Source organism: Sphingopyxis sp. (assembly GCF_965227415.1).
Taxonomy (GTDB): domain Bacteria; phylum Pseudomonadota; class Alphaproteobacteria; order Sphingomonadales; family Sphingomonadaceae; genus Sphingopyxis.
Genome location: NZ_OZ245749.1, coordinates 2,619,587 through 2,840,758 on the forward strand (window position 1 = coordinate 2,619,587; position 221,172 = coordinate 2,840,758).

At 65.0% G+C, this 221,172-nt stretch carries 240 protein-coding genes and 1 tRNA gene (2 of these 241 only partly in view); 128 read left to right on the forward strand and 113 right to left on the reverse strand.

Annotation, left to right across the window (positions count from 1 at the left end):
* The 4 genes in view from ACO055_RS12775 to flgB are tightly spaced (at most 24 nt apart) and all read right to left on the reverse strand, a layout consistent with a single transcriptional unit that may run on beyond the window.
* On the reverse strand, positions 1–520 hold the 5' portion of the coding sequence (locus ACO055_RS12775; protein WP_422059264.1) for a flagellar hook-basal body complex protein. 311 nt of this gene lie to the left of the window's left edge; the window shows 520 of its 831 coding nt (coding positions 1–520); its start codon is at positions 518–520; the stop codon falls past the left edge of the window.
* A 24-nt stretch (positions 521–544) separates the two neighbouring features.
* Positions 545–850, reverse strand: a complete 306-nt coding sequence (locus tag ACO055_RS12780) for a flagellar hook assembly protein FlgD (protein WP_422059265.1) — start codon at positions 848–850, stop codon at positions 545–547.
* Positions 851–852: 2 nt separating this feature from the next.
* Complete coding sequence (gene flgC, locus ACO055_RS12785; protein WP_422059266.1) at positions 853–1,263, reverse strand: flagellar basal body rod protein FlgC; 411 nt, start codon at positions 1,261–1,263, stop codon at positions 853–855.
* Entirely contained in the window at positions 1,260–1,613 is a 354-nt protein-coding gene (gene flgB, locus ACO055_RS12790; RefSeq protein ID WP_422059267.1) for a flagellar basal body rod protein FlgB, read from the reverse strand. The genes flgC and flgB overlap by 4 nt, the downstream gene beginning before the upstream one ends.
* Before the next feature lie 280 nt (positions 1,614–1,893).
* Between flgB and ACO055_RS12795 the strand changes: the two genes are divergently transcribed.
* The 6 genes from ACO055_RS12795 to ACO055_RS12820 all read left to right on the forward strand — a co-directional run bounded on the left by ACO055_RS12795 (position 1,894) and on the right by ACO055_RS12820 (position 6,933).
* Entirely contained in the window at positions 1,894–2,397 is a 504-nt protein-coding gene (locus tag ACO055_RS12795; RefSeq protein WP_422059268.1) for a flagella basal body P-ring formation protein FlgA, read from the forward strand.
* Between the two features lie 165 nt (positions 2,398–2,562).
* Positions 2,563–2,850 (forward strand): flagellar biosynthesis anti-sigma factor FlgM, encoded by a 288-nt coding sequence (gene flgM / locus ACO055_RS12800; RefSeq protein WP_422059269.1) that lies wholly within the window; start codon positions 2,563–2,565, stop codon positions 2,848–2,850.
* Positions 2,850–3,149: a hypothetical protein gene (locus ACO055_RS12805; RefSeq protein ID WP_422059270.1), complete on the forward strand. Its 300-nt coding sequence runs from the start codon at positions 2,850–2,852 to the stop codon at positions 3,147–3,149. Before flgM ends, ACO055_RS12805 begins: the two co-directional genes overlap by 1 nt.
* Before the next feature lie 94 nt (positions 3,150–3,243).
* A complete protein-coding gene (locus tag ACO055_RS12810) occupies positions 3,244–4,077 on the forward strand; it encodes a transglycosylase SLT domain-containing protein (RefSeq protein ID WP_422059271.1) in 834 nt (277 codons plus the stop codon).
* A complete protein-coding gene (gene flhA, locus ACO055_RS12815) occupies positions 4,074–6,197 on the forward strand; it encodes a flagellar biosynthesis protein FlhA (RefSeq protein ID WP_422059272.1) in 2,124 nt (707 codons plus the stop codon). The genes ACO055_RS12810 and flhA overlap by 4 nt, the downstream gene beginning before the upstream one ends.
* Positions 6,187–6,933: a sigma-70 family RNA polymerase sigma factor gene (locus ACO055_RS12820; protein ID WP_422059273.1), complete on the forward strand. Its 747-nt coding sequence runs from the start codon at positions 6,187–6,189 to the stop codon at positions 6,931–6,933. Before flhA ends, ACO055_RS12820 begins: the two co-directional genes overlap by 11 nt.
* A 39-nt stretch (positions 6,934–6,972) precedes the next feature.
* Here the strand turns inward: ACO055_RS12820 and ACO055_RS12825 are convergent, their stop codons facing one another.
* From ACO055_RS12825 to ACO055_RS12855, 7 genes are all read right to left on the reverse strand, one after another.
* Positions 6,973–7,470, reverse strand: a complete 498-nt coding sequence (locus ACO055_RS12825) for a MarR family winged helix-turn-helix transcriptional regulator (RefSeq protein WP_422059274.1) — start codon at positions 7,468–7,470, stop codon at positions 6,973–6,975.
* A 27-nt stretch (positions 7,471–7,497) separates the two neighbouring features.
* On the reverse strand, positions 7,498–7,911 hold the full coding sequence (locus tag ACO055_RS12830) for a hypothetical protein (RefSeq protein ID WP_422059275.1): 414 nt from the start codon (positions 7,909–7,911) through the stop codon (positions 7,498–7,500).
* 16 nt (positions 7,912–7,927) lie between these two features.
* Positions 7,928–8,311: a hypothetical protein gene (locus tag ACO055_RS12835; protein WP_422059276.1), complete on the reverse strand. Its 384-nt coding sequence runs from the start codon at positions 8,309–8,311 to the stop codon at positions 7,928–7,930.
* A gap of 47 nt (positions 8,312–8,358) precedes the next feature.
* Entirely contained in the window at positions 8,359–8,850 is a 492-nt protein-coding gene (locus ACO055_RS12840) for a response regulator transcription factor (protein WP_422059277.1), read from the reverse strand.
* Positions 8,851–9,161: 311 nt separating this feature from the next.
* On the reverse strand, positions 9,162–9,863 hold the full coding sequence (locus ACO055_RS12845) for a glutamine amidotransferase (protein ID WP_422059278.1): 702 nt from the start codon (positions 9,861–9,863) through the stop codon (positions 9,162–9,164).
* Positions 9,864–10,048: 185 nt separating this feature from the next.
* Positions 10,049–11,659, reverse strand: coding sequence for a Na+/H+ antiporter (locus ACO055_RS12850; RefSeq protein ID WP_422059279.1), 1,611 nt, complete (start codon positions 11,657–11,659; stop codon positions 10,049–10,051).
* A gap of 201 nt (positions 11,660–11,860) precedes the next feature.
* Positions 11,861–12,025 (reverse strand): Flp family type IVb pilin, encoded by a 165-nt coding sequence (locus ACO055_RS12855; protein WP_422059280.1) that lies wholly within the window; start codon positions 12,023–12,025, stop codon positions 11,861–11,863.
* Positions 12,026–12,445: 420 nt separating this feature from the next.
* On the opposite strand from ACO055_RS12855, the gene ACO055_RS12860 reads away from it, so the two are divergent.
* Positions 12,446–13,831 (forward strand): tyrosine-type recombinase/integrase, encoded by a 1,386-nt coding sequence (locus tag ACO055_RS12860; protein ID WP_422059281.1) that lies wholly within the window; start codon positions 12,446–12,448, stop codon positions 13,829–13,831.
* A gap of 423 nt (positions 13,832–14,254) precedes the next feature.
* On the opposite strand, the gene ACO055_RS12865 is transcribed toward ACO055_RS12860, so the two are convergent.
* From ACO055_RS12865 to ccoN, 13 genes are all read right to left on the reverse strand, one after another.
* Positions 14,255–14,680, reverse strand: coding sequence for a hypothetical protein (locus ACO055_RS12865; RefSeq protein ID WP_422059282.1), 426 nt, complete (start codon positions 14,678–14,680; stop codon positions 14,255–14,257).
* A 383-nt stretch (positions 14,681–15,063) separates the two neighbouring features.
* A complete protein-coding gene (locus tag ACO055_RS12870; RefSeq protein ID WP_422059283.1) occupies positions 15,064–16,092 on the reverse strand; it encodes an IS110 family transposase in 1,029 nt (342 codons plus the stop codon).
* A 181-nt stretch (positions 16,093–16,273) separates the two neighbouring features.
* Complete coding sequence (hemA, locus tag ACO055_RS12875) at positions 16,274–17,488, reverse strand: 5-aminolevulinate synthase (RefSeq protein ID WP_422059284.1); 1,215 nt, start codon at positions 17,486–17,488, stop codon at positions 16,274–16,276.
* 179 nt (positions 17,489–17,667) lie between these two features.
* Positions 17,668–18,996, reverse strand: coding sequence for an oxygen-independent coproporphyrinogen III oxidase (hemN, locus tag ACO055_RS12880; RefSeq protein ID WP_422059285.1), 1,329 nt, complete (start codon positions 18,994–18,996; stop codon positions 17,668–17,670).
* A 62-nt stretch (positions 18,997–19,058) separates the two neighbouring features.
* Positions 19,059–19,292 (reverse strand): hypothetical protein, encoded by a 234-nt coding sequence (locus tag ACO055_RS12885; protein WP_422059286.1) that lies wholly within the window; start codon positions 19,290–19,292, stop codon positions 19,059–19,061.
* Positions 19,289–19,444: a cbb3-type cytochrome oxidase assembly protein CcoS gene (gene ccoS / locus ACO055_RS12890; protein ID WP_422059287.1), complete on the reverse strand. Its 156-nt coding sequence runs from the start codon at positions 19,442–19,444 to the stop codon at positions 19,289–19,291. The genes ACO055_RS12885 and ccoS overlap by 4 nt, the downstream gene beginning before the upstream one ends.
* Positions 19,441–21,558, reverse strand: coding sequence for a heavy metal translocating P-type ATPase (locus ACO055_RS12895; protein ID WP_422059288.1), 2,118 nt, complete (start codon positions 21,556–21,558; stop codon positions 19,441–19,443). Before ACO055_RS12895 ends, ccoS begins: the two co-directional genes overlap by 4 nt.
* On the reverse strand, positions 21,555–22,025 hold the full coding sequence (locus ACO055_RS12900) for a FixH family protein (RefSeq protein WP_422059289.1): 471 nt from the start codon (positions 22,023–22,025) through the stop codon (positions 21,555–21,557). The genes ACO055_RS12895 and ACO055_RS12900 overlap by 4 nt, the downstream gene beginning before the upstream one ends.
* On the reverse strand, positions 22,022–23,479 hold the full coding sequence (gene ccoG, locus ACO055_RS12905; protein ID WP_422059290.1) for a cytochrome c oxidase accessory protein CcoG: 1,458 nt from the start codon (positions 23,477–23,479) through the stop codon (positions 22,022–22,024). The genes ACO055_RS12900 and ccoG overlap by 4 nt, the downstream gene beginning before the upstream one ends.
* Positions 23,466–24,419, reverse strand: a complete 954-nt coding sequence (ccoP, locus tag ACO055_RS12910) for a cytochrome-c oxidase, cbb3-type subunit III (RefSeq protein WP_422059291.1) — start codon at positions 24,417–24,419, stop codon at positions 23,466–23,468. The genes ccoG and ccoP overlap by 14 nt, the downstream gene beginning before the upstream one ends.
* Positions 24,412–24,570, reverse strand: coding sequence for a cbb3-type cytochrome c oxidase subunit 3 (locus ACO055_RS12915; RefSeq protein ID WP_422059292.1), 159 nt, complete (start codon positions 24,568–24,570; stop codon positions 24,412–24,414). The genes ccoP and ACO055_RS12915 overlap by 8 nt, the downstream gene beginning before the upstream one ends.
* Positions 24,567–25,340, reverse strand: a complete 774-nt coding sequence (ccoO, locus tag ACO055_RS12920; protein ID WP_422059293.1) for a cytochrome-c oxidase, cbb3-type subunit II — start codon at positions 25,338–25,340, stop codon at positions 24,567–24,569. The genes ACO055_RS12915 and ccoO overlap by 4 nt, the downstream gene beginning before the upstream one ends.
* 10 nt (positions 25,341–25,350) lie before the next feature.
* Positions 25,351–27,009 (reverse strand): cytochrome-c oxidase, cbb3-type subunit I, encoded by a 1,659-nt coding sequence (gene ccoN / locus ACO055_RS12925; protein WP_422059294.1) that lies wholly within the window; start codon positions 27,007–27,009, stop codon positions 25,351–25,353.
* A 161-nt stretch (positions 27,010–27,170) separates the two neighbouring features.
* On the opposite strand from ccoN, the gene ACO055_RS12930 reads away from it, so the two are divergent.
* Positions 27,171–27,842: an OmpW/AlkL family protein gene (locus ACO055_RS12930; protein WP_422059295.1), complete on the forward strand. Its 672-nt coding sequence runs from the start codon at positions 27,171–27,173 to the stop codon at positions 27,840–27,842.
* A 7-nt stretch (positions 27,843–27,849) separates the two neighbouring features.
* On the opposite strand, the gene ACO055_RS12935 is transcribed toward ACO055_RS12930, so the two are convergent.
* Positions 27,850–28,539, reverse strand: a complete 690-nt coding sequence (locus tag ACO055_RS12935; RefSeq protein WP_422059296.1) for a Crp/Fnr family transcriptional regulator — start codon at positions 28,537–28,539, stop codon at positions 27,850–27,852.
* Positions 28,540–28,817: 278 nt separating this feature from the next.
* On the opposite strand from ACO055_RS12935, the gene ACO055_RS12940 reads away from it, so the two are divergent.
* On the forward strand, positions 28,818–29,066 hold the full coding sequence (locus ACO055_RS12940) for a YdcH family protein (protein ID WP_422059297.1): 249 nt from the start codon (positions 28,818–28,820) through the stop codon (positions 29,064–29,066).
* Positions 29,063–29,395, forward strand: coding sequence for a TraR/DksA family transcriptional regulator (locus ACO055_RS12945; RefSeq protein WP_422059298.1), 333 nt, complete (start codon positions 29,063–29,065; stop codon positions 29,393–29,395). Before ACO055_RS12940 ends, ACO055_RS12945 begins: the two co-directional genes overlap by 4 nt.
* Before the next feature lie 19 nt (positions 29,396–29,414).
* On the opposite strand, the gene ACO055_RS12950 is transcribed toward ACO055_RS12945, so the two are convergent.
* From ACO055_RS12950 to ACO055_RS12960, 3 genes are all read right to left on the reverse strand, one after another.
* On the reverse strand, positions 29,415–29,672 hold the full coding sequence (locus ACO055_RS12950; protein ID WP_422059299.1) for a LuxR C-terminal-related transcriptional regulator: 258 nt from the start codon (positions 29,670–29,672) through the stop codon (positions 29,415–29,417).
* Between the two features lie 159 nt (positions 29,673–29,831).
* Positions 29,832–30,446 (reverse strand): response regulator transcription factor, encoded by a 615-nt coding sequence (locus tag ACO055_RS12955; RefSeq protein ID WP_422059300.1) that lies wholly within the window; start codon positions 30,444–30,446, stop codon positions 29,832–29,834.
* Positions 30,436–32,301 (reverse strand): PAS domain-containing sensor histidine kinase, encoded by a 1,866-nt coding sequence (locus ACO055_RS12960; protein WP_422059301.1) that lies wholly within the window; start codon positions 32,299–32,301, stop codon positions 30,436–30,438. Before ACO055_RS12960 ends, ACO055_RS12955 begins: the two co-directional genes overlap by 11 nt.
* Positions 32,302–32,567: 266 nt before the next feature.
* On the opposite strand from ACO055_RS12960, the gene ACO055_RS12965 reads away from it, so the two are divergent.
* From ACO055_RS12965 to ACO055_RS12975, 3 genes are all read left to right on the forward strand, one after another.
* Positions 32,568–33,152 (forward strand): NAD(P)H-dependent oxidoreductase, encoded by a 585-nt coding sequence (locus ACO055_RS12965; RefSeq protein WP_422059303.1) that lies wholly within the window; start codon positions 32,568–32,570, stop codon positions 33,150–33,152.
* A gap of 41 nt (positions 33,153–33,193) precedes the next feature.
* Positions 33,194–33,799, forward strand: coding sequence for a DUF308 domain-containing protein (locus ACO055_RS12970; RefSeq protein ID WP_422059304.1), 606 nt, complete (start codon positions 33,194–33,196; stop codon positions 33,797–33,799).
* 87 nt (positions 33,800–33,886) lie between these two features.
* Positions 33,887–34,090 (forward strand): hypothetical protein, encoded by a 204-nt coding sequence (locus tag ACO055_RS12975; protein WP_422059305.1) that lies wholly within the window; start codon positions 33,887–33,889, stop codon positions 34,088–34,090.
* 25 nt (positions 34,091–34,115) lie between these two features.
* Here ACO055_RS12975 and ACO055_RS12980 read toward each other — a convergent pair whose 3' ends face one another.
* The 4 genes from ACO055_RS12980 to pdxH all read right to left on the reverse strand — a co-directional run bounded on the left by ACO055_RS12980 (position 34,116) and on the right by pdxH (position 37,295).
* Complete coding sequence (locus ACO055_RS12980; RefSeq protein ID WP_422059306.1) at positions 34,116–34,535, reverse strand: response regulator; 420 nt, start codon at positions 34,533–34,535, stop codon at positions 34,116–34,118.
* On the reverse strand, positions 34,535–35,332 hold the full coding sequence (locus tag ACO055_RS12985; RefSeq protein ID WP_422059307.1) for a universal stress protein: 798 nt from the start codon (positions 35,330–35,332) through the stop codon (positions 34,535–34,537). Before ACO055_RS12985 ends, ACO055_RS12980 begins: the two co-directional genes overlap by 1 nt.
* 484 nt (positions 35,333–35,816) lie before the next feature.
* Entirely contained in the window at positions 35,817–36,629 is an 813-nt protein-coding gene (locus tag ACO055_RS12990; RefSeq protein ID WP_422059308.1) for a universal stress protein, read from the reverse strand.
* An 87-nt stretch (positions 36,630–36,716) separates the two neighbouring features.
* The gene (pdxH, locus tag ACO055_RS12995; protein ID WP_422059309.1) at positions 36,717–37,295 is read right to left on the reverse strand and encodes a pyridoxamine 5'-phosphate oxidase; all 579 of its coding nucleotides are present in this window, start codon (positions 37,293–37,295) and stop codon (positions 36,717–36,719) included.
* 145 nt (positions 37,296–37,440) lie between these two features.
* Here pdxH and gntA point away from each other — a divergent pair, with 145 nt between their 5' ends.
* From gntA to ACO055_RS13020, 5 genes are all read left to right on the forward strand, one after another.
* Positions 37,441–38,118, forward strand: a complete 678-nt coding sequence (gene gntA, locus ACO055_RS13000) for a guanitoxin biosynthesis heme-dependent pre-guanitoxin N-hydroxylase GntA (protein ID WP_422059310.1) — start codon at positions 37,441–37,443, stop codon at positions 38,116–38,118.
* A complete protein-coding gene (locus ACO055_RS13005; protein WP_422059311.1) occupies positions 38,115–38,729 on the forward strand; it encodes a DUF1989 domain-containing protein in 615 nt (204 codons plus the stop codon). Before gntA ends, ACO055_RS13005 begins: the two co-directional genes overlap by 4 nt.
* Entirely contained in the window at positions 38,726–39,655 is a 930-nt protein-coding gene (locus ACO055_RS13010; RefSeq protein WP_422059312.1) for an ATP-grasp fold amidoligase family protein, read from the forward strand. Before ACO055_RS13005 ends, ACO055_RS13010 begins: the two co-directional genes overlap by 4 nt.
* Complete coding sequence (locus ACO055_RS13015) at positions 39,622–39,996, forward strand: STAS/SEC14 domain-containing protein (RefSeq protein ID WP_422059313.1); 375 nt, start codon at positions 39,622–39,624, stop codon at positions 39,994–39,996. The genes ACO055_RS13010 and ACO055_RS13015 overlap by 34 nt, the downstream gene beginning before the upstream one ends.
* Positions 39,997–40,125: 129 nt before the next feature.
* The gene (locus ACO055_RS13020; protein WP_422059314.1) at positions 40,126–40,398 is read left to right on the forward strand and encodes a hypothetical protein; all 273 of its coding nucleotides are present in this window, start codon (positions 40,126–40,128) and stop codon (positions 40,396–40,398) included.
* A 46-nt stretch (positions 40,399–40,444) separates the two neighbouring features.
* Here ACO055_RS13020 and ACO055_RS13025 read toward each other — a convergent pair whose 3' ends face one another.
* Complete coding sequence (locus tag ACO055_RS13025) at positions 40,445–41,098, reverse strand: BON domain-containing protein (RefSeq protein ID WP_422059315.1); 654 nt, start codon at positions 41,096–41,098, stop codon at positions 40,445–40,447.
* Between the two features lie 215 nt (positions 41,099–41,313).
* Here ACO055_RS13025 and ACO055_RS13030 point away from each other — a divergent pair, with 215 nt between their 5' ends.
* From ACO055_RS13030 to ACO055_RS13040, 3 genes are all read left to right on the forward strand, one after another.
* Complete coding sequence (locus ACO055_RS13030; RefSeq protein WP_422059316.1) at positions 41,314–42,627, forward strand: NRAMP family divalent metal transporter; 1,314 nt, start codon at positions 41,314–41,316, stop codon at positions 42,625–42,627.
* A gap of 42 nt (positions 42,628–42,669) precedes the next feature.
* Positions 42,670–43,278 carry a LysE family translocator gene (locus ACO055_RS13035; RefSeq protein ID WP_422059317.1) on the forward strand — a complete coding sequence of 203 codons (609 nt, stop codon included), beginning with the start codon at positions 42,670–42,672 and terminating at the stop codon, positions 43,276–43,278.
* Between the two features lie 73 nt (positions 43,279–43,351).
* Positions 43,352–43,999 carry a YoaK family protein gene (locus tag ACO055_RS13040; protein ID WP_422059318.1) on the forward strand — a complete coding sequence of 216 codons (648 nt, stop codon included), beginning with the start codon at positions 43,352–43,354 and terminating at the stop codon, positions 43,997–43,999.
* Positions 44,000–44,037: 38 nt separating this feature from the next.
* On the opposite strand, the gene ACO055_RS13045 is transcribed toward ACO055_RS13040, so the two are convergent.
* The 5 genes from ACO055_RS13045 to ACO055_RS13065 form a co-directional block, all read right to left on the reverse strand.
* Entirely contained in the window at positions 44,038–45,690 is a 1,653-nt protein-coding gene (locus ACO055_RS13045) for a flavin-containing monooxygenase (protein WP_422059319.1), read from the reverse strand.
* Positions 45,691–45,784: 94 nt separating this feature from the next.
* Positions 45,785–46,237 (reverse strand): ion channel, encoded by a 453-nt coding sequence (locus ACO055_RS13050; RefSeq protein ID WP_422059320.1) that lies wholly within the window; start codon positions 46,235–46,237, stop codon positions 45,785–45,787.
* Between the two features lie 73 nt (positions 46,238–46,310).
* Positions 46,311–47,108 (reverse strand): universal stress protein, encoded by a 798-nt coding sequence (locus ACO055_RS13055; RefSeq protein WP_422059321.1) that lies wholly within the window; start codon positions 47,106–47,108, stop codon positions 46,311–46,313.
* 34 nt (positions 47,109–47,142) lie between these two features.
* Entirely contained in the window at positions 47,143–47,940 is a 798-nt protein-coding gene (locus ACO055_RS13060) for a universal stress protein (protein ID WP_422059322.1), read from the reverse strand.
* Between the two features lie 131 nt (positions 47,941–48,071).
* Positions 48,072–48,725 (reverse strand): BON domain-containing protein, encoded by a 654-nt coding sequence (locus tag ACO055_RS13065; protein WP_422059323.1) that lies wholly within the window; start codon positions 48,723–48,725, stop codon positions 48,072–48,074.
* Positions 48,726–49,211: 486 nt separating this feature from the next.
* Here ACO055_RS13065 and ACO055_RS13070 point away from each other — a divergent pair, with 486 nt between their 5' ends.
* Positions 49,212–49,703, forward strand: coding sequence for an Hsp20/alpha crystallin family protein (locus ACO055_RS13070; RefSeq protein WP_422059324.1), 492 nt, complete (start codon positions 49,212–49,214; stop codon positions 49,701–49,703).
* 123 nt (positions 49,704–49,826) lie between these two features.
* Here the strand turns inward: ACO055_RS13070 and ACO055_RS13075 are convergent, their stop codons facing one another.
* Positions 49,827–50,843 carry a L,D-transpeptidase gene (locus ACO055_RS13075; RefSeq protein WP_422059325.1) on the reverse strand — a complete coding sequence of 339 codons (1,017 nt, stop codon included), beginning with the start codon at positions 50,841–50,843 and terminating at the stop codon, positions 49,827–49,829.
* Between the two features lie 144 nt (positions 50,844–50,987).
* On the opposite strand from ACO055_RS13075, the gene ACO055_RS13080 reads away from it, so the two are divergent.
* The 3 genes from ACO055_RS13080 to ACO055_RS13090 all read left to right on the forward strand — a co-directional run bounded on the left by ACO055_RS13080 (position 50,988) and on the right by ACO055_RS13090 (position 54,775).
* Entirely contained in the window at positions 50,988–52,592 is a 1,605-nt protein-coding gene (locus ACO055_RS13080; RefSeq protein WP_422059326.1) for an MBL fold metallo-hydrolase, read from the forward strand.
* 103 nt (positions 52,593–52,695) lie between these two features.
* On the forward strand, positions 52,696–53,973 hold the full coding sequence (locus ACO055_RS13085; RefSeq protein WP_422059327.1) for an MgtC/SapB family protein: 1,278 nt from the start codon (positions 52,696–52,698) through the stop codon (positions 53,971–53,973).
* Positions 53,974–54,262: 289 nt separating this feature from the next.
* Positions 54,263–54,775: a hypothetical protein gene (locus ACO055_RS13090; RefSeq protein ID WP_422059328.1), complete on the forward strand. Its 513-nt coding sequence runs from the start codon at positions 54,263–54,265 to the stop codon at positions 54,773–54,775.
* Positions 54,776–54,784: 9 nt separating this feature from the next.
* On the opposite strand, the gene ACO055_RS13095 is transcribed toward ACO055_RS13090, so the two are convergent.
* On the reverse strand, positions 54,785–55,402 hold the full coding sequence (locus tag ACO055_RS13095; protein WP_422059329.1) for a hypothetical protein: 618 nt from the start codon (positions 55,400–55,402) through the stop codon (positions 54,785–54,787).
* Between the two features lie 8 nt (positions 55,403–55,410).
* On the reverse strand, positions 55,411–56,448 hold the full coding sequence (locus tag ACO055_RS13100) for a zinc-dependent alcohol dehydrogenase family protein (protein WP_422059330.1): 1,038 nt from the start codon (positions 56,446–56,448) through the stop codon (positions 55,411–55,413).
* Positions 56,449–56,594: 146 nt separating this feature from the next.
* Between ACO055_RS13100 and ACO055_RS13105 the strand changes: the two genes are divergently transcribed.
* The gene (locus ACO055_RS13105; RefSeq protein WP_422059331.1) at positions 56,595–57,179 is read left to right on the forward strand and encodes a hypothetical protein; all 585 of its coding nucleotides are present in this window, start codon (positions 56,595–56,597) and stop codon (positions 57,177–57,179) included.
* Between the two features lie 277 nt (positions 57,180–57,456).
* Positions 57,457–58,008 carry a GNAT family N-acetyltransferase gene (locus ACO055_RS13110; protein ID WP_422059332.1) on the forward strand — a complete coding sequence of 184 codons (552 nt, stop codon included), beginning with the start codon at positions 57,457–57,459 and terminating at the stop codon, positions 58,006–58,008.
* A 263-nt stretch (positions 58,009–58,271) separates the two neighbouring features.
* Here ACO055_RS13110 and ACO055_RS13115 read toward each other — a convergent pair.
* A tRNA-Arg gene (locus ACO055_RS13115) sits at positions 58,272–58,348 on the reverse strand.
* A gap of 100 nt (positions 58,349–58,448) precedes the next feature.
* Between ACO055_RS13115 and ACO055_RS13120 the strand changes: the two genes are divergently transcribed.
* Positions 58,449–59,519: a YeiH family protein gene (locus ACO055_RS13120; protein ID WP_422059333.1), complete on the forward strand. Its 1,071-nt coding sequence runs from the start codon at positions 58,449–58,451 to the stop codon at positions 59,517–59,519.
* A 31-nt stretch (positions 59,520–59,550) separates the two neighbouring features.
* Here the strand turns inward: ACO055_RS13120 and ACO055_RS13125 are convergent, their stop codons facing one another.
* Entirely contained in the window at positions 59,551–60,339 is a 789-nt protein-coding gene (locus ACO055_RS13125) for a zinc-ribbon domain-containing protein (protein ID WP_422059334.1), read from the reverse strand.
* Between the two features lie 179 nt (positions 60,340–60,518).
* Here ACO055_RS13125 and ftsE point away from each other — a divergent pair, with 179 nt between their 5' ends.
* From ftsE to ACO055_RS13145, 4 genes are read left to right on the forward strand one after another with little or no spacing between them, the layout of a single operon-like run.
* Positions 60,519–61,241, forward strand: a complete 723-nt coding sequence (gene ftsE, locus ACO055_RS13130; RefSeq protein ID WP_422059335.1) for a cell division ATP-binding protein FtsE — start codon at positions 60,519–60,521, stop codon at positions 61,239–61,241.
* Positions 61,238–62,143, forward strand: a complete 906-nt coding sequence (locus ACO055_RS13135) for a cell division protein FtsX (protein WP_422059337.1) — start codon at positions 61,238–61,240, stop codon at positions 62,141–62,143. The genes ftsE and ACO055_RS13135 overlap by 4 nt, the downstream gene beginning before the upstream one ends.
* Positions 62,140–62,670, forward strand: coding sequence for a YdcF family protein (locus tag ACO055_RS13140; RefSeq protein ID WP_422059338.1), 531 nt, complete (start codon positions 62,140–62,142; stop codon positions 62,668–62,670). The genes ACO055_RS13135 and ACO055_RS13140 overlap by 4 nt, the downstream gene beginning before the upstream one ends.
* A gap of 10 nt (positions 62,671–62,680) precedes the next feature.
* Positions 62,681–63,412 (forward strand): lysophospholipid acyltransferase family protein, encoded by a 732-nt coding sequence (locus ACO055_RS13145; RefSeq protein ID WP_422059339.1) that lies wholly within the window; start codon positions 62,681–62,683, stop codon positions 63,410–63,412.
* A 33-nt stretch (positions 63,413–63,445) separates the two neighbouring features.
* Here the strand turns inward: ACO055_RS13145 and ACO055_RS13150 are convergent, their stop codons facing one another.
* Positions 63,446–64,348: a prephenate/arogenate dehydrogenase family protein gene (locus ACO055_RS13150; RefSeq protein ID WP_422059340.1), complete on the reverse strand. Its 903-nt coding sequence runs from the start codon at positions 64,346–64,348 to the stop codon at positions 63,446–63,448.
* Positions 64,348–65,463, reverse strand: a complete 1,116-nt coding sequence (hisC, locus tag ACO055_RS13155) for a histidinol-phosphate transaminase (RefSeq protein WP_422059341.1) — start codon at positions 65,461–65,463, stop codon at positions 64,348–64,350. Before hisC ends, ACO055_RS13150 begins: the two co-directional genes overlap by 1 nt.
* 79 nt (positions 65,464–65,542) lie before the next feature.
* Between hisC and metX the strand changes: the two genes are divergently transcribed.
* The gene (metX, locus tag ACO055_RS13160; RefSeq protein WP_422059342.1) at positions 65,543–66,664 is read left to right on the forward strand and encodes a homoserine O-acetyltransferase MetX; all 1,122 of its coding nucleotides are present in this window, start codon (positions 65,543–65,545) and stop codon (positions 66,662–66,664) included.
* On the forward strand, positions 66,664–67,254 hold the full coding sequence (gene metW / locus ACO055_RS13165; protein ID WP_422059343.1) for a methionine biosynthesis protein MetW: 591 nt from the start codon (positions 66,664–66,666) through the stop codon (positions 67,252–67,254). Before metX ends, metW begins: the two co-directional genes overlap by 1 nt.
* 32 nt (positions 67,255–67,286) lie before the next feature.
* Here the strand turns inward: metW and ACO055_RS13170 are convergent, their stop codons facing one another.
* Entirely contained in the window at positions 67,287–67,931 is a 645-nt protein-coding gene (locus tag ACO055_RS13170) for a TetR/AcrR family transcriptional regulator (protein ID WP_422059344.1), read from the reverse strand.
* Positions 67,932–68,194: 263 nt separating this feature from the next.
* Here ACO055_RS13170 and ACO055_RS13175 point away from each other — a divergent pair, with 263 nt between their 5' ends.
* On the forward strand, positions 68,195–70,486 hold the full coding sequence (locus tag ACO055_RS13175) for a TonB-dependent receptor (protein ID WP_422062463.1): 2,292 nt from the start codon (positions 68,195–68,197) through the stop codon (positions 70,484–70,486).
* Positions 70,487–70,659: 173 nt separating this feature from the next.
* Here ACO055_RS13175 and ACO055_RS13180 read toward each other — a convergent pair whose 3' ends face one another.
* From ACO055_RS13180 to hemC, 5 genes are read right to left on the reverse strand one after another with little or no spacing between them, the layout of a single operon-like run.
* A complete protein-coding gene (locus ACO055_RS13180) occupies positions 70,660–71,769 on the reverse strand; it encodes a CaiB/BaiF CoA transferase family protein (protein ID WP_422059345.1) in 1,110 nt (369 codons plus the stop codon).
* 25 nt (positions 71,770–71,794) lie between these two features.
* A complete protein-coding gene (locus ACO055_RS13185) occupies positions 71,795–72,997 on the reverse strand; it encodes an acyl-CoA dehydrogenase (RefSeq protein ID WP_422059346.1) in 1,203 nt (400 codons plus the stop codon).
* 37 nt (positions 72,998–73,034) lie between these two features.
* Complete coding sequence (locus ACO055_RS13190; protein WP_422059347.1) at positions 73,035–73,937, reverse strand: mitofilin family membrane protein; 903 nt, start codon at positions 73,935–73,937, stop codon at positions 73,035–73,037.
* 22 nt (positions 73,938–73,959) lie between these two features.
* Positions 73,960–74,646 (reverse strand): uroporphyrinogen-III synthase, encoded by a 687-nt coding sequence (locus ACO055_RS13195; RefSeq protein ID WP_422059348.1) that lies wholly within the window; start codon positions 74,644–74,646, stop codon positions 73,960–73,962.
* Complete coding sequence (gene hemC, locus ACO055_RS13200; RefSeq protein WP_422059349.1) at positions 74,643–75,596, reverse strand: hydroxymethylbilane synthase; 954 nt, start codon at positions 75,594–75,596, stop codon at positions 74,643–74,645. Before hemC ends, ACO055_RS13195 begins: the two co-directional genes overlap by 4 nt.
* 62 nt (positions 75,597–75,658) lie before the next feature.
* On the opposite strand from hemC, the gene tsaD reads away from it, so the two are divergent.
* From tsaD to ACO055_RS13215, 3 genes are all read left to right on the forward strand, one after another.
* Positions 75,659–76,693, forward strand: coding sequence for a tRNA (adenosine(37)-N6)-threonylcarbamoyltransferase complex transferase subunit TsaD (gene tsaD / locus ACO055_RS13205; RefSeq protein ID WP_422059350.1), 1,035 nt, complete (start codon positions 75,659–75,661; stop codon positions 76,691–76,693).
* The gene (locus tag ACO055_RS13210) at positions 76,690–77,682 is read left to right on the forward strand and encodes an NAD(P)H-dependent glycerol-3-phosphate dehydrogenase (protein WP_422059351.1); all 993 of its coding nucleotides are present in this window, start codon (positions 76,690–76,692) and stop codon (positions 77,680–77,682) included. The genes tsaD and ACO055_RS13210 overlap by 4 nt, the downstream gene beginning before the upstream one ends.
* A gap of 130 nt (positions 77,683–77,812) precedes the next feature.
* The gene (locus ACO055_RS13215; RefSeq protein ID WP_422062464.1) at positions 77,813–79,285 is read left to right on the forward strand and encodes a lipopolysaccharide biosynthesis protein; all 1,473 of its coding nucleotides are present in this window, start codon (positions 77,813–77,815) and stop codon (positions 79,283–79,285) included.
* Positions 79,286–79,288: 3 nt separating this feature from the next.
* On the opposite strand, the gene ACO055_RS13220 is transcribed toward ACO055_RS13215, so the two are convergent.
* Together ACO055_RS13220 and ACO055_RS13225 are read right to left on the reverse strand one after the other, a co-directional pair.
* A complete protein-coding gene (locus tag ACO055_RS13220; RefSeq protein WP_422059352.1) occupies positions 79,289–79,546 on the reverse strand; it encodes a hypothetical protein in 258 nt (85 codons plus the stop codon).
* Positions 79,547–79,602: 56 nt separating this feature from the next.
* Positions 79,603–80,601, reverse strand: a complete 999-nt coding sequence (locus ACO055_RS13225; protein ID WP_422059353.1) for an adenosine kinase — start codon at positions 80,599–80,601, stop codon at positions 79,603–79,605.
* A gap of 110 nt (positions 80,602–80,711) precedes the next feature.
* Here ACO055_RS13225 and ACO055_RS13230 point away from each other — a divergent pair, with 110 nt between their 5' ends.
* Both ACO055_RS13230 and ACO055_RS13235 read left to right on the forward strand, forming a co-directional pair.
* The gene (locus ACO055_RS13230) at positions 80,712–81,392 is read left to right on the forward strand and encodes an EI24 domain-containing protein (protein WP_422059354.1); all 681 of its coding nucleotides are present in this window, start codon (positions 80,712–80,714) and stop codon (positions 81,390–81,392) included.
* On the forward strand, positions 81,389–81,763 hold the full coding sequence (locus ACO055_RS13235) for a hypothetical protein (protein ID WP_422059355.1): 375 nt from the start codon (positions 81,389–81,391) through the stop codon (positions 81,761–81,763). The genes ACO055_RS13230 and ACO055_RS13235 overlap by 4 nt, the downstream gene beginning before the upstream one ends.
* Positions 81,764–81,765: 2 nt before the next feature.
* Here the strand turns inward: ACO055_RS13235 and queG are convergent, their stop codons facing one another.
* Complete coding sequence (queG, locus tag ACO055_RS13240; RefSeq protein ID WP_422062465.1) at positions 81,766–82,818, reverse strand: tRNA epoxyqueuosine(34) reductase QueG; 1,053 nt, start codon at positions 82,816–82,818, stop codon at positions 81,766–81,768.
* A 67-nt stretch (positions 82,819–82,885) separates the two neighbouring features.
* Here queG and ACO055_RS13245 point away from each other — a divergent pair, with 67 nt between their 5' ends.
* The 4 genes from ACO055_RS13245 (at position 82,886) to msrB (ACO055_RS13260) (ending at position 87,317) form a co-directional block, all read left to right on the forward strand.
* Positions 82,886–83,836 (forward strand): ABC transporter ATP-binding protein, encoded by a 951-nt coding sequence (locus ACO055_RS13245; protein WP_422059356.1) that lies wholly within the window; start codon positions 82,886–82,888, stop codon positions 83,834–83,836.
* On the forward strand, positions 83,833–85,074 hold the full coding sequence (locus ACO055_RS13250; RefSeq protein WP_422059357.1) for an ABC transporter permease: 1,242 nt from the start codon (positions 83,833–83,835) through the stop codon (positions 85,072–85,074). The genes ACO055_RS13245 and ACO055_RS13250 overlap by 4 nt, the downstream gene beginning before the upstream one ends.
* 442 nt (positions 85,075–85,516) lie before the next feature.
* Positions 85,517–86,773: a cytochrome P450 gene (locus ACO055_RS13255; protein ID WP_422059359.1), complete on the forward strand. Its 1,257-nt coding sequence runs from the start codon at positions 85,517–85,519 to the stop codon at positions 86,771–86,773.
* A gap of 55 nt (positions 86,774–86,828) precedes the next feature.
* Positions 86,829–87,317: a peptide-methionine (R)-S-oxide reductase MsrB gene (msrB, locus tag ACO055_RS13260; RefSeq protein ID WP_422059360.1), complete on the forward strand. Its 489-nt coding sequence runs from the start codon at positions 86,829–86,831 to the stop codon at positions 87,315–87,317.
* Here the strand turns inward: msrB (ACO055_RS13260) and ACO055_RS13265 are convergent.
* The 14 genes from ACO055_RS13265 to ACO055_RS13330 all read right to left on the reverse strand — a co-directional run bounded on the left by ACO055_RS13265 (position 87,314) and on the right by ACO055_RS13330 (position 102,979).
* On the reverse strand, positions 87,314–89,125 hold the full coding sequence (locus ACO055_RS13265) for a hypothetical protein (RefSeq protein WP_422059361.1): 1,812 nt from the start codon (positions 89,123–89,125) through the stop codon (positions 87,314–87,316). The two genes, msrB (ACO055_RS13260) and ACO055_RS13265, sit on opposite strands and share 4 nt — an antisense overlap.
* Positions 89,122–89,556 carry a GtrA family protein gene (locus ACO055_RS13270; RefSeq protein WP_422059362.1) on the reverse strand — a complete coding sequence of 145 codons (435 nt, stop codon included), beginning with the start codon at positions 89,554–89,556 and terminating at the stop codon, positions 89,122–89,124. Before ACO055_RS13270 ends, ACO055_RS13265 begins: the two co-directional genes overlap by 4 nt.
* Positions 89,557–89,579: 23 nt before the next feature.
* Positions 89,580–91,115 carry an NAD(P)/FAD-dependent oxidoreductase gene (locus ACO055_RS13275; RefSeq protein ID WP_422059363.1) on the reverse strand — a complete coding sequence of 512 codons (1,536 nt, stop codon included), beginning with the start codon at positions 91,113–91,115 and terminating at the stop codon, positions 89,580–89,582.
* 56 nt (positions 91,116–91,171) lie between these two features.
* Positions 91,172–93,991: a carboxypeptidase regulatory-like domain-containing protein gene (locus tag ACO055_RS13280; RefSeq protein WP_422059364.1), complete on the reverse strand. Its 2,820-nt coding sequence runs from the start codon at positions 93,989–93,991 to the stop codon at positions 91,172–91,174.
* A gap of 33 nt (positions 93,992–94,024) precedes the next feature.
* Complete coding sequence (locus tag ACO055_RS13285) at positions 94,025–94,855, reverse strand: molecular chaperone (RefSeq protein ID WP_422059365.1); 831 nt, start codon at positions 94,853–94,855, stop codon at positions 94,025–94,027.
* A 232-nt stretch (positions 94,856–95,087) separates the two neighbouring features.
* Positions 95,088–95,582, reverse strand: a complete 495-nt coding sequence (locus ACO055_RS13290) for a DUF4402 domain-containing protein (RefSeq protein WP_422059366.1) — start codon at positions 95,580–95,582, stop codon at positions 95,088–95,090.
* 376 nt (positions 95,583–95,958) lie between these two features.
* Positions 95,959–96,912, reverse strand: a complete 954-nt coding sequence (locus ACO055_RS13295) for a ParB/RepB/Spo0J family partition protein (RefSeq protein WP_422059367.1) — start codon at positions 96,910–96,912, stop codon at positions 95,959–95,961.
* On the reverse strand, positions 96,913–97,695 hold the full coding sequence (locus ACO055_RS13300) for a ParA family protein (RefSeq protein WP_422059368.1): 783 nt from the start codon (positions 97,693–97,695) through the stop codon (positions 96,913–96,915).
* Positions 97,692–98,360 carry a 16S rRNA (guanine(527)-N(7))-methyltransferase RsmG gene (gene rsmG / locus ACO055_RS13305; protein ID WP_422059369.1) on the reverse strand — a complete coding sequence of 223 codons (669 nt, stop codon included), beginning with the start codon at positions 98,358–98,360 and terminating at the stop codon, positions 97,692–97,694. Before rsmG ends, ACO055_RS13300 begins: the two co-directional genes overlap by 4 nt.
* A 110-nt stretch (positions 98,361–98,470) precedes the next feature.
* The gene (gene mnmG / locus ACO055_RS13310; RefSeq protein ID WP_422059370.1) at positions 98,471–100,333 is read right to left on the reverse strand and encodes a tRNA uridine-5-carboxymethylaminomethyl(34) synthesis enzyme MnmG; all 1,863 of its coding nucleotides are present in this window, start codon (positions 100,331–100,333) and stop codon (positions 98,471–98,473) included.
* A 79-nt stretch (positions 100,334–100,412) separates the two neighbouring features.
* Positions 100,413–101,021 (reverse strand): Fic family protein, encoded by a 609-nt coding sequence (locus ACO055_RS13315; RefSeq protein WP_422059371.1) that lies wholly within the window; start codon positions 101,019–101,021, stop codon positions 100,413–100,415.
* 26 nt (positions 101,022–101,047) lie between these two features.
* Positions 101,048–101,257, reverse strand: a complete 210-nt coding sequence (locus tag ACO055_RS13320) for a hypothetical protein (protein WP_422059372.1) — start codon at positions 101,255–101,257, stop codon at positions 101,048–101,050.
* Between the two features lie 97 nt (positions 101,258–101,354).
* Positions 101,355–102,638, reverse strand: coding sequence for a tRNA uridine-5-carboxymethylaminomethyl(34) synthesis GTPase MnmE (mnmE, locus tag ACO055_RS13325; RefSeq protein WP_422059373.1), 1,284 nt, complete (start codon positions 102,636–102,638; stop codon positions 101,355–101,357).
* Between the two features lie 44 nt (positions 102,639–102,682).
* The gene (locus ACO055_RS13330; RefSeq protein WP_422059374.1) at positions 102,683–102,979 is read right to left on the reverse strand and encodes a DUF6489 family protein; all 297 of its coding nucleotides are present in this window, start codon (positions 102,977–102,979) and stop codon (positions 102,683–102,685) included.
* Positions 102,980–103,074: 95 nt separating this feature from the next.
* Here ACO055_RS13330 and ACO055_RS13335 point away from each other — a divergent pair, with 95 nt between their 5' ends.
* Genes ACO055_RS13335 through ACO055_RS13345 form a run of 3 tightly spaced genes read left to right on the forward strand, consistent with a single transcriptional unit; the run spans position 103,075 to position 105,762 of the window.
* Positions 103,075–103,773, forward strand: a complete 699-nt coding sequence (locus ACO055_RS13335; RefSeq protein ID WP_422059375.1) for a dienelactone hydrolase family protein — start codon at positions 103,075–103,077, stop codon at positions 103,771–103,773.
* Positions 103,770–104,165 carry a nuclear transport factor 2 family protein gene (locus ACO055_RS13340; RefSeq protein WP_422059376.1) on the forward strand — a complete coding sequence of 132 codons (396 nt, stop codon included), beginning with the start codon at positions 103,770–103,772 and terminating at the stop codon, positions 104,163–104,165. The genes ACO055_RS13335 and ACO055_RS13340 overlap by 4 nt, the downstream gene beginning before the upstream one ends.
* Before the next feature lie 19 nt (positions 104,166–104,184).
* On the forward strand, positions 104,185–105,762 hold the full coding sequence (locus ACO055_RS13345) for an FMN-binding glutamate synthase family protein (RefSeq protein ID WP_422059377.1): 1,578 nt from the start codon (positions 104,185–104,187) through the stop codon (positions 105,760–105,762).
* Here the strand turns inward: ACO055_RS13345 and ACO055_RS13350 are convergent.
* Positions 105,759–106,280, reverse strand: a complete 522-nt coding sequence (locus ACO055_RS13350; protein ID WP_422059378.1) for a MerR family transcriptional regulator — start codon at positions 106,278–106,280, stop codon at positions 105,759–105,761. The genes ACO055_RS13345 and ACO055_RS13350 overlap by 4 nt on opposite strands.
* Positions 106,281–106,384: 104 nt before the next feature.
* Between ACO055_RS13350 and ACO055_RS13355 the strand changes: the two genes are divergently transcribed.
* A complete protein-coding gene (locus ACO055_RS13355; protein ID WP_422059379.1) occupies positions 106,385–106,576 on the forward strand; it encodes a hypothetical protein in 192 nt (63 codons plus the stop codon).
* A gap of 7 nt (positions 106,577–106,583) precedes the next feature.
* Here ACO055_RS13355 and ACO055_RS13360 read toward each other — a convergent pair whose 3' ends face one another.
* From ACO055_RS13360 to hemE, 7 genes are all read right to left on the reverse strand, one after another.
* The gene (locus ACO055_RS13360) at positions 106,584–106,970 is read right to left on the reverse strand and encodes a DUF1489 family protein (protein WP_422059380.1); all 387 of its coding nucleotides are present in this window, start codon (positions 106,968–106,970) and stop codon (positions 106,584–106,586) included.
* Positions 106,971–107,028: 58 nt separating this feature from the next.
* Positions 107,029–107,748 (reverse strand): TerC family protein, encoded by a 720-nt coding sequence (locus ACO055_RS13365; RefSeq protein WP_422059381.1) that lies wholly within the window; start codon positions 107,746–107,748, stop codon positions 107,029–107,031.
* 1 nt (position 107,749) lies between these two features.
* Positions 107,750–108,403, reverse strand: coding sequence for a YjbE family putative metal transport protein (locus ACO055_RS13370; RefSeq protein WP_422062466.1), 654 nt, complete (start codon positions 108,401–108,403; stop codon positions 107,750–107,752).
* Positions 108,403–108,696 (reverse strand): antibiotic biosynthesis monooxygenase family protein, encoded by a 294-nt coding sequence (locus ACO055_RS13375; RefSeq protein WP_422059382.1) that lies wholly within the window; start codon positions 108,694–108,696, stop codon positions 108,403–108,405. Before ACO055_RS13375 ends, ACO055_RS13370 begins: the two co-directional genes overlap by 1 nt.
* Positions 108,697–108,705: 9 nt before the next feature.
* Positions 108,706–109,962, reverse strand: coding sequence for a transcription termination factor Rho (gene rho / locus ACO055_RS13380; protein WP_422059383.1), 1,257 nt, complete (start codon positions 109,960–109,962; stop codon positions 108,706–108,708).
* 319 nt (positions 109,963–110,281) lie between these two features.
* On the reverse strand, positions 110,282–110,731 hold the full coding sequence (locus ACO055_RS13385; RefSeq protein WP_422059384.1) for a CopD family protein: 450 nt from the start codon (positions 110,729–110,731) through the stop codon (positions 110,282–110,284).
* 21 nt (positions 110,732–110,752) lie between these two features.
* A complete protein-coding gene (gene hemE / locus ACO055_RS13390) occupies positions 110,753–111,706 on the reverse strand; it encodes a uroporphyrinogen decarboxylase (protein ID WP_422062467.1) in 954 nt (317 codons plus the stop codon).
* 420 nt (positions 111,707–112,126) lie between these two features.
* Between hemE and ACO055_RS13395 the strand changes: the two genes are divergently transcribed.
* The 13 genes from ACO055_RS13395 (at position 112,127) to gpmA (ending at position 121,755) form a co-directional block, all read left to right on the forward strand.
* Positions 112,127–112,939, forward strand: coding sequence for a pyruvate, water dikinase regulatory protein (locus ACO055_RS13395; protein ID WP_422059385.1), 813 nt, complete (start codon positions 112,127–112,129; stop codon positions 112,937–112,939).
* Positions 112,936–113,556 carry a Maf family protein gene (locus tag ACO055_RS13400; RefSeq protein WP_422059386.1) on the forward strand — a complete coding sequence of 207 codons (621 nt, stop codon included), beginning with the start codon at positions 112,936–112,938 and terminating at the stop codon, positions 113,554–113,556. The genes ACO055_RS13395 and ACO055_RS13400 overlap by 4 nt, the downstream gene beginning before the upstream one ends.
* Positions 113,553–114,365 carry a shikimate dehydrogenase gene (gene aroE, locus ACO055_RS13405; RefSeq protein WP_422059387.1) on the forward strand — a complete coding sequence of 271 codons (813 nt, stop codon included), beginning with the start codon at positions 113,553–113,555 and terminating at the stop codon, positions 114,363–114,365. The genes ACO055_RS13400 and aroE overlap by 4 nt, the downstream gene beginning before the upstream one ends.
* Positions 114,362–114,985, forward strand: a complete 624-nt coding sequence (coaE, locus tag ACO055_RS13410; protein WP_422059388.1) for a dephospho-CoA kinase — start codon at positions 114,362–114,364, stop codon at positions 114,983–114,985. The genes aroE and coaE overlap by 4 nt, the downstream gene beginning before the upstream one ends.
* A gap of 19 nt (positions 114,986–115,004) precedes the next feature.
* Complete coding sequence (dnaQ, locus tag ACO055_RS13415) at positions 115,005–115,703, forward strand: DNA polymerase III subunit epsilon (RefSeq protein WP_422059389.1); 699 nt, start codon at positions 115,005–115,007, stop codon at positions 115,701–115,703.
* A gap of 41 nt (positions 115,704–115,744) precedes the next feature.
* Complete coding sequence (hpf, locus tag ACO055_RS13420; RefSeq protein ID WP_422059390.1) at positions 115,745–116,320, forward strand: ribosome hibernation-promoting factor, HPF/YfiA family; 576 nt, start codon at positions 115,745–115,747, stop codon at positions 116,318–116,320.
* Between the two features lie 224 nt (positions 116,321–116,544).
* The gene (locus tag ACO055_RS13425; RefSeq protein ID WP_422059391.1) at positions 116,545–117,009 is read left to right on the forward strand and encodes a PTS sugar transporter subunit IIA; all 465 of its coding nucleotides are present in this window, start codon (positions 116,545–116,547) and stop codon (positions 117,007–117,009) included.
* A 126-nt stretch (positions 117,010–117,135) separates the two neighbouring features.
* Complete coding sequence (locus ACO055_RS13430) at positions 117,136–117,474, forward strand: DUF1491 family protein (protein ID WP_422059392.1); 339 nt, start codon at positions 117,136–117,138, stop codon at positions 117,472–117,474.
* Between the two features lie 194 nt (positions 117,475–117,668).
* Positions 117,669–118,352 (forward strand): cell wall hydrolase, encoded by a 684-nt coding sequence (locus ACO055_RS13435; RefSeq protein WP_422059393.1) that lies wholly within the window; start codon positions 117,669–117,671, stop codon positions 118,350–118,352.
* A gap of 325 nt (positions 118,353–118,677) precedes the next feature.
* Complete coding sequence (locus tag ACO055_RS13440) at positions 118,678–119,301, forward strand: DUF4136 domain-containing protein (RefSeq protein ID WP_422059394.1); 624 nt, start codon at positions 118,678–118,680, stop codon at positions 119,299–119,301.
* On the forward strand, positions 119,298–120,413 hold the full coding sequence (locus ACO055_RS13445; RefSeq protein WP_422059395.1) for a M14 family metallopeptidase: 1,116 nt from the start codon (positions 119,298–119,300) through the stop codon (positions 120,411–120,413). Before ACO055_RS13440 ends, ACO055_RS13445 begins: the two co-directional genes overlap by 4 nt.
* A complete protein-coding gene (locus ACO055_RS13450) occupies positions 120,413–120,889 on the forward strand; it encodes a GNAT family N-acetyltransferase (protein ID WP_422059396.1) in 477 nt (158 codons plus the stop codon). Before ACO055_RS13445 ends, ACO055_RS13450 begins: the two co-directional genes overlap by 1 nt.
* Before the next feature lie 179 nt (positions 120,890–121,068).
* Positions 121,069–121,755, forward strand: coding sequence for a 2,3-diphosphoglycerate-dependent phosphoglycerate mutase (gene gpmA / locus ACO055_RS13455; RefSeq protein ID WP_422059397.1), 687 nt, complete (start codon positions 121,069–121,071; stop codon positions 121,753–121,755).
* Positions 121,756–121,806: 51 nt separating this feature from the next.
* On the opposite strand, the gene ACO055_RS13460 is transcribed toward gpmA, so the two are convergent.
* The 3 genes from ACO055_RS13460 to ACO055_RS13470 form a co-directional block, all read right to left on the reverse strand.
* Positions 121,807–123,906 (reverse strand): TonB-dependent receptor, encoded by a 2,100-nt coding sequence (locus ACO055_RS13460; RefSeq protein ID WP_422059398.1) that lies wholly within the window; start codon positions 123,904–123,906, stop codon positions 121,807–121,809.
* 561 nt (positions 123,907–124,467) lie between these two features.
* Positions 124,468–125,310: a 2,3,4,5-tetrahydropyridine-2,6-dicarboxylate N-succinyltransferase gene (gene dapD, locus ACO055_RS13465; protein ID WP_422059399.1), complete on the reverse strand. Its 843-nt coding sequence runs from the start codon at positions 125,308–125,310 to the stop codon at positions 124,468–124,470.
* Entirely contained in the window at positions 125,307–125,999 is a 693-nt protein-coding gene (locus ACO055_RS13470; protein ID WP_422059400.1) for a pyrimidine 5'-nucleotidase, read from the reverse strand. The genes dapD and ACO055_RS13470 overlap by 4 nt, the downstream gene beginning before the upstream one ends.
* A gap of 382 nt (positions 126,000–126,381) precedes the next feature.
* Between ACO055_RS13470 and ACO055_RS13475 the strand changes: the two genes are divergently transcribed.
* Positions 126,382–128,769 (forward strand): S8 family peptidase, encoded by a 2,388-nt coding sequence (locus ACO055_RS13475; protein ID WP_422059401.1) that lies wholly within the window; start codon positions 126,382–126,384, stop codon positions 128,767–128,769.
* 42 nt (positions 128,770–128,811) lie between these two features.
* Positions 128,812–130,113 (forward strand): amidohydrolase family protein, encoded by a 1,302-nt coding sequence (locus tag ACO055_RS13480; protein ID WP_422059402.1) that lies wholly within the window; start codon positions 128,812–128,814, stop codon positions 130,111–130,113.
* Between the two features lies 1 nt (position 130,114).
* Here the strand turns inward: ACO055_RS13480 and ACO055_RS13485 are convergent, their stop codons facing one another.
* Entirely contained in the window at positions 130,115–130,609 is a 495-nt protein-coding gene (locus ACO055_RS13485; protein WP_422059403.1) for a DNA-deoxyinosine glycosylase, read from the reverse strand.
* 304 nt (positions 130,610–130,913) lie between these two features.
* On the opposite strand from ACO055_RS13485, the gene rpsL reads away from it, so the two are divergent.
* The 29 genes from rpsL to ACO055_RS13630 all read left to right on the forward strand — a co-directional run bounded on the left by rpsL (position 130,914) and on the right by ACO055_RS13630 (position 148,569).
* On the forward strand, positions 130,914–131,285 hold the full coding sequence (rpsL, locus tag ACO055_RS13490) for a 30S ribosomal protein S12 (RefSeq protein ID WP_037515637.1): 372 nt from the start codon (positions 130,914–130,916) through the stop codon (positions 131,283–131,285).
* 74 nt (positions 131,286–131,359) lie between these two features.
* The gene (rpsG, locus tag ACO055_RS13495; RefSeq protein WP_422059404.1) at positions 131,360–131,830 is read left to right on the forward strand and encodes a 30S ribosomal protein S7; all 471 of its coding nucleotides are present in this window, start codon (positions 131,360–131,362) and stop codon (positions 131,828–131,830) included.
* 60 nt (positions 131,831–131,890) lie between these two features.
* Positions 131,891–133,963: an elongation factor G gene (gene fusA, locus ACO055_RS13500; RefSeq protein ID WP_422059405.1), complete on the forward strand. Its 2,073-nt coding sequence runs from the start codon at positions 131,891–131,893 to the stop codon at positions 133,961–133,963.
* Between the two features lie 153 nt (positions 133,964–134,116).
* A complete protein-coding gene (tuf, locus tag ACO055_RS13505) occupies positions 134,117–135,307 on the forward strand; it encodes an elongation factor Tu (protein ID WP_422059406.1) in 1,191 nt (396 codons plus the stop codon).
* Between the two features lie 148 nt (positions 135,308–135,455).
* Complete coding sequence (gene rpsJ, locus ACO055_RS13510) at positions 135,456–135,767, forward strand: 30S ribosomal protein S10 (RefSeq protein ID WP_011543089.1); 312 nt, start codon at positions 135,456–135,458, stop codon at positions 135,765–135,767.
* Between the two features lie 298 nt (positions 135,768–136,065).
* Positions 136,066–136,845, forward strand: a complete 780-nt coding sequence (gene rplC / locus ACO055_RS13515; protein WP_422059407.1) for a 50S ribosomal protein L3 — start codon at positions 136,066–136,068, stop codon at positions 136,843–136,845.
* Between the two features lie 2 nt (positions 136,846–136,847).
* Complete coding sequence (gene rplD / locus ACO055_RS13520; protein WP_422059408.1) at positions 136,848–137,474, forward strand: 50S ribosomal protein L4; 627 nt, start codon at positions 136,848–136,850, stop codon at positions 137,472–137,474.
* Positions 137,467–137,775, forward strand: a complete 309-nt coding sequence (locus ACO055_RS13525) for a 50S ribosomal protein L23 (protein ID WP_294037124.1) — start codon at positions 137,467–137,469, stop codon at positions 137,773–137,775. Before rplD ends, ACO055_RS13525 begins: the two co-directional genes overlap by 8 nt.
* 21 nt (positions 137,776–137,796) lie before the next feature.
* Positions 137,797–138,648, forward strand: coding sequence for a 50S ribosomal protein L2 (rplB, locus tag ACO055_RS13530; RefSeq protein ID WP_422059409.1), 852 nt, complete (start codon positions 137,797–137,799; stop codon positions 138,646–138,648).
* A gap of 3 nt (positions 138,649–138,651) precedes the next feature.
* On the forward strand, positions 138,652–138,927 hold the full coding sequence (gene rpsS, locus ACO055_RS13535) for a 30S ribosomal protein S19 (RefSeq protein WP_166945010.1): 276 nt from the start codon (positions 138,652–138,654) through the stop codon (positions 138,925–138,927).
* Positions 138,927–139,307, forward strand: a complete 381-nt coding sequence (rplV, locus tag ACO055_RS13540; RefSeq protein WP_037515650.1) for a 50S ribosomal protein L22 — start codon at positions 138,927–138,929, stop codon at positions 139,305–139,307. Before rpsS ends, rplV begins: the two co-directional genes overlap by 1 nt.
* A 1-nt stretch (position 139,308) precedes the next feature.
* Entirely contained in the window at positions 139,309–140,016 is a 708-nt protein-coding gene (gene rpsC / locus ACO055_RS13545) for a 30S ribosomal protein S3 (RefSeq protein ID WP_422059410.1), read from the forward strand.
* Positions 140,017–140,027: 11 nt separating this feature from the next.
* Positions 140,028–140,459 (forward strand): 50S ribosomal protein L16, encoded by a 432-nt coding sequence (rplP, locus tag ACO055_RS13550; RefSeq protein WP_422059411.1) that lies wholly within the window; start codon positions 140,028–140,030, stop codon positions 140,457–140,459.
* A 5-nt stretch (positions 140,460–140,464) separates the two neighbouring features.
* Entirely contained in the window at positions 140,465–140,668 is a 204-nt protein-coding gene (gene rpmC / locus ACO055_RS13555) for a 50S ribosomal protein L29 (protein WP_422059412.1), read from the forward strand.
* A gap of 12 nt (positions 140,669–140,680) precedes the next feature.
* The gene (rpsQ, locus tag ACO055_RS13560; protein ID WP_422059413.1) at positions 140,681–140,947 is read left to right on the forward strand and encodes a 30S ribosomal protein S17; all 267 of its coding nucleotides are present in this window, start codon (positions 140,681–140,683) and stop codon (positions 140,945–140,947) included.
* Between the two features lie 64 nt (positions 140,948–141,011).
* Positions 141,012–141,380, forward strand: a complete 369-nt coding sequence (rplN, locus tag ACO055_RS13565; protein WP_011543078.1) for a 50S ribosomal protein L14 — start codon at positions 141,012–141,014, stop codon at positions 141,378–141,380.
* Complete coding sequence (gene rplX, locus ACO055_RS13570) at positions 141,380–141,700, forward strand: 50S ribosomal protein L24 (RefSeq protein ID WP_422062468.1); 321 nt, start codon at positions 141,380–141,382, stop codon at positions 141,698–141,700. Before rplN ends, rplX begins: the two co-directional genes overlap by 1 nt.
* Complete coding sequence (gene rplE / locus ACO055_RS13575) at positions 141,693–142,271, forward strand: 50S ribosomal protein L5 (protein WP_422059414.1); 579 nt, start codon at positions 141,693–141,695, stop codon at positions 142,269–142,271. The genes rplX and rplE overlap by 8 nt, the downstream gene beginning before the upstream one ends.
* A gap of 50 nt (positions 142,272–142,321) precedes the next feature.
* Positions 142,322–142,627 carry a 30S ribosomal protein S14 gene (gene rpsN / locus ACO055_RS13580; protein WP_422059415.1) on the forward strand — a complete coding sequence of 102 codons (306 nt, stop codon included), beginning with the start codon at positions 142,322–142,324 and terminating at the stop codon, positions 142,625–142,627.
* Between the two features lie 11 nt (positions 142,628–142,638).
* Positions 142,639–143,043: a 30S ribosomal protein S8 gene (gene rpsH, locus ACO055_RS13585; protein ID WP_058454357.1), complete on the forward strand. Its 405-nt coding sequence runs from the start codon at positions 142,639–142,641 to the stop codon at positions 143,041–143,043.
* Complete coding sequence (rplF, locus tag ACO055_RS13590; protein WP_422059416.1) at positions 143,043–143,576, forward strand: 50S ribosomal protein L6; 534 nt, start codon at positions 143,043–143,045, stop codon at positions 143,574–143,576. Before rpsH ends, rplF begins: the two co-directional genes overlap by 1 nt.
* Before the next feature lie 3 nt (positions 143,577–143,579).
* Entirely contained in the window at positions 143,580–143,933 is a 354-nt protein-coding gene (gene rplR / locus ACO055_RS13595; RefSeq protein ID WP_422059417.1) for a 50S ribosomal protein L18, read from the forward strand.
* 2 nt (positions 143,934–143,935) lie between these two features.
* Positions 143,936–144,646, forward strand: coding sequence for a 30S ribosomal protein S5 (gene rpsE / locus ACO055_RS13600; protein ID WP_422059418.1), 711 nt, complete (start codon positions 143,936–143,938; stop codon positions 144,644–144,646).
* 4 nt (positions 144,647–144,650) lie between these two features.
* Positions 144,651–144,836, forward strand: coding sequence for a 50S ribosomal protein L30 (gene rpmD / locus ACO055_RS13605; protein WP_237835816.1), 186 nt, complete (start codon positions 144,651–144,653; stop codon positions 144,834–144,836).
* Positions 144,837–144,842: 6 nt separating this feature from the next.
* On the forward strand, positions 144,843–145,049 hold the full coding sequence (locus ACO055_RS13610) for a DUF1737 domain-containing protein (RefSeq protein ID WP_422059419.1): 207 nt from the start codon (positions 144,843–144,845) through the stop codon (positions 145,047–145,049).
* Positions 145,050–145,088: 39 nt separating this feature from the next.
* Complete coding sequence (gene rplO / locus ACO055_RS13615; protein ID WP_422059420.1) at positions 145,089–145,613, forward strand: 50S ribosomal protein L15; 525 nt, start codon at positions 145,089–145,091, stop codon at positions 145,611–145,613.
* Between the two features lie 143 nt (positions 145,614–145,756).
* The gene (secY, locus tag ACO055_RS13620; protein WP_422059421.1) at positions 145,757–147,130 is read left to right on the forward strand and encodes a preprotein translocase subunit SecY; all 1,374 of its coding nucleotides are present in this window, start codon (positions 145,757–145,759) and stop codon (positions 147,128–147,130) included.
* Between the two features lie 54 nt (positions 147,131–147,184).
* A complete protein-coding gene (locus tag ACO055_RS13625; protein WP_422062469.1) occupies positions 147,185–147,832 on the forward strand; it encodes an adenylate kinase in 648 nt (215 codons plus the stop codon).
* Between the two features lie 47 nt (positions 147,833–147,879).
* Positions 147,880–148,569, forward strand: coding sequence for a hypothetical protein (locus ACO055_RS13630; protein WP_422059422.1), 690 nt, complete (start codon positions 147,880–147,882; stop codon positions 148,567–148,569).
* A 16-nt stretch (positions 148,570–148,585) separates the two neighbouring features.
* On the opposite strand, the gene ACO055_RS13635 is transcribed toward ACO055_RS13630, so the two are convergent.
* A complete protein-coding gene (locus ACO055_RS13635; protein ID WP_422059423.1) occupies positions 148,586–149,113 on the reverse strand; it encodes a YceD family protein in 528 nt (175 codons plus the stop codon).
* The gene (locus tag ACO055_RS13640; protein WP_422059424.1) at positions 149,110–149,640 is read right to left on the reverse strand and encodes a ubiquinol-cytochrome C chaperone family protein; all 531 of its coding nucleotides are present in this window, start codon (positions 149,638–149,640) and stop codon (positions 149,110–149,112) included. The genes ACO055_RS13635 and ACO055_RS13640 overlap by 4 nt, the downstream gene beginning before the upstream one ends.
* A gap of 171 nt (positions 149,641–149,811) precedes the next feature.
* On the opposite strand from ACO055_RS13640, the gene ACO055_RS13645 reads away from it, so the two are divergent.
* On the forward strand, positions 149,812–150,309 hold the full coding sequence (locus ACO055_RS13645; protein ID WP_422059425.1) for an outer membrane protein assembly factor BamE: 498 nt from the start codon (positions 149,812–149,814) through the stop codon (positions 150,307–150,309).
* A 45-nt stretch (positions 150,310–150,354) separates the two neighbouring features.
* Here ACO055_RS13645 and ACO055_RS13650 read toward each other — a convergent pair whose 3' ends face one another.
* Positions 150,355–152,619 carry an NADP-dependent malic enzyme gene (locus tag ACO055_RS13650; protein ID WP_422059426.1) on the reverse strand — a complete coding sequence of 755 codons (2,265 nt, stop codon included), beginning with the start codon at positions 152,617–152,619 and terminating at the stop codon, positions 150,355–150,357.
* Between the two features lie 132 nt (positions 152,620–152,751).
* On the opposite strand from ACO055_RS13650, the gene mutS reads away from it, so the two are divergent.
* The 6 genes from mutS to ACO055_RS13680 all read left to right on the forward strand — a co-directional run bounded on the left by mutS (position 152,752) and on the right by ACO055_RS13680 (position 165,799).
* Positions 152,752–155,412 carry a DNA mismatch repair protein MutS gene (mutS, locus tag ACO055_RS13655; RefSeq protein WP_422059427.1) on the forward strand — a complete coding sequence of 887 codons (2,661 nt, stop codon included), beginning with the start codon at positions 152,752–152,754 and terminating at the stop codon, positions 155,410–155,412.
* Positions 155,409–158,168, forward strand: a complete 2,760-nt coding sequence (locus ACO055_RS13660; RefSeq protein WP_422059428.1) for a [protein-PII] uridylyltransferase — start codon at positions 155,409–155,411, stop codon at positions 158,166–158,168. The genes mutS and ACO055_RS13660 overlap by 4 nt, the downstream gene beginning before the upstream one ends.
* A 284-nt stretch (positions 158,169–158,452) precedes the next feature.
* Positions 158,453–160,861 (forward strand): ligase-associated DNA damage response DEXH box helicase, encoded by a 2,409-nt coding sequence (locus ACO055_RS13665; RefSeq protein WP_422059429.1) that lies wholly within the window; start codon positions 158,453–158,455, stop codon positions 160,859–160,861.
* Between the two features lie 150 nt (positions 160,862–161,011).
* Entirely contained in the window at positions 161,012–162,052 is a 1,041-nt protein-coding gene (locus ACO055_RS13670) for an aspartyl protease family protein (protein WP_422059430.1), read from the forward strand.
* An 85-nt stretch (positions 162,053–162,137) separates the two neighbouring features.
* Complete coding sequence (pdeM, locus tag ACO055_RS13675; RefSeq protein ID WP_422062470.1) at positions 162,138–162,809, forward strand: ligase-associated DNA damage response endonuclease PdeM; 672 nt, start codon at positions 162,138–162,140, stop codon at positions 162,807–162,809.
* Positions 162,810–162,967: 158 nt separating this feature from the next.
* A complete protein-coding gene (locus ACO055_RS13680; protein WP_422059431.1) occupies positions 162,968–165,799 on the forward strand; it encodes a TonB-dependent receptor in 2,832 nt (943 codons plus the stop codon).
* A gap of 222 nt (positions 165,800–166,021) precedes the next feature.
* Here ACO055_RS13680 and holA read toward each other — a convergent pair whose 3' ends face one another.
* From holA to ACO055_RS13700, 4 genes are read right to left on the reverse strand one after another with little or no spacing between them, the layout of a single operon-like run.
* A complete protein-coding gene (gene holA / locus ACO055_RS13685) occupies positions 166,022–167,053 on the reverse strand; it encodes a DNA polymerase III subunit delta (protein ID WP_422059432.1) in 1,032 nt (343 codons plus the stop codon).
* Positions 167,050–167,595, reverse strand: a complete 546-nt coding sequence (lptE, locus tag ACO055_RS13690; RefSeq protein ID WP_422059433.1) for an LPS assembly lipoprotein LptE — start codon at positions 167,593–167,595, stop codon at positions 167,050–167,052. Before lptE ends, holA begins: the two co-directional genes overlap by 4 nt.
* The gene (gene leuS, locus ACO055_RS13695; protein ID WP_422059434.1) at positions 167,595–170,159 is read right to left on the reverse strand and encodes a leucine--tRNA ligase; all 2,565 of its coding nucleotides are present in this window, start codon (positions 170,157–170,159) and stop codon (positions 167,595–167,597) included. Before leuS ends, lptE begins: the two co-directional genes overlap by 1 nt.
* Before the next feature lie 54 nt (positions 170,160–170,213).
* The gene (locus ACO055_RS13700) at positions 170,214–170,666 is read right to left on the reverse strand and encodes a DUF3576 domain-containing protein (protein WP_422059435.1); all 453 of its coding nucleotides are present in this window, start codon (positions 170,664–170,666) and stop codon (positions 170,214–170,216) included.
* A gap of 269 nt (positions 170,667–170,935) precedes the next feature.
* Between ACO055_RS13700 and ACO055_RS13705 the strand changes: the two genes are divergently transcribed.
* The gene (locus ACO055_RS13705; protein WP_422059436.1) at positions 170,936–171,652 is read left to right on the forward strand and encodes a hypothetical protein; all 717 of its coding nucleotides are present in this window, start codon (positions 170,936–170,938) and stop codon (positions 171,650–171,652) included.
* Between the two features lie 28 nt (positions 171,653–171,680).
* Here ACO055_RS13705 and ACO055_RS13710 read toward each other — a convergent pair whose 3' ends face one another.
* Entirely contained in the window at positions 171,681–172,289 is a 609-nt protein-coding gene (locus tag ACO055_RS13710) for a thiamine phosphate synthase (protein WP_422059437.1), read from the reverse strand.
* A gap of 59 nt (positions 172,290–172,348) precedes the next feature.
* Between ACO055_RS13710 and ACO055_RS13715 the strand changes: the two genes are divergently transcribed.
* Entirely contained in the window at positions 172,349–173,011 is a 663-nt protein-coding gene (locus ACO055_RS13715; protein WP_422059438.1) for a YggS family pyridoxal phosphate-dependent enzyme, read from the forward strand.
* 587 nt (positions 173,012–173,598) lie between these two features.
* On the opposite strand, the gene ACO055_RS13720 is transcribed toward ACO055_RS13715, so the two are convergent.
* On the reverse strand, positions 173,599–174,114 hold the full coding sequence (locus ACO055_RS13720; protein ID WP_422059439.1) for a DUF4402 domain-containing protein: 516 nt from the start codon (positions 174,112–174,114) through the stop codon (positions 173,599–173,601).
* A 96-nt stretch (positions 174,115–174,210) separates the two neighbouring features.
* Between ACO055_RS13720 and ACO055_RS13725 the strand changes: the two genes are divergently transcribed.
* The 5 genes from ACO055_RS13725 to ACO055_RS13745 all read left to right on the forward strand — a co-directional run bounded on the left by ACO055_RS13725 (position 174,211) and on the right by ACO055_RS13745 (position 179,796).
* The gene (locus ACO055_RS13725; protein WP_422059440.1) at positions 174,211–175,278 is read left to right on the forward strand and encodes a type III polyketide synthase; all 1,068 of its coding nucleotides are present in this window, start codon (positions 174,211–174,213) and stop codon (positions 175,276–175,278) included.
* The gene (locus ACO055_RS13730; RefSeq protein WP_422059441.1) at positions 175,275–175,988 is read left to right on the forward strand and encodes a methyltransferase domain-containing protein; all 714 of its coding nucleotides are present in this window, start codon (positions 175,275–175,277) and stop codon (positions 175,986–175,988) included. Before ACO055_RS13725 ends, ACO055_RS13730 begins: the two co-directional genes overlap by 4 nt.
* A 4-nt stretch (positions 175,989–175,992) precedes the next feature.
* The gene (locus tag ACO055_RS13735; protein WP_422059442.1) at positions 175,993–177,096 is read left to right on the forward strand and encodes an NAD(P)/FAD-dependent oxidoreductase; all 1,104 of its coding nucleotides are present in this window, start codon (positions 175,993–175,995) and stop codon (positions 177,094–177,096) included.
* 90 nt (positions 177,097–177,186) lie between these two features.
* The gene (msrB, locus tag ACO055_RS13740; RefSeq protein ID WP_422059443.1) at positions 177,187–177,594 is read left to right on the forward strand and encodes a peptide-methionine (R)-S-oxide reductase MsrB; all 408 of its coding nucleotides are present in this window, start codon (positions 177,187–177,189) and stop codon (positions 177,592–177,594) included.
* A 27-nt stretch (positions 177,595–177,621) separates the two neighbouring features.
* The gene (locus tag ACO055_RS13745) at positions 177,622–179,796 is read left to right on the forward strand and encodes a transglycosylase domain-containing protein (protein ID WP_422059444.1); all 2,175 of its coding nucleotides are present in this window, start codon (positions 177,622–177,624) and stop codon (positions 179,794–179,796) included.
* Here the strand turns inward: ACO055_RS13745 and ACO055_RS13750 are convergent.
* Genes ACO055_RS13750 through ACO055_RS13760 form a run of 3 tightly spaced genes read right to left on the reverse strand, consistent with a single transcriptional unit; the run spans position 179,793 to position 181,586 of the window.
* On the reverse strand, positions 179,793–180,521 hold the full coding sequence (locus ACO055_RS13750) for a M48 family metallopeptidase (protein ID WP_422059445.1): 729 nt from the start codon (positions 180,519–180,521) through the stop codon (positions 179,793–179,795). The two genes, ACO055_RS13745 and ACO055_RS13750, sit on opposite strands and share 4 nt — an antisense overlap.
* Positions 180,502–180,942: a YcgN family cysteine cluster protein gene (locus ACO055_RS13755; RefSeq protein ID WP_422059446.1), complete on the reverse strand. Its 441-nt coding sequence runs from the start codon at positions 180,940–180,942 to the stop codon at positions 180,502–180,504. The genes ACO055_RS13750 and ACO055_RS13755 overlap by 20 nt, the downstream gene beginning before the upstream one ends.
* Positions 180,942–181,586, reverse strand: a complete 645-nt coding sequence (locus tag ACO055_RS13760; RefSeq protein WP_422059447.1) for an SCO family protein — start codon at positions 181,584–181,586, stop codon at positions 180,942–180,944. Before ACO055_RS13760 ends, ACO055_RS13755 begins: the two co-directional genes overlap by 1 nt.
* A gap of 90 nt (positions 181,587–181,676) precedes the next feature.
* On the opposite strand from ACO055_RS13760, the gene ACO055_RS13765 reads away from it, so the two are divergent.
* Genes ACO055_RS13765 through ACO055_RS13780 form a run of 4 tightly spaced genes read left to right on the forward strand, consistent with a single transcriptional unit; the run spans position 181,677 to position 184,728 of the window.
* On the forward strand, positions 181,677–182,297 hold the full coding sequence (locus ACO055_RS13765; RefSeq protein ID WP_422059448.1) for an ankyrin repeat domain-containing protein: 621 nt from the start codon (positions 181,677–181,679) through the stop codon (positions 182,295–182,297).
* A 55-nt stretch (positions 182,298–182,352) separates the two neighbouring features.
* On the forward strand, positions 182,353–183,630 hold the full coding sequence (gene ribB, locus ACO055_RS13770; RefSeq protein WP_422059449.1) for a 3,4-dihydroxy-2-butanone-4-phosphate synthase: 1,278 nt from the start codon (positions 182,353–182,355) through the stop codon (positions 183,628–183,630).
* On the forward strand, positions 183,630–184,055 hold the full coding sequence (ribH, locus tag ACO055_RS13775) for a 6,7-dimethyl-8-ribityllumazine synthase (protein ID WP_422059450.1): 426 nt from the start codon (positions 183,630–183,632) through the stop codon (positions 184,053–184,055). The genes ribB and ribH overlap by 1 nt, the downstream gene beginning before the upstream one ends.
* Positions 184,048–184,728: a hypothetical protein gene (locus tag ACO055_RS13780; protein ID WP_422059451.1), complete on the forward strand. Its 681-nt coding sequence runs from the start codon at positions 184,048–184,050 to the stop codon at positions 184,726–184,728. The genes ribH and ACO055_RS13780 overlap by 8 nt, the downstream gene beginning before the upstream one ends.
* A gap of 47 nt (positions 184,729–184,775) precedes the next feature.
* Here ACO055_RS13780 and ACO055_RS13785 read toward each other — a convergent pair whose 3' ends face one another.
* Complete coding sequence (locus ACO055_RS13785) at positions 184,776–185,861, reverse strand: alkene reductase (protein ID WP_422059452.1); 1,086 nt, start codon at positions 185,859–185,861, stop codon at positions 184,776–184,778.
* Positions 185,862–185,974: 113 nt separating this feature from the next.
* Between ACO055_RS13785 and ACO055_RS13790 the strand changes: the two genes are divergently transcribed.
* From ACO055_RS13790 to ACO055_RS13815, 6 genes are all read left to right on the forward strand, one after another.
* Positions 185,975–186,886, forward strand: a complete 912-nt coding sequence (locus ACO055_RS13790; RefSeq protein WP_422059453.1) for a DMT family transporter — start codon at positions 185,975–185,977, stop codon at positions 186,884–186,886.
* Positions 186,887–186,891: 5 nt separating this feature from the next.
* Positions 186,892–187,557: a COQ9 family protein gene (locus ACO055_RS13795; protein WP_422059454.1), complete on the forward strand. Its 666-nt coding sequence runs from the start codon at positions 186,892–186,894 to the stop codon at positions 187,555–187,557.
* 54 nt (positions 187,558–187,611) lie between these two features.
* Positions 187,612–187,872: a FeoA family protein gene (locus ACO055_RS13800; protein WP_422059455.1), complete on the forward strand. Its 261-nt coding sequence runs from the start codon at positions 187,612–187,614 to the stop codon at positions 187,870–187,872.
* Entirely contained in the window at positions 187,869–189,734 is a 1,866-nt protein-coding gene (gene feoB / locus ACO055_RS13805; RefSeq protein ID WP_422059456.1) for a ferrous iron transporter B, read from the forward strand. The genes ACO055_RS13800 and feoB overlap by 4 nt, the downstream gene beginning before the upstream one ends.
* Before the next feature lie 32 nt (positions 189,735–189,766).
* Positions 189,767–190,330 (forward strand): single-stranded DNA-binding protein, encoded by a 564-nt coding sequence (gene ssb / locus ACO055_RS13810; protein WP_422059457.1) that lies wholly within the window; start codon positions 189,767–189,769, stop codon positions 190,328–190,330.
* A gap of 125 nt (positions 190,331–190,455) precedes the next feature.
* Positions 190,456–190,938, forward strand: a complete 483-nt coding sequence (locus tag ACO055_RS13815; protein WP_422059458.1) for an MmcB family DNA repair protein — start codon at positions 190,456–190,458, stop codon at positions 190,936–190,938.
* Between the two features lie 39 nt (positions 190,939–190,977).
* Here ACO055_RS13815 and ACO055_RS13820 read toward each other — a convergent pair whose 3' ends face one another.
* From ACO055_RS13820 to ACO055_RS13840, 5 genes are all read right to left on the reverse strand, one after another.
* Positions 190,978–191,592: a riboflavin synthase gene (locus ACO055_RS13820; RefSeq protein WP_422059459.1), complete on the reverse strand. Its 615-nt coding sequence runs from the start codon at positions 191,590–191,592 to the stop codon at positions 190,978–190,980.
* Between the two features lie 10 nt (positions 191,593–191,602).
* On the reverse strand, positions 191,603–192,544 hold the full coding sequence (ribD, locus tag ACO055_RS13825; protein WP_422062471.1) for a bifunctional diaminohydroxyphosphoribosylaminopyrimidine deaminase/5-amino-6-(5-phosphoribosylamino)uracil reductase RibD: 942 nt from the start codon (positions 192,542–192,544) through the stop codon (positions 191,603–191,605).
* Between the two features lie 29 nt (positions 192,545–192,573).
* Positions 192,574–193,041, reverse strand: coding sequence for a hypothetical protein (locus ACO055_RS13830; protein ID WP_422059460.1), 468 nt, complete (start codon positions 193,039–193,041; stop codon positions 192,574–192,576).
* Positions 193,042–193,286: 245 nt separating this feature from the next.
* The gene (locus tag ACO055_RS13835; RefSeq protein WP_422059461.1) at positions 193,287–193,748 is read right to left on the reverse strand and encodes an acyl-CoA thioesterase; all 462 of its coding nucleotides are present in this window, start codon (positions 193,746–193,748) and stop codon (positions 193,287–193,289) included.
* Between the two features lie 7 nt (positions 193,749–193,755).
* Positions 193,756–195,582, reverse strand: coding sequence for an aminopeptidase P family protein (locus ACO055_RS13840; protein ID WP_422059462.1), 1,827 nt, complete (start codon positions 195,580–195,582; stop codon positions 193,756–193,758).
* 69 nt (positions 195,583–195,651) lie between these two features.
* Between ACO055_RS13840 and ACO055_RS13845 the strand changes: the two genes are divergently transcribed.
* On the forward strand, positions 195,652–197,814 hold the full coding sequence (locus tag ACO055_RS13845) for a S9 family peptidase (RefSeq protein ID WP_422059463.1): 2,163 nt from the start codon (positions 195,652–195,654) through the stop codon (positions 197,812–197,814).
* Positions 197,815–197,853: 39 nt separating this feature from the next.
* Here the strand turns inward: ACO055_RS13845 and ACO055_RS13850 are convergent, their stop codons facing one another.
* From ACO055_RS13850 to ACO055_RS13875, 6 genes are all read right to left on the reverse strand, one after another.
* Positions 197,854–198,465, reverse strand: a complete 612-nt coding sequence (locus tag ACO055_RS13850) for an HAD family hydrolase (RefSeq protein ID WP_422059464.1) — start codon at positions 198,463–198,465, stop codon at positions 197,854–197,856.
* Between the two features lie 97 nt (positions 198,466–198,562).
* Positions 198,563–198,688, reverse strand: a complete 126-nt coding sequence (gene ykgO / locus ACO055_RS13855) for a type B 50S ribosomal protein L36 (RefSeq protein WP_003046794.1) — start codon at positions 198,686–198,688, stop codon at positions 198,563–198,565.
* Between the two features lie 387 nt (positions 198,689–199,075).
* Positions 199,076–200,536: an RNA polymerase factor sigma-54 gene (rpoN, locus tag ACO055_RS13860; protein WP_422059465.1), complete on the reverse strand. Its 1,461-nt coding sequence runs from the start codon at positions 200,534–200,536 to the stop codon at positions 199,076–199,078.
* 138 nt (positions 200,537–200,674) lie between these two features.
* Complete coding sequence (lptB, locus tag ACO055_RS13865) at positions 200,675–201,487, reverse strand: LPS export ABC transporter ATP-binding protein (protein WP_422059466.1); 813 nt, start codon at positions 201,485–201,487, stop codon at positions 200,675–200,677.
* Between the two features lie 118 nt (positions 201,488–201,605).
* Entirely contained in the window at positions 201,606–202,988 is a 1,383-nt protein-coding gene (gene pgmG / locus ACO055_RS13870) for a phosphoglucomutase/phosphomannomutase PgmG (RefSeq protein WP_422059467.1), read from the reverse strand.
* 27 nt (positions 202,989–203,015) lie between these two features.
* The gene (locus ACO055_RS13875; RefSeq protein WP_422062472.1) at positions 203,016–203,825 is read right to left on the reverse strand and encodes a division plane positioning ATPase MipZ; all 810 of its coding nucleotides are present in this window, start codon (positions 203,823–203,825) and stop codon (positions 203,016–203,018) included.
* A gap of 102 nt (positions 203,826–203,927) precedes the next feature.
* Here ACO055_RS13875 and panC point away from each other — a divergent pair, with 102 nt between their 5' ends.
* The gene (panC, locus tag ACO055_RS13880) at positions 203,928–204,767 is read left to right on the forward strand and encodes a pantoate--beta-alanine ligase (RefSeq protein WP_422059468.1); all 840 of its coding nucleotides are present in this window, start codon (positions 203,928–203,930) and stop codon (positions 204,765–204,767) included.
* Positions 204,768–204,907: 140 nt separating this feature from the next.
* Positions 204,908–205,222, forward strand: coding sequence for a hypothetical protein (locus ACO055_RS13885; protein ID WP_422059469.1), 315 nt, complete (start codon positions 204,908–204,910; stop codon positions 205,220–205,222).
* Between the two features lie 143 nt (positions 205,223–205,365).
* Here ACO055_RS13885 and ACO055_RS13890 read toward each other — a convergent pair whose 3' ends face one another.
* From ACO055_RS13890 to ACO055_RS13905, 4 genes are read right to left on the reverse strand one after another with little or no spacing between them, the layout of a single operon-like run.
* The gene (locus ACO055_RS13890; RefSeq protein ID WP_422059470.1) at positions 205,366–206,526 is read right to left on the reverse strand and encodes a GNAT family N-acetyltransferase; all 1,161 of its coding nucleotides are present in this window, start codon (positions 206,524–206,526) and stop codon (positions 205,366–205,368) included.
* A 7-nt stretch (positions 206,527–206,533) separates the two neighbouring features.
* Positions 206,534–207,001, reverse strand: a complete 468-nt coding sequence (locus ACO055_RS13895; RefSeq protein WP_422059471.1) for a RidA family protein — start codon at positions 206,999–207,001, stop codon at positions 206,534–206,536.
* A gap of 12 nt (positions 207,002–207,013) precedes the next feature.
* Positions 207,014–207,667, reverse strand: a complete 654-nt coding sequence (locus ACO055_RS13900) for an HAD family hydrolase (protein WP_422059472.1) — start codon at positions 207,665–207,667, stop codon at positions 207,014–207,016.
* Positions 207,664–207,972, reverse strand: coding sequence for a DUF3572 domain-containing protein (locus tag ACO055_RS13905; RefSeq protein WP_422059473.1), 309 nt, complete (start codon positions 207,970–207,972; stop codon positions 207,664–207,666). The genes ACO055_RS13900 and ACO055_RS13905 overlap by 4 nt, the downstream gene beginning before the upstream one ends.
* Positions 207,973–208,025: 53 nt before the next feature.
* Between ACO055_RS13905 and ACO055_RS13910 the strand changes: the two genes are divergently transcribed.
* Positions 208,026–208,388 (forward strand): response regulator, encoded by a 363-nt coding sequence (locus ACO055_RS13910; protein WP_422059474.1) that lies wholly within the window; start codon positions 208,026–208,028, stop codon positions 208,386–208,388.
* A gap of 283 nt (positions 208,389–208,671) precedes the next feature.
* Here ACO055_RS13910 and rpmG read toward each other — a convergent pair whose 3' ends face one another.
* The 5 genes from rpmG to ACO055_RS13935 form a co-directional block, all read right to left on the reverse strand.
* The gene (gene rpmG, locus ACO055_RS13915; RefSeq protein WP_058818055.1) at positions 208,672–208,839 is read right to left on the reverse strand and encodes a 50S ribosomal protein L33; all 168 of its coding nucleotides are present in this window, start codon (positions 208,837–208,839) and stop codon (positions 208,672–208,674) included.
* 203 nt (positions 208,840–209,042) lie between these two features.
* Positions 209,043–209,768, reverse strand: a complete 726-nt coding sequence (locus ACO055_RS13920) for an energy transducer TonB (protein WP_422059475.1) — start codon at positions 209,766–209,768, stop codon at positions 209,043–209,045.
* Positions 209,769–209,916: 148 nt separating this feature from the next.
* Positions 209,917–211,227 (reverse strand): glutamate--tRNA ligase, encoded by a 1,311-nt coding sequence (gltX, locus tag ACO055_RS13925; protein WP_422059476.1) that lies wholly within the window; start codon positions 211,225–211,227, stop codon positions 209,917–209,919.
* 228 nt (positions 211,228–211,455) lie between these two features.
* A complete protein-coding gene (locus tag ACO055_RS13930) occupies positions 211,456–213,129 on the reverse strand; it encodes an NAD+ synthase (protein WP_422059477.1) in 1,674 nt (557 codons plus the stop codon).
* 32 nt (positions 213,130–213,161) lie between these two features.
* A complete protein-coding gene (locus tag ACO055_RS13935) occupies positions 213,162–213,662 on the reverse strand; it encodes a DUF2306 domain-containing protein (RefSeq protein WP_422059478.1) in 501 nt (166 codons plus the stop codon).
* Between the two features lie 123 nt (positions 213,663–213,785).
* Between ACO055_RS13935 and ACO055_RS13940 the strand changes: the two genes are divergently transcribed.
* From ACO055_RS13940 to pheT, 8 genes are all read left to right on the forward strand, one after another.
* Positions 213,786–214,571: a LytTR family DNA-binding domain-containing protein gene (locus ACO055_RS13940; RefSeq protein WP_422059479.1), complete on the forward strand. Its 786-nt coding sequence runs from the start codon at positions 213,786–213,788 to the stop codon at positions 214,569–214,571.
* Between the two features lie 72 nt (positions 214,572–214,643).
* On the forward strand, positions 214,644–215,579 hold the full coding sequence (locus ACO055_RS13945; RefSeq protein ID WP_037515690.1) for a ribose-phosphate pyrophosphokinase: 936 nt from the start codon (positions 214,644–214,646) through the stop codon (positions 215,577–215,579).
* 1 nt (position 215,580) lies between these two features.
* Positions 215,581–216,363, forward strand: coding sequence for a histidinol-phosphatase (hisN, locus tag ACO055_RS13950; RefSeq protein WP_422059480.1), 783 nt, complete (start codon positions 215,581–215,583; stop codon positions 216,361–216,363).
* Positions 216,364–216,490: 127 nt separating this feature from the next.
* Positions 216,491–216,694: a 50S ribosomal protein L35 gene (rpmI, locus tag ACO055_RS13955; protein WP_106000796.1), complete on the forward strand. Its 204-nt coding sequence runs from the start codon at positions 216,491–216,493 to the stop codon at positions 216,692–216,694.
* 13 nt (positions 216,695–216,707) lie between these two features.
* On the forward strand, positions 216,708–217,073 hold the full coding sequence (gene rplT / locus ACO055_RS13960) for a 50S ribosomal protein L20 (protein ID WP_422059481.1): 366 nt from the start codon (positions 216,708–216,710) through the stop codon (positions 217,071–217,073).
* Positions 217,074–217,410: 337 nt separating this feature from the next.
* Positions 217,411–218,310, forward strand: a complete 900-nt coding sequence (locus tag ACO055_RS13965; protein WP_422059482.1) for a helix-turn-helix domain-containing protein — start codon at positions 217,411–217,413, stop codon at positions 218,308–218,310.
* A 145-nt stretch (positions 218,311–218,455) separates the two neighbouring features.
* Positions 218,456–219,550 (forward strand): phenylalanine--tRNA ligase subunit alpha, encoded by a 1,095-nt coding sequence (pheS, locus tag ACO055_RS13970; RefSeq protein ID WP_422059483.1) that lies wholly within the window; start codon positions 218,456–218,458, stop codon positions 219,548–219,550.
* Positions 219,547–221,172, forward strand: the 5' portion of a protein-coding gene (gene pheT, locus ACO055_RS13975) for a phenylalanine--tRNA ligase subunit beta (RefSeq protein ID WP_422059484.1). It continues 762 nt past the right edge of the window; 1,626 of the gene's 2,388 nt are visible here — the first part of the coding sequence; its start codon is at positions 219,547–219,549; its stop codon lies off the right edge, out of view. The genes pheS and pheT overlap by 4 nt, the downstream gene beginning before the upstream one ends.

The following is a 221,172-nucleotide window of genomic DNA, read 5'->3' on the forward strand; positions in this document are numbered from 1 at the left end:
CGGTGACCAGGCCGTCGAGATCGACCGACACGTTGATCAGTGCGGCGGTCGGATCGCTGGGCGCGCCGTCGGGCAGCACGAAGTCGAACGCGCCCGCAAGCGTGCGGTCGGTGACGTTGCCGGTGGCGTCGACGGGAAGAAGCTGGAGCTTCTGACCGGTCGAATCGACAACCGTACCATCGGGGAGCGGCGAGAAAGCGCCATTACGGGTATAAGTCACCTGATTGCGCGGCGGCTCGCCCTTGACGATGAACAGGCCCTCGCCGACGATCGCCAGATCGAGCGTCTTTTCGCTCGATTCAAACGACCCCTGCGTGAACTGCTGGGCGATCCCGATCAGGCGCTGCCCCTGGCCCGCGACGGTCTTCGACGACTGCGTCGGCGACGAAGCGAAGATGTCGCCGAACTGCGCCTTGCTGCGCTTGAAACCGATCGAGTTGGCGTTGGCGATATTGTTCGAGACGACCGACATATCGGTCTGGGCGCCCTTGAGGCCCGAAAGCGAAGTATAAAACGACATGGACTTATCCTTCCTGCGTGAAGATCAAATGGTCGGGGTTGTCTGGGGTGCGGGCGTTTGCGCCGCCTTGATATCCTTGAGCAGCGCGGTCTGCGCCGCGAGCTGATCGGAGATCGATTTCAGTACCGTATTGGTCTCGCTGACCCCCGCGAGGCTGGAGAATTGCGCCATCTGCGCGACCATCTCCTGGTTATCGACGGGGTTGAACGGATCCTGCGCCGACAGCTGCGCCGTCATCAGGCGAAGAAAATCGCCTTGGTCGAGCTGCTGACCCTTCAGCTGCGTCGGCGTCACCGACGGATTCTGCGAGGTGATCGAATTAACGGCCATGATTATTGTCCCAACCGCAGCGTTTCGTTGATCAGGCCCTTTGCGGTTTCGAGGACCTGGACATTGTTCTGATATTGGCGGGCGGTCTCGACCATCTCGACCAGCTCCGCGGCGCTATCGACCGCGGCTTCCCACACATTGCCGTCCTTGTCGGCGAGCGGGTTCGACGGATCGTGACGCTTCGAGGGCGCCATCTTGCTCGTCGTGACCTGGTCGACCTGCACGGTCGCGCGGCCCTGCGAGTCCATCACGGTGCGGAACACGGGCTTGAGCGAGCGGAAGGCTTCCTTCTCGCTGCCTGCCACCGTGCCAGCGTTGGCGAGGTTCGACGCCGTGGTGTTGAGGCGAACGAGCTGTGCCGACATGGCGCGCCCGCTGATATCGAACACAGAGAAATTGCCGTTCATGGTCATTCGCCCTTGATCGCGCGCGTCAGCGTGTTGACGCGGCCCTGGAGGAAAGAGAGGCTCGAGCGATAGGCGAGCGCATTTTCGGCGAAGGCCGTCTGTTCGGTCGACATTTCGACGGTATTTCCGTCGAGCGACGGCTGGACCGGAACGCGATAGGCGGTCGCGCCCTCGATCGCTCCCTGGGTCGAACCGCCCTGCTGAGCCAGATCGAGCGCCTTCGAGAAGTCCAGGTCGCGCGCCTTGTAATTGGGCGTCGCGGCGTTGGCGATGTTCGACGCGAGCATCATCATGCGCTGGCTGCGCAGCTGAAGCGCCGTCGCGTGCAGGCCAAAGAGTTTCTCGGATGCCATCATCAATTCCTTTCGCCGGGGTCCGGACGGGATTTGAGCCCGGACGCGCGGAAAACACCAAGGCATGATGCAATCGGCGTGCCAAAATGATTTTACCAATATTTTTCAATCGCTTGATGCAGAATGGTTGCCCGCTCGAATGGCAACCCATGGCGTCTCGTCAAAAGATTGACGTGCAGTTGGCCGCCCTCGCGCAAATCCGCGGCAAATCGCGACTGGCACGCATCCTGCAAATCAACGGACGAATTTCGACGGGTGAATTTGGACCAGCAAGGATTTGGATATGAACCGCAAGATTGCCGTCTGCATCGCTGCGAGCCTGATCGCCAGCCCCGCCGCGCGCGCCCAGCAGGCGACCGAGGACTGGCAAGCGATCGATATCCTGACCCAGATGGTCGCCAACGCGATGGGCCGCACTGCAACCCCGATCGATCGCCGCATCAAGCTTGCGCGTTGTCCTGAACAGACGTCAGTCACTGCGATCGACGCCCAGACACTCGCCGTGCGCTGCGCGTCGCTCGGCTGGCGGCTACGCGTGCCGATGACCGGACCCGCGGGCGCGATGACGACACCGGCGGGTTTTGCCGCCCCTTCGTCGACACCGGCGATCCGCCGCGGCGACACCGTCCGCGTATCGATCGAGACCGAAAACTTCTCGGTCAGCTATTCGGCAACAGCCACGCAGGACGGCCGCATCGGCGAAACAATCGCGCTGCGCGGCACCGACGCGAAAAACCTGATGAGCGGCATCGTTACCGGCCCCGGGCGCGCGCGTCTGCAGGACTGAAACCGCCAAGTTAAGCCCCACTGGCCCGGCGGTGTCGGCTTTCCGACACCGCCGGGCTTCTTTTTTCATTTTTTCGGTAACCAGCCCTTAATCTCCCGAAACGCCATCCGTTAAACCTCCCGAGACGCTTCCACCGATTTTCGGGTGGAGCAAATGGAGGCAGCCATGTCGGGAGACAGCAAGATCGGGCCGGTGGGCGGAATCATCCGCACTGCTCCCGTGCGCAAGATCGCAGGCAGCGCGGACGCGGCGACGGCACGTACGGCGTCGCCAGACGCGCTCCCGGGCGCCAAACTGATCCGCATGGCGAGCGACCTTGCCTCGATGCCGCCGCCGGTCGATGCCGCGCGCGTGGCATCGCTACGCACCGCGATTGCCGAAGGCAGCTATCGCCTCGATTCCGCGACCATCGCGCTGGCGATGCTCAACTATGCCGAGGGACGCGCGAACTGATGCCGATGGCGAATATCCAGGCCAAGCTCGACCTTCTGGTCGGCGCTCTCGACGGGCAGGACGCCGGCGCGATCATCGCGGCGACCGAAGACCTTGCGACCGCGGTGATCCTGTTTCGCGGCAGCGCCATTCCGAACGGCGGCGAGGCCGAGGCACGCACGCTCATAACCCGGACGCTCGCACAGCTAGAAGCCGCCGCGATCCGCGTCAATGTGCTCAAGGACTGGACGCGTCAGAGGATTGACGCAAACCATCAGATCCGCGGAACGCACCATCGCGGCCTTGCCTTAAACTATTGATAAACCATATATTCCGGTGAGTTTCCGGAAAATGGCACGATGATTGCTTTTATTCTGTTGAGTCAGCGCTTGCTGAACCAGCGGAACCAAATGCATGAATCTGATCAACCCCACTGCGACCCCGGCACCCGGCGCCGTCCCCGTCCTGGATGCGGTCCATAATGCATCGGCGCGCACCGGTGTCGACTTCGACTATCTGGTCGACGTCGCACGCGTCGAAAGCCGCTTCAACCCGACCGCAAAAGCCCCGACCTCGTCGGCGCGCGGGTTGTACCAGTTCACCAAGCAGACCTGGCTGGCAACCCTGCGGCGCCACGGCGAAACCCATGGCCTGGGCTGGGCCGCCAACGCCATCGGCCAGGATGCGGCGGGACGGCTCAGCATCGCCGACCCCATGCTGCGCGACCAAATCCTTGACCTGCGCGACGATCCCGTTGCGGCATCGAACATGGCGGCCGCGCTGACCTCCGACAATCGGGATTATATCGAAGGCCGCATCGGTCGTGCTGCCGAGCCGGTCGATCTCTACCTCGCGCATTTCCTCGGCAGCGCCGGTGCCGCGCGCTTCCTTGGCGCGTGGGCGGATAATCCCGACCAGGCGGGCGCGACGATGATGCCCGATGCCGCCGCGGCGAACCGCCCGGTTTTCTACAACGCCGACGGCAGCATGCGCAGCCTCGGCGAAATCCGCGAATTTTTCCGTGCCAAGCTCGACGACGACGGCGGTCCCGGCTCGATGCCGACGGCGCCCGCGCCCCACCCCGGCTGGCGGATGCAAATGGCCAGCGCCAGCGCCAGCGGCTTAGGCGGCGGCGGACGCCCGCCTTTGCCGATGATGGATATTCAACCCATGCCGAGGAAATTGTCGATGGACTTCGCCGCGAGCGCCTATCGCCGTCTTGCCTCGCTGTCGGGAGGCAGCGCATGATCGGCGGCTTCAAGCTCGGCAACATAGGTCGGATGGCGGGCGCTGCGGCCTTACCCGCGGCGATGCTCATTCTCGTGGCGCTGATGGTGATCCCGGTATCGCCGATCCTCCTCGACATCAGCTTCGTCGCCAATATCATGCTGAGCCTCGCGATCCTGATGGTCGCTATGCAGGCCTCGAAGCCGCTCGACTTCTCATCCTTTCCGACCGTGCTGCTGCTCGCGACGCTGTTTCGCCTGTCGCTGAACGTCGCGTCGACCCGTGTCGTGCTCGTCCACGGACACGAAGGCACGGCCTCGGCTGGGCATGTCATCGAAGCCTTCGGTCAGGTGCTGATCGGCGGCGACTATATTGTCGGCATTTTCGTCTTTGGCGTGCTGATGATCATCAACCTAGTCGTCATCACCAAGGGCGCGGGGCGCGTGTCCGAAGTATCGGCGCGTTTCACGCTCGACGCGCTTCCCGGCAAACAGATGGCGATCGACGCCGACCTGAACGCCGGGCTGCTCACGCCCGAAGAAGCCAAGGCCCGCCGTCAGGAGGTCGCGACCGAAGCCGATTTCTACGGGTCGATGGACGGTGCGTCGAAGTTCGTGAAGGGCGACGCGGTCGCTGGCCTGCTGATCCTGTTCGTCAACATCGTCGGCGGGTTGATCCTCGGCATCTTTAGCCACGGCCTGTCTTTTTCCGAAGCCGGCAGCACCTATGTCACGCTCGCGATCGGCGACGCGCTCGTCGCGCAGATTCCGGCGCTTCTGCTCTCCATCGCCGCTGCCGCGATCGTGACCCGCGTTTCCTCGCCGCTCAACCTGGCAGGCCAGATCGGCAGCCAGTTCGCCTCACCACATGTGTGGATGGCCGTCTGCGGCGTGTTGTTTGTCCTCGGCCTAGTCCCTGCGATGCCGCAGATGCTGATCTTGCCGGCCGCCGCGATCGCCGGCGCCATCAGCTGGCAGCTCCGCAAGGCCGAGCAGGACGCAAAGACCGCGCCGCCGCCCGCCATGCCCGCGCCTGACCCGCACCATATCGAATGGTCGGACGTCAGCGACGTCGGTCCGTGCCAGCTCGAGATCGGCTATGCGCTCGTCGCGCTCGTCGACGAACGCAAGGGCGCGCCGTTGATGACGCGGATCACCGGCATCCGTCGTCAGCTGTCGAAAGAGCTGGGTTTCGTCGTCCCGCCGGTGAAGGTCAGCGACGATCTGTCGCTGCCCGGCAATGTCTATCGCATCTCGGTCGCCGGGGTCATCGTTGGCGAGGACGAGGTTTTCCCCAACGAAATGCTCGCGCTCGATTCGGGCGACCTCATCACAAAGGTCACAGGCCGTGCGTGCAAGGATCCAACCTTCGGCCTCGATGCCCTGTGGATTCCGAAATCGGCACAGAATGACGCGATCGCCGCGGGCTACACCGTCGTCGACCCTGCGACCGTCATCGCAACCCACCTCAACAACAGCATTATCAGCTCGGCATCCGAACTCTTCGGGCTCGACGATGCGCAGGCACTGATCGACAATCTCAAGACGCAATATCCGCAGCTTGCGCAGAGCCTGAGCCCGCAAGGCTATGCGCTGCCGCGCGTCGCCGCGCTCTGCAAGGCGCTGCTTGTCGAACGGGTGCCGCTCCGCGATTTCCGCAAGATCGCCGAAGCGATGGTGTCGCTCGGCAGCCAGCAACTCGGCGACAATGACCTCGTCGAGGCGGTACGCCAACGCATCGGGGCGCTGATCGTCCAGACGATCGTGCCGAACCGCATGCCACTGCCGGTCGTCACCTTCAGCCCCGATATCGAAGTGCTGCTCAACCAGGCCGTGCGCGCCAATCCGGGCGCCGAATGGCCATTCGAACATGGCATGGCGATGAAGATCATCGAACAGATCGGCCAGGCAGTCGAGCCTCTGCTGCTGTCGACTCGAAGCTTTGCGCTCGTCGCCTCGCCGCTCTGCCGTTCGGCCTTGTCGCGGCTGGTGCGCGCGACCTTCCCCGACGTCGCGGTGATCTCCTACCTCGAAATCCCGGCGAACAAGGCGACCGAGATCGTCGCGACGATCGGCGCCGATGTGCCGCGCCTGACCGGCGGCGAAGAGCCCCAGATGAAGGACCAGCCCCATGAAAATTGAGCGCGCCGAGCAATTTGTCGGATCCGGGGCCCGCGCCCCGCGGCCGCATGGCTATGGCGAAAGCGCCGAAGCGCTAATCGAGGAATATGCGCCGCTCGTCCGCAAGATCGCCTGGCAGGTCCATTCGCGCGTGTCGCGGACGAGCGATCTGGAGGACATGATCCAGGTCGGGCTGATTGCGCTGATCGAAGCGAGCCGGACCTATGAGGAACGCGGGTTTGCGTTCGCGACCTATGCGACAACGCGCATCCGCGGCGCGATGATCGACCAGCAACGGCGCGAAGCCGATGTCGGTCGCGCGGCAATGGCCGCGGCGCGCCGGATTCAGCAAACGCGCGCCGCGCTCGAACAGACGTTGCGCCGCGCGCCGGCGGCCGCCGAGATGGCCGCGGCGCTCGATATGACGGCCGAGGATTATTTCGTGTTTGAAAAGAGCGCGACGCACGGCCGTTCAACGTCGCTCGACGAACTGGTCGACGAGGGCAGCTTCCTCTTCGCAGACGACCGCATCGGCGCAGGCGAAGTGTTGGAACAGCAAAGCTTGATGGAAGCGCTGCGTCTTTGCGTGAGCAAGCTCGGCGAGCGCGAACAGATGGTGCTCCAGCTCTATTTCTTCGAAGAGCTGAATTTGCAGGAAATCGGGCTGGCGCTCGATGTCAGCGCAGCGCGGGTCTGCCAGATCAAACGCGACGCAATGGCCAAGATCGACCGCATGATGCGCGACATGACCGATTAGCCGCTGGTGGCTGGCCTCGCCCGCTTCAACGACTAACGGTCAGGTGGCGCGATAGCCGCTGCGTATCGCCGCCCCGAATTTTTCAAAATAGCTTGCCATGCGTTCGGTGCCCGCTTCGGTGAGCCGGACGATGGTTCGCCGCCGGTCGCGCTCGTCGATCGAGCGCTTGGCCAGTCCCATAGCCTCGAGCGACGCGATCATCCGCAGACCTGACGACAGCGGCACCGCCGCGCCAGTCGCAAGATCGCTCGCGCTCAGCGCGCGGCCATTGGCATTGGCGAGCATCAGGTCGAGCATCATGTCCCAGGTCGGACCCGACATCTGCGCCGTCCCGAAATGGCTTTTGCGCATGCGCCTGACCTGGATACTGAGCGCCAGCTGATCGATCAGCCGCGGTTCGGCGGCGACGGGTGTGAGGCCGAAGCCCGCAGCGCTGGCCGACAACTGTTCGTCGGCGCCGCTTTTTGCGAGAAGATCATGGATCTGGTCGATCCGCGATCGGATTTCGGCAATTTCATGATTCGAAAATTGCTGCATGTGATGAGACCCTTTGGGCGTTCTTCATCAAGCCCCGGCGTTCTCTCTCCGTCTGGTCGAACCCGATGCGTACAAAATCATGAACAGGATCGGGTAGGATATATACATTGAAAGCAGCGCATAAGGGCGCGCCAATATCTCCGAAAACATCAGCTTCTGGAGGTGCCCGAAAATGGCGATCAATTGCCAACCGGTAATCCAGTATGGCCAGAAACGCTGTGTTTTCAAAGCAATGAACCAAAAGCTCGCAAGCGCGACGATGTCGATTGCGAAGATACTATATTCAATATGCGACCAGTCGGGAGCAGGTGCGAGGACCGAGGTGCAAACCGAAGCGAGCAAGGCGGTGTAAGCTGCCCACCGTTCCATATAGCCGCCGCGCCACATCGCGACGGCTACGGTGAGCAGCAAAATTCCATAATATGTCGCTACGGTCCACATGATGCGTCCGCTTGGCTTAGGATGCCTTGGCGAGCGAGAGGTGCGCGACCTCGGCCCCGTCCAGGTCGTTGCTGCCGTCCTCGACGAGCGTCGCGGCGGCCGGCGGCTTGACGCCCGCACCGAACATGCGCGTCCCAAGACCGATCTGCTTCTGCGTTGCGGTAAGCGAGATATGCGCGTCGGTGAGAAGCTGACGCACTTCGCCGGCCGCTGCGAGCGCATGTGCGACCTTCGACATCGCTTCCTGGCCAACGATCGCCGACATGTTGATATCGCGACGCGCGGTGGGCAGCGAAGCCGCCAGGTGGGCAATACGGATCATGGTTTCGTCGATCGCGTCTTCCGCCTGGTGAAGTTCAGAGGCGATTTTCTTCGCCGCAGAGAGTCTTTCGTTCAGCATGTCCTTGGTCCTTGTAAGCGAATGCCGACGGAACCCCCCCGCAGCATTCAGGTCAAAACACGACCAAGTCCGACAAGGATCGAATAGAGAGCGGAAAAAGCCAAAATGGTCGCAAAAGCAATCAAAATTGGCCAGATTATCCTTTCCATCAACCCGTGCCGGTTGGCCGGCTGGGACGCGGTAGGATATGGCGTGCCTATATCGAAAAGCCGCCGCATCGAACTGCGCCCCACACCGGCATCATCGGCATGGGGATGGTCGCCTAGGTCGAACAATTGATATGTCAAAGGCTGATAGGGAGTAACCTGGTTGAATACACCGTTACGGGCCAGGATCGTCGCGGCTTCTATTCTGTTGGAAACATTAAGCTTTTTTAAGGCCCGCCGGACTCGTTCATCCACCGTATGCGGGGAAACATCCATAATGCGAGCGATTTCCTTGGAATTTTTGTGCTCAAAAACCAGCCGCAGCGTTTCAATTTGCGCGGCCGAAAGGAGACTGATGTAATTGTCTGGGTCACCCTGCACGTCATTGGGCATAGAGCATCAGAAGTCGAAATCAAGTTACGTGCAAGCGTGATTCGCGTATCATGTTACCCTATAGCGGCGCGACATTGCCCTAACGGAACGCTGGGCGGAGCGGTAACAAGCCCGTCCCGTCGGCGCAGGCGGGTCATTTTCGGTTCGATCCGATCCGCGGCGCCGGGTATCAAGCGATATCGTCGCCTTCGGCTTCGTTCACATTGTCACTTAACTTTAGTCTTGCCCTTAATCGCGCGAAACACCGACGCTCGCGATGACGTCAGACGCACTAGCCGCAAGAGACGGCCATCGGCGGCGCCTGAATCGCGTCAACTGGTAAGCCCCGCAAGCCACTCGGCGATCATGCGCCGTCCCGCAACCACCGCGGCGGGGCCGTGCTCTGCATGCCGCCCGCGCATGGCATCCGCGCTGCTGCCCACCTCGGCCAGCGCTTCGGGCCATTGCTCGATCCACGCCTCGAAGCGCGGATCGAGCCCCATCTCGGCATGGAATTGCAGCGCCAAGATGTTCGGCCCTCGACGAAACGCCTGATGGCGATAGGCGGGGGTCGAGGCAAGCAGCTCGACGCCTTCGGGCAGGTCGAACGTATCGCCATGCCAGTGCAGCACGTCGACGCCCGCAAGATGCCGGAGCGGCGACGCCGCATCGACGAAGTCCAGCGCGTGGAAGCCGACTTCCTTCGCCGGACCCGGATAGACGGGCGATCCCATCGCGGCGGCCATCATCTGCGCCCCGAAGCAGACGCCGAGCGTCGGCCGGTCGGCGGCAAGTCGCCGCGCAAGGCGCCTCAGCTGGCACCCAATCCACGGATGGCGGTCCTGCTCATAGACCCCCATCGGCCCACCCATCATGATCAGCAGATCGGGCTCGGTCAGGTCGACCGTGCCGAACGCCGGATCCTCGACGTCGATTCGCGTCAGCACATAGCCCGCCGACTCGACGGGTTCGCGAAAGCCCGCGATCCCTTCGTGCGGCACATGCCGAATGATGAGTCCTTTTTTTCCGGTCATGCTCTGGGAGAAATGGCGATGAGTCGATGCTCTGCTGCGTTGTTTCGTTCGCTTGCCAACTAGCCAGAACGCCGACGAGATGTCACTCTACTTTTGCAGTAGAGATACTGTCGCGGCCCGTAGCGGAGCTTGGCTTCCCTCCGCGGCGGGCCGCCACTTGTTTCACCACCGCGTGCTGCCGGCAGCTAATCGCCGCGCTGGAAGGTGATGCCCATCTGTTCGACGTCTAGGTCGCGTTCGAGTTCATGGAGAACCTCGTCCTCGATCAGCCCGGCGCGGTGAATCCTGATCAGTTCGGCGCGTCCCGCAGCGATCGCCTCGAGCAAGATATCGAAATGCGGGCGCAAATTCTCCATCGCCGTGTCGGCGTCGGCTTCGTAGCGATCCATGAAATCCATCCGCCGCCGATATTCTTGCAGCATCATCGGGTGAACCAAGGTGCCGTCGGGTGCATAGGCCTGCCGCTCGATCACCTCGAACCGCGCACGCGCCATCGCCCCCTCGGCCGCGGGCATGTCCATCTTGGCGGGCGGATCGGTATCGACGGGGTGGATCTTGCCGATCAGCCAGCCAAGGCTTGATCCCTGCACCACGACAGTGACGAAAATGACCGCGAAGGCGCAGATCAGCATCAGGTCGCGGCCGGGCATGTCGATCGGCAAGGTCAGCGGCACCGCAAGCGTCACGACGCCCCGCATGCCCGCCCAGCCGAGTACCGTCGCCTGCCGCCACCCGAGCGGCCGCGCGCGTTTTACGCCTGCCTTGCGCGCGGTTTCGAGCAATAGCTCCGACCCGAGGATCCATAGGAAACGCGCGACGGTGACGGTCAGCACGACGGCCACGATCACTGCGATCGTCGAAGCCGGCATTCCGGCGACGCCGCCAATCCGGTCGATCGCGCCGCGCAGCGAAAAGCCGATCAGGATGAAAACGAGCGCCTCGAGGACGAACACCAGTATCTGCCAGGCCGAATTGCCGACCAGCCTGATGTCCGCGGACAGGATCACATGCTGATACCATCCGAGGATAAGCCCCGCCGTGACAGTCGCGATCACACCCGACACATGCACGGCCTCACCCGCCAGATAGGCGGCCCAGCACAGGCCGACATTGGCCAGCACGACCAGCATCCGGTCGCGCAGGCGGCGCGCGACGAAAATCCAGATCGCGCCTGCCGCAGCACCGATCGCGACGCCGCCGACCGCCACCAGGGCAAAGCTCTGGACCGCCTCGCCGAGATGGAACATCCCGCTCAGCGCCGCAGCAACCGCAAAGCGGAAAAGAATAAGCCCCGTCGCGTCGTTGAGCAGGCTTTCGCCCTCGAGCAAGGCAGCGAGCCGGCGCGGCAGCGGCACGCCCTTCAGAACCGCACGCGCCGATACGGCATCGGGGGGCGACACGATGGCACCGAGAGCGAAGCACGCGGCCCATGGCAACGAGGGAAGAATCCAGTGGGTCACGACGCCGACGGCCAGCGTCGTGAAGACCACCGCCCCGATCGCGAGCGACAATATGCCGGGCAAATGCCGCCGAAAACGCCCGAGCGCGGTATAATAAGCGCCGTCCATCAGAAGCGGCGGCAGAAACAGCACCAGCGCGAGCTCGGGATCAAGCGAGATCGCCGGCAAGCCGGGCACGAACGCGAGCGCGCCGCCCCCGACCAGCAAGGCGGTAGCAGGCGGCCAGCGCAGTTTGAGCGCAAGCCAGTGAAGCACGATCACCAGCGCGAGCAGACCGAGAACCAGTTCGAACGCTTCGACCGCGTGCATCAGCGGTGGCCCGGCTTCGTGCGGCACTCGAATCGCATGTCATCGCCCCTTCCGCCCCGACCGGACAGGCGCAACTCTGCCGCCGTTCGCGGCGTCGATCAATCACCGTCGACAACGGGATCGGCCGACGGCGGAATAATGCTCGCGGGCAGCGTTACGCGCGCCGACGCACCACGAAAAAGGGCGGCGAAATCCGCCGCCCTTCCCATTCCTGCGCTGGCGCGCCGATTACGGCGTCAGACCGTTGTTGACAGTCTTGAACGTCGTGCTGACGCTTTTGCCCACGGACGTCATTGCCGAAATACCGGCGACGGCGATGAGGGCGGCAATCAGGCCGTATTCGATGGCGGTCGCAGCCTTTGTGCTGCGACCGAGCTTGTTGATGAACGTCATGCCTGGTCTCCTGACACTTGCCCCGTTGATCGTGTGATAGCGATCGGCGCCTGTGCTCTTAAAACCAAATGGTTTTGAAAACCTTAGCGAATTCGGCGACATAACTGTCGGCCGTTTCCCGCACGGTCGCTCCCGGCCGCGCGCAAGGCGCGCTGGTCCATTCGCAATTGCTCGAATTTTCCGGCGAGGGGTTGCGGAAGCGTCCGCGAACTCGGCATCGCCAAAGAGAAAGAAAAATGGCGCACCCGAAGGGATTCGAACCCCTGGCCTCTGCCTTCGGAGCTGGCAATAGCAGCCCACGCTAGGTTACGCCAGAGCCTGTTTTTCTACGCTAAACCACTATAAAGAATAAACTTTATTTCCAACCCCTCTACGCTGGCCTAACCTTGAGTTTGCCCCGATTTCCCTCGGCTCACTTGCGTGGCGCTGACGCGAAATCGAACAGATTTGAGAGCCAATGCCGTGCCGAAACTAACTAAGCGAACCGTGGAAGCTGCAGAAGTCCATACCAAGGATTATTTGATCTGGGATGAGGAACTGCCCTGCTTTGGTCTCCGTGTCTACCCTTCTGGAAAGCGCAGTTACCTCATCCAATATCGGAGCAGAGGTAGGTCTCGGCGTTATACGATCGGACTGCATGGCGTGTGGACTGCCGACGAAGCGCGGCAAGAAGCACGAGTGCAGATCGGGCGGGTGGCTCGAGGCGACGATCCTGCGGAAGAGCGAGAATTCGATCGAAATGCTATGACTGTGCGCCAGCTTTGCGAATATTATATCCGGGACCTGGACGCCGGCCTGATCTTGGGAAAAGGCGGAAGACCAAAAAGACGCTCAACGGTCGACATCGATATCGGACGCATCCAACGTCATATCATTCCGTTACTTGGAACCCGCCGCGTGAAGGACCTGACAAGGGCTGAATTAACAAAGGTCATGCGAGACATCATGGCGGGCCGCACACGGCTGGTTATGAAGACCAAGAAGCTACGGGGGAAGTCGATCGTAAAGGGCGGCCCCGGCACGGCGACGCGGACGATCGGGCTACTCGGGGGAATTTTGACCTATGCCATCGAGCTGGGAGTCATTGAGAATAATCCGGCACATGGGATCAAGAAGCCAAGATATAATGTCCGCGATCGTCGCCTGACTGAGTCCGAGTATCGCATATTGGGAGGAATGCTGGCAGAGATCGCCGAGAGCGATAAATATCGCATCACAGCCGAGATTATTCGCGCCATCGCCCTGACAGGTTGTCGCCGAAGTGAAATCATCGGTCTCAAGTGGCAAGAAGTGGATTTTGAGGGAAGCTGCCTTCGTCTGGCTGACAGCAAGGAGGGCCGATCCATTCGTCCCATTGGGCTTCCTGCCCTCGAATTGCTCGAAAAGCGGAGGGTAGATGCCGTCGGAACATTTGTGTTCCCAGGGTATGGTGACGACAATCCCTTCGGGGGCCTTCCCAATCATTGGGCACAGCTATTTGAAGGCTCTCCGCTTGCCGGCGTGACCCCACATGTGCTGCGGCACAGCTTTGCCAGTCTATCAAATGACCTAGGCTTTACCGAAGTCACGATCGCGGCACTCATTGGTCACGCCAAGGGTTCGATTACGAGCCGTTATATCCACACGCTAGATGCGACACTGATCCTCGCTGCGGACTCAATTGCCGGCTATATCGATAGCTTGCTGAAAGGCGCAAAGTTTAGATCGACCAGTTTCGCGTTTGATCGATCGGCTCGCAGGGCCGCGCTGGATGATTTCCTGACGCGGAGTCAGTCGCAGCAGCCATTGGCAATCTCCAATAGATGATTGCCATTTCCTGTTAGCATCTGCAATTGGCTGATTCCCGACCGACAGCCTCCGGGCACAAGTTCGAGATAGCTGCCGTTCGCCAAGATCTCGGGTGGACGGCTGCAAGCGACCAATTGCAGCCCCTCGGTGGCTGCGTGGACTAAGCGCCCTGGGCGTAGCCGACCGCTCTCGCTTCGCCAAACTGCGCGCCCGCCCTATTCCTTGAGCCCGGGCGGAACCGCGATCTCAAACAACACGCAGCAATTTCTCGTAAACCCGCCGAACTTCCGGTCCGGCACGATCAGGTATTGCATGGCCGCCCTATCCCCGCTCACTCAAAATCGGCTTTCGCAGCGTTTGCCAGTGAGCCTCGCGGCTATTTTCCCGGGTTCGCCGGAACTGCTCCAGCTAGGTCAATTTTGTCAAAGCCATCGCGTCGTGTCAGCGGGGAGAGCGAAGTGACATAATGTAAGCTGAGGCCATCTCAGCCTCTTCTCTGGTCAACATGATCGACATCGCATCCGGTGTATCGTGTCCATCGCGAAAAAAATCGTGCAGCGTATCTTGGTTAAACCCCATGTCATTCGCGACGGCCACAAAGCTGGGCGCCTGCGAATTGGGCGGCTCAACTCCCGGGCGCAATGCATGGCAACCGCTACATCGCTCTTCGACAAAAGAAAGCGCGCGCGCGTCCTGAGTTTGCGGCGCGGTCGCGAGGGCAGTTGTATTTGAAGCAGCAACTTCCCTCTCGGCGGGCACGCATGCGCACAGCAGAGCGGTTGTCAATACGACGAACGGTCGTGATAGTCGCATGGCGAGCCTTTCCGGGGGCGGGGTAGCGAGACCTTGCAGCGCCATATCCGGCATGGATGCCAGGCTGACGATGCCATTGTTCGAGGATGGGTAGGTCGCCTTTCCCGATCCGATACCACATTCCTTTGCTTAGCCATAGACGGCGAATTTTGGGCAGAATTTGGCCGTGTGTGGACGGCCCTCCGTTGGCAAGCAGTTTCTAGGGGATGCGATCTGCTGGTTGGTGCGGCCATGTGTCCGGCCTTTGATGCGGCATTGTCGTGCGCCGCTGGCCATGATGCCTTTCGCGCGGATCGGGTCCCGACCAGTAGCTCGCACTCGAGGTGCATCGGCCAAAATGGGTTTTCCTGATCCGGCGGTTTCAACCGGCTTCGTGCATCAGCTCCTATCCGCCCTTCCCAACATCGTCGGCGCCACGGCTCGCGGCGCCTGATCTCCTACGCGTGTGCCACCACTGGCTCGCGATAATGCTCACCGCTCGTCATCAGCGCCCAGACCATGCGCGCGGTCTTGTTCGCGAGGGCGACCGCAGCGACCTTTGTCGCGCGCCGTGATAGAAGCTGCAGCAGCCATGCCCGCTTGGTGCCATGTCGTTCGGCATGGCGGATGACAGCCATCGCACCAACCACGAGCATCTGGCGCAGATATCGGTTGCCCGCGCGCGATATGCCGCCGAGCCGCTCCTTGCCTCCGCTCGAGTTCTGTCGCGGCACCAGGCCGATCCACGCGGCGAGGTCTCGGCCCGTCTTGAACATGCGCGGGTCGGCGACGCTGGCAACGAAGGCGCTCGCAAGCAGCGGCCCGACGCCTGGTATCTCCATGAGCCGCCGCCCGACTTCCGTCTCGCGCGCACTCACGCGAATGCGGCGATCGTTCTCGAGGATCTGCTCCTTCACGACCGCGAGCTGTGCGCCAAGCATCTCGAGGCAGATGCGGGCATCGGCAGGTATGCTCTCATCATCTCGGTCGGCGATGATCGCCAGCAGGCGCTCGAGCCCCATACGTCCGACCGGCGCGACGATTCCGAACTCCGACATATGCGCCCGCATCGCGTTCGACAGCTGAGTGCGCTGTCGGTTGAGCATCAGCCGGACGCGGTGAAGCATCATCACGCTCTGCTGCTCCGGCGTCTTCACCGCCACGAACCGCATCGTCGGCCGCGTCACCGCTTCGCAAATCGCTTCGGCGTCGGCAGCATCATTCTTGCCGCGCTTCACATAGGGCTTCACATATTGCGCCGGCATCAGCCGAACGTCGTGGCCCAGCGCGATCAGCTCGCGGGCCCAGTGATGCGAGGTGTTGCAAGCCTCGATGCCGACCAGGCACCGCGGCAGCTTCGCAAAGAATGGAATCACCCGCGCTCGGCTCAGGCGCTTGCGCACTACTACCTCGCCGGCGGCATCAATACCGTGGACCTGAAACACCGACTTCGCGATATCCAATCCGATCGTCGCAATCTTCTCCATCGTCGCTCTCCTTCCAGCTCATCCCACGGAGCATACCGCAGGGGGATGGAGAGCCGTCCACGACATCAATAGCAGACAGTCGGCTTTTAGGGTGGAGTTCGGGAACGCGCATTGCGCTGGATCAAAATTCGCGCAGGGTCGAGGCGTTTCCTGAGATCGGGGGACAGGGCTGCCGGGTTGGTCAGGCGGCGATCATCAAGCGATACGGAAAGAACCAGGCCGCAAGCGCCGCCGTCAGCGCTGCCATGTCGGTCTCGCTATGCAGCGGTCCCGGCGTGAAGCGGAGACGCTCTGTTCCGCGCGGCACCGTCGGATAGTTGATCGGCTGGACATAGGCGCCATGCTCGGCGAGCAGATGATCGCTGAGCGCCTTGGCGTGGACGGGGTCGCCCACGAGGAGCGGAACGATATGGGTGTCGCTCGGCATGACCGGTAAGCCGGCATCGCGAAACAAGGATTTGAGTTGCGAAGCTGCGGCTTGCTGGCCCTCGCGTTCGCGCGTCGACGTCTTCAGATGGCGGACACTGGCGAGCGCGCCGGCGGCAAGAACCGGCGACAGCGACGTGGTGAAGATGAACCCCGGTGCATAGCTGCGGATGCAGTCGACGATGGCGCGATCGGCGGCGATATAGCCGCCCATGACACCGAAGGCCTTGGCAAGCGTCCCCTCGATCACGCTGACGCGGTGCGCGACGCCATCGCGCTCCGATATACCGCCGCCGCGGGGTCCGTACATGCCGACGGCATGGACCTCGTCGAGATAGGTGAGAGCCTGGTAGCGATCGGCCAAGTCGCAGATCGCGGCGATTGGTGCGGCATCGCCATCCATCGAATAGACGCTCTCGAACGCGATAAGCTTGGGCCGCGCGGGGTCGGTTTCGGCAAGGAGCGCCTCGAGATGTTCGAGATCATTGTGGCGGAAGATCTTCCGTTCGCATTCCGCGTTGCGGATGCCGGCAATCATGCTCGCATGATTGAGCTCGTCCGAGAAGATGACGCAGCCGGGAAGGATTTTGCCGAGCGTCGCGAGCGTCGCGTCGTTCGATACATAACCCGAGGTGAAGAGGAGCGCGCTTTCCTTGCCGTGGAGATCGGCAAGCTCGCGCTCGAGTTCGATATGATAATGGGTATTGCCGCTGATATTGCGCGTGCCGCCCGAGCCTGCACCGACATCGGCGATCGCGGCCTCCATCGCCGCAGTGACCGCCGGGTGCTGCCCCATGCCGAGATAGTCGTTCGAGCACCAGACGGTGATCGGCCGCGCTTCGCCGGCCGCGTCGAAGCAGCGTGCGCCGGGATAGGCCCCGCGGTCGCGCAGGATGTCGACGAAGACGCGGTAGCGCCCTTCTTCGTGCAGGCGCTCGATCGCATCGCTGAAAATCTTGTCGTAGCGCATTAGGCCTGCCCCCAAAGGTCGAAATAGCCGGGATACAGGAGCTTCTATCCGCCGGACGCGCTCGCTTCCCATTAGGAATAACACGTACAGGAAGGCCGGTGATTTTGCCGGGACGCCGACGGACCGATTGCTGCCCGATCGGCAAACGGGCCTTTCCGGATTCCGGCCCGGGTGCGTCTCTAGATCGAGACCATTTGCGGGGCTTCCTCGCGCTTGATCGCACCGCGGAAACGGTCGAATTGCGCCGCCACGAGCCGGGCATAGGGCAGGCCATCGTCCTCGACGACGAGCCGGTCATCGTCCCAGCGAAGGATTTTCAGGCGCTCATAATCGGCGAGTACAGTCCGCGCGGAGCGCAGCCAGCCGGATTCAAGGCGGGCGCTACCCTGGCAGAGCAGTTCCTTGATGATCCGTCCGCGCTCGCGGTCCTCCGCGTCGATTGATGCACCGCGGACGGCGGTCAGCTGACCGGCCGAGATGAGATCGCGGTAGACGCCTGCGCGTTTCTCATTCTGGACGAGGAGATCGGGAAAGCGGCTGATTGCGCTCGCACCGATGCCGATGAGCACCGGGCTGTCGTCCTCGGTAAAGCCCTGAAAGTTGCGGTTCACGCGACGTTCGCGTGCGGCGACGGCAAGCGGATCGGCGGGCAGCGCAAAATGATCGAACCCGATCGCAACATAGCCCGCGTCGGTGAGCCGCTCATAACCGCGCCATGCCTGTTCGAAGCGCAGCTTGTGATCGGGCAGGTTGCTGACGTCGATCTGACGCTGACGCGGGATCATGTGCGGGAGATGCGCATAACCGAAAAGCGATATCCGGCTCGGCGCAAGGCGGATCGTTTCGTCGAGGGTTTCGTCGAGATCGGCAAGCGTCTGGCCGGGCAGCCCGTACATCAGATCGAAGTTGATGGCGTCGATATCGCGCAGCCGGAGCCCGGCAACGACGCGCTCTATATGCGACAGCGGCTGGATGCGGCCGATCGCCTGCTGGATGTGCGGCGCGAAGGTCTGGACGCCGAGGCTGACGCGCGTGACATGGGCGGCGGCAAGAACGAGCGCCCATTCGGCCGAGAAGCCGCGCGGATCGAGTTCGATCGAGACCTCGGGCCGGTGCACATCGAAGACGGTGAGGATGCGGTCGAGCAGACGCACGAATTCGACCGGCGCAATCGCGTTGGGGCTGCCTCCGCCAAAGGCGATGCGCTGGATGCGTCCGCGCCCGCCGAGCCGCTTCGCCACCATGGCAATCTCGGCGCGGAGCGCAGTCAGATAGTCGGCGAGCCGCTGCTTCCGCCCTGCCGCGCCCGTATTGCATCCGCAATACCAGCAGATGCTTTCGCAAAAGGGGATGTGGACGTAGAGCGAGACCGGCGTCGCGGCCTCGACCGCGTCGAGCGCGCGGCCATAATCCGCCGCGCCAACGCCCTCGCCGAATTCCATTGCGGTCGGATAGCTGGTGTAGCGCGGCACCGGTTTGGCGAGCAGATCGGGATAAAAGGTCCACATGAGGTCAGCCTATTGTTCTGCCTAGCGCAGCGCATTGACTAGGATCAAAACGCGTCTGTGCATCAGCAGCATGATTTTCGTGCCTTGCCGGATTTCACGCGCCGATCGGTCACGGCGTGACAGGCCTTTGCGCATCCTCTTCCCTTGTCCGCCGGCGCTGCGGGATCGTGCGGCAGCACGAGAAGATGCGAAGCGCCGCTGCAACCGGGAACGACGAGCAGGGTGGCACCGCTGGCTAGCGGCGCGAGCATGAGGCCGAAGGTGGCAAGCAGGGTGCCGACGATCCGCGCGGTCATGGCACGCGATCCTCTTCATCTTCGACGAATATGCGCAGCGCAGCGCCATCGAGATCGTCGAACTGGCCCTGGCGCAGCGACCAGAAGAAGGCGGCAAGCCCGAGAAGACCAAGCCCCAGGGCGATCGGGATCAGGAGCAGGACGCCGTTCACCGGAGCGCCCGCTTGAGCCGCAAGGCGTTACCGACGACGATCAGCGACGAGCCCGACATAGCGATGGCGGCGATCAGCGGCGTCACGAGCCCGAGGAAGGCCAAGGGGACGGCAATGGCGTTATAGCCGATCGCCAGCGCAAAATTCTGACGCACGATCGCCTGGGTGCGCCGCGCCATGCGGATCGTATCGACGATCGGCATCAGCCGGTCGCCCAGAAAGATGCAATCGGCAGCGTTCTTGCCAACATCGCTCGCAGAGCCCGGTGCCATCGAGGCATGACCCGCCGCGAGGGCCGGACCATCATTGAGCCCGTCGCCGATCATGAGCACCTTGCGGCCGAGCCTTGCCTGTCTGGCAATTGCGGCCAGCTTGTCCTGTGGGCTCATACCCGTCTGTGCGGTCATGCCAAGTTCGCGGGCCACAGGCGCGACCGCTTCGGCGCGGTCACCCGACAGCATCGTTGCATCGATGCCCTCGCGGCGCAGCGCATCGATCGCGGCGCGCGCATCGGGGCGGAGCTGGTCGGCGAAGCGGAGCGTGGCGACCGTCCGGCCGTCGACGGCAAGCTCGGTGGCAAGCGCATCGCCGCCGATTGCGCCTTGAGGCCGGCCAAGTGTCACCATCTGATCGCCCCAGCGGGCCTCGATCCCAAAGCCCGGCGTCTCGCGGAGCGACTGAACATCGGCCGGCGTGACCATCTCATCCTTGAGGCCGCGCACGATTGCTTCGCTCAGCGGATGACGGCTCGCCTGCGCAAGCGCCAGCACCAGCGACTTGACGCCGATGTCGAGCTGGCCAAGCTCCAGCGCCTCGGGTCGCCCGAGCGTCAAAGTCCCCGTTTTGTCGACGAGCGCCAGATCGACTTCGGCCAAGCGCTCGAGCGCGGAGCCGTCCTTGATCAATACGCCGCGGCGCATCAGTTCGCCCGCGGCGACGATCTGCGCCGCCGGGACGGCAAGGCCCAGCGCACAGGGGCAGGTAATGATCAAGACGGCAGCGGAGATCAGCAGGCTTTGATGCCAGCCCGCTCCGGCAATCATCCAGCCGGCAAAGGCGGCCAGCGCGAGGCAATGCACGGCCGGAGCATAGAGCTGGGCAGCCCGGTCGGCGACGCGGACATAGCGCGACTTGCCCTGCGCCGCCTCGCCCATCAGCCGTGCAATATCGGCAATCGCGGTGTCGGCGCCTGCCGCACTGATGCGAACGCGAACCGGCGCATCGAGATTGAGGGTTCCAGCATGGACAACATCGTCTACCCGTACGGTCTGCGGTGCGCTTTCCCCGGTGAGCAGCGAAAGATCGATACTCGTCGATCCGCGGCAAATGACTCCGTCGGCGGCAAGCCGCTCGCCTGCGCCGACAAGCATGATCATCCCCGGCTGGAGCTCGGTGGCATCGACCCAGCGCCCCGATCCCTCACCCCGCAGCACCATGGCGCCGGTGCCCATGTTGCGAAGCAGCGCCGCGACTCCGCCGCGTGCCCGGTCGCGCATCACGCTGTCGAGCCAGCGCCCGCAGAGCAGGAAGAAGAGGAGCATGACCGCCCCGTCGAAATAGGCGTGCGCGCCGTGGGTTAGCGTTTCGTAGAGGCTGATCGCGCTGACGAGCAGGACCCCGATGCTGATTGGCACATCCATATTGGTCTGGCGGTGGCTGAGTGCGCGCCAGGCCGAACGGAAGAAGGGACGGCCCGCATAGGCGATTGTCGGCAGCGCGATCAGCGCCGAGAGCCAGTGGAAGAGGTCGCGCGTCACGCCCGCCGCGCCCGACCAGACCGAGACCGAGAGCAGCATGATGTTCATCATCGCGAAGCCGGAGACGGCGACCGCGCGAAGCAAGGCGCGGCTGCTTGCGGCTTCGGGATCGCCTTCTTCGGGACCTTTGCCGAGGAGATGCGCCTCGAAGCCGAGCAGCGAGAAGGCGCCGATCAGATCGGGCACCTCGGCGTCGGGAACGCAGCTGAGATGGACGCGCTTCTCGGTGAAATTGACCCGCGCCGCCGCGATGCGGCGGTCGCGCACCAGCCCCTGCTCGAGCTTCGCGATGCAACCCGCGCAGCGAATGTCGGGCACCGCGAAGTCGCGTTCGACAAGGGCGGTCGCGCCGCTCATTGAAGATTAACCCGATAGCGCGCGCGATCGGCGTCCTGGCGCACGGCCAGATCGAGCCACCAGCGGCCCGCGGGAACGACCTGTGTCGAGCGCAACAGGCCGTTGCCGGCGGGCTCGAAGACCATCACGCGCGGCGGCGTGCGGCCGAGCGGATGGCTGAGCGTTGCCTGCACTGTGAGCCCGGCAAGGACATGATCGTCCTTGCGAATGGCGACGCGGATATGGCGCGTGGCGTCGAGGTCGACCTGTTCCTGCCAGCCGAGACGCTCCTGGTCCGCGGCGCGGCGGAGCCACTCATTATAATTCTGGCTTGCCACATAGCTGTTGTCGACAACCGTCCCACCGAAGCTCGACAAGGCGAGCTTCGCCATGGTGAAATTGACCGTCATGACGACGCCGAAGAAGGCGACGAGGATCGCGGTCATATGCCAGCCGGTGAAGGGTTTGCGCTTATATTCCTGGGTCATTGTCCCGCCTCCGGCCGGTCGAACTGGATGATGTCGCTGTCGCCGCGCGGGTCGCCGTCAAGGCCGCGCACCGCGATCACGAAGTCCTGACGCTCGGGTCCAGCGCCGGGCGCGGCGACGAAGAGCCTGACCCGCGTCACGCTATCGGGCGCCAGCGCGATTTCGAGATGCTGGCTGGCGCGTTCGCGCGTTCCGGCCTCGGTCCACAGACGCGCTTCGGGCAAGCCGTCGACGGCGACGGCGACGCGGCGCGGCCGCGCTTCCATGTTGCGGACCTTCAGCGTGTAATTGTTGCGGATATGCCCGTCGGACAGCTGGACATAGAGCGGGCTGCGTTCGTGCTGGACCGCGAGGTCGAGACGCGTGCGCTGACCCAGCGAGAAGAGCATCGCAGCGCCGATGGCCGTCCAGATCCCGAGATAGATAAGCGTGCGCGGCCGCAGCAGCGTCTTGCGGACGGTCTGGGCAACGCCCCCCGCCTTTTCGACCGCGGCATCATCGAGCGTGCAATAATCGATGAGCCCGCGCGGACGGCCGACCTGCTGCATCACGCCGTCGCAGGCGTCAATGCAGAGCGCGCAGGTGATGCAGCCGATCTGCGGCCCCTCGCGGATATCGATCCCCGTTGGACACACTGCGACGCACTGGTTGCAGTCGATGCAGTCGCCGAGAGCGCCCGGATGCGCCTGCGCCTTCTTGGTGCTGCCGCGCGGTTCGCCGCGCCAGTCCTTGTAGGTCACAAGAAGCGATTTCTCGTCCATCATCGCAGTCTGGATGCGCGGCCAGGGGCACATGTAGATGCACACCTGTTCGCGCATGAAGCCGCCGAAGACAAAGGTCGTCGCGGTGAGGACGGCGACGGTGCCATAGGCGACCGGGGCGGCTTGTCCCGTCCAAAAATCGGCGGTTAACGTTGGCGCATCGGCGAAATACATGATCCACGCGCCGCCGGTCCAGAAGGCGACGCCCAGATAGATTCCATATTTGAGGGAGCGCTTGGCAAGCTTCTCGACGCTCCAGGGACCGTTCGCCAGCCGGATCTGGGCATTGCGGTCGCCGTCGACCAGCCGGTCGACATGCTGGAACAGATCGGTCCAAACCGTTTGCGGACAGGCATATCCGCACCAGGCGCGGCCGACCGCGCTGGTAACGAGGAACAGCCCGATCCCCGCCATGATGAGCAGGCCCGCGACATAATAGAATTCATGCGGCCAGATCTCGATCTGGAACATGAAGAAACGGCGATGCGCCAGATCGACGAGCACCGCCTGGTCGGGCGCATAGGGCCCGCGGTCCCAGCGGATCCACGGGGTTCCATAATAGATCGCCAGTGTGACGAACATGATCGCCCATTTGAAGCGGCGGAAGGGCCCGTCGACCTTCTTGGGGTAGACACCTTTCCGCGCCGCGTAGAGCGGCCCATTCTCGCCGGTGAGGTCCTCAGGGCTGGCCATCGGCTCCCTGCCCTTCGGGCGCCGCGACCGCGGGCGGCGCTTTCTCGCCGCCGCCCAGCGAATAGACATAAGCGGAAAGCATCTTGATCGTCGCGGGCTCGAGACGGCTGTTCCAGCGCGGCATGACGCCGTTGCGCGGCTGGTTGATCGTCGCGGTCAGGCTGTCGCGGTCGCCGCCGTAGAGCCAGATCGCATCGGTGAGCTTCGGCGCACCGACCGCTCGACCGCCTTGGCCGCCCGGCCCGTGACAGACCGAGCAATTGGCCTCGAAGATCGCCGCACCGCGGGTCGAGGCGGCGCCCGCCTTTTCCTGTCCGCTGATGGTGCGGACATAGCTCACGACATCGTCGATTTGCGGCCCTTCGAGGATGCCATCGCGTCCGAAGGCGGGCATCTGGCTGGTACGCGTCGCGGCGTGATCGGGATTCCGGATGCCGTTGGTGATCGTATATTGGATCGAGGCGAGATCGCCGCCCCACAGCCAGTCATCGTCGGTCAGGCTGGGGTAGAGCTTTTTAAGACCGGCCCCTCCGGCGCCATGACACTGGACGCAATGGACCCGGAATGCCGCACCGCCGCCCTGCACCGCTGCCTGCATCAGTTCGGGCTTCGCGGGCAGATCGGTCAGCGCGGTCGCAGCGATCGCGCCCGTCACCGGCGCGCGGCGCGCGGCGTCGACCTGGAGGTCCTTTTCGAGCTGGCCGCGGCTGCTCCAGCCGAGCACGCCCTCGGTCGCGCCATGGACCATCGGCCAGGCGGGATAGAGAATGACATAGCCGAGCGCCCAGACGATCGTGATATAGAAGGTCCAAAGCCACCAGCGTGGGAGGGGGGTGTTGAGCTCCTCGATACCGTCCCATTCGTGACCGACCGTGCTTGTGCCAGTCGCGTCGTCGATGCGGTGCCCTTCGGCGGCCAGGAGATTGTTGGGATCAGCCATGCTCATCTTCCTTGAAGATCATGTTTGCAGCGTCGTCATGATGGTGCCGTGCGCCTCTGCGAAACGGCCAAGCCACTAGGCCGAGGAACAGGACCGCCATCGCCAGGAGACCCCAGCTGTCGGCGAAATGGCGGAGCGCGTCGTAGCTCATGGCGCCTTGGCCTTCGGGGTCTCGGCGGAATGCGCCTGCTCCTGCGGACCGGCCTTTTCGACATCGACGAGTGTGCCGAGCATCTGGAGATAGGCGACGAGCGCATCCATTTCAGTGAGGCGATCGGGGTCGCCGTCGAAGTCGCGCACCTGCGCCTTGGGATAGCGCTTCTGGAGATCGATGCCGGCCGCGGGGTCGACCTGGGCTTTCAGATCCTCATTGGCCGCCGCGATGGCTTTCTCGGAATAAGGCACGCCGACCCGGGACAGGGCCCTGAGGTCGCTGCGCATATCGCCGGCATACAGGTCTTTCTCGGCGAGAAAGGCGTAAGGCGGCATGATCGATTCGGGTACGACGCTGCGCGGATCGGTCAGATGCGCGCGGTGCCACTCGTCAGAATAGCGGCCGCCGACGCGCGCGAGATCGGGTCCGGTGCGCTTCGACCCCCATTGGAAGGGGTGGTCGTACATGCTCTCGGCGGCGAGGCTGTAATGGCCATAGCGCTCGACTTCGTCGCGGAACGGACGGATCATCTGACTGTGGCAGGTGTAGCAGCCCTCGCGCATGTAGATGTTGCGTCCGGCGAGTTCGAGCGGCGTATAGGGCCGCATGCCGTCGACCTTCTCGATCGTGTTGTCGATCCAGAAGAGCGGCGCGATCTCGACGATGCCGCCGATCGTCACCGCGAGGAGCGCCAGCAGGCCGAGAAGGCTGACATTGCGTTCGAGCTTCTTGTGGCTGAAGCGCTTTTCGGCGGGTTGGATGGCCATCTTCGGCTCCTTATTCGGCAGGTACGGTCACGAGCGGGCGGTCCGCTGCGACATTGTGCGGTGTTTCGGTCATCGGCTTTTCGGCGCGGATCTTGCCTGCGAGCGTCGCCCAGACATTGACGACCATGATCAGGAAGCCTGCGAGATAGAGCAGCCCGCCGGTGGCGCGGATGAGGTACATCGGGTGCATCGCCGCGACGCTCTCGGCGAAGCTGTAAACGAGATAGCCGTCGGCCCCATATTCACGCCACATCAGGCCCTGCATGATGCCCGCGACCCACATCGAGGCGGCGTAGAAAACGATCCCCACGGTCGCGAGCCAGAAGTGCCAGTTCACCATCCGCAGGCTGTAGAGACGCGGGCGGTTCCACAGGCGCGGCACGAGATAATAGAGACAGGCAAAGGTGATCATGCCGTTCCAGCCGAGCGCGCCCGAATGGACATGGCCGATCGTCCAGTCCGTGTAATGCGACATGGAGTTGACCCATTTGATCGACATCATCGGGCCTTCGAAAGTGCTCATGCCGTAGAAGGCGAGCGCCATCACCATCATGCGGATGATCGGGTCGGTGCGGATCTTGTCCCACGCGCCGTTGAGCGTCATCAGCCCGTTGATCATCCCGCCCCAGCTCGGCATCCACAGCATGATCGAGAAGACCATGCCCAGCGTCTGCGCCCAGTCGGGCAGCGCGGTGTAGTGGAGATGGTGGGGGCCGGCCCAGATGTAGAGGAAGATCAGCGACCAGAAGTGGATGATCGACAGACGGTAGCTGTAGACCGGCCGTTCGGCCTGCTTGGGCACGAAATAATACATCATCGCGAGGAAGCCAGCGGTCAGGAAAAAGCCGACCGCATTGTGCCCGTACCACCATTGCGTGAGCGCATCCTGGACGCCGGCAAAGGCGGAATAGCTCTTCGACCCGAAGATGCTCGCGGGCATCGACAGATTGTTGACGAGATGCAGCATTGCGATGGTGATAATGAAACTGAGGTAGAACCAGTTTGCGACATAGATATGCGGTTCGCGGCGCCGAACGATCGTTCCGACGAAGACCGCGAGATAGGAAACCCAAACGATGGTGAGCCAGAGATCGACATACCATTCGGGCTCGGCATATTCCTTGGCCTCGGTGACCCCCATCAGGTAGCCGGTCGCGGCGAGGACGATGAAGAGCTGGTAACCCCAGAAGACGAAGCGCGCGAGGGTCGGAAAAGCGAGCCGCGCGCGGCAGGTGCGCTGAACGACATAATAGCTGGTCGCGATGAGGGCATTACCGCCGAAGGCGAAGATCACTGCCGAGGTGTGCAGCGGACGCAGGCGGCCGAAGGTCGTATATTCGAACCCGAAGTTGAGCACCGGGAAGGCGAGCTGCAGCGCGATGAAGAGGCCCGCAGCCATGCCCGCGACGCCCCAGAAGAGCGTCGCGATGACGCCCCAGCGGATCGGGTCGTCATCATAGACGCCCTGGTTCGCTGGCATCTTGAGTATGCCGCGCGCGATCGCGCTGTAATCAGCGCGCGAAATGGTCACCCAAAGCACAATCAGGCAGGCGATCGAGACGATCAGCATATGCACCGCAAAGGGCGCGTCGACCGCAAGCGCTGCCATCACCAGCGCGAACAGGGCCAGTCCCAGCCATCCGCCCGCTTTCATTACCAGACCGTCCATATCGAATCCCCGCTTCGCGCAGCCTTTGGCCGCGGCACGGGATGATCATGGGTGTCGGGGAACCCAAACTCATTGATCAGGATCAACGAATCGATTGCGCTCCATCAATGAAGGTGCGGGGCACCGGGTCCAGAGAGCTTCTCACAGAGGAGCCAAGACCCATGAAGACCAAGACTCTCTCCCTTGCCGCTCTCGCGGTCGCGCTGGCGATCCCGGGTCAGGCTGCCGCCAAGGCCGGCGACATCCAGGTCAAGCTGGTGGCGACCTATGTCGCGCCCGATGGCAAGATCAAGGATGTGAAGCTCGACCTGATCGGCCTTCCCGCGGGGACGCAGACCAAGGCGGACGATAATGTCGTGCCCACGGTCGCGATCGAGTATTTCGTGGCCGACAATATCTCGCTCGAAACGATTGCCGGAGTCACGCAGCATGATGTCGTCGGGCGCGGTGGACTAGCCGGCGCTGGCTTGGTGTCCAACGCGAACATCGTGCCCGCGACGCTGACGGTCAAATATCATTTCGGCAAGGACGGCGGGATCCAGCCCTATGTCGGCGCCGGCCCGAGCTATTTCATCTTCATCGACGAGAAGCCCGGCGCGACGGCGAAGGCCCTCGGCGCGACGCGCCAGAAGATGAGCGATTCCCTCGGCTTCGCGCTGCAGGCGGGGGTCGATATCCCGGTCAATCAGAACGGGCTGGCCGTGACCGTCGATGCGAAGCGCTATTTCATGCGCTCGACCGCGCACTGGTATGCCGGACCGACCGAAGTGCTGCGAACGAAGCACCAGCTCGATCCGTGGGTGATCAGCGCCGGCGTCGCTTTCCGCTTCTGATGGCCGGTCAGCCGGCCATCGCCTCCATCGCCGCGCGGTCGTTGATGACGACCTCGCGGCGAGACGGAAGATCGACGACGCCATCGGAGCGCATCCGGGTGAGCTGGCGGCATGTGGTCTCGATTGTCAGCCCGAGAATGTCGGCGATCTGCTGGCGGCCGAAGGGAAGTTCGAAACTCCCGTGACGCGCCGGCGCGCCGCCATAACCCGAAAGGCGCTCAGAGATTTCGAGCAGAAAGGACGCGACTTTTTCGGACGCAGTCTTGCGGCCGAGGAGCATCATCCAGTGCCGCGCGCGATCGAGCTCGTCGAGGGTGCGGCGGAGCAATTTCTGCTGGAGATCGAGATGCGTGCCGGCAAAGTCGTCGAAGCTGTTGCGGTTGAAGATGCAGACATCGGCGTCGGTCATCGCCGTGACGCTATAGGGGCTTTCCTTGCCGAAGGGCCGGCCGATGAAATCGGAAGGGAAGACGATCCCGACAATCTGTTCGCGGCCGTCGGCGGTCGATACCGCGAGCTTCAGAACACCCGAAAGGACATTGGCTACGACGGGCGCGTCGTCACCTTCCCAAAGGAGCGTCTGCCCGGCTTTCACGCGCTGGCGCCGCCCCATCTTGCCGAGAATGGCAAGTTCCTCGGAGTTGAGGCTCGCGCAGATGGCACGGTTGCGGACGATGCAGGTCGAACAATCGCTCATATGCGGGGCCCTTGCGTCTGACGACCGTCGTCCTGGTCCAATGGTTTGGAGTGGATCGAAGGCCGGCTCATGATGGTCGCACTAGAGCGATCGCGGCGCCTGCGGAGTCGGGAATAGTACGTATGGCTGGCTGCAGCCGCCGTCGGGACCGCTGCTTACGGTCATTTGCGTAACGACGGGCCGGGCGATCGCATGCACTGGTTTCACCTCGAGCCTCTCCCGCGGGGCAACATGATGCCACCGGCGACAAAGATGCGCCGCAATGAAAGGATGATAAGATGAGCGAAACGGGTCATGACCTTCACTCCCTCTTTCCCGACCATGGTCCGGCGCTCCATGCGCTGAAGCTCAAGGACGCCCACTTCCGGACGCTCGCCGAGCAGCATCATGAAGTCACGCTCGAGATCCAGCGCATCGAGGACGGCCGTGTTGCCGCCTCCGACGTGCGGATCGAGGCGCTGAAGAAGCAACGACTACAGCTTCTGGTTGAGGTTTCCGGGCTCGTCGCGGCGCATGAAGCGGCATGACGCGCAACGTCCAGGCTACGCGCGCCCGGCTCGCCGCGCGCTTTTCGGCGCTGGCGCATCAGGTCGAGCGCATCGAGGCCGCCCGGCGTGAGCCGGTCGCGGCCGATTTCGCCGACCAGGCGGTCGAGCGCGAGGATGACGAGGCGCGCGACGCCCTCGAAAAGGTGACGGTGGCCGAGATGGCGCGCATTCGCCTCGCGATCGCCCGGATCGATGCCGGCGGCTATGGCGTCTGCACCGCGTGCGGCGAGGAAATCGAGGAGGCCCGGCTGACGGCGATCCCGGAGGCGGCTCGCTGCAGGGCGTGCAGCGCGCTTTTCGCCGGCTGACCCGGCGCGGCAGGTCGGGTCAACGCTGCGCGCGCAGCAGAGCTTCGAGCTTGGTGCGCTGCGGCAGAACCTCCGCGAGCAACGCTGCGAGCGTCGGCGCGCCAAGCTTGCGCATCAAGCGGGCGCGATGGACCTCGACGGTGCGGTGGCTGATTTCAAGTTCGATCCCGATCTGCTTGTTGGTCAGGCCGCGGAGGAGCGCTTCGAGCACTTCGCATTCGCGAAACGTCAGATGCTCGATCGCCCCGTTGACCGCGCCGCGCTTTCGGACCGCCATGGCTTCTGGGGTCGGGGTAGCGGGGCCTGGACGAGCCGTATCGACCGGCTCCCCTCCGCGTCCATCTTTGCCGCCCGTCTTCGCCATCGCCCGCAATCCCTTCGCCGCTATGGCTTAGGCAGCGGCAAGTCCGCGGTCGCTACGTAATATCCCGATAGGTCAGGCGCCAAGGCCAGCGGCAAAGGCGAGGCGCAGCGCATCGGAAAGACTGCGAACATCGAGCTTGGCCATGAGATTGGCGCGGTGGACCTCGACGGTGCGCGGCGAGATACCGAGGTCGTAGGCGATGGTCTTGTTGGGCAATCCCTGCGCCAGACCGTCGAGCACCTCGCGCTCGCGCGGCGTCAGCACCGCGAGGATGACTTCCGCCTCGGCAGCGCGCGCAACCGCGCCATCGGCCGCCGCCATGCGGCCGAAAGCGGTCTCGATGGCGGCGATCAACACCGCCTTCTCGAACGGTTTCTCGAGGAAATCGACGGCGCCCGCCTTCATCGCACGCACCGCGATCGACACGTCGGCATGGCCGGTGAGCACGATGACCGGCATCGTTACCCCGCGATCGAGCAGCGCCTGCTGCACCTCGAGCCCGTCCATTTCGGGCATGCGCACATCGAGCAGGATGCACCCCTCGGCAGCGTGGCGGACCTCGCGCAGAAAGGCCGCACCGGTCGGCCAGGTTTCAACCGCATAGCCCGAGGTCTTGAGCATGAAGCTCGCCGAGCGCCGGATCGCCTCCTCGTCGTCGACTATATGGACCAATTTCCTATCCGACATCGCGTTCCTCCGCGTTGGCGCTCATAAGCGTGAAATGAAATTCGGCACCGCCCGTCGCGGCCGGCTCCATCCAGATGCGCCCGCCATTGGCCTCGATAATCGTCCGGCAGATCGAAAGGCCAAGCCCCATGCCTTCGGCCTTGGTGCTGACGAACGCGGTGAAGAGCTGCTCGGCGACCTTCGGATCGACCCCCGGTCCGGTGTCGGCGACGATGACGCGTATGAACCCCGGCTGGTCAGGCCGGCTGATGACGCTGAGCTTACGGACCGGGCTGTCGGCCATCGCCTCGACTGCGTTGCGGATGAGGTTGATCAGGACCTGCTGAATCTGGACTTTATCGACGAGCGCCGGCGAGGCATAGGGATCGAGATCGAAAAAGGGCTCGACCCCCTTTTCGCGCGCGCCCATCAAACCGAGGACCGCGGCTTCGTTGATCAGGAGCGGCAATTTTTCGATCGTCTTGTCGACTTCGCCGCGCGCGACAAAGTCGCGCAGGCGCCGGACGATATGCCCCGCCCGGAGCGCCTCCTTCGCGGTGTCGCCCAGCGCCTCGCGGATCATCGGCAGGTCCTCTGGGGCGGGCACGGCTAAAAGGTCGCGGATCGCCTCGACATAATTGGTGACGGCCGTGATCGGCTGATTGAGCTCATGTGCGAGCGTCGAAGCCATCGTGCCCATCGCGCTCACCCGGGACACATGGATGAGTTCGGACTGCAGCGATTCGAGGCGCTGCTCGGTCTTCTGCCGCTCGGTGAGGTCGCGGATGAAGCCGGTGAAGAGCCGCTGCCCCTCGCCCGCCGCTTCGCCGATCGAGAGCTCCATCGGAAAGGTCGAGCCGTCCTTGCGCTGGGCGAACACGACGCGCCCGATGCCGATGATGCGCTTCTCGCCCGTCTGCAGGTACCGGCCGATATAGGCGTCGTGCCGCCCCCGATCGGGCTGCGGCATCAAACGGCTGACATTGGAGCCGAGCAGTTCGGCTTCGCCATAACCGAACAAGCGCTCGGCGGCGGCACTGAACGAGACTATCAGCCCCTCTTCGTCGATTACCACCATCGCGTCGGGCACGGTCGAGAGGATCGACCGCAAATGGCTTTCGCGCGCGCGAAGCGATTCTTCGGTCGCGCGGCGCGTTGTGATATCGGACACGATCTTGGCGAAGGCGCGCAGGCTGCCATCGGCGTTCCGCAACGCGGTAATCGACACGTCCGCCAAAAATTCCGAACCGTCCTTGCGAACGCGCCAGTCCTCGGTCTCGAAGCGTCCATCGCGCGCCGCGGCGGCGAGGTCCGCTGCGGGTTTACCGTCCGCGATTGCATCGGCTGGATAGAAGATCTCCGCATTGTGCCCGACGACTTCCGCCTCGGTCCAGCCCTTCAGCCGTTCGGCACCCTTGTTCCAGATCGTGACCGCGCCCTCGGGGTCGAGGAGATAGATGGCATGGCCCTGTGCGCCGTCGATCAGGAGGTTGAGTTCTTCGGACAATCGGTCAGCTTCGGCCGCGCGGTTGGCGGCTTGTCCTTCGCTCAACCGCATGCGGCCGCGCATGCGGTCGGCCCCCTCGGCGAGCGCGACGATCCCGGCGGCGGTCAGGACAAAGGTTGCTCCCTCGACCAGCACCGCGCCCCGATCGTCGGCGAAATAGAGACCGAATAGCAGCGACGGGAGGATCGCGACGGCGGCAGCGAGCGACCCGGCGATGACCGAAGCCGCGACGATGGCGAGTGTGAAGATCAGAAAGGGCGAATTGCTCCCCAGCCAGGGATCGAGGAAGGCGCGTAGCAAGGCGGCCGCCGCGACGATCGCCAAGGCGATCGCCAGCCGCGCCGCAAAAGATTTCTGCTCCTTCGCCATCGATCCCGCGGCCTCCGTCCGCGTGAGGACTGGCTCCGCGCTGCCGCGTCGCTGCCCCCGCTTTTCCCATAAGCGCATTTCGCGCGCCGCGATACGACGGCCTTCGTCGCCGCTGGCGCGCGCCCCGCACGGTGGCGTTCGCGGACCGCTGCGCCGATGAGGGATATTACGGATAGGCGCGGACTGTCGGCCGGAACATGGTGAATGGGTCGGCGCCGGGTGAGACCCCTCTCCAATTTCGACCGGGCGCCGGCACAGGAGTCCCCATGGCGCACAAGCGCATCACGATCATCGACGGGCATCCGGACCCCAGGCGCGCGCGTTTCGTTCATGCGCTGAGCGACAGCTATGCGGCGGGCGCGGAGGCAGCGGGACATGAGGTCCGCCGTATCGAGGTGGCGGCGCTGCGCTTCGCGCTTCTCGCCGAGCGCAGCGACTGGGAGCATGGACAAGTCCCGGAGGATATTGCCGCCGCGCAGGACGCGATCAGCTGGGCCGAGCATCTGGTGATATTATATCCGCTGTGGCTCGGTGACCTTCCCGCGCTGCTCAAGGGATTTTTCGAACAGGCCTTGCGCCCGGGCTTCGCGTTCAGGCCGCAGGACGGCGGTTTTCCCCTGAAAGGGCTCAAGGGCCGCACCGCGCACATCGTCGTGACGATGGGAATGTCCGCCATCTTCTATCGTTTCTATTTCGGGGCCCACAGCCTCAAGAGCCTCGAACGCAATATCTTGCGTTTCGTCGGCATCAAGCCGGCCGCGCGAAGCATCATCGGCAATGTCGACAGCGATGCGTCGCATCGCGCCAAATGGCTCCGCAATATGTCCGAAAGCGGAGCGGCGGCGCACTAGTGCGCGAGCAAGGGCACAAACCAACGTCGAGGGGAGCGAATGTGACCACCTTTAGCGCAAGATTTCCGCGAAAGCCGCAGCCGAGTTTCACATTGCTGTGGAGCTGGGGGGTCGGCATCGGTGCGACCGGCACGCTTGTCGCCCTGCTCTTCGCGGCCCGCTATTTCCTCGCGACAGTGGCGCTCACCTATTGCCTCGCCATCATGATGACCGTTACCGCCATGCTTCATATTCGCGAGGCCTTCGGCCCGCGGCGACGCCCCGAGCGCCCCTATTGGCTGGCCAGCGGCGTGCCATATCTCGCCTCCGCGCTGCTGCTATTCGCCAATCCCATGCTGGGCAGCGCGCGCATCGCGCTGATCCTCGCGGGCTGTATCGGCTTGTCGGGCCTGGCGCGGCTCGCGCTGGCGCTCGCAGCGCACCCGCTCTGCCGCATCTGGCTCTACCTGTCGGGGGCGGTGAGCCTTTTGGTCGCGCTCGCGATCGGTTTCGGCTGGCCTTTCGCGTCAGCGGGCATTGCCGTTCGGGCGCTCGCGCTCGATCTCGCGGTCCAGGGCGCCGTCCTTGCGCTTCTCGAGGCGCGCCGCGCGCACCCGAGCCACGGCTTGGCGCGGCTGGGCAGCGCCAGCCAACGCAATTGGCAGTGACCGCAAATCTGAACCGATCCCCGCCCGCCGTGGGCCATGTCCATTGTCGAACCGGCTGTACGCCCCGGCCATTGAAGGAAATATGCCATGACCGAATTCCCGCGTCCGAACGACGCCGCTCCGCGCCGCCAACCCGAATGTCCGGATTGTGATCCCGCCGAGCGTCCCGACAAGAGCTTTCCCGAACAGCCGACGCCGACACCCGACAATCAGCCGATGCGCTCGCCGAGCGAAGCGCCGGTGATGCCGGACAGTCATCCCGAGGCGACCCCGCCCGAATGCCCCGACTGAGCGGACCAGGCCAGGCCTGATTACCTCAACGGCGATCCTGCAAAAGGCGTCTTTTCTCGCCGACGAGGCCCGAGACTGCCGCAAGGAACGGGTGTGCGCGAAGCGGTTTGTCGAAAATATGCGCAAATCCCGCGGCGCGCGCGCGTTCGGTCAAATCCGCCGATCCGAAGGCCGAGATCAGAATCGCGGGCGCTGCGCAGCCGGCCATGCGCAGGGCCTTGATCAGGGCGATGCCGTCGTCCCCGCCGAGTTGGTAGTCCACGACGAGGCAGTCCGGATCATAGGTCCGCGCGTGGGCAAGCGCAGCGTCGGCGGTCGAGTGCGCCTTCACGTCATAGTCGCGCCCCTGGAGCAGGAGAAGCAAGGACCGCCGCACCCCCGGATCGTCTTCGACGATCAGAATCCGCGGCGCCGCACCCGGTTCAGGATTATGATCGGCGGGCATCAATGGCACAGGATGAGCGGACATTTGCTTTCGGCCAGCATATGCTGGGTGACGCCGCCGAAAGTTTCGCGGAGGCGGCCGCGGCCATAGGCACCCATGACGACATAATCGGCGCGCCATGTCGCGCTTTCCTCCGCGATGAGGCGGTCGGCAGGCGCGCCTGCCTTTTCGACGGTCTGCACGACCGCTTGAATGCCATGGCGCGAGAGATAGGCTGCCGCCTGCCCGGGATCGAGGCCGGCATCGCTCTCGAGCGCGACGAATATCCGGACCTCTTCGGCTAGCGAGAGCAGGGGTACCGACGCGCGTAGCGCAGCGGCCGCGGCTGGCCTTCCATCCCAGGCGATGAGCGCGCGTCGGGTTTCGAAGCGTTGCAACGCCTGCGGGACGGCAAGGACGGGAACGTGCGTGCGCATGACCAGGCGGGCGATGATGCCGCGCATGTCGGGCATCGAAAAACCGTCGAGGGCCCGGTTGAGGATGATCAAGTCGGCAAGATCGGCAGCCTCGCGGAGCGCGTGCGCGATATCGCCGATCGTGTCGGCGAGGCTCCAGCTGACGTCCTCGCGTGTCAGCCGGTCGGACAGTTCGGCCCGGTTTTTAGCTTCATCTGCGCTTTCGTCGCGCACGACAATCGCCTCGGCGCTCCCGAAATGCGTGTCGCTGGCCATGACGGGATAGGGGGTTACATCGAGGCAGGCGAGATGCCCGCCAAGTGCGCGCGTGAGGTCGAGCGCGGCCTGCAGGCGCGCTTCCTGGCCGCGATCGCGATGAACGAGCAAGAGGATATTTTTCATGGCCAACTCCATTGGGGCCAAGCGACGCTAGGGTCGTCGGCGCACCGTCGATATGCGCAATGATACGGATAAAAGAACGGCCGCCGGGGGAACCGGGCGGCCGCAGGAGGGAGGTCGTAATCGCTGCGCGAGAGCGCCGACTGTAGGGAGCCGGCGCCGTCTGGCAGCCCATTTTCCTTACCGCCCCGCGGAGTTCCGGTCACTAAGCAGTTCTCCGTAAGCACTCACCCTTTCCGGCCCCGCGATTGGCCGCGACCGGTGGCGCGGACGGCAGCGACACCAAAGAAGCGGCCGCCCAAGGGGATCCAAGGCGGCCGCTTTTCCCCGAAGGGAAGTTTAGTGGACTGGGAATGATAGCGGCGAGGCAGTCCCCAACCTGCCTCGCCGGGGACGCCGCCACCGGCGCGCCGGCGACCGTCCCTATCGGCGGTCTAGGGCTATGGCCCTCGACTGGCTCTACGCAATATGCCGTACTGGCGATGGCTCAATGCGCGAGCAGGAGCGGCGTGTGCGCAGCGTCGAGCAGATAGCGTGTCACTCCGCCGAAAAAGGTTTCGCGCAGACGGCTGTGACCGAAGGCGCCCATGACGATCAGGCCCGCGCCCAGCTCGCGCGCGGTGCGCTCGAGACTTTCCTCGACCGTCACGCCATTCCGCTCCTCGCGCCGCAGGGTGCCATGGAGCCCGTGGCGAGACAGATAGCGCAGCGCGTCTTCGGCATCGATGCGGCCTTCATCGGCCCCGACCGTGACAAGGATGATGTTGCTGGCATCGCCGAGCAGCGGCGCAGCTTGGCGCAGGGCATTGGCGGCCTCGAGGCTGCCGTTCCAGGCGATCATCGCCGGCGCGTCGAGATCGACCATCGCTATCTTCTCGGGGAGCGCGAGCACGGGCGCCGGGACCATCATCGCGAGGTCGCCCGCCATCATATGCGGGGCGCCGTTACGTTTGCCACCCGTGGCACCGAGCGACACGATCACGAGATCGGCGAGCGTCGCTGCGATTGCGAGTGTGCCGAGAAGTTCGCCATCGCCGACACTGATATCCCAGGGCACATCCTCGCTGCGCATCTGTTCGCTTAGCTTGTCGACGAGCTCGGTTGCGGCAAGCTGCGACTTGGCGAGCGCTTCGCGGGCGAGATACATTCCGCCAAAGGGGTCGCTCGCGACAAATTGCTGGAAAGGCGAGCTCACCAGCAGAGTGATATGCGAGCGATGCCGTCGCCCGATCGCCAGCGCGCTTTGGAGCCGCGCTGCCATCGCGGGACTGTCGTCGGCATGAACCAGCAGATTTCGCATCGATCGTCTCCTCTTCGGACTATCTCCAGAAGAGGCCCCGCGCGGCGCCAAGTCATTGACCCAGATCAAGCGCAGGTGCGGCGGACTTCAGGGGTAGAGAAGCATGCGCGACCATTGCTCGCCGTCCCGCACGAAGAGCGTGCGCGCGTGAAGCCGATGTTCGCGGTCCTGCCAGAATTCGATGCGTTCGGGGATGACACGCCAACCGGTCCAGTGCGGCGGTCGCGGGACATCGCGTCCGTCAAAACGCGCCTGTATCTCGGCGAAACGGGCCTCAAACAACGACCGGCTTTGCAGCGGCCGCGATTGGTCGCTGGCCCAGGCCCCGAGCTGGCTGTCGCGGCTGCGCGTCGCAAAATAGGCGTCGGCGACCGCGCCCTCGACAGGTACAGCCTTGCCTTCGATGCGGATCTGCCGGCGCAGCGACTTCCAGTGCAAGAGCAGCGCGACATGCGCATTGGCTGCGAGCTGCTCGCCCTTGCGGCTTTCGGCGTTGGTATAGAAAATGAATCCGTCAGGCCCATGGTCCTTCAGCAGCACCATCCGCACCGAAGGCGCCCCGTCCGCCGCGACGGTCGCCAGCGCCATGGCGTTGGCATCATTGGGTTCGCTTGCGCGCGCTTCATCGCACCAGCTGGCGAACAGGGCAAAGGGGTCGCATGTCATCGCCGGGCGCTACTTGGGGCAGGCGGCGCAATCATTGACGTGGATCATATTTGACCGCTCCTCCTCCGAGCACTGGAGGTGGTTGCCAGATCGACGGCCCTCGGCGCGGCAGGGAGCCTTTTTCGCCGACGACAGTTTGGCCTTCATGACAGTGACCCGGATGCAGAATTGGACCGAGCGATTCTCTGAATTCGTCGCTGCACCCGATTTCCCCTGCGTCGGTGCGAAGTCGGCGCTTGCGACGGGATCGCTTCGAATCATCGTCGCCCGCGATTTGACCAGCGGCTGGAACGATCTCGAGATTCATCGCGCGCTGATCGAATGGGCCGCCGACTATCGGCGCGACCCGGAAGGGTTGCGAAGCCTCGCGGTGATCTTCTCCGAGCCAAGCAACCTTGACGAGGCCGGGTTCGAAGCTGCGATGTGGGAGCGGCTGCAGTCGCTCGCGGACAAGGACGCGTGGAAAGGGCTCGATTATGACCCGCGTGTCTGCCCCGATCCGGATAGTCCGCATTTCTCGCTAAGCTTTGGCGAGGAGGGATTTTTCGTCGTCGGCCTGCATCCGCGCGCCTCGCGGCCGGCGCGCCGGTTCGCGCGGCCGACGCTTGTGTTCAATCTCCATGATCAGTTCGAACGGCTGCGGTCCGATGGCCGCTTTGACAAGATGCGCGCCAGCATCCTGTCGCGCGACGCGGCGCTTGCCGGTAGCGTCAATCCGATGCTCGCCCGCCACGGCGAGACAAGCGAGGCCGCGCAATATAGCGGCCGCGTCGTCGGCGGTGAATGGGCATGCCCCTTCCACGACCCGCGGGCCGCGCCATGATCGAACGGATCGCGCCGCGGAGCGGCACTGCCTTCCGGCTCAACAAGGGCGAAATCCTGCGGGTGACCGATCCCTTGGGCGGTCAGGTCGCCGACCTCCTCGCGTTCATGGCGGCCGACCCTCGCGAGCTGCTGTCGAACGGGCGCACCTTCGACTATGAAGAGACGATCCGGCTCACGAGCGGGAATATACTCTGGTCCAATCGCTCGGCGCCGATGCTCGAGATCGTCGAGGATAGCGTCGGCGTTCATGATTTCCTGCTCACACCCTGCAGCGAGGCGACCTTCCGCCACTTCTATCCCGACAAGCCGGTCCACCGCGGCTGCTTCGGCAATCTCGCCGAAGCGCTGGCACCCTTTGGCATCGGAGCCGATGCGATCCCGGTGGCCTTCAACCTCTTCATGAATGTGCCGGTCGATGCGAAGGGGGCGATCAAGGTGTTGCCGCCGCCGACAAGAGCGGGCGACCATATCGCCTTCCGCGCGCTCGCCGATCTTGTCATCGGGCTCACGGCCTGTTCGGCCTATGACAGCTGCGGCGGCAGCTTCAAGCCAATCGACTATATGGTCGAGGCGTGTCCGGCCGATGCGGCTGCGCCAGCGCGCGGATGAGTGAGTTGCCCGCCCCCGGAATATTCGCAGCGCCGATCACCGCCTCCCCTGCACCCGGCCTGCGGTCCGGGACCGACAGCGCGGGGTTGCTTGTATCGCAGGCGCGGATCGCGATCAGCTATGCCTGGCGCCACGGACGCTGGCCCAATCTGGCGGCGGCGCCGCGGTTCACCGAAATGGTCCAGATGCGAAAGCTTTTCGACCGGTCGGTCCGCCAGACGATGCTGATGGACAAGGTCGCCGCCAAGCGCATCGCCGGTTCGGCGCTTGGACCCGAATGGATCGTCCCGACGCTCTGGCTCGGCACTGCCTTGCCGGCGTCGCTGCCCTTCGCCTTGCCCGCGATGCTCAAGGCGCGCCATGGCTGCAATCAATATCGTCCGATTTGCAGTGTGCCCGGTCCGGCCGAACTGGCGCGGCTCCGGCGGACGGCTCGACGCTGGCAACGGGCGCCGTACGGCGGGTGGCTCGACGAATGGGCCTATCGCGAGGTCCCGCGCGGTCTCCTCGCGGAGCCTCTGCTGGGCGGCGCGCTGCCGCTTCCGATCGACTATAAAATCTATGTGTTCGGTGGCGTCGCAACGCATGTCCAGGTGCATCTCGACCGTGGGGGCCGCCACCGCTGGGTGTTGCACGACCGCGACTGGCGGCCGCTGGTCGAGGGCCCCGACCGGCCGGCAAGACCCGCCTCGCTGGCTGCAATGCTCAACGCCGCCGAGGTCCTTGGCCGCGGCTTCGCCTTCGTGCGTACGGACTTTTACGAGGTTGGCGGCCGCCCCTATTTTGGCGAATATTGCCTGTACCCGGGATCGGGTTTCGATCCCTTCGCCGCCGACTGGATCGATCTCGAACTGGGATCGCTCTGGCATGCGGCACTAGCAGGAGGCATGGGATGTTCACCCTCCTCGACAGCCCCGATGATGTGATCGCGATCCATGTGGCAGGCCATATTGCCGGTGCCGACATCGACAAGGTGATGGACCGCCTGGAGGCGATGATGGCGAGACACGACAAAGTCCATGTGTTTGTCGAGACGCATGCGATCGACGGAATCGAGATTGCGGGCCTGCCCGCCTATTTCAAAAGGGCGCTGCCGCTGTTCGGGAAATTGTCGCATTTCGGACGCGTTGCGGTCGTCGCCGACCAGAGCTGGGTCCGCGTCGCCACGCGGGTCGAAAGTGCGCTCTTGCCGCACATCAGTTATCGAACGTTTGAGCCCGAACAACGCGATGCCGCCTTCGCCTGGGTCGCGGGAAACGCCGTCTGAGCGCTGTCCTGCGTTGATACGGAAGTCGTGCAACGATCCTGCTAAGGGCTTTTGCGTAGCGACAACTGTTTCTTTCCCCTGCACAGCAGCGGCACGCGGCCACCGGGCTGCAGGGACGGGACCAGCGCGATGACGAAAGAAGCAGGCGGTGATATCATCGATACGGGCGCGGATTTGCGCGACCTGTTCCCAGGCGAAAGCGTCATTCTTCTCGCGCTCAAGGTCGAGAGCGATCGCTTCGACGAGATCGCCGAGAGGCATCGAGCGCTAGCCCTCGAGATAGCGACATTCGAACGCGGCGCCTCGCCCCATGGCGACGGCCGCCTCGACGCGCTCGAGGTGGAGCTTCACGGCTTGATCGGAGAACTCGCCAGCATGATCGCGGCGCGGAAGGCCGAGTGAACCCGGCGCTCGTCGTCAGCCGCGACGCGCCTTCCTCTCATCACTCTCAACGAACGGCGAGATAATCCTCGACCGATGTCACGCCGGGCGCCGACCAGGCGGCGCTTTCCGCTATGGCCCGCTCGCCCCATGCCCGCACATGGCCGCGCAACGTCACCGTCCCGCCGTCGGTGATGACCTCGATTCCGCCGGCATCGAGGTTGGCTTGGCGCTTGAACGCGAGGACGATCCGCTTCTGGACGTCGGCGGATGTCGGAAGCTCGCGAACTACGATCAAATTGCTGACCTCGACCACCCCCGCCGCCCGGCCCGCGACCTTGAAGACCTCCCTGCGCTGGAAGTTCCAGTCGACGCTTCCCGACAGCGTCACCCAGCCCCGCTCGACCTTCACCCGGATTCGGCCGTCGGGGATGCCGACGGTCCAGCCGATCATTTCGACGATCCGCCGCGCGATCTCACGATCGCTCGTACCTGGATCCGACGCGAGGCGAACTTCGATCTCCTCGGCGAGGGCCTTGACGCCCGCGACGCGGCCGACTGCCTTTTCTGCCGCCATTTTCTCCGGATAGCTGGCGACATGGCCCGACAGCGTGACCACACCGGCATCGACCGCGACACCGATATGCGCATGATCGACGCGCGCCTCCCACTCAAGTTCGGCGATCACATCATGCTGGAGTTCGCTGTCGGTCCTGGTCATTATCTCTTTCCTGCCAGACCGGCATTACGGATCGTCCGGTCCATTGCATTGCAGCCTTCTCTTTCGCTCGGCTTGTCAGGCGCACCAATCCGCAACTTCCCGTAGCTGACGATGCAAGGGCCAACCTTCCCGTTCCCGGGCCTGTACGTAGTAACACCGATGGGAGCGTCGCGCCCTGCCGCCTATGGCGGGCAGACCGCAATCAGAGGACGCAGATGACCGACCGCACCGCGCCGCCGCCTGCCGACGAGGACGATGGGATACCGACGGAACCGCGGGGCTATTTGCGCGCTCTGGGTCCCGGCCTCGTGACCGGCGCGGCGGACGACGATCCGAGCGGAATTGGAACCCATAGCCAGGTCGGCGCGGCCTTCGGCTATGGGCTCTCCTGGACTTTCATCCTCAGTTTTCCATTGATGGTCGCGATCCAGGAAATTGCCGCCGAGATCGGCCGTGTCACTGGCGCCGGCATCGCGCGCAACCTCCGTCGCCACTATCCACGCCCAATGCTGTGGGCGATGGTGTCGTTGCTGCTGATCGCCAATGTGATCAATCTCGGTGCCGACCTCAGCGCGATGGGCGCCTCGCTGGCGCTTCTGATCGGCGGGAAGAGCGGCCTCTACACCTTGCTGTTCGGGATCGTCAGCATCGTCCTCGAGGTGAGACTCGACTATCCGCGCTACGCAGCGATCCTCAAATGGACGACGCTGACGCTCTTCACCTATGTCGGTGTCCTTTTTGTAGCGCATGTGCCGTGGGGCGAGGCGCTGCGCAGCCTCGTCTTGCCCGCGTTTCGTCTCGATGCCGCCTATGCGACCGCGTTTGTCGCGATCCTGGGCACCACGATCAGCCCGTACCTCTTTTTCTGGCAAGCGGGCCAGGAGATCGAGGAGCAGAAGCGTCATCATGCCAAGCCCCTCTGTCTCGCACCGTCGCGCGCCGGCCCCGAACTCCGGCGGATCCGCATCGACACGCTGACGGGCATGGCGTTCAGCACGTTGATCTCGCTCGCGATCGTCTTTGCCACCGCCGCGACGCTTCATGCGCATGGGATCCGCGACATCACGACCTCGGCGCAAGCCGCCGAGGCGCTGCGCCCGATCGCCGGTGAATTCGCTTTCGCGATGTTCGCCGCGGGCATTATCGGCACGGGGCTGCTTGCGGTCCCGGTGCTCGCCGGCGCCGCGGCCTATGCCGTGACCGAAATGGCGGGTCTCGCAGGCAGTCTCGACGCCAAGCCGCTTTCAGCCCGGCTTTTCTATGCGACGATTGCAGCCACCACCCTTGCGGGTGCCGCGCTCGACGGCGTCGGCATCGATCCGGCCCGCGCGCTTTACTGGGCCGCGGTCGTCAATGGGATACTCGCCGCACCGTTGATGGTCGCGATGATGCTGATCGCAAGCAATCCCCGCGCCATGGGCCAGCTCGTGATCTCGCGCCGGCAGAAACTGGGCGGTTGGGCTGCGACGGCGGTCATGGTTGCCGCGTCGGGCATCTTCTTCTTTTTCACCATTCTTCCAGCGGCCTGATCCAGCCGCGCGGGACCGGCGTCTGATTGTAAGGAACTGGCTTTGGACATATTGGGCTTTTCACTTGCCGTCCTGCTGATCGAGCTGACGCCCGGTCCGAACATGGCCTGGCTTGCCGGACTTGCCGCGACCGAAGGCCGGCGCAACGGTTTGGCGGCGGTGTGGGGCGTCGCACTCGGGCTCACCGTGAACGGAATTTTGGCGGCGCTGGGGCTTGCGGTCGTCCTGCAGGCTGCCCCCCAACTTTGGACGGGAATGCGCTTCGCCGGCGCCGCGATGATGTTGTGGCTCGCCGCCGAGACGTGGCGCGGCACGGGCGCGGTACGCCCCTCGATATCGGCGATCGCGTCCCCTCGGCGGGCTTTTACGACCGGCACCCTCATCAATCTGCTGAACCCGAAGGCCTATATCTTCTTTGTCGCGATCGCTCCCCAGTTCATGGCCGGCGAACCGCTTGGGCCCCGAAATGCGTTGCTGCTCTTATCGATCAGCGTGACGATCGCCACGGCCATCCATCTCGCGATCGTCGTCGCCGGAAGCAAGGCGCATGGATGGCTCTCGAGCCCGGTCCGGACCATTGTCGTGAGGCGCATCTTTGCGGTGATCATGCTCGGGGTCGCAGTTTCGTTTCTCGCGTCCGATTTCCGCTAGGCTTTTTCGTCCCAAACCCATGCGTGGGAATACGTAAGGACGGCACTGGCCCGTCGATGATAATAAGCGGTCGATGATCCGCTACGACAGGAATTTCCGGAGACTGGCCTTTGCCCTCGCGGCGCTTGCCGGCTATGTCGATGCGGTGGGATTTCTGAAATCCGGCGGCTTGTTCGTCTCCTTCATGAGCGGCAACACGACCCGCCTCGCGGTCGGACTGCTCGAGGCGGCGGCCGGCGCCGCGGCGGCGGCCGCCCTGATCGCCCTGTTCGTCTTTGGAGTATTCCTGAGCCTGATCATGACCGCCAAGGTGACGATCGCGCACCGCAAGGTCATCGCGACGGGCTGCGTTGCAGCGCTCCTCCTTGCTGCCGCCCTGTTCCAGATTTCGGGATATTTTTACCCCACGATCGGGCTCCTATGCCTCGCAATGGGCGCCTCGAACACGGTGTTCCACCGCGATGGCGAGGTCAGCATCGGCGTGACATATATGACCGGCACATTGGTCAAGCTTGGCGGAAGGCTTGCCGACGCCGCGCTCGGCGGCGATCGCACGTCCTGGATTCCCTATCTTCTGCTCTGGCTTGCGCTGCTGGCGGGCGGTATCCTGGGAACGACGGCTTACATATGGTCACCCGACGGAAGCATCTGGCTGGCCGCCTTGGCCGCGCTCATGCTGGTCGCCGCCGCGCAATGGCTGACGCACGGCGCCAGCAACTGATATGCGCATCACCAAATGCAACATCCGACCCGGGCGCGTCAGCCCTTTCCGGCGTCGGCGACGGTCGTCAGCCATTTTTCGGACAGGAGCATCGATGGCCCTTCAGCCTCGACAATAGCGGCGTCGCCAATCGTGCGGGATCCGGCGTCGGATCCTTCGGGGCGAGCCGAGCGCCCATCATAGACGAACTCCGAGCCCATCAAGTCGATCAGCGGGAATGCGTCCTTCTCGGCCCAATAATCCTGATTATGCCGCCACTCGGGCTTGGCGCCGCGGCGTGGCATCGCATCGAGTCCGCGCATCAGATAGCCGGGATTGAAATTGTCGGTCTCGATCCACGGCATAATCTCCATGCCCTCATCCTCGGCGCGCAGCGCGACCTCGACCTTTTTTGCGCCGATATCGTCCATATGGTTGAGCAGATTGCAGACGAAGTCGCCCATCATATCGACGCGCAAGGTCCAACTCGCGCGAAAATAGCCCATGACCCATGCGAGATTGGGAACACCCGTCATCATCATGCCGCGATAGGTGACGGTCTTGCCCCAATCGATCGGTGCGCCGTCGACTTCGAACGGGATGCCGCCCATGACCGAGAGATTGAAGCCGGTCGCAGCGACGATCAGATCGGCCTCGATCTCCTCGCCGCTGGCGGTCCGCACGCCTTTCTCGGTGAAGCGGTCGATCGTGTCGGTGACGACGGAGAGTTTGCCAGCGACCGCAGCCTTGAAGATGTCGCCTTCGGGACAGAAAGCGAGCCGCTGCTGCCAGGGACGATATTTCGGGGTGAAATGCGGTTCGAAAGCGAAGTCGGGATCGCCCGAGAATGCGCGGATCAGCGCCTTCAGATCCTCGAACACCTGGTCGGGTTCGCTGAGACACCGCTGCGTCATCACATCCTGGTCGTGCATGATCTGCGCGCGCACGACGCGGTGAATGGTCGGCTCGTCGATGCCGACTTCGCGAAGACGGTCGGCGAGCTCGTTCTTGTTCTCGCTACAGTAAAAATAGGTGGGCGACCGCTGCAGCATCGTCACATGCGCGGCTTTGTCGGCGAAGGCCGGAACGATTGTGGCCGCGGTCGCGCCCGAACCGATCACCAGGATGCGCTTGCCACTATAGTCGGTTGCGGGATCCCAGAGCTGGGCATGGACAAACTGGCCCTGATAGTCCGACAGGCCCGGCCAGTCGGGAATATAGGGCTTTTCATGGTCGTAATAGCCCTGGCACATCCAGAGGAATTTGGCGGTGAAGCTGACATGCTTGCCATCGGCCTTGCGTTCCGCCTCGACGGTCCAGCGGCTGGTCTTGCTCGACCAATGACAGGCCGTGATGCGGTGGCCGTAGCAGATATGCTCGCCAATGCCATTTTCGTCGATCACTTCGCCCATATATTTGAGGATCTCGGCGCCACTCGCGATCGGCGCACCAACCCACGGCTTGAAGCGATAGCCAAAGGTGTAAAGGTCGGAATCCGACCGTACGCCAGGATATTTGTGAGTTTCCCAAGTGCCGCCGAAGGTCTCTTTCGCCTCGAGAACCGCATAGCTTTTGCCCGGGCATTGCTGCTGAAGATGAAAGGCCGAGCCGATTCCCGAAATGCCGGCGCCCACGATGAGAACGTCGACATGGAGCGGCTTGCTGCTTCCTCGAGTGACCGGTTGAACCGGCGTCGTCGTCATTGCCGTCATAGCTATATCCCCATCTCTCGTCGCATAATGGGAAGAATGGATCGGGATGGCAGCGATCCGCATTGATCTCGATCAACGGTTGCGCGGGAGGCCGTCAGTGCATGTGATCGCTTTCGAAATGGCGCTCGAGCAATTTCATGCGATCGACGATCGAGAAGAAGAAAGCGGTCGACCAGCCGATCAGGATGATTCCGCTTGCGCCCTCGATCGCCCCGAGAATCCGCAGGCCAGAGGGCAGTACGATGTCGCCATAGCCGATCGTCACATAGGTCGAAGTGGAGAAATAGAGCGCATGCTCGAAATCGGGGAATGCCCCCAGCCATTCATAAAGCCCCGCCCAGATCCAGATTTCGACCGAGTGTAGCGCAAAAAGGCCAAATGCGGCGACGAGTATCGCGGCGCTATTGAGCAGGACGACCAAGGCGCGCCGAGACGCGCGCCGGTAGCGGCGCAGTACCGCGAGCAGCAGCGCCAGTCCCGTGAGATGGACGATCACGGTCACCGCCACCAACAAGGTTGCAAGCAGGAGCTGGGATACCAGGGTCATGATCCCGTACTCAAAACGGGCGGAAACAACGGATCAGGCCTCGCGGGGAGCCGACGCAGGCGACCAACTGCGTTCAATGGCTCAAAAGCAGTGGTAACTTGCTGTCGCCCAACATCCGCTTCGTGACCCCGCCAAAGGTCTCGCGAAGGCGCCCGCGGCCATAGGCCCCCATGACGATATAATCCGCACCCCAGGCCTCGCATTCCTCAGCGATCAGCATGTCGGCGCGCGCGCCGGACCGATTGACGGACCGCAAAGTCGCCTCGATCCCGTGTCGAGCGAGATAGGCGACAGCGAGCGAGCGATGGGTGCCGACATCATCTTCACAAGCCTGAAAAATCTCGACGTCCTGCGCCAGCTTGAGCAGGGGTACGGCACCTCGCAACGCCGCCGCCGCCGAAACGCTGCCATCCCAGGCGACCAGCGCACGGTCGAACTCGAACCGCTCGGCACTTTCGGGCACCGCAAGGACGGGGGCATGGGTATGGGCGACGACGCGACTCGCAACGCCGCGCATGTCGCTGAGCGGATAGTCTTCGAGTGCGCGATTGAGGATGATAAGGTCGGCAAGGTCCGCTGCCGCGACGATGGCGCCCGCGATGTCGCCATCGGCATCGGTCCAACTCCAGCTTACGTCGTCCCGCGAGAGGCGTTCGGTGATGACGGCCTTGTTGATGGCTTCGCTGTCATGCTCATCGAGCAACTCGGCCGTGTCGTTCAACGTGAAGAAATCGTTGTTCACGAGAATTGGATTCGGGGTCACATCGAGGCAGGCGAGATGCCCATTCAGTGCGCGGGTGATGTCGAGCGCAGCCTCCAGGCGAGCCTCCTGACCGGGGTCGTCGTGCACGAGCAAGAGTATATTTTTCATCTGCAGCTCCGTTCCTGGTTCGCGAAATTATGGATCAGTGTGCGAGGAGAAGCGGCAGCTTGCTGTCGGTCAGCATGCGCCTCGTCACCCCGCCGAAGGTCTCGCGAAGGCGGCCATGACCATAGGCGCCCATCACGACATAATCGGCGCGCCACGCGGCACATTCCCTTTCGATCAATTCGTCGGCGCGACGATGAGCCTTGTCGAGCGATCTGGTCTCGGCATGAATCCCATGGCGCGACAGATAGGTGGCGGCCGGATCGACCCCCGTGCCGGTCTCGTCTTCGACGGCGGTGAAGAGCTTCACTTCACTCGCCAGCGCGAGCAGCGGCACGGCCGCGCGTAAAGCTGCGGCCGCTGAACGGCTGCCGTCCCAGGCGACCAGCGCGCGGTCGAACGCAAAGCGCTCGCAGGTTTCGGGAACCGCGAGCACCGGCGCATTGGTGCGCGCCACGATGCGCCCGACGATGTCTCGCATGTTGGGCAGCGGATAGCCGTCGAGGGCGCGGTTGAGGATGATCATATCGGCAAGATCCGCGGCTTCGAGGACAGTATCGGCCATTTCGCCCATGGCATCGGCCCAGCTCCAGCTGACATCCTCGCGTGACAGACGGTCGGTCAGCACCGCCTTGTTCTTTGCCTCGCTGCCCCGCTCATCGAGCAGGACAACGGTCTCGCCAAAGCCCGTGACCGCATCTCCCGCGACGACCGGATAGGGCGTGACATCGATGCAGCAGAGATGACCGTCCAGCGCCCGCACGATATCGAGCGCGGCCTGGAACCGCGCCTCCTGGCCGTCGTCGTCATGCACCAGCAAGAGAATATTCTTCATCGACCATCTCCTTCGTTCGCCGAAGAAGCTATGGCCCCGCGGACGAAGTCGATATGCGCAATGTTACGGATAAAGAGGCGGCCGCCCCGTTTCGGGGGCAGCCGGAGGAGCCCTTGCGGGCGGGGGTCACCTCAATTGACGATGATATGGTCCTCGACCCGGACAACGCCGGGTGCCGACCAAGCGGCGCGCTCGGCGATGCCGCGTTCATTCCACGCCGTTACCGTGCCACCGAGCGTGACCGTTCCGCCATCGGTCTTGACGGTGACCGACCCGGCATCGAGATTGGCCTGCCGCCTGAATGCCGAGACGATCCGGTCCTTGATATCCCACGGCGCGGGATGCTGTTCGACCTCGATCCGGTTGGTGACACCCATTACGCCCGAGATATGGCTCGCAGCGCGCAGGGCTTCCTGGCTCTGGAAGTGCCAGTCAACCTTTCCGGCCAAGGTCACCCAGCCTTGCTCGACCTTGACCATCACCTTGTCGTCGGGAATCGAAACGGTCCATGCGATCGTGTCGAGAATCCGCTTCGCGATTTCATGATCGTCGGTCTTGGGATCATAGGCGAATCGCACCTTGATCTCTTCGGCGATCGCCCGAACGCCGGCGACGCGCCGGGTCGCTTTCTCAGCGGCGACCTTCTCGGGGCAGCTTTTGACATAGCCCGAGAGCGTGACCACGCCATCGGTCACGGCAACGCCGATGTCGGCGTGGTCGACGGCGGGTTCCCACTCGAGTTCCGCTATTACGTCGTGATGCAACTGGCTGTCGGTCTTTTTCATTGATCGTCTCCTGTGGTTCGGGGGCAGGCACGGCAGTCGTAATCGGCACTGCGGGGCTCCGGGTCGCAATCGGTGCCCCGCAGCGCCGTGTCCCCGATCGGCGGGCGCCTTGTCCTTCTCGGATCGGACGCCGGCCGCGTAGGCGGACAGCTTGGCGAAAGGGACGAAGGTGAGGCGATCGCTCGACCTTCGCCGTGTTCCCGTGCGGAGCTAAGCCGTTCGGGTTCGAGCCTTGCCGACGCTCCGGCCGGCCAGGCCCCTGGACCAAGTGCCACGAGTCTGGACCTTTGGGCCATCCAGCCTATTCGCAATAAACCGTAAGGGTTCGGGGGACAGCCGATGGCGCCGTCGCCGGCCCGCCTAAGTAGCATTCCCGATTTCGCCGGCCGGATAGCGCCTCGTAGAAGACGGACAACGCTGTTCGCTTCGGTCGATGTCCGGCGCGCGGGCTGCGCCCCCTGACGCGTTTCAACAAGGAGACAGCTCATGAACGACATGGCCCCCACCCGCCCCGACGCCGCCGCTGCGCCGTCCGCGCCGTTAGAATTTGGCGCCGCCGACTGGTTCCGCGCCGAGGTCGACCGCTTCATCGAAGAGATGGGTAAGCCGGGGCGGAGCCTGCTGAGCTTCATTCCGCGCTTTGCCATGCCGAAGCCCGCGATCGAGCTGACCGATGCCGGCGACAGCTATCGGCTTTCGGCCGAGCTCCCGGGACTAACCGACAAGGATGTGAAGGTCGAAGTCGCCGACGGTATTCTCACCATCGCGGCCGAGAAACATGAGGCAGCCGACCGGGCAGAGGAAACCTGCCTGATCAATGAGCGGCGGCAAGGCTATATCCAGCGCCAGATTTCCCTTCCCATCGATGCGGACCCCGAAGATGTCAAAGCCCGGTTCAAACATGGGCTGCTGACTCTCGAGATCGGGAAGAGCAAGGAAGCACGCAAGCGCGTGCGAAAGATCAAGATCGGCGACTGATGCGCGCTGAGCTGGCGGGACCATGTCTCGCCGGCTCCTCATGCGTTAAGGGTCTCACCGCCTGCGCCGAGCAGAAAATCGGCCGCCATGACTCGGGCCCGGCACGGCTCACTCGGCTCCATCTCATTCGGGCTGCGGACCTTCCGCATCGTCTTCGATCCGAAACGATGCCGCTTCCTTGCCGGATTCAAGCGAGTCCCTGGTGATGATGATATTGGCGCCGGGCGCGAGCAGCGGCTCGATCAAGGCGCGAAACTCGGGCGCGACATGGATTCGGCCCGTCAAATCCTCCTGACCCGTCGCCGCGAGCCATTCGGGAAGCTGCACCCTCGTCCACCCGGTGCCACTCGCCGCCTTGCCGGATCTGACAAAGACCGACGTCGCCGTCAGGGGGACGTCGATACGCGCCGGGGCCGAGCCGATGACGATTCCGTTGCGCAACACGACGGCGCGCTGGTCCGCGCCGCTGATTACGATCGAGACTGGCCCCTGGGCCGAGCGCTCCGGATGCCAATCGACGACATCTCCAGCCGTACCGCTGCCGTCCCAAGAACCCGGACCGCCGGGTGCGATGCGCGGAACGGCGGCCTTGCCAGAGACGATCACGGTCATCCCGAGCCGGGTCACGCCATAGAGGCGCTTTGCAAATTCATGCGGAAGACGAATGCAGCCGTGCGATGCAGGGTAGCCGGGAAGCGTCCCGCCATGAAGGGCGACGCCGCCCCACGTCAGCCGTTGCATATAGGGCATCGGCGCATTGTCGTAGATGCTCGAGCGATGATCGACATCACGCTGCAGGATGGTGAAAACGCCTGTTGGCGTGACATGCCCCTCCCGGCCGGTCGAAACGGTGGTGATCGCGATCGGGATGCCGTTGCGATAAAGAGTGGCGCGCTGCGTTGCCAGACTGACGACAAGGAGTAGCGGGCCGCGCGGCGCGACCTCGGGCGCCCAGAGATATTCGCCAGGTTTAAGGGACTGCGCGGCCTCGAGAACCGAGCCGGGCGATGCGGGATCCTCGGCGCCGGTCGCGGCTCCCGGCAGGATGAGCGCACCGAGCAGGATCATGGCGCGCGAGCAGGCCAGCTGCGCCGCGGTCCGATTTCGGGTGCGGTCGCCTTGGAAGGATTTTCGGGTCATAGCGCCTTTTATGCGCGGGGCCGGGTACCGGGAGTCAGGAACAGTACGTATTCCGGCGCGCGCGGCTCGGGTCCATCCTCAAGCGGCGGCAGGGTTCTTCTGCCGACGGGCCAGCCCGGCACAGGGCATCAAGCGAGGCGCGCGATGAACAAGGATCTTTCGGTCACATTCCATGGCGCTGCGGGCACGGTCACCGGTTCGTGCATGGAGTTTTGCCACGACGGCAAAAGGCTGCTGGTCGACTGCGGGCTGTTCCAGGGTTCGCGCACGCTCGAGATGCTGAACCGCAGCCCCTTTGCCTTTCCGGTAAACCAAATCGATGCCGTTATCCTGACGCATGCCCATATCGATCATAGCGGCCTGCTGCCGCGGTTGGTCGCCGAAGGATATGAAGGGGACATCTGGTGCACCGCTCCGACCTCGGACCTCCTCGAGTTCATGCTCGCCGATGCGGGGCGGATCCAGGAGAGCGACACCGCGCGGCGAAACCGAAGGCACGATCGCGCGGACCAGCCGGTGTTCGAGCCGTTATACACCGAACAGGATGGTCTTGCGGCCTGGCAGAAGAGCAGCACAGTCGATCTCGAGCAATGGTTCGAGCCGGTCAAGGGTGTGCGCGCGCGGCTCTGGAATGCCGGGCATATCCTCGGCTCGGCCTCGGTCGAACTCGAAATCGGCGGCGTCCATATATTATGTTCGGGCGATCTGGGGCCCGAGCATAAGGCGTTCCATCCCGACCCGGAGAGCCCCGCGGGGTTCGACCATGTCGTCTGCGAGTCGACCTATGGCGACCGGACGCGCGATCATCTGACGATCGCAGATCGGCGCCAGCTACTGGAAGGCGAGGCGACGGCGGCGCTCGCCCGCGGCGGCAATCTTGTAATCCCGGTGTTCGCGCTCGAACGGACGCAGGAGTTGCTGCTCGACCTGGCCGCACTCATCAGCGCCGGCAAGATTCCGTCAGTCCCCGTGTTCATCGATTCGCCGCTCGCCAATCGCGCGACCAGCGTCTTTTCGAAATATTCCGAAGCGCTCGAAGATATGGAGGGCCATGTCTTCGACCATCCTGCTTTCCATTATGTCGAGGATGTGAATGAGTCGATCCGTCTCAACAGCCTCACCGGCGCGATCATTCTCGCGGCGTCGGGCATGTGCGAAGGCGGCCGGATCCGGCATCATCTCAAGCATAATCTGGCACGGCGCGAGTCGACCGTGCTGTTCGTCGGCTATCAGGCCGAAGGATCGCTGGGCCGTACGCTTGTCGATGGCGCGATCCGTGTCCGGATTTCGGGCGAAGATGTCGCGGTGCGCGCGCAAATCCGCCGCATCGACAGCTATTCGGCGCATGCAGACCAGCAGGACCTGCTGGCGTGGATCGAGGCGCGGCAACCGATCGCGGGAAGCCTGTTCCTCACCCATGGCGAAGGCCCCTCAATCGAAACACTGCGCCGATTGTCGCAGTCGCGCAGCTTCGCCCAAACCATCGTCGCGCCGGCGATGGGCGAGACCTACCAGCTCGGGAGCGGGGCAGGCGCCAAGCGGATCAAGACCGGCGATCCGGCGCTAGAAGCAGCGGTCGGCCGCGACTGGCAGAACAGCTACGCCGATTTTACGACGCATCTCAAGGCCGAGCTAGCGCGCATCGAGGATGTCGAAGCTCGTCTGAAAGCGATCGCCGCGATGCGTGACGTGTTGAACCGCTACCGCGAAGTGCGCGCGGCGCACGGTCGTCGCGCGGCGGGCCGCTGAGTCCCGCCGACGAACAGGATCATCGGCGACAGATCGATCAGCACCACCGCGAAGCTGCGGTGCGCCAACCGGCTTCGCCCAAAAAGGACGTGCGCCCGAGCCGATGACACAGCCCCCGCTCCTCGACCAATGGCCGCTCCTGTCCGGATTGGGCGTTTCGCTCGGCCTCGGCTTGCTCATGGGCGTGCAGCGCGGTTGGACTCTCCGGCGCGAGGCTGCCGGCAGTCGCTTTGCCGGGATCCGGACCTTTGGCCTTCTCGGGCTCAGTGGCGGAATCGCCGGCACCATTCAATCGATCGACCGTATCGCTGCGGGCGTCCTGCTCGCGAGCGCGGCGCTGCTCCTGATGCTCGGTTATGCGCGGTCGGTGCGTGAAACCGGCAGGATCAGCGGGACCAATGCCCTTGCCGGCCTCGTCACGCTGGGCTGCGGCTTTCTGGCAGCCAGCGGATCGCCGCAGGGCGCGGCAATCATTGCGGTGAGTGCAACGATGTTGCTGACACTGCGGCCCCAGCTCCATCGCTGGATCAAGGGCATGACCGAGACCGAGGTCAGCGCCGTTGCGCGTTTTGCGCTGATCGCTTTGGTCGTCGTCCCACTGCTACCGGATCACAGGCTCGGACCGTTTGAGGCCTGGAACCCCCGGCAGCTCGGGATGGTGGTCGTGTTCGTGTCGGGCTTTTCGTTCGCGGGCTATCTCGCGAGCCGCCGCTTCGGCGCGACGCGTGGGACCCTCTTGATGGCGGCAACGGGGGCGATGGTGTCGTCGACCGCCGTCACGGCGGCGCTGGCGACCCGGCTTCGCGACGATCGGGAAAATGTCCCGGTGCTGGTGGCGGGTATCGCCGCGGCGTCGACGGTCATGCTCATCCGCGTCATCCTTCTCGTCGCGCTGCTTGCCCCGATCGCACTCCCTGCCCTCTCGTTACTGCTGGCACCCGCCGCGCTTGTGAGCCTGGCGGCCATGATTTGGGGCCTTCTCGCGGGGCGCCATGCTGGGGTCCCGGAAGCAAGCCCCGTCGCGCTGCGCAATCCGCTGAACCTTGTGACCGCGCTGGTCCTGACCGCGCTTGTCATGGCGATGGCGGTCGCGGCGCGCTGGCTGATCGAGCGCGTCGGCGAGGCCGGTCTAGCAGCAGTCCTCGCGCTGTCGGGCATTGCCGATGTCGATGCCGCGATCATTACCATCGGCGGACTGCCCGCGGGCCTGCTCGACAGCCGAACGGCGGGCCTCGTTGTGGCGGCACCGGTCATGGCCAACACAATGTTCAAAGCGGCCGTCGCGGTCGCGATCGTCCGGACCCGACGCGGTTTGCTAGCCGCACTTCCTCTTGTCGCCAGCGTGGCCGCCGGCGGCGCGATGGTCGCATTCCTGCGATGAGGCTGCGAACCGAACCCCGTCTCGATCGGCCGCGGAAAGAATGGACGGGGTGCATGCCCCTCGCGTCGACGCGCCGGCTTAGGGTTATTGCGTATTCGTCAGGGGGCGACACCGCATTACCCCGGCAATGCCACCGACCCGAAGTCGGCGGGTTCGCGCGTCGCTGCCTGCCATGGTGGGTGTGTCTGTCTTAGACCCCGCTCTGCTTCCTTTCGCCGCGAATGGAGAGGCCATGCCCAGACCCAGCCGACTATCCCTCAGGTCATGCCGCCGCGCCGCGGGCGCTATAATGATCGCTGGCGCCGCCCTGTTCTCGACGCCGGCCGGCGCGCAGAATCTTCTGGGCGATTTTGGCGACTGGATATTGATGGGAGACGACACGATGTCGCTCGCGCTCACCACCGACAGCGACAATATCGCATTCGGTCTGGTTTGCGGCCCCGACTGCCACATCTATATCGAACCCCATGAACCGTGCATCGAGGCACGCAGCTATCCAGTGACGCTCGAAACCGGCGCCGACACGCTGATGGTAACGATGACCTGCACGGCATCGCAAAGCGAGCCGCTGCTTGTCATGGACGAAGACAAGAAATTCCTGGCGATGATCGCCAAGCAGGAAAGCCTGCTCGTCACGATCACGCGCGAGGATGGCAGGTTGAGTCAATTCCGGTTTCCGCTCGCGGGCAGCGAACTGGCCATCGGCCTGGCGCTTGCTGCGAGCCACTATATCGCCCCGCCGTTGACTGTCGCGGTCCCGGACCATTTTGCTGTTCCGCGCCCCGGCAAAAGCCTCAATTGATATAATCGGTCAAGTTTTGGGCAGGGTGCCTGCTTCGACCGTCTGCCGTTCGTCGGCGGGGTCGCGAAGGCCATCGCGGAAGCTCTCGAGCCGGGCTCGATAGCCTTCGGCGTCGCCAAATTCGAGGAATTCATAATAGCGCTTGTGCGGGTGGCTGATCCGCATCGCATGCTTGATCGGACACCAATATTGCTCGGTGCGGCTCGATATTTCGCGAACATAGGCGATGACGCCATTGCCATAGCCGCAATAGGCGCAGTTGAGCGCCTCGATCCAATTGAGATAGGCAAGTCGGCCGCGATCGATCGCGATATAATCCGAACGGTTGACCCGGGGGATGCCATAGGCGCGGAAGCATATCGCCTGAAAGACGCTCGCCCAGGCGTCGAGAAGAGCGAGCGGCACGATCATCGAATAGATGATCGGCGCGGTGATGATGGTGGCCGGTGATGCCTGCTTCAGCAGTCTGGTCACGCTGATACGCAGCTCGCGCTGCTGCGCTACTATTCCTTCCTCGAACCGGATCATGCGCTGTTTGATCGACCAGCCGAGCGCACGGCGGCGCTGCTCGATCTCGCGGTCGAGCTCGGCCTGGAGGCGGACGATCTCGGTGGCGAGTTCTTTCATCCGCGCCGTCATGGGGTGATGATGACCTTGAGCGCGCCGGTCTCGGCGGCGCGGGCAAAAACATCATAGGCCGTCATCGCATCGGCGAGCGAAAAGCGATGGGTGATGAGCAGCGAAGGATCGAGCTTCGCGGCGGTGACTGTCTTCAGCAGCATCGGCGTGCTCACCGTGTCGACGAGGCGGGTGGTGATCGAGATGTTGCGCGACCAGAGTGTCTCGAGGTGCAGATCGGCCTTGACCCCGTGAACGCCGATATTGGCAATCGTTCCGCCCACCGCGACCAGCTCCTGGCAGAGTTCGAAAGTCGCGGGCACGCCTACGGCCTCGACCACGGTATCGACGCCTCGCCCTCCGGTGAGCGCCATGATCGTCGCTGCGGGATCGCTTTCGCCGCTTTCAACGAGATGCGTGGCGCCAAAGCGGCCGGCCACGGCGAGACGATTCGTGTCGATATCGATCATGAATATCGCTGCAGGCGAATAAAATTGGGCGGTGAGGAGGCAAGCAAGCCCGATCGGGCCGGCCCCGACGATCGCGACCGTGCTCCCCGGCTCGATCTTGCCGTTGAGCACCCCGCATTCGAAGCCCGTGGGAAGAATATCGCTTAGCATGACCAGCGCTTCCTCGTTCGCGCCGGCGGGTATCGGATAGAGGCTGGTGTCGGCGTGCGGGATGCGGACATAGTCCGCCTGGGTGCCGTCGATGCTGTTGCCGAGGATCCAGCCCCCCGTCGCGCAATGCGAATAAAGGCCGCGCCGGCAATATTCGCAGCGGCCGCAGGATGAGATGCAGGAGATGAGGACATGGTCGCCCGGCTTGAAGGCCGTGACGGCCGGTCCGACCTCCTCGACGACGCCGACCCCTTCATGCCCGAGAATGCGGCCCGGCGTGCAGGTCGGCACATCGCCTTTGAGGATATGCAGATCGGTCCCGCAGATCGTCGTGTGGGTGACGCGCACAAGCGCATCGCCCGGCTCGGTGATCGAGGGCTTTGCAACCTCGTCGAGCGATTTCGAACCCGGGCCGTTATAGACGAGCGCTTTCATAAAGCCTCCGATGTTGGAGTCCGCCGCGCGGTCTCTGGGGCATAACCATAGTCCGGCAGGGTGCGCGCAAGGCATTCGTAGAATCCCTGACTTCGGCGGGCCCTGATCGCAGCTATGATCGGACTGCGAAAAGAGAGGACAAGGCGATGGCGATGTTTGCAGCGCGAGAGGAGCGCAAGGAGCGAGGCGGCTATGCCAATTTGTGGTGGCCGCTTGCGATTGGCGGCGGGGCGGGAGCCGTGCTCCTGCTTCTCCAGTTCACGCCGCGGCCCTTTCTCATGACGGTGACCGCCATCCTGTGGCTGGTCGCGCTGATGGTGGGAGCCTCGTGGGTGCAGACCCGCGAGGCAAGGATGGCGGCGCGCCGGTCCGAACGCATCGCCTGGCGCATTGCTGGCGGCGCCTATCTGATGGCGGCCGCGGTCTTGGTTTCGGACCCGCTTCTCGGAAAAGAAGTAATGGATCTGGCGCTTGCCGGCGGCCTCGCCGCTTCGGGCCTTGCCCGGCTGTCGGTCGGCCTGGCCCGCAAACCGGGCGGCCGACGCTGGCTCTTTGTCTCGGGCGCCTTCACGATAGGTGGTGCCATGATGATCGGCTTTGGATGGCCCTTTCCGGCCGTCATCCCGGCGATCAAGATATTGGCGCTCGACCTGCTGATCCTCGGCGCGATGCTGATCCTTGCGCAGACGGGCGGCGCGGACCCGCCGCTCCAGTCGCCGCGCAGCCGATAGCTGACGTTAGGAGAGCATGGCGGGCAGCCCCCTCCGTAACATTACGGAATGCGCTTCGGGCAGCAAGCGCTACGCTCCGATGGCAGAGGAGTTCGTCATGGATGCGACGATTATCCAAGCCCCATCGGATCGGCGCCGGTCCCCCGGGTCGGTGACGCCTTTAGCAAATCCAGACCGCGCTCTGCCGGGTCCAGGCGACGGCCAAACGGACGCAAGCGACTTGCCGGCACTCTCACCCTGCGGCGATCCGGCGCGCCGCACAACAAGGATGACCGACATGAGCGATCAGGCATTGGACATGACACTCTCGGAGCCCGGCGAGATTCGCATCGCGACCCGCGACAATGTGGAGCTTGTGCTGCGCCCCGTCGCCGCCGCCGACAGCGACCGGGTAAACCGGTTTTACGATAGCCTGTCCCCCGACGATATGCAGTTCCGTTTCCTTAGCGCCCAGCCGCATCTCTCGCCCTCGCAGCTCGCCGCGATGATCGCGGTCGATCATCGTCACCGCGAGCATCTTCTCGCTCTCGACCAAGCAGACGGCGCGCTCGTCGCCAGCCTGTTCCTTGCCGCCGACGCGCCGTTCGAGATGGCCGAGGTCGCGATCGCGGTCGCACCGACTCACAAGGGACGCGGCGTCGGATGGAGCTTGCTGCACCATGCCGTCGATCTCGCGCGAAAGCGCGGGATAAAACGTCTGCGCGCGATCGAGAGCCGCGCCAATCGCGGCGCGATCGAGGTCGAGCATATGGTCGGCTTCCGCTCGAGCGATTATGAGGGCGACGCGACGCTGGCGCTACTTGAGATCGATCTGCGCCAGACGTCATAGCTGGGCGCAGACAGGAAGCAGATTTAGCGGACGCCGGTGATTTTAGGAACATTTCCAACGAAGGCAGGTGTCGAACTTCGACAGCGCTGAGGTTTTTTCTGAACCGTTGGAAACATGTCGTTTCGTTTAGTTCGATTCGGACGGCAAAGAGCCGAAGGTAAGCATGTCAGCCTCGAAAAGACGTCGAGGTGCTTACGCGGCGAAATCGGCGCTCGTAAGCCTATTGTCGATATCGCATCAAATCGTTGAAATACAACGAGAAATGGCGCACCCGAAGGGATTCGAACCCCTGGCCTCTGCCTTCGGAGGGCAGCGCTCTATCCAGCTGAGCTACGGGTGCCGGTAGAGCGCGGCCTCTAGCAAGAGCTTCGGTCGCCAGCAATGGCCTATCGACCGCCGCTCGCGGATATGCGAAGCGGGCGACGAGGCAGGGGAAAGCCATGGTGTCCGAACAGAGCTGGCCGATGGCCGCCGACCTTTATGGCGAGATGCATCTCGAAACGCAGCCACCAGCCCAGCGGCGATGGCGCGATTATCTGCCAGGCGCTTTCGTCACCGGCATCGCCGCGCTCGCCGCAGCCTGGCTCGCCGATCATTATGCCGCGCCGCTCGTCCTGATGGGGCTTCTCATCGGCCTCGCCCTCTCCTTTCTGTCGCAGGACAAGCGCACCCACGCGGGGCTCGACCTGATGTCACAGACTGCGCTGCGCTTCGGAATCGTCCTCGTCGGTGCGCGGATCACCGCTGAACAGCTCGCCGAGCTTGGCCCGCTGCCCTTCGCCCTGCTCGTCCTCATCATGCTCGCCGTGATTATCGTGACCGTCGCGAGCGCACGCTTGTTCCGGCAGGAAAAGCACGCGGCGCTGCTAGCCGGCGGCGCGACGGCAATTTGCGGCGCTTCGGCAGCACTCGCGCTCTATTCGCTGATCGGCGACAAGCGCGTCGACCAGGCGCGTTTCACGCTGACGCTCGTGGGCATCACCGTGGCGAGTGCGCTCGCGATGACGGTCTATCCGATCCTCGCCGCGCAGCTTTATCTCACGGATCAGCAGGCAGGCTTTCTGATCGGCGCGTCGATTCATGACGTCGCACAAGCGATCGGCGGCGGCTTTTCCTTCTCGCCGGCAGCGGGGGAGGTCGCGACAATCGTCAAGTTAACGCGCGTCGCGTTGCTCGCGCCGATGCTGATGCTCGTCGCACTCTGGCTCGGGCGAAGCGCCAAAGGCGACAAGCAGGACGGCGACAAGCCGCGCATTCCGCTGCGGCTCCCGTGGTTCATTCTAGGGTTTCTTGCGGTCGCGGCGGTCAATTCGCTCATCTCGATCCCGAAACCTGTCCAAAGCGCCGCCGCGACCGGCGCCCAGGCGCTGCTCCTTCTCGCCATCGTCGCGACGGCGATGAAGGCGCGCCTGCATCTGCTGCTCGACCAAGGGTGGCGCAGCTTTGCACCGATCATCGTCGCGACGCTGACGAGTTTCCTGCTTTCACTTGCTGCCGCGCTGAGCCTATGACGCCGCGACGTCACATTAACGATTTGAAATATCAGCCTTTCGGGAGCGCCCAGCTAACCGTCAGCTGCGTCGCGCGGCGCGGGATGTCGAGCTTCGCTTCGCTGAAATTCACCTTTTCATTCGGCGGCAGCATCCGCACCGGCGGTTTAATCGTCCAGCTGTAGACGATCGTTCCCTGCGCATCGCGCAGCTCAGCCAGGATCGGCGGGACGCGCTGTTCGCGATCGGTCGGGTTGATGATGACCCCCGACGCCGCGAAATAGATCGTGCCATCGGCCAATTCGCGATGATCCTGGTTCGGCGGCAGCTCGATCACGAGATCGGGCTCGTTGATCATCCCCGGAATTCCCAGACCCTGCGCCCAGCTTGGCAGCCCGAACCAGTAGAGCCCCGCCGTCGCGGCGAGCATCAGCGCCGCAGCGCTCGCCGCGATCCACGTCCAGCGCTTCGCCGGATTGCGCCTCGGACGGCGGAAAGGGAGCGGCGAGTCGTCGGCTGGCGGCTGGACAATCGGCGTTTCACGCGCGGCAAAGGCCTCGGGCGGCGGAGCCGGTGCGGCTTCGGCGACCGGCTCTTCGACGAAGCGCGTCGGCGCCGGAGACGGTTCGGCGGGTCGCACGACGGGTTCCGGCGCGGGCGCCGGAGCCGGGGCCGGTGAAGGCGACGAGATCGGGGAAGGCGTCACCGCAGGTGCGGGCGCCGCCGGTTCCTGGAACCAGCTGTGTCGGCAATTGGCGCAGCGCACGGTGCGCCCCGTGGGTCCTATCGCCGTATCGGGCACGACATAACGCGTATGGCAGGACGGGCAGGCAAGGATCATTGCCTCTCTAAACACGGCGATTCGCGCGTTGCAAGCGCCGCGTGACGCGGCGGGGCCGCCTCCTTCCCAACAGAGCGCTTTACCTCGGTGGGCAGGCGTGTAACAGGCAAGGCCATGAGCGCTGGGGCTCCCTTCTTCCGCGGTTCTGCAAAAGCGCGACGCCGCGCCCCGGCGGCGTCATGACATCCACCCCCCGTCCCGGCGGCGCGATGGTCGAGTTCAGCGGCGTCGGCCTGCGCTATGGCCCCGACGCCGAAATCCTCTGCGACATCAGCTTCAACCTCCAGCCCGGCAGCTTTTATTTCCTCACCGGGCCGTCGGGGGCAGGCAAGACCTCGCTGCTCAAGATGCTCTATCTGGCCCAGCGCCCGAGCCGCGGGATCGTGCGGCTGTTCGGCGAGGATCTGGTCAATATGCCGCGGCACCGCCTGCCCGGCTTCCGCCGCCGCATCGGGGTGGTGTTCCAGGATTTCCGTTTGATTCCGCACCTTTCGGCGCGCGACAATATCGCGCTGCCGCTCCGCATTGCCGGGGTAAGCGAAGAGGATCTGGCCGGCCCGGTCGGCGAGATGTTGAGCTGGATCGGGCTGGGCGAGCGCGCCCACGCCTTTCCTCCAACCTTGTCGGGCGGCGAGCAGCAACGCGTTGCGATCGCGCGGGCGGTGATCGCACGCCCCCAGTTGCTCGTCGCCGACGAGCCGACGGGTAACGTCGATCCCGACATGGCGATGCGATTGCTCGGACTGTTCGAGGCCTTGAACCGCCTCGGCACGACGGTCGTCGTCGCAACCCACGATATCCATCTGATCAGCCGGATCGAGAATGCGCAGATGATGCGGCTCGAAAAGGGCCGCCTCGCGGACCCCACCGGTGCGCTGCGCTATCCGCCGAACCGCCAATGATCATACCGCGCGTTCCCGTCCAGCACCGCCGCCTGCTACCCGACCGCCGCCTGTCGGGGCCGACGCCGTGGGTCATTGCGATCCTGATGCTGCTCACCCTGCTCGCCGCCGCAGCGGGGATCGGCCTCGCGCGCTCTGCCAATGCAATCGGCGACGCGATCGCGGGACGCGTCACGGTGCAGATCGTCACCGCGAACCCCATTACCCGCGCCGAACAGGCCGCCCGGCTGCGCCGCACCGCCGCCGCGCAGCCCTTCGTCCGTTCGGCGCGCGCCGTCGAGCAGGCCGAGCTCAAGGCGACTCTCGGTCAATGGTTCGGCAGCGACGAAGGCGACGATCCGGTGCTCAATTCGCTGCCGCTTCCCGCGCTTGTCGATATCGACTTCGTCGGCGAGGATCGTGCCGGGCATATGGGGCAGCTCCGTGCGCTTGTCGCGCGCGAGGCGCCGGGCGCCCGTATCATCCCGCACGCCGAATGGCTCGGCCCCGTCGCGCGGCTGATCCGCTCGCTCGCCTGGGTCGCGGGCGCACTCGTTGTCCTGATGACGCTCGCCAGCGCCGCTGTGGTGATCATGACGGCACGCGCCGCGCTCGGCACCCATTATACGACGATCGAGATGCTTCACATGATCGGCGCGACAGACCAGCAGATCACCCGCCTGTTCCAGCGCCGCATCGCGATCGATACGGCCTATGGCATCGCGCTTGGCAGCGCCGTCGCGGCGCTGGTCCTGCTGGTCATCGGCTGGCAATGGTCAGGAATCACCTCGGGGCTCGCGGCGACCGCGTCGCTCGGCATCGCCGGCTGGTCGCTCTTGCTGGCGCTGCCGCTATTGGCTATCGCGCTGGCAGCCTTAACGGCGCGACAGACCCTGCTCGCCGCTCTTCAGAAGATATTATGATCAAGCGCCTGATTTCGCTCCTCTTCCTGGCCTGGGTGCTCGGCTTCGCCTGGTTTGCGCTGTTGCTGCCGCAGCCGGCGCCGGCTGCAAAGGCCGATGCGATCGTCGTCCTCACCGGTGGCCCGGGACGCATCGACCGCGGGCTCGAACGGCTGGAGGCAGGCGACGCCAAGCGCCTGCTGATCAGCGGCGTGGCGCGCGAAGTGAAGCCGAGGGAGCTCGCCGCAGAATATAAGCGCCCGCAAAAGCTGTTCGATTGTTGCATCGCGCTGGGGTTCGAGGCCGAGGATACCCGTTCGAACGCGACCGAAGTTGCGACCTGGGTTGCGCGGCGCAACTACCATAGCATCCGGCTCATCACGACCGACTGGCACATGCGCCGCGCCGAATATGAGATCGGCCGCGCGGTCGGCGACAAGGTGACGATCCTGCCCGACGCGGTGCCGAGCCAGCCGAATTTCGCCACGCTGTTTCGCGAATATAACAAATATCTCGCGGGGCTGGCGGGCGGCCTGCTCGGGCTCTGAGGATCGTCCGATGCACTATACCGTCGCTCTGATCCGCTCGATCCTGTTCTGGGCCGCCTTCTTCATCATGAGCAGCATCAGCTCGATCGGCGGCGTGATCGCGCTGCCGATTTCGCATCGCGGCACCATCTTCTTCGTGCGCATCTGGGCGCAGGCGCACCGGATCTTCTGCCGCTTCCTGCTCGGCCAGACGATCGTCGTCGACGGCGAGATGCCCGATATTCCGGTGCTGTATGTCTTCAAGCATGAATCGGCGTTCGAAACGGTCGAGCAGCCGATGCTGTTCAAGCATCCTGCGGTCTTTGCCAAGGAAGAGCTGTTCTCGATTCCGGTCTGGGGTCAGGCGGCGCGCTTTTACGGCCTGATCCCGGTCGACCGCGATGGCGGCGGCAAGGCGATGCGCGCGATGCTCGGCGCCGCGAAAGACGCGCTCGCGGCGGGGCGCCCGCTAGTGCTGTTTGCCGAAGGGACACGCGTACCACATGGGCAGGCGCCGCACCTTCGCCCCGGCTTTGCCGGCATGTACCGCCTGCTCGGCGTTCCGGTGATCCCGGTCGCGGTAAACAGCGGGCTCGCTTTCCCGCCGCGGCGCTGGGTCAAATGGCCGGGCACGATCACCTATAAGGTCGGCGACACGATCCCTGCCGGCCTACCGCGCGAGGAAGCCGAAGAGCGAGTGCGGGCGGCGATCAACGCCTTGAACCCGCCCGAAGCGTTGCTGGAAAGCTCAACCGCTATCTAGACTCAGTTCGCATCGAGCGAAAATGGCGTTGGCCTAATGCTTGCGACCGAAGTCGGGCGCCGGATCATCCTGGCCCTCGGCGATGATCGAGCGGCGGATCGCGCGGGTACGCGTGAACCAGTCCTCAAGCTTGTCTGCGTCGCCACGGCGGATCGCCTGCTGCAACACGGTCAGATCCTCGTTGAAGCGCTGCAAGGTCGCCAGCACGGCATCGCGGTTCGCCAGGAACACGTCGCGCCACATCACTGGATCGCTCGCCGCAATGCGCGTGAAATCTCGGAAACCGCCGGCCGAATATTTGATCACTTCGCTTTCGGTGACTTCTTCCAGCTCGCTCGCGGTGCCGACGATCGTATAGGCGATCAGGTGCGGCAAATGGCTCGTCACCGCGAGCACCATGTCGTGGTGCGCAGCGTCCATCAGGTCGACCTTGGCGCCCAGTGCTTCCCAGAAGCCGGTCAGTGCCGCCACGGCGTCCTCGGGCGCTTCGACCCCCGGCGTGACGATGCACCAGCGCCCCTCGAACAGCGTCGCAAATCCCGCCGCCGGCCCGCTATTCTCCGTTCCCGCGACCGGATGCGCAGGAATCACGACATGGTCGGGCAGCGCTTTGGCGAGCGCGTCGGCGACGCTGCTTTTCGACGAGCCGACATCCGAAATGATCGCATCGGCCTTCAGCCCTGGCGCAATGGCGTTCGCGGCATCGGCCATGCGGCCGACAGGTACGGCCAGAATCACCAGATCGGCCCCGGCGACCGCCGCGGCCGCATCGTCGGCGATCGTATCGCACAGCCGGAGATCGCGCGCTTGCTGGCGCACATCCGGGCTGGCGTCATGGCCGGTCACCACAACGGACGGCATACGCGCCTTGACTGCACGCGCGATCGACGAGCCGATCAGGCCGAGCCCGACGACGGTCACATGCGCGATCGTCATCAGCCGGCCAGCGCGGCGCGGATCGCTGCCGCAAGCCCGCGCGTTTCCTGTTCGGTGCCGATGGTCATGCGCAGCGCGTTCGGCAGCCCCTGCCCCGGCAGCCAGCGGACGATATAGCCCGCATCCATCAACCGGTTATACGCCGTCTCGGCGCTGACATCGCCCTCAAACAGTACGAGCAGGAAGTTGCAAGCCGACGGCACGACGCGAAGGCCATGATTGCCGAGACTTTCGATCTCCTGCGCCAGCCAGGCGCGCCACTTGGCGTTATGCGCCCGGCTGTGCGCGACAAATTGTTCATCGCCGAGCGCCGCAACCGCTGCGGCCTGCCCTGCGCGGGTGACATTGAACGGCAAGCGAATACGGTGCAGCGCCGAAATCACCTCGGCGCTTGCATAGCCCCAGCCGATACGCTCGGCGGCGAGGCCGTGAATCTTCGAGAAGGTCCGCGTGATAAAGACATTCGGCTGCGTCTTCGCAAGCTCCAGCCCGCCATCGTCTTCGGCGTCCGACAGATATTCGGAATAAGCCTGGTCGATCACGAACAGCACGTCCCTGGGCAAGCCAGCATAAAGGCGCGCAACCTCTTCACGCGTCGCGAGCGTACCGGTCGGATTGTTCGGATTGGCGAGATAGACGACGCGTGTCTTGGCCGTCACTGCTGCGAGCAACGCATCGACATCGGTCGCATAGTCGCGGTCGTCGGCCTCGACCGGCACGGCACCGACGCGGCGCGCCGCAATCTCGTAAACCGCAAAGCCGTAACGCACGTACAGAATCTCGTCGCCCGCGCCGGCGTAGGTCCCCGCCGCGAGGTGAAGCAGTTCGTCCGACCCGTTGCCGCAGATGACCCGCGCCGGATCGAGCCCGAACTTCTTTGCGATCGTCTCGCGCAACTCGGCGGCGCCGGGATCGGGATAGCGCGACAGCGCGTCGGCAGCGGCAAGCGATGCGCCGAACGCTTCGCGCGCCTTGTCGCCCGTGCCGAGCGGGTTTTCGTTTGCCGACAGCTTGATCAGCGGGCGACCGTCGGCGCCCGCCGACTTGCCGGGAACATAAGGCGCGATGCCGCTGATCCACGGCTTGGGCGTAAGGGTCGGGGTCGCATCGGTCATGCGGCGCCGTTTAACGGCTGGGGCCGCTGAGTCCAGTACGTTGACAGGGTGCGCCTGCCCGCTTAGCTCCGCGCGAACGATGGCGAGCCTGCTCCACCAGATCCAGCACCAGAGCGTGACGATCGACGCGCCGCTGCCGCTTGACAGCGGCCAGGCGTTGCCGTCGGTGACGATCGCCTATCAAAGCCATGGCGCGCTCAATGCCGACAAGTCGAATGCCGTGCTGGTTTGCCACGCGCTGACCGGCGACCAATATGTCGCGAGCGACCATCCCGCGACCGGCAAACCCGGCTGGTGGGCGCGCATGGTCGGTCCCGGCAAGCCGATCGACACCGACCGTTTCTTCGTGATCTGCGCCAATGTCCTTGGCAGCTGCATGGGAACCAGCGGTCCCGCAACGCCCGATACGGCGACCGGTACGCCGCTCGGCATGCATTTCCCCGTCATCACCATCGCCGACATGGTGCGCGCGCAGGCGATGCTGCTCGATCACCTCGGCATCGCGCGGCTTCATGCCGTCATCGGTGGATCGATGGGCGGAATGCAGACCCTTGCCTGGGCGGCAAACTATCCCGATCGCCTCGCCTCGGCGGTCGTCATCGCGAGCGCGGCACGGCATTCAGCGCAGAATATAGCCTTCCACGAGGTCGGACGGCAGGCGATCATGGCCGATCCCGATTGGCAGGACGGCCAATATTATGGCAGCGCGCGCGCGCCGACCAAGGGCCTCGCGGTCGCGCGCATGGCCGCGCACATCACCTATCTTTCGGAAGAAGGGCTGACCGAGAAGTTCGGGCGCCGCCTGCAGGCGCGCGACATCAAAAGCTTCGGCTTCGATGCCGATTTCCAGGTCGAATCATATCTGCGGCATCAGGGCCTGGCCTTCACCGACCGTTTCGACGCCAACGCCTATCTCTATATCACCCGCGCTATGGACTATTTCGATCTCGCCGACCCGCACGACGGGCGCCTGGCGGGGGCGTTCGCGGGCGCGAAGGATGTGCGCTTCACGCTCGTCAGCTTCGACACCGACTGGCTCTATCCAACAGCCGAATCGCGGCGCATCGTCCAGGCTCTTCATGCGGTCGGCGCCGCGGCGAGCTTCGTCGAACTGTCGGCGCCCTTCGGTCACGATTCCTTTCTGCTCGAGGTCCCCGCGCTCGACCGGATCATGGCGGGCGCTTTGGGGACAGGGTGGTAATGGCGAAGTTGCGCCCTGACCTGGAAATTATCGCAGACGCGATTCCCGGCCGCACCCGCGTGCTCGACATCGGCTGCGGCGACGGCGCGCTGATGGCCGAGCTGCGCGCGCATAAATATATCGATGCGCGCGGGCTTGAAATCGATGGAGCCGCGATCGAGGCAGCGATGGCGCAAGGGCTGTCGGTCGTTCAGGGCGACGCGAACCGCGATCTCGCCGATTATCCCGGCGACGCGTTCGATTATGCCATCCTGTCGCAGACCTTGCAGACGACCGAGCGCCCCGACCGCGTCATCGACGAACTGCTGCGCATCGCGCCGCGCGCTTTCGTCAGCTTCCCCAATTTCGCGCATTGGCGCATCCGGCTGGCGCTGCTGTGGGGCGGACGCATGCCGGTCACGCGGCTGCTGCCCGTCGCGTGGTACGAAACTCCCAATATCCACCACGTCACGGTCAGCGATTTCCGCGACCTTGTCCGCGACAAAGGGATAAAGGTCGAGCGTGCCTGGTATCTGTCCGGCGACAAGCCGACGAGCGATGCCGCGGCGAGTTGGCGCGCCGAACATGCGATCTTTCTGATCGCCCGTTAGCACGCCGCCTTCGTGCGGGCGACGTCCAAGCGCTAATCCTGCTTTTTCAGCCCGTTTGCGAGCAAGTCGTTCGCGACCCGCGCGATCTCGGCGATGTCGGCATCTTCGTCCCACAGGCCGTAACGCATGCCCAGAAAGACGTTCATTCCGCCGATGGCCCACGCATGGATCTCGCCAACGTCGGCGCGTATCTCGCCACGCGCCGCGCCACCCTCGAGCCGCTGGCGCACGCGCGCGACGGTCGTTTCATAATGGCGGCGATAGCTGGCATAGTCGACGAACTCGGCTTCATCGATGATGCGATAGATTTCCTTATGTTCGCGCACGAAGCCCAGATAGGATTCGAGCCCGATGCGCTCGGCGCTGATCCCGTCGGGGGCCGCCTGAACGCGCGGCGTGACATGGTCGCGCAGCTGTTCGCTCATATAGCGGACGAGCGCCTGGAAGATTTCGTCCTTCGAATCGAAATAGGTATAGAAACTGCCGAGCGCAGTCCCCGCGCGGCGGGTGATGCCGCTGATCGAGGCTTCGTGAAACCCGCGGTCGCCAAACTCGATCGCCGCCGCGTCGAGCAGCTTGCGCAGGGTCCTGCGGCCACGTTCGGTGCGCGGCGTCTTGTCGCGATGTTCGGTCCCGCCCGACCCGCCTTCGCTCGTCGCTGATTGCGGCTGATCCATGACTGCCTTCCGTCTCCCCGCTCCGTTCGGCTTTCCCTGCCATCGTGGCTTTTCCGCACCACTGGCAAGCAAAAAACGACGAATGCATATTCCAAGTTGAAACTCGGTTCATGTTTCATTATTGGGTAGGGCGCGGCTTGGCAAGACCAGGCCCAAGAAAAACGAAAAGGGTGGTCGAGGGGCCACCCGTCAATGGGAGACATATCATGCGTCCTTTCGCCAGCCAGCTGCGCCGTGCCGTTTATGCAACGAGCGCGCTATCGATGCTTACCTTCGCGCCGGCCGTGTTTGCGCAACAAGAAGGCGCTAGCAGCGACAGCAGCGACAATGAGATCGTCGTGACCGCCCGCCGCCGCGACGAGCGGCTGATCGACGTGCCGATCGCAGTGACCGCCTATTCGGGCGAAGCGCTCGAAAAGGCTGGCGCGATCGACATCACTGAAATTGGCCAGACGACGCCGAACACCACACTCGAAGTCTCGCGCGGCTCGAACTCGACGCTGACCGCCTTCATCCGCGGCGTCGGCCAGCAGGATCCGGTGTCGGGCTTCGAACAGGGCGTCGGCCTCTATCTCGACGATGTCTATCTGAACCGTCCGCAGGCCGCAGTGCTCGATATCTATGACGTCGAGCGCATCGAAATCCTGCGCGGACCGCAGGGCACGCTTTACGGTCGCAACACGATCGGCGGCGCGGTCAAATATGTCACGGCCCCGCTGCCGCAGGATTTTTCGCTCAAGATCAAGGGCACCTACGGTACCTATGACCAGGCTGACCTCGTCGTCACGGCCAGCACGCCGATCGGTGACCTGCTCCGCGTCGGCGGTTCGGTTGCGCGCCTGTCGCGCGGCGGCTTTGGTGACAATCTCACCACCGGGCTGGAGAATTACAACAAGGACGTCTGGGCCAGCCGCGGCACGATCGAATTCGGCGGCTATGGCGAACCGGTGCTGATCCGCATTTCGGGCGATTACAGCAAGGACAAGAGCGATCCGCGAGGCGGCCATCGCCTGATCCGGTCGCTCGCCACCAATGCGCCGGTACTCGACAGCGTGTATGACAGCCGCGGCGGCCTCGCCGATCCCGAGCAGAACATCGAAGCCTATGGTCTGGCGATCAACGTTACGGCGGAACTCAGCGACACGGTGACGCTGCGGTCGATCAGCGCCTGGCGCAAGGACAAGTCGGCGACCCCAATCGATTTCGACGCGCTGCCGGCGGTCGATGTCGACGTCCCCGGCTTCTATCTCAACGAACAGATCAGCCAGGAATTCCAGCTACTGTACGAAGGCGACAAGCTGAAAGGCCTGCTCGGTTTCTATTATCTCGACGCGACCGCCGACACCCTGTTCGACGTCCGCATCTTCAACACATTCGCCGGGCTGACCGCCTTTACCGAGGCCGACGTCGACACCAAGACCGCGGCTGTATTCGGCGATGTCACCTATGATTTCACCGACCAGCTCAGCCTTTCGGTCGGCGGCCGCTACACCTGGGACAAGCGCGACGCGTCGATCCTGCGTCAGAATTATCTGGGCGGCGGGTCGCCGGTGTTCGGTGGCGCGGGCGTACCCTTTGGCGCCCCCGGCACCGATTTCCAGGGCAGCCGCAACTTCAACAAATTTACCCCGCGCGCCTCGCTCAGTTTCAAGCCGACGCCCGACCACACGCTCTACGCCAGCTATTCGCAGGGCTTCAAGGGCGGCGGCTTCGATCCGCGGGGGGTTGGCGCGAATGCGCCCGACCTCGACGGCAACGGCTCGCGCAGCGATGCCGAAATCGCCGCCTTCCTGAGCTTCCGTCCCGAAAAGGTCGAAAGCTATGAGCTCGGATACAAGGGCAGCCTGTTCGACGGCGGTCTGAATGTCGCGATCGCCGGCTTCTATGCAGACTATACCGACGTTCAGATTCCGGGATCGGTCGCCTGCACCGTCGGCGGCCTGCCCAGCTTCTGCGGCATCGTGTCGAACGCCGGCAAGGCGACCTTCAAGGGCCTCGAGTTCGAGGGCCGCGCACGGCTCGGTCAGGATCTCGCCACCGCGGGCGACCGGCTGACGCTGTCGACCGCGCTTGGATATATCGACGCGCAATACAAGCGCTTCATCACCAATATCGCCGGTGTACCGACCGATGTCGCCGCGTTCCGTCACGTCCAGAACACGCCAAAATGGACCGCCAGTGGTACGCTCGCCTATGCGACGCCGGTCGGCGCGGGCGATCTGAGCTTCGGCACGACCTTGTCGTACCGCAGCAAGACCAACCAGTTCGAAATCCCCAATCCCTATATCGACCAGAACGGCTTTGCTTTGTGGGATGCCAGCCTGGTCTATACAGCTCCCGAGGGCCGCTGGAGCTTGGGCGTGTTCGGCAAGAATCTGACGAACAAGCATTACAAGACGTCAGGCTATACCTTCATCAACATCAATCCGATCACGGGCGTGCCGGTGATCGGCGGCAACGGTCTGCCGACATCGGCGCTCGGCACCGAGGGCACGCTGACCGCCTTCTACGGCAATCCGCGCCAGGTCTTCGTCACCGGCACGATCAAATTCTGATTGCATGGAAATAAGAGGGAGAGGGGCGTCCATTGCGGCGCCCCTTTTTCTATGCTGCCTGTCGACCAAGCCTACCATTTCCTCATGTCGTCCTCCCGGACTTGATCCGGGAGCCATCACAGCGCTGAAGTCGTGTACCGCGGATCAAATCCGGGGTGACGATGATCTACAGCTCAACCGCCAAGCGGCGGCGCGCCCGTGGCTGCCACCATGCGCTCGCCATCGATCACGATCGGGCTCGCCACGCCGTCGATCGACGCGCCCTCGGGGCGAAAACGCATCCCGCGCGCGACAATCTGCGCATCGGCGAACACGCCCGACAGATCATTGATCGGCCCCGCCGGCACCCCTTCAGCCTCGAGCGCAAGCGATAGCGGCTGCGCGTCCCACGCCGCAATCTTCACCGCCAGCAGCGGGATCAGCGCGCTCCGGTTTGCCAGGCGCGCGGCATTGTTCGCAAAGCGCTCGTCATCGGCCCATTGCGGTTCGCCCAATATGCCACAGAGCTTGCGATACTGGCTGTCGTTGCCGACCGCGACGACGAGCTGGCCATCGGCGGTCGCAAAGGCCTGATACGGCACAACATTCGCGTGCCCGTTGCCCATACGCTTCGGCGCCACACCGCTTGCGAGATAGTTGGCGGCCTGGTTTGCCAGCACCGCAACCTGCGAATCGAGCAAAGCCATATCGATATGCGCGCCGGTCCCTGTGACGTCACGACGTCGCAGCGCGGCCAGGATCGCAACCGCCGAATACATGCCGGTGAAGATATCGGCATAGGCGATGCCGGCCTTTTGCGGCGGGCCGTCGGGCTCTCCGGTCAGCGACATGAAGCCGCTCATCGCCTGAACGATGAAATCATAGCCCGCGCGGTGCGCATAGGGCCCGGTCTGGCCGAAACCGGTGATCGAACAGACGATCAGCTGCGGGAAACCGGCGCGCAACGTGGTCGGGTCGAGGCCATATTTGGCAAGCCCGCCGACTTTATAATTTTCGATCACGACATCGGCATCGGCCAGCAGCGCGCGGATTTCCGCCTGTCCTTCGGCGGTCGCGATGTCGATCGCGACGCTTTGCTTGCCGCGATTGCAGCTGTGATAATAAGCGGCGCCCAGATTCTCGCCGTCCTCGCCGACGACGAAAGGGGGGCCCCATTCGCGCGTATCGTCGCCGACACCCGGCCGCTCGACCTTGACCACCTCGGCGCCCAGGTCGGCGAGCAGCTGTCCGCACCACGGCCCCGCGAGCACGCGCGCCAGCTCGACGACGCGCAAGCCCTCCAAAGGCTTTGAGGCGACCGGCTTCGCGTCAGGCAAAGGCGGCGATGCCGGTGATCGCGCGGCCGAGGATCAGCGCATGGACGTCGTGCGTGCCCTCATAGGTGTTCACCGTTTCGAGGTTCACCGCGTGGCGGATGACATGATAGTCGGCCGATATGCCATTGCCGCCGTGCATATCGCGCGCGACGCGCGCGATATCGAGCGCTTTTCCGCAATTGTTGCGCTTGAGCAGGCTGATCGCGTCGGGAATCAGGCGTCCGTCGTCGATCATCCGCCCGACGCGCAGCGCGGCCTGAAAGCCGAGCGAAATCTCGGTGAGCATGTTCGCGAGCTTGAGCTGCACGATCTGGTTCGCCGCGAGCGGTCGCCCGAACTGCTTGCGCTCGAGCGTGTAATTGCGCGCCGCCTCGTAACAGAATTCCGCCGCACCCATCGCGCCCCAGCCGATGCCGTAGCGCGCACGGTTGAGACAGCCGAACGGGCCTTTCAACCCCGAGACGTGCGGCAACAGCGCATCTTCGCCGACCTCGACCCCGTCCATCACGATCTCGCCGGTGATCGAAGCGCGAAGGCTCACCTTGCCTTCGATCTTCGGCGCGGACAGGCCCTTCATGCCCTTTTCGAGCACGAAGCCCCGAATCGCGCCGTCGTGCGCGTCTGACTTCGCCCAGACGACAAAGACGTCGGCGATCGGCGAATTGGTGATCCACATCTTCGCGCCCTTGAGGCGATATCCGCCCGCGATCTTTTCGGCGCGCGTGCGCATGCTGCCCGGATCGCTGCCCGCGTCGGGCTCGGTCAGGCCGAAGCAGCCGACGAGTTCGCCCGACGTCAGCCCGGGCAGATACTTCCGCTTCTGTTCCTCGCTGCCGTAGGCATAGATCGGATGGATCACGAGCGAGCTCTGCACCGAACAGGCCGATCGGTAGCCCGAATCGATCCGCTCGACTTCGCGCGCGATCAGGCCATAGGAAACATAATTGAGTCCCGCACCGCCATATTCGGGGTCGATTGTGGCGCCTAGTAGGCCGAGTTGGCCCATTTCTCGCATGATCTCTCGATCGAAGCGCTCGTCGAGGAAGGCCGAGGTCACGCGGGGCAGCAGTTCGCCTTCGGCATAGGCGCGCGCCGCGCTCTGGATCATCCGTTCCTCTTCGCTCAGCTGGTCGGCGAGCTGAAGGGGGTCGAATGGGTCGAGCGCTTCGATGCGCTGCGGATCGGCGAGGGCCATGGTTCGGCTTTCTTCAGCGCGACACCGAAGGGGGTCGCTAAGGGGCAGTGACGACCGGCTTGCGGGCCATCGCGACGGCGGTTCCGTCGCGCGGCTCCAATATCGCGGCGGTCTCGATCAGGTCAAGCGCACGGCGCGCCTCGTGATAGCGGCGCGCCTGCATCAACCATTCGCTCGCTGCCGCCGCGCCGGGCATCGCCTGAACCTCGGCAATCGCCTTGTCGGCCATACCGCCGGCAAGATAGCGGCGCGCGCGTTCGAGCCGCTCGGCCGCGCGCGGCGACTGCGTGCCCGTGGGCCGCACGACGAACAATTCGCTCAGCTCGCGGCGCAGGCCGGTCCACAGACTGCCGTTGTCATTGCTGCGGCCGACCAGCTCGGGCGCCAGCGTGTCGAGTTCGGTACGCAATTGCTCGAGCGTCACCGGCTCGCGCGAGGTTTCGATGATCGTCTTGACCGCATTGGGCTGGTCGTCACCGAAGCGCAGCCGCAGCTGCGCCTCGAGATAGCCGAGCGACAGACCGCGATCGAGCGCGCGCCGCACCGCGAACGCCACGAGCAGGCCTTCGGCGCGCGAGGCGTTGCCCGACGCCGATTCGGCCTGGAGCGTGATGCGCGACAGCCGCTGTTCGAGTTCGGCGACGCGCGCGCCCAGCGCATCGGGGCTGTCGACCGGCGCGACGACCAGCGCCGTTTGTCCGGTCTTGGGATCAGCTGCCGTCTGGCCGACGACCGCAAGCTGTTCGCCAGCCGGCGCATCGCCAACCGCCGTTTCGGTCTTGGGGTCGGGGTCGAGCCAACGACTCATCGCCCAGCCCCCGCCGACGACACCGGCAAGCAGCAGAACCATCGCACCGACAAAAAGAGCACGAAAGGACAATCGTTTAACCGGTACCGCGCCGTCCACGGGGGTCGACGTGTCGATAGTGTCGATAGCCATGTTTCTCTTTCGAACGACCCTGTTATTCGGCCTTTTGGCACAAAATATGCGCCGCTGCCAACATCGAGGCGTCGTCGGGCTGTGCCGCAACCGCAATTTGTCCCCAGCCTTCGCCCGCGGCAGCCGCCACCGCCCGACTGATCGCGACGAGCGACAGATGGCTGCGCGCCGCGCCGACGAGGTCGGCGATCCTTGCCGCGCCGCGCATCGAATGGGCCAGCAGCACCGCGGGCGCCGCGACCGCCTCGCTCCAGCCCGACGGGCGCGGTGCGGCGTCGATGGCATAGACGGGAAGCGGCACGAGACGCGCCGCCCGCGCATCGAAATCAGACCGGTCGCGCCCGCAAATCCACAGAATTCGCTGAATCTTTTGTGACGCCATGGCGTCGATCAAACTTTGGGCATCGCGCGTCCCGGTCGCCACGACGCGCAAACCCGCGGCAGCGGCGGCGGCTGCCGTCGCGGCGCCCACCGCATGGACGGGCAAGCTCGCGATTCGGGCAAGGTCTGGCCCCGCGAGCCGCGCGGCCTGCGCACTGGTCATCAGCAACGCGTCGAAATCGGCGGCATCGGGCACGTCCCATTGCAGCGGCCGCGCCTCGAAAAGCGGCATGAACCGCGCATCTAGGCCCATTGCCTTCGCCCGCTCGACCGTCGCCGACCCACCCGGATCGGCACGTGTGACGATGAGCGGCGGGTGGCAGCTCATATCGTGAAAAGCCGCCTGACGGTTTCGGGCGCTTCGTCGAGCAAGCGCCGCGCCAGGGCTTCGGCGCTGTCCTCGCCCGCAAGGATGGCATGACCCGCCACATGCTCGGCGCCGTCGTCCGAATAGAGTTCGGCGTCGAGGCGCAGCGATCCATCCTGTTGCCAATGCGCATAGGCCGCGACGGGCGACCGGCAATCGCCGCCAAGCGCAGCCAACAAGGCCCGCTCCGCCGCCACTGCTCGATGCGTCGGTGCGTGATCGATCGCCTTCAGCAGCGCAAAGGTCGCCGCGTCGTCGGCGCGGCATTCGATGCCGATCGCGCCCTGCGACGCGGCGGGGAGCAGCAGGTCGATCGCCTGTGGCGCCCCGACGTCATGCATCGCCAACCGGTCGAGGCCCGCCGCCGCGAGCAGCGTCGCATCGACATCGCCGGCTTCGAGTTTCGCGAGCCGCGTCTGGACATTGCCGCGCAGCAGCATCGTGACCAGATCGGGCCGCAGGCGCTTCACCTGGGCCGCGCGCCGCGGGCTGCTCGTCCCGAGCCGCGCGCCCGCAGGCAAGTCGGCGATCGCCGCGGCGTCGATCCCGCCGCGTACCACCAGCCGGTCGCGCGGGTCGGCGCGTTCGAGCATCGCGCCGAGCACAAAGCGCGGATCGCGAATGGTCTCGACATCCTTCAGCGAATGGACCGCGATATCGATGGCGCCCGCATCGAGCGCGGCATCGAGCTCGCGCGTCCACAGCGCTTTGCCGCCGACCTCGGCGAGCGCGCGATCCTGGATCCGGTCGCCGGTGGCGGTCATCGGGACAATTTCAAGCGCCGCGGGCGCCAGCGCATGCGCTTGGGTCAACGCCGTTGCCGCCATATGGGCCTGTGCGAGCGCCAGCGGGGACGCGCGCGTGCCGATGCGCAGCGGGCGGGCGGGGTTGGGAAGCGGAATCGAGGCCATATTCCTCCGCTAGCGTGGGTTGCCCTGCCTGCAAAGGGGCGGGTAAAGGGGCGCGCAATAATATGACTCTGATCCTCGGCCTCGAATCGAGCTGCGACGAAACCGCAGCAGCGCTCGTCGACAGCGACAGGCGCATCCTTGCGCATCGCGTCGCGGGGCAGGAAGCCGAGCACAAGCCCTATGGCGGCGTCGTTCCCGAGATCGCCGCGCGCGCGCATGTCGACCGGCTCGCGCCGCTCGTCGAAGGCGTGCTGACCGACGCCGGGCTGACGCTCGCCGACGTCGACGCGATCGCCGCGACCGCGGGCCCCGGGCTGGTCGGCGGCGTGATGGTCGGCCTCGTCACCGGCAAAGCGCTCGCGCACGCCGCGAACAAGCCGCTGATTGCCGTCAATCACCTCGAGGGGCACGCGCTGAGCCCGCGCCTGATCGATCCCGGCCTCCAATTCCCCTATCTGCTGCTGCTCGTTTCGGGCGGCCATTGCCAGTTGCTCCTCGTGAAGGGCGTCGGCCAGTATCGCCGCCTTGCGACCACGATCGACGACGCGGCGGGCGAAGCGTTCGACAAGACCGCCAAGCTGCTCGGCCTTGGCTATCCTGGCGGCCCGGCGGTCGAGCGCGTCGCGCAGGGCGGCGACCCGCGCGCGGTGCCGCTCCCCCGTCCGCTCGTGGGCAGCGCCGAACCGCATTTCTCTTTCGCGGGCCTCAAGAGCGCCGTCGCGCGCGCCGCCGCCTCGGCCGAGCATAGCGTCGCCGAACTCGCGGCGTCCTTTCAGCAGGCGGTCGTCGATTGCCTGGTCGACCGCAGCCGCATCGCGCTGGCGGCCTGCCCCGAAGCGACCGCTTTCGTTGTCGCGGGCGGCGTCGCCGCAAACGGCGCGATCCGCACCGCGCTGACCAGCCTTGCCGCGCGCTTCGACAAGCCTTTCGTTGCGCCGCCGCTGTGGCTCTGCACCGACAATGGCGCGATGATCGCCTGGGCGGGCGCCGAACGCTTCGCCGCGGGCCTCACCGATCCACTCGACACCGCCGCGCGTCCGCGCTGGCCGCTCGATCCCGAAGCAGAGGCCGTGCGCGGCGCCGGGGTGAAGGCATGACGTCATACCGCAATTTCGGCGTCATCGGCGGCGGCGCCTGGGGCACCGCGCTCGCCCAGATGCTCGCGGCCGAGGGCGCGCCGGTCCGGCTGTGGGCGCGCGAGGACGACGTCGTTGCCGCGATCAACTCCGAACACCGCAATCCGTTGTTTCTGCCGAACGCGGCGCTGTCTCCCTCGCTGACCGCAACGCACGATCTGACCGACCTCGCCGCCTGCGATGCGTTGCTCGTCGTCGTCCCCGTTCCCTTTTTGCGCGCGGTTCTGAACGACCTTCCGTCGGGCAACGCCCCGCTGATCTTTTGCAGCAAGGGCATGGAGGCCGACAGCTTCGCTTTCCCGATCGATATCGCGAAGCATATCTGTCCCGCGCGAGCGCTCGCGGTACTGTCCGGCCCGACCTTCGCGCACGAAGTCGCGGCCGGACTGCCGACCGCGATCACGCTGGCCGCCGCCGATACCGATACCGCCGAATCCATCGCGCAGGCGCTCGCGCGCCCGCATTTCCGCCCCTATGTGTCGACCGACATGATCGGCGCCGAAATCGGCGGCGCGGTGAAGAATGTCCTCGCGATCGCCTGCGGCATCGTCGACGGAGCGGGGCTTGGGCTGAATGCGCGTGCGGCATTGATCAGCCGCGGTTTCGCCGAAATGTCGCGTTTCGGGCTCGCTCGCGGCGCGCAGCCGGAGACGCTTGCCGGGCTTGCCGGGCTCGGCGACCTGGTACTCACCTGCACCTCGGCGAATTCGCGCAATTTCGCGCTCGGCCAGGGACTCGGCCGCGGCGAAGAGGCAGCGGCGCTGATGGCCGACCGCCGCACGGTCGCCGAAGGCGCGTTCAGCGCCCCCGTGATCGCGGCCGCGGCGCGCAGCGAAGGCATCGACATGCCGATCACCGACGCAGTTGCGCGGCTCGTCGCGGGCGAGATTCGCGCCGCACAGGCGATTCAGGCTCTGCTCAGCCGACCGCTGCGATCCGAGGGCCGATGAGATACCGCATTCAATTGCCTGCCCCCGCGCGCCGCGCTAGATTGCGCGGCGGGGAAATGGAAAAGGGGCGCCGGGCTTGAGCCAGACGGACAGCGCGACCGTGCGCACCTCCGATGCCGCCGAGCCTGGAATGGCCGACGCGGACGCTGCGGCGCTCGCCAAGGGCGGCCGGACCAATTTCTTCGGCTTCATCCTCCGCCTCGTCGCGCGATTGCCTTTCCTCTATTTCGCCGGCCGCTGGTACGGGCCCGAAGCGGTCGGACGCTTCGCCTTTGCGGTGCTGGTCATCGAGCTGATCGCGCAGCTCGCGACGCTCGGTCTCAAGCGCGGCCTTGCCGAACAGCTCAGCGCCCCCGACGCAGACCAGCGCACCGTCGTGTGGGACGGCATGTTCGTCGCGGCGCTCGCCTCTGCGCTCGGTTCGATCCTGCTGCTGCTGCTGCCGCAGCTGATGTTCCCGGCGGGCAATATCGACGGGACCGACCGCTGGATGGCGCTGTTGATCTTCGCGATCGCGGGCACCGACGTCGCGCTCGCCGCGTGCGCCTATCGCTTTGACGTCGGCGCGACGGTGCGCGCCCGCGCCGTCGTCGAACCGTGGGTGATCAGCATCGCGGCCGCGGGCTTTTTCTATGTGTCCAAGCGCGACGGGCTGATGCTGTCCTACGCCGCGGCGATGGTCGGGGCCTTTCTGACCGCCCTGATCCCGATGATCCGCCATTATGGCGGCCCGCGCGGATGGCGCCCGCACCCGGCGCATCTGATCATGGTCGCGCGCCGCAATGCGCCGCTCGCCGCAGCCGATGCGATCGAATGGGGAACGCGCCGTCTCGACCTGTTCATTCTCGGCCAATTCACCTCGCCGAGCATTTACGGCATCTATTATATGGCGCAGCAGGTCGCTTCGTTGCCGCAGAAGCTCAAGACCAGCTTCGAGCCGATCCTCGGCCCCGTGATTACGCGCAACCTGGCCGAAAACAAGCTTGCGGCCGTGGCCGCCCAGGTCAGCCAGGTCGGCTTCTGGATCATCGCCGCGCAGGCCGGTATCGCCCTTGCCCTGGGTATTCCGGGCGAAGCGGTTATGGGGCTTGTCGGTCCGCAATTCGTCAGCGGCTCCGGCGCGCTCGCCTTTCTGCTCGCCGCCGAAGTCGTCGCGGCGACTGCGGTCGTCAGCGAAGCCGCGCTCGTCTATGTCGCGCGCCACCGCAATCTGCTGATCAGCCTGGCGACGCTCGCGCTTCAGGGCGTCCTCAGCGTCACGCTGATCCTTCTCGCCAAAAGCTGGGGGCTCGATCCGATCTATTATGCAGTGGCCGTCGCGCTCGCGCTGATGCTCGCACTCGGCTTTGCCTCGCTCGCCAAGGCGCGGCTGCTCGCGCATGTGCTGAAGGCACCGGTGAACAGTCTGCGCTGGGCGCTGATCTGGGCGACCGCCGGCGCGGCGGTGCTCGGCTGGGGTGCGACGCAGCTGCCCGAATGGGCCGAGCTGCTGATCGGCGTCCCATTGATTCTCGGCATCTACGCCTGGCTGATCTGGACGCGCGGCTTTGGCCCCGCCGATCGGGCGCTGTTCAAGAAGCACCCGGAATCGACGCCGGCCTGAAGACTATTCGACCGCTTTCTGCGCTGCGTCGCCGACATTCTCGGCGGCATTGCCGACCTTTTGCGCCGCTTCGGTAATCGCGCCGCTTTCGGCCTTGTCGTTCGCCAGAAACTGAAACGCGAAAAAGGCCGCGACGACAATCAGCGCGAGCAAGACGAGGCCAAAGCCCATCCCGCCGCCGCGACGCGGCTCGCGATCGATGATCGTGGTGGTGTGCGTCGTCCCGTCGGGGGCGCGCGTTTCGTGAATTTCGTCGGCCATGTGCAGAGCCTCCTATGCTTGATGGGGCATAGGACGCCCGGCGCGGGCGAAGGTTCCTAGCCGAGGCGTTCGGCGACCTTGGCCTTCAGGTCGGTCTGCGCCCGCGGGCCGACCTGCGCGATGATTTCGCGCGCGCAGACAGCGCCCATCGTCAGGCAGTCCTCGATCGAGCGGCCTTCGGCGAGACCCGACAGGAATCCGGCCGCAAACAGGTCGCCGGCGCCGGTCGTGTCGACGACGGTGTCGATCGGTTCGGCCCCGACTTCGGTACGATCGCCGCCCTGAAGCGCGATCGCGCCATCCGAACCGCGCGTGACGATCAGCAGCGGTACCTGCGGCGCAATCTTCGCCACGGCCGCCTCGAAATCCTCGGTCTCGGCCAGCGCGCAGATTTCAACCTCGTTCGCGAACAGGATATCGAACAGCCCTTCGCTGATCAGCGCGCGGAAATCGGCGCCGTGACGGTCGATGATGAAGGCGTCCGACAGCGTGAAGGCGACCTTGCGCCCCGCGCCGCGCGACACGTCGATCGCACGCCGCATCGCTGCGCGCGACAGCGGCGGATCCCACAAATAGCCTTCGAGATAGAGGATTTCCGAATCGGCGATCCACGCCTCGTCGATCATCGCCTGGTCGAGCAGGTGACTCGCGCCGAGGAAGGTGTTCATCGTGCGCTGGCCGTCGGGCGTGACCAGGATCAGGCAACGCGCGGTCGGCGCGCCTTCCTTGAGCGCAGGGGTTTCGTACGCCACGCCGAGCGCGCGCAGGTCGTGCGTGAACACATGGCCGAGCTGGTCGTCGGCAACCTGCCCGATGAAGGCGCAGCGTTCGCCCAGCGCCGCCATGCCCGCGAGCGTGTTCGCCGCGCTGCCACCCGATACTTCGACCGCCGGCCCCATCGCCGCATAGAGACGCTCGGCCTCTTCGGTGTCGATCAGCCGCATCGATCCCTTGACCAGGCCCTCGGCCTCGATCAGCGCGTCGTCGGCGCGGGCAAGAACGTCGACGATCGCATTGCCGATGGCGACGACGTCGAAACGGGCGGTGGAGGCCATGAAATATCCTGTGCTGTATGGGAAAAGCTGCGCGGGCCTTTAGGGGCCGCAGCGCCTCAAGGCAAGCGGGGCGCTTGACGCGCGGCCCTCGCCCGCGCCATCCCCTGTGCATGGCCCGCGCCGTTCACGCCTTTCTGCTTGCCCTCGGGGACGTGACGAACCCGCGCGTGATGCGCGTGCTTGTCCAGAGCCTGATCCTGACATTGCTGATCTTCGCCGCTGCGGGCGCCGCGATCTATTATGGCGCGCACTGGGCGCTCGGCCATTGGCGCTGGCTCGACGGGGTCGAGCTCGACATGGCCGGCGTTCTGATCCTGCTGGTGCTGGTTGCAGGAAGCTGGCTGCTCTTTCGCGCGGTCGCGATCGTGGTCGTCGGGCTTTTTGCCGATACGATCGTCGCCGATGTCGAGGGACGCCATTACCCCGCGGCCGCCGCGCGTGCCGTCGATGTCGGCTGGCGGCAGAATATCAGCCTCGCGCTGGCGTCGCTCGCGCGGCTGGTCGGTGGCAATCTGGTCGCGCTGCCCGTCTATCTGATTCTGCTCTTCACGGGAATCGGCACCCCGATCTTTGCGCTGTTCGTCAATGCGCTGTTGCTCGGCCGCGATCTGGAGGCGATGGTTCTGGCCCGCCACCCCGAACGCCCGCGCTTTGACCGCCGCGCGCGCTGGTCGCTCGGCCTGCTGTCCGCCGCAAGCTTCGTGGTGCCCGTCGCCAATCTGTTGGCCCCCATCCTCAGCGCCGCTATGGCCGTCCACCTGTTGCACCTGCGGGATAGAGACCCATCATGAAAATCAATGCGCTGCTCGCGATTGCGGCAGCCACCACCCTGCTCGCGGGCTGCGCCGCCGGCCCTCCCCCGCGCCCGAGCAAACCCGTCGCCACGCCGCGACCGCCATCGACCCCGCCGCGGATCGTTCAGAGCAACAGTCTGGTCGGCCAGCATGCCAATGCCGCACTTTCGCTGTTCGGCAAGCCGCGCCTCGACGTCGCCGAAGGCGCCGGTCGCAAGCTGCAATTCGCGGGCACGGCGTGCATCCTCGATATCTATTATTACGCGCCAAAGGCCGGGGCCGACCCGATCGCGACGCATGTCGACGCGCGCACCCCCGAAGGGCGCGATGCGAATGTCGACAGCTGCGTCGGCGCGCTGCGCCGCTGACGTCAGGACGCCAGTTCGGCGCGCGCCCATTCGGCCGCCTCGGCGACCATGGGTGATTCGTCACCCGTCAGCACTTCAAGCCGCGCCAAGAAGCGCACGTCGCCGCTGTTTCCGGCCGCGATCGCGGCGTTGCGCACCATGCGATTACGTCCGATCCGTTTGATTGGCGACCCCGCGAACACCTGCCGGAAGCCCGCATCGTCGAGCGCGAGCAGATCGGCGAGCGACGGCGCCACCAGTTCGGCGCGCGGCAGAAAGGCCCGGTGGCGCGCAGCGGTGTCGGCGAACTTGTTCCACGGACACACCGACAGGCAATCGTCGCAGCCATAGATGCGATTGCCGATTCCGCGCCGGAACTCCTCGGGAATCGGCCCGTCATGCTCGATCGTCAAATACGAGATGCAGCGCCGCGCATCGAGCCGGTACGGCGCGGGAAACGCGTCGGTCGGGCACGCATCCTGGCACGCCGTGCAGCTTCCGCATGTATCGCGACCCGGCAGCGACGGCGTCAGGTCGAGCGTCGTATAGATTGCTCCCAGGAACAGCCAGCTGCCATGCTCGCGGCTGACCAGATTGGTGTGCTTACCCTGCCAGCCGAGCCCGGCTGCCGCCGACAGCGGCTTTTCCATCACTGGTGCAGTATCGACGAACACCTTGACCTCGGCATCCTTCGCTTCGGCAACGAGCCAGCGCGCCACGGCTTTCAGCGCCTTTTTCACGACGTCATGATAGTCGGCGCCTTGCGCATAGACCGAAATACGCCCGCGCTCGGGCACCGCCGCCAGCGCGAGTGGATCGACCTCGGGCGCATAGCTCATGCCGAGCGCGATCACCGATCGCACTTCGGGCCATAACCCCTGCGGCGATCCGCGCTGCCCGGCGCGGCTTTCCATCCAGATCATGTCGCCGTGCCGCCCTTCGGCGAGCCACTGGCCCAGCCGCGCCGCGGTCTGCGGCGCTGCGTCGGCGCGCGCGATCCCGAACGCGGCAAAACCCTGTTCGCGCGCGATGTCAGCGAGCCTTTGCTCGATGGAAGGCAAGGCTTCGGCAACCATTGGCGCTCTATACGGCAAGCGCATCGCCGTGCCATAGTCGCGGAACGAATTGATCAGGGACCCGGATTTGACCGAACTCAGCGTCGAGGCCATCGGCCTCAGCAAATATTTCGACAGCTTCAAGGCCGTCGATCATGTCAGCCTCCAGGTTCCGACCGGCAGCATCTATGGCGTGCTTGGCCCCAATGGCGCGGGCAAGACGACAAGCCTGCGCATGACGCTGGGCGTCATCGATCCCGACGAAGGGTCAAGCCGGCTGCTCGGCGGCCACAAGCCGCAATCGGTGCGTCACCGAATCGGCTATCTTCCTGAAGAGCGTGGTCTTTACCCCGGCATGAAGGCGCGCGAGGCCATTGCCTTCATGGGTGCGCTGCGCGGGCTCGACTGGTCCGAAGGCCGCCGCCGCGCCGCAATCTTCATGACCGAGCTCGGGCTCGAGCGGGTGATCGACGAAAAAATCCGCAAAATGTCGAAGGGCATGGCGCAGATGGTCCAGCTGATCGGTTCGATCGTCCACGCGCCCGATCTCATCGTCCTCGACGAACCTTTTTCAGGGCTTGATCCGGTCAATCAGGAACGGCTCGAAATGATCGTCCGCCGCGAACGCGACCGCGGCGCGACGATCCTATTCTCGACCCATGTCATGGCGCATGCCGAGCGGCTCTGCGACCGGCTCGCGATCATCGCGCGCTCGCAGCGCCGCTTCGAAGGCACCGTCGACGAAGCGCGCGCGCTGCTGCCGATGCAGGTGCGTTATACGCCGCGCGATTTGACCGACAGTGTCGCCACGCTGCTTCCCGCTGGCGCCGAACGCAAAGGCGATGCCTGGCATTTCGCGATCGAGGAAGCCGATGTCGAACCATTGCTCGCGCGCATCACCGCGAGCGGGCACGGCGTTGCGGGTCTGTCGATCGCGCGCCCGGCGCTGCACGACGCCTTCGTCCATATCGTGCGCCAGGTCGACGCAGGATTCGACGCCGCACCCGAATCCGACGCGATCGAGGAGGCCGCGGCATGAAACCTTTCCTCAGGAACATGTTTGTCATCGCGCGCCGCGACTTCCTCGCGATCGTCGCGACGCCGACTTTTCTGCTCTTTCTGCTCGCGCCGCTGCTGATGGTCGGCATGGGCGCGGTCGGAGGGCTCGGCGCGTCGCAGCTCGCCGACAGCGCGCGCGGCAAGGGGCGCATCGTGGCGATCGCGGACGCCGCCGATGTCGACGCGCTGCGCAAGGCCGATACCCGGCTGCGCGAGGCGCTTTCGGGCAGCGAACGTCCGCTGATGCTCGACGTTCGCGTCGCCGGGCCACAGACGACTGATCCGCTCGTCATCGCGCGCGAGAAGGGCAGCGACACTTATGCGGTGATGAGCGGCCCGCTCGCGAGCCCGCGCATCATCGAGCGCAACGAAGGCAGCACGTCGGGCCGCTATCTCGCGCTGCTCGCCGCCGATGTCCTGCGCGACCGCGCCGCGGGGCCGGTACCGCCGGTCGCGCCGCGCTTCGAAGCGCTCACCAGCGGCGGAACGAGCGTCGCCGCCCAGCAATCGCTCGGGTTCGGCGCTGTCTTTGTGATCTTTCTGATGACGCTGCTGCTCGCCGGCCAGACGGTGGGCTCGATGGCCGAGGAAAAGGGCAACAAGGTCATCGAGATCCTCGCGGCCGCAGTGCCGCTTGAGAGCGTGTTCCTCGGCAAATTGCTCGGCATGCTCGGCGTCGCCATTCTGTTCATCGCCTTCTGGGGCGTCGTCGCGATCGGCGTCGGCTCTTTCGCGGCGACGCAAGTCGATCCCGCCACGATCGCCGCCGCGGGCCAATCCGCCGCTGCGCTCGCGGTCGCTCCCGCCACCGGTTGGGGCTTCTTCATCGGCATTTCGCTGTGCTATTTCATCACGGCCTTCCTTCTGCTCGGCGCGGTTTTCCTTGGCGTCGGCGCGCAAGCGAGCACGGTGCGCGAAATCCAGATGCTCAGCCTGCCGATCACCATCTTTCAGGTTGGCATGTTCAGCCTGTCGGCCGCGGCAGCGAGCGCGCCTGACAGCGGCCTTGCCCGCGTTGCGCAGACCCTTCCCTTTTCCTCACCCTTCGCGATGGCGGCGCGCGCCGCAACCGACAGCGCGCAGGGCGTCCATCTGCTCGCCCTCGGATGGCAGGCGATCTGGGTCGCGCTGGTCGTCTATCTGTCAGTGCGTCTGTTCCGCGCCGGGGTGCTCAGCAGCGGCAGCGGGTGGAAATTCTGGAAAAAGAAGCGGGCATAGGCTGGCCGGATTCGACCAAAGAGCGACGGTAATTTGTCGTCATCCCGCGCTTGATGCGGGATCCATGAGCGCCACGGCAGCTGTGGACCCCGGATCAAGCCTGTCCTGAGCCTGTCGAAGGGTCCGGGGTGACGAATGAGAAGACGATCGCTCTCCATTCGCTTCGACCTCCCACCGCTGGTCCGAGCGAAACCGCGGACAACGGCCCATTGCAGACGATCTTGATGTGTTCCCCGGCGAAGGCCGGGATCCAAAGCGTGCGCACGCAACGTCGGCTTTCCAATGCCCTGGGCCCCGGCTTTCGCCGGGGAGCATCAGGGGTCGGGTGACCGTCCACCCTCCACCTTCCATCGGACCCTCCGCGGCTCCATTGACAAAGCTGTAAATAGTGGCATTCTGCAACTGAATTGGCCGCACGAGACGGCCTGCAGAGGAGCAGCCCATGGCCACCCAGATTCGCGTTGAACCCGAAATCGCCAATCCGCTGGATGTGAGTCGCGCCGAGCTGTGGCGCGAAGACAGATGGCAGGAACCGATGCGCCAGTTGCGCGCCGAATCGCCGATCTATCGTTGCGAGGATTCGAAATTCGGCCCCTATTGGTCGGTGACCACCTATAAGCCGATCCAGCATATCGAAGCCTTGCCCAAGCTTTTCTCGTCCAGCTGGGAATATGGCGGAATCACTGTCGCCGGCGACGGCGTCGAGCATCTGAAAGAGGGCGAGATCCCGATGCCGATGTTCATCGCGATGGATCCGCCGCAGCATACCGCGCAGCGCCGTACCGTCGCGCCCGCCTTCGGTCCTTCTGAAATCGAACGCATGCGCGCCGACACCGTCGCACGCACCGCGGCGCTGATCGATACGCTGCCCGTTGGCGAGGCGTTCGACTGGGTCGAGAAACTCTCGATCGAGCTCACGACCGACATGCTCGCGATCCTGTTCGATTTTCCGTGGGCGGATCGTCACAATCTGACCCGCTGGTCCGACGCGCTCGGCGACATCGAAAGCTTTGACACTACCGAAAAGCGTTACGCGCGCACCGCGACCGCCTTTGAAATGGGCGCGGCGTTCAAGGAGCTGTGGGACCGCAAGGCGCTCAATCCCGGCCAGCACGACCTGATCTCGATCATGCTTCAGTCCGACGCGATGAAGCATATGAGCGAGCATGAGTTCATGGGGAATCTCGTCCTGCTCATCGTCGGTGGCAACGACACGACGCGCAATTCGATGTCGGCCTATGCCTATGGGCTCCACTCCTTCCCCGAAGAGCGCGCCAAGCTCGAGGCGAACCACGATCCCGAACTCGCGGTCAATGCGATGCACGAGATCATCCGCTGGCAGACCCCGCTCGCGCATATGCGCCGCACCGCGACCGAAGATGCCGAGTTGTTCGGCCACCAGATCAAGAAGCGCGACAAGCTTGCCCTCTGGTATGCCTCGGCGAACCGCGACGAAACTATCTTCCCCGATGGCGACCGGATCATCGTCGACCGCGAAAACGCGCGCCGCCACCTCGCCTTCGGCTATGGCATCCATCGCTGCGTCGGCGCGCGCGTGGCCGAGCTCCAGCTCACGACGCTGATCTCCGAAATGCAGAAGCGGCGCCTGCGCGTGAACGTCCTTGCCGAGCCCGAGCGCGTGAACGCCAGCTTCGTCCACGGCTATCGCCATATGCAGGTCGAACTCGAAAGATATTGACCCGCCGTGTAACTAGGCGCACTCGGCGCGCGTATTTCGGGTAAGGAGTCCCGATATGATCGAACGCCGCCATCTTTTGTCCGGACTCGCGCTTGGCGGGGCGATCATCGCCGCGCCGATGCTGTTCGCCAAGCCCGGCAAGCGCCCGAGGGGTGAAACCGGCTGGCAACTGACCGACGCCGAATGGCAAAAGCGCCTGACGCCGATGCAGTTTCGCGTCCTGCGACAGGCCGCCACCGAGCGCCCGTTCACGAGCGCGCTCAACAGCGAACATCGCGCCGGCACCTTCCGTTGCGCCGGCTGCGCGCTGCCGCTTTATTCGAGCAAGACCAAGTTCGACAGCGGCACCGGCTGGCCCAGCTTTTGGGCCCCACTGAAAGGCGGCATCGCGACGTCGACCGACTATGAAATCGGCGTCGCGCGCGTCGAAGTGCATTGCAAGCGCTGCGGCGGTCACCTCGGCCATGTCTTCGACGACGGGCCGAAACCGACGGGCAAACGCTATTGCATGAACGGCGCGGCGTTGAGTTTCCGCGCCGGCTAGCGCGCGGGCCGAACCCGCCACACCGACAGCTGAGCATTCACGCCCAGCGGCACGGGCTCCAGCCAGGTCGGCGGATCGCCGGCATACAGCGCCGCGGCAAGCCCCGCCCGGTCCGCGCGGCGATAGGTACCAAGGTCGGCCGCCGCGCGGCAGAAAACGACCAGCGTCGCCTTCTGCTTGCGGACCAGCGGCTCGGCGACCGCGGGATCGCTGATGAACGCGCGGATCGTGTCGGCCATCGCCTCCTTGTTGCGGTGATGGCCTGTCGCGACGACGCTATGGTGCGTCCAGAAGATCAGCGGCGCGCCGAAATCGATCGGGGTCAGCACCGTCGTGGGCGCCAAGCGATTCAGCGCCGCAATCGCGCGCGTGTCGAGGCAGCTCGCACCCGCTTCGGTGGGCGCGGGCGCAGGACGCAGGCCGGGAAAGGCCCAGCCGAGAAGTGACGCCGCGGCGACGCTGGCAAACAGCGGCAGGATCAGCGGCACCAGGACCGATGCCAGGATGCGCACCAGCGGCGAGCGAAGCGCCCGCGCCCGGCGCCAGGCGGTGATCGTGAGGAAGGCGCAGCCCGGTATGGCGAAAAGATGCGCCGTCGCGACGCTGCGCAGCAGAAACACCGACAGCGTCGCCGCGCCGACCTGCGCGATCAGCACGGTCGTCCAGTTGAGGCGGATATCCGCCGTCTGGCTTTGCCGCCATGCGAGCAGCGTGCCGACGAGGCCGATCAGCGAGGGAAGCAGCGCATAAACGGCATCGAGCGGCGGCGAATACCAGATCGGCTGGCCTTCGAGAATCTTCATATACCAATATTGGACGACGATCGGATCGAGCGACGCAAAGGGCCCGCGCGCGCATTGCGGGCCAACCCACAGCAGCGTTCCGGCGGCCAGCACCGCGGCGCCGCCCAGCAGCGAGAAGCGCGCCCACGGCCGGGCGGGCACGACATTGACCGCCGCCGCAACGACCATCGCGACCACCGCGAACGCCGCAAGATACGGCGCCGACAGCGAATCGCACCAGCCGCCCGACAGGCCGGACGGGCCGCGCGTCAGAAACTGGACCAGCGCGGCGCCGCCGGCGAGCGCCAACAGATAGCCCGCCATCCGGTCGCGATCGCCGATATGCCCGTGCAGCATCCAGCGGAGCGCCGCGATCGCGGCGAACAGCGCGACAATCGGCAACCCCTCGATCGACACCGCGAGGAGGATCGCGGCGAAAAGACCGCCAAGCGCGCCCGCTTGCCAGCCTGAGGGACGCAGCGCCTGCCCCATGATCAGCATGGCCAGCAATATCTGCCAACCATGATGGTCGACGTGGAGTGGCTGGAATTGAAAGACGATATAGCCGCAGCAGATCAGCACAATCGGCGCGACATAGGTGATCTGCGGATCCGAAAGGCGGCGATAGCCAAGCACGCAGGCGATGCTGAGCGCGCAGCCGAGCAGCGGCGGCCAAAGCGCCATCACCACGCGTTCGGCCATGGCCTGGCCGACCATCGGCTTGAGCAGCAGGATGCCGACAGCCAGCGGCGCGTCGACGATTCGCGACCAGTGCATCGGCACGCCGCCGCCCGCGGGATCGACGCGATATTGCATCAGATCCCACCAGCCTTGCCCGGCGAGCAGGTCGCGGACCTGTGCCATCCGCATCGCATCGTCGGTATCCGAAAGATCGAGCAGGGCGATCGCGTGCCACCGCGTGGCGATCAGGATGAGGCTTATCGCAATCCACAGCAGCGCTGCGACGCGCCCCGGGGTCAGCCAGCGCGTGACGCGAGACGGCAGCGGATCTGCTCCGTCGGTCATATCCCGGCCGTGCGAAAGACGATGTGCCGGCGCAGCAGATAGCCGGTCTGGAAACTCACCGCGATCGCGGCGAGCTTCGCAAACCGGGGATCGATGCCCAGCGCGGTACCCGTCCCGACGATCGCCGTGGTCAGCGCCAGTCCGACCAGCGCCGAACCGACAAAGAGCCATTTCTGCTGATGACGCTCGCCCGATCCGGGCGCGGCTGCGCTGTCGGCAAAGACCAGGCGGCTCGACACGAGCCAATGGACCAGGATTCCAGAGCTATAGCCCGTCGCCGACGCAGGTATCGAAGGCAATCCGGCATCCAGAAGCAGCAGGAACAGCCCCATGTCGCAACACAGCGCGACGCCGCTCGCGAACAGATAGCCGAGCCAGCGATTCTGGCCGCGACGGATCGCACCGACCGCTCCATGGAATGATTGCAGCATGGCGTCGAACCTCAAGGCCAGGGTCAGGCGGCGTTCGCCATGCGCGTCGGAACGTCGCGTACCGACGCCAGTGCGGCCTGTTCGCCCTCGGTGCCGCTTTCGTGATATTCGGCATCCTCGTTGACGCCCCAGATGTCATAGACGCGCGCACCGGCGACGATATTGCGCACCGTCAGCATCGCGGTCATCATCGCATGATCCTGGTTATTGTATCGATGCATGCCGTTGCGGCCGACCATGTGGAGCGTCGGATAGCGCGCCTCGATCTCGGATCGCATCGTCTCGACATGCGCGGCATAATCGTCGTCATAGACCGGATAGGCCTTTTCCTGCCGCACCACGGCGCCGCCGACGACATCGGCGGGATTGCAAAGGCCAAGGATCGACATCTCGCGCGTCGCAAGCTGGACGAGCTCGGCGTCGCTCGACGCCCACAGCCCGTCGCCTTCGAAACAGAAATATTCCAGCCCGACGCATGCGAGCTCCGGATCGGGCACCATTTCGGGCGACCAGCTGCGGAAATTCTGGACGCGGCCGACCTGCACCTTGCTGTCATGGATATAGATCCAGTTGTCGGGGAACAGGTCTTCCGAGCGAATCTTGAGCGCAACGGTCAGGAAGTCGCGATATTTGAGGTTCGGAGCGGCGGTCAGCGCGCAATCGGGCAAGGGATGGATGCGCGCCGCAAGCTCGCGCATCGGTGCCGAGCTGATCACATGCGCGGCATCGATCACCACGTCGCCGTCGGGACCCGTCGCGGTCAGCCGCCAGCGGCCGCTGATCTGATCCTGCGTCAGCTGCTTGAAGCTGTGCGCCATCAACACATGGTTGCCGCCTGCGCGCACCTTGTCGCGCGCCGCATCCCACATCATGCCGGGTCCGAGCCGCGGATAGCGAAAGGTTTCGAGCAAGGTCTTGGTCGCCATGCCATCGTTCGGGCGCTTGTTGAGCCCGAGGCTGCGCTTCAGCCCGTCAAGAACCGCCGCGCCCAGCGAAAGCCCCTTGATGCGCTGCGCCGCCCAGTCGGCCGACATTTCGTCGCACGGCATGCCCCACACCTTCTCGGTATAGGTCTTGAAGAAGATCGAATAGAGTTTGCGCCCGAACTGGTTGATCGTCCAATCCTCGAAACTGCGGACGGTCTTGTTCGGAAACAGCTTGGCCTGCGCATAGCTCGCCATGCACAGGGTCGAACGGACGATGCCGAGATTCCACAGCGCCTCGAACGCGCGCAGCGGATAGCTGTAGAATTTGCCTTCGTAATAGATGCGGCTCATCCGCGGACGCTCGATGAAATCGTCGGGCAGGATCTCGTTCCACAGGTCGACGACTTCGCGGCTCTTCGAGAAGAAGCGATGGCCACCGATGTCGAAGCGAAAGCCTTCATGCTCGACGGTGCGGCTGATGCCGCCGACATAGACCGGATCCTTTTCGATCACGGTCACTGTATAGCCCTGCTTCGTCAGCAGGTATGCCGCCGTCAGACCCGCCGGGCCCGCGCCGACAATCGCGACGTCGACGCTGGTCGGACGGCCATTCGACACTGGAGTGTCGGTCATCGAATATTCCCCCCACAGACAAATAGCTGCTGATCGCCGCTTTGCGGCAAACATGGCTAAGGAGTAGTTAATGGTGCGGCTGGATTCTGGGCCGGATTCTGAGCCGGATTCTGGGCTGGACTGGCGTGCGGGGGACCCCGCGCACTGTTGCCGCTTTCATCGCCTGCATCGGTGACCACCGCGTCGCGCTGCTGCGGCCGCAGTTTCAGCGTCCCCAACTTGACGCGCGGCGTCGCCTTGCCCGGTACCGCGCTCAGCACAAGCGTCGGATCGAGCCGGAGCGCGGCCGCCGACGCCTTCGCCATGCGAACCGTGTAGCGGCCGTAAGCCACGCTCTCGAACAGGAAATATCCGTCGAATTCGGTCAGCGTGGACGCCCGCACCCGCCCTTCGGCATCGACAAGCTCAAGGTTCAGCCCCTCGATCGGATTGCCCCCGTCGCGCAGCGCAACGCCTTCAATCTCGCCTGCCTGCGTCATCGGCAGCGCGACGCGCGTCGCGACGCCGGGGCGCGGCGTGACGACCACGCCGGGCAGCGCCGGTTGGACATAGGGATCGGGCAGGCTGCCCGCGTCGATGCCGATCATCACGGGGCGAAACGGTTCGAGCCCGTCGATCATCGCCTGACCGCTCTTGTCGGTCGCGGCATCGATAAAGGCGTTGCCCGCGGTCAGCGGCACGCCCGCGATCGCGGCCTCGTCCGGCTGCCGGATGCCGTCGCCATTGTCGTCCATGAAGACATCGGCCATCACCTGGCCGCGACCGCCAAGCTTTTCGCTCGACATCCGCCAGCCTCCCCCTGCCGGTTTCGGCCCGAAGCTGAAGGCGAGCGACAGCGATGCCGCGACCGAGCCGTCGGTCGCGACCTCGCCAAAGCCGCTCAGCTGCAACATGTTGAAACGGCGCGTATAACCAAGGCCCGCACGCGCGCGGTCGAGCCCCTTGTCATAGCCGAGTTCGGCACGCCATTCGGCGTTGCGTTTGCCGGTCCACTCGCCGATCACCGCCATTCGCGTATCGGCGCTCGCGCCGGACAGCACAAAGCGCGCCTCGCCGCGCAGGCGGACGCGTCCAATCCGGGCGTTGGCGAGCAAGGTCGCGGTCAGATTGTCGGGCGGATCGGGGCCGGCGGGCGCTTTCGTGCGCGCCCAGTCAAGCTGACCGGTGAACGTCAGGGCGCGAAAACTCAGCGAAGCGCGCCCCGACGCCTCGAGACTCGAAAATCCGGCCGCGCGGTCGATCTTGGCCAGGTCGAAATGGAGCGGCAACACCGTCCGCCCCAGCTTCACCGCCTGGTCGACCGACAGCGAGTAAAGACCGTCGATCTTGCCGACGAAACGATCGGACACGAAACCGCCCCAGCCGCGCATCGCGTCGGCGCGAACATTGGTGTCGCCGAACGCCGCGAGCCAGCTCGCGCGTGCGGCCGCACCGCCGTCATCGGCATAACTGCCCGCAATTTCGAGCAGCGAAGGGCCGATCGAGCGCCGCAGCGCGACTTCGCCATAGCTCCGCCGGATATTCTCGATCATCAGGCTGTGAAGATAGGCCGCGATCGACGTGCGCGTGTTCAGCCCGCGCTCGATCCCCGCCGTGCCGCGCCATCCGCGCCGGAACGCGCTGCCGTGACGGCCGAATTCGACGAGGTCGGTGTCTTCCTGTGCGACGCCCGCCCAATACCAGGTCTGTTGCGGCGGGATCGAATCGATCCCGACCTGCAATTGCTTGATTTCGCGCCGGATCTGTCCCTGCGGCCCGTACATCACGATCTCGAAGCGGTTCGAGCCATATTGCAGCGGCACGTCGAGAAATTCGTAGCGACCGTCGCCGTTGGGGTTCGTGAAGGCAAGCAATTGCCCGTTGCGATAGAGTTCGGCGTCCCAACCGGCAGGCAGATCACCGCGGAAGCTCGTCTTGTCGAAACTGTCGGGGCGTTCGACCGGGCGATTGGTGATGACCGCGCCGCGGCCCGGCACCGATTGGGCGACAAGCCCCGTCGATAGCAGGCTGACATCGCCCACCGCATAATGCGTTGCACGCAGCCGCCCGAGCAGCCGCCCCTCGGGATCGGTGCGATAGAGCCGCATCCGCAGGCTGTCGGGCACGCCTTGGTTGTCGGACGACAGGCGCGCGTCAAAGCTCTGCCCGACCACTTCGCCGGCCGCGAAAATCTCGTAGCGCGCCTGCGTGTACGATCCGCCCCTCCGGTCCGACACGAACCCCGCCGACGCGACGACGTCGACCGACGGCGTCGCCCACGCCTGATAGGGCCGCGTCGCCTGCGGCAGGCTGGCGAGATCGAACGAGCCCTGCGGCCGAATACCCGCCGCGCGTGCACGCCGTTCGGCGGCAAGCTGGAAGGGCAGCTTTTCCTTCGCGTCGATGCGCAACACCGCGTTCGACAGGTCGGCGATGACGGGCACACCCAGCCAGCTGTTGAGGCTGGCCAGATCGACGCACCAGCCCGCCGGTACGTCGCGGATCGTGGTCGCGCCGATCGCAAAGCTCTGGCTGCCGACGCGAACCTCGCCCGCCTCGCGGTCAATCGTGATGCTGCGCCGCTCGTCGAATACCCAGCCGGTTGCGCGGCGCAACTTCTTGTCGACGCGCACGGCGAGGTCGAGCGCCAGCACCATATCGCCCAGATCGACGCAGATCCCCTGCGGCGTCTGATAACCGCGCACTCCGTCGCCCAGGCGATATTGGCCCGATCGCAGGTCGAACAGCCAGCGATCGTCTTCGTTCGGCGACCAGCTGTCTGCGCTCAAGGAAACCGGCGCTTTTTCAACGGCATGGGCGCCGGACGGAACGAGCCCGACCAGCGCCAGCCCGGCGGCAAGCGCCGGAGAATATCGGGAAAGGGCCGCGCGGAGCATCGGTCCGTCCGCGGTTCTCGCCTGGGCCCTGCCCTATTTCACCACCCTGTCGACCTGGTCGATCGTGCCGCCGCCGACTTCGCGGTCTTCGGTATAGCGGATCTGCACCGGGCCTTTCAGCTTCGCGGCAAGGTCGGGCGGAACGCGCAGCGACACCTTGCGCGCGCCGATCTCGGGATAGACGGCGATGCCGCGCGCCAGCAGCAACGGTTCGGCAACGCCGGGCCGCGTCACTTCGATGTCGCCATAGACCGAGCGGGTGCCCGTGCGCGAAAGGTCGAATTCGAGCGCCGGCCCGTCTTTGGTCGCGCCGACCCAAGCATTGCCGATCGTCGCGGTCGCGCCGAGATCGCCGACGCGCACGATGATCGGAATGGTGATGCCATAGATCGGCGTCAGCGCGATCGACACGCCGGTCGCCGCAGGCCTGGCTGGATCGAGCGCGACGGCGGGCGCCGCGTCGGGGACGGCGCGAAACAGCATATGCGCGCGATATTCGCCGGGCGCGAGGCCGTCGGGAATGCGCACGCCGACGCGGATTACCTGCGGCTGGTTCGGCGGCAGCGTGACGCGCCGCGGGCTGAAAGCGATCATGTCGAGCGCCGCGCGTTCGGCGGGCGTGACATTCGCTTCGTCAATCTCGTCGAGCCCGCCTTCGGGCGTCATCCGCTTGATCTCGAGGCTGATGCGATAGGTCGCCGGCTCGGCGCCGATATTGTTCAGCACCACTTCGGTACCGCGCGATCCGTCGAGAATGACGCGCGTCGGCGCGACAAGCAGATCGCCGGCCGCCGCGGCCGGAAAAGCGGCAGCCGACAGGACGGCCGCCGAGAACAGGCCCAAGGCCTTCACAAAGCGCAACATGGATACGATCCCCACAATCGTGCGGGACGGCAGGTGCCGCTCCCCTGGTTGGTCACATCCCTGTTGCGCCATCATGGTTGATATTTTGCTAACCATCGCATGCGTTCGCACGCGAACGCGCGATGCCGCCGCCGGAGCAGACAAAAAAGGCCGCCGAGGCTGGTACCCGGCGACCCTTTTGTGGCCGGCGCGCCCGAAAGCGCGCCGCACCCCCCACCTGAAAACTCAGGACTTACTGATAGTTGGCAGTGACGGTGAACGTCCCCGCATAGTTGCCGGCCGCCTGGCTGGCACCCACGCTCAGCGTGCCGCCGACCGAGAAGGTGCCGCCCGTCGCGCCGAGCGTGACGGTCGATGCCGAATAGGTCAGCGCCGCCGACATATTGTTGCCGCCCGAGGTCAGCGTGACCGACGTCGGACCGGTGATGCCGACGAGCGCGCCGCTCGTACCGGCGATGTTGAAGCCGGCAGCGGTCGTCGTGCCGATGCAGGTCAGGCCGGTGCCGCAGGTCGCGGCGCCCGCCGTCGAAACCGCAACGGTCGAAGCGGCGGTGCCGCTGACGATCGTGCCGAAGTCGAGGTCGCTCGTGTTCGTGAGCGTGATCTGCTGAAGGATCTTCGCCTTTGCAGTGGCCGTAGCCGTAGCCGCATTCGCCGCCGAGGCGTTCATAGCGAGAGCAGCAATCGCGGCGCCGATGAGGGCGCGCTTCATTCCAATGGTGCGCATATGATTTGGTCCCTTGAATTCGTCGAAACTCGAATGGAAATCCCACCCCATTCGCCGACCCCTTTAGCGGCGCACAAGTTCAGGCTTTGCCAGCAAGAATGGTTAACGGCGCAAACATATTTGGCCCGCGTTGCAGGGTGCAAGCGAGCGAAAACATGGCCTTAGGCCGCAGTTTGGCAAGTCGTGGGGACCGCCTATGGCCTGTTAACGGCCCGCGCTGACACAAATTAAGGGGACGCACGAAAAAGATTCGCGTGGTCCGAGCCGAATCCGAATCTCGCCAGCATGCGTTATCGCGGCGACGGCCGGACTCTCGTCTGTGCATCGGAATATATGGCGCGATCCCGGCCTTCGCCGCGATGACCGCCCAAGCGGATCAGATCGATTCGCCGCTCAGCCGCTGGCAGATCATGTCGAGCTGGTCGAGCGATGCGAATTTCAGTGTCAGCGCGCCCTTGCCGCCACCCGGATATTGAATCGCAACGCCGATGCCGAGCAGTTCGGACAGATGCCGCTCGACCGCCATGATATCGGGGTCGCGCCCCGCGCTGGCGCCAGCGGATTCGCTCGCCGGCTTGCGCCCGCCGCCCTTTTCGGCGCGGATCAGCGCCTCGACGGCGCGGACCGACAGGCCTTCGCTGACGATTTTGCGGGCAATCGCTTCGGCGCCGTCAGCCCCGATCAGCGCACGCGCGTGACCCATCGACAGCGATCCGTCGCCGACAAGGTCCTGCACATCCTGCGGCAGGTCGAGCAAGCGCATCAGATTCGCGACATGGCTGCGCGATTTGCCGACCAGCTTGGCGAGCGCTTCCTGGCTATGTCCGAAATCGTCGATCAGTCGGCGATAGGCGCCCGCCTCTTCGATCGCGTTCAGATCCTGGCGCTGGATATTCTCGACGAGTGCTATTTCATAGGTCGCGGCATCGTCCAGATCGCGCACCAGCGCGGGTATCTGGTGCAGCCCCGCGCGCTGCGCCGCGCGCCAGCGCCGCTCGCCCGCGACAAGCTGGAACCCCTGACCGTCGGGCGCACGCCGGAGGATGATCGGCTGGAGCAATCCGCGCGCGGAAATCGAATCGGCCAGTTCGACGATCGCCGATTCGTCGAAATGGCGCCGCGGCTGATTCGGCAACGGCCGAATCGACCCGACCGAAACATGCTGCACCGAATCGCCCGGCGCCGACGCCGTCTTCGCCGCGCCGCCCGGTGTCGCCAGCACCGGCGCTTCGACGGCGGCATCGCCGAACAGGGCGTTCAGCCCGCGCCCCAGCCCCGACGGCTTCTTTCTGGGCGCAGTCGATTCAATTTCATCTTTATTATCAGGCATTTATGCCGCCTTGCGGACGTTGGGAAGCCGATCGATCAGCTCGCGCGCCAGCGCGATATAGGCTGCCGATCCGGCGCAGCGATGGTCATAGATCAGCGCCGGCAGCCCGTGGCTCGGCGCTTCGGACAGGCGCACATTGCGCGGGATGACGGTCTCGAACACGACCGGCCCCAGCACTTCGCGGACGTCGTCCGACACCTGGTCGGTCAGGCGGTTGCGCCGGTCGAACATGGTCAGCGCGACGCCGAGGATGGTCAGCTTCTGGTTGAAGCGCCCGCGCACACGTTCGACCGTGGTGAGCAGCTGGCTGAGCCCCTCGAGCGCGAAAAATTCGCACTGCAGCGGCACGATCAAGGATTCGGCCGCGATCAGCGCGTTCAGCGTCAACATGCCGAGCGACGGCGGACAGTCGATCAGGCAAATGTCCCACTGCCCCGCCTCGGCGCTCGTCAGCGCCTGTTCGAGCCGGTGGAGCCGATCTGCGAATTCGATCAGCTCGATCTCGGCGCCCGACAGGTCCACCGTCGCCGGGACGATGTCGAGCCGCGGCACCGCCGTCGGCACCGCGCATTCGGCGAGCGTCGCTTCGGCGCGGAGCAGGTCGTAACTCGAATATTCGCGCTGCGCCTGCTTGATCCCCAGCCCTGTCGAAGCATTGCCTTGCGGATCGAGGTCGATGATCAGGGTGCGCCAGCCCGTCGCCGCCAGCGCCGTCGCCAGATTGATCGCGGTCGTCGTCTTGCCGACCCCGCCTTTCTGGTTCGCCACGCAAATGCGGATCATCGCTTTCCTCGCTGTTTGGCGCCGATTTGGCCGCGCCCGACCAAAATCCGGCTTTCGGCATCCGTGCGGCTCTGTTCCACGTGAAACATTCTCTGCCACGCATCGGGCAGCAACGCCAGTTCCTTAACCGCGTTTCGGCCCTTTGGCAGCAGCCAGCGCGTCGATTCGGTGGAAAAACGCGTGGATAAGGCGATGAGCTTATCAAGCGGCGCAAAGGCGCGCGCGCTGATCGTCGCGGCGGGACGCGTCGCGATGCGCTCGAGCGGCGCTTCGGCGACCTCGACATGCGACAGGCCCAGATCGGCCGCCACAGCGCGCAGGAAGTCGCACCGCCGCTTGCGCGATTCGACAAGCAGCATCGGCCGCGCGCTCAGGATCGCGACCACCAGACCCGGAAGCCCCGGCCCGCTGCCCAGATCGATCCAGAGCCCCTCTCTCTCCGGGTCGAGCGCCAGCAGCTGCGCGCTGTCGGCCATATGCCGTACCCACAGCGTCGGGACGGTCGAGGCAGCGATCAGGTTCTGCTGGCCGTTCTCGGCGACGAGCAATTCGGCAAAGCGGTCGAGCAGCTGCCACTGCACCGCGGTCGGCGCGAAGCTTGCCTCGATCCAGTCGCGCGCCGCGCCTTCATCTTCCAATAAGCTGGTCGTCAAAATCGCTTCCACCTATCTTGCGTCAATCGGGGCCCTGCGCGAACCGCGATCCGATGATCTTGTTCCTATCTGCGCCCTTGTGTCTTTGTGTGAGATCTTTTCCGGCCGCGGGCCCGGCCAACTCACGCAGCCCGCCGGCGACTGTGCACCATGATCGCGGTCAGCGCCGCCGGTGTTACCCCGTCGATCCGCGCCGCCTGCCCCAACGTCTCCGGACGCGCTTTCGACAGGCGTTCGACCATCTCGAGAGAGAGTCCCCCGATCGCGCCATAATCGAGCGCCGGATCGAGGCCGATCGCTTCGTTTGCGGCGAGCGAGCGCAGTTCGGCTTCCTGCCGCGCGATATAGGGCGCATAATGCGCGTCCTCGGCCAGCTCGGACAGGATCGCATCGTCGATCGCCTCCAGCTCGGGCGCGAGCGTCTTGAGCGACGCCATCGAAACGCCCGGAAAGCGCAACAACTCAATCCGCTTGCGAGCGACGCCATCGCCGGGGATCGCCATCGCAATAGCCGCATAGTCCGCAGTCGCGACCGGCGCGTCGAGCAACGCGGCCGCCCTCTCCCACTCGGCTCGCCGAGCGTCGAACCGTGCCGCGGTTTCCGGCCCCACCAGCCCGAGCGCAATCCCCTTGGGCGTCAGCCGCGTCGCCGCATTGTCGGCGCGCAGACGCAGCCGATATTCGGCGCGCGCCGTGAGCATGCGATAGGGTTCGGTCACGCCCTGGAGCACCAGATCATCGACCATCACGCCGATATAGGATTCGGAGCGATCGAGGATCATCGGGGCGCGGCTCTGCACCGCAAGCGCGGCGTTGGCCCCCGCGATCAGTCCCTGCGCCGCCGCTTCTTCATAACCGGTCGTGCCGTTGATCTGCCCCGCGCAATACAGCCCGCCGATCGCCCGCACCTGCAGCGTGCGGTCGAGCGCCCGCGGGTCGATATGGTCATATTCGACCGCATAGCCCGGCACGACCATCTCGACCGCCTCGAGCCCCTCCATCGTGCGGAGCATGGCAAGCTGCACTTCGGCGGGTAGCGATGTCGAGATGCCGTTCGGATACACCAGCGGGCTGTCGAGGCCTTCGGGTTCGAGGAACACCTGATGCCCATCGCGGTCAGCAAAGCGATGGATCTTGTCCTCGATCGACGGGCAATAACGTGGCCCAGCCGCGCCGATCGCACCCGTGAACAGCGGCGAACGGTCGAGATTCGCCGCGATGATGCCATGGCTGGCGGCGTTGGTCCGCGTAATCGCGCAAAAAATCTGCGGCACGGTCCGCGCACTGTTCCACGTGGAACAGGTCCAGTCGCCGTCGTCCGACGGCTGCTCTTCGAGGCGCGCCCAGTCGATCGTCCGCCCGTCGAGCCGCGGCGGCGTTCCCGTCTTGAGCCGCGCCATCGGCAGATCGGCAGCGCGAAGCTGCTCGGCAAGCTTATGTGCCCCCGCCTCGCCGATCCGCCCGCCTTCCATGCGTTCTTCGCCGCGAAACAGCTTCCCGCCAAGGAAGGTGCCTGTTGCGAGCACGACAGCGCCAGCGGTCAGAAAGCGGCCGTCGCCGAGTTCAAGGCCCTCGACGCGCGCGCCGTCCGCTGAGAGCGTCAGCGCCGCCGCTTCGCCCGCGACGACGGTGATTCCGTCTTGCGCCGCCAGCAACGCCTGGATCGCTTCGCGATAGAGTTTGCGGTCAGCCTGGATACGCGGCCCCTGCACCGCGGCGCCCTTCGACGCGTTGAGCATCCGGTAGTGGATCGCCGCGCGATCCGCCGCGCGCGCCATCCAGCCGTCGAGCGCGTCGACCTCGCGCATCAGATGACCCTTGCCAAGGCCGCCGATGGCCGGATTGCACGACATTGTCCCGATCAGCGAGGGGTCGAAACTCACCAGAGCGACACGCGCTCCCAGCCGCGCTGCCGCTGCCGCAGCCTCGGTTCCGGCATGCCCACCGCCGACGACGATGACATCGAATAGTGCGTCATTCTGCATGATCGAGGCGCTCTTAGCGCAGGATGCGTAGCGAATCCACCGGGCTGCGACCGATGCGATGTTTCACGTGGAACGGGATTTACGAGGCTATCGAAGCTTCTTGAAGCTGGTCCTTAACCGGTCCAGTCAAATAGTCCGTGAGAACCGAGACATCGAAGTGACCGTCTTCCCATGCAATATCTGCCGCCTTCAGCGCGTCATAATAGGGTTGCCGATTTTCTCGAATGCGCTCCGGCACAATTTTCTTCCCCGGCAAATGACCACCATACGCCAAGCAAATCAGATAGTAGCTCGCAGCGCGAGCGGTCCTGCCATTTCCCTCAACAAATGGATGAATCCAGTTCAGGCGCCAAAGAACGTAAGCAGGAAGTTCTATAGGGTTCCGCGCCTTTGACCAATTTTCGTGCACTACCGAAAGGCATCGATCCATTAACGTTGGCACCTCCTTGAAATGAGGCGGTATATGCTTCCCAACGTAAATCGGCTCTTCTCGGAATCGACCTCCAAATTGCGCAATGTTGGACACCGCGGCAGCGTTCAAACTCCACAACGTATATTTGTCAAAAAACTCGATGCCCTTGGTCAAGCCAATGTCGATACAATTTGCCAACAGATCATACTGCCGGAGCAAGTTTTGCTCCTGCACTCTGTCAAACATGTCCTTATCATCTTGTTCGCGAATGGACATCCGCCTGAGCCCTCTACGTGCTCACGTCAGGGCGAAACCAATCTAATATGGCTCGAAGCCAGCCGCACGGTATCCTTGGTTACACCGTCCGAATGAAAAGCATTGCCAAAGGCAAAACTGATGCGCTGCTCACGCAGCATTTCCTCGGTAACCTGAATCGAGCGCGTGCTTTCGAAAAGAGACACCAGCTCTGGATCAGCCTTTTTCGACGAAAGAAATTGCTTTCGCGCTGCCACTGGCTTTCTCCTAAAGAACGATTGCAGGATTTAGCACTAAATGTAGTAAAAAATCAAGAGAATCCAACACGATTCATCGGATAGTTGGATAACTGACTCACTTCCCTATACAAAAACCCGAAAACAGCGCGTCGAGCATATCCTCGACCCCCGCGCGCCCCGTGATCCGGTCGAGCGCGACGCTCGCGAGCCGCAGCCGTTCGGCGAGCAGGATCAGATCGCCCGCCTCGCGAGCGCCAGCCTCGATCGTCAGCCATTGCTTTGCCTCGGCAAGTGCCGTGCGCTGGCGGTGGCGCAGCGCCGCCTCGCCCTCGCGCGGCAACAAGGTGCGCGCCATCTCGACGATCGCGGCGTGGAGCTGACCCATCCCCTCGCCCGTTGCGGCCGACAGGATAAGGTCGCAGCGCGCGGATGCGGCCTCGGATGCGGCGTCGCCCGCCCATTTGTCGGCCTGCGCCGCAATCAGGATCGCGCGCGGATGCGCGGGTACGGCTTTCGGTTCGCCGAGCCACAGCAGGATATCCGCCGCCTCGACTGCCGCCTTCGCGCGATCGATCCCGATCGCTTCGATATCGTCGGCACCTTCGGCGCGCAGCCCCGCGGTATCCGAAAAGCGCATCGCGATCCCGTCGAGCGCCAGCGGCGTTTCGATCACATCGCGTGTCGTGCCCTCGAAGGGCGAAACGATCGCCAGCTCCCGCTGCGCCAAGGCATTGATCAAGGTTGATTTTCCGGCATTGGGCGGCCCTGCGATGACCACCGACACCCCGTCGGCGATCACTTCGGCAGCGGGCCGCGCCAGCCATTCGCCCAGCTCCTCCGCCAGCGCGCCCATGCCCTCGATCAGCCGCTGCGCGGCCCCGTCGTAAACGTCGACATCATCCTCATCGGCAAAATTCAGCTCGGCCTCGGCGCCCGCCATCAGGCCGAGCAAGCGCTCCTGCCAACTCTCGACCGCGCGCGAGACATGCCCGCTCGCCAGCCCCAGCGCCTGCACCCGTTGGCTCTCGGTTTCCGCGGCGAGCAGATCGGCAAGCCCCTCGGCTTCGGCCAGATCGATCCGTCCGCTCAGAAAGGCCCGCCGCGTGAATTCGCCGGCCTCGGCGCGGCGCAGCCCCGGCATGGCGCCCAGCGCGCCTTCGACCGCCGCCACCACGGCGCGCCCGCCGTGCAGATGCAGCTCGGCCAGATCTTCGCCCGTCGCCGTCGCCGGTCCCGGAAACCACAGGACGAGTGCGCGATCGAGCGGCGCGCCGTGACCGTCCTTCAATTCGGCGAGCGACGCGTGGCGCGGCGCGGGCAAGCGGCCAGCAAGGCGTTGCAGCGCCGCCGCGGCTTGCGGACCGCTCACGCGCACCACCGCTATCGCTGCCGGCGGCATCCCGCTCGACAACGCAAAAATCGTATCACTTACAGTGTCTTGGATCAGCTCTTGCGCCCCTTGGCGGCCTTGTCGTCATCGGCCTTGTCGGTCGATTTCGACGCGCCGCCCATCAACCCGCCGCCGAACTGCCCGAGCAGCGACTGGACGAGGCCCAGCCCGCTTTCGCCCATCGGCACCCAGGTCTTGACCATCTGTTGGACCATGTCGGGGGTGATCCCCTTTGCCATGAGCTCCTTGACCCGGCTCAGATAGATGTCGTGCAGCGGCTCGAGGTCGGGAAGCCCGACCAGCCGCCGTGCCTCCTCGGGGGTGCAATCGATCTCGATATTGAATTTCATCGCTTGGCCTTCCCCTATCGACGCTTGAGCCGCGCCCCAACGGCGGCTAGCTTCGCGCTTTCCCTCCCAATTGGCAAGAGTCAGGAGCTTCCCTCATGTCCGCGACGAACACGACCATCCCCGCGCTCGACGGCGAAGGTAACATTCCCGCCTATGTCGCGCGTCCCGACGCCGATTCGTCGCGCGCGATCATCGTCATTCCCGAAATCTTCGGCGTGAACGCCGGGATTCGCGAGAAATGCGACGATTGGGCTGCCGAGGGCTATCTGGCGATCGCGCCCGACATCTTCTGGCGCTTCGCCCCGGGCGTCGAGCTCGACCCTGATGTCGAAGCCGAGTTGCAGGAAGCGTTCGGCTATTTCGGCCAATATGACGCCGACCTCGGCATCCAGGACATCGAAGCGGCGATCCGCTGGCTGCACGCGCAGGGCGCCGGCAAGGTCGGCTGCGTCGGCTTCTGCCTCGGCGGCCGCCTCGCCTACATGACCGCGGCGCGCACCGACATCAACGCGTCGGTCGGCTATTATGGTGTGATGATCGACCAGATGCTCGGCGAAAGCCACGCGATCGCGCACCCGCTGATGCTGCACGTGCCGACCGCCGACCACCTCGTCGGGCCCGAAGCGCAGGCCAAGATGCACGAGGGGCTCGACCCGAACCCGAAGGTCACACTTCACGATTATGCCGGCCTCGACCATGGCTTCGCCGCGACGAGCGGCAACCGCCGTGACGCCGCGGGCGCCGAGCTGGCCGACGGCCGCACCCGCGCCTTTTTCACCGAGCATCTCGCATGAGCGCGCGCGACGGCGTCGCCGCCTGGCATGGCTATATGCAGACGGGCAATGCAGAGGCGCTGAAAGAGCTTCTCGCCGAGGATGCGGTCTTCCACTCGCCCGTCGTCCACACCCCGCAGGAAGGCCGCGACAAGGTCTTCGCCTATCTCCACGCCGCGAGCCACGTCCTTGGCGGCGAGAATTTCCGCTATCTGCGCGAGATCGTCGACGGCGACCAGGCGATGCTCGAATTCCAGAGCGAACTCGACGGCATCCAGATCAACGGCGTCGACATCATCCGCTGGAATGCAGACGGACAGATAAGTGATTTCAAAGTGATGGTTCGCCCGCTCAAGGCGATCAACAAGGTCTGGGAGAAGATGGGCGCGATGCTCGCGGCGCAATCCGGATGAGCGGCGGGGGGCTTTCGCCATGCACCGCCTGATCGCCTTCCCGATCCTGATCGCCGCGATCGCCTTCGCGGGCTGGTGGCCGCCGGCGCGCTGGACGCTTCTGCTCTGGGTGCCGCTCCTCCTCCTCGCCACCTACGACGCGCTTCAGCGCCACCACAGCCTGCGCCGCAACTTCCCGCTGATCGCACGCATCCGCTGGTTGTTCGAGGCAGCGCGCCCCTTTCTCTATGCCTATGTCGTCGAAAGCCCGCTCGACGGACGCCCCTTCGCGCGCGTCGAGCGCGACATCGTCTATGCGCGTGCCAAGGGCGAGCTCGACAGCCATCCGTTCGGCACCGAACTCGACGTCTATTCCGACGAATATGAATGGATGAGCCACAGCATGGCGCCCGCGATGGCGCCCGACCGGACCCAGCGCCCGACCGTCGGCACATCGCAATGTTCGCAGCCCTACCAGCCCGCTTTGCTCAACATCTCGGCGATGAGCTTCGGCTCGCTTGGCGCGAATGCCATCGAAGCGCTCAACCTCGGCGCAAAGCTCGGCAATTTCTATCACGACACCGGCGAAGGCAGCGTCAGCCCATATCACCGCCTCCATGGCGGCGACATCGTCTGGGAGCTGGGCAGCGGCTATTTCGGTTGCCGCGACGACGACGGCCACTTCGACCCCGATCGCTTTCGCGACCATGCCGCGGACTCCCAGATCAAGATGATCGAGATCAAGCTCAGCCAGGGCGCCAAGCCCGGCCATGGCGGCGTCCTTCCGGGCGCGAAGGTCAGCGCCGAGATTGCCGCGACGCGCGGCGTCCGCGAAGGACAGGATTGTATTTCGCCCGCCGCGCATTCGGCCTTTTCGACGCCGCTGGAGATGATCCTGTGGGCCGCGAAACTGCGTGAATTATCGGGAGGAAAGCCCGTCGGGATCAAACTGTGCGTGGGTCAGCCGCACGAAATCTATGCCGTCATGAAGGCGATGATCGAAACCGGAATCCGCCTCGACTTCATCGTCGTCGACGGCGCCGAGGGCGGCACCGGCGCGGCGCCGGTCGAATTTTCGAACAGCATCGGCATGCCGCTGCGCGAAGGGCTGATTTTCGTGCGCAACGCGCTCGTCGGGTGCGGGCTCAAGGACGAGATCCGCCTCGCCGCGTCGGGCAAGGTGCATTCGGGCGCGGGACTCGCGATCAACTGCGCGCTCGGCGCCGACTGGTCGAACGCCGCGCGCGCCTTCATGTTCACATTGGGCTGCGTCCAGTCGCTCAAATGCCACACCGACCATTGTCCGACCGGGGTCGCAACGCAGGATCCCGGCCGCCAGCGCGGCCTGGTGGTCGAGGAAAAGGCCGAACGCGTCCGCCGCTTCCAGGCGGCGACGGTCCATGCGCTGTGGGATATCAGCTGCGCGATGGGGCTCGACAATCCGTGGCAGATCATGCCGCACCACCTCCACGAACGCCTCAATTCGGCGCGCTCGGACTCGATCGACCGCATCTATAAATTCTATGAGCGCGGCGTGTTGCTCGACGATCCCGATTCGGTCGCGGGCGCGCGCTATTGGGCGATGGCCCGCGCCGACAGCTTCCGCGCGGCCTGTTAGATACCCCTCGCCGCACAAAGATCTTCGAGAATAGGCATATCAACCTTTAGATTTTCGCTTCTAACTTGAGAGTAAATCTCAACGATCTCTATGACTTCCTGAGAAATTTCTTTGACGGTTAGAAAAAAACCGAAAGCCAGCTGACCGCCCTTTAAAAGTTCGAGAACTTTCTCATCGCTTTCGATAAGTAATGCTTCCGTCTTGCTGACAAAAAGGCTTGTTCCCAAAGTACGAGCAGCAAACTCCGAAGCCTCTCTGGCGTCAGTGAAACCTTTCATTTTCGTTAGCTCGTGGATCACTGATCTTATTCGGGCTGGCCGAGCGCCAAGTTCAAGCATCCTGTTGATCGAACGTAGAACGATGACGTCGCCAAAAGTATATTTCCTCACTCGCCCGTGGCGCCGATCTTCAACATTCTCTCGGATAAATGTGCCTTCACGCTCAAGATGATTAAGCATGTATGGCTTCTTGAAGCCAGCCAGGCGCGCTGCTTCAGCAGAGGTAAAATTGCCATCCATAAATATAGTATTGCGCGATACTATGTAATTTGCAAGTAGAACGGACGAGCAACCCCATATATTGTATCTCCCATATTCATCCACCAACTACAGGTTGATGCTCTATGGTCTATGCTGAAATTCGCTTCATGAATCTGAACGATTGGCGCGGTCAGCTGCGTGAGTCTGATACCGACGAAAAGATTGGCGAGGAATGGCAAGCCAGCCAGCGAGGCGAGTTAATTGGAAAAATGTCGGGGATGATTCCGTTGACGCATTTGTCATTTCACGACGCCAATTCACCCCTTTTCGATTAGCTAGTGTCTAGATCAGGCTGAGCCCGGCCAGTTCGCGATACAGTTCGGGCGGCAACTCGCCGATCCCGTCGCCAACGTCGACGCCCTTGGGCGCATCGTCATCGGCCAGATACCGCCACCCCTGATGCGCGCGCTTCGGTTGCGGATGGATGCGCTCGAGATCGGCGACGCACACGATATCGACGCGCCCGTCGCTGCGGTCCTCGAACCGCAGGATTTCCACGCGCCCGACCAGTATGTGCTTCACGATGAAGTGGAGCTTGCCGCCGATCAGCTCGTCGGCGCGCTTCGGCCGGTACCGCGTGGCAAAGCGGATCTCGCCGTCAGCGGCATAATTTGCGATCCGTGCTTCCAGGGCCGGATAGTCGGCGCAGCCGACGGCGACGCGGGTCATGTGAAGGGCTGGCATCTTTTGCATATGGGGCGCCGACGACGAATCGCCAGCCCGTCACTCAGCGTCCGATGAACTCCAGGAAATGCGGATGCACATCGTGCCAGCCGTCCCAGATCATCTTGCCCGCGACATAGACGATCACCAGCAAGCCGACCCACGCGATCCAGCGATAGCGTTCGATATATTTGGCGATGACGTTCGCCGCGACGCCCATCATCGCGACCGCGAAGATCAGCCCGACGATCAGGATCCCCGGATGCTCGCGCGCAGCACCGGCGACCGCCAGGACATTGTCGAGGCTCATCGACACATCGGCGATCGCGACGCCCCACGCGGCGGCGGCAAAAGTTTTGGCCGGACGAAGGCCCGAATCCTCGTCGCCCGCGACTTCGGGCGATCCGGTCGATTCGCCATGCCCGCTGCGGATATCGCGCCACATGCGCCACGCCACCCACAGCAGCAGGATGCCGCCCGCGAGCACGAGCCCGACGATGCCGAGCAATTGCTGGACGACGAGCGCAAAGCCGATGCGGAGCACGAGCGCGGCGCCGACGCCGATCAGGATCACCTTTCGGCGCTGGTCGGCGGGCAGGCCCGCGGCCAGCGCGCCCACGACGATCGCATTGTCGCCCGCCAGGACCAGGTCGATCAGCAGCACCTGGATGAAGGCGGTAAAGGCCGCAGGCTCGGTGATGTTGGAAAAATCATGGACGATCGCGTCCCAGATTCCCCCCGAAGCCGGCGCTCCCGCCGCGAACAAGATCGTGTCCCAAATCATCTCAGCGCACCCATCCGAACAAATGGCCCAGACCGATCACGGGATCGACCCAGCCGTCATAAATCATCTTCACCGCCACATAGAGTATCACGACCAGCCCGACCCAGGCGATCCAGTGATAGCGCTGCAGCAACTTGGCGACATAGTTGGCGGCAAGCCCCATGACGAGCACCGTGAAGGTCATGCCGACGAACAGCAAGGCGGGATTCTCGCGCGCGATCGATGCGACGAGCAGGACATTGTCGATGCTCATCGACAAGTCGGCGATCGTGATCGCGACCGCGGCCTTGAAAAAGCTCTGCGTCGCGGGCGCGCCCTCGATTTCGGGTGTGTCGGGATCGTCGACCGGCCCGCTCGCCGGCGCCGGCCGGATCTCGCGGTACATATTATAGGCGACCCACAGCAACAGCAGTCCACCCGCGAACACCAGGCCGGTAACCTTGAGCAGCTGCGTCGCGATCATCGCGAAGCCGATCAGAAAGATCAGCGCCATGCCGACGCCGAACATCAGCACGCGCTTGCGCTCGCGTTCGGGAAGGCGGCCGGCGATCGTCCCCATGATCAGGACATTGTCGCCCGCCATGGTCAGGTCACCGATGATGATCTGCCCCAGCAGCAACAGACCGGGTCCGGTCAGGATCGCCGAAAAATCCATCACAGCGCCTCTCCGAAATAGCTGACCTCGGGAACCGGGTCATAAAAAGGATGCAGCAGCGACCGCCACTGCCGATAGCGGTCCGATTGCCGAAAGCCATCGCGATGATCTTCGATCGACTGCCATTCTGCCAACAACAGATAGGGCTGTCCGGTTCCTGTCGGCCGGTGAATTTCGAGCGAAATAAAACCTGGCGACGCTTCGATCAAAGGTCGCGCTTCGGCGACGGCCGCCTCGAACGCCGCTTCGCTGCCCGCACGCACGGGAAGCAAGGCATGCTCGATCACGGCCATCGACTGGGCTTATTGATTCATCGAATCGAAGAAATCTTCGTTCGTCTTCGAATCCTTGATCTTGTCGAGCAGGAATTCCATCGCGTCGATGGTGCCCATCTGCATGAGGATGCGGCGAAGCACCCACATTTTCGACAGCTTGTCCTTCTCGACGAGCAGCTCTTCCTTGCGGGTGCCCGACTTTCCGACGTCCAGAGACGGGAAGATGCGCTTGTCCGAAACCTTGCGATCGAGCACGATTTCCGAGTTGCCCGTGCCCTTGAATTCTTCAAAGATCACTTCGTCCATGCGGCTGCCGGTATCGATCAGCGCGGTCGCGATGATCGACAGCGAACCGCCTTCCTCGATGTTGCGCGCGGCGCCGAAGAACCGCTTCGGACGCTGCAACGCATTGGCGTCGACGCCGCCGGTCAGCACCTTGCCCGAGCTCGGGACGACGGTGTTGTAGGCGCGGCCAAGGCGCGTGATCGAATCGAGCAGGATGACGACATCCTTCTTGTGCTCGACCAGGCGCTTGGCCTTTTCGATCACCATTTCGGCGACCTGGACGTGGCGCGTCGCCGGTTCGTCAAAGGTCGACGAGACGACTTCGCCCTTCACGCTGCGCTGCATGTCGGTGACTTCCTCGGGACGTTCGTCGACCAGCAGGACGATCAGATAGACCTCGGGATGGTTGTCGGTGATCGCCTTGGCGATATTCTGAAGCAGCACCGTCTTGCCCGTGCGCGGCGGCGCGACGATCAAGGCGCGCTGCCCCTTGCCCTGCGGGCTGACCAGGTCGATGACGCGCGCCGACTTGTCCTTCACCGTCGGGTCGACCGTGTCGAGCGACAGCTTCTGGTTCGGATAGAGCGGCGTCAGATTGTCGAAATTGACGCGATGGCGGACGACATCTGGATCGTCGAAATTGACGCTGATCAGCTTGGTCAGCGCAAAATACCGTTCGCCGTCCTTTGGCGCGCGAATTTCGCCCTCGACGGTGTCGCCGGTGCGCAGGCCATATTTGCGGACCTGGTTCGGCGAGACATAGATGTCGTCGGGACCGGCCAGATAATTGGCCTCCGACGAGCGCAGGAACCCGAAGCTGTCGGGGAGGACTTCGATCGTGCCCGACCCGATGATTTCCTCGCCCTCTTCGGCGAGTTCTTTCAGGATCGAGAACATCAGGTCCTGCTTGCGCAGCGTCGAGGCGCCCTCGACGCCCAGTTCCTCAGCCATTTCGACAAGCTGGGCGGGCGCTTTGGTTTTGAGTTCTTTAAGATGCATGGATGGATTCCGGGTAATGGGTCAGGAAGAGTTTGGACTAAATTCGTTGCACCAGGGGGTGCCTATCCGGCTGTGGGACAGCCGTTCAAGATAGATCGACGCATCGAAGCGCCGCCCGCCGGAAGCGGGGTTGATCGGCCCCTATAACCGGCGCGGAGCCAAGTCAATCGCACCTGCGCCTCGCCGGCGGCAACATTCGACCACTCGTTCCCCTTTTTCGTCACCCTGAACTTGTTTCAGGGTCCATGGCCTTACACCTCAGCGTTGCGCCTGTGGATGCTGAAACAAGTTCAGCATGACGATAGCAGGATGGGATAGTTCAAAAAGGCCGCACGATCACCAGGATGACGACCAGCGCCGCGGCGACGCCGGGGACTTCGTTGAGCAGGCGCAGCTGCTTCTCGGTCAGCGGGCGCTCGCCCTTCGCCAGCTTCTTCGCATAGCCGATCATCCAGCCATGATAGCCGGAGAGCGCGACGACGATCAGGAATTTCGCGATGAACCAGCCCTGGTGCCAGGTGTCGCCGTTGAAGGCGAGCATCAGGCCCAGGATCCAGACGAGCATGATCGACGGATTCAGGATGATCTTGCGCAGGCGATCTTCGCGCTCGATCCACTTCCTGTCTTCGTCGGACCCCACCGCGCTTTGGTGGTGATAGACGAAGAAGCGCGGCATCATGAACAGGCCGGCCATGAAAAAGATCACGAAGATGACATGCGCCGCTTTGACCCACAGCATCGTCACCCCCAAGAATCCCGCCAGTTCCATAAGTCCTGCTCCAAACTCCGATTATCCACGGACGCGCCGGATCAAATGTTCGACATGGGCGATGGGCGTGTCGGGCACGATGCCATGGCCGAGGTTGAAGATATGGGGGCGGTCGGGGAACGCTGCAAGGATACGGTCGATCGCGGTATCGAGCGCCTCGCCGCCGGCGACGAGCGCGAGCGGATCGAGATTGCCCTGGACCGGCAGATGCGCGGGCAACGCCTTGTCGGCCCAGACCGGATCGACCGTCTCGTCGAGACCGATCGCATCGGCACCGACCTCGTTCGCATAGGCGACCAGCTTGCCGCCCGCACCCTTCGGAAACCCGATGATCGGGGTGTCGGGGTGCAACGCCTTCAGTCGCGCCACGATTTCGGCGTTGGGCGCGATGACCCAGCGTTCGAACTGCGCGGGGCTCAGGCTGCCCGCCCAGCTGTCGAACAGCTGCACCGCCTCGACGCCATTTTCGATCTGTCCCGACAGATAGGTCACGCTCAAATCGACGATCGCATCGATGATTGCGCCGAACGCGGCCGGATCGCCGAACGCGAGCCGACGGGCAGCGGCCTGGTCCTTCGAACCCTGCCCCGCCACCATATAGGTCGCGACCGTCCACGGGCTCCCTGCAAAGCCCAGGAAGGTCGTCTCGGCGGGCAGCGACGCCGCGACGCGCGCGACGGTCCCATAGACGGGGTCGAGCCGCTGTGGGGCCGCTTCGAGCGACGCCAGCGCGCTGTCGACCAGCGGCGGTGCCAGCCGCGGTCCTTCGCCGGCCTCGAACCACAGATGCTGGCCGAGCGCGTGCGGGATCACCAGAATGTCGGAAAACAGGATCGCGCCGTCGAAACCGAAGCGGCGGATCGGTTGCAACGTCACTTCGGCCGCAGCTTCGCTGTCATAGCAAAGCTCGAGGAACCCACCCTTGGTTTCGCGAAGGGCGCGATATTCGGGAAGATACCGGCCTGCCTGGCGCATCAGCCACAGCGCGGGCTTGTCCTGCCGCACCCCGCGCAGCGTTGCCAGCAAGCTCTTCGACGACGCCTTCACGCGGGCCCTCTTTCTCTCTTCATATAGTATATAATATGATTGTGGTTGATTGTTGGTCGGCGGACAGCGCGGCTTTAGGCGGCAGCGTCGCTTTTGCCAACAGCTTGACTCGGCGCGCCGCACGTCCCGGTACGGAGTCGCCAGCGCCCATTCCCGTAATTCACAGCCTGTGGATAAGATTCATACGCTGTGGACAAACGGTGGAGCGGAATCGGCAGCGCCGGGGATGAATCCACCGTCCCGATTCTGTCCCTGCGCTTATCCGACATTTATCCACAGGTCGTTTTTCGGCCGCTCCGGTCCGATCCGGGATTGTCTTTTTCCGCGGCTTTCCGCCATGGTGGCGCGATGGGCCGGCTGCATCTTCACCTCATATCCGATTCCACGGGCGAGACGCTCGAAAATATCGCCAAGGCAGCGATCGCGCAGTTCGACGATGTCGAAGTGGTCCGCCATTTCTGGCCGATGGTGCGGTCCGAATCGCATCTCGACCGCATCATCGCCGAAGTGCAGGCGAGTCCGGGCATGATCCTCTTCACGCTGGTGAGCGGCGAGCTTCGCGCCAGCCTGGAACGCCGCGCCGCGGCGCTCAACCTGCCGATCGTCCCCGCGCTCGATGCCGTCACCGACGCGCTGTCACGGATGCTGGGACAGGAAGCCAAAGCGCGTCCCGGCCGCCAGCATCAGCTCGACGCCGCCTATTTCGCGCGCGTCGAGGCGATCCAGTTCACCGTGGCGCACGACGACGGCATCGGCTGGGAAAATTGGGAAGAGGCCGACATCGTCCTTGCCGGGGTGTCGCGGACGTCGAAGACGCCGACGAGCATCTATCTTGCGAACCGCGGCTACAAGACCGCGAATATTCCGATCGTCCCCGAATCGCCGCCGCCGCCCGCGCTCTATACGCTCAGGAAGCCGCTCGTCGTCGGGCTGACGACCGGGCTCGACCGGCTCGTCCAGGTCCGCCGCAATCGGCTGCTCTCGCTCAACCAGGCGCCCGAAACATCCTATGTCGACGACGAGAATGTGAAGGCCGAACTCGCCTATGCGCGGCGGATGTTCGCTGACAATGGCTGGCCGGTGATCGATGTGACGCGCCGTTCGATCGAGGAAACCGCCGCCGCGGTGATCAAGCTGTTCGAGGATCGCGGCGCGGCATGACCTCTTCGACTTCGCTCAGGACGGGCTTGCTCCTCGCTTCGCAAAGCAGCGGTCGCGCTGCGATGCTGCGCGCCGCCGGGCTCGTCTTCGACAGCAGCCCCGCGCATGTCGACGAGGAAGCGCTCACCGCGTCGCTGCTGGCTGCGGGGCAGACCCCGCGCAACATCGCCGACGCGCTGGCCGAGGCGAAGGCCGTCAAAATCTCGTCGCGGCTTCGCGGCGTCACCGTGATCGGCGCCGATTCGACGCTGGCGCTCGACGACGGCACGATGCTGGCGAAGCCCGAAACGCCGGATGAAGCCGCGGCGCATCTTCGCCGCATGGCCGGAACGCGCCACCGCCTGTTCAGCGCCGCGGTCGCTGCGCAGGACGGCACGCCGGTGTGGCGCGCGATCGGCGAGGCGAAACTGTGGATGCGCCCCTTGTCCGACGCCTTCATCGCCGACTATGTCGCGCAAAACTGGGACAGCATCCGCTGGACCGTCGGCTGCTACGAGATCGAGGGGGCGGGCGTGCAATTATTCGACCGGGTCGAGGGCGACCCCTGGACCATCATCGGCATGCCGATGCTGCCGCTGCTGGCATGGCTGCGCGCGACCGGACGGGCGCCGTCATGAGCGGTCCTTTCGCAGACGTGATCGGCGATCCGATTGCGCATTCCAAATCGCCGCTGATCAACAATTTCTGGCTGAAGGCGCTCGGCCTCGCCGGCGACTATCGCCGCGCGCATGTCAAACCCGATGATCTGGCCAGCTACATCGCCGACCGCCGCGCCGACGCCGACTGGCGCGGATGCAACGTCACCATCCCGCACAAGCTGGCGGTGATGGATCTGGTCGACGATCCCGGCGACATCCGCGGCACCATCGGCGCGATGAACACCATCGTGCGGCAAAAGGACGGATCGCTGATCGGCACCAACACCGATGCGGCGGGCTTTTATTCGCCGCTGGCCGAGCTCGACCTTTCCGGCGCGCCGGTCGCGGTCGTCGGTGCCGGCGGCGCGGCGCGCGCCGTCCTTTTCGCGCTCGCTCGCGCCGGCGTCGGCAACGTCACCATCCTCAATCGCTCGCCGCTGAAAGCGATGGGCCTGCTAGCGACCTTCGGGCTGAAGGGCGACGTCGTCGGCCTCGACGCCGCGCTCCCGCCGGTATCGCTGCTGGTGAACAGCAGCAGCCTCGGCATGACCGGCCAGCCGCCGCTCGACCTTGACCTCTCTCCGCTTCCCACCGACGCGATCGTCTATGACCTTGTCTATGCCCCGCTCCCGACCGGCCTGCTCAAGGCGGCCGAAGCGCGCGGGCTCGACACCGTCGACGGGCTCGACATGCTGATCGGCCAGGCGTCGCTCGCGTTCGAGCTGTTCTTCGGCAAATCGCCGCCCGAGGGTCGCGACGAGGAACTGCGCGCCTTGCTGACCGCATGAGCTTCACCAGGCGCCCTGGCTCGCGGCTTCGCCGCCCCTTCATCCTCGGGCTCACCGGCTCGATCGGCATGGGCAAATCGACCGCGGCGCTGATGTTCGAACGCGAAGGCGTCCCCGTCTTCGACGCTGACGCCGAAGTCCACCGGCTGCAGGGCCCCGGCGGCGCGCTCGTCGCCGCGATCGAGGCGCGCTTTCCCGGCACCACCGGCTCCAACGGCGTCGACCGCCAGAAACTCGGCGCCCGCGTCCTGGGTAATGGCCATGAACTGGCGGCGCTCGAAGCGATCATCCACCCTGCGGTCGGGAGAGCGCAACAGCGCTTCCTCGCGCGGCACCGCGCGCGCGATCTTGTCATCCTCGACATCCCGCTGCTTTTCGAAAAGGGTGGCTGGCGAAAGGTCGGCGCGATCGCGGTCGTCTCGGCCCCGGCCTGGATGCAGACCAAACGCGTGATGCGCCGCCGCGGCATGACCCATGCCAAGCTGAAAGCGATCCGCCGCCTGCAGGTGCCCGACCGCGTCAAGCGCGCGCGCGCCGATTTCATCATCGAAACGGGACGCCCGAAAAGCGAGACGCACCGCCAGATTCGCGCCATCGCCTCTTGTTTCCGCGCGCGATAGGGTCCAGATTATCCGTCCGATGCGTGAAATTATTTTCGATACGGAAACCACAGGACTCGATCCCAAGGCAGGGCACAGGCTGGTCGAAATCGGTTGCATCGAACTGGTCGACCGCCGCGAATCGGGGCGGACCTTTCATGCCTATTTCCATCCCGAACGCGACATGCCGGCGGAGGCCGAGGCGGTGCATGGCCTGTCGATCCAGTTTCTGTCGGACAAGCCGCTCTTTGCGTCGCGTGTCGACGATCTGATCGAATTTCTGGGTGATGCGCCGCTGGTCGCGCACAATGCCGCGTTCGACTTCGGTTTCGTCAATGCCGAGCTTGCCCGGGCCGGGCGTCCGGCGCTCGACATGGGGCGGATGTGCTGCACCGTGCAGATGGCGCGCAAGCTCCATCCGGGCGGCAAGCACAGCCTCGATGCGCTGTGCACGCGCTATGGCATCGACCGCAGCCACCGCATCAAGCATGGTGCGCTGCTCGACGCCGAACTTCTCGCGCATCTCTATATCGAAATGACCGGCGGGCGGCAGATCGGGCTCGGCCTTGCGGCAGACGCCGCTGCGGGCCGTGGCGCCGATGCCGATCGGGCTCGCCCCTCCGCGCCTGCCCGTCCGTTTCGCGAACCGCGCCCGCATGCGGCAACGCCTGCCGAGCTTGCGCGCCATACCGAATTCGTAGCCGCTCTGAATCAACCTTTGTGGCACGATAGTCCGTAGCGGCCTCCCCGCCGCACACGAGACCCTGAAGGAGAAGAAAAATGGAAATCCGCGTCTCTGGCCACCAGATCGAAACCGGCGAAGCGCTGCAGGCGCATGTGTCGGACCGGATGAACGCGATTGCCGACAAATATTTCTCCCGCGCGATCGGCGCGCACGCGACCTTCGGCAAAGGACCCCATGAAAGCTTTCAGTGCGACATCGTCGCGCATGTGATGCAGGGCCTCGTGCTCAAGGGGCATGGCCAGGCGCAGGACGCGCATGTCGCGTTCGAGGGTGCGGCCGAACGGATCGAGAAACAGCTCAGGCGCTATATGCGACGACTGAAGGACCGCAACTCCAGCCCCGTCGCCGCCGTCCCGTCGATCGACGAGATCGACGATAACGCCAGCTACACGGTGTTCGACGCCGGGGCCGAGGAAGAAGATGCCGGCGATGCGCCCGCGATCATTGCCGAAACGCGCGTCGATATTCCGACGAGCAGCGTGTCGGATGCGGTGATGATGCTCGACCTTCGCAACACCAACGCGCTGCTCTTCGTCAACAGCAAGACCGACAAGCATAATATGGTCTATCGCCGCGACGACGGCACGATCGGCTGGGTCGAACCGCGGTAAGCGGGCCGTCGCTGCCCGGACAACGCTTTCGGCGGAAGGGCAAAGCCTTTCCGCCGTCAAGCGCCGAACGGTTCACGATAGGGCTGGATTTTCTTTGCCATCCGGCCTAAGGGCCGCGCCCAACGATGCCCGGATGGCGGGACCTGCCACACGACCGATCCCATGATCGATTGCCAACAGGATGAACCGGGCGCGGGCCTGGCGGACAAGATTTGACCAAAGCAATGAACCTATCCTCTCTTCTCTATCCGGCGACCGTGCGCGCGCATGTGCAGCTGGATTCGAAAAAGGCGTTTTTCCCCTTCGTCGGCGATCTCGCCGCGCGGTCGCTCGGCCTCGATGCCGGCGAAGTCAGCGAAGCGCTGCTCGAGCGCGAGCGTCTGGGCTCGACCGGTTTCGGTCGCGGCATTGCGCTGCCGCATGCGAAAATGCCCGACCTGTCGGGCGTGCGCGGCCTGTTCCTCCAGCTTGCGCGTCCGGTCGATTTCCAGTCGGTCGACGGATTGCCTGTCGATCTGCTGTTCGTCCTGCTGTCGCCGCTCGATGCCGGCGCCGACCATCTGAAAGCGCTTGCGGGTGTGTCGCGCATGCTCCGCAACGACAGCGTCGCCGAACGGCTGCGCGGCGCGAAAAGCGACGAGGCGTTGTACGCGATGCTCGTCGACGCCGAAACGCGTGACGCGGCCTGACATAAGGTCAGCCCTGCCCCTGCGAAGGCAGCGGCTCATCACCGAAGCTATGGTTTCTCATCGTCTTTCGCTTGATTGGCAAAGGCTGGACGGTGATTCCTTGGCTTCGCAGCGGTACAAACCGACATGAGCAGGCTCAAAAGCCGCTTTCTCGTCGATCTGTTGCTGCGCCGAACCGAAGCCGCCGGCGGTTTTGCGACAATTCTTGCCAAGGGCGACGAAACCTCGGGAATCATTCTCGTCCAGTGCAGCGACCGCGGCGAAGCGGGGCCGTTACTCGAACGGCGCTTTTCGGCGAGCGGCACCTATATCTGGGAGCCAGTTGGTCCCGACGGCACAAAAGATGGTGAATCGCGCACAAACTACCAGGACCGGCGGCGCAACGCCGATCCCGATCTTTGGATAATTGAACTGGATATCGCAGATGCGCCACGACTCGTCGCGGAGTGGGGCGCGTTAACTTGACTCTGTTGCGGTGCACAATATTTGGCCTGCATCCAATAACGCGTAGGTCGTCCCGTGGGTTGCTCTGCTTTGGCAAGCCGCCCGCCAAACGGTTCGGACACGCAGTCGGATGATGGCCGCAGGCAGTACAGAGCCGGATTAGCTCAGCTGCCTGTTTTTGTTTCGGTCCATCAACCGCCCTTTTGACGGAATATATGAGTCGTATTTTGAACGTCGCCAGCGTGGCTGCCGTCGGCTTGACTGCCGCCTCCATGCTGTTGCTGGCCGAACCGGGCTTCGCGAGTGATCTCGCCGAAAGCGCGAATCTTCCTGCCATCACGCTGACCGATGCCGATGCGCCGGTCGCAATGGTCCAGGCGGATCTGTCGACCGAAGCTACCCAGCCGGTCGTCACCCCCAATCCCGACAGCTCGATCCCCGACAGCGAGGCCAAGCCGGCCGTCGAGCCGAAGCCGGCTCCGATCGACGCCGACACGCTCGCCGAACTCGTCGCCGCGACCGCGCGTCCGGCCGACATGGACGCCGAACTGCGCTGCCTTGCCAGTGCCGTCTATTTCGAATCGCGCGGCGAATCGCTGCCCGGGCAGCTGGCGGTCGCGCATGTCGTGATCAACCGCGCCAATTCGGGCCGTTTCCCGAAGAGCCTCTGCGGCGTCGTCCACCAGCCGAGCCAGTTCAGCTTCGTGCGCGGCGGCAAGATGCCGGCGATCCGCGAAGGCGCACAGTGGAACAATGCCGTGGCGATCGCCCAGATCGCCCGCGACGGCAGCTGGAAGAACCAGGCGCCGGGTGCGCTCTTCTTCCACGCCCGCTACGTCTCGCCGGGCTGGCGCAAGACGCGCGTCGCGTCGATCGACAACCACATCTTCTATCGCTGACCGACATGGGGTGGCCCAAAGGGCTGCCCCGTTCACTAACGTCGTCCCCGATTTGCTATCGTCATCCCGGACTTGATCCGGGATCCACGGCGGCAATGGCGTGGCCCCCGGATCAAGTCGGAGAATATGCCTTTGAGGCAGGTAGGATTGTGTTCCCCGGCGAACGCCGGGGTCCAGATTGCCGTGCGCTCCGCCGCATGGGCCCCGGCTTTCGCGGGGGAACACGTCCTTGTCTTAAGGGCATATTCTCCGATCACGTCCGGGTGACGCGTGCCAAAGCATCGCGTTCATTGCCAAGCCATTATTCGTGGCGCATGATCGCGCGATGACGCGTTTGAACTCTGTCGCCCTGCTCACCGCAGTGGCGCTCGCCCTTGGCGGCTGTGCTACCGCAGTCCCCCCCGTCGAAGTGACCCGTTTCCACAATGCCGCCCCCGGTTGGGCGCCGGGAACGCGCTACACGGTCGACGAGGCACCGCTTGGCGATCCGTCGGCAATGGCGGGCGCCCGCACCGCTTCGCTCGAATGGACCACGTATCGCGGCGCGGTCGAGCAGCAGCTTCAGCGCCAGGGTCTTGTCGCGGCTTCGGCCGGCGAACGCGCCCCGCTCAACGTCCGTATCGGTTTCGATCGCAGCGAACAGGTCGGCGTGGGCAAGCGCTCGCCGGTTTCGGTCGGCGTCGGCGGCTCGACCGGCAGCTATGGCTCGGGGGTCGGGCTCGGCATCGGCCTCAACCTCGGCGGCGGGCCGAAGCGGATGGCGGACCTTCAGCTATCGGTGCGGATCGACGACGCGGCGAGCGGCCAGGCTTTGTGGGAAGGCCGCGCGCTAACCGCGGTGCCGGTCAAGGCCCCCGCCGCGCAGCCGTCGCTTGCCGCCGCGAAATTGGCCGACGCTTTATTCAGGGACTTCCCCGGCGAATCGGGACGCACTATCAGCGTCCCATGAGCATCAGCATCAACGCCGCTTTCGACAGCGGCAATATCGTCGTGGAATCGGTCGACGGCACGTCGGCGCGCCTGTCGATCCGCAAGGATCGCGACTCCGATTTCTTCCAATGGTTTCACTTTCGCGTCGCGTGCACGGTCGGCGACGCGCTCGACCTCGCGATCACCGGCCTGTCTGCGTCGGCCTATCCCGACGGCTGGCCCGACTACGCCGTTTGCGCGAGCAGCGACCGCGAGCATTGGTTCCGCCTCGACACCAGCTATGATTCGGCCGCGGGGACGCTGACCGTCCGCCACACCGCCGAAAGCCCGATCCTCTGGCTCGCCTATTTCGCGCCCTATTCGATGGAGCGCCACCACGACCTCGTCGCGTCGGTCGCCGAGTGCGAGGGCGTCACCTATCGCTGTCTCGGCACCAGCCTCGAAGGCCAGCCGATCGACTGCCTCGAAATGGGGACCGGCGACACGCAGGTGTGGCTCTATGCGCGCCAGCATCCTGGGGAGAGCATGGCCGAATGGTGGATGGAGGGCGCGCTTGAAAAGCTCACCGATCCCGCCGATCCGCACGCGCGGTCGCTGCGCCAGAAGTGCCGCTTTCACATCATCCCGAACATGAATCCCGACGGCTCGTGCCGCGGCCATCTGCGCACCAATTTCGCTGGCGTGAACCTCAACCGCGAATGGGACAATCCGACGCCCGAGCGCAGCCCCGAAGTGCTCGCGGCGCGCAATGCGATGGATGCGACCGGCGTCGACTGGGCGATGGACGTCCATGGCGACGAGGCGATCCCCGCGGTCTTCCTCGCCGGCTTCGAGGGTATCCCGTCGCTCAAGGCCGGGCAGACCGAAAAATACAAGGCGTTCCAGTCTGCGCTCGCGGCGAACACGCCCGATTTCCAGGTCGATCTCGGCTATGTCGAATCGGCGCCGGGCAAGGCGAACCTGTCGATGTCGACGACTCAGCTCGCCGAACGGTTCGGCGCGGTGTCGATGACCATCGAAATGCCGTTCAAGGACAACCGCGACCTGCCCGACCCGGTTCAGGGCTGGTCGCCCGAACGGTCGAAACTTCTCGCGCATGCGTGTCTCGCGACGCTGGACCAGCTGATCTGATGGCCGATGCGGCGCCCGCCTGGCGGATCGTCGAGGACGATCTGTCGGGCGCCGCCATCCGCGCGCTGCTCGAACAGCATTTCGCGGGCATGCTCGCCAACTCGCCCGCCGACAGCTGCCACTTCCTCGATTTCGACGGGTTGCGCGGCGACGGCGTGACCTTCTGGTCGATCCACCATGACCGCGAGCTGGCGGGCTGCGGCGCGCTCAAGCGGCTGGACGCATCGCACGGCGAGATCAAGTCGATGCGCACCGCCGACGCGTTTCTGCGCCAGGGCGTCGCGGCGCGCATGCTCGACCATATCATCGCCGAAGCGCGCGCGCGCGGGCTCGACCGGCTCAGCCTCGAAACCGGATCGGGCGCGGCGTTCGAACCCGCGCTCGCGCTCTATGCGCGCTATGGCTTCGCCGACTGCGACCCCTTCGCCGATTACCGCCCCGACCCGTTCAGCCGCTTCCTGACGCGCGCGCTCTAGACGCGAAAACGGGGCCCGGAAGCGACTCCGGACCCCGCGGCGTTCCAGCCCGTCGGCCAAGTCGGCGACCGGATGACGCGAATCGGGCAACGGCCTATACCCTGTTCAACAGGGCCATTGGCCTTCGCCGATAAGCCGCGCTAAAGGGCGGCGAATCCTCTTCAACCGAAGGACAGAAAATGCCGCAGCTCATCCTCATCCGCCATGGCCAGTCGCAGTGGAATCTGGAAAACCGCTTCACCGGCTGGTGGGATGTCGACGTCACCGAAAAGGGCGCGGCCGAGGCGTGGGCGGCGGGCGAGCTGATGAAGGCCAAGGGCATCGCCCCCGACACCAGCTTCACCTCGGTCCAGTCGCGCGCGATCAAGACGCTCAATCTCGCGCTCGAGGCGATGGGGCGTCTGTGGCTGCCGGTGACGAAGGACTGGCGCCTCAACGAGCGGCATTATGGCGGTCTCACCGGCCTCGACAAGGCCGAGACCGCGGCGAAGCACGGCGAAGACCAGGTCAAGATCTGGCGCCGCAGCTTCGACATCCCGCCGCCGCCGCTCGACGCCGGATCCGAATGGGATCTCGCCAGCGACCCGCGCTACGCGGGCATCGCGATCCCCTCGACCGAAAGCCTCAAGGACACGATTGCACGCGTTCTGCCCTATTATGAAAGCGCGATCACGCCCGAACTCGCCGCCGGCAAGACGGTGCTGATCTCCGCCCACGGCAACAGCCTGCGCGCGCTCGTCAAGCATCTGTCGGGCATTTCGGATGCCGACATCACCGGCCTCGAAATCCCGACCGGGCAGCCGATCATGTACGAACTGAACGACGATTTGACCGCGCGCGAGCGTTATTATCTGAACGAGCGCTAAGCGTCTGTTCCACTGACGTCGAACGCACGCTTCCGCAACGCGGAAGCCGACCTACAGCGTCCCCGTCACCGTCAGCTGGACATATTGCCCGAACCCGCGGCGGCGCGATTCCGAAAAGGCGATCGGCCCGTCGCGCCGGTCGACGAAAACGGTGCGGTCGAACCCGTCCTTCATGCCGGCCAGGTTGCGGTATGACAGCTTGACGGTGAAGCCCGCCACATCCTTGTGCTCGACGAAAGCCGTCACGAACGGCCCGACGGTATATTCCTTCTCGATTGCATCGAGCCGCAGGCTGCGCGCATAACGCTCGTCGAAATACCCAGCGCCCCACGCAAAATTGCTGCCCGGAATGTCGTGGCGGAAACTCAGGTCGACGACATAATCCTGCCCCGAACTCTGGTCGCGCCACAGCCCGGTCAGCGGATCGCGCACGCGGTTGCGCCGCACCGTGATGTCGCTGTTGATCCGCGCGCCCTTGAACCCGATCGGATCGAGCAGCAGCGTCGCTTTCGAACTGATGCGATACAGGTTCGCCGGCGGCAGGTTGCCGCGGCCCTCGGTCGTCGGCGACAGCGGGATCTGGTCGACCAGATCCTGCGCATAGGCATAGGCGAACTGGACCGACGCATTGCCCCAGCGCCCCAGATCCTGCACGAACTCCAGCTCGGTGCGGTTGACCACCGGCGGGACCAGCTGGCCGTTGCCCTGATTGCCCTGCCCGTTCGCGACATCGACCGAGCTTGCGAAATCATAGAAGTTCAGCTGATCGACCCGGCGCTGGATATGCCAGTTGATCGTCGTCTTCGGCCCGACCTTCCACGCAAAGGCCAGCTTGCCCTTCGGGCGGATGAAGCTGCGCGTGAGGCCGCCCGGACCCGATGAGCTGAGCTCGCTATATTCGGCAGCCAGGTTCAACTGCGCGGTCAGATTGGGTGCCAGCGAACGCGCCCAGGTCAGCGACGCTTCGGCGCGCTTTTCCTCGACCTTGGTCGTCTCGCCGCCAAAGACGATCGGCAGGAATTGCCCGCCGGGTTGCAGCACGGCCAGTTCGGCATCGACGTCGAGCGTGTTGTACGCGCCTTCGACCGCGACCTGCCAGTCGGTGCCGCCTGCGGTGCGCCAGCTATATTCGCCGCGCACGATCGACTCGCTTTCGTCGGCGGTCTGCTTGAACCGGTCGCCGGTCCGGCCGCCGATTTCGCGATCGACGATGAAGGTATCGACGACCGGGCTATGCTCGAACCGGTACAGGCCGATCATCTTCAGCCGCCCTTTGCCGAGGCCCATTTCATAATCGCCGCCGATATCGAAATTGCGCTCGTCTTCCTTGAAGCGAAAGCTTTCGGTGACCAGACCGCTGACCGGCCGCGTCGAAACGCTGTCGACGCCTTCGGTCAGATACTGGATCTGCGCGCCGGTGTTGAAATTCCATTTGTTGCCGTTCGCGGCCGTGCGCGACAGCGCCGCCGACAGGCGCGGGCGGTCGCCGTTATAGGCGCCGAATTCGTCGCGCGTGAACACCAGCACGCCGCTGCCCTCATAGACCTGTTCGGGACCCCAATGGCCCTGGCGGCTCGCCTCGTTTTTCAGGCTCAGCGTCAGGTTCGTCCCGCCGATCTTGCCCGTCGTCGACACCTCGCCGTTCAGCCAGTTGTTCGCGATTCGCGGGCGCCACTCGGGCTGCCAACGCAGCGTCGTCTTGAACCCGCCGGTCGCGCCGCTGCCCGCGACCAGGACGACGTTGGCGACCTGCCCGGTCAGTCCGGGAACGTTCAGGCTCGCACCGTCGACGATGTCGATATAGGCGACCTGCGCGGCGGTGATGCGCGACAACGCCGTGCGCGCATCGGTCGTCTTGCTGGCGATGCGCTCGCCGTTGATCAGGACATTCTCGGTCGCCTGGCCCAGCCCGCGATCGCCGCCATTGGTGCCGGTGACGATCAGGAAGCCCGGCACCTTCTCGACCATGTCGAGCGCCGTGCGCGGCGCAAAGCGCGCGAAGTCGACGGGCGTGTAGCGCTCGGCGCCATTGGTCGGGACCGGAACCGCGGGCGGCGCATCACCCGTCGGCGCGGGCGCTTCCTGCGCCGCGACCGGAAATGCCAGACAAAAAGCCAGTGCCAGCGACGATGCCCTTGCGGCCACGCGCATAAAATTCTCCCCTCCCTCGTGTATTGCCGCGCTAAAACAGCAACGCTTTGCCTGCAACAGCGAGAGAGGAAAAAGTCAAAATCTTATCCACCAACGACGGGATAGGATCGACGAGAAGAAAAATCCTCCCTGTCGCGGAGCGATCGGGAGGCGGGCGAAAGCCGACCTCTTGTCTCGTCATCCTGAACTTGTTTCAGGATCCACGGCCGGTCGTTTCCTTCGGCGCGGCGCTTGATCCGAGGTCAGGCCATGGATGCTGAAACAAGTTCAGCATGACGAAAGGGAAAGACCGCTCGTCGCGCGATACGTCTCAATCGCGCAACAGCTCGTTGATCGCGGTCTTGGCGCGCGTCTGCGCATCGACGCGCTTGACGATCACCGCGCAATACAGCGACGGCAAGCGGACGAAAGCCGACCTCTTGTTCTCGTCATCCTGAACTTGTTTCAGGATCCACGGCCGGTCGCTTCCTTCAGCGCGGCGCTGGATCCGAGGTCAGGCCATGGATGCTGAAACAAGTCCAGCATGACGAAAGGGAAAGACCGCTCGTCGCGCAATACGGCTCAATCGCGCAACAGCTCGTTGATCGCGGTCTTGGCGCGCGTCTGCGCATCGACGCGCTTGACGATCACCGCGCAATACAGCGACGGCCCCGGCGTCCCGTCGGGAAGCGGCTTGCCCGGCAGCGCGCCGGGCACGACGACCGCATAAGCGGGCACTTCGCCGACGAAGACTTCACCCGTCGCGCGGTCGACGATCTTGGTCGATGCGCCCAGATAGACGCCCATCGACAGCACCGCGCCTTCGCGCACGATCACGCCTTCGGCAACCTCGGCGCGCGCGCCGATGAAGGCGCCGTCCTCGATGACCACCGGCCCCGCCTGCAAAGGTTCGAGCACGCCGCCGATCCCGGCGCCGCCCGACAGATGGACGTTCGCCCCGATCTGCGCGCAGCTTCCGACCGTGGCCCAGGCATCGACCATCGATCCCTCGCCGACGCGCGCGCCGATGTTGACGAAGCTGGGCAGCAGCACCGCACCCTTGGCGATATGCGCGCCGTGGCGGACGATCGCGCCGGGCACGGCGCGAAAGCCAGCGTCGCGAAAGCGGTTCTCGCCCCAGCCGGCGAATTTCGACGGCACCTTGTCCCACCAGCGCGCGCCGCCGGGACCGCCTTCGATCAATTCCATGTCGTTGAGGCGGAACGACAGCAGCACCGCCTTCTTCAGCCACTGGTTGACCTGCCACGTTCCGCCCGCGTCGCGCTCGGCAACGCGAAAGCTGCCGTCGTCGAGTCCCGCGAGCGCGGTGCCGACGGCATCGCGTATGGCGCCCTGCGTCGTCAGCCCCAGCGTGTCGCGCGCATCCCACGCGGCTTCGATCGTCGATTGCAGGTCAGCGGTCATCGGATTCCCCAAGGCAAAGGCAAAGTATCGAGCCAGTCGCCGATGTCGGTCGCGTGGAAATCGACATGGCTTGGCAGGTGGTCGCGATGACCGCTTTCGCTGCCATTGTCCAGCCACACGGTGGTCATTCCCAGCATCTTTGCGGGGGTCAGATTGCGCGCCATATCCTCGACGAACAGGCTCGTTGCGGGATCGATGCCCAGGTGCGCGATCATCGCGGTATAGGCCGCGGGATCGGGCTTGGGGGTGTAGCGCGTCGCGCGAATGTCGCAGATCCCGTCGAACAGGTCCGCCACCCCGCGCGCTTCCAGCACACGCGCCGAATAATCGGCGTCGGCATTGGTAAAGATCAGCTTGCGGCCGGGCAGCCGCTCCAGCCCCGCGCGCAGCCGCGGATCGACGGTCAGCCGGTCGAGCGCGATATCATGGACATCGACCAGAAAATCCTCGGGATCGACGCCGTGGTGGCGCATCAGCCCCGCCATCGTCGTGCCATGGTCGTGAAAATATTGCTTTTGAACCAGTCGCGCTTCGACGGCATCGACCTTCAACAGCCGCATGATGAACGCGCCCATCCGATCGTCGATCAGGTCGAACAGCTTCGCCGACGGCGGATACAGCGTGTTGTCGAGATCGAAGATCCAGCTGTCGATATGGTCGATGGGCACCGTCATGACGTCGCGCCGCATAGAGGCCCTGTGGCGCCGCGGCAAGCGATGCGATTTACCGTTCGATAACCATGACGGGTCTAGGGTCAGGCCCCATTGATCGGACGTTCGAGGTTTGAGGCGATTTTGTTCAGGGCGAGGAGGAAAGGCGCAGGGATATGTCGATATCTCTCGACTTTCTGACGACGCCCTGGGCAAAATAGGCCAAATCCCAAGCGACGCCGAAATGGCTTCGATCTCGGGTCCGCGCGGTCTTGCGGGTAGCGATGCTACCCGCTGCACCCGCCCGAACCCGATATCTTCGCCATTTCGACGCCTCGAACGTGCAATCAATGGGGCCTGACCCTAGCGTCGAGGCTATTCAAGGCGCTAGAAGATAACAACGGGGATAAGGATAGTGATAATGGCCAAGGTGTCGCGGCGCAGTTCCAATCGGCGGATCGCAGCGCGGCCTTTGCCCATGCTCCTTGGCATCGCGGCGTTGTCGCTCGCCGGCTGCGGCGGTGGCGGGGCGCGTCCGTCGCCGACTCCCGCGCCGCCGGCGGCGCCGACTCCCGCACCGACCCCCACGCCAACGCCAACGCCGACTCCGACACCGCCCGCGACGGGCAATTTCAACACGGCCGAAACGCGCCGCTCGGATGGCGTCAACTTCCACGGTGCGATCACGGCCTATCAGGCGGGCGCGACCGGGCTGGGGATACTCGCCGGGGTGATCGACGACGGGATCGACGAGGATAGCCCCGAATTTGCCGGGCGCATCTCGTCCGCTTCGGCCGATCTCGCCGGATCGCGCGGGATCAATGGCGAAGGGACGCACGGGACGAACGTCGCGCAGGTGCTGCTGGGCGCAAAGAATGACGTCGGCACCTTCGGCATCGCCTTCAACGCCAATTTGCTCGTGCTGCGTGCCGACCGGCCGGGCAGTTGCGCGTCCGAGGACCCGACGAACGACGAAAGCGGGTGCCGCTTCGGCGAGACCGCGATCGCGGCGGGGCTCGACCGCGCGGTGACCGCGGGCGCGCGCGTCGTCAATATTTCGCTCGGCGGCGAAGATCCGCCAGGGGCGACCTTGCGCGCGGCCGTGGCGCGCGCCACCGCCGCCGGGATCATCGTCGTTCTTTCGGCGGGCAACGAAGGCGATACGACCGCGAACGGCAACGATCCGAACAATCCCGAACCCTTTGCGCGGGGCATGCGCGATGCCGGCGGCGGCCTGGTCATCATCGCGGGGTCGGTCGACGAAAACGGCATCAATTCCGACTTCAGCAATCGCGCGGGCATCTATGCCGCCTCCTATCTGTCGGCGCTCGGCGAAGGCGTGTGCTGCGCCTATGAAAATGGGGCGCTCAAAACCAGCGGCAATTTCGTCTTCGTTCTCAACGGCACCAGTTTCGCCGCGCCGCAGGTGGCCGGTGCGGTGGCGTTGCTCGCGCAGGCTTTTCCGAACCTGTCGGGTCAGCAGATCGTGCAATTGCTCTATCAATCGGCGCGCGATGCGGGCGCCGCGGGCGACGACGCCGTCTATGGGCAGGGCATTCTCGACATCGCGCGCGCGTTTCAGCCGCAAGGGGCGACGACACTCGCCGGGACGGCGACGGCGGTGCGGCTCGACACCGCGCTCGGCATTCTCGGCGGCCCGATGGGCGACGCGGGCCGAACGGGTATCAGCGGGCTCGTCACCGACAGCTATGGGCGCGCGTTCAGCGTCGACTTCGGGCAGTCGCTGATGACGCGCCGCCCCGATTTCAAACTCTCGGGGGCGATCGGCGGACTTATCCGACAACAGAGCGCAGCGTCGCACGCGACCGCGATGTCGCTGCTCACTGCGCCCGCCATGGCCGGCAGCAATGCGCTCGCCGGCCTGTCCTTCCACGATGCCGACCGCGCGCGAACACTCGCCGCTTCGGTGATCACGCGTCTCGATGCGAACACGCGCCTCGGCTTTTCGGCCGGTCGCGGGATCGGCGGGATGCTGGCGGGCGAGCGCGGTGAAAACGGCCATGCGATGCTCATCGGCGATGGCGCGCACGAAGGCCTCGGCTTTTCCGCCAGCCCCGGTATCGCCACGTTGGTCCGGCATCATATATCGCAAAATCAATATGTTAACCTGATCGCGGAAAGCGGCTGGGTGTCGGGTTCGCGCTGGCAGGACGATCCGTTGCTCCGCTACCGCTCGGGCCGTCACGACAGCCGCTACAATCGCCTCGGTGCCGCGTGGGACGGCCGCGTCGGCCCGCTTCGCGCCGCGCTCGGCGCCAGCTGGCTGCGCGAATCGGACAGCCTCCTCGGCGCCCGCCTCGGCCCCGTCTTCGGCGCCGGCGGCGCCACCAGCCTCGTCGGCGACGCCAGCCTCACCCTCGACATGCGCGATGACTGGCAAATTTCAGCCGCCTGGCGCCAGATGCGAACCCGCCCCGATCGGGCCGGCCTGATCGAAAGCGGTGCGCTCTGGTCGAACGCTTTCTCGTTCGACATCGCCAAGGCGCATCTCTTGCGCGCCGACGACCATGCCGCGCTCCGCTTCGCCCAGCCGCTTCGCGTTGCCCGCGGCGGAATCGGCCTGACGCTGCCTGTCGGCTATGACTATGACACGGCGACCGCAGCGTTCGGGCGGCGCACCTACAACCTCGCCCCGACGGGCCGCGAACTGGTGATCGAGGCGAGCTATGCGCTTTCGCTCTTCGGCGGCGATCTGATCGCAAACACATGGTGGCGGCAGGATCCGGGCCATATCGCCGCCATGCCTGACGACAAGGGCGCGGCGCTCCGCTTTACGATGGGCTTCTGATCGGCTTTAACGCGTCCCAAGGTCAGAACAGGGGATGCGCACATGAAGCCGATTCAAGTCCTTCCGCTCGCGCTCGTTGGCGCGATGCTCGCCATGCCGTTGGCGGCGCAGGCGCCTGCGCGCATTTTCATCCACGCCGGCAAGCTGCTCGCTGAACCCGGCAAGCCGGTGCGCGGCGCGTCGACGATCCTGGTCGAGGGCGACAAGATCGTTTCGATATCCGACGGTTTTCAGGCGCCGGAGCCCGGATCGACGCTGATCGATCTCAAGGACAAATATGTCCTTCCCGGGCTCATCGACAGCCATGTTCACCTGACCAGCGACGCGGGCGGGATCGCGGGGCAGCTCGAGGAAGTCACGCTCAGCCCGGCCGCGCAGGCCTTCAATGCGGAGGTCAATGGAAAGAAGACCCTCCAAGCCGGCTTCACCACCGTCCGCAATCTTGGCGACGGCGACGGCGCAACCCTGGCGCTCCGCGATGCGATCGCTGCCGGCAAGGTACAGGGTCCGCGCATCGTCGATGCGGGCAATGCCATCTCGGGCAGCTCCGGGCATATGGACGGCGCGCTCGGCTATCGCGACGAGCTGCGGCCTTTCTTCCAGGGCGCTGGCAACACCTGCAACGGCGCCGACGACTGCCGGCGCGCGGTGCGGCTGCAGGTCGGACGCGGCGCCGACGTGATCAAATTCGCGTCGACCGGCGGGGTCAACAGCCGCATCGGCGCCGGGCTGGGGAAGCAGATGTTCGACGACGAAGCCAAGGCGATCGTCGACACCGCGCATATGTTCGGCAAGAAAGTCGCCGTGCACGCGCACGGCGCCGACGGCATCCGCCTTGCGCTCGAAGCCGGTGCCGATTCGATCGAGCATGGCACGATTCTCGACGAGCCGACGATTGCAGCCTGGACGAAGTCGAAGGCCTATTACGTTCCGACGCTCTCGACCGTGAACGGCTATAAGGAACGCATCGCGGCGAACCCGAACGCCTATGAACCCGACGTGCTGGCGAAGATCCAGTGGCGTATCGCGATCACTGGCAAAAGCCTAGAACAGCTCGTCCCGCGCGGCGTGCGAATCGCCTTCGGCACCGACGCCGGCGTCGCGAAGCACGGTCGCAACGCCGACGAGTTCGAATTGATGGTGCTGCACGGCATGACCCCGGTGGAGGCGCTGAAGGCCGCAACCGTCAACGCAGCCGATCTGCTCGGCCTGTCGGACCAGATCGGCACGATCGCGCCCGGCAAGAGCGCCGATATCATTGCGGTGTCGGGCGATCCCCTTGCCAACGTGACGGTGCTGAAGAAAGTCGACTTCGTGATGGCGCGCGGGGTGGCAGTCGATTGAGCTAGAGCGCCGCGCGCAAGGCGCGCCATCGCTCTCGCTTCGCCGCAAAGCCGATCGTGTGCGCCGCGCTGCTCGACGGCAGGTCGACAAGCGTGACGGCGTCTCGCGACTTCATCTGTTTGCGCCCGATGGCGGCAGCCTTGCCGCCGTTGAACGCGATGATTTTCAGATCGGGCAGGTTCGCGACCAGCGCGGCGAGGTCGTGCGCCTCCGCCGCGCGAATATTGCCGTCGCTGCTCGTCCGTCGCTCGGCGGTACGGATGACGTCCCAAAGCCCGACCTTTGCTCCGCGAAGCGCCGCAAGCCGCTCGTCATACGGCATTGCCGCGAGCGGCTGCCCGACGGCCTCGCCGAGCAGACGCCAGAATTGGTTCGTCGGATGCGCATAATATTGCCGCTCGGCGAGCGAGCGTGCGCCCGGCAGGCTGCCCAGGATCAGCAGCCGGGTGTCCGGCGCGACATGTGGGGCGAAACTGGCGTGGCGGATCGTGGGCATTGCCGACTGATAACGCGGTCGAACCGACGCAACAATATTGCCTGCCCCTTGACCGCCAAGGGAATCACCGCTAGTGGCGCGCTCGGCCGAAAAGGGCGGTTTGCTGCCTCTTCCGGTTACAACAGCGCTTGAACATTGCTGGCGCGGATGGAGCCTCCGGGGATCGAATGCGATCGACCGGGGTCTTTTGCTGTTACAAGGTTGGCCTTTTCCGCCGGTTTCCGGCAGATCGGGGCGATGCTTCATCCACCGCGGTACAGTAACCGTTCGCTCCGATGGGCGGACATTTTAAGGTGAAGCATTCATGCCCACGATCAACCAGCTGGTCCGCAAGGGCCGGACTCCCCAGAAGGTGAAGTCCAAGGTCCCGGCGATGGACGCGAACCCGCAAAAGCGCGGCGTTTGCACCCGAGTCTATACGACCACCCCGAAAAAGCCGAACTCGGCGCTCCGTAAGGTTGCAAAGGTCCGCCTGACCAACCAGCGCGAAGTCATCACCTACATTCCCGGCGAAGGCCACAACCTCCAGGAACACAGCGTTGTGCTGATCCGCGGCGGTCGTGTCCGCGATCTTCCCGGTGTGCGTTATCACGTCCTGCGCGGCGTGCTCGATACGCAGGGTGTGAAGGACCGCAAGCAGAGCCGTTCGAAGTACGGCGCGAAGCGGCCCAAATAAGGCTCCGCTTTTTCGGCTATTTGATCATCCCAGGCTGCCCTGGCGCCGGGATGCTGTTGTAAAAGGAATTACCTATGGCTCGTCGTCGTCGTCCTGAACGCCGCGAAATCCTGCCCGATCCCCGTTTTGGTGATACGGTGCTGTCGAAGTTCATGAACAGCGTCATGCTGGACGGAAAGAAGTCCACCGCTGAAGGCATCGTTTATGGTGCCCTGGAGTCGGTCGAAGCCCGTGCGAAGAAGGAACCGCTCGGCGTGTTCCACGAAGCGCTCGCGAACATCCGTCCGAACATCGAAGTCCGCAGCCGCCGCGTCGGTGGTGCGACCTATCAGGTTCCTGTCGAAGTCCGCCCGGACCGTGCGCAGGCGCTCGCGATCCGCTGGCTGATCACCGCCGCGCGCAACCGCAGCGAGACCACGATGGCCGCGCGTCTGTCGGGCGAACTGCTCGACGCGTCGAACAACCGCGGCAACGCGGTGAAGAAGCGCGAAGACACGCATCGCATGGCCGAAGCCAACCGCGCGTTCAGCCACTACCGCTGGTAACAATTCTTCCTATATTGGGGGAGGCCCGCAAAGCCTCCCCCCAGACCTAAGGAATCTCTCATGGCCCGCAGCCATCCGCTCGACAAATATCGCAACATTGGGATCATGGCGCACATCGACGCCGGCAAGACCACGACGACCGAGCGTATTCTCTATTACACCGGCAAGTCCTACAAGATCGGCGAAGTCCATGACGGCGCCGCGACCATGGACTGGATGGAACAAGAGCAAGAACGCGGCATCACGATCACGTCGGCTGCGACCACCTGCTTCTGGGACGATCACCGGATCAACATCATCGACACCCCCGGCCACGTCGACTTCACCATCGAAGTCGAACGCTCGCTGCGCGTGCTCGACGGTGCCGTGGCGTGCTTCGACGGCGTTGCCGGCGTCGAGCCGCAGTCGGAAACCGTGTGGCGCCAGGCCGACCGGTATGGCGTGCCGCGCATGTGCTTCATCAACAAGCTCGACCGCACCGGCGCGAACTTCGAATATTGCGTCCAGTCGATCATCGACCGTCTGGGTGCGCGCCCGGCCGTGCTGTACATCCCGATCGGGATCGAAGCCGACCTCAAGGGTCTCGTCGACCTCGTCCACAACCGTGCGATCGTCTGGAAGGACGAAGCGCTGGGTGCCGAATTCTTCTATGAAGAGATTCCGGCCGACCTGGTGGAAAAGGCCGCGAAGTATCGCAGCGACCTCATCGAACTTGCCGTCGAGCAGGACGATGATGTCATGGAAGCTTATCTGGAAGGCAATGAGCCCGACGTCGCGACGCTGAAGCGGCTGATCCGCAAGGGCACGCTGAACCAGTCGTTCGTTCCCGTCTGCTGTGGCTCGGCGTTCAAGAACAAGGGCGTTCAGCCGCTGCTCGACGCCGTTGTCGATTATCTGCCGAGCCCGCTCGACATTCCCGACGTCCAGGGCTTGAAGCTCGACGGCGAGACGGCCGATTCGCGTCCGCCCGAAGACGATGCGCCGCTGTCGCTGCTCGCATTCAAGATCATGAACGATCCGTTCGTCGGCTCGCTTACCTTCGCCCGCATCTATTCGGGCACCCTGACCAAGGGCACCTATCTGAACTCGGTCAAGGACAAGAAGGAAAAGATCGGCCGTATGCTGCTCATGCATGCGAACAGCCGTGAAGATATCGACGAAGCCTTTGCGGGCGACATCGTGGCACTTGCCGGCCTGAAGGAAACCACGACCGGGGACACGCTCTGCGCCACCAACGCGCCGATCATCCTCGAACGCATGGTCTTCCCCGAGCCGGTCATCGAGCTGTCGGTGGAACCGAAGACCAAGGCCGACCAGGAACGCATGGGCATCGCGCTCAACCGACTCGCTGCCGAGGATCCCTCGTTCCGCGTGTCGACCGACCATGAATCGGGCCAGACGATCATCAAGGGCATGGGCGAGCTTCACCTCGACATTCTCGTCGATCGCATGCGCCGCGAGTTCAAGGTCGAGGCGAATGTCGGTGCGCCGCAGGTGGCGTATCGCGAATCGCTCGCGAAGGCCGTCGACGTCGATTACACCCACAAGAAGCAGTCGGGTGGCTCGGGCCAGTTCGGCCGCGTCAAGGTCAGCGTCGCCCCCGGCGAGCGCGGCTCGGGCATCACGTTCCTCGACGAGATCAAGGGCGGCAACATTCCGCGCGAATATATCCCGTCGGTCGAAAAGGGCATGCGCGAGTCGGCCGAGAACGGCCACATGATCGGCTTCCCGATCATCGACTTCGAGATCAAGCTTACCGACGGTGCGTACCATGATGTCGACTCGTCGGCGCTGGCGTTCGAAATCGCGGGCCGTGCGGCGATGCGCGAAGTGGCGGCGAAAGCCGGCATCAAGCTGCTCGAGCCGGTGATGAAGGTCGAGGTCGTGACCCCGGAAGATTTCATGGGTGATGTGATCGGCGATCTTAACAGCCGCCGCGGCCAGATCCAGGGCACTGACAGCCGTGGTAACGCCCAGGTGGTTGAAGCGATGGTGCCGCTCGCCAACATGTTCGGCTACGTCAACCAGCTGCGCTCGTTTACCCAGGGCCGTGCACAATATTCGATGCAGTTCTCGCATTACGAAGAAGTGCCGAGCAACGTCGCCGAAGAAGTGAAGGCCAAGATGGCCTGATAGGTCAAAGCCGCGCGGGCTTGCACCGCGCGGCAAGACCTACACGAGCGCGGGCTTGCACCGCGCGCCAAGACCTACTAAGGGCGGCGCCTGATTCAGCAGGCTCGTCCAGGACTGATCAATTCAACTGTCGAACAAGAAGGTTCCTAAATCATGGCTAAGGCTAAATTTGAGCGGACGAAGCCGCACTGCAACATCGGCACCATCGGTCACGTCGACCATGGCAAGACCTCGCTGACCGCTGCGATCACCAAGGTGCTCGCCGAAACGACCGGCGGTACCGCCGTCGACTTCGCGAACATCGACAAGGCTCCCGAAGAGCGCGAGCGCGGCATCACCATTTCGACCGCGCACGTCGAATATGAAACCAGCAACCGCCACTATGCGCACGTCGATTGCCCGGGCCACGCCGACTATGTGAAGAACATGATCACCGGCGCAGCCCAGATGGACGGCGCGATCCTCGTCGTGTCGGCCGCTGATGGCCCGATGCCGCAGACGAAGGAGCACATCCTGCTCGCAAAGCAGGTCGGCGTTCCGACCATGGTCGTCTTCCTCAACAAGGTCGACCAGCTGGACGATCCCGAACTGCTCGAGCTCGTCGAACTCGAAATCCGCGAAGAACTTTCGAAGCGCGATTTCGACGGCGACAATATTCCGATCATCGCGGGTTCGGCCCTCGCTGCTCTGGAAAGCCGCGACGACAACATCGGCAAGGAAGCCATCCTGAAGCTGATGGAAGCCGTCGACAGCTGGATCCCGCAGCCCGAGCGTCCGCTCGACAAGCCGTTCCTGATGCCGATCGAAGACGTGTTCTCGATCTCGGGACGCGGTACCGTTGTGACCGGCCGTATCGAAACCGGCATCGTCAAGGTTGGTGAAGAAGTCGAAATCGTCGGCATCAAGGACACCAAGAAGACGACCGTCACCGGCGTCGAAATGTTCCGCAAGCTGCTCGACCAGGGCCAGGCCGGCGACAACGTCGGCGCGCTGATCCGCGGCGTCGGTCGTGAAGAAGTCGAGCGTGGCCAGGTTCTGGCGAAGCCCGGCTCGATCACGCCGCACACCGAGTTCACCTCGGAAGTGTACGTCCTGTCGAAGGACGAAGGCGGCCGTCACACGCCGTTCTTTGCGAACTATCGTCCGCAGTTCTATTTCCGCACCACGGACGTCACCGGCGAGGTCATTCTCCCCGAGGGTACCGAGATGGTGATGCCGGGCGACAACGTCCAGCTGTCGGTCAAGCTGATTGCTCCGATCGCCATGGACCCGGGTCTTCGCTTCGCAATTCGTGAAGGTGGCCGTACGGTTGGCGCAGGGGTTGTCGCGACCGTTACAAAGTAATATAGGGCCGCGAGCCGCGCGATTCGGAAGCGATTCGCGCGGCTCGTAGCTTAAAGATTTTTGATGGCCGAACCGGCTTCCTTCAGGGGGCCGGCACAGGCCATTTCGGCTCTTTCGCATCGTCAGACGGGATTCGACTGGAACAGTCATGGAAACGCAGAATATTCGCATTCGCCTGAAGGCCTTTGATCACCGCGTGCTCGATCAGGCCACCACCGACATTGCCGATACGGCACGTCGCACCGGAGCGCTTATTCGCGGCCCTATCCCGCTGCCGACGCGCATTGAAAAATTCACCGTGAACCGCGGCCCGCACATCGACAAAAAGTCGCGCGAGCAGTTCGAGGTGCGTACCCACAAGCGGCTGCTCGACATTGTGCAGCCCACCCCGCAGACGGTCGATGCGCTGATGAAGCTCGACCTTGCTGCTGGCGTGAACGTCGAGATCAAGCTGGCCTGAGCCAGCAAGCCCCGGTGAAAACCGGGGTCTCTATCGGCAGGTGGTTCGCCGCCTGCATTGTCCGGAGCGATCCGGACCGACGATAGGGTGGATACCGCCGGTCGCTTTCTTCGGAAGGCTTTTCGACCGGGCTGCGTCCCCCGTCTCGCCGCTTTTCCTTCGGGATGGCGGCACCTCAGCCCGGACGGGGCGATGCATCGAAATATTGGGCTGGGAGGGTTCTCGTCGAGGTTCGCCTTGATGGGGTCCCACACGCCGTGCGGAATGGTCCGCTCGGCCTCTGTTGAGGAGTTTGATCATGCGGACTGGCGTGATCGCGAAGAAAATGGGGATGACCCGCCTGTTTCAGGATGATGGCCGCCATGTGCCCGTCACCGTCCTGAGCCTCGAAGGCTGTCAGGTTATCTCCGTGCGCGAACAAGAACGTGACGGCTATGTCGCTGTCCAGCTCGGTGCTGGCTCGGCCAAGGCGAAGAATGTCGCCAAGCCGCAGCGCGGGGCATTCGGCAAGGCCGAAGTCGAACCGAAGGCGAAGGTCGTCGAATTCCGCGTCGCTGACGACGCGACGCTCGACGTCGGCGCCGAACTGTCGGCCGACCATTTCGTCGCCGGCCAGATCGTCGACATTCAGGGCGTGACCCAGGGCAAGGGCTTTGCCGGTGCGATGAAGCGTTGGGGTTTCGGCGGTATGCGCGCGACCCACGGCGTTTCGATCAGCCACCGTGCGCATGGTTCGACCGGTAACCGCCAGGATCCGGGCCGCGTCTTCAAGAACAAGAAGATGGCCGGTCATATGGGCGCGCGTAATCGCACCCAGCAGAATCTCGAAATCGTCCGCACCGACGTCGAGCGCGGCCTTCTCTTCGTCAAGGGTTCGGTCCCTGGCTCGAAGGGCGGCTGGCTGATGGTTCGCGATGCGGTCAAGCTGCCGCGTCACCCGGAGGCCCCCTATCCGGCGGGCATCAAGAGCGCGGCGAACGCCAACCAGGAAGCCCCGGCGGATGCACCGGTAGAGACCCCGACGGAAGAAACCGTCGTCGTCGATACCGCCACCACCGACGGCGCGCAGGAGTCCTGATCATGAAGGTCAAGGTTCAGACCATCGACGGCAAGGCCGGTACCGACATCGATCTCAATGACGATGTGTTCGGTGTCGACGCCCGCGCCGACATCCTGCACCGCGTCGTGGCATGGCAGCTCGAAAAGCGCCGTGGTCCGGCCCGTGCCGCCCGCGAGCGCAGCGATGTTGCCCGCACCGGCAAGAAGTTCGGTCGCCAGAAGGGCGGCGGTACTGCTCGTCACGGCGATCGCAAGGCACCGATCTTCATCGGCGGCGGCAAGGCGCACGGTCCCCGGGCCCGCACCTTCGGCCACTCGCTGAACAAGAAGATCCGTGCTCTTGGCCTCAAGATGGCGCTCAGCGACAAGGCGAAGGGCGGCAAGATCGTCGTTCTCGACACGCTCGAGCTGAAGGATGCCAAGACGAAGGCGCTCGCCGGCAAGCTCGGCAAGCTCGAACTCGGCAATCGCGCGCTGTTCATCGATGGTGACGCGGTTCACGAAAGCTTCGCCATGGCATCGGCCAACCTGATCGGCATCGACGCGATGCCGGCTGCGGGCGCCAATGTTTATGACATCATGCGCGCCGACACGCTGGTCCTGACCCGCGCGGCTGTCGAAAAGCTGGAGGCACGTTTCAATGGCTAAGGCAAAAACCGTCGATGCGCGTCACTATGACGTGATCCTGGCTCCAGTGATCACCGAAAAGTCGACGCTGCTCAGCGAAAACAACGCCGTGGTGTTCAAGGTCGCAAATGACGCGACCAAACCCGCGATCAAGGCCGCCGTCGAGGCGCTGTTCGATGTCAAGGTTCTGGCGGTCAACACGCTGGTTACCAAGGGCAAGACCAAGCGCTGGAAGGGCAAGCCCTACACCCGCAGCGACGTGAAGAAGGCGATTGTTCGTCTGGCCGAAGGCCAGTCGATCGACGTCACCACGGGCGTCTGAGCGTAGGGAAAGGCAGAGAAAATGGCACTTAAATCCTACAATCCGACCAGCCCCGCACAGCGCGGCCTGATCCTGATCGACCGTTCGAGTCTTTGGAAGGGCAAGCCCGTCAAGGCGCTGACCGAAGGCAAGAACAAGACGGGTGGCCGCAACAACAAGGGCCATGTCACGTCGCGCGGTATCGGCGGCGGTCACAAGCAGCGTTATCGCATCGTCGATTTCAAACGTCGCCTGTGGGACGTCGAAGGCACGGTCGAGCGTCTGGAATATGACCCCAACCGCACGGCCTTCATCGCGCTGGTCAACTATGGCAAGGACGACGCCGGCAAGGACCGCGTCGCTTACATCCTGGCGCCGCAGCGCCTGTCCGTCGGCGACAAGGTGATCGCGGGCAAGAAGACCGACGTGAAGCCGGGCAATGCGATGGAATTGTCGCAGATGCCGGTTGGCACGATCGTCCACAATATCGAGATGAAGCCGGGCAAGGGCGGCCAGATCGCCCGTTCGGCTGGCACCTATGCACAGGTCGTCGGTCGTGACCGCGGTCTCGTCATCGTGCGTCTCGGTTCGGGCGAACAGCGTTATATCCGTGGCGAATGCATGGGTACGGTTGGTGCGGTGTCGAACCCTGACAACGCCAACCAGACTCTCGCCAAGGCCGGCCGCAACCGCTGGGCAGGCAAGCGCCCGCTCACCCGCGGTGTCGCGAAGAACCCGGTCGATCACCCGCACGGCGGCGGCGAAGGCCGCACCTCGGGTGGCCGTCATCCGGTTACTCCGTGGGGCAAGCCGACCAAGGGTGCCCGTACCCGTCACAACAAGTCGACCGACAAGATGATCATCCGGTCGCGTCACGCGAAGAAGAAGAGGTAAGCCATGGCTCGCTCGGTCTGGAAAGGTCCTTTTGTGGACCTTCATCTCCTCAAGAAAGCCGAAACGGCCCAGGAAGGCAGCAGCAGTGCGCCTATCAAGACCTGGTCGCGTCGGTCCACCATCCTGCCGCAGTTCGTCGGGCTGACCTTCAACGTCTACAACGGCCGCAAGTTCGTGCCGGTGTCGGTGAACGAAGACATGGTCGGCATGAAGCTGGGTGAATTTGCGCCGACGCGCTTCTTCCCCGGTCACGCGGCCGACAAGAAGGGCAAACGCTAATGGGCAAGGAAAAGTCCCCCCGCCGCGTTGCGGATAATGAGGCGCTCTCGGTCGGCACGCAGATTCGCGGCTCGGCACAGAAGCTGAACCTCGTTGCCGCGCTGATCCGTGGCCGCAAGGTCGAAGACGCGATGAACATCCTCACCTTCTCGAAGAAGGCGATGGCTGTCGACGTGCGCAAGGTTCTCGCCAGCGCCGTCGCCAACGCGGAAAACAACCACAACCTCGATGTCGATGCGCTCGTCATCAAGGAAGCGAGCGTCGGCAAGTCGATCTCGATGAAGCGCTGGCACGCTCGTGGCCGCGGCAAGTCGACCCGGATCGTCAAGCCGTTCAGCCGCATCCGCATCGTGGTGCGCGAACAGGAAGAAGAGGCGTAAGATGGGCCAGAAGAGCAATCCGATCGGCCTGCGCCTGCAGGTCAACCGTACCTGGGACAGCCGCTGGTTCGCCGAAGGCCAGGACTATGGCCGCATGCTTGTCGAGGATCTGAAGATCCGCAAATATGTGTTCAAGACCCTGCCGCAGGCCGCGATCTCGAAGGTCGTGATCGAACGTCCGGCCAAGCTGTGCCGCGTGTCGATCTATGCCGCCCGTCCGGGTGTCATCATCGGCAAGAAGGGCGCGGACATCGAAAAGCTGCGCAAGGCACTCGGCGAACTGACGGGCAGCGACGTGTCGCTGAACATCGTCGAGATCCGCAAGCCCGAAGTTGACGCCAAGCTCGTCGGCCAGGGCATTGCAGACCAGCTCGAACGCCGCGTCGCATTCCGCCGTGCCATGAAGCGCGCCGTTCAGTCGGCGATGCGTCTGGGTGCGGAAGGTATCCGCATCAACTGCGCTGGCCGTCTCGGCGGCGCGGAAATCGCGCGTACCGAATGGTACCGCGAAGGCCGGGTGCCGCTGCACACGCTGCGCGCCAATGTCGACTATGCCGAGGCCGAAGCCCACACCGCTTATGGCGTGTGCGGCATCAAGGTCTGGATCTTCAAGGGCGAGATCCTTGGTCATGACCCGATGGCGACCGACCGTCTGATGCTCGACGCACAGACGACCGGTGTCCGTCCGGCTCGTGATGATCGCCGCTAAGGACTGCTGACATGCTGCAACCGAAAAAAACCAAGTTCCGCAAGGCTTTCAAGGGCCGCATCCATGGCAATGCCAAGGGTGGCACCAGCCTGAACTTCGGCTCCTACGGGCTGAAGGCGATGGAACCCGAGCGCATCACCGCGCGCCAGATCGAAGCGGCTCGCCGTGCGATCAGCCGTGCGATCAAGCGTCAGGGCCGTTTGTGGATTCGCATCTTCCCCGACGTCCCCGTGTCGTCGAAGCCTGCCGAAGTCCGCATGGGTAAGGGCAAGGGCGCACCCGAATATTGGGCCGCTCGCGTCAAGCCCGGCCGTATCCTGTTCGAACTCGACGGCGTTCCCGGCCCCGTGGCCGCGCTGGCGTTCGAACGTGCGGCGATGAAGCTGCCGATCAAGACGAAGGTCGTTGCCCGCCTCGGCGACACCTCGCACCTGGAGGGTTGAGGGCCATGGCCAAGACCGAAGATCTGACCAAGAAATCCGACGACCAGCTCTCCGAGCAGCTCGGCGAACTGAAGCGCGAGGCGTTCAACCTCCGCTTTCAGGCCGCCACCGGGCAGCTGGAAAAGGCGTCGCGGGTCAAGGAAGTGCGCCGCACCATCGCGCGCGTCAAGACCGAGCAGACCGGGCGTTCGCGCTCGGCTGCCAAGTAAGGAGACCGACCCATGCCGAAGCGCATTCTGACTGGCACGGTGGTGTCCGACAAAGGCGACAAGACCGTCGTGGTGAAAGTGGAGCGGAAGGTTAAGCACCCGCTCTACGGCAAGATCATCCGTCGTTCGAAGAAGTATCACGCCCACGATGAGGACAACGCCATCAAGGCTGGCGAGACCGTCCGCATCGAGGAAACGAAGCCGATTTCGAAGCTGAAGACCTGGAAGGTTCTCGACAAGGTCGAAACCTCGATCAAGGCCAAGGCGAGCGAAGTCTAAGACTTCATAGTTTCACGGAACCGCCGGGATGGCCCGGTAGGCCAAGGAAGAAGGAAATGCATCGATGATTCAGATGCAGTCACAATTGGAAGTCGCCGACAACAGCGGCGCGAAGCGCGTCCAGTGCATCAAGGTGCTGGGTGGCTCGAAGCGTCGTACGGCCGGCGTCGGCGATGTGATCGTCGTGTCGATCAAGGAAGCCCAGCCGCGCGGCAAGGTGAAGAAGGGCGATGTCCATCGCGCCGTCATCGTCCGCACCGCGAAGGACGTCCGCCGCGCGGATGGTTCGGTCATCCGCTTCGACAGCAACGCCGCCGTGCTCGTCAACAAGAACGAGGAGCCGATCGGCACCCGTATCTTCGGCCCCGTCGTCCGCGAACTGCGCGGCCGCGGCTATATGAAGATCATCAGCCTGGCGCCGGAGGTGCTCTGATCATGGCGAACAAGATCAAGAAGGGTGACACGGTTGTCGTCCTGTCCGGCAAGGACAAGGGCAAGACCGGCGAAGTGACGCAGAGCATGCCGAAGGATGGCAAGCTCGTCGTCGCCGGCGTCAACGTCATCACCCGCCACCGCAAGCCGAGCCAGACCAACCCGCAGGGCGGTCTGGAACGCAAGGAAGCGCCGCTCTTCGCGAGCAAGGTCGCGCTCGCCGATCCCAAGACCGGCAAGCCGACGCGCGTCCGCTTTGAAACCAAGGACGGCAAGAAGGTCCGCGTGGCCGTGAAGTCCGGGGAGACGATCAATGGCTGAGAATTACACCCCGCGCATGCGCACGCGCTATGACGATGTGATCGTCAAGGCGATGACCGAGAAGTTCGGTTACAAAAATGCGATGGAAGTCCCGAAGATCCAAAAGATCGTGCTCAACATGGGCGTCGGCGAAGCCACGCAGGACAAGAAGAAGGTCGAAGCGGCTGCTGCAGAAATGGAGCTGATCGCGGGCCAGAAGCCTGTCGTGACTAAGGCCAAGAAGTCGATCGCCCAGTTCAAGCTGCGCGAAGGCATGCCGATCGGTTGCAAGGTCACTCTGCGCCGCGAACGCATGTACGAATTTCTCGATCGTCTGATCACGATCGCGATGCCGCGCATCCGCGACTTTCGCGGCGTGTCGGCGACCAGCTTCGACGGTCGTGGCAACTATGCCATGGGCCTGAAAGAGCAGATCATCTTCCCCGAGATCAACTATGACCGCATCGACCAGGTGCGCGGCATGGACGTGATCGTCACCACCACCGCTCGCACGGATGAAGAAGCTCGCGAACTGCTCAAGCTGTTCGGCTTCCCCTTCCCGATCGAAGCGCAGGAAAAGGAAGCCGCCTGATCCCTTTGGGACCAGGCCGGCTCTTTCAAGAAGGAAAGAGAACTTAAGTCATGGCGAAACTGAGTTCGATGAACAAGAATGAGCGTCGCAAGCAGCTGGTGAAGAAATACGCCGGCCGCTATGCGAAGCTGAAGGCGATTGCAGCAGACAACTCGCTCGACGAGGGCGAACGTCTGATCGCGCGCCTCAAGATGGCGGAAATTCCGCGCAACGGTAACCCGACCCGCATCCGTAACCGGTGCGAGCTGACCGGGCGCCCGCGCGCCTATTATCGCAAATTCCGGCTGTGCCGTATCCAGCTCCGCGATCTGGCCAACAAGGGCCTGATCCCCGGTGTTGTGAAGTCGAGCTGGTAAGGGACTAGAAGATGGCAATGACCGATCCCCTGGGTGATATGCTCACCCGCATCCGCAACGGCCAGCAGGCGAAGAAGGACAGCGTCCTGACGCCGGCTTCGACGCTGCGCGTCCGCGTTCTCGATGTTCTCCAGCGTGAAGGCTATATCCGCGGCTACAGCGAAGAATCGCTGGGCGCGAAGGGCCAGCACAAAGGCATTCGCATCGAACTGAAATATTTCGAGGGCCAGCCGGCGATCCGCCACGTGGCGCGCGTCTCGAAGCCGGGCCGCCGCGTCTATTCGGGTTCGAAAGAACTGCCGATCGTGCGCAACGGCCTGGGCATCACCATCGTGTCGACCCCGCGCGGCGTCCTTTCGGATGCCGAGGCTCGCGAACATAATGTCGGCGGCGAAGTGCTGGCGGAGGTGTTCTGATGTCTCGCATTGGTAAAAAGGCCGTGGCCATCCCGAGCGGCGTCAGCGCCGCGATCGATGATGGCCAGCTGTCGGTCAAGGGTCCGAAAGGCACGCTTGCGATGCCGCTTTCGGACAACATCAAATATGAAGTCGGCGAAGGCAGCATCTCGGTGCAGCCCGCGAACGACACGCGTGAGGCACGTGCCTTCTGGGGCATGCAGCGCACGCTGGTGCAGAACCTGATCACGGGCGTGACCGAGGGCTTCACCAAGGTGCTCGAAATCACCGGTGTCGGCTATCGCGCGAACTCGCAGGGCAAGACGCTGAAGCTGCAGCTTGGCTACAGCCACGATGTCGATTTTGCGGTGCCGGAAGGCATCGAGATCAAGACGCCGGACAACACGACGATCGAGATCAGCGGCATCGACAAGCAGCAGGTCGGCCAGGTCGCGGCGGAAATCCGCCGTTGGCGCAAGCCCGAACCCTATAAGGGCAAGGGCATCAAATATCGCGGCGAGTACATCTTCCGCAAAGAAGGCAAGAAGAAGTAAGCCATGGCACATCTTACCACTTTCCAAAAACGTCGCCAGCGCGTCCGCACCGCGCTCCGTCAGCGTGCCGGTGGGCGTCCTCGCCTCTCGGTGCACCGCTCGGGCCGTCACATCTATGCGCAGCTCATCGATGACGCCGCCGGCAAGACGCTGGCTGCTGCTTCGACGCTCGACAAGGATGTCCGCGGCAAGACCGGCGCGACCGCTTCGGCTGCTGCCGATGTCGGCACGCGCCTCGCGGCTGCCGCCAAGAAGGCGGGCGTGACGCAGGTCGTGTTCGATCGCGGCGGCTTCCTGTTCCACGGGCGCATCAAGGCGCTGGCCGACGCGGCTCGCGAAGGCGGATTGGAGTTCTAATCATGGCAGACGAAGTACAGAACGTCGAAGGCGCTCCCGAAGCAGCCCCCACCACCGAAGGCCAGGCTCCGCGCCGCGGCCGTGGCGGTGGCGGTGGTCGCGATGGTGGTAACCGTGGCGGCCGTGACGGTGGCCGTGGCCGCCGCGACGATCGCCGTCCGCGCGACGAAGAGGGTGGCGAAGAGCTGATCGAAAAGCTCGTCCACATCAACCGCGTCTCGAAGACCGTGAAGGGCGGCAAGCGCTTCGGTTTCGCAGCACTCGTCGTCGTCGGTGACGGCAAGGGCCGCGCCGGTTTCGGTCATGGCAAGGCACGCGAAGTGCCGGAAGCCATTTCGAAGGCGACCGCTGCTGCGAAGAAGGCGATGATCCGCGTTCCGCTGCGCGATGGTCGCACGCTGCACCATGACGGCCGCGGTCATTTCGGTGCCGGCAACGTCACGCTGCGTTCGGCGCCCGCGGGTACCGGCATCATCGCCGGTGGTCCGATGCGCGCCGTGTTCGAATCGCTGGGCGTTGCCGATGTGGTGACCAAGTCGGTCGGCACGTCGAACCCCTACAACATGATCCGCGCGACTTTCGAGGCGCTCGGCGAACAGACCAGCCCGAAGTCGGTCGCGCAGCGTCGCGGCAAGAAGGTTTCGGATCTGATCAAGCGTGGCGGCGTGTCCGACCGCGCAGCCGAGGCCGAAGCCGCGGCGGTGACGGAGTAAGACCATGGCCGACAAGAAGATCAAGATCCGCCAGATCGGTTCGCCGATCCGTCGTCCCAAGGGCCAGCGCGCCATCCTGACCGGCCTCGGCCTGGGCAAGATGCACCGTGAGGTCGAACTGGTCGACACCCCGGAAGTGCGCGGCATGATCCGCAAGCTTCCGCATATGGTGGAAGTCATCGAGGGCTAAACGCCGATGAAGCTCTACCGCCTGCTGACCGGTCCCGACGACACTGCCTTTTGTGCGCGTGTCGAGGGGCTGCTCAATCGGGGGTGGCAGCTTCACGGCAGCCCGGCGATCACCAGTGTCGATGGCCGCGGCTATGTCGCCCAGGCCGTCGTGATGGACAAAGCCGGACCTTATCCCGGCTTCCAGCCATCGAGTGAAATCGAACCCGACTGAATTTCAGTCAGCGCGACAACAGCGAAAGCGAGTGCAAACATGACTATCAAACTCAACGAACTCCGTGACAACAATGGCGCCCGCAAGGGCCGTATGCGCGTCGGACGCGGCATCGGCTCGGGCAAGGGCAAGACCGCCGGCCGCGGCCAGAAGGGCCAGAAGGCACGCAGCGGCGTCGCGATCAACGGCTTCGAAGGCGGCCAGATGCCGCTTCACATGCGCATCCCGAAGCGCGGCTTCAACAACATCTTCGGCAAGGATTTCGCGATCGTGAATCTGGGCCAGATCCAGAAGCTGATCGACGCCAAGACGCTCGATGCGAAGGCCGTGATCGATCATGCCGCGCTCAAGGCAGCCGGCGTTGCCCGCGGCGGCAAGGACGGCGTTCGCCTCCTCGCCAAGGGCGAGCTGACCGCGAAGCTGAACTTCTCGGTTGCCGGCGCGTCGAAGGGCGCGATCGAAGCGGTCGAAAAGGCCGGCGGCAAGGTCGAACTGCCCGCACCGGTCGAACCCGGCGACGGCAAGAAGGCCAAGCGCAAGGCCGAAGCCGCCAAGAAGGATTGATGCACTTCAGGGGCGGAGCAGCGTCAGGCTGCGCCGCCCCTGACGCATTTGAATCGGGCCTTTCCCCTTGCGCATCGTGACCTCCGAACGCACATAGGCGCCGGGTCGCGGGGGGCGCGGTCCGGAACCCGAGGAAAATACCCATGGCCTCTCGCGCCGACCAGCTTGCTTCCAACCTGAACTTCTCGAAATTCGGTCAGGCGACCGAACTCAAGAACCGCATCTGGTTCACGATCGGTGCGCTGATCGTCTTCCGCTTCCTGTCGTTCGTGCCGCTGCCGGGTGTCGATCCGGTGGCGCTGTCGCGTCTCTATTCGCAGGCGGCGTCAGGCGGCGTTCTCGACATTTTCAACACTTTCTCGGGCGGCAGCCTGGAGCGCATGAGCATCATCGCGCTCGGCGTGATGCCCTATATTACGGCGTCGATCGTCGTTCAGCTCGCCTCGGCGCTCGCTCCCAGCCTTGCCGCTCTCAAGAAAGAGGGCGAAAGCGGGCGCAAGAAGCTCAACCAATATACGCGCTACGGCACGGTCTTCCTGACCGCGATCCAGGGCTATTTCATCGCCGTCGGCCTCGAAACGCTCGGCGGCAGCCAGGGCATTGCCGCGGTCGTCGATCCGGGGCTGATGTTCCGCATCGGCGCTGTCATCAGCATCGTCGGCGGTACGCTGTTCCTAATGTGGCTTGGCGAACAGATCACCAGCCGCGGGATCGGCAACGGCGTGTCGCTGATCATCATGGCAGGCATTCTGGCGCAGCTGCCGCGCAGCTTCGCGCAGATGTTTACGCAGGTGCGCGAAGGCTCGATGGGCGGCGGCACGATCGTCGCGGTCGTCGGCGGCGCGATCGTCGTCATCGCCTTCATCAGCTTCATGGAGCGCGCCCAGCGCCGGGTGCTGGTCCAATATCCAAAGCGTGCGACGCAGCGCGGAGGGATGCAGGCGGACCGCAGCCACCTGCCGCTCAAGGTCAACACCGCAGGCGTCATCCCGCCGATCTTCGCCTCGTCGCTGCTGCTGATGCCGCTCACGGTGACGCAGATGCTCGGCAACAATATGAAGGGCGATACGGCGACCGGCGACTTCCTGATCACGCTGAATCAGTATCTCGCGCACGGCCAGCCGCTCTATATGGCGCTCTATGCTGCCGGCATCATCTTCTTCTGTTTCTTCTACGTCGCGGTCGTCTTCAACCCCGAGGAAACCGCCGACAATCTGAAGCGCCAGAACGGGTTCATCCCTGGCATCCGCCCCGGCAAGAACACCGCCGCCTATCTCGATTTCGTGCTGACGCGCATCACCGTCATCGGCGCGGCGTATCTGGCTGCGATCTGCCTCATCCCCGAATATTTCATCGCGGGATCGGGCCTGCCGTTCCAGCTTGGCGGCACCAGCCTGCTGATCATCGTCAACGTCACGATCGATACGATCAGCCAGATCCAGAGCCACATGCTCGCGCATCAATATGGCGATCTCATCAAGAAAGCCAAATTGAAGGGCGGCGTTGCGCGGCGCTGATCGCCAAGCTACGGCAGCTGCTACAGGGCAGAGGCAACAGGGGCTTCCATGACGCTGAACATCATTTTGCTGGGTCCGCCGGGGGCGGGCAAAGGTACGCAGGCCTCGCGGCTCGAGGACGAGCATGGCATGATCCAGCTCTCGACTGGCGACATGCTGCGCGCCGCGGTCAAGGCGGGAACCCCGATCGGCGTTCAGGCCAAGGCTGTCATGGACGCAGGCGAGCTGGTGTCGGACGAGATCGTCTCGGGCCTGATCGGCGAACGGCTCGACGAACTTGGCGGCGACACCTCGGTAATCTTTGACGGCTATCCGCGCACCGCGGCGCAGGCTGACGCGCTCGACCAGATTCTTTCGAACCGCGGCCGCAAGCTCGATCATGTGATCGAGCTGGTGGTAGAGGAAGACGCGCTCGTCGACCGCATCACGGGCCGCTTCAGCTGCGCCAAATGCGGCGAGGGCTATCACGATCGGTACAAGCTGCCCAAGGTGGCGGATGTTTGCGACGTTTGCGGCAGCACCGAATTCAAGCGCCGCCCCGACGACAATGAGGAAACGGTGCGCACGCGCATGGCCGAATATCGCGCCAAGACGGCGCCGATCCTGCCGATCTACGAAGCGCGCGGTATCGTGAGTCAGGTCGACGGGATGGCGCCGATCGACCAGGTCAACAGCGCGATCGAAGCGATCCTCGGCGACTAGTCAGCCTTTCCGCCCGCGTCTATGAAGACGGCAAAGGGGGACAGGCCATGCATCTCAAGACAGCTTTCGTCGCAGCGCTGCTTTCGGCGGCAGGCTTCGCCGCCGTTCCGGCGCAGGCGAAGGTCATCGACCAGAGCGATATCGGCTTCACCGTCGCGCACAGCGCGCAGGTCGCCGCATCGCCCGAGGATGTATGGAAGATGCTCCGTACTCCCGACAAATGGTGGTCGAAGGACCATAGCTGGTCGGGCGACGCCGCGAATTTCTGGCTCGATTCGCAGGCCGGGGGCTGCTTCTGCGAAAAGCTGCCCGGCGAGGCCGGCGGCGCGATGGGCAGCGTCCAGCACGCGCGGATCATCTTCGCCAGGCCGAACGAGATGATGCGCCTGTCGGGCGCTTTCGGCCCGCTGCAGGGCGAGGCGGTCACCGGCACGCTGACCATCCAGATCAAGGCGACCCCGACCGGCAGCGCGATCCGCTTCGACTATGTCGTCGGCGGCTATATGCGCTTCAAGGTCGCTGATGTTGCGCCCGGCGTCGACAAGGTGCTCGGCGAGCAGCTCGTCGGGCTGGCGAAGGCGCTCGGCGGCTCGCTCGCGGTCGCGCACGACGCGAAGGATGGCGAAGCCAAACAGGCGCCCGCGAAGGATGAACCGGCAAAGGACGAGCCTGGTCTGGATGCCGCGGTGGCCGATCTCGTCAAGGAAGCGCCGAAGGACGCGCCCGAAGGCGACTAGGGTCGCCCCGACACCGCTAGGCTTTCGGCTTGCCCTGCAATTTTGCGAGTGCGGCAAACGGCCCGGCCTGCTCTTCGCTGAGCACGCCTCTCTCGGCAAGGATGCGGTCGGCGTCAGGATGGCGAGGAAAGGGTGCGAGCGCGAGCGACAGGGTCTGAACCCCGACTTCGCCCAGATCGATCCGGTCGCCTTCGAGCGGCAAGATGTCGCAGTCGGCATCGGCGATCTCGATTTCTTCTTCCGCGCTGGCTTCGGCACCGACGTCGCGCAGGAAGCGGAGATCGAAAGGCTCGCTCAGCCGCGCCGGCACCGGCAGGTCGGTCGCGGCGCAGCTTTGGACGACATGGGCATCGACTTTGCCCCTGGTGGCGATACCGCCTGCAACTGCGCGGATTTCGGCTTTTACGATGAAGCGATCGAGCGCGACGAGGCCCAGCCGCCTGGCGATGGCGACACGCGCCGCTTCATCAGCCTCGATCGCCACGTCGCGACCCTGGCCCGCGTCGGCGAGCGTGACGATGTGCGAGAATTCGGGCGCTGTCATGCGCGCTCCGGCAGTCGCTCGGCAGCGATCAGCCTCTCGACCGGCATCGCGGACAGGCCGGCGCGCAAGGCGGCGACTTCCGCCATGACATGCGCCAGTCCCGCGTCGGGCGCATCCTTGCCACGCCACAGGTTGCGGATCAGCGCAGCCTTCAGCTCGTCCGATCCATCGGCGGCGCGATAGGCGCCGAGCCGGCCACCGAGTGCGCCGACCATCCGCCCGATCTGCTTTCCGACGACCATGTCGCCAAAGCCGATCTGGCGCATCTGGCCGTCCATATCGTCCACGAACAATTCGGTGAGATGGACGCCGGCGAGCGCTTGCGCCGGTTCCTCGTCGATGCGGTGGAGCACCAGCGCAAGCACGAGGCTGATCATGTCGAAGCGGCCGTCCAGCGTGTCGGGAACATCGCCGTCGGCATACCAGTGCGGATCGCGCGCCGTGGCCACGACGGCGTTCCAGAGCGGGCGTCGCGCGTCGCGCGGATCGGGCCCGGATGTGAAGAGTTTGCGGAGCGAAGAAAACATGCGGCAACGCTTAGGCCGAATCCTGTCGTCCGAAAAGGCCCCTCGGTCAGCTTGGCGCAAGCTTTGCCGCGCCATAAGCCGCTTGTGCCCGCCGTCTGCTTGCGGTTAAGAGGCGCCAGAACCAGCGCCGCAACCCGCCGAGGGGAAAAGCGGCGCAACGGAGATATGTTGATGCCGACCCACAACCCGAAGCTTCCTGCCCGTCCCGCACGCCTGATCGTCGGCGGACTGGTGCTCGCGCTGACCGCTAGCGGCTGCGCGCAGCTGAAAGGGCGGCAGGGCTATGTCGTTGATCCCATATTGACCGAGGCGGTCGCGCCTGGCGTCGACAATCGCGAATCGGTTGAAAAGACGCTCGGCCGCCCGACTTTCGTTGGCCAGTTCAGCGACAATGAATATTATTATGTGTCCCGCGAAACGCGCCAGCTCGCCTTCGCCCGGCCGCGCCCGGTGGCGCAGCAGGTGTTGCGCGTGCGCTTCGATCCCGCGGGCAATGTCGTCGCGGTCGACAAGACCGGGCTCGAACTCGTCAGCAAGATCAGCCCCGAAGGCGACAAGACGCCGACGCTCGGCCGTCATCGCAGTTTCTTCGAAGATATCTTCGGCAATATTGGTGCCGTCGGCGCGCCGGGCACCGGCGGGGCAGGCGGCGGCTCGCAGGGCCAGTAACATCCCTTCACCTCCCCCTCGCTTCGCGACGGGAGGATCAAAAACTTACTGCGCGATTCCGCCTGCAGCTAACACAGCGAGCGTGACAAGGTCGGACGCCGTCGACGCCATCGTCGCGACCTGCACGGGCTTTTCCATCCCGACCAGCATCGGACCAATGACCGCGCCGCCGCCCAGTTCGCGCAGCAGTTTCGCCGACAGGTTCGCCGATTGCAGACCGGGCATGACCAGCACGTTGGCCGGGCCCGACAGGCGGCAGAAGGGATAATTCTTCATCACCTTCTCGTTGAGTGCGACATCGGGCGCCATTTCGCCTTCATACTCGAAGCCCGGATTGCGTTCGTCAAGAATGCACACGGCGTCGCGAATATTATCGAGCCATGAGCCCGGCGGGTTTCCGAAGGTCGAATAGGACAGAAATGCGACGCGTGGTTCGTGCCCCATGCGCCGCGCGACCTGCGCGGTGCGTTCGGCGATGTCGGCGAGCATCTCGGCTGTCGGGCGCTCGTTGACGGTCGTGTCGGCCATGAAGATCGTGTGATGCTGGTCGACCAGAACATGGATGCCGAACGGAGTCTTGCCCTCGGCATGGTCGATCACGCGCCGCACTTCACGCATCGACTGCGAATAGGTGCGCGTCGTGCCGGTGATCATCGCGTCGGCAAGGCCGAGCTTGAGCAGCAGCGAGCCGAAGATGTTGCGATCACGGTTGACCATGCGCTCGACGTCGCGGCGCAGATAACCGCGGCGCTGTAGCCGTTCATAGAGCAGGTCGACCATCTGCGGCACATGCGGCGAATTGACGCTGTTGTGAACTTCATAGCTATCGGGGTCGGACACGCCCATTTCGACCAGCTTGTCGCGAAGCCCTTCGCGCCCGACGAGCACAGGCGTGCCATAACCGCCGTCGCGGAACTGGATGGCGGCGCGCAAGACGACTTCTTCTTCACCCTCGGCAAAGACGACGCGCTTCGGATTCGATCGCGCGGCCTCATAGGCCAAGGTGAGAACCGAGGTTGTCGGGTTGAGGCGAGCGCGGAGGGTGTTGCGATACTCGTCGAGATCCTGAATCGGGTGCTGCGCGACGCCCGTTTCCATCGCGGCCTTGGCGACTGCGGCGGGGACGATTTCCATCAGGCGCGGGTCGAAGGGCGACGGGATGATATATTCGGGACCGAAGCTCGAGGCACGCCCGCCATAGGCTGCGGCCACTTCCTCGGGCACCTGCTGGCGCGCGAGATCGGCGATCGCATAGGCCGCGGCAATTTTCATCTCTTCGTTGATTGCGGTCGCGCGCACGTCGAGCGCGCCGCGAAAGATGAAGGGGAAACACAGCACATTGTTGACCTGGTTCGGATAGTCCGAACGCCCGGTCGCGATGATCGCGTCGGGCCGCGCCGCGCGTGCGTCGGGCGGCGAGATTTCGGGATCGGGATTCGCCATCGCGAAGATGATCGGCGCCGGAGCCATATCCTTGACCATCTCGGGCTTGAGCGCGCCTGCGGCCGACAACCCCAGGAACACATCGGCGCCGACGAGCGCTTCGGTCAGGTTGCGCGTTTCGGTCGGTACCGCATGCGCCGACTTCCACTGGTCCATGCCTTCGGTTCGACCCTGGTAGATCGTCCCCTTGCGGTCGCACATGATGACATTTTCATGCCGCACGCCCATCGACTTGATGAGCGAGGTACAGGCGATCGCTGCCGCGCCGGCACCATTGACGACGACCTTCACCGTCGCGAGGTCGCGCCCGGTCAGATAACAGGCATTGATCAGGCCCGCCGCGGTGATGATCGCGGTGCCGTGCTGATCGTCGTGGAACACCGGGATGTTCATCTTTTCCTTCAGCGCTTGCTCGATGATGAAGCAGTTGGGCGCCGCAATGTCCTCGAGGTTGATGCCGCCAAAGCTTGGCTCGAGAAGTTCGACCGCTTCGATGAAACGCTGCGGATCTTCGGTGTCGACTTCGAGGTCGATCGAATCGACGTCGGCGAAGCGCTTGAACAGCACCGCCTTGCCTTCCATCACGGGCTTAGAAGCCAGCGCGCCGAGATTGCCGAGGCCGAGAATCGCGGTGCCGTTCGATATCACCGCGACCAGATTGCCCTTGATCGTATAGTCATAGGCCTTGGCCGGATCCTCGGCGATCGCCTTCACCGGAACCGCAACACCGGGCGAATAGGCGAGGCTGAGGTCGCGCTGGGTCGCCATCGGTTTCGACGCGACGATCTCGATTTTGCCGGGTCGGCCATATTCGTGGTAAAGCAGGGCCTCGCGGTCCGAAAACTGCACCTTGCTGCCGCTGTCCATCCTGATTCCCCTAAATTCGATTGTCAGACGCGCGCCCGAGCCCAATCCCTAGCGTCGCCGACGGCGATTGTAACCGCCAATGTTGCAGTCCTGTGCCTTGCCATGCCGCTGCCATCGACTAAGCAGGGTCCGATGTCCGTACCTGCCCGCACCGCCGACAACAGCAATGCCGCGCCCGCCGCCACCCCGATGATGGCGCAATATTGGTCGCTCAAGGAGAAGGCGGGCGATTGCATGCTTTTCTATCGCATGGGCGATTTCTTCGAGCTCTTCTTTGACGATGCGAAAGCCGCGGCCTCGACACTCGACATCGCGCTTACCGCGCGCGGCGAGCATGGTGGCGAGCCCGTGCCGATGTGCGGCGTTCCCGCCCATGCCGCTGAATCCTATCTTGCGCGGCTGATCAAGGCGGGACACCGTGTCGCGATTGCGGAGCAGGTCGAAAGTCCTGCCGAAGCCAAAGCGCGCGGCGGGTCGAAAGCGCTGGTGCAGCGTGCGATTGTGCGATTCGTGACGGCAGGCACGCTGACCGAAGACGCCTTGCTCGAAGGGCGGAGCGCCAACCGGCTCGCAGCGCTTGCATATGTGGGCAGCGAAGGCGAGGTGGCGATTGCCGCCGCCGATATCTCGACCGGCCGTTTCGAGGTCGTCGCGGTGCGGCCCGAGCAGGTCGACGCCGAACTCGCGCGTCTCGCGCCCTCCGAACTGCTGGTGAGCGAGTCGGCCGACGACGTCCCCGACTGGGTTGCGCGGCAGGTGGTGCGGCGGCCTTCGTCCGATTTTTCGAGCACGGCGGCGCAGAAGCGCCTTGAACGCTTCTTCGGGGTCCAGACGCTCGACGGTTTTGGCGCATTCTCGCGCGGCGAACTGGCCGCGATGGGCGCCGTCGCTGCCTATCTCGACCATGTCGGGACCGGCCAGCCGATTTTCCTCCAGCCGCCGCTACGGCTCCAGGCTTCGGGCCGCATGGCGATCGACGCCGCGACACGCGAAAGCCTCGAGCTGGTGCGCACGATGGCGGGGGCACGCGACGGCAGCCTGCTCGGCACGATCGACCGCACCGTGACCGCAGCGGGCGCGCGGCTGCTCGCCGACGATCTGGCGAGTCCGCTGACCGACAGGGATGCGATCGTCGACCGCCTCGATCTTGTCGACGCGCTTGCGCGCGACGCATTGTGGCGGGGCGACCTTCGGGCCGCGCTTCGCGCGCTTCCCGATGCAGGTCGCGCGCTCGGACGCCTCGTCGCGGGGCGCGGCGGGCCGCGCGACCTGGCCCAGCTCCGCGATGCGCTCGGCGGCGCGCGCCTGCTGCGCGAACGCCTCGTACGCCGGCCCGATCTGCCCCCGCTGCTCGCACGGTTGCTGCCGGGGCTCGACGGCCATGGCGCGCTCGTCGACGAACTGTCGCGCGCCTTGATCGAAACGCCGCCCGTCGATGCGGCGCAGGGGGGCTATGTCGCCGAAGGCTATGATCATGCGCTCGACGCGCTGCGCGAAACCGCGCGCGACGGGCGCAAGGCGATTGCCGCGCTCGAAGCGCACTATCGCGACCGTACCGGCATTGCCTCGCTCAAGATCCGGCACAACGGCGTCCTTGGCTATCATGTCGAAGTGCCCGCGAAGCACGCCGACGCGCTGATGGCACCCGACACGGGCTTCACGCACCGCCAGACGCTGGCAGGGGTCGTGCGCTTCAACTCGTCCGACCTGCACGAGGCCGCGAGCCGCGTTACGCAGGCGGGCGTCCACGCGATCGCTGCCGAGGCCGCGCATCTCGAGGCGCTGACCGACGCGGCGACCCAGCGCCGCGAAGCGATCGCCGCGAGCTGCGACGTGCTCGCGCGCATCGACGTGGCCGCCGCGCTCGCCGACCATGCGATGAGCCACAATTGGTGCCGCCCCGATCTGGCCGACGATCCCTGTCTCGACGTGACCGGCGGCCGCCATCCAGTGGTCGAGGCGGCGCTGGCGAAATCGGGCGAGCGTTTTGTCCCGAATGATCTCTCGTTAGCCGAAGCCGACCGGCTGTGGCTCGTCACCGGCCCGAACATGGGCGGCAAATCGACTTTTCTCCGTCAGAATGCGCTGATCGTCGTGCTCGCGCAGGCGGGCAGTTTCGTTCCCGCTGCTTCGGCCCGGCTCGGGCTGGTCGACCGGCTGTTCAGCCGCGTGGGCGCCAGCGACAATCTGGCGCGCGGGCGCTCGACCTTCATGGTCGAGATGGTCGAAACGGCCGCGATCCTGGCGCAAGCGACCCCGCAAAGCTTCGTCATTCTGGACGAGGTCGGGCGCGGCACCTCGACCTATGACGGACTCGCGCTCGCCTGGTCGGTCGTCGAGGCGGTCCACGAAGTGAACAAGTGCCGCTGCCTCTTCGCCACCCATTATCACGAACTCACCCGGCTCGCCGAAACGCTGGACGCGCTGTCGCTGCACCATGTCCGCGCGCGCGAATGGCAGGGCGATCTGGTGCTGCTCCACGAGGTTGCCGAAGGCCCCGCCGATCGCAGCTATGGCCTCGCGGTGGCCCGTCTCGCGGGCGTCCCCGCAGGCGTCGTCAAGCGCGCCGAGGCCGTGCTCGCCAAGCTCGAGGCGGGGCGCGAGAAAACCGGCGGTCTTGCCGCGGGCCTCGACGACCTGCCGCTCTTTGCCGCGACGCTCGCCGCAGCGCCTGCCGCCGTGAAGGACGCCCTGCGCGAGGCGCTTGCGGGTATCGAACCCGACGCGCTGGCGCCGCGCGAAGCGCTCGACGCGCTGTACCGGCTCAAGCAAATCCTGGTCGCCGAAAAATGAGCGATCTCTTCGACAATCTCGAGAATCGCCGCGCAATCATCGACCGGCGCGCGCTGGCCGACCGGCTCGATGCGATCGCCGGCGAAATGAGCGATTCGGGCAAGCGCCGCCGTGCCATGGTCGATCTGCTGAAGGCCGCGCTCGAGGACGGCCGCGCCGAGATCGACCGCCGCTTGCTCGCACATCCCTCGTCGGGGCGGATCGCGGCAAGTGCGACCGCCTTTCTGATCGATCAGATCGTCCGCCTCAGCCATGATTTCACGGTCGATCATCTGTATCCGTCGGGCAACCGTTCGGCGGGCGAGCGGATCACTCTGATCGCGGTCGGCGGCTATGGCCGCGGCGAGATGGCGCCGTTCAGCGACATCGACATCGGCTTTCTGACCCCGTTCAAGCAGACGAGCTGGACCGAGCAGGTCATCGAGGCGCAGCTTTATACCTTGTGGGACCTCGGGCTGAAGGTCGGCCATTCGTCGCGATCGATCGACGAGATGATCCGGACCGCGAAGGACGATCTGACGATCCGCACCGCGCTGCTCGAAGCGCGCTTCATCTGGGGCGACCGGGCGCTTTATGACCAGGCGGCCGCGCGCTTCGATGCCGAGGTCGTCGCCGGAAATTCGCGCGCCTTCGTCGCCGAGAAACTCGCCGAGCGCGACGAGCGCCACAAGCGCATGGGCGATTCGCGGTATGTCGTCGAACCCAATGTGAAGGAAGGAAAGGGGGGGCTACGCGATCTCCACACGCTCTTCTGGATAGGCAAATTCATCCATCGCGTCCGCACCGTGCCCGAACTGGTCGATGCCGGTCTGCTCACCGGTCGCGAGCTGCGTCAATTTTCGCGCGCCGAAAATTTCCTCCTCGCGGTGCGCTGCCATCTCCATATTCTCTCCGGACGCGCCGAGGACCGGCTGACCTTCGATTTCCAGCGCGAGATCGCGCAGCGCATGCATTTCGCCGAACGGCCCGGAAAGAGCGCGGTCGAACGCTTCATGCAGCTCTATTTCCTGCATGCGAAAGCGGTCGGCGACGTCACGGGCACCTTCCTCGCGCATCTCGACGAGCAGATGGCGGCGCGCGGGCGGCGCTTCCTGCCGACGATCCGGCGGAGGCCCGGCAAGCTCAACGGTTTCGTTCTCGACCGCGGCCGACTCGCGCTGCCGAGCGACGATTTTTTCCGGGAGGACCCGGTGCGGCTGGTTGAGATTTTCGCGCTCGCCGACAAACATGGCCTCGAAATCCATCCGCAGGCGATGCGGCAGGCTCGCCACGATGCAAAGCTGATCGACGCGCGGGGCGTGCGGCGGATCGCAAAGGCGAACGCGCTGTTTCTTGATGTGCTGACCAGCCCGCGCGATCCCGAAACGGTGCTGCGCTGGATGAACGAGGCGGGTGTGTTTGGCCGGTTCGTGCCCGATTTCGGCCGCGTCGTCGCGCAGATGCAGTTCGATATGTACCACCATTATACGGTCGACGAACATACGATCCGCGCGATCGGGCTGCTCGCCGATATCGAGCAGAACCGCCTGAAAGACGATCATCCGCTGTCGACCGCGATCATGGGCCAGATTCATTCGCGCCGCGTCGTCTATGTCGCGGTGCTGCTCCACGACATCGCGAAGGGGCGCGGCGGTGACCATAGTGTGCTCGGTGCCGAACTCGCGCTGCGTGTCTGCCCGCGACTGGGGCTGAGCGAAGCCGAGACCGAGACGGTGTCGTGGCTCGTGCGCCATCATCTGCTGATGTCCGCGACGGCGTTCAAGCGCGACCTTGCCGATTTCAAGACGATCCTCGATTTCGCGGGGCAGGTGCAAAGCCCCGAGCGCCTTCGTTTGCTGCTCGTGCTGACGGTGGTCGATATTCGAGCCGTCGGCCCGGGCGTCTGGAACAGCTGGAAGCGCCAGCTTCTGACCGAGCTCTATGACGCCGCCGAGGAAGTGCTGCGCCTCGGCCACAAGCAGCGCGGGCGCGAACAGCGAATCGCCAACAAGAAAGAGGATGCGCAGGAGCTGCTCGGCCTCGACGACAAGGCTTTCGCCAAGCTCGCGAAGCGCCTGCCCGAAAGCTATTGGATCGCCGAGCCGGTCGAGGTGATCGCAGCGAACCTGACCCATATGCAGGAAGCGGGCGATGCGGCGCTGCACATCGCCGCGGTCCCCGATCAGGATCGCGGCGCGACGTTGGTGATGGTGCTCGCAGCCGACCATCCGGGGCTTTTCTATCGCATCGCGGGCGGCATTCACCTCGCGGGCGGCAACATCATCGATGCGCGGATCCACACGACGCGCGACGGGCTGGCGCTCGACAATTTCCTCGTCCAGGATCCGCTCGGTCGCCCCTTCGCCGAGGCGGGGCAGATCGGCCGACTGACCCGCGCGATCGAGGATGCGCTCGCCAATCGGCACAAATTGCTGCCCAAACTGGAAGCGCGCGCTTTGCCGCGGACGCGCGCCGAGGCGTTCCGCATCGCGCCCAATGTCTTTGTCGACAACAAGGCATCGAACCGTTTCACGGTGATCGAGGTCAATGCCCAGGACCGCCCCGCACTGCTCAACCAGCTCGCCTACGCCTTGTTCCAGTCGAAGGTGACGGTGCACAGCGCGCATGTCGCGACCTATGGCGAGCGCGCGGTCGACACCTTCTATGTCACCGATCTGATCGGCGACAAGATCGACAGCGCGGCGCGCGTCAAGTCGCTGGAAAAGCGCCTTCTCGAAGCGGCGACGAGCCAGAGCGAGGAAGCGGTCGCGGCCTGACCGTTCCGGGGCGGGGGGCGGCGATTCGATATCGTCATGTCGACCTTGTTTCAGCATCCATGGTCTGACCTGACATCGGGCACCGCGCCGAAGGAAACGGCAAGCCATGGATCCTGAAACAAGGTCAGGATGACGAGTAAGGGGTTGTCCGCGCCGGGCCGCGCTCTCCCTCCCGCAGGCGGGAGGGGAGAAGACCGGCCGCAACCGACCACCTCGCGCCGGCGGAAGGAAGAGCGGCAACCGAAAGCCTTGCCCCCCGCGCCGCGCAACGCCACATCTGTTCCATGCGCCTCCCCGCCCCTTTCACCGACTGGTTCGCTGCGCGCGGATGGCAGCTTCGGCGGCATCAGGCCGATATGCTGGCTGCGGGGATGCGCGGCGAGAGCGCCCTGCTCGTCGCGGCGACCGGCGCGGGCAAGACCTTGTCGGGATTTCTGCCGACGCTGGTCGATCTGGCGGAGCATCCCTCCGACCGGTTGCACACGCTCTATGTGTCGCCGCTGAAGGCGCTCGCGGCGGACGTCGAGCGCAACCTCATCGCGCCCATCGCCGACATGAACCTCGACATCAGCGTCGAAAGCCGGAGCGGCGATACGAGTTCGGACAAGAAGGCGCGCCAGCGGAGCCGCCCGCCGAACATCCTGCTGACGACGCCCGAATCGCTGTCGCTGCTGCTGTCCTATCCCGACAGTTTCACGATGTTCGCCGATCTGAAGACCGTGGTGATCGACGAAATACACGCCTTCGCGCCCGGCAAGCGCGGCGATCTGCTCAGCCTTGCGCTGGCGCGCCTGCAACAGATCGCGCCCGCGCTCCGCCGTGTCGGACTGTCGGCGACGATCGCCGATCCGGACCAATATGCCGCCTGGCTGGCGCCCGATGCCGACGCAAGCCGGGTGACGCTTGTCGAAGGCGAGCCAGGCGCCGAGCCGGATATCCGGATCTTGCTGCCAGAGGGGGCGGTGCCTTGGGCGGGACATTCGGGGCGCTATGCCGTGCATCAGGTGATGGACGTGGTGGCGAAGAACCGCACCACGATCATCTTTTGCAACACACGCGGGCTGGCCGAGCTGATCTTTCAGGAGCTGTGGAAGGTCAACGACCTGTCGCTGCCGATCGCGATCCACCACGGCAGCCTCGACCGCGAGGCGCGGCAGCGCGCCGAAGCGGCGATGGCCGAGGGGCGGCTGCGCGCGCTCGTCGCGACGTCGAGCCTCGACCTCGGGCTCGACTGGGGCGATGTCGATTGCGTGATCCAGATGGGGGCGCCGAAGGGCTCGTCGCGCCTGCTTCAGCGCATCGGGCGCGCCAACCACCGGCTCGACGAACCGAGCAAAGCGCTGATCGTGCCCGGCAATCGTTTCGAATATCTCGAGGCGCAGGCAGCGCTCGATGCCGTCGATGCGGGCGAGCGCGACGCCGACCGCTTTCGCCCCGGCGCGCTCGACGTCCTCGCGCAGCATGTGATGGCGCTCGCCTGCGCGGCGCCGTTCAAGGAAGACGCGCTGCTCGCCGAAATCCGCTCCGCGGCGCCCTATCGGTGGATCGACGCCGCGACTTTCACCCGCCTGCTCGGTTTCGTGCGCGACGGCGGCTATGCGCTCAAAGGCTATGACCGCTTCCGCCGCCTCGCGCCCGACGGGCAGGGCGGCTGGCGCATCGCGCACCCGCGGCTTGCGGCGCAGCACCGGCTGAACGCCGGGATCATCGTCGATGCGCCGACGCTCGACGTGCGCTTCAAGAACGGCCGCAGACTGGGAAGCGTCGAGGAATATTTCGCGAGCACGCTCACCCCCGGCGACACATTCGCTTTCGCGGGGCTCAGCCTCGAGGTCGAAAGCATTCGCGACACCGACCTTTATGTCCGCGCGACGACGCGTCCTGCGCGTATCCCCTCATATGTCGGCGCCCGCATGGCGCTGACGACGCGGCTTGCCGACCGGGTGCGCGGTTTCCTGGCCGATCCGGCGAGCTGGCAGCGGTTTCCCGAGGACGTCCGTTTCTGGCTGGAGATGCAACAGCTGCGCTCGGTCTTGCCGCGCCCGGGCGAACTGCTGGTCGAGACGTTCCCGCACGAGGGCCATCATTATCTGGTCTGCTATCCGTTCGAAGGGTGGAACGCGCACCAGTCGCTCGGCATGCTGATCACCAAGCGGATGGAGCGCGCGGGGCTTCAGCCGCTGGGTTTCGTTGCGTCGGACTATGCGATCGCGATCTGGTCGTTGCGGCCGGTGGCCCATCCCGGCACCTTGTTCGACGCGGCTATCCTCGAGGACGAGTTCGTCGAATGGGTCGAGAATTCGCACCTGCTCAAGCGCGCCTTTCGCGAGGTTGCGGTGATCGGCGGGCTGATCGAGCGCCAGCATCCGGGCAAGCGCAAGACCGGCAAGCAGGTGACGTTCTCGACCGACCTGATCTTTGACGTGCTGCGCAAATATGAGCCCGACCATCTGCTGCTCGAAGCCGCGTGGGCCGATGCGCGCGAGCGGCTGACCGACGTCGCGCGGCTCGGCGACCTGCTCGACCGTGCAGCGGGGACGATGGTGCATCAGACGCTCGAGAGGATCAGTCCGCTTGCCATCCCCGTTCTGGTCCTGATCGGGCGCGAAAATGTCGCGGCGTCGGACCTCGACGATGCGCTGCTCGGCGAGCTGGCAGATGCGCTGGCCGAGGCAGCGATGCATCCGGGCTAGATCCTCCCCGCGCCCCTCCGTCCGCAGCTACGCCGCGGCCACCTCGCCATGCCTGCGGCACAGCGAGCCGTGCGGGCGTAACCGGCGTTTCGCTTGCCGCGAACAGCGAGGAAGCGTAGATTGCGGCAAAATATAGTGAGGATGCCTGCGATGACCCAAGCCTTGAAGCGGTCCATCTCCCTGGCCCTGCTGCTCGCCGCCCCGTTGCTGGTCGGCGCGGCGCCCGCCCAGGCGCCCATTTCGCCTCCCGGTTCGGCCCCATCGGCCGTGCCTCCCGCCGAAACCGTCACACCGCCGGTGGTGGTGGTGCCCTTCATCCAACCGTTCGATCTCGACGCGACGCGGCGCATGTCGGTGCAGGTGATGATCGGCGGCAAGGGCCCCTATTCCTTTCTCGTCGACACCGGCGCCGAACGCACGGTGATCGCGCGCGAGCTGGCCGAACGGCTGGGACTGGTCGAGGGCGCCAAGCTGCGTCTCGCGACGATCGGCAGTTCGACCACGGTGCCGAGTTACCGCATCGCGGCGTTGCAGATGTCCGACCTGCATCTGGCCGGCGTTGATGCGCCCGCCTTTTTCGGCCGCCATATCGGTGCTGCGGGGCTGATCGGCGTCGATATGCTCGAGGAACGGCGAATCCTGATCGATTTCCGCAAGGAGAGCATGCAGATCCTGGAAACGCGACGGCGCGCGCCGTCGCTGATCAAGGATGACGATGCGATCGTCGTCACCGCGCGCAATTCGGCGGGGCGCCTGATCCTCTCCGACGCGCGCCTGGGCGGCAAGCGGATCGACGTGATCGTCGATACCGGCGCGCAAACGAGCGTCGGCAATCTGGCGATGCAAAAGCTCGTCGCCGACCGGCGCGCGAACCGCTATCCCTTCGTGGCGACCGAGCTCGGCGCGGTGACGGGCGAGACCGTGCCGGCGATGCGCACGACGATCAAACGCATCGTGATCAACGGGATGGACATCAACGACCTGAACGTCAGCTTTGCCGACAGCCAGGCGTTCCGGGCGCTGGGGCTGAACGAGCGGCCGGCCTTGCTGCTCGGAATGGACAGCCTGTCGCTGTTCGACCGCGTCGAGATCGATTTCCCTAACAAGCGCGTCGTCTTTGACCTGCCCGATGGCGCGAGCCGCGAGACCCGGCAACGGCTCGCCGCAAACTTCGCGGTCCGCGGCAGCTAGGACGCTTGCTCCAACGGGGGCGTGTTGCCATAGCCACGCGGTGACCACCGGCGCGCTCTTCGACTTTGCAGGCCAGCAATTCCGCATGCTGGCCGACCGCGCGCTGTTCTGGCCGCGGCACGGCGCGCTGATCGTTGCCGACCTCCACCTCGAAAAGGCGAGCTGGTACGCGGCGCATGGGCAGCCACTGCCTCCCTATGACAGCCATGACACGCTCGACCGGCTGGCGGCGCTGGCGGCGGCGACCGGCGCGCGCGCGATCTGGTGCCTCGGCGACAGCTTTCATGATCGCGATGCGGCGAGCCGCGTCGTTCCCGAGGTCGCGCAGCGGCTGCGCGGCCAGGCAGCGGCGGCCAGGCTCGTGTGGATCGCGGGCAATCATGACGGGCTTACCGGCGGCGCCTGGGGCGGCGAGGTCGCCGACGAGCTGATCGTCGACGGGATCATCTTCCGCCACCAGAGCCAGCGCGGCGAAGCGCGGCCCGAGGTTTCGGGTCATTTCCACCCGAAGCTGCGGCTGACCTTGCGCGGGCGTCCCGTTTCGCGCCCCTGTTTTGCGGGCGACGCGCAGCGCCTGATCCTGCCCGCTTTCGGCAGCCTGACGGGCGGCCTTGCGGCCGAAGATGCTGTGATCGGTGCAAATTTTGCCGGCCCCTATGCCGCGATGCTCGTCGCGCGCGGCCGCCTGTTGTCGATCCCTTGTGGCGGCGCGCGCGCCCATGACGCTACGGCAAGCCGGATCGTCGCCGCAGGCTGACCCCGCAGCGCCGGACATGGTGCCGATTGGGCCTGTGACCAAAAAGCATCACCCGTTGAAAAACGACGTAAAAGTGCGGCTGCGGCTGGATTGGCCTAGCAATTTCGATATGTTCCGCGGGCAACGAAAAAAATGAAATGTTGAGAGGAGTGCCCCTAATGAAATCATCGTCCCTTCTTGCTGCGCGTCTCCTGCGTACCAGCGCGCTAGGCGTATCGATCGCCGTCGCGGCGGTTTCGGTTCCGGCCTTCGCGCAGGACGCGGCCGACACCGCCACAGCCGACGCGATCGACAGCAGCGAAATCGTCGTCACCGCGCAGGGTCGTTCGCAGCGACTCGCCGATGTTCCGGTCGCGATCTCGGCGGTCAGCGCCGAAACGCTGCAGAACAGCGGCGCGAACGACATTCGCCAGCTGAACCAGGTCGCCCCGTCGCTGCTCGTCTCGTCGACCGGCTCGGAAGCCAATGGCTCGGCGCGTATCCGCGGCATCGGCACCGTCGGCGACAACCCCGGCCTCGAAAGCTCGGTCCCGGTGTTCATCGACGGCGTCTATCGTTCGCGTTCGGGCATCGGCCTCAACGAACTGGGCGAACTCGACCGCATCGAAGTGCAGCGCGGCCCGCAGGGCACGCTTGGCGGCCGCAACTCGTCGGCGGGCCTGATCAGCATCTATTCGAAAAAGCCCGACTTCAATTTCGGCGCCAATGGCGAGATCACTTACGGCAATTATGACTTTTGGCGCCTTGCGGGCAGCGTGACCGGCCCGATCGGCGAAACGCTGGCTGCGCGCCTTGACGCCGTCTGGGTGAAGCGCGACGGCTTCCTCACCGACACCAACAACAATCGCGACGTCAACAACCGCGACCGTTATTTCCTCCGCGGCCAGTTGCTGTTTGAGCCGACCGACGCGCTGTCGATCCGCCTGATCGCCGACTATACGTCGCGCGACGAGGAATGCTGCGGTGCGACCTATGTGAGCGCGTCGGTTAACCCCTATATCGGCAACCTCAACAACCCCAGCACCGTCGGCGTCGCGCCGACCACCACGTCGAACAATATCATCAACGTGCTGCGTGATCTTGGCCAGCCGATTGGTGCCTTCAACCAGGGCTATAGCCGCAACATCTCGGTGACGCCGGGCCGCAGCTTCGCCGGCGAGACCAAGGATTACGGTTTCTCGGGCCAGATCGACTATGATCTGGGCGGCGCAAAGCTGACCTCGATCACTGCGTACCGCGAATATCGGTCGGGTCAGGCAGGCGACGTCGACTATAATGCGGTCGACATCCTGTATCGCGCACCGAGCGACGACGCCTATCGCCAGTTCCACACCTTCACCCAGGAACTGCGCCTGCAGGGCGAAGCGTTCGACGGCAAGCTCGACTGGCTGGTCGGCGGCTTCTACGCCAACGAGAAGCTGCGCGTTCGCGACAACCTCCGCTTCGGTAGCCAATATGGCCGCTTTGCGACCTGCCGCATCATCTCGGGCGGCGGCCTCGCCGGTCTCTATTCACCGAACGAGGCGGGCTGCGTCGCCGGCGGCATCACGAACCTGGCCGGGATTGGCCGCAACACCATTGCGGGCGCGAGCGGACCGATTTCGGGCGCCGACATCGTAGCGGGCTTCACTGCGCTCAACGGGCTCAACGATCGCGGCAGCATCAACGACGTCTATCGTCAGAACGGTGAAAACTGGGCGCTGTTCACGCACAATATCTTCCACATCACCGACAAACTCGATTTCACCTTCGGTCTGCGATACACCAACGACAAGAAGGATTTCTCGGCGACCTTCACCAACGACAACACGGTCTGTACCACGGTACAGGGTCTGGTTCTCGACGATGCTGCCAATCCTGCAACGACCGCCACCGCACGCGCTCTTGCCGGCGCCCTCATCGGCCTGGCTTGCCAGGGCAATTCGACGGCCGAACTCAACAATGTCTCGATCAACGACAAGCGGAGCGAGGACGAGTTCACCGGCACGGCGATCCTGTCGTACAAGCCGATCGACGACCTGATGGTCTATGCGAGCTATTCGCGTGGCTACAAGGCGGGCGGGTTCAACCTCGACCGTTCGGCGCTGAAGTCGCCGATCCTGCCGTTCGCGGCGACCGCGGGCGGCGCGCAGGGACTGGTCCGCAACCTCCAGTTCGACCCCGAAACGGTGAACAGCTATGAACTGGGTGCCAAATATGCGACCGGACCGTTCGGCCTTGGCCTGACTTTCTTCCGCTCGGATTTCAGCAGCTTCCAGCTGAATACGTTCAACGGCACGGTCTTCCTGGTTCAGAATGTCAACGGCTGTTCGAGCGACCTCAACGGCGGCGATCGCGACCAGAGCAAGTTCCTTGGCGCGCCGAACTATAACGCCGCCGCGGGGACGACGGGCGCCTGTCCGACCGACGACGTCAGCTATGGCGTCCGCTCGGAAGGCTTCGAACTCGAAGCCTCGCTGGTTCCGGCGCGCAGCTTCCGCATGACGGCGGGCCTGACCTACGCAAAGACGAAATATCGCGGCCAGCTGGTCGGCAATGATTCGGGCGCACCGCTCGATCAGGCGCTTCGCCTGTTGCCGGGCAACAATCTGTCGAACGCGCCCGAACTGGTCGCGACCGGCAGCGTCGCCTGGACGCCCGATATCGGCAGCGGCGGCCTGTCGGGCCTCGTCTATATCGATGGTCGCATGACCAGCGATTACAACACCGGTTCGGATCTGTTCCCGCAGAAGGAACAGAACGGCTATGCGATCTTCAATGCGCGCATCGGTCTTCGCGGCCCCGACGAGAAATGGGGCATCGAGTTCTGGGGGCAGAATATCTTCAACAAGCAATATGCCCAGGTCGCGTTCAACTCGCCGTTCCAGGAAGGCGGCACCTCGACCGGCACCGCTTTCGCCGACCCGCAATATCCGGGCGGCCGCCAGATCTTTTCGCAGTTCCTGGCCGAACCGCGGACTTATGGCGTGACGCTGCGCGGCAAATTCTGATCGCGTAGACAAGCTTCGGAAACCGCCCGCTCGCTTCGGTGAGCGGGCGGTTTCTTTTTGGGTTTTGCGCGGCGGCGACGAAGACGCGAAGAAGTTGCGTCTGCTGCGAAGCGGCCTTTCACTCTGACATCGGAATAGACGCGAGGTTGATCGAGTAGGGGCCTATCGGCCGATCGCTATCGTCTTCGCGTCGTCGCGTCGTCGCGTCTTCGCGTGAAAATTCTAGCGCGCTCTGGCCGCCTGATGCGCGATGTCGGTCATCAGTTTGCGGAACAATACCGCCCCGGCCGTCCCCGACGATTTGAGCGCCCGCTCGCAATCGAGCAACCGCGTCATCAGCCGTGCGACGCGTACCGAATCCCAGATGTGGAGCTGCGCGGTCACCGCGTCGCGTTCCTTCCAGAACACGCCGCTGCTTTTGGCGGCGACGACGGTTGCGGGGTGCGCGCCGGCATCGACCTCGGCGCGCAGCCGCGCGAGTTGCATCGCGCGGATGCCGAGCGCGCGGATGATGCGGATCTCGGCGACCCCGACCGCCGCTGCCTGCGACAGCATTTCGGGAAGGTCGCGCACTTTGCCGCCGAGCGCCACATTGATGCACTCGCTGACATCTTCCTCGTGCGTCGCGGCGCCCAGCGCGGCGATATCGGCGGCGGTCACCTGTCGCTGCCGGTCTGGCGCGGCGTCGAGATAGAGCGCGATCTTTTCGATCTCGCGGCGCATCAGCGCCTGGTCGCCCGAGACAAGATCGACGAGCAATTGCGCCTCTGCATTGCCGAAGCGGAGCCCCTGTTCCTGCGCTGCGCTCATCGCGATGCCGACCAGCGCGCGGCGGTCGGGTTGATAGCAGATGGCGGCAACCGCATGGTCCGAGCCTTCGACCAGCTTGACGAGCTTCGACTTGGCGGTGATCGACGCGCCGCTGGCGACGACCGGATTGATCACCGTGTCGGCGGCCAGCAAGGCTTCAACCGCGGCAAGACTGTCATCGCCGCTGCCCGAAATTTCGAGCCGGATCACGCGCGCGGACGAGAAAAGCGACATCGACGCGGCTTCGGCAGCCAGCAACGACGGGTCCTGCGACAGCTGCGTGCCGGTCAGGTCGAGCCGTTCGGCGTCCTTTCCCGCAAGCCCGATCAAATGGCCTGCGACGGCTTCCATCGTCGCTTCGTCGGGTCCGGTAAGGAGAGTGAAACGAACCGCGGGGTCGAGGCGCGTCTGGCGTTCGAGGTCGGCAGGCTTGACGCTTTTCATTGCCCGCCGGGCGCCGCCGGTGCGTCGGCGGTGCGCCCACCGCCGCGATCGGCGAACACGGCGAGGCGCGTGACGATCTGGTCGGCGACGGCCGAGGCGAGCCGTTCGAGCGCCGAGGATTCGGCCGCGATCGTCGCATATTCACTGCCGACGACGTCGATCCCCGCATCGGAAAAAGCCGTCGCGTCGAGAAGCACTTCACCCGACGCGGCATCGACGAGCTGGTAGCGCGCGCGCAACGTCCGCCGTTCGCGCGTCACCGCATCGTCGGCGCGAACGCCGAAGCCGGTGATCGAATCCTCGAGCCGGACATCGAGCCGCAGCCGCTTGCCCGCGCCCTGTCCGCCCTGCGTCGCCTGGAGCCGGTCGCGGAGTGCATTGCGAACCAGAAAACCCGAATGCCCCTCGATCGGTGCGACATCGACATCGGCCAAAACCTGCGCCACCGCGCCCTTGCTGCCGTTCGCGTAGAGCGGGCGGAGACCGCAGCCGCTGACGAGCAGCGAGGCGGCGACGAGGCTGGCGGTGAAGAGGGTGCGCATCAGGGAACGATATTCACCAAACGGTCGGGGACCACAATCACCTTCTTCGGTGCGGCACCGCCCAGCAGCTCGACAATGCGCGGACGCGCAAGCGCCGCGGCTTCGACCGCTTGCTTGTCGAGGCCCTTGGCGAGCGTCATCGTATCGCGCAGCCTGCCCGCCATCTGGATCGCGATCGTCACCTCGTCATCGACGAGCAGCGCCGGATCGGCGGCGGGCCATGCGGCATCGGCGACCATCGTCGTGGTGCGCTGGCTGGCGGGAAGCGCGGCCCAGCCTTCTTCGGCAAGGTGGGGCATCATCGGCGCGACGAGCAGGATCAGCGTGCGGCACGCTTCGGCACGGGTGGCCGAAGGCGCCGCCTTCTCGATCTCGTTCGCGAGCGCGTGGATCTTGGCGACCGCCTTGTTGAAGCCCAGGGCTTCGACATCGGTCGCGACGCCGGCGATCGTCTGATGCAGCTTGCGCGCGAGCGCCTTGTCTTCGCTGCCGTTGCCGACATTCTCGGTATCGCCGAAGAGGCGCCACAGGCGCTGGACGAAGCGCCATGCGCCCTCGATCCCAGCCTCGCTCCACGGCAGGTCGCGCTCGGGCGGGCTGTCGGACAGCATGAACCAGCGCACCGCGTCGGCGCCATATTGGTCGAGGATCGCGTCGGGATCGACGACATTCTTCTTCGACTTCGACATCTTGATCACGCGGCCGACATCGACCGGCGCGCCGTCGCTTTCGAGCGTCGCGCCGTCGGCGGTTCGCACGATCTCGTCGGGCGTGAAGAAGAGCGGCGCATGGCCTTCACCCTGCGCGCGGCTGTAGGTTTCGTGCGTGACCATGCCCTGCGTGAACAGGCTGGCGAACGGCTCGGCGATGTCGATCATCCGCATATGCTTCAGCGCCCGCGTCCAGAAACGGGCATAGAGCAAGTGCAGGATCGCATGCTCGATCCCGCCGATATACTGGTCGACGGGCAACCAGCGGCGGATGACGTCGGGATCGAAGGGCCTGTCCGACGGCGCGCTGGCGAAGCGCAGAAAATACCAGGACGAATCGACAAAGGTGTCGAGCGTGTCGGTCTCGCGCAGCGCCGCGCCGCCACAGGTCGGGCAGGCGACATGCTTCCACGTCGGGTGGCGGTCGAGCGGGTTGCCGGGGACCGAGAAATCGACATCCTCGGGCAGCACGACGGGGAGCTGGCTCTTGGGAACCGGCACCGTGCCGCACGCGTCGCAGTGGATGAACGGGATCGGGGTGCCCCAATAGCGCTGGCGCGAGACGCCCCAGTCGCGAAGGCGCCATACGGTGGTGCCCTTGCCCCAGCCTTCATGCTCGGCGCGCGCGATCACCGCGGCCTTCGCCTCGTCGATCGACAGGCCGTCGAGGAAGTGGCTGTTCACCAGCTTGCCGTGGCCGGTATAGGCCTCTTTGCCGGCGAAATGCTGCGCAGTCTCGTCGCCATCGGCGATGACGCGGTGGACCTGAAGCCCGTATTTATGCGCGAAGTCGAGGTCGCGCTGGTCGTGCGCAGGGCAGCCGAAGATCGCGCCGGTGCCATAGTCGATCAGCACATAATTCACGACCCAGACGGGCAGGTGCCAATCGGGATCGAGCGGATGCTCGACCGCAAGGCCGGTGTCGAAACCCAGCTTCTCGGCAGTGTCGATCTGCTCGGCCGCCGTACCCTGACGGCGGCATTCGGCGATGAACGCGGTCAGCTCGGGCGAATCCTTGGCGAGCTTTTCGGCCAGCGGATGGTCGGGCGAAATCGCTGCGAAGCTGGCGCCGAACAAGGTGTCGGGACGCGTCGTGAAGACGTCGAAACCGGTCGCGCCGCCCGCGAGCTTGAACGAGAATTCCAGCCCCTGCGACTTGCCGATCCAGTTTTCCTGCATCAGCCGCACCTTGTCGGGCCAGCTGTCGAGGCTGCCCAGACCATCGAGCAGTTCGTCGGCGAAGTCGGTGATCTTGAGGAACCACTGCGACAATTTCTTCTTTTCGACGAGCGCGCCCGAGCGCCAGCCGCGACCGTCGATCACCTGTTCGTTTGCGAGCACGGTCATGTCGACCGGATCCCAGTTCACATAGCTGTGCTTGCGCGTGACGAGCCCCGCGGCGAACAGGTCGAGAAACAGCGCCTGTTCCTGGCCATAATAGTCGGGTTCGCACGTCGCGAGCTCGCGGCTCCAGTCGATCGCAAGGCCCAGGCGCTTCAGCTGCCCGCGCATCGAGGCGATATTGTCGCGCGTCCAGCCGCCGGGGTGGACGCCCTTTTCCATCGCGGCATTTTCGGCGGGCATGCCGAACGCGTCCCAACCCATCGGATGCAGGACATCGTGGCCGGTCATCCGCTTGAACCGCGCGAGCACGTCGCCCATCGCATAGTTGCGGACATGACCCATGTGGATGCGCCCCGACGGATAGGGGAACATCTCGAGGATATAGGCCTTGGGCTTGTCGGCCCCGTCCGCATTCCGGGAGTCGGTCGTGGCAAAGCTGTTCGCGGCGTCCCAGGCGGCCTGCCAGCGGGCATCGGCGGCCAAGGCGCCAAAGCGCGTTTCGCGGGTCATTCTTAGCTTACCCCGTTCGTGTGTGTGGGCGGGCGCGACACGCGCCCCGCCGGATTAGCCCTCGATCGCCGAGCGACGGAGGTCGCGAGCGCGGGTGAGGATGATTTCCTCGAGCTTTTGGACCGTTGCCGCCTGCACCGGCGCATCGACCCAGCTGCCGCCCTGCGCGACCTGGCGCGACGCGGCGACGCGAAGCGCATCGGCGCGAAGATCGCGGTCCAGAATCGATACGGTGACCTTCATCCGCTCGCCGGGGTTCGCCGGATTGGCGTACCAGTCGGTGATGATGACACCGCCCGAGCTGTCGGCCTGAAGCAGCGGCATGAACGACAGCGCATCGAGCGAGGCACGCCACAGATAGCTGTTCACGCCGATCGTCGTCACCTGCGACGCCGCAAGGTCGGCTTTCGGCTTGTCCTTGCCGGCGCAGGCCGACAGGCCGAGCCCGGCGACGCCGAGCAGTGCCAGCGTGGCCGACCGCGAGGCAAGGAAGGAAAGCTTGGACATGCCGGAACACCTTATGAATTGAGCGCCGCGAAAGACGGCACAGGCTGGATTTGCCAGCGTCTCTATCGCCCTTGCCGCCGTCCGGCAAGCGCGGCAATTCGCTCCTCGGCGCCGTTCATCGCCGAGTCAGCTTGCGGCCCCACTGTGGTGTTCGCGCAACAACTTCGACGAAAAGCCGGGAGGGCGCGATAATAAGGTCGGGATTCACTGGAATTATCCCCGTCGGAGTCCTATCTCTCGATTCGATTGGGGTTTGGAGTCGCAAGGTTATGCCGCGGATACCGCGACATCTTTGGAAAGCAGGGCTGTTCGCCGCCGCGGCGATTACGGTTGCGCTGCCGCCTGCGCTCGCTGCGATGACGCGCGGCAACAGCGTCAGCGAGACTCCGCTGTCCGAAACGCTGCTCGGCCAGTTCACCCCGGCTTCGGGCGATGCGCGTCTGATCGCGCGCTACAAGAATATTCCGGTCGAAGCGCGCGGCAATTTTGCCTTCACGCCCGCCGCGATCGATGCAAGCCGCAAGAATCGGGCGATCACCGTCGTGATCCGTGCGCGTGACGAAGCCTCGAGCGCTGCACGCACCGCCGGCCTGGCCGTCGGCCGCAGCAACGCGCCGATCGCGATCGCGCCGGTCGCTTATGATCTCGGCGCGTCGCTCGGTTTTCAGAAATTCGTAACGCCGACGCTGCCGCGCGGTGTCGATATCCGCAACCTGCCCGTCGCCAAGGCGCCCGAAGTGGCCGAGAAGAAGTCGCGCTTCGCGACGCGCGTCATGAACCGCCCGAGCGATCCCGCCGGCGCGACCGACCGCATCACGGCGCCCGGCGACGACCAGAATGTCGACGTCGTCAGCAGCTATCGCCTGACCAAGAATATCGATGTCACGGCTGGCGTGCGGTATCGCACCGACGACCGCGTCCAGCCGCTGACCGATACGCGCCGTGACAGCCAGGCGGTCTATGTCGGAACCGCGTTCCGCTTCTAACCCGCGGCGACGCTCGACCCGCCAAATCTCAACGCAGCTTCGCACGGCGCTTTGCCGCCTTTTCTTCCCACGCATCGATCGCGGCCCAGCCGGGATTGGGTCCGCCTGCGCGGCGAAGATGGCGCCCCCGCGCCTGCGTCATCCCGCCGAGCGCCATCGGCGCGGCGGCCGCGAGGCGCGCGAGGCGAAGCCAGGCCGCCCGCCCGAGCGCAGGTGCGCCGGGATGCGACCGCGTCGGATAGAGCGGCGAGATGAAAACGCCCTGGGCGCCGGCGCGGCGCGCTGCGCGCGCTTCGCGGGGATCATGGACCGGCATGGTCACCGCGAGGCCGAGCTGATGCGCTTGCGCCGCCTGCGCCGCGGCGCGCTGACGCAGATGCACGCCGTCGGCGCCCCAGCGCCTGGCGAGCGCGGGCGACCCGGCGAGCAGCAGGAGCAGCCGCCGCGCGCGCGCGGTTCGGGCAAGGCGGCGCAGCAGCCGCCAGCGCGCACCCGGTTTCAGCGTGCCGTGGCGCAGCACGATACCGCTGCCGGGCGGCACGATCGCCGCCAGCTCGGCCATGCCCGCGGCGATCCGCTCGTCGCTGAACAGCCAGATGCGCGGCAGTTTTCGGGGCAGGGGGTGGCGTCGGACCATCGCCCTTTCTATAGGCGCGTCGCGGGCGCGCGCAACGCGCGCCCTTGAAGGAAAAGCATATGGTGGACCCGGCAGGCCGGCTGGCAGAGGTGAAGGCGACGATCGCAGGCGCAGCGAAGCGCGCGCAGCGGGATCCGGCCGATATCCGTCTGATCGCCGTGTCGAAAACCCGTGATGCCGACGCGATCCGGCCGCTGATTGCGGCCGGCCAGCGCGATTTCGGCGAGAATCGCGTGCAGGAAGCCGCGGCCAAATGGCCCGCGCTGCGCGCCGAGGCCGACGGCATCATGCTCCACCTGATCGGCCAGCTGCAATCGAACAAGGCCGAGGAGGCGGTCGCACTGTTCGATGCGATCCATTCGCTCGATCGCGCGTCGCTGGTACAGGCGCTCGCGAAAGCCTGCGAGAAGGCGGGAAAACAGCCGCAATTGTTCGTGCAGGTCAATGTCGGCGACGAAGAGCAAAAGGGCGGCTGCGCGGTGGCCGACCTGCCCGCACTGCTCGCCGCAGCGGCCGAGGCGGGGCTGACGATCGCCGGCCTGATGGCGATCCCGCCCGCCGAGGTCGAGCCCGCTCCCTATTTCGCCTTGCTCGACGAGCTCGCCGAGCGCCACGGGCTGGCCGGACGGTCGATGGGAATGAGCGGCGACTATGAGACCGCGGTGACGCTTGGCGCGACGCATGTCCGCGTCGGGACGGCGCTGTTCGGGGTGCGCGAATAGGCGGCCTGCGACCAGGAGTTGCCGTTGATCCTCCCTGTCGCGCAGCGATGGGGAGGTGGCAGCGCGCAGCGCTGACGGAGGGGCCATGACACCGCCGTCGCAAGGCCCCTCCACCATCCGCTTCGCGGACGGTCCCCCTCCCCATGGCTGCGCCACAGGGAGGAACCCCTCATTCCTCGTCATCCTGAACTTGTTTCAGGATCCGTGGGGCGACGCACCCTTCAGCACTGCGCCAAATTCAAGCGCACGCCATGGATGCTGAAACAAGTTCAGCATGACGAGCTTTGAACATCCGCTCCCCACCCCCAACCAGCCATCCGCCGAGGCAAAAAAACGCTGTCCTACATTATTCGGCTGTGCCAGCCTTTACCTCGGCTCTTTGAACATGGGGAAAAAGCGATCGCTACCGGTTACGGATAGCGGCAGAAGCCAGGCGCGGCCTGTCCGCGAAACGCGACCAACCGCGCGCTGCACAGGGCTGAACTTTCCTGAACTTTGGAATGACGAGGCGGCCGCTGCGGCAGCCGGGCTCTGGATAACCGAAGGCGGCGCTGGCCGCTCTCGACCCCAAAGCCGACGCCGTTGCCCTATTGATACTCCACCGTCACCGGAATCCGCCCGCGATAATCGCCGTCGCCGAGCGCGGCGACCTGTAGCCGGCCGCCGAAGCGAAATTGCAGGCGACCATCGGCGCCGAGCCGCGGCGCGGCCGACAGATCGGTGGACAGGCCGACAACGCGCGCGGTGCGGCCGTCGCCGCTTTCAAGGTCGACCGTCGGCGGCAGGAAGACGCGCACTTCGGCGCCGGGTTCGCCGCTGACGGTGACGACGCCCGTGAGCGCAAAGCCGCCGAGGTCGACGACGCCGCCGCGCAGGCGACGCACGCCGGTCAGCGGGTCGATTTCGACCTCGCCCCCTGTCGCGCCCACCGCGATGCGGCCCATGTCGAGCTGCGTTTCGACCTCGACGCGGAGCGGGGTTTCGGCCTTGCGGCTCGCCGTGGCGGGGCTGGCGCCCTCCTTGCCGCAGAGCATGCACTGCGCCGACGCCATCGACGGAGCAGTCAGACATAATAGAAGGCCAAGGATCGGGCGCAGTTTCACACCTGACCTGATAGGCGCTCATGGTTAATCCGGGGTAAAGTCGGCGGGGCGCTTATCCGCTGGCGGTACCCCCCTTTTAGGTCTAACCAGCGCGCAATGAGCAGCTCCCCGCTCCCCCGGCTCAATGCCCTCGCCACCGCCGTCCCGGATCATGATATCCACCAGGCTTTCATCGACTGGGCGATCCCGCGCCTGACCGACGAGCGCATTCGTGCGCTGTTTGCACGGATGGCTTCGCGCTCGGGAATCGGGCACCGCTGGTCGGTGCTGCCACCGACCGAAGGCGGCGGATCGCCCGTCGCGCCGGGCGGCTTCTATGACGTTCCCGGCCTGCCCCCGACCTCGACGCGCATGACCGCCTATGCCGCGCATGCACCCGACCTGGCGATGCAGGCGATCGCGAAGCTCGGCGATGCGTTCGATGCGGCGCGCGTGACGCATATCGTCGTCGCGAGCTGCACCGGCTTCGTCGCGCCGGGGATCGACCAGATCCTTGCGCGGCGGCTCGGACTGGCGCCGACGGTCGAACGCGTCCTGATCGGCTTCATGGGCTGCTACGCCGGGGTCACCGCGCTGCGCACCGCGCGGCATATCGTACGGTCCGAGCCCGATGCCGTTGTGCTCGTCGTCAGCGTCGAGCTGTCGACGCTCCACCTCCAGCTCGAGGACAAGCCCGAGCCTTTGCTCGCGATGCTCCAGTTCAGCGACGGTGCCGCTGCGGGGATTGTCTCGGCCGTGCCCGGCGGGCTGGAGCTGGGCGAAGGGATCAGCCTCGCGCTCGAGGACAGCGCCGACCTGATCCGCTGGGACATTGGCGACACCGGCTTTGCGATGCATCTGTCGGGCGAAGTCCCCGCGCGGCTGCGCGACGCGCTCGCTGCACCCGTGATCCGCGAACAGCTGTTCGGAACGGGCAAGCCGCCCGAACTGCTCGCGGTCCATGCCGGCGGCCGTTCGGTGCTCGACGCCGTCGAACATGCGCTTGCCGTGCCGCCCGAAGCACTGGCCGACAGCCGGTCGGTGCTCGCGCGCTTCGGCAATATGTCGTCGGCGACGATCTTGTTCGTGCTCGCCGAAATGATGGAGCGCGGCGCGGCGGGGCAGGGGATTGCGATCGCCTTTGGCCCCGGCCTGGCCGCCGAGGCGATCCGGTTCCGGGCATGAACCCCTTCGCCAGCCTCGCCGAGCCGATCGCGCGCGAGGAGGAAATGGACGCCGCCGAATTGCCGCCGGCACGCTATGCCAAGGTTCTCGCCGACCTGTCGCGCGTCAACGCGCTGACGCTCGCGCGGCGGCCGACGGTCGGGTTTCTCGATCGTGTCAAAGCACGCGGCGTCGGGGCGAAGCCGTGGCGCATTCTCGACGTCGGCTTCGGCGCGGGCGATATGCTGGCGCGAATTGTGCGATGGGGCGATGCGCAGGGAGTCGCGGTCGATCTGGTCGGGGTCGACCTCAATCCGAAGAGCGAGCCCGTTGCCGACGCTCAGCTTCAAGGACGCGCGCGGCTGGTCACCGGCGACTATCGCGATCTGGCGGGGCAGGGGTGGGACATCATCCTCTCGAGCCTGGTCACCCATCATATGACCGCCGCCCAGCGCACCGAGTTCCTGCGTTTCATGGACCGCGAATGCGCGCGCGGCTGGCTGGTCAACGACCTCCACCGCCAGCGGCTGCCTTTTGCGGGCTTCCCGCTGCTCGCGACGCTCGCCTTCGCCGATCCGATCGTGCGTCGCGACGGGCAGCTTTCGGTCGGGCGCAGCTTTCGCCGCGCCGAATGGCAGGCGATGCTGGGCGAAGCGCTGCCCGAAACGGCCAGCGAGTGCCGCATCTTTCGCAGCTTTCCCTATCGGCTCTGTGTCGAGCGCATCCGGTGATCGGGTGACAGCGAGTGATGCGATCGTCGTCGGCGCCGGGCCCGCAGGGGCCGCGGCGGCGATCGGGTTGGCGCGCGCCGGTGCGACCATATTGCTGCTCGAGCGCGCACGCGAAACCGGCGACGCATTGTGCGGCGGATTCCTGAGCTGGCAGACACTGGCGCGGCTGGAAGCGCTCGGCATCGACCGCGGCGCGCTCGGCGGGCAGGCCGTGCGCCGCGTGCGGCTGTTTGCGGGCAAGCGGCACAGCGAGACGGCGCTGCCCGGCGAAGCGATGGGCGTGTCGCGTCACCGGCTCGACAGCGTGCTGCAAGCCGCTGCGGTCGCGGCCGGTGCGAAGCTGGAGCGCGCCGTCCATGCGACGGCTCTGGACGGCGGAGCCATACAGACCCGCGACGGCGCGACCCTGACGGCACCCGCGATCTTTCTGGCTGCCGGCAAGCACGGGTTTCGCGGGCAGCCGCGCGAACCGGCCGAATGGCAGCGGCAAGACCCCGTGATGGGGCTGCGGCTGCGTCTGCCCGCGCATCCCGCGCTCGACCGGCTCGTCGGCGATGCGGTCGAGCTGCACCTGCTCGACCGCGGTTACGCCGGACTCGTCCGGCAAGAAGACGGCAGCGCCAACCTCTGCCTGGCGGTACATAAATCGCGGCTCGACGAAGTCGGCGGCGATCCGGGCGCCTTGCTGCGCGCGCTTGGCGACAGGCTACCGCATCTTGGCGAGCGGCTTGCGCATGCCGACTGGAGCCGCGCCGTCGATGCGATCGGCCATGTCCCCTATGGCTGGCGCACCGCGGACACCAGGGCCGGCCTGTTCCGGCTCGGCGACCAGGCCGGCGTAATCCCGTCGCTGGCGGGCGAAGGCATGGGGCTGGCGGTCGCGAGCGCGGCGGCAGCGGTGGCGGCGTGGCGTCACGGCGGGACGGATGCGGCACCCGATTTTCAACGCGGCCTTGCCGCGCGCATGACGCGCCCGTTCGCGCTCGCGAACCTCGTCTGGCGCGCGGGCGAAAATCGCCGCACCGCAGCGCCCATGACAGTCTTGGCGTCACTTTTCCCGTCGCTGGTGCGAAGGATGTCGCAGGCGACGCGAATCGATACCCGCTGAGCGCGCGCCTCTTGCGGCAGCGCCGCCGAAAGCCGATATTGGAACCAACAGCGAAGGCGCCCGAAACGGCGCATCCGAAGGAGATTTCGCATGACCGATCCGAAAACCGATAAATCCCTCGATCCGATGGCGCATCATGTGCTGCGCGAAGGCGGCACCGAACGGGCGTTCACCGGCAAATATACCGACCACAAGGGCGACGGCGTCTATCGCTGCGCCGGTTGCGGCGAGCCCTTGTTCGACAGCCAGACCAAATATGACAGCGGCTCGGGCTGGCCAAGCTATACCGCGCCCGCCGTCGGCGCCGCGGTGAAGGAACTGACCGACAAAAGCCACGGCATGGTCCGCACCGAAGTGCGCTGCGCGAAATGCGAAGGCCATCTGGGCCATGTCTTTCCCGACGGTCCCGGGCCGACCGGGCTGCGGTACTGCATCAACAGCGCAGCGCTTGACTTCGCCGACCGCGGGCAGGAAGAGGCTGACACCGGCAAGGGGTAACCCACCCGCAGGAAGGAATACTCAGCTTTGCGCCGCGAACGACAGCAGCAGGCATCCGCAGGTAAATCGTCATCGGCAGGAAAAGGCGGCGGCTCGTCCGTTCCGCCGCCGCGCTCGCGCTTCCGCATCTGGCTCCGGCGGCTTTTCCGCTGGGGCCTTGGCCTCGCGTTCGTCGGCTTGGTCGCGGTCGCGGTGGCCGTCGGCATTGCGGTCCAGCGCATCCCGAGCTTCGAGGAACTCAAGAAGTCGCCCGCCGGCCAGACGATCCGCGTCCACGCCGCCGACGGCACCGTTTTCCTTTCGCTCGGCCCGAATTACGGTCGCTGGCTGACCTTGCGCGAAACGCCGCAGGTCATGCAGGACGCGATGGTCGCGGTCGAGGACCGGCGGTTTCGCTATCACCCCGGCGTCGACCCCGTCGGCCTCAGCCGCGCTGCGGTTTTCGCCGCCCAGCATTATGGCACCGGCCGCCGCATGCAGGGCGCCTCGACGATCACCCAGCAGCTCGCGCGCAACATCTTTCTGTCGAACAGCTACACCTGGACGCGCAAGGCACGCGAGATGGTGCTTGCGATGGCGCTCGAATGGAAATTCTCGAAGGACGAGCTGCTCGAACTCTATCTCAACAAGGTCTATTTCGGCGGCGGCAGCTATGGCATCGACGCCGCGTCGCGGCGTTTCTTCGGGCATAGCGCGACCGAAATGTCGCTATCCGAAGCCGCGGTGGTTGCGGGGCTGGTCAAGGCGCCGTCGCGTTATTCGCCGACGGCCGACGCGCAGGCCGCGCTGGGCCGCGCCGACGTCGTTCTCTCGGTGATGGTCGACGCAGGCGTGATCACTCAGTCGCAGGCCGACAGCGCCAAGCCCGCCGACGTCCAGATGGCGCAGGAAACCGGTCAGAACAGCGCGCGCTATTTCTCCGACTGGGCGCTGCCGCAACTCGACATGCTGATCGACGAAGGCGCCGAGGCGCTCGACGTCTATACGACGATCGACCTCGACATGCAGCGCGCGGCGACCGCGGCGATCCAGGCCGATACGCCGAAAGGCGTGCAGGGTGCGCTGGTATCGCTCGATCGCGACGGCGCGGTGCGCGCGATGGTCGGCGGCACCGATTATGTCACCTCGAACTACAACCGCGCGACGCAGGCGATGCGCCAGCCGGGCTCGGCGTGGAAGCTGTTCGTCTATATGGCGGCCCTTGAGGCGGGGTATAAGGTGGGCGACCAGGTCGTCGACGAGCCGGTGACGATCAACGGCTGGTCGCCGCGAAACTCGTCGGGGCGCTTTGCCGGGACGATGGATTTGCGCACGGCCTTTGCCTATTCGGTGAACACCGTCGCGGCGAAGCTGGGCGACGAGGTCGGTTTCTCTGCGGTCGCGAACATGGCGCGTCGTTTTGGCATTACCACCCCGATCAACACCCATCCCTCGATGGTGCTCGGCAGCGCCGAAGTGCGCGTGATCGACATGACCGCGGCCTTTGCCGCGGTGTCGCGCAAGGGCGTGTCGGTCGAACCTTATGGCATCACCAAGGTGACGACCGCCGATGGCCGCCTGCTCTATCAGCGACCGCCCGAGCGCGGCCAGACGCTTGTCGACAGCTGGGTCGCGGCAGGCATCACCGATCTGCTTCAGACCGCCGTCAACACCGGCACCGGCAAAGCAGCGCAGATCGGCCGCCCCGTTGCCGGCAAGACCGGCACGACGTCGAGCAACAAGGACGGATGGTTCCTCGGCTTTTCGAGCGGACTGACCACCGGCGTCTGGATGGGCCGCGACGATGCGAAGCCCGTCGGCGGGCTGCAGGGCGGCCGCGCGCCGGCGAAAGCCTTCGCCGACTATATGCGCGTCGCGGTCGCGCGGCGCCCCGTCGAGGCGTTCGATACCGAGGTCAAGCTTCCCGACTGGCAGCTCGAGGACGAAGGCGACGCCTATATGGGCGAACATGGCGAAGGCGGGCTGGTCGACGAGAATGGCATGCCGATCGAACTGCCCTCGGCCGCGCCCCCGCCCGAAGGCGATAACCTGCTGCCGCCCGAAGAGGTTGGTCCGGAGCTCAACCAGCAATGGATCGAGGAACAGACGGGGCGTCGGCCCGCCGACAACGGTGCGGCAAGAAACGCGCCGGCGCCGGTGCAGAAGGCGATACCACTTGTGAAAGGCCTGCCGCCGCGCCCACCCAGCGGCGAAGGCAATTAGGTAAAGCGGTAACGGTGAAGCCCGCGCCCTTCGCGGCGCAGCCAGGCGCGCGCCGTCGATACATCGCCGTCATGCAATTCGTCGACGAGCGCGTGGAACGCGGCGCCATGGTCCATGTGCCGCAAATGCGCGACCTCATGCGCGACGGTTGCGCGGCGAACATGGTCGGGCGCCATCACGAGCCGCCAGCTATAGCGGAGGTCGCCGTCATGCGTGCAGCTGCCCCAACGGCTGCGCGGATCGCCGACGCCGATCCGGCCGATGCCGAGCCCGGCTTGCGCCGCGACCTCGCGGCTTTCGCGGGCCATCAGGTCGAGCGCTTCGGCCTTCAGCCAGCGTTCGATGCGGCGGCCGACCGTCTCCTCCGGACCGCCAACGCATAGCGCGTCGCCCGTCAGCCGAACCGCGCGAGGCGCGGCGGCGGACCAGTCGACCCGTCGCTCGATGCCAAAGACCGGTAAGCGGGCGCCAGGCCCGACGCTTACCGGTGCGGTCGCCTTGCCGACCTGTTCGTTCAGCCAATCCTGTTGTTCGCTCGCCCATTTGAGCGCGCGGGCAGCGCTCGCGCGGCGCGGCAGCGTCAGCCGAAGCTCGCCGCGCGCGCCATCGAAGATCAGCTTGTAGCGGCGCGATTGGGCATGGTGGACAAGCCGGATCGGCCACGGCGTTTCGCCCACCCATATCTGGGGCCGGTCGTCGCGAAGGTCAGACGACGCGTTCGACAAGATGATTCTCCAGCGGCCCGGCCATATTCTCGGCCACCGTCCAGCCGACGATCGACTGGCCCGCGCGATGCACCGCGTCGCGATCGCCGCAAACCAGATAATGCCATGCGGGCAACGGATCGCCCTCGGCGCGCAGGCGATAGGCGCAGGTCTGCGGCAACCATTCGATGTCGGCGACCTTTGCCTTGGTCAGCGTCAGGCAGTCGGGGACATGGCGTCGGCGATGCTTGTAATCGCCGCAGCGCGCGGTGGCGAGATCGAGCAGGCGACACGCGACATTGGTCGGACAGATACGCCCCGTGTCCTCGTCCTCCAGCTTGTGCAGGCAGCATTTGCCGCAGCCGTCGCACAGAGCCTCCCATTGCCCGGCGTCGAGGCTGGCAAGCGGCGCTTCCCAAAAGGGTTGCGCCTCGCGGGTCATCACTTGACCCACTTCGCCAGCTCGGCCGCGACCTTGTCGGGCGCGCCTTCATCGGGATCGGTCGACGGATCGTCGAGCGGCAGCAGTGCAAGCGGCTTGCCCTGCGGGTCCATCAGGAAAGCGAGCTGGCTGTGCGCCATCAGATAGCGGTCGGGCGCCGAACCCGGCACCTTGTTATAGGTGACGACATAGGCTTTCGCGACCGCGGCGATCTGCTCGGGTGTCCCGGTCAGGCCGACAAGCCGTGGGTGATAGCGGCTGACGAAAGGCTTGAGCGCCGCGGGCGTGTCGCGTTCGGGGTCGACGGTGATGAACATCGGCGCGACCTTCGCACCGCGCGCCGCGTCGGCCTTTTCGAACTGCGACAGGCCGCGCATCAGCTTCTGCAGATCGACCGGGCAGATGTCGGGGCAAAAGCTGTAGCCGAAATAGACGAGGCGATATCGGCCGGCAAAATCGGTATCGCGAACGGTCTTGCCGTCCTGATCGGTCAGCGTGAAAGGCCCGCCAATCCGCGCGCCGGCGAGCGGCGGGTCGGCGGCGGGCGCGCTCGCCGGGGCATTGCAGCCCGCAAGCGCCGCACCCAAAATCAGCAGCAGGCTTGAACGGGCGATCTTTTGCCCCATAATATCGATATTCATCATGCGGCCAGCCTTGATCGGCTAGGGCATGAAAATCAACCTTTGTCGTCGCCCAGGCGGCGCTCAGCCAGATATATCAGGGGTCTCCCGATCATGTTTCGACGCGCGGAATTCCGCCTTGCTTCCCTTGCCCTGCTCGCCGTCGCGACGATCGGCATTTTTGCCGCGAGCCCTGCGCTCGCCCAGTTCCGCGGGGGCTTCGCGTTTCTGCAAGCGGTCGACAAGCGCGACGGCACCAAGGCGACCGATGCGCTCAAGGGCGATCCGACGCTGATCAATACGCGCAATCCGGACAATGGCGAAACCGCGCTGATCATTTCGACCAGGAAGCGCGACATAGTCTGGGTGCGCTTCCTGCTCGGCAAGGATGCCGACCCGTCGATCGGCGACCGGCAAGGCGTCACGCCGCTGATGCACGCGGCGCTGATCAATTTCCCCGAAGGCGCGGAGGCGCTGCTCGGCGACAAGGCTCCGGTCGACCAGACGAACCGGCGCGGCGAAACCGCGCTGATCCTGGCGGTGCAGACCAAGAATGCGGCGATGATCCGCCTGCTCGTCCGCAACGGCGCGAATCCCGACAAGGCCGACCATATCGCGGGCATGTCGGCGCGCGACTATGCGAAGCGCGACGACCGCAGCGGAACGATCGTCGCGATGCTCGATGCCAAGGCCGATACGGTGCGCGATACGGGGACTGTTTTCGGTCCCAAATAGGCGCCAATGTGATATTTCAATTGACAATCACACTCTGATGTGAAAATGCGCGTGCATGTCTACGCAACTCATCGACCGTATCCGCGCCATCGTCGAAGACGGGACCATGTCCCGTTCGGGGCTGGCGCGCGCCGCAGGTCTTCACGCCAACAGCCTCCGCGACCTGGATTCGGGCGGCTGGAACCCCACTGCCGACACGCTGCGCAAGCTGGAAAACTGGCTCGCGCATGGCAGCGACCTCTCGCCGATGGCAACGCCCGAAGAGATCATTGCCGAAGCGCGCAACGGCCGCATGTTCATCCTCGTCGATGACGAGGATCGCGAGAATGAGGGCGATCTGGTCATCCCCGCGCAGATGGCGACCCCCGATGCGGTCAATTTCATGGCAACGCACGGCCGCGGGCTGATCTGCCTGACGCTGACCAAGGCGCGCGTCGATCTGCTCGGGCTCGAACTGATGAGCCGCCAGAACGGCACTCGCCACGAAACGGCGTTCACGACGTCGATCGAGGCGCGCGAAGGCGTCACGACCGGCATTTCGGCCGCCGACCGTGCGCGCACCGTGTCGGTGGCGATCGACGGCGGCAAGGGCCGCGACGATATCGTGACCCCGGGCCATGTCTTTCCGCTGATCGCGCGCGACGGCGGCGTGCTTGTGCGCGCCGGACATACCGAGGCCTCGGTCGACATCGCGCGACTGGCGGGGCTCAACCCATCGGGCGTCATCTGCGAGATCATGAACGACGACGGGTCGATGGCGCGGCTCGACGACCTGATCCCCTTCGCGCGGCGCCACGGGCTGAAGATCGGCACGATTGCCGACCTTATCGCCTATCGCCATCGCAACGACCGGCTGGTCGAATGCGTGTCCGACGATCCGTTCGAATCCGATTATGGTGGCGACTGGCGGCTCAAATCCTATCGCAACAAGATCGACGGAAGCGTCAATCTGGTGCTGCAGAAGGGCGCGGTCGATCCCGGGGGCGTCACGCTGGTCCGCATGCACGCCGTATCGATCTTCGACGACATCATGGGTCGCCCCGGCCCAAAGAAGCGCCGCCTGCAACGTTCGATGGACGCGATCGGCGAAGCCGGTGCCGGTGTCATCGTGATGCTGATGCGCCCGCTGCCCGGATCAGCCGAAGCCGATACGGCGCCGCCGCCCGAAGGCGGCATGGACCTGCGCACCTATGGCATCGGTGCCCAGATCCTTGCCGACCTGGGCGTTCACGCGATGGAATTGCTGACGCCCTCGCACAATAATCTCGTCGGCCTCGAAGGCTATGGCCTGTCGGTCGTCGGCGAACGTTCCATCCCCGGGGAGGCCGCATAATGGCGCACGTCCTTATCGTCGAAGCCCGCTTCTATTCGCATCTCAACGACATGCTGCTCGACGGCGTGCGCAGCGCGCTCGACTCCGCCGGGCATAGCCACGACACGGTGACCGTCCCCGGCGCGCTGGAAGTTCCCGCAGCGATTTCGCTCGCCGCCGACAGCGGCCGCTATGACGCCTATGTCGCGCTGGGCGTGGTCATCCGCGGCGAAACCTATCATTTCGAGGTCGTCTCGAACGAAAGCGCGCGCGGCATCATGGCGCTGACGCTCGACGGTCTTGCGATCGGCAACGGCATCCTGACGGTCGAGAATGAAGAGCAAGCGCTTGCGCGCGCCGACAAGACGCGCAAGGATAAGGGCGGCGAGGCCGCGAAGGCCGCGATCGCCATGTTGGCTCTGAAGGAACAATTCGGCATTGGTTGATCGCCCGCCTCCCAGCCGCTTTTCCGTCGTCGAGCGCGGCGGTCGGTTGGTGGTGATCGACAAGGAAACCGGGCAGGTCCCGCTGAGCGCTGCCGAGCGCATGGAAATTCACGACCGCAATCTGGGTGTCGAGCCGATTCGGCCTGCCAAGACGAGCGCCGCGCCCGATCTGTCGGCCGCTGCCCGCGCCGAATCGGGGTTGAGCGCCCGGCCCGCACCGGAACGGCAAGCCGCTCCGACCGCAGCTCCAGCACCCGCGCCAGCGGCCGGCGACGGCAAGGTTCGCATCGCCGCTGCCATCGCCGAGCGCAACAAACGGCCGTGGACTCAGCCGCCGACCGATCGTCCGGCGCTGAAATCGACATCGCAGCCGGCGCCGAGCGCAAGCCGGCCGGCGCCGCAGGCAGGCGGACAGCGCAAGACGATCGTCACAGGCAAATGGTGGGATTCGAAAGGGCCGCGCACGATCGAGCTCGGCCCAAAGGGCCAGCAGACGCTGAGCGGAGGGTTCGTGACGCTGTTCGTCGCCCTCGCGATCGCGGCGATCGTCACGCTGTTCATCGAACCGCTGCTGCTGTTCGCAGGCGCCTTCGTCCTGTTCCGCTTCGGCGGCACGGTCCTGGGGCCGATCGGCGCCGGGATCGTCGACAAGGCCCTCGCCGAACGGAATTAGCAAAAATCCTCCCCATCGCGGCGCGACAGGGAGGATTTGCGAAGCCGTTACGCTGGAACCAGCGCCGGATAGTCGGTGTATCCCTCGGGACCCGGCGAATACCAGGTCTGCGGATTGTCGGCCGCCCATTCGGCGCCGTCACGGATACGCTCGACGAGGTCGGGGTTGCCGATGAACGGCCGGCCGAACGCGATTGCGTCGGCAAGGCCGCTTGCCAGGGCCGCTTCGGCCTTCGCGACGTCAAAGTCGCTGTTGAGCATCAGCGGACCCTTGAACGCCGCCCGAATCGCGGGCGACTGTTTCGGCACGTCGGTCTTGCCGAAGGTGCCGTCGGGACCCGGCTCGCGCAGCTCGAGGAAGCCGATGCCCAGCGCATCGAGCGCCGCTGCGGCCGCCGGGAACAATGTCTCGGGCGCACTGTCGTCGACGCCTTGCGTCGCGCCGTTGGGCGACAGGCGCACCGACACGCGGCCCGCGCCCCAAACGCCGATCAGCGCTTCGGTGACTTCGCGAAGCAGGCGGATGCGATTTTCGACCGACCCGCCATAATCGTCATCGCGCAGGTTCGACCCGTCGCGCAAGAACTGGTCGATCAGATAGCCGTTGGCGCCGTGAAGCTGGACGCCGTCGAAGCCCGCGCGTTTGGCATTCTCCGCCGCGAGTACATAGTCGGCGATCACGCGCGGGATCTCGTTCAGTTCGAGCGGGCGCGCCACCTCCAGGTCCTTGCGGCCGACCGGCGTATGCGCGCGGCCCTCACCGACTGTCGCCGAAGCCGACACGGGGAGCTTGCCGTCGTTGAACACCGAATGGACGAGCCGTCCCATGTGCCAGAGCTGCGCGACGATGCGCCCGCCGGCCTGGTGGACGGCGTCGGTCACCGGCTTCCAGCCTTCGACCTGCGCATCGGTCCACAGGCCCGGCGCCGACGGCCAGCCAAGGCCTTCCTGCGAAATACCGGTTGCTTCGGAGATGATCAGCCCCGCCGATGCGCGCTGGCGATAATAGTCGAGCGCCAGCTCGTTCGGTACGAAGCCGGGACCGGCGCGGCCGCGCGTCAGCGGCGCCATGACAATGCGATTCGGCGCCTCGATGGCGCCCAGCTTGATCGGATCGAATAGTGATACGGCCATGTTTCCTCCACGACTCACTTTCCTGGCGACGACCCCAGCGGTCATCGCTATGGCCCGCGAAGCTATGGACGTCGCGGCGCCAACACAATGGTGCGTAGCAAAAGAAAATCTAAATGACGGTGAAGACGGAAAGGATCGACGAACGCGAGGCCGCCGGAACCGAACCCGGCCGCTGGGCTTTCGTCGCGCTGTTGGCCGGCAATATTTCCTTGTCGATCGGTGCGATGCTCGTTCGCCTCGCCGACACCGGCCCCACCGCATCGGCCTTTTGGCGGATGACGATCGCGCTGCCTTTCCTGCTCCTCTTTGCATGGCGTGAAAGCTGCAGAAAGCTGCCGCCGCGACCGGCGATCGCGATTGCGGCCGTCGCGGGGATATTCTTCGCGCTCGACCTTGCCGCCTGGCACCTCGGCATTCTGCAGACCAAGGTCGCGAACGCCACCTTGTTCGGCAATTGTGCCAGTCTGTTGCTCGTCCTCTGGACGATCTTCCTCACCCGCCGCTTGCCGCGCGGATGGCAGGCGCTGGCGATCCTGCTCGCCTTTGCCGGATCGGCGCTGTTGATGGGGCAAAGCTATGAACTTTCGCCCGACTATCTGGTCGGCGATCTGCTCAGCCTGCTCGCCGGCGTTCTCTACACCGGCTATGTCATCCTGATGCAGCGCGTGCGCGGGACGGTCGCGCCCTGGACCGCGCTGTCAATCGCGTCCGTCGTCTGCGTCCCGATCCTGCTCGGCACCGCGCTGGCGCTCGGCGAGCGGATCATGCCGGTCAACTGGACGCCGCTGATCCTGCTCGCGCTGACCAGCCAGATCGTCGGGCAGGGGCTGATGACGTGGTCGCTGCCGCGCTTCTCACCGCTTGTCCTCGGCCTCACTTTGCTCGTCCAGCCCGCGGTTGCCGCGCTCGCGGGATGGATCATGTTCGACGAACGGCTCGGCGCGATCGATATTTTCGGCGGGATGCTCGTCGGTGCCGCGTTGGTATTGATCCGGTTGCCGAGCCGCGGTGCAAAGCCTATCTGATGCCTATGGCTGTCACGCTCCCCGCCGATCCGACGCTCGACGAGATTCGCGCCGCCCTCGCGCCGCTGGTCGCAGAGAATGCCGCGTTCGATGGCTTCAGCCAGCAAGCGCTCGCCGACGCGGCGGCGCGGCTCGGCGTCGATGCCGACGTCGCCCGGCTCGCGTTTCCGGGTGGCGGCCGCGATATGGTCGACGCGTGGTTTGCGGTCATCGACACCGCGATGGCCGAACGCTGGCCTGCCGAAAAGCTCGCGACGCTCAAGATCCGCGACCGCATCACCACGCTCGTCGAAACGCGCATCGACCTGCTCGCGCCGCATCGCGAATCGCTGCGCCGCGCGCTCGCCTTGCTCGCGCTGCCAACCAACGCACCGCATGCTGCAAAGCTTGGCTGGCGCGCGGCCGATCTGATGTGGAGCCTTGCCGGCGACACGGCGACCGACTTCAACCATTACAGCAAGCGCACGATCCTCGGCGCCGTCTATGGCTCGACCATGGCGGTCTTCCTGAACGACGACAGCGAAGATTTTGCCGAAACGCGGGCATTTCTTGCCCGGCGGATCGACCAGGTCATGCGCTTCGAAAGCTGGAAGCACCGCCGCGCCGCGCGGGGTATAGAACGCCCCAGCCTGGCACGTTTTGTAGGGCGGTTGCGCTATCCCGGGCGCTGACCGGGCTCGATAAAGAACTGGCGCCACTCGATCGATATTGATAATCGCTCGCAAATGACAGCTTTGCTCGCGAACGTGTTGGACAAGGCGCCGCTTGGCGTGATGGTGCGGATCATCCGGATCGACTGGGATGCGATGTCCGACGACGAAGGCCGACGCCTGCGCGAGTTCGGCCTGATGGAAGGCTGCGATGTCACGCCGCTCCACCGCGGCAGCATCTTCTCGCGCGATCCGCTTGCGCTCACCATCGGGCGGATGCAGGTGATCATTCGCGCCAAGCAAGCCGCAGCGATCGAAATCGAGCCCGTCGCATGACGGCCGCGATTCCCTCGATCGCGCTCGTCGGCAATCCCAATGCAGGCAAGTCGAGCCTGTTCAACGCGCTCACCGGCGCGCGGCAAAAGATCGCCAATTATCCCGGCGTCACGGTCGAGCGAAAGGCAGGGCATGCCAGCTTTGCCGACGGACGGCCGCTATCGCTGATCGATCTTCCGGGCACCTATAGCCTGACGCCTGCGAGCCTTGACGAGGCCGTGACGCGCGACGTCGTGCTCGGCCGGCAAGAGGGCGAAAAGCGCCCCGATGCGTTGGTCGTTGTTGTTGATGCGGCGAATCTCGACAATCATCTGTGCTTCGCGCTTGAACTTCTGACGCTCGGCTTGCCGACGGTGGTCGCGCTCAACATGCTCGACCTCGCGACCCGCGACGGGCTGACGCTCGATCCCGAGCGCCTGTCGCGCGAGCTGGGTGTGCCGGTCGTCCCGACCGTCGCGGTCCGCAAGCGCGGCCTCACCGATTTGCTCGCCGCGGTCGACGGCGCGATCCAGTCGCACCAGCCGCGCGCTGCCATCGCCGCGCCGCAGAACGACGCCGCGCTCCACCAGCGCGCCCGCGCGATCGCGCGCGCCGCGACACTCGACGAAACGCCGGTCCGTCGCTGGACGCAGCGCGTCGACAATGTGGTGCTGCATCCGGTCGCCGGACTGTTGATCCTGCTCGCCCTGATGTTCGTGATGTTTCAGGCGGTCTATGCCGCCGCCGAAGCGCCCGCCGATATCCTCGAGGGCGGTATTGCGATCGTACAGGCATGGGTCGTCGACACGCTGCCCGACAACTTCCTGCGCGGATTGATCGTCGAAGGGCTGCTCGCGGGCGTCGGCGCGGTGATCGTCTTTCTGCCGCAGATCCTGATCCTCTTCCTCTTCATCCTGCTGCTCGAAGCATCGGGTTACATGGCGCGCGCGGCGTTCCTGATGGACGGGCTGATGGGCAAGGTCGGCCTGTCGGGGCGCGGCTTCATTCCGCTGTTGTCGAGTTTTGCCTGCGCGGTTCCCGGCATCATGGCGACGCGCGCGATCCCCGACGAAAAGGACCGGCTGACGACGATCCTGATCGCGCCGCTGATGACCTGTTCGGCGCGCATGCCCGTCTATACCCTGATCATCGGCGCCTTCATTCCGGCCCGCCAGGTTGGCAGCACGCCGATCGGTCTGCAGGGCCTCGTCCTGTTCGGCCTCTTCATCAGCGGGATCGTCGGCGCACTGCTCGTCGCGCTGATCCTCCGCCGCTCGGTCACCAAGGGCAATGCCGCGGGCTTCATGATGGAAATGCCGCGGTACCAATGGCCGCGCGTCGGCGACATCGCGATTGCGCTATGGCAACGCGCGTGGATCTTCCTGCGCCGCGCCGGCACGATCATCGCGATGACGACGGTGGTGCTGTGGCTGCTCCTGAGCTTCCCGAAAGTGCCCGAAGGCAGCAACGCGACCCAGGTCGAATATAGCGTCGCGGGACGCATCGCGAGCGGGCTCGAGGTCGTCGTCAAACCGATCGGCTTCAATCATGACATCGCGCTCGCGCTGATCCCCGCGATGGCCGCGCGCGAGGTTGCGGTCTCGGCGCTGGCGACCGCGAATGCGATCGATGCAGGGGGCGACGAGGCCGCGATGGCACAGTCGCTCAGCGAGAGGCTCCAGGGTCGCTGGAGCATCGCGACGGCGCTGGCTTTCCTCGCCTGGTTCGTCTTCGCGCCCCAATGTATTTCGACGATCGCGATCACCCGGCGCGAGACCAATGGCTGGAAATGGCCGCTGTTCATGGTTGGCTATTTGTTCCTGCTCGCCTATGCCGCTGCGGGAATCACATATTGGACAGCCGTCGCCTTTGGACTAGGCTGATCCTCCACATTTTCTAGCGGAGCGGAGCGGCAATGGCTGGCAGCGTCAACAAGGTAATTTTGATCGGCAATCTGGGCGCCGATCCCGAAATCAAGTCGTTCCAGAACGGCGGCAAGATCGCCAACATCCGCATCGCGACTTCCGAACAGTGGAAGGACCGCATGACCGGCGAGCGCAAGGAGCGCACCGAATGGCATAATGTCGTCATCAATGGCGACGGGCTGGTCGGCGTGGTCGAACGCTTCCTGAAAAAGGGCTCGAAGGTTTATATCGAAGGCAGCCTGCGCACCCGCAAATGGCAGGATCGCGACGGCAACGACAAATATACGACCGAGATCGTGATTGCCGGCATGGGCGGCACGCTGACTATGCTCGACGGCGCGCCCGGCGGCGGCGGCGGGTCACGCGGCGGCGATAGCTGGTCGCAGGGCGGCGGCGCATCCGGCGGCGGCGGCGGATCGAGCGGCGGCTGGGATCAGGGCGGCGGTTCGTCGGGCGGAAGCTCGGGCGGCGGCGGCTTTGGCGGCGGCAGCGCGGGTGGCGGCGGTGGCCGTCCGCCGTTCGACGACGATCTGGACGACGACGTCCCCTTCTGAGAAATTCCGCCGACGTCCGTTCGTGCTGAGCGTGTCGAAGCACCATCCTTGTTGCGACGACCCAAAGAAGGAACAGTCCTTCGACAGGCTCAGGACAAACGGCCCAGAGGGATGAGCCAAATCCGATGGCGAGCACCAATCTCGACCAAGCCATGACCGCCGCGGACGTCGCGCGCGGCGTGTGCCGGCTGTTCGCACAACAGGGCCTGGTCGCGATACCCGAGGTGACTTTGCCCAACGGCCGCCGCACCGATCTCACCGCGATCGACGCCAGGGGCCATATCACGATCGTCGAGATCAAGGTCAGCCGCGCCGACCTGCACGGCGACGGCAAATGGCCCGACTATTGCGACTGGTGCGACCGCTTTTACTGGGCGCTCGCGGCGGGTCTCGATCCTGCGATCCTCGACACGCCCGACTATCGTCCCGAAACATCGGGGCTGATCATCGCCGACCGTTATGGCGCGGCGGTGGTGCGTGAAGCCGCGAGCTGCAACCTCGCCCCGGCGCGGCGCAAGGCCGAGCTGCTGCGCATCGGACGCGTCGCGATGCGCCGGTCGATGGTGGCTGCTGATCCCGAGCTGGCGGGGCCGTGGAGCGAAGGCTGACGCCGCTCGCCTTTGCGTGAGATAATCCGGAAGCAGCGCCTAACCGCGCGCCTGCATCCGCGCCAGATAGCGCGCGAGGATGTCGATTTCCAGATTGACCGGACGCCCCACCGAGACTTCGTCGAGCGTCGTCATGTCCTGCGTGTGCGGGATGATGTTGAGCGTGAAATGCGCTTCGCCATCGGGCTGGTCGGTCACCTCGTTGACCGTCAGCGAAATGCCGTCGACGGTGATCGATCCCTTGGACGCGATTTGGGCGGCCAGATCGGCGGGCGCGGCGACGGTGACGCCGACGCTGTCGCCGACCGGGGTGACCGCGACGATACGGCCGATGCCGTCGACATGACCGGTGACGATATGGCCGCCCAGCTCGTCGCCGATCTTGAGCGCGCGTTCCAGGTTGAGCCGGCGGCCCACGTCCCACATCCCCGGCGCGGTGCGCGCCAGCGTTTCGCCGCTCGCGTCGATCGCGAACCAGTCGCCATCTGCATCGCGCCCCTTGTCGACGACCGTCAGGCACGCGCCCGAGCAGGCGATCGAAGCGCCCAGATCGATTCGGTCGGTGTCATAGACGGTGCCGATGATCAGCCGCGTGTCGCCGCGGTCCTCGCGGCTGCGGATGGTGCCGATGTCGGTGATGATGCCGGTGAACATAGGGCCCCTCTTATCCTTCTCTGGCGCGCTCGTAGACGTCGAGCCGGTCGCTGCCAAGCAGGCGGCTGTCGGCGAGCCGCCATCGATGCGCTTCGGCCAGATCGGTAAGGCCGATATCGCCAAGCGCGGGCTTGCCGCCGCCGATCAGGATCGGCGCGCGATAAAGCAGCAACCGATCGACGCGGTCGGCGGCGAGAAACGCCGACGCCGCGCCGGCACCGCCCTCGACGAGCACCGAATCGACGCCTTCGATCGCGTCCGGCGACGCGACGGCCGTCCATCCTTGCGGAGCAGCCCCGCGCGTCAGCAGCAGTTTTTTCGGGCTGCGATCGGTCAGCCCGGGCAGCCGGACGTCGAGCTTGGGCGCATCGGCATCGAACGTCCCGCGCCCGACGAGAATCGCCTGATGACGCGCGCGTTCGAGATGGCCGTGCGCGCGGGCGCGTTCGCCGGTGATCCAGCGGCTCGCCCCGTCGGCGCGCGCGATGCAGCCGTCGAGCGACGTCGCGAGCTTGAGCGTGACAAAGGGCCGCGCGCGCGTCTGGCGTGCCCACCACGGCGCCATCGCTCCGCGCGCTTCGGCGGCCAGAACGCCCGTCACGACCTCGATCCCCGCCGCTTTCAATCGCGCAATGCCCGCGCCGTCGGTGCGCGGGTCGGGATCCTGCGCCGCGACGACGACGCGCGCGACGCCCGCGGCGATCAGCGTATCGCTGCACGCGGGTCCGCGCGGGCTCGCATGCGCGCAGGGTTCCAGGGTGACATAGGCGGTGGCGCCGCGTGCTGCGTTGCTTGCCGCATCGAGTGCCATCGCCTCGGCATGCGGCCGCCCGCCGGTCTGGGTCCAGCCGCGCGCAATCACCTGGCCATCCTTGACCAGAAGGCACCCGACATTGGGGTTGGGCGCCGACGACGGGCGGGCGCGCTGCGACAGCGCGATGGCGACTGCCATCCAGTCGGCGTCGGCGCGCGCGCCCTGCATCAGGGTAGGGTTTTGGCCACAGGCCCGCGCGCTGCACGTTCGGCCAGAGTCGAGCGAGTTTTCCGCGGTTCGGGCTTTTTCATTGCATCGGCCGCGGCTTTCTCGCCCAGCGTCTCGCGCGTCAGCCTGTCGGCTTCGCTCGAATCATAGTCGATCCCCAGCCCTTTCGCGAGCCGCTGATATTCGGCCCGCGTTTCGGCGTTGCGCAGCGTCGTCGCCTTTGCGCGCGCAACCCAGTCGGCGCGGATCTCGGCTTCGCTGCGATCCTTGGTCCAGCTTTCGAAATAGAGGATCGACCGCTTGGGCTTTTCATAGGGGATGAGATAGGTCGAAAAACCCCAGAAAATGACGATCGGCGCGACGATCGCGACGCCCCAGCTGGCCCAGCGATGCGGGCGCGGCTCGCGGACATAGGCCCAGAAGTCGGACAGTCCGCCGCCGACGTCCATATTGTTGAACATTCCCATGGCCCCAATCTAGGCGATCCTGGCGCGTTTTGCGAGAGGGGGAGGATTGCATGACTTGAAGGATGATAACGTTATCGATTGCAAAAAATGCAATAGCGGATGCTTATTTCGCAGTTGCACCAATTTTGGTGCAGTGCAATATGAGCATGCCTTTTAGGCATCCTCTCCCAAAACTTTCACGGGCCACCTTCGGGTGGCCCTTTTTTTTCGACCTTTTTGGTTGAGAGGGTCGATTCGGTGATTCGTCAGTCCTGAATCGGGGTGCGCGATTCGAATCGTCGGACTTCGGCAATGAAGCTGCCGGGCAAGGGCGTCGGGCCTCCGCTGTCGCTGTCGATATGCGCATAGCTGATCTCGATATCGGTCAGCCGTTCATTATCCCTGAAAATGCAGCAATGGAGCGTGAAGCTCGCTTTCTCGAATCGGCTGATCCGCGCGGCAATTATGATCAGTTCATCGAGCCGCGCGGGCGCGTGATAGTCGATCTCGCAATGCGTTTCGCGAATGTCTGTACCATATTGGTGAAAATAGGGGCCGGGCTGTCCCTCGCCGATCGCGCGAAAATATTCGGTCACGCCAATGTCGGCGTAAACCAGATAATTGCCGTTGAAGACGATATTCTGTCCGTCGATCTCGTTGAAACGTACGCGGATGCGTTCCTGCACGCGGAAATCGGTCAGCGGCACGTCGCGGCGCGGATGGCTCATTCGAGCCTCAGGCCGCGAGCGCGGCGGGCGTGCGGTCGAGCGGTGCACAGGCCGCGTCGAGCCAGTCACGGTCTAGGCCCTCCATGCCGCTGCCCAGCTTGTCGCGTACCGCGGCGTGATAGGCATCGAGCCAGTCGGCCTCGGCAGCCGACAGCAGGGATGCGTCGACCAGATTCTGCGCGATGGGCGCAAAGGTGATCGTCTCGAAGCCGAGCATTTCCTCTTCGGCGCCCGCGATGCTTTGCGGTTCGACGACGACGAGATTTTCGATGCGGATGCCGAAATGGCCGGCCTTGTAATAGCCGGGCTCGTTCGAGAGGATCATGCCGGCGTGAAGCGGCTCTTCGGTCCCCGCCTGTCCGCCCGCGGGTTTGGCGATGCGCTGCGGTCCTTCGTGTACCGCGAGGTACGCGCCGACGCCGTGGCCGGTGCCATGCGCATAATCGACCCCGTCGGCCCACAGATACTGCCGCGCGAGAATGTCGAGCTGGCTGCCGCGCGTGCCCGTGGGGAAGCGCGCGGTCGCAAGCGCGATATGGCCCTTCAGCACCTGGGTGAAACGGCGACGCATTTCGGCGGTCGGCGTGCCGATGGCGATCGTGCGCGTGATGTCGGTCGTGCCGTCGTCATATTGCCCGCCCGAATCGACCAGATACAGCGTCCCGGTTTCGATCGCGCGGTTCGTCGTCTCGTCGACCTTGTAATGCGGCAGCGCGCCGTTCGGGCCGGCGGCCGAGATGGTGTCGAACGACAGATCCTTGAGCGCGCCATTCTCGTCGCGGAACGCGCGGAGCTTCGCCGCGGCGCCGAGTTCGTCGAGACCGCCCTGCGGCGCGACCTCCTCCATCCATTTCAGGAACCGCGCCACCGCAACGCCGTCGCGCACATGCGCGGCGCGCGTCCCATTGAGTTCGGTGTCGTTCTTGATCGCCTTGGGCAGCACCGCCGGATCGCGGTGACGCGCGATCTTCGCGCCCGCGGCTTCGAGTGCCGTGAAGATCGCGGCGACGGCGCGGTCGGGATCGACCGCGACCGCTTTGCCCGACAGGTCGGCGAGCGCCGCTTCGAACGCATCGCGATCATGGATCCGCACGCTGTTGCCCAGATGCGCGCGCACTGCGTCGGTGATCTTCTCGGGCGCGATGAACAGGTCGGCGGTCGCGTCGGCATGCAGCAATGCGAACGACAGCCCGACGGGCGTGTGGCTGACGTCGGTGCCGCGGATGTTGAAGGTCCAGGCTATCGAATCGAGCGCGGTCATGACGGTCGTGTCGAGGCCTTTCGCTTTCAGCCAGTCGGCGATCACCTCGCGCTTCTCGACGGCGCCTTGCCCCGCGAGCGCGGCATTGTGGACGGTCACGATCGCGTCGCTTGGCGCGGGCTGGTCGTCCCAGGCGGCGTCGATCGGGTTCGGCGTCACCGCGACGAGGCTCGCGTCTTTCGCCGTCAGCGCCTTTTCCAGGCTCCGCGCCCAGTCGATGCTGTGGAGCCACGGATCATAGCCGATCTTCTGCCCCGCGCTGGCATTCGCGCCCAGCCATTCGGCCACGCTCGACTGCGGCACGCCGACATAGTCGAACAGCGTCCCGTCGACCTGATCGCGCACCTGCACGGTATAGCGGCCGTCGATGAACACTGCGGCCTTGTGCGGCAGCACCGCCGCGGTTCCGGCCGATCCTCCGAAGCCCGTCAGCCACGCCATGCGCTGCGCATAGGCGCCGACATATTCGCTCATATGCTCGTCGCTGATCGGCACGACGAAACCGTCGAGGCCGCGCGCTGCAAGAACGGCGCGGACACGGGCGAGGCGTTCTGCATGGACGGGGGTGGACATGCGCTGTTCCTTGTTCCTACATCGCAGCCGATCCTGCCCATCGGGGGCGCCGCCGCGGGAGCTTGAGTGATGCGCGCTATTTGGATGTTTCTTGCCGCAATTACCACCCCGCTCGTCGCGACCCCAAGCGCTTTCGCCGAACAGAAAGAGACCGAATTGACCAACAGCCCCGCCCTGCCTGCCGCTCCGGTCGCCGACAAGCGGCCACACGAACTGACGCTGCACGGCGAAACGCTCTCCGATCCCTATTTCTGGCTGCGCGACCAGGGTTATCCGGTCGTCGATGACGCCGACATCCTCGACTATGTGAAGGCCGAGAACGCCTATTTCGACGCCGCGATGAAGCCGCACGCGAAGCTTGTCGAGACGCTGTTCCAGGAAATGAAGGGCCGGATCAAGGAAGCCGATTCGTCGGTGCCCCAGAAGGACGGCGACTGGATCTACTGGGTCGAATATGAGGAAGGCGCCGAATATAAGAAATGGTACCGCAAGCCCGCCGCGGGCGGCGATGCGGACCTGATCTTCGACGAAGTCGCGATGGCCGAGGGCAAGGAGTATTTCCGCCTCGCCGAGCTGTCGATCAGTCCGAACGGCAAGCTGATGGCCTATTCGTTCGACGACAATGGCTCCGAACGCTTCGAGGCGCGCATCCGCAACCTCGACACCGGCGAGTTGCTGCCCGACACCATCCCCGGCACCTTGTCGTCGCTGGTCTGGACCACGGGCAACGACGCGATCCTCTATGGCCTCGCGAATGAGAATTGGCGCACCGACAATGTCCGGCTGCACAAGCTGGGGACGCCGGTCGCGCAAGATAAGCTGCTCTACAAGGAAGCCGACATCGGCTTCGGTGTCGGGATCGGCAAGACCGCGGCCGACAATTATATCGTCATCGCGACGGGCGATAACGAGACGAGCGAAGTCTATCTGCTCCCTGCCGATAATCCCGAAGCGCCGATGCAGCTGGTGTCGGCGCGCCAGAAGGGCCGCGAATATAGCGTCGATGAGCGCGACGGGACGCTCTATATCCATACCAATGACGAGCATCCGAACTTCCGCGTCGCGACCGCGAGCGTGAAGGCGCCGGGGACATGGAAGACGCTGATTCCGGGGTCGGACCACAGCTATATCACCGGCCTGTCCGTGTTCCGCGACTATTTTGTCGTCGAAGCGCGCGAGGACGGGCTCGATCAGGTCGATGTGCGGACCTATGATGCGCCGCTGACCCCCGGCCGGATCAAATTTCCCGAAGCCACCTATGTGGCGGGCCTCGGCGACAACCCCGAATATCATCAGGACAAGCTGCGGCTCGACTATGAATCGATGGTCACGCCCGACACCGTCTATGATTATGATCTGGCGAGCGGGACGCTCGAGACGCTGAAGGTGCAGGAAATCCCTTCAGGTTATGACGCGACACAATATGTAACCGAACGGGTTAATCTGCCCTCGCGTGACGGCAAGACGCTGATCCCCGCCTCGCTCGTCTACAAGAAGGGCACGAAGCTCGACGGCAGCGCGCCGATGCACCTCTATGCCTATGGCAGCTATGGCTATCGCGTCCCGCCGGGTTTCTCGACGACACGGCTCAGCCTGGTCGATCGCGGGATGATCTATGCGATCGCGCATGTCCGCGGCGGCGACGACATGGGCCGCGCCTGGTATCTCGCGGGCAAGACGACCGAGCGCAAGAACACGTTCAACGACTTCATCGACGTCGCGAAGGGCCTGATCGCCAGCAAATACACCGCCGCGGGCCGGATTTCGGTCGAAGGCCGCTCGGCGGGCGGACAGGTGATGGGCGTGATCTATAACGAAGCGCCCGAGCTGTGGGGCGCGGTGCTCGCGGGCGTGCCCTTCGTCGACGTCATCAACACGATGGTCGACGAAACGCTGCCGCTGACGCCGGGCGAATGGCCCGAATGGGGCAATCCGATCACCGACAAGGCGGCGTTCGATTATATGCTGTCGTACAGCCCCTATGATCACGTCACCGCGAAAGCCTATCCGCCGATGCTGGTGTCGGCGGGCCTCAACGACCCGCGCGTGACCTATTGGGAACCGGCGAAGTGGGTCGCCAAGCTCCGCGCGACGCGCACCAACGATGCGACGCTGCTGCTGCGCACCAACATGGGCGCGGGCCATGCCGGCAAGTCGGGCCGCTGGGGCGCGCTGCACGAGGACGCCGAGGAATTTGCCTTCGTGCTGACGCAGCTGGGGGTGGAGAAATAGGCTCTCTCTGGATTTCCCGGACGTGCGGGTATTTTCACGTCACGCGGACAGAAATCCACGCCGCACCAACGCCGCTTCCAGCATAGCCGCATCGACGAACCGATGTCCGGCAATCCCCACCGATTCGGCGCCCGCGATATTTGCGGCGACATCGTCGACGAACAGCGCCCCCGCGGGGTCGATGCCGAATCGTTCGATCGCGAGGCGATAGATCGCGGGGTCGGGCTTGATCAGCTTTTCGGTCCCCGACACGACGATATCGCGGAAGCGGTCGAACACCGGCTGGGTCGGGCGGAAACCTTCCCAGAATTCATGCCCGAAGTTGGTGATCGCAAACAGCGGCACGCCGGCGGCGTCGAGCCGTTCGACGAGTTCGATGCTGCCCCGCACCGGGCCAGGAATCGTCTCGTTGAAGCGCGTTGCATAGGCGTCGATCAGCGCGGCATGCTGCGGAAATTCGGCCTGAAGTTCGGGGACCATCTCGGCGAGCGGGCGCCCTGCATCATGCTGGAAATGCCATTGCGGCGTCACGACGTTGGTAACGAACCATTCGAGTTCCTGCCGGTCGGCGATCAGCTTGGCGAACAGGTGGCGCAGGTCCCAGTCGAACAGGACGCGGCCGACATCGAAGATCACGCTCTGCCGAATCATGCGGCCTCCAGACACGCGAAAGCGCCGCCGGAAGCATCCGACGGCGTCACGCTGACTTGCACATGCGCGCGGGGCGAAAACCGCCCCGGCAGGGGCATCAGCCCTGGCGCGCCTTGAAGCGGCGGTTGGTCTTGTTGATCACATAGGTGCGGCCACGGCGGCGGATAACGCGGTTATCGCGGTGGCGGTCCTTCAGCGACTTCAGGCTGTTGCGAATCTTCATGATCTGTATCCGTAAATCTTGGCGTATTGACGCGAAGCGGCGCAACTATGGGGAAGCGGGTAAAAAGTCAACCGCTGCGGGGCCATATTTCGTCATGCCGGACTTGCTCCGGTATCCATCGCCGCGCTCGACCGCATGGACCCCAGATCAAATCCGGATACATCCCATCGGAGCACATACCTTCCATCGGCGCAAATATGTGTTCCCCCGCCAAGGCGAGGGTCCAGGCTCGACGCGAAGCGTCGAAGGGCGCGTTGCCGTGCGCGTCTTTCCTTGCCGCTGGAACCCCGCCTTCGCGCGGGAACAACCCTTCCTTGTCCCAGTGGGATAATTGCCGATCAAGCCCGCCCTGAGCGAAGTCGAAGGGGCCGGGGCGACGACGAAGAACTACCCCGCCAACGCCTTCTGCCGCCGCCGTTGCACCGACGATCCATATCCCATCGCCTCGCGGTATTTGACGACGGTGCGCCGCGCGATGTCATGGCCTTCGGCCGACAGCTTCTGCGCGATCGTCTCGTCGGACAGGATAGCCTTGGCGTCTTCGGCCTCGATCATCGCCTTGATCCGGCTCTTCACGGCCTCGGCCGACACCGCGCCGTCGCCCTCGGTCGCCGAAATGCCGCTCGAGAAGAAATATTTGAGCTCGAACAGCCCCCGCGCGCAGCTCAGATATTTGTTGCTCGTCACACGGCTGACGGTCGATTCGTGCATGCCGATCTCTTCGGCGACCTGGCGCAGTGTCAGCGGCCGCATATGCGCGACACCGTGCAGGAAAAAGCCTTCCTGTTGCTTGACGATCGCGCTCGCGACCTTGACGATCGTGCGCTGGCGCTGGTCGAGCGCCCGCACCAGCCAGTTCGCGCCTGCAAGCTGCTCCGACAGCCAGGCCTTGCTCTTCGCCGCCGCGCCCTGCGCCAGCTCGGTATAATAGCGGCGGTTGACGAGTAGGCGCGGCAAGGTGCCGCTGTTGATTTCGACCACCCAGCCTTTCGCCGTCTGGCGGATATAGAGGTCGGGGACGACCGTCTGTGCGCCGTCGCTGCCGAACTTCAGCCCCGGCTTGGGGTCATAGCTGCGCAGCTCGCGAATCATGTCGGCCAGATCTTCGTCGTCGACGCCGCAGATGCGCTTCAGTTGCGGGAAGGCGCCTTTGGCGACCAGATCGAGATGCGCGATCATGGTGGCCATCGCCGGATCATAACGGTCGGCCTCGCGCGCCTGGATCGCGATACATTCGGCCAGGTCGCGCGCACCGACGCCGGAGGGGTCGAACAGCTGAACGCCCGCGAGCACCTGCTCGATCAGCGCCAGCGCGACGCCGAGCTGCGCCGCGACTTCGCCAAGGTCGGCACGCAGATAACCGGTCTCGTCGATCAACGCGACAAGCTGTCCCGCGACGATCGCCTCGATCCCGCTGAAGCGCTCTCCGACCTGCGCGAGCAGATGGTCGTGGAGCGTGCCTTCATGTTCGGCGAAGCTGTCGAAATCGATGCCTTCGCTGTCGCCCGACAGTCCGACCGAATCGCTCGCGCTATCATGGTGAAAGCGTTCTTCGCCGAAATCGACGTCGAGGTCGTCGGCGGTGCCGGCGTCGGAGGATAGCGCATGGTCGGTGTCGGTTTCGCCCGATGCGGCGGCGATCGGGGCTTCGTCGCCGGGTTCGTCACCGCCGCTTCCGTCGCCGTCGCCCGGGGCGGCGTCGAGCAGCGGATTGCCCTCGAGCGCTTCGGCCAGATAGGCTTCGAGTTCGAGGTTCGACAGCGCAAGCAGCTTGATCGCCTGCTGCAACTGTGGCGTCATCACCAGCGATTGCGACTGGCGGAGATCGAGGCGCGGACCCAACGCCATCAGCGCTACGCCATCAAAAAGGCTGTGCGTCCCCGCAAAGGCGGGGACCCATCACCTGTCGGCTCAACATGGCACCCACCGGTGATGGACCCCCGCCTTTGCGGGGGAACACGAACCATTTTCGATTGTGCGGTACGCTCAAAGCGAGAACCCTTCGCCCAGATACAGTCGGCGGACTTCGGGGTCGGCGACGAGCTCGGCTGGCGATCCGGCAAGCAACACCTTGCCGTCATAGATGATCGCCGCGCGATCGACCAGGTCGAGCGTCTCGCGCACATTATGGTCGGTGATCAGCACGCCGATGCCGCGCGTCTTCAGATCGACGACCAGGTCGCGGATATCGCTGATCGACAGCGGATCGATGCCGGCGAAAGGCTCGTCGAGCAGCATGATCGAAGGGTTGGCCGCAAGCGCGCGCGCGATTTCGGCGCGGCGGCGCTCGCCGCCCGACAGCGCCATCGCCGCCGAATCGCGGAGCCGCGCCAGGCCGAATTCGTCGAGCAGTTCCTCGAGCCGCCGTTCGCGCGAAACCTTGTCGGGTTCGGCGAGTTCGAGCACCGCGCTGATATTCTGTTCGACGGTCATGCCGCGAAAGATGGAGGTTTCCTGAGGCAGATAGCCCAGGCCCAGGATCGCGCGGCGGTACATCGGCAGCGCGGTGATGTCCGACCCGTCGAGCATGATGCGCCCGGCGTCGGGCTTCACCAGTCCCATGATCGAATAGAAGCAGGTCGTCTTGCCCGCGCCGTTCGGGCCGAGCAGACCGACAACCTCGCCCTTGCCGACCGAGAGCGAAACGTCCGACAGGACGGTGCGCTTGTCATAGCTCTTCGCGATCGAAATGACCGCGAGGCCGTTGCCCGCCGCGGCATTCTCGTGGGCATGCGCCTTGTGCTCGGCGACGCCATGATCGCTTTCGGTCAGCGTTCCCACAGTGGATTCGTCGGTCATAGGTCGGTCGGTTCCAGTTCTAGCCCCGATCCGCGCGTTACCCCAGCGACGCGGCCAAGGTCAATCTGGCAAGATTTTTGCAGGGACGAATTGCCCCCTCCCGTTTGCGGGAGGGAAATCAGTGCCCGACCGCCTCGCCGCGCGCGACCCCCGACAGCGCCAGCTGCTCGTCGATCGCCGCCATCAGCCGATCGAGCGCGGCTTCGTCGTTCGCCTCGGCCCGCGCGACAAGCACATCCTGCGTGTTCGAGGCGCGCAGCAGCCACCAGCCGTCGTCGGTGAGGACGCGTGCACCGTCGGTGCGGTCGACGTTGGCACCCGCTGCCGCGAGCCGCGCCAAAACCTCGTCCACAATGGCGAATTTGCGCACTTCGTCGACCTGGAAGCGCAGCTCGGGGGTGTTGACCATCACGGGCATCTCGCTGCGCAACTCGGTCACGCTCTTGCCCAGCTTCTCGGCCGCCTCGATCAACCGCACTGCGGCATAGGGCGCATCGTCATACCCGTAATAGCGGTCGGCAAAGAAGATATGCCCGCTCATCTCGCCGGCGAGCGGACTGCCGGTTTCCTTCATCTTGGCCTTGATCAGGCTGTGGCCGGTCTTCCACATCAGCGGCTTGCCTCCCATCGCGGCGACGCGGTCGAACAGCGCCTGACTCGCCTTCACGTCGGCGATGACCGTGGCGCCCGGCAAATCCTCCAGCACGGCGGCGGCATAGATCTGGAGAAGCTGGTCGCCCCAGATCACGCGGCCCTCGCCGTCGATCGCACCGATGCGGTCGCCATCTCCGTCGAAAGCGACGCCAAAATCGAGGCTCTTCTCGGCGACGAGCTTCTTCAGATCGGCCAGATTCTTCTCTTCGGTGGGATCGGGATGATGATTGGGAAAATGGCCGTCGATATCGGTAAAGAGCAGGTGATGCTCGCCCGGGAGCCGCGCGGTCAGCTTCTCGATCACCGTGCCCGCTGCACCGTTGCCCGCGTCCCAGCCGATGCGGAAAGCGCCGCCCGCGAAGCCCTCGACCAGCCGGTCGACATAGGCATCGACGATGTCGATGCTCTGCGAGATGCCCGCTCCGCTTTCCCAGTCGCCGGCGGCGGCGAGAGTGCCGATCCGCAGGATGTCGGCGCCATAGAAAGGGCGCCCCTGCATCACAAATTTGAAGCCATTATAGTCGGGGGGGTTGTGGCTGCCGGTTATCTGTATGCCGCCGTCGACCTCTTCCGTTGAGGCGGCGTAATAGAGCATCGGCGTCGGGCCGAGCCCCACGTTCAGCGCGTCGATGCCCGCGGCATTGACCCCAGCGATCAGCGCGTCGGCCAGCATCGGCGACGACAGCCGCCCGTCATAGCCCACCGCGACCCGCTTGCCGCCCGCGCGCGCGATCAAGGTCGCGAAGCTGCGCCCGATCGCATAGGCGTCCTTGTCGGACAAGGTATCGCCAACGACCCCGCGGATGTCATATTCGCGAAGCATCGTCGGGTGGAAATTGTGGGTCATGGCTGATCCTTTTGGGGAGAGGGGCGGTCAGGCGGCGGCGAACAGATCACCGTCTGGGTGCAACCGCTCGCGCGTCGGAAGGTTCAGTCCCGCCATCGCTTCGCGCAATTCCTGCCGCGCGACGACATGGCCGATCCCCATGCCGCCAAGATGCGCCTTGTCGAGCAGGGTCAGCCCCGCGGGGAACAGCTCGCGATAGATCACGCGCTCGCCAAGCCCCGGAATGACCCGAAAACCCACGCGGCGCGACAGCTGCGTCAGCGCTTCGCCGACGCGGCGCATGTTATGCGCATCGACATGCTGCAGGCGGTTGCGCAGGATGATCCAGTCGATCGTCCGCCCGTCGCTCTTCGCCCGCGCCTTGCGCGTGTCCCAGATGAGTTCGGAATAAAAGCTGGGGCGCACGACCTGAAACGTTTCGGGATCGACCTGACCGATCAGGTCGAAGTCGATGAAGCTGTCGTTGATCGGCGTGACGAGCGTGTCGGCGGTCGTCGCCAGGTGGCGCGCGAAGATATCGTCGCGGCCCGGCGTGTCGGCGACGAAATAATCGACATCGGCGCTCAGCCGATCGACCTGCGCGTCGAGTTCCTCGATCGTCGCGCCTTCGAACACCTCGAAATGCGGCGTCGGCAATTCGATGCCGCGGCGCTTTGCCGTGCCGACGCGATTCTCGAGATAGCGGTGAAAGGTGCGCTGGCGCGGGTCGAGGTCGAGCCCCGCGACGCGCCAGCCCTGGCTTGCCAGCGCGACCGCGAAATGCACCGCGCAGGTCGACTTGCCGGTCCCGCCCTTTTCATTGGCAAAGATGATACGGTGCGGCGCGGGCTTCGTCACTTGGGTCGACATGGGGCGTTGCGATTTTCCTGTTCGCGCGGCATGGGCGGCCGGCGCGTGAAGTGATATGGTCGCGCCGCCAATATCGGAGGCTGGGCAAGCGTGCAAATCATCCGTGACATCGCGATGCTGCGCCGTGCCGTTACGGCACTGAAGCAGGGCGGCAAGAGCGTCGCGCTGGTGCCGACGATGGGCGCGCTGCACGACGGGCATCTTTCGCTTGTCCGCATGGCAAAGCGCGTCGCCGACCATGTCGTCGTGTCGATCTTCGTCAATCCGACGCAATTCGGCCCGAACGAGGATTTTTCTGCCTATCCGCGCGACGAGGCGCGCGACGCCGCGCTGCTCGCACAGGAAGGCGTCGGGCTGCTCTGGGCACCCGATGTCGCGATCATGTATCCCGCCGGCCACTCGACGCATATCGAAGTCGCCGAACTCGGCGCCGATTATTGCGGCGCGGCGCGCCCCGGCCATTTCGACGGCGTCGCAACCGTGGTGTCGAAACTGTTCAACCAGGTCCATCCCGACGTCGCAATCTTCGGCGAGAAGGACTGGCAACAGCTCGCGATCATCCGGCGCATGGCGCGCGACCTCGATTTCGCGCTCGACATATTGGGTGCGCCGATCGCGCGCGACGTGGATGGCCTCGCGCTGTCGTCGCGCAATGCCTATTTGTCGAGCGACCAGCGCGCCGCGGCGGTCGCCTTTCCCAAAGCCTTGCAGGCGGCGGCGAAAGCGATTGCGGGCGGTGCGGACGTCGACGACGCGCTCGCCAGGGCCAAGGCCGATATCGTCGCGGGCGGGTTCGACAGCGTCGATTATGTCGCGCTCGCCGATGCCGGCAGTCTGGAAAGGCTGGACGTTTTTCGCGCGCCCGCACGCCTTCTCGCGGCCGCGCGGATCGGCAAAACGCGCCTGATCGACAATTATCCGGTGGATTGATTAACGATGCGAATGGCTGATTTTAGCCATTTGTCGCGGATATCCACAAAAAACCCGAATATCGCTTAACCTTTTGTTGACCATAAGCCGCAAGGTTGGGCCTCGAAGCTTCCTGTGGGGGGAGGCGACAGGGGGTTATTATGGCCAACAGTCTGAAGTCCGCGCAATATCTGATCGAGAGCCGGTTGCTCGACGCCGCCCGCGGCGACGCCAATGCCTATTTCGATCTGGGCATCGCTTTTTCGACCGGGACCGGCGGTGTCGATGTCGACCTGATCCAGGCGCATAAATGGTTCAATCTTGCCGCGCTCGGCGGCAACAAGGAAGGCCAGCAATGCCGCGCCGACCTGTCCGACGAAATGAACCGCGACGAAATCGCCGAAGCACAGCGCCAGGCGCGCGCCTGGCTTGACGAGACGGCCCGCCGTCCCGCCCAGCGCCGCTTTGCCGCCTGATCTTTCCGGACAATCTTCCGGATAATTTCCCCGGCTAATACCTTGGCAGAACTTGCCTCGTCCTGCCGGACTTGATCCGGCATCCTTCCAATCGACGAGGCGTGGACCCCGGATCAAGTCCGGGGCGACGAAATCACAGGGTCTCAGACCTTCTGCCGAAACGGCATATGCCCTTCGAGCCAGTCCATCTCCGCTTCCTCGGCGCGGCGTTCCTGCTCCAGATAATCCGCGACCGCACGGCGAAAGCCCGGATCGGCGATGAAGTGCGCCGACCAGGTCGCGACCGGACCATAGCCGCGGGCAAGCTTGTGCCCGCCCTGCGCCCCGGCCTCGACCCGCGACAGGCCGCGCGCGATCGCAAGGTCGATCGCGCGGTAATAGCATAGCTCGAAATGCAGATAGGGGATGTCGCGCAGGCAGCCCCAATAGCGGCCATAGAGCGTGTCGGCGCCGACGAAATGCATCGCGCCCGCAACCGGCTGTTCCTCCTCATAGGCCAGAACCAGAATGATCCGGTCGGCCATGCGCCGTCCCATCAGGTCGAACGCCGCGCGCGTCAGGTACGGCTGCCCCCATTTGCGCGCGCCGGTGTCCTGATAAAAGGCCCACATCGCGTCCCAATGCTCGGCTTTCAGCGCGTCGCCGGTCAGCTCCTCGATGCGCAGCCCCTCGATCGCGCGCGCGCGTTCCTTGCGAAGCTGCTTGCGCTTCGCCGAGGTCAGCGTCGCGAGGAAATCGTCGAAGCTGGCGTATCCGCTATTCGCGAAATGAAACTGGATGTCGCGGCGGACGAGCCAGCCCGCCTCCTCGAACAGCGGCATCTGCTCGGGCGCCACGAAGGTCGCGTGTGCCGACGACAATTCATTCTGTCGCACCACCGCCTCGGCCCCGCGGATCAGCAGCATCGCCGCCGCATCGTCCCCGGCCAGCAGCCGCGGCCCCGGTACCGGCGTGAAGGGCGCCGCAATCTGGAGCTTCGGATAATAGTCGCCGCCCGCGCGTGCCCAGGCATCGGCCCATGCGTGGTCGAAGACATATTCGCCCTGGCTGTGCGACTTGAGGTAGGCGGGCGCGGCGCCGATCAGCGCGCCACTCTCGTTCTCGACGAGGATCGGCGCGGGCTGCCAGCCGGTTCCCGGCCCGACGCTGCCCGATTCTTCGAGCAGCGCCAGAAAATCATGGCTGACAAAGGGATTGCCGCCGCCTGCCCCAAAGCCTGCGAGCGCGTCCCACGCCGCCGCATCGACCGCGGCAACGCCGGTGCCGAGCGAGACGGTGCGCGCGGGCGGATCGGCTTCGGCCACCGTGGCCTTACGCCGGCCGCACCGCGACGATCGCGTCGGCCTCGACCGATGCGCCGAGCGGCAGCACCGCGACGCCGACCGCCGCGCGCGCATGGCGGCCCGCTTCGCCGAACAGCGATTCGAACAGCTCGGACGCGCCATTGGCGACCTTCGCCTGATCGGTGAAGGCGGGAGTGCTGTTGACGAACACGCCCAGCTTCACGACGCGCTCGACGCGCGACCAGTCGCCGTCCAGCGCCTGGCCGATCTGCGCGACCAGCATCAGTGCGCAGCGGCGCGCGGCATCATAGCCGCTCGCGACGTCGGTATCGTCGCCCAGCCGGCCGGTGACGACCTGCCCGTCGCGAAACGGCAGCTGGCCGCTGATATACAGCAGGCCGCCATGCTCGACGACGGGCACATAGGCTGCGACCGGCGCGGCGGGCCTGGGCAGGTCAAGGCCGAGTTCGGCAAGTTTGGCGGTAACGTCGGACATGGGGGATTCCTTCTAGACCAGTTGGGGCGCGGGCGCGGGAATATTTTCGGTCAGCCGCGCCAATATCCAGTCCTGCGCCGCCTTCCAATCGTCGATTCGCGTGTGCGCATATTTCGCGGGCCGCACCTTGTCGGCGATCGCGGGTTCGCCGACGAAGTGCAGCCGCCACACGTCGGGCGCCTCGATCGCGACCGAGTGATGATGGTTCGGCAGATCGTCGATGAACACGACGACCGACGGCCGACGCTCCGCGATCAATGCGCGCACCGGTTCGCCCTTGCCCCCCCGGCTGCCGATCACCGGCGCGTGGAGGCCGAGCGCGGCAAGCTGCTCGCTGCGCGCCGCCTGATGCTCGGGGCCGACGTTGGTGAGCACGACGATGTCGGCATGGTCGGCGATCGCCGCCATCGCCGCGATCGCGCCCGGAATCTCGGTCTGTCGCCCCATCTCGGTGCGGAAAAAACCGTCGAGCAAGGGCCAGACTTCGGCAGCCTCGAGCGGCGTCCCGCATTCCTTGCGTTTGAGCGCACCGGCAAAGCTTGCATCCTCCATGCGGAAGAGCACGCCATGCGCCTCGTCGACCCACTCGGCAAAGGGGACGACCATATGCATCAGCACCTCGTCGCAATCGGTGATGACCAAGGGGCGGGAAAGGGGGCGGGTCATGCGTCCATCCTTTGATGTCCTTCGAGCCGCTGCGCCGCGGCGGCAATGGCTTCGGGCTTGATATCGAGCGCCTCGGCGCAGGCGACAAGGTCGGCTTCATAAGCGGTGAGGAACGACAGGATCGCCGCGAGCGTCGCGCGTTCGCTCAGCGAGGCGCGCAGTTCGCTCGGGTCGAGCCCGGTCATCCCGAGCAGCCGCTCGGCGCGCGGCTCGTCGCTCAAAATCCAGCCGAGCGCCTGAAGCGCCAGCGCCGCATCCTCGTCCTGCACGCCCGATTTCCCTTCAACGCGAGGCAATTGTGTCATGCGGCCGATTCGCCTAAACGGGCCGCAGACGCAAGGTGGGGAACAGAAACAACATGGGCAAGACCATCCTGGTCGTCGAGGATAATGAGCTGAACCTCCGCCTGTTCTGCGACCTGCTCAACGCCCATGGCTATAGCGCGCATCCGGTGCGCGACGGCCGCGACGCGCTCGCCAGGGCGCGCGAAGTGTCCCCCGATCTGATCATCATGGACATCCAGTTGCCGCATGTCAGCGGGCTCGAACTGATCGGCCAGATGAAGGCCGACGTCATGTTGCGCGAGGTGCCGATCATGGCGGTGACTGCCTATGCCGGAAAAGGCGACGAGGAACAGATCAAGGCGGCGGGCGCCGAAGCCTATGTCTCGAAGCCGATTTCGGTGATCAAGTTCATCGAGAGCGTGGGCGTGTTTGCCTGAGATCGACAGTGTCGGGTTCAAGTCCGGCATTCCTCTTCGGTCACCCTGATCTTGTTTCAGGGTCCACGGCCTGCCGCTTCCTTCAGCGCAGCGTTTGGCGATGGCCGATGCCATGGATGCTGAAACAGGTTCAGCATGACGACGGTTGAAACCCGATTCCCGCGCCCATCCTGTATGTCCCGCGCGCACGAAAAAGGGCGGCACGCGGCCGCCCTTTGGATCCCCGCCTTCGCGGGGATGACGCATTGCCAAACCGTTCGGCCTTGCCGAACGGGTCGATGCGTCACTTGATCTTCGATTCCTTGAACTCGACATGCTTGCGCACGCGCGGGTCGTACTTCCGCACCGACATCTTCTCGGTCATCGTGCGCGGGTTTTTCTTGGTGACATAGAAAAAGCCCGTGTCGGCGGTGCTCACCAGCTTGATCTTGACGGTCGTCGGTTTGGCCATGGCCCTGTTCCTCGAAAAATCTGCACATTTTCCGCCGAAGCGGATCATGTGGCGGGACTATGGCCCCGACGTGGGTGTGAAAAACATAGAGGGCCGCGCGCAGGCGCCGCCCCCAATATCCGCGCGCCTCTGACCGGATTCGGCGTTTCTGTCAAGCAAAAGGAACGGGCGGACGGCACGAAACCGCCCGCCCGAACGGGTGCTTATGCGGTCTTGATCTGGAAGCGGACCGTCATCACCTGCCAGCTTTCCTCGGCAACGCCGCCGCGCGTCGCGGGCTTGAAGCGCCATTTGGCGAGCGCGCGGCGCTTCGTCTCCTCGAAGAAACCGGGGCTGTCGGTGCTCAGCAGCTCGACCGCCTTGACGTGCCCGTCGGTGCCGATCAGCACCCTGACCCTCGCCACGCCCTCGACCTCGCGGCGCTGTTCGCTCGCGGGATAGTCGGGCTGAAAGCTGGCCGCATAGCGCGGGTCGAGTTTCGCGAGCACCAGCGGCGGCGGGGCGGGCGGATCGGCGGGACGCACCGGTGGGCCGGGATCGGGAATGACCGGGTCGATGACCAAGGGACCCCTGTCGACGACATTGTCGGTCGCGGTCGGGACGAGCGGATCGGCCGCGTCCGTGGTCGACGCCGATCGCGGCTTCGCATGCTCTTCGGTGGGCTTGGGGGACGGTTCGGGCTTCGGCTTTTCGACGAAAATCGTGTCCCAGGGGGCATCATCGATGCGCGGATCGCTTTTGATGATCATCGGCGACAGCGCGACCGCAACGACCAGCGCCGCGGGCAAGCCGATCGCGAGCGCTGCGGCGATCGGGCGATAGCCCGAACCGGGGTCGTAACTGCCGCGCGGCAGCATCGCTGGCCCCGCGGGGGCTGCGGCGCCCTTCGGCGTCGCGATCATCGCAGACATCAGGGGAATCAGAGTCATGGCACCTCTCCTTTGCCTTTCGGAGACCCAGCCCGGTGTGCGTTGACCGCCCGTACCGGTCAGGCCTGGACATGTAATAGTATAACATACCTATTTTTGTCAAGCGACAGAGTTGGCAAGAGCGGCGCGGGTGGAAAGCGGGTTGGGCCTAGGCTGCGGAAAGCCGCGCGACCGCCTGATCCTTGGCGATCAGCGGCAGCAGTTCGGCCATGTCGGGGCCATGATCGCGCCCGGTCAGCGCACGGCGCAGCGGCAGGAACAGCGCGCGGCCTTTGGCGCCCGTCGCATCCTTCACCGCGCCCGTCAGTGCATGCCAGGGGTCCGCGCTCCAGTCGATCGACGGTGCGGCGGCCGCGGCGGCGGCAAGGACGGCGCTGTCGGCTTCCTCGGTCGCGGGCGGCGCGAACGGTCCGTCGAACACCGCTTCCCATTCGCCCGCTTCGGCGACGCGCATCAGGTTCGGGCGAATCGCGTTCCAGCGCGCTTCGCCGATCGCGATCGGCAGGCGGGCCGCGACGGCGGCATAATCGGTGTGATGAAGGATTTTCTGATTGAGGAGCGCGAGTTCACCCTCGTCGAAACGCGCCGGGGCGCGGCCGAAGCGCGCGAAATCGATGCTCTCGATCAACGGTGCGGGCGACGTCACCGGCTCGACCGGATCGCTCGTCCCCAGCCGCGCGAGCAGTGCGACGAGCGCGATCGGCTCGATACCGTCGTCGCGCAGGCTCGCCATGCCGAGCGACCCGAGCCGCTTCGACAATTTGCCTTCGGTGCCGACGAGCAGGGCCTCATGGGCGAATGCGGGCGGCGCCGCGCCAAGCGCCTCGAACATCTGGATCTGCGTCGCGGTGTTCGACACATGATCCTCGCCGCGCACCACATGCGAAATGCCCATCGCGATATCGTCGATCACGCTCGGCAGCAGATACAGCCAGCTGCCGTCGGCGCGGCGGATCACCGGATCGGACATATTTTTCGGTTCGAAATGCTGATCGCCCCGAACCATATCGGTCCACTCGATCGGCGCGTCATGATCGAGCCGAAAGCGCCAATGCGGCGCGATACCCGCGGGAACCGGGGCATCGTCCGCCTTGCGTTCGTAAACCGGCGGCAAGCCGCGCGACAGCAGCACCTTGCGGCGGATGTCGAGTTCCTCGGGCGTTTCGTAACAGGCATAGACGCGCCCCGCGGCCTTCAGCGTCTCGAATTCGGCCTCGTACAGCGCAAAGCGCGCCGACTGCCGCTCTTCGCCGTCGATATCGAGCCCAAGCCACGCGAGGTCGGCGCGGATCGCATCGACATATTCCTCTTTCGACCGCTCGAGATCGGTGTCGTCGATACGCAGCAGAAAGCGCCCGCCATGCTTGCGCGCCCACAGCCAGTTGTGGAGCGCCGTGCGGACGTTGCCGACATGAAGGGTGCCGGTCGGCGAGGGAGCGAAGCGGGTTACTACGGTCATGGCGCGCGCCTATAGCGGCTTTGCGCGGGCGGTGGAAATAATGGTTCACGCGAAGACGCGAAGGCGCGAAGTTGTAATCTGTTCCGCGAAGCGGCTTTCGCCGTCCCCCTTGCGACAGCCGCAGCGGCGAACCAGAAAGCGCACCCGTCTGCCCGCGTTCTTCTTCGCGCTTTCGCGCCTTCGCGTGCAACCCTCTTCGCTCTGCGCGGGTCTTTTCGGAAGATCGGGTCAGGCCGTCCGAAACCCGTGCGTGATCGGATAGCGCCGGTCGCGGCCGAAGTTGCGCGTCGACAGCTTGACCCCCGGCGGGGCCTGGCGGCGCTTATATTCGGCGAGCATCAGCAAGCGCTCGATCCGCGCCACCGCGTCGCGGTCGAAACCGTATTTCGCGACGACATCGTCGACGCTCGCTTCCTCTTCGACGAGCATGTGGAGCATGCGGTCAAGGTCGGCATAGGGCGGCAGGCTGTCCTCGTCCTTCTGGTCGGGGCGCAGTTCGGCGCTGGGCGGTTTGGTGACGATGTTCGCGGGCATGACCGGCGTCACCGGGTTGCGCGACAGGCGCGGCACCGTCTCGTTGCGCCACTTCGCGATCGCAAAGACCGTCATCTTGTATGCGTCCTTCAACGGATTATAGCCGCCCGCCATGTCGCCATAGATGGTCGCATAGCCGACGCTCATCTCGCTCTTGTTGCCCGTGGTCAGCAGCATCGGCCCGAATTTGTTGCTGAGTGCCATCAGGGTCACGCCGCGGATGCGCGACTGGACATTCTCTTCGGTGATGTCGACATCCTTGTCGGCAAAGCTGCCCGCGAGCATCGCGTCGAACGCCTCGACCGCCGGGACGATCGATATCGTATCGAGCCTGCACCCGATCATCTCGGCGCAGCCTGCGGCATCGTCGAGGCTTTCCTGGCTGGTGAAGCGGCTGGGCATCATCACGCACCACACTCTGTCGGGACCGAGCGCGTCGGCGGCAATCGCCGCGCAGATCGCCGAATCGATTCCGCCCGACAGCCCGAGCACGACGCCGGGAAAGCGGTTGCGTTCGACATAGTCGCGCAGGCTGAGGATCATCGCGCTATAGATATCGGCGGGGTGCGCTTCCCATTCGGCGATCGCGCCCGCGTCGCACGTCCAGCCGCCCCCCTCGACATCGGGGGCGCCTTTCGTCCAGCGCGTTACGCGCTCTTCGGGCTCCCAGTCGGTCAGCCGGTGCGCGGTGCCGCCGTCGGCATTGAGCACGAACGAGCAGCCGTCGAACACCAGCTCGTCCTGCCCGCCGATGCGGTTGAGAAAGATCAGCGGCAGACCTGTTTCGGTGACGCGGCCCGCGAACACCTGGCTCAGGCGGCGGTCGTCCTTGTCGATCTCATAGGGGCTGCCGTTGACCGAGATCAGCAGCTCGGCGCCTTGCGCCGCCAGATGCGCGCTCACCTTGGGCAGCCAGCCGTCCTCGCAGATCGGCAGGCCGAGCGTGATCCCGCGCCATTCGACCACGTCGGGCAGCGGGCCGGGGGCAAAGACGCGTTTCTCGTCGAAGGTGCCATAATTCGGCAGCTCGTGCTTGCGCCGCGTCGCGACCACGCGGCCGCCCTCGAGCAAGGCGACGATATTATAGAGGCTGCCGGCGTCCCATTCGACCGAGCCGACCAGCATCGCCGGGCCGCCATCGGCGGTTTCGGCCGCCAGTTCGGCCAGCGTCGCCGCCGCCCGCTCCGCCAGCGCGGGCTTCAGCACCAGGTCCTCGGGCGGGTATCCGATCAGTTGCAGCTCGGGATAGAGGATCAGGTCGGCGCCCGGATGGCGTGCGCGCACGTCGCGCATCGCTTGGGCATTGGCGGCAAGATCGCCGACCGCCTGGGTCATCTGCGAAAGGACGATGGTCAGCTGCTCGGTCATGCCCCGGCTTTAGGACCAACCACCCGCTTCGTTCAACCGAAGAGAAGCGCCCACAGCGTCCGCTCCGGCGCCATCGCAAAGATGCCCGCGGCGATCAGCCCGAAAAAGACGCCGCGCATCGTCTTCAGGTGCCGGTCGATCTGGCCGGTCTTCGCGAACCAGATCGCGCGCGGCACCTGGACCAGCACCAGCACCGAGAACAGGTGGATCGGCCCGATGCCGCCGGTGATCGTGCGGATCCAGAAACTGTCGATCGCGGTGACGAGCATCATCAGCGCCCAGACGCGCCCGCCGATGCGGTGCGCGATGTCGCCCTTGCGCTGGCGCCACAGCAGCCAGGCACCGAGCGGCAGCGCCGGGACGACGGTCGCGAGGTGGATCCAGACCGCCCACGCCGGGGTGCGATAGTCGGCCATGCCGCCGACCGAGCGGATGAGCCCGCCGAGCAAGGTCACCCCCATGATCAGCAGGACGATCAGGCCGATCCGGCGGATGTTGCGCGTCTTCGGTTCGGCGGCGGCGATGGCGGTCATGGCGAAATCCTGCTGCTGGGGGCGATGTCCCTTTCCTGCCCGCCCGCCGTTCGCGGACAATCGACTCTTCGTGGAAATGGCGGATTTCTTCGCCAAACGCGGCGCCCGGCCAATTGACGCTTCGTGAAATGGCACGCACAAGGCGATATGGCGAAGCGGCTGACGATCGAACTGCTGGTAATGGTCGCGCTCGGCCTGCTGATCGGGCTGCTCGGCCCGTTCGGGACGTTCGGCAATCCTCCGGCGCAGCGGCTGCTCAGCTGGGTCGTGTGGCTTCTCACCGGCTATATCTTCTTTCGCCCGACGGGAATCGTCGCGACATGGCTGTGCGAGGCGACCGGCCTGCCGCGCTTTGCGGGAACGCTGCTCGCGCTCGTCGTCGCGAGCGTGCCGGTGACGCTCGTCATCACGATGATGGCGATGCGGATGAGCTTTGCCGAGGCGCTGCGCTGGTCGGGCTTCTGGACGATGTACCTTTATATCTGGGTGGTGTCGGCGGTGGTGGCGACGGCGATGACGGCGCTGTTCGGGCGCAGCGCGGCCGCGGCGCCCAAGGTCGCGCCGCCAGGCGAGCCGGCCGTTCCGGCCGCACCGGCCGCCGAACCGATTCCGGCGCTGCCCCTCCCGCCCGGATTCGGTGCGATCCGCGCGCTGAAGGGCGAGGATCATTATGTCCGTATCGTCGGCGACGCGCGCGAGGAGCTGGTCCTGATGCGGATGCGCGACGCGATCGAGCGGCTCGGACCGGCCGACGGTTTGCGCGTCCACCGCAGCTGGTGGGTGGCGCGCGGCGCCGTCGCATCGGTGCGCCGCGACGGCCGCACCGCGGTCCTGACGCTGACCGGCGGGCACGAAGTTCCCGTCGCGCGCGACATGATGCCGCAATTACGCGCCGCAGGATGGCTTTAGGCCTTCCCCTTCATCGCTGTGCTGGTTAAGGGGGCGCGCAATCCCATCCGCCGCGAAAGGGCCGTGCACCCCATGAAACTCATCTCCGGCAACAGCAACCTCCCTCTGGCCCGCGCCATCGCGGACTATCTGGAACTGCCGCTGACCGACACCAGCGTGCGCCGCTTCGCCGATGAAGAGGTCTTCGTCGAAATTCACGAAAACGTCCGAGGCCAAGACGTCTTTGTGGTCCAGCCGACCAATTTCCCGGCGAACGACAATCTGATGGAATTGCTGATCATCAACGACGCGCTGCGCCGCGCCTCGGCAAAGCGCATCACCGCCGTCGTGCCCTATTTCGGTTACGCGCGTCAGGACCGCAAACCCGGCCCGCGCACGCCGATCTCGGCCAAGCTCGTCGCCAACCTGATCACCACCTCGGGCGCCGACCGCGTTCTCGCGATCGACCTGCACGCCGGGCAGATCCAGGGCTTTTTCGATATCCCGACCGACAATCTGTACGCCGCGCCGGTGATGAGCGCCGACATCCAGGCGCGCTTCGCGGGCAAGAATCTGATGGTCGTGTCGCCCGACGTCGGCGGCGTGGTCCGCGCCCGCGCGCTCGCCAAGCGGCTCGACAATGCGCCGCTGGCGATCGTCGACAAGCGGCGTGAGCGCGCCGGCGAATCGGAGGTGATGAACATCATCGGCGACGTGAAGGGCCGCTTCTGCATCCTGATCGACGATATCGTCGATTCGGCGGGCACGCTCTGCAACGCCGCCGCCGCGCTCAAGGCCGCAGGCGCCGAAGGCGTCGTCGCTTATTGTACGCACGGCGTCCTCTCGGGCGGCGCCGTCGCCCGCGTCGATGCGAGCGAGCTGACCGAACTCGTCATCACCGATTCGATCCAGCCGACCGATGCGGTGAACGACAGCAGCAAGGTTCGCGCACTCACGGTCGCGCCATTGCTCGGCGAGGCGATCAAGCGCATCGCCGACGAGTCGAGCGTCTCGTCCCTCTTCGACTGACATGGGCCTCGAATCCGATCTCGCGCTTGCCAATCGCCTCGCCGATGCTGCCGGTGCCGCGATTCGCCCGCTGTTCCGCGCCGCCTATGCCCACGAAGCGAAGGCCGATGCCTCGCCGGTGACCGAGGCCGACCGTGCCGCCGAGGCGGCGATGCGGCGCCTGCTCGACGCCGAGGCTCCGCGCGACGGGATCATCGGTGAGGAATATGGCGCCGAGCGCCCCGACGCCGCCCGCCAATGGGTGCTCGACCCGATCGACGGCACGGTCAGCTTCATGGCGGGTCGCCCGATCTTTGGCACCTTGATCGCGCTGTTGCAGGACGGCTGGCCGTTGATCGGCATCATCGACCAGCCGATTTCGGGCGAGCGCTGGGTCGGCGCGATGGGTCAGCCGACGCTGCTGCGCGGCAAGCCCGCGACGACGCGCAGCTGCCGCAACCTTGCCGACGCCGTCCTCGCGACGACGGGCCCGCAATATTTCAGCGATCATGACGGCGAGCATTTCATGGCGCTCGCCGCGCAGACTTCGCACAAGCGCATGGTCTTTGGCGGCGACTGTTATAATTATGGCCTTCTCGCGAGCGGTCATATCGACCTCGTCGTCGAGGCGGGACTGAAGCTCCACGATTTCGCGGCGCTGGTGCCGGTCGTCGAGGGCGCGGGCGGCACGATGTGCGACTGGAACGGCGACCCGCTCAATGCCGACAGTTCGGGCCATGTCATCGCGCTGGGCGATCCGGCCCGGCTCGAGGATGTCATCGAGGGGCTGGCCTGCCATCATTGAGGCGGCCACGCTTGCATTTCCGCGCGAATCCGTCTAGGCGCGCGCCTTCGCACGATAAATAGCTGACCTGCCTGGCTGAAAGGGCTGCCAGGGCCGGTCGATATCGTCGCTCAACAAGGAGACGAAAATGCCCAAGCTGAAGACCAAGAGCGGTGTGAAGAAACGCTTCAAATTCACCGCCTCGGGCAAGGTGAAGCACGGCGTAGCCGGCAAGCGCCACCGCCTGATTTCGCACAATTCGAAATATATCCGCACCAACCGCGGCACCAGCGTGCTCAGCGATTCGGACGTGGCCCACGTGCGCCTCTGGGCGCCCTACGGCCTGAAGTAAGGAGCGCTAGACCATGTCACGCATCAAACGCGGCGTTACCACGCGCGCCAAGCACAAACGCGTATTGGACCAGGCGAAGGGCTATTATGGCCGTCGCAAGAACACCATTCGCATCGCCAAGCAGGCGGTCGAAAAGGCAGGCCAGTACGCTTACCGCGACCGCAAGGTTAAGAAGCGTACCTTCCGCGCTCTGTGGATTCAGCGCATCAACGCTGCGGTTCGCGCCGAAGGCCTGACCTATTCGCAGTTCATGCACGGCGTGAAACTGGCCGGGATCGAACTCGACCGGAAGGTCATGGCCGATCTCGCGATGAACGAAGGTGGCGTGTTCACCTCGATCATCACGCAGGCGAAGGCCGCGCTGCCCAAGGCAGCCTGAGCCTCAAGCCATCGCTAAAGCAAAAGGGCGGTCCCTCGCGGGGCCGCCCTTTTTCGTATGCGCCGACGTCGTTGCGAGGAGCTGCATCATGGGCGCCTGTAAACAGGAACGGCGCGAAGGTTTCCCTTCGCGCCGTTCCGACAATGGCTCCAGTGGAAAACCATCGCCCCCCTCCCTCCGAACCGGATAGCCGTGGGTCGCAGAAAGCTTACGGCCGGCGGAAGTGTCCCTTGCGGCGACATATGCAATCGCCCAGCAGTTAAAAATTGTAAAAACGCGACAAATGGACGGCCTAGGCTGTTGTTTTTTTACGCAGTCCTCCGCATGGAGTAAGGCCATGACCGTGGGAGAATCTGCAAGCGGGACCGTGCCCGCGCGCGTCGCGACGCGATTCTTTCCTGTCTCCGAAGCGCTGCGGCCCTATTGCAGCATCATCTATCTGACCGAAGTCGAAGCTCCGCCGGGTGTTCGCGTAGAGGATTACCTGCATCCCGAATGGGCGAATGTTCGCTTCATCGAAGGCGAACCATTGCTCGCGGCGTTCGGCGGCGGAGCCCCCGCCGCGGCGCCGCATTTTGTGGTCACCGGCCCGACCAGCCAGGCGACCTATTTCGCCGCGGGCCATATGCGCGCCTGGGGTATCGGGATTTTGCCCGCGGGCTGGGCCAAATTTTTCGCGCTCCCGGCCGAGACGCTCGCCGATCGCTCGATCGACGGGGCGCAGCATCCCGCCTTTGCCCATCTTGCGCCGCTGGCCGCGCTGCTGCGGCAGGCGAATGATGTCGAGGCCGCGGCGCGAATCCTCGACGACCGTTTCGTTGCGCTGCTCGCCAAGGCGCCGCGTGATGATCCGACTATTTTTGCGGCGCACAGCGCGCTCGTCGACGACGAACTGACCAGCGTCGCCGATCTTGCCGAAAAACTGGGAATTTCTGACCGCTCGGTCGAGCGTCTCTCGCGTCGCGCTTTCGGCTTTCCGCCCAAGCTGCTGCTCCGGCGCCAGCGCTTCCTGCGCAGCCTCGCGCGCTTCATGCTCGATCCGTCGATGAGCTGGATCGAAACGCTCGATCATCAATATTACGACCAGGCGCAGTTCACACGCGATTTTCAGCGCTTCATGGGGATGAGCCCGCGCGCCTATGCCGCGCTGCCCAAGCCGATTCTCGGCAGTGCGGCATTCGCGCGCGCAGCCGCAGCGGGTGAAGCCGTGCAAGGCCTCCACAAGCCAGCCGGATAGCGCCGTTTTCGGCCAATAGGCTTGACCCATGCGGCGTGTTCGGTGCAAGCGGCGGGCGACCGACGCGCGGGAAGCCGCCGTCTCCAGAACGAACCGAAACACGCAGGCCGGCAGCGGCAAACGCGCCGGAGCAGGACGAATGACGATGAGCGAGACAGAAGTCCTGCAGAGCAGGCTGGTGAGCGATATCGAGGCCGCGGCCAATCTCGACACGCTCGAAGCGCTGCGCGTCGCGACGCTCGGCAAGGCGGGCAGCGTGACCGGGCTGCTCAAGACGCTGGGCGGCATGTCGCCCGAGGAGCGGCAGACGCAAGGGCCAAAGATCAACGGGCTGCGCGAAGCGGTCGCCGCAGCGATCGCCGCGCGCAAGGCAGCGCTGGAAGGCGCGGTGCTCGAGGCGAAGCTCGCGGGCGAAAAGCTCGACATGACACTTCCCGCCGCGGATGCGCCACGCGGCAGCGTGCATCCGGTTAGCCAAGTGATGGACGAACTCGCCGAGATCTTCGCCGACATGGGCTTCGCCGTCGCAACCGGTCCCGAGATCGAGGATGACTGGCGCAACTTCACCGCGCTCAATATTCCCGAGACGCATCCCGCGCGCGCGATGCACGACACTTTCTATTTCCCCGAGACCGACGCCGAAGGCCGCGCGATGCTGCTGCGCACGCACACCTCGCCGGTGCAGATCCGCACGATGATGTCGCAGGAGCCGCCGATCCGCATCATCGCGCCCGGCCGCGTCTATCGCAGCGACAGCGACGCGACGCACACGCCGATGTTCCATCAGGTCGAGGGGCTCGTGATCGATCGCGGCATCCACATGGGGCATCTCAAATGGACGCTCGAAACCTTCCTCAAGGCCTATTTCGAGCGCGACGACATCGTGCTGCGACTGCGCCCCAGCTATTTCCCCTTCACCGAACCCTCGGCCGAAGTCGATGTCGGCTATAAGCAAGAGAAAGGCCGCCGCATCGTCGGCGGCAACGGCGACGACGAAGGCCATGCCTGGATGGAACTCCTCGGCAGCGGCATGGTCAACCGCCGCGTGATCGCGAACTGCGGGCTCGACCCCGATGTCTGGCAGGGCTTTGCCTTCGGCGTCGGCGTCGACCGGCTCGCGATGTTGAAATATGGCATGGATGACCTGCGCGCCTTCTTCGACGGCGACCTGCGCTGGCTGGCGCATTATGGCTTCGGCGCGCTGAGTGTCCCGACGCTGAGCGGGGGGATTTCGGCATGAAGATCACGCTCGACTGGCTGAAAGACCATCTCGACGGCGACGTCACCGTCGACGACGTCGTCGCCACGCTCAACCGCATCGGCCATGAGGTCGAAGGCGTCGAGAACCCGGCCGAAAAGCTCGCCGGCTTCCGCGTCGCCCGCGTGCTGACCGCCGAGAAACATCCGCAGGCCGACAAGCTGCAGGTGCTGACCGTCGATACCGGCGACGGCGGGGCGCCGCTGACCGTCGTGTGCGGCGCGCCCAACGCGCGCGCCGGGCTGGTCGGTGTGCTCGGCCTGCCCGGTGCGGTGGTCCCCGCGAACGGCATGGAGCTGAAAGTCGCGGCGGTGCGCGGCGTCGAATCGAACGGCATGATGTGCTCGACGCGTGAACTCGAGCTTGGCGACGATCATGACGGGATCATCGAGCTGCCCGCCGACGCGCCGGTCGGCGCGGCCTTCGCCGACTATTCGGGCGCGGGCGATCCGGTGGTCGACATTTCGATCACGCCGAACCGGCAGGACTGCATGGGCGTGCGCGGCATCGCGCGCGACCTGGCCGCCGCGGGGCTCGGCACGCTGAAGCCGCTCGCCGTCCCGACGATCGCCGCGACCGGCGCCCCGGCGACCGAAATCGCGACCCTCGATCCCGATGGCTGCCCGGCCTTCTTTGGCCGCACGATCAGCGGTGTCACCAACGGCGCGGCGCCCGAATGGATGCGCCGCCGGTTGGAAGCGGTCGGCCAGCGGTCGATCTCGGCGCTCGTCGATATCAGCAACTATGTGATGTTCGACCTCGGCCGCCCGAGCCATATCTATGACCGCGCGAAGCTGACTGGCGCGCTTGTCGCGCGCCGCGCGAAGGACGGCGAGACCGCGACCGCGCTCAACGGCAAGCAATATGCGCTCACCGACACGATGACCGTGCTCGCCGACGACAGCGGCGTCCACGACATCGCCGGCATCATGGGCGGCGAGCATAGCGGGTGCAGTGAGACGACGACCGATGTCCTCCTCGAGATCGCCTATTTCACGCCCGAACGTATCGCGCTGACTGGACAGGCGCTCGCGCTCACCAGCGACGCGCGCAGCCGGTTCGAGCGCGGAGTCGATCCGGCGTTTCTCGATGATGCGACTGCGATCGTCACCGCGCATGTGCTCGCGATCTGCGGCGGCACACCCTCGACGGTGACCCGCGCGGGCACGCCGCCCGCCGAGGTGAAGACCGTCGATTACGACCCGTCGCTGTCGGCAACGCTCGGCGGCATCGCGATCGCCCCCGAGCGGCAGAAGGAAATACTGACCGCGCTGGGTTTCGCCGTGATCGAACAGGGCGGCCGCTGGCAGGTCGCGGTGCCGAGCTGGCGCCGCGACGTCGATGGCGCCCCCGACCTGGTCGAGGAAGTCACCCGCATCACCGGCTTCGACGCGATCGCTTCGGCGCCGCTGCCGCGGACCGAAGGCGTCGCGAAACCCACGGCGACCGCCGATCAGCTGATCGAGCGCCGCCTGCGCCGCGCCGCCGCCGCTGCGGGTTTCCACGAAGCCGTCACCTGGTCGTTCATCAGCGAGCGCGAGGCCGCGCCCTTTGGCGGCGGGACCTGGAGCCTGGCCAACCCGATCAGCGAAGATTTGAAGGTC

Bases quoted from the DNA above. Each gene is read 5' to 3' on its own strand.
- rplF (WP_422059416.1), top strand. From the start codon at position 143,043: ATGTCTCGCATTGGTAAAAAGGCCGTGGCCATCCCGAGCGGCGTCAGC.
- ACO055_RS12900 (WP_422059289.1), bottom strand. From the start codon at position 22,025: ATGACCCAGGAATATAAGCGCAAACCCTTCACCGGCTGGCATATGACC.
- hpf (WP_422059390.1), top strand. From the start codon at position 115,745: ATGGAAATCCGCGTCTCTGGCCACCAGATCGAAACCGGCGAAGCGCTG.
- ACO055_RS13425 (WP_422059391.1), top strand. From the start codon at position 116,545: ATGAACCTATCCTCTCTTCTCTATCCGGCGACCGTGCGCGCGCATGTG.
- ACO055_RS12940 (WP_422059297.1), top strand. From the start codon at position 28,818: ATGAGCGAAACGGGTCATGACCTTCACTCCCTCTTTCCCGACCATGGT.
- ACO055_RS13070 (WP_422059324.1), top strand. From the start codon at position 49,212: ATGAACGACATGGCCCCCACCCGCCCCGACGCCGCCGCTGCGCCGTCC.
- gltX (WP_422059476.1), bottom strand. From the start codon at position 211,227: ATGACCGTAGTAACCCGCTTCGCTCCCTCGCCGACCGGCACCCTTCAT.
- rplO (WP_422059420.1), top strand. From the start codon at position 145,089: ATGACTATCAAACTCAACGAACTCCGTGACAACAATGGCGCCCGCAAG.
- ribH (WP_422059450.1), top strand. From the start codon at position 183,630: ATGGCGCACGTCCTTATCGTCGAAGCCCGCTTCTATTCGCATCTCAAC.
- ACO055_RS12830 (WP_422059275.1), bottom strand. From the start codon at position 7,911: ATGTGGACCGTAGCGACATATTATGGAATTTTGCTGCTCACCGTAGCC.
- ACO055_RS12960 (WP_422059301.1), bottom strand. From the start codon at position 32,301: ATGGCGAAGGAGCAGAAATCTTTTGCGGCGCGGCTGGCGATCGCCTTG.
- ACO055_RS12955 (WP_422059300.1), bottom strand. From the start codon at position 30,446: ATGTCGGATAGGAAATTGGTCCATATAGTCGACGACGAGGAGGCGATC.
- hemN (WP_422059285.1), bottom strand. From the start codon at position 18,996: ATGTGGACCTTTTATCCCGATCTGCTCGCCAAACCGGTGCCGCGCTAC.
- ACO055_RS13330 (WP_422059374.1), bottom strand. From the start codon at position 102,979: ATGAAATTCAATATCGAGATCGATTGCACCCCCGAGGAGGCACGGCGG.
- ACO055_RS13145 (WP_422059339.1), top strand. From the start codon at position 62,681: ATGCACTATACCGTCGCTCTGATCCGCTCGATCCTGTTCTGGGCCGCC.
- ACO055_RS13660 (WP_422059428.1), top strand. From the start codon at position 155,409: ATGAGCGATCTCTTCGACAATCTCGAGAATCGCCGCGCAATCATCGAC.
- ACO055_RS13055 (WP_422059321.1), bottom strand. From the start codon at position 47,108: ATGAAAAATATACTCTTGCTCGTGCACGACGACCCCGGTCAGGAGGCT.
- ACO055_RS13460 (WP_422059398.1), bottom strand. From the start codon at position 123,906: ATGCGCGTGGCCGCAAGGGCATCGTCGCTGGCACTGGCTTTTTGTCTG.
- ACO055_RS12835 (WP_422059276.1), bottom strand. From the start codon at position 8,311: ATGCTGAACGAAAGACTCTCTGCGGCGAAGAAAATCGCCTCTGAACTT.
- ACO055_RS13930 (WP_422059477.1), bottom strand. From the start codon at position 213,129: ATGACCGAGCAGCTGACCATCGTCCTTTCGCAGATGACCCAGGCGGTC.
- ACO055_RS13635 (WP_422059423.1), bottom strand. From the start codon at position 149,113: ATGACAGCGCCCGAATTCTCGCACATCGTCACGCTCGCCGACGCGGGC.
- ACO055_RS13230 (WP_422059354.1), top strand. From the start codon at position 80,712: ATGGCCCGCGCCGTTCACGCCTTTCTGCTTGCCCTCGGGGACGTGACG.
- rplC (WP_422059407.1), top strand. From the start codon at position 136,066: ATGCGGACTGGCGTGATCGCGAAGAAAATGGGGATGACCCGCCTGTTT.
- ACO055_RS13300 (WP_422059368.1), bottom strand. From the start codon at position 97,695: ATGATCCGCATTTGCGTGGCGAACCAGAAAGGCGGGGTCGGCAAGACG.
- ribD (WP_422062471.1), bottom strand. From the start codon at position 192,544: ATGGCAGTCGCCATCGCGCTGTCGCAGCGCGCCCGCCCGTCGTCGGCG.
- ACO055_RS13265 (WP_422059361.1), bottom strand. From the start codon at position 89,125: ATGACCGACGGAGCAGATCCGCTGCCGTCTCGCGTCACGCGCTGGCTG.
- feoB (WP_422059456.1), top strand. From the start codon at position 187,869: ATGACGGCCGCGATTCCCTCGATCGCGCTCGTCGGCAATCCCAATGCA.
- ACO055_RS13395 (WP_422059385.1), top strand. From the start codon at position 112,127: ATGGGCCGGCTGCATCTTCACCTCATATCCGATTCCACGGGCGAGACG.
- ACO055_RS12855 (WP_422059280.1), bottom strand. From the start codon at position 12,025: ATGACGTTCATCAACAAGCTCGGTCGCAGCACAAAGGCTGCGACCGCC.
- ACO055_RS13470 (WP_422059400.1), bottom strand. From the start codon at position 125,999: ATGCGGCGCGACGTCATGACGGTGCCCATCGACCATATCGACAGCTGG.
- metX (WP_422059342.1), top strand. From the start codon at position 65,543: ATGGCGAGCCTGCTCCACCAGATCCAGCACCAGAGCGTGACGATCGAC.
- secY (WP_422059421.1), top strand. From the start codon at position 145,757: ATGGCCTCTCGCGCCGACCAGCTTGCTTCCAACCTGAACTTCTCGAAA.
- ACO055_RS12780 (WP_422059265.1), bottom strand. From the start codon at position 850: ATGGCCGTTAATTCGATCACCTCGCAGAATCCGTCGGTGACGCCGACG.
- flhA (WP_422059272.1), top strand. From the start codon at position 4,074: ATGATCGGCGGCTTCAAGCTCGGCAACATAGGTCGGATGGCGGGCGCT.
- ACO055_RS13150 (WP_422059340.1), bottom strand. From the start codon at position 64,348: ATGACGATCGCGCATGTGACCGTCGTCGGGCTCGGCCTGATCGGCTCG.
- rplR (WP_422059417.1), top strand. From the start codon at position 143,580: ATGGCACATCTTACCACTTTCCAAAAACGTCGCCAGCGCGTCCGCACC.
- ssb (WP_422059457.1), top strand. From the start codon at position 189,767: ATGGCTGGCAGCGTCAACAAGGTAATTTTGATCGGCAATCTGGGCGCC.
- ACO055_RS13430 (WP_422059392.1), top strand. From the start codon at position 117,136: ATGAGCAGGCTCAAAAGCCGCTTTCTCGTCGATCTGTTGCTGCGCCGA.
- ACO055_RS13135 (WP_422059337.1), top strand. From the start codon at position 61,238: ATGATCATACCGCGCGTTCCCGTCCAGCACCGCCGCCTGCTACCCGAC.
- ACO055_RS13220 (WP_422059352.1), bottom strand. From the start codon at position 79,546: ATGGCCGACGAAATTCACGAAACGCGCGCCCCCGACGGGACGACGCAC.
- ACO055_RS13785 (WP_422059452.1), bottom strand. From the start codon at position 185,861: ATGGCCGTATCACTATTCGATCCGATCAAGCTGGGCGCCATCGAGGCG.
- ACO055_RS13170 (WP_422059344.1), bottom strand. From the start codon at position 67,931: ATGGATCAGCCGCAATCAGCGACGAGCGAAGGCGGGTCGGGCGGGACC.
- ACO055_RS13045 (WP_422059319.1), bottom strand. From the start codon at position 45,690: ATGACGGCAATGACGACGACGCCGGTTCAACCGGTCACTCGAGGAAGC.
- ACO055_RS13920 (WP_422059475.1), bottom strand. From the start codon at position 209,768: ATGACTCTGATTCCCCTGATGTCTGCGATGATCGCGACGCCGAAGGGC.
- ACO055_RS13105 (WP_422059331.1), top strand. From the start codon at position 56,595: ATGGCGATGTTTGCAGCGCGAGAGGAGCGCAAGGAGCGAGGCGGCTAT.
- ACO055_RS13255 (WP_422059359.1), top strand. From the start codon at position 85,517: ATGGCCACCCAGATTCGCGTTGAACCCGAAATCGCCAATCCGCTGGAT.
- ACO055_RS12950 (WP_422059299.1), bottom strand. From the start codon at position 29,672: ATGGCGGTCCGAAAGCGCGGCGCGGTCAACGGGGCGATCGAGCATCTG.
- rpoN (WP_422059465.1), bottom strand. From the start codon at position 200,536: ATGGCGTTGGGTCCGCGCCTCGATCTCCGCCAGTCGCAATCGCTGGTG.
- ACO055_RS13140 (WP_422059338.1), top strand. From the start codon at position 62,140: ATGATCAAGCGCCTGATTTCGCTCCTCTTCCTGGCCTGGGTGCTCGGC.
- pgmG (WP_422059467.1), bottom strand. From the start codon at position 202,988: ATGACCCACAATTTCCACCCGACGATGCTTCGCGAATATGACATCCGC.
- leuS (WP_422059434.1), bottom strand. From the start codon at position 170,159: ATGACCCGCGAAACGCGCTTTGGCGCCTTGGCCGCCGATGCCCGCTGG.
- hemA (WP_422059284.1), bottom strand. From the start codon at position 17,488: ATGCGCTACGACAAGATTTTCAGCGATGCGATCGAGCGCCTGCACGAA.
- ACO055_RS13340 (WP_422059376.1), top strand. From the start codon at position 103,770: ATGAGCGCGCGCGACGGCGTCGCCGCCTGGCATGGCTATATGCAGACG.
- ACO055_RS13090 (WP_422059328.1), top strand. From the start codon at position 54,263: ATGATCGCTGGCGCCGCCCTGTTCTCGACGCCGGCCGGCGCGCAGAAT.
- ACO055_RS12865 (WP_422059282.1), bottom strand. From the start codon at position 14,680: ATGCCGGATATGGCGCTGCAAGGTCTCGCTACCCCGCCCCCGGAAAGG.
- ACO055_RS13830 (WP_422059460.1), bottom strand. From the start codon at position 193,041: ATGGGAATGTTCAACAATATGGACGTCGGCGGCGGACTGTCCGACTTC.
- ACO055_RS12935 (WP_422059296.1), bottom strand. From the start codon at position 28,539: ATGAGCGATTGTTCGACCTGCATCGTCCGCAACCGTGCCATCTGCGCG.
- ACO055_RS13760 (WP_422059447.1), bottom strand. From the start codon at position 181,586: ATGATGAATATCGATATTATGGGGCAAAAGATCGCCCGTTCAAGCCTG.
- rplV (WP_037515650.1), top strand. From the start codon at position 138,927: ATGGGCAAGGAAAAGTCCCCCCGCCGCGTTGCGGATAATGAGGCGCTC.
- ACO055_RS13435 (WP_422059393.1), top strand. From the start codon at position 117,669: ATGAGTCGTATTTTGAACGTCGCCAGCGTGGCTGCCGTCGGCTTGACT.
- ACO055_RS12810 (WP_422059271.1), top strand. From the start codon at position 3,244: ATGAATCTGATCAACCCCACTGCGACCCCGGCACCCGGCGCCGTCCCC.
- ACO055_RS13400 (WP_422059386.1), top strand. From the start codon at position 112,936: ATGACCTCTTCGACTTCGCTCAGGACGGGCTTGCTCCTCGCTTCGCAA.
- ACO055_RS12805 (WP_422059270.1), top strand. From the start codon at position 2,850: ATGCCGATGGCGAATATCCAGGCCAAGCTCGACCTTCTGGTCGGCGCT.
- rpmG (WP_058818055.1), bottom strand. From the start codon at position 208,839: ATGGCCAAACCGACGACCGTCAAGATCAAGCTGGTGAGCACCGCCGAC.
- hisC (WP_422059341.1), bottom strand. From the start codon at position 65,463: ATGACCGATGCGACCCCGACCCTTACGCCCAAGCCGTGGATCAGCGGC.
- pheS (WP_422059483.1), top strand. From the start codon at position 218,456: ATGAGCGAGACAGAAGTCCTGCAGAGCAGGCTGGTGAGCGATATCGAG.
- ACO055_RS13215 (WP_422062464.1), top strand. From the start codon at position 77,813: ATGGCCGACGCGGACGCTGCGGCGCTCGCCAAGGGCGGCCGGACCAAT.
- rpsQ (WP_422059413.1), top strand. From the start codon at position 140,681: ATGCCGAAGCGCATTCTGACTGGCACGGTGGTGTCCGACAAAGGCGAC.
- ACO055_RS12795 (WP_422059268.1), top strand. From the start codon at position 1,894: ATGAACCGCAAGATTGCCGTCTGCATCGCTGCGAGCCTGATCGCCAGC.
- ACO055_RS13765 (WP_422059448.1), top strand. From the start codon at position 181,677: ATGTTTCGACGCGCGGAATTCCGCCTTGCTTCCCTTGCCCTGCTCGCC.
- ACO055_RS13095 (WP_422059329.1), bottom strand. From the start codon at position 55,402: ATGAAAGAACTCGCCACCGAGATCGTCCGCCTCCAGGCCGAGCTCGAC.
- ACO055_RS13800 (WP_422059455.1), top strand. From the start codon at position 187,612: ATGACAGCTTTGCTCGCGAACGTGTTGGACAAGGCGCCGCTTGGCGTG.
- queG (WP_422062465.1), bottom strand. From the start codon at position 82,818: ATGGTTGCCGAAGCCTTGCCTTCCATCGAGCAAAGGCTCGCTGACATC.
- ACO055_RS13935 (WP_422059478.1), bottom strand. From the start codon at position 213,662: ATGACCGCCATCGCCGCCGCCGAACCGAAGACGCGCAACATCCGCCGG.
- ACO055_RS13375 (WP_422059382.1), bottom strand. From the start codon at position 108,696: ATGGCCGTGATCGAGCATGCCTTGCTTCCCGTGCGTGCGGGCAGCGAA.
- ACO055_RS13020 (WP_422059314.1), top strand. From the start codon at position 40,126: ATGACGAAAGAAGCAGGCGGTGATATCATCGATACGGGCGCGGATTTG.
- ACO055_RS13185 (WP_422059346.1), bottom strand. From the start codon at position 72,997: ATGGCCCTCGCCGATCCGCAGCGCATCGAAGCGCTCGACCCATTCGAC.
- ACO055_RS13005 (WP_422059311.1), top strand. From the start codon at position 38,115: ATGATCGAACGGATCGCGCCGCGGAGCGGCACTGCCTTCCGGCTCAAC.
- ACO055_RS13060 (WP_422059322.1), bottom strand. From the start codon at position 47,940: ATGAAGAATATTCTCTTGCTGGTGCATGACGACGACGGCCAGGAGGCG.
- rpmI (WP_106000796.1), top strand. From the start codon at position 216,491: ATGCCCAAGCTGAAGACCAAGAGCGGTGTGAAGAAACGCTTCAAATTC.
- ACO055_RS13015 (WP_422059313.1), top strand. From the start codon at position 39,622: ATGTTCACCCTCCTCGACAGCCCCGATGATGTGATCGCGATCCATGTG.
- ACO055_RS13850 (WP_422059464.1), bottom strand. From the start codon at position 198,465: ATGATTCGGCAGAGCGTGATCTTCGATGTCGGCCGCGTCCTGTTCGAC.
- ACO055_RS13755 (WP_422059446.1), bottom strand. From the start codon at position 180,942: ATGACCCGCGAGGCGCAACCCTTTTGGGAAGCGCCGCTTGCCAGCCTC.
- ACO055_RS13065 (WP_422059323.1), bottom strand. From the start codon at position 48,725: ATGAAAAAGACCGACAGCCAGTTGCATCACGACGTAATAGCGGAACTC.
- ACO055_RS13895 (WP_422059471.1), bottom strand. From the start codon at position 207,001: ATGTCCGACGTTACCGCCAAACTTGCCGAACTCGGCCTTGACCTGCCC.
- rpmD (WP_237835816.1), top strand. From the start codon at position 144,651: ATGGCCGACAAGAAGATCAAGATCCGCCAGATCGGTTCGCCGATCCGT.
- pdeM (WP_422062470.1), top strand. From the start codon at position 162,138: ATGCTGGCCGACCGCGCGCTGTTCTGGCCGCGGCACGGCGCGCTGATC.
- dapD (WP_422059399.1), bottom strand. From the start codon at position 125,310: ATGACCGCTGACCTGCAATCGACGATCGAAGCCGCGTGGGATGCGCGC.
- flgB (WP_422059267.1), bottom strand. From the start codon at position 1,613: ATGATGGCATCCGAGAAACTCTTTGGCCTGCACGCGACGGCGCTTCAG.
- ccoN (WP_422059294.1), bottom strand. From the start codon at position 27,009: ATGGACGGTCTGGTAATGAAAGCGGGCGGATGGCTGGGACTGGCCCTG.
- ccoP (WP_422059291.1), bottom strand. From the start codon at position 24,419: ATGGCTGATCCCAACAATCTCCTGGCCGCCGAAGGGCACCGCATCGAC.
- rpsN (WP_422059415.1), top strand. From the start codon at position 142,322: ATGGCGAAACTGAGTTCGATGAACAAGAATGAGCGTCGCAAGCAGCTG.
- rplE (WP_422059414.1), top strand. From the start codon at position 141,693: ATGGCTGAGAATTACACCCCGCGCATGCGCACGCGCTATGACGATGTG.
- ACO055_RS13665 (WP_422059429.1), top strand. From the start codon at position 158,453: ATGCGCCTCCCCGCCCCTTTCACCGACTGGTTCGCTGCGCGCGGATGG.
- ACO055_RS13250 (WP_422059357.1), top strand. From the start codon at position 83,833: ATGAAACCTTTCCTCAGGAACATGTTTGTCATCGCGCGCCGCGACTTC.
- lptE (WP_422059433.1), bottom strand. From the start codon at position 167,595: ATGCGCACCCTCTTCACCGCCAGCCTCGTCGCCGCCTCGCTGCTCGTC.
- pdxH (WP_422059309.1), bottom strand. From the start codon at position 37,295: ATGACATGCGACCCCTTTGCCCTGTTCGCCAGCTGGTGCGATGAAGCG.
- ACO055_RS12895 (WP_422059288.1), bottom strand. From the start codon at position 21,558: ATGAGCGGCGCGACCGCCCTTGTCGAACGCGACTTCGCGGTGCCCGAC.
- ribB (WP_422059449.1), top strand. From the start codon at position 182,353: ATGTCTACGCAACTCATCGACCGTATCCGCGCCATCGTCGAAGACGGG.
- tsaD (WP_422059350.1), top strand. From the start codon at position 75,659: ATGACTCTGATCCTCGGCCTCGAATCGAGCTGCGACGAAACCGCAGCA.
- ACO055_RS13280 (WP_422059364.1), bottom strand. From the start codon at position 93,991: ATGCTCCGCGCGGCCCTTTCCCGATATTCTCCGGCGCTTGCCGCCGGG.
- ACO055_RS13820 (WP_422059459.1), bottom strand. From the start codon at position 191,592: ATGTTCACCGGCATCATCACCGACATCGGCACCATCCGCAGCCGCGAG.
- ACO055_RS13110 (WP_422059332.1), top strand. From the start codon at position 57,457: ATGAGCGATCAGGCATTGGACATGACACTCTCGGAGCCCGGCGAGATT.
- ACO055_RS13010 (WP_422059312.1), top strand. From the start codon at position 38,726: ATGAGTGAGTTGCCCGCCCCCGGAATATTCGCAGCGCCGATCACCGCC.
- ACO055_RS13725 (WP_422059440.1), top strand. From the start codon at position 174,211: ATGAGCAGCTCCCCGCTCCCCCGGCTCAATGCCCTCGCCACCGCCGTC.
- ACO055_RS12965 (WP_422059303.1), top strand. From the start codon at position 32,568: ATGGCGCACAAGCGCATCACGATCATCGACGGGCATCCGGACCCCAGG.
- ACO055_RS13845 (WP_422059463.1), top strand. From the start codon at position 195,652: ATGCGCGCTATTTGGATGTTTCTTGCCGCAATTACCACCCCGCTCGTC.
- ACO055_RS13440 (WP_422059394.1), top strand. From the start codon at position 118,678: ATGACGCGTTTGAACTCTGTCGCCCTGCTCACCGCAGTGGCGCTCGCC.
- rplP (WP_422059411.1), top strand. From the start codon at position 140,028: ATGCTGCAACCGAAAAAAACCAAGTTCCGCAAGGCTTTCAAGGGCCGC.
- ACO055_RS13365 (WP_422059381.1), bottom strand. From the start codon at position 107,748: ATGATTTGGGACACGATCTTGTTCGCGGCGGGAGCGCCGGCTTCGGGG.
- ACO055_RS12915 (WP_422059292.1), bottom strand. From the start codon at position 24,570: ATGAGCTACGACGCGCTCCGCCATTTCGCCGACAGCTGGGGTCTCCTG.
- lptB (WP_422059466.1), bottom strand. From the start codon at position 201,487: ATGACCGACGAATCCACTGTGGGAACGCTGACCGAAAGCGATCATGGC.
- ACO055_RS12980 (WP_422059306.1), bottom strand. From the start codon at position 34,535: ATGCCCGCCGATCATAATCCTGAACCGGGTGCGGCGCCGCGGATTCTG.
- ACO055_RS13485 (WP_422059403.1), bottom strand. From the start codon at position 130,609: ATGCCCACGATCCGCCACGCCAGTTTCGCCCCACATGTCGCGCCGGAC.
- ACO055_RS13645 (WP_422059425.1), top strand. From the start codon at position 149,812: ATGCCGACCCACAACCCGAAGCTTCCTGCCCGTCCCGCACGCCTGATC.
- ACO055_RS12930 (WP_422059295.1), top strand. From the start codon at position 27,171: ATGAAGACCAAGACTCTCTCCCTTGCCGCTCTCGCGGTCGCGCTGGCG.
- ACO055_RS13040 (WP_422059318.1), top strand. From the start codon at position 43,352: ATGATCCGCTACGACAGGAATTTCCGGAGACTGGCCTTTGCCCTCGCG.
- rpsC (WP_422059410.1), top strand. From the start codon at position 139,309: ATGGGCCAGAAGAGCAATCCGATCGGCCTGCGCCTGCAGGTCAACCGT.
- ACO055_RS13700 (WP_422059435.1), bottom strand. From the start codon at position 170,666: ATGTCCAAGCTTTCCTTCCTTGCCTCGCGGTCGGCCACGCTGGCACTG.
- metW (WP_422059343.1), top strand. From the start codon at position 66,664: ATGGCGAAGTTGCGCCCTGACCTGGAAATTATCGCAGACGCGATTCCC.
- ACO055_RS13795 (WP_422059454.1), top strand. From the start codon at position 186,892: ATGGCTGTCACGCTCCCCGCCGATCCGACGCTCGACGAGATTCGCGCC.
- ACO055_RS13210 (WP_422059351.1), top strand. From the start codon at position 76,690: ATGACGTCATACCGCAATTTCGGCGTCATCGGCGGCGGCGCCTGGGGC.
- rho (WP_422059383.1), bottom strand. From the start codon at position 109,962: ATGCATCTTAAAGAACTCAAAACCAAAGCGCCCGCCCAGCTTGTCGAA.
- ACO055_RS13030 (WP_422059316.1), top strand. From the start codon at position 41,314: ATGACCGACCGCACCGCGCCGCCGCCTGCCGACGAGGACGATGGGATA.
- ACO055_RS13335 (WP_422059375.1), top strand. From the start codon at position 103,075: ATGTCCGCGACGAACACGACCATCCCCGCGCTCGACGGCGAAGGTAAC.
- ACO055_RS13350 (WP_422059378.1), bottom strand. From the start codon at position 106,280: ATGGATGGCAATTTTACCTCTGCTGAAGCAGCGCGCCTGGCTGGCTTC.
- ACO055_RS13285 (WP_422059365.1), bottom strand. From the start codon at position 94,855: ATGTTGCGCTTTGTGAAGGCCTTGGGCCTGTTCTCGGCGGCCGTCCTG.
- ACO055_RS13945 (WP_037515690.1), top strand. From the start codon at position 214,644: ATGAAACTCATCTCCGGCAACAGCAACCTCCCTCTGGCCCGCGCCATC.
- ACO055_RS13670 (WP_422059430.1), top strand. From the start codon at position 161,012: ATGACCCAAGCCTTGAAGCGGTCCATCTCCCTGGCCCTGCTGCTCGCC.
- ACO055_RS13315 (WP_422059371.1), bottom strand. From the start codon at position 101,021: ATGTCCATTCGCGAACAAGATGATAAGGACATGTTTGACAGAGTGCAG.
- ACO055_RS13355 (WP_422059379.1), top strand. From the start codon at position 106,385: ATGGTCTATGCTGAAATTCGCTTCATGAATCTGAACGATTGGCGCGGT.
- ftsE (WP_422059335.1), top strand. From the start codon at position 60,519: ATGACATCCACCCCCCGTCCCGGCGGCGCGATGGTCGAGTTCAGCGGC.
- rplT (WP_422059481.1), top strand. From the start codon at position 216,708: ATGTCACGCATCAAACGCGGCGTTACCACGCGCGCCAAGCACAAACGC.
- ACO055_RS13125 (WP_422059334.1), bottom strand. From the start codon at position 60,339: ATGATCCTTGCCTGCCCGTCCTGCCATACGCGTTATGTCGTGCCCGAT.
- ACO055_RS13175 (WP_422062463.1), top strand. From the start codon at position 68,195: ATGCTTACCTTCGCGCCGGCCGTGTTTGCGCAACAAGAAGGCGCTAGC.
- ACO055_RS12845 (WP_422059278.1), bottom strand. From the start codon at position 9,863: ATGACCGGAAAAAAAGGACTCATCATTCGGCATGTGCCGCACGAAGGG.
- ACO055_RS13910 (WP_422059474.1), top strand. From the start codon at position 208,026: ATGGGCAAGACCATCCTGGTCGTCGAGGATAATGAGCTGAACCTCCGC.
- ACO055_RS13680 (WP_422059431.1), top strand. From the start codon at position 162,968: ATGAAATCATCGTCCCTTCTTGCTGCGCGTCTCCTGCGTACCAGCGCG.
- ACO055_RS12825 (WP_422059274.1), bottom strand. From the start codon at position 7,470: ATGCAGCAATTTTCGAATCATGAAATTGCCGAAATCCGATCGCGGATC.
- ACO055_RS13710 (WP_422059437.1), bottom strand. From the start codon at position 172,289: ATGGTCCGACGCCACCCCCTGCCCCGAAAACTGCCGCGCATCTGGCTG.
- ACO055_RS13450 (WP_422059396.1), top strand. From the start codon at position 120,413: ATGGCCGATGCGGCGCCCGCCTGGCGGATCGTCGAGGACGATCTGTCG.
- ACO055_RS13225 (WP_422059353.1), bottom strand. From the start codon at position 80,601: ATGGCCTCCACCGCCCGTTTCGACGTCGTCGCCATCGGCAATGCGATC.
- ACO055_RS13270 (WP_422059362.1), bottom strand. From the start codon at position 89,556: ATGCTGCAATCATTCCATGGAGCGGTCGGTGCGATCCGTCGCGGCCAG.
- ACO055_RS13050 (WP_422059320.1), bottom strand. From the start codon at position 46,237: ATGACCCTGGTATCCCAGCTCCTGCTTGCAACCTTGTTGGTGGCGGTG.
- ACO055_RS13525 (WP_294037124.1), top strand. From the start codon at position 137,467: ATGGCTAAGGCAAAAACCGTCGATGCGCGTCACTATGACGTGATCCTG.
- dnaQ (WP_422059389.1), top strand. From the start codon at position 115,005: ATGCGTGAAATTATTTTCGATACGGAAACCACAGGACTCGATCCCAAG.
- hemC (WP_422059349.1), bottom strand. From the start codon at position 75,596: ATGGCCTCGATTCCGCTTCCCAACCCCGCCCGCCCGCTGCGCATCGGC.
- ACO055_RS13705 (WP_422059436.1), top strand. From the start codon at position 170,936: ATGCCGCGGATACCGCGACATCTTTGGAAAGCAGGGCTGTTCGCCGCC.
- ACO055_RS13275 (WP_422059363.1), bottom strand. From the start codon at position 91,115: ATGACCGACACTCCAGTGTCGAATGGCCGTCCGACCAGCGTCGACGTC.
- ACO055_RS13025 (WP_422059315.1), bottom strand. From the start codon at position 41,098: ATGACCAGGACCGACAGCGAACTCCAGCATGATGTGATCGCCGAACTT.
- coaE (WP_422059388.1), top strand. From the start codon at position 114,362: ATGAGCTTCACCAGGCGCCCTGGCTCGCGGCTTCGCCGCCCCTTCATC.
- ACO055_RS12870 (WP_422059283.1), bottom strand. From the start codon at position 16,092: ATGGAGAAGATTGCGACGATCGGATTGGATATCGCGAAGTCGGTGTTT.
- ACO055_RS12945 (WP_422059298.1), top strand. From the start codon at position 29,063: ATGACGCGCAACGTCCAGGCTACGCGCGCCCGGCTCGCCGCGCGCTTT.
- ACO055_RS13715 (WP_422059438.1), top strand. From the start codon at position 172,349: ATGGTGGACCCGGCAGGCCGGCTGGCAGAGGTGAAGGCGACGATCGCA.
- ACO055_RS13790 (WP_422059453.1), top strand. From the start codon at position 185,975: ATGACGGTGAAGACGGAAAGGATCGACGAACGCGAGGCCGCCGGAACC.
- ACO055_RS13295 (WP_422059367.1), bottom strand. From the start codon at position 96,912: ATGCCTGATAATAAAGATGAAATTGAATCGACTGCGCCCAGAAAGAAG.
- gntA (WP_422059310.1), top strand. From the start codon at position 37,441: ATGACAGTGACCCGGATGCAGAATTGGACCGAGCGATTCTCTGAATTC.
- holA (WP_422059432.1), bottom strand. From the start codon at position 167,053: ATGAAAAGCGTCAAGCCTGCCGACCTCGAACGCCAGACGCGCCTCGAC.
- ACO055_RS13235 (WP_422059355.1), top strand. From the start codon at position 81,389: ATGAAAATCAATGCGCTGCTCGCGATTGCGGCAGCCACCACCCTGCTC.
- flgM (WP_422059269.1), top strand. From the start codon at position 2,563: ATGTCGGGAGACAGCAAGATCGGGCCGGTGGGCGGAATCATCCGCACT.
- ACO055_RS13360 (WP_422059380.1), bottom strand. From the start codon at position 106,970: ATGACCCGCGTCGCCGTCGGCTGCGCCGACTATCCGGCCCTGGAAGCA.
- ykgO (WP_003046794.1), bottom strand. From the start codon at position 198,688: ATGAAGATTCGCAACAGCCTGAAGTCGCTGAAGGACCGCCACCGCGAT.
- ACO055_RS13370 (WP_422062466.1), bottom strand. From the start codon at position 108,403: ATGGATTTTTCGGCGATCCTGACCGGACCCGGTCTGTTGCTGCTGGGG.
- aroE (WP_422059387.1), top strand. From the start codon at position 113,553: ATGAGCGGTCCTTTCGCAGACGTGATCGGCGATCCGATTGCGCATTCC.
- ACO055_RS13630 (WP_422059422.1), top strand. From the start codon at position 147,880: ATGCATCTCAAGACAGCTTTCGTCGCAGCGCTGCTTTCGGCGGCAGGC.
- ACO055_RS13075 (WP_422059325.1), bottom strand. From the start codon at position 50,843: ATGACCCGAAAATCCTTCCAAGGCGACCGCACCCGAAATCGGACCGCG.
- ACO055_RS13640 (WP_422059424.1), bottom strand. From the start codon at position 149,640: ATGTTTTCTTCGCTCCGCAAACTCTTCACATCCGGGCCCGATCCGCGC.
- rpmC (WP_422059412.1), top strand. From the start codon at position 140,465: ATGGCCAAGACCGAAGATCTGACCAAGAAATCCGACGACCAGCTCTCC.
- ACO055_RS13475 (WP_422059401.1), top strand. From the start codon at position 126,382: ATGGCCAAGGTGTCGCGGCGCAGTTCCAATCGGCGGATCGCAGCGCGG.
- mutS (WP_422059427.1), top strand. From the start codon at position 152,752: ATGTCCGTACCTGCCCGCACCGCCGACAACAGCAATGCCGCGCCCGCC.
- ACO055_RS13085 (WP_422059327.1), top strand. From the start codon at position 52,696: ATGACACAGCCCCCGCTCCTCGACCAATGGCCGCTCCTGTCCGGATTG.
- ACO055_RS13100 (WP_422059330.1), bottom strand. From the start codon at position 56,448: ATGAAAGCGCTCGTCTATAACGGCCCGGGTTCGAAATCGCTCGACGAG.
- ACO055_RS13120 (WP_422059333.1), top strand. From the start codon at position 58,449: ATGGTGTCCGAACAGAGCTGGCCGATGGCCGCCGACCTTTATGGCGAG.
- ACO055_RS13290 (WP_422059366.1), bottom strand. From the start codon at position 95,582: ATGCGCACCATTGGAATGAAGCGCGCCCTCATCGGCGCCGCGATTGCT.
- ACO055_RS13445 (WP_422059395.1), top strand. From the start codon at position 119,298: ATGAGCATCAGCATCAACGCCGCTTTCGACAGCGGCAATATCGTCGTG.
- flgC (WP_422059266.1), bottom strand. From the start codon at position 1,263: ATGACCATGAACGGCAATTTCTCTGTGTTCGATATCAGCGGGCGCGCC.
- ACO055_RS12885 (WP_422059286.1), bottom strand. From the start codon at position 19,292: ATGACCGCGCGGATCGTCGGCACCCTGCTTGCCACCTTCGGCCTCATG.
- ACO055_RS13650 (WP_422059426.1), bottom strand. From the start codon at position 152,619: ATGGACAGCGGCAGCAAGGTGCAGTTTTCGGACCGCGAGGCCCTGCTT.
- ACO055_RS13080 (WP_422059326.1), top strand. From the start codon at position 50,988: ATGAACAAGGATCTTTCGGTCACATTCCATGGCGCTGCGGGCACGGTC.
- hemE (WP_422062467.1), bottom strand. From the start codon at position 111,706: ATGCGCCAGGCAGGCCGGTATCTTCCCGAATATCGCGCCCTTCGCGAA.
- ACO055_RS13835 (WP_422059461.1), bottom strand. From the start codon at position 193,748: ATGAGCCATCCGCGCCGCGACGTGCCGCTGACCGATTTCCGCGTGCAG.
- tuf (WP_422059406.1), top strand. From the start codon at position 134,117: ATGGCTAAGGCTAAATTTGAGCGGACGAAGCCGCACTGCAACATCGGC.
- ACO055_RS13610 (WP_422059419.1), top strand. From the start codon at position 144,843: ATGAAGCTCTACCGCCTGCTGACCGGTCCCGACGACACTGCCTTTTGT.
- gpmA (WP_422059397.1), top strand. From the start codon at position 121,069: ATGCCGCAGCTCATCCTCATCCGCCATGGCCAGTCGCAGTGGAATCTG.
- ACO055_RS12985 (WP_422059307.1), bottom strand. From the start codon at position 35,332: ATGAAAAATATCCTCTTGCTCGTTCATCGCGATCGCGGCCAGGAAGCG.
- ACO055_RS13195 (WP_422059348.1), bottom strand. From the start codon at position 74,646: ATGAGCTGCCACCCGCCGCTCATCGTCACACGTGCCGATCCGGGTGGG.
- ACO055_RS13905 (WP_422059473.1), bottom strand. From the start codon at position 207,972: ATGACACAATTGCCTCGCGTTGAAGGGAAATCGGGCGTGCAGGACGAG.
- ACO055_RS12840 (WP_422059277.1), bottom strand. From the start codon at position 8,850: ATGCCCAATGACGTGCAGGGTGACCCAGACAATTACATCAGTCTCCTT.
- msrB (WP_422059443.1), top strand. From the start codon at position 177,187: ATGACCGATCCGAAAACCGATAAATCCCTCGATCCGATGGCGCATCAT.
- ACO055_RS13190 (WP_422059347.1), bottom strand. From the start codon at position 73,937: ATGGCTATCGACACTATCGACACGTCGACCCCCGTGGACGGCGCGGTA.
- ccoO (WP_422059293.1), bottom strand. From the start codon at position 25,340: ATGGCCATCCAACCCGCCGAAAAGCGCTTCAGCCACAAGAAGCTCGAA.
- ACO055_RS13385 (WP_422059384.1), bottom strand. From the start codon at position 110,731: ATGGAACTGGCGGGATTCTTGGGGGTGACGATGCTGTGGGTCAAAGCG.
- hisN (WP_422059480.1), top strand. From the start codon at position 215,581: ATGGGCCTCGAATCCGATCTCGCGCTTGCCAATCGCCTCGCCGATGCT.
- rpsJ (WP_011543089.1), top strand. From the start codon at position 135,456: ATGGAAACGCAGAATATTCGCATTCGCCTGAAGGCCTTTGATCACCGC.
- ACO055_RS13480 (WP_422059402.1), top strand. From the start codon at position 128,812: ATGAAGCCGATTCAAGTCCTTCCGCTCGCGCTCGTTGGCGCGATGCTC.
- ACO055_RS13345 (WP_422059377.1), top strand. From the start codon at position 104,185: ATGCACCGCCTGATCGCCTTCCCGATCCTGATCGCCGCGATCGCCTTC.
- ACO055_RS13885 (WP_422059469.1), top strand. From the start codon at position 204,908: ATGGCCAACAGTCTGAAGTCCGCGCAATATCTGATCGAGAGCCGGTTG.
- mnmG (WP_422059370.1), bottom strand. From the start codon at position 100,333: ATGCAGAATGACGCACTATTCGATGTCATCGTCGTCGGCGGTGGGCAT.
- rplB (WP_422059409.1), top strand. From the start codon at position 137,797: ATGGCACTTAAATCCTACAATCCGACCAGCCCCGCACAGCGCGGCCTG.
- msrB (WP_422059360.1), top strand. From the start codon at position 86,829: ATGATCGAACGCCGCCATCTTTTGTCCGGACTCGCGCTTGGCGGGGCG.
- rpsG (WP_422059404.1), top strand. From the start codon at position 131,360: ATGGCTCGTCGTCGTCGTCCTGAACGCCGCGAAATCCTGCCCGATCCC.
- ccoG (WP_422059290.1), bottom strand. From the start codon at position 23,479: ATGGCCAGCCCTGAGGACCTCACCGGCGAGAATGGGCCGCTCTACGCG.
- ACO055_RS13730 (WP_422059441.1), top strand. From the start codon at position 175,275: ATGAACCCCTTCGCCAGCCTCGCCGAGCCGATCGCGCGCGAGGAGGAA.
- ACO055_RS13815 (WP_422059458.1), top strand. From the start codon at position 190,456: ATGGCGAGCACCAATCTCGACCAAGCCATGACCGCCGCGGACGTCGCG.
- rpsH (WP_058454357.1), top strand. From the start codon at position 142,639: ATGGCAATGACCGATCCCCTGGGTGATATGCTCACCCGCATCCGCAAC.
- rpsL (WP_037515637.1), top strand. From the start codon at position 130,914: ATGCCCACGATCAACCAGCTGGTCCGCAAGGGCCGGACTCCCCAGAAG.
- ACO055_RS13965 (WP_422059482.1), top strand. From the start codon at position 217,411: ATGACCGTGGGAGAATCTGCAAGCGGGACCGTGCCCGCGCGCGTCGCG.
- ACO055_RS13900 (WP_422059472.1), bottom strand. From the start codon at position 207,667: ATGACCCGCCCCCTTTCCCGCCCCTTGGTCATCACCGATTGCGACGAG.
- rpsS (WP_166945010.1), top strand. From the start codon at position 138,652: ATGGCTCGCTCGGTCTGGAAAGGTCCTTTTGTGGACCTTCATCTCCTC.
- ACO055_RS13840 (WP_422059462.1), bottom strand. From the start codon at position 195,582: ATGTCCACCCCCGTCCATGCAGAACGCCTCGCCCGTGTCCGCGCCGTT.
- fusA (WP_422059405.1), top strand. From the start codon at position 131,891: ATGGCCCGCAGCCATCCGCTCGACAAATATCGCAACATTGGGATCATG.
- rplD (WP_422059408.1), top strand. From the start codon at position 136,848: ATGAAGGTCAAGGTTCAGACCATCGACGGCAAGGCCGGTACCGACATC.
- mnmE (WP_422059373.1), bottom strand. From the start codon at position 102,638: ATGCCGCCGGCAGCGATAGCGGTGGTGCGCGTGAGCGGTCCGCAAGCC.
- ACO055_RS12820 (WP_422059273.1), top strand. From the start codon at position 6,187: ATGAAAATTGAGCGCGCCGAGCAATTTGTCGGATCCGGGGCCCGCGCC.
- rpsE (WP_422059418.1), top strand. From the start codon at position 143,936: ATGGCAGACGAAGTACAGAACGTCGAAGGCGCTCCCGAAGCAGCCCCC.
- ACO055_RS12990 (WP_422059308.1), bottom strand. From the start codon at position 36,629: ATGCGAAATCTGCTGGTTCATGCCGACGACAGTCCCGCGATGGCAGCG.
- ACO055_RS12975 (WP_422059305.1), top strand. From the start codon at position 33,887: ATGACCGAATTCCCGCGTCCGAACGACGCCGCTCCGCGCCGCCAACCC.
- rplN (WP_011543078.1), top strand. From the start codon at position 141,012: ATGATTCAGATGCAGTCACAATTGGAAGTCGCCGACAACAGCGGCGCG.